The organism is Undibacterium sp. WLX3042 (genome assembly GCF_049544825.1).
Lineage (GTDB): Bacteria > Pseudomonadota > Gammaproteobacteria > Burkholderiales > Burkholderiaceae_D > Undibacterium.
Window position 1 is genome coordinate 2,536,470 of sequence record NZ_CP186698.1, and the last position, 230,686, is coordinate 2,767,155.

The window sequence follows — 230,686 nt, forward strand, 5'->3', positions numbered from 1 at the left end:
AAACAAACTGAGAGAACAATTTAAGGAGCACAAACTACCGACAGCATAATAGATCGCATCAGATTGCATTAATCTGGCTGCCTCTCATACAAAACATTTCAATGAGGCAGCCAGCGTAAGAGAAGTTAGCAGGGTAAAAATTTCCATTCCTAAAAAACGGAGAGAGACAAATGAAATTCCCATTACGCGCATCTTTCATCGCAGTTGCATTCGCATTAACTTCGCCTGTGTCGATGGCAGAAAATATTAAAATTGCCTACATCGACCCCTTATCCGGTCCATTTGCTCCGGTCGGGCAAAATATTCTGAATTCTTTTCAGTACATCGCTGATAAGGCAAACGCTGAAAAATGGGCTGGCAATAATGCCTTTGAAGTTGTTGGCTTTGACAATAAAGGCAGCCCGCAGGAATCGCTGAATGTATTGAAAACCGCGATCGATAAAGGTTTCCGCTATATCACGCAGGGTAATGGTTCAGGTGTCGGCCTGGCATTGCTGGATGCGGTCAATAAATACAATGAGCGTAATCCGGGTAAGGAAATCATTTATCTGAATCACGCGGCTGTCGATCCGGATATGACGAACAGCAAGTGCAGTTACTGGCACTTCCGTTTCGATGCGAACTCCGATATGAAAATGGAAGCACTGACGACCTATATGGCCGCAGATAAGACTGTCAAAAAGGTTTATATCATCGGACAGAATTATTCTTTCGGCCATCAGGTGACAAGAGCTGCGAAAGAGTATCTGGCACGCAAGCGCCCGGATGTACAGATCGTCGGTGACGATCTTCATCCTATCGGTCAGGTCAAGGATTTTTCTCCTTACATCGCCAAAATCAAAGCCTCCGGTGCAGATACCGTCATCACAGGAAACTGGGGCGCGGATCTGGCCTTGTTGGTGAAGGCTGCCAAAGATGCTGATCTGAAAGCGAATTTCTACACCTACTATGGTTCCACTACCGGTGTGCCGACCGCCATGGGCGCCGCAGGTATCGACCACGTGAAATACGTCGGCTATTGGAACGTCAATAACGAAACCTACGCTGGTAAAGACATCGTCGAAGGATTTAAAGCGAAATATAAAGACGATTACTATTCTATGGCGACGTATTCCATCATCCTTGCCATGTCGCAAGCGGTAAAACAGGCGAAGAGCGCTGAGCCGGCAAAAGTTGCAGTCGCTCTCGAAGGCGCAACCTTTAAAAGCCTCAACGGTGACGCAGTGATGCGTAAGGTTGACCATCAGTTGCAGCAACCGTTGTACATCGCTACCTGGGTAAAAGTGAATGGTAAAGATGTGAAGTACGATCAGGAAAATACAGGACTGGGCTGGAAAACAAATCAGAAAATTGATGCGTTTGTTGCTTCCCAGCCTTCGTCTTGCCAAATGAAGCGACCAGGTTAATTTTTAATCTGAAAAGAGAGTCATGCCGCAATTGACTCTCTTTTTTTGTCACAAAATAGTACGATCGTTCATAAGATGTCGCTGAAAGGGACGTTGCTGTGGAATTTACCCTTATTACTTTGTTGAATGGGATCAGTTATGGACTGCTGTTGTTCATGCTGTCATCCGGCCTGACACTGATTTTCAGCATGATGGGCGTGCTCAACTTTGCGCATGCCAGTTTTTATATGCTGGGCGCCTATTTCGCCTACATGCTGAGCTCTAAATTTGGATTCTGGACAGCTTTTTTTATCGCACCTTTACTGGTTGGGATACTTGGCGCGCTGGTCGAGCGTTATGGCTTGCGTTCCGTCCATAAATACGGACACATACCGGAATTGCTGTTCACTTTCGGTTTGTCCTATGTGATTGTGGAAGTAGTGCAGCTGATATGGGGGCGGTCTGTTGTTCCTTATGCTATTCCTGCGTCTCTGGATGGCCCGCTGTTCACTCTTTATACCACCACCTTCCCGATTTATCGCGGTTTTATGATGCTGGTCGCCTTGCTCATGCTGCTGTTTATTTACCTGTTACTCACCAGAACCAGGATTGGTCTCGTGATTCAGGCTGCATTGACACACCCTGATGCGGTGGAGGCGCTGGGACATAATGTGCCGCGCGTTTTCATGCTGGTATTTGGTGGTGGTTGTGCGCTCGCAGGTCTTGCCGGCGTTGTCGGTGGTAATGCATTTGTGACCGAGCCAGGTATGGCAGCCACGCTCGGCAGCATCATTTTCGTGGTCGTCGTTGTCGGTGGGATGGGATCGCTGGCAGGTGCTTTTGTGGCGTCGTTACTGATCGGTGTGCTGCAGACATTTGCTGTTGCGCTTGATCATTCGCTTGCGACCTTACTTGCTAAGTTTGGTGTGCTGATCAGTGCCACTTCTCCTGTCTATTCTCTGCTGAGTCTGACGATTGCGCAGATCGCTCCGGTAATGCCATATCTGTTGCTGGTGTTGATTCTGATCTTCCGACCACGCGGTCTGCTCGGCACACGTGAGGGATAAAAATGCCTACAACTTTACAATATAAGCCCTTGAATTTAGGTCGCTGGCTGACCTGGAGTAGCTTTGCTCTGATTCTGGTTGTCGCTCCGCTGATTTTTCATGAAGGTGCAGCCCTGTCTTTGTTGTCACAGATGGGGACGCTGATGATCTTCGGCCTGTCTTTCAACATGCTGCTGGGGCAGGGCGGTATGCTGTCGTTTGGTCATGCAGTCTATTCCGGACTGGGTGCCTTTTTTGCCATTCATGCGATGAATATGGCGAGTGATGGCAGCCTGCCGATTCCCGTTACGATGATTCCACTGGTCGGTGGAATTGCGGGAATGGGGTTCGGCATTTTATTTGGCTATGTGACGACTAAAAAATCGGGTACGACTTTTTCTATGATCACACTGGGGATGGTAGAGCTGGTCTTTGCATGTTCGCTGATGTTTCCTAAGTTCTTTGGTGGTGAGGGTGGAATCTCAACCAATCGGGTGATAGGACAGGCTTTCATGGGCATTACTTATGGTCCACAAATTCAGGTCTATTATCTGATTGCTTTCTGGCTATTTGTCAGTGCAGTCGCGATGTTTGCTTTCACGCAAACACCGCTCGGGCGCATGATTAATGCGGTCCGTGATAATCCTGAACGAGCTGAGTTTGTTGGCTATGACACGCAATGGGTACGTTATCTGACGCTGATTCTGTCTGCATTTTTTGCAGGTATTTCGGGTGGTTTATCTGCAATCAATTTTGAAATTGTAACGGCTGAAAATGTCAGTGCCGTTCGTTCCGGTGCGGTATTGCTGTTCACTTTCATCGGCGGTATCGGCTTTTTCTTTGGTCCACTGATTGGTGCTGTTATTGGCGTGTTTTTAACTGTGATGCTGTCTGATTTCACAAAAGCATGGCAGTTATATCTGGGTATATTTTTTATCCTGATCGTGATGTATGCGCCAGGCGGCATTGCCAGCATTCTGATGATGAATTTACGCGTGGTGAAATTTTCCAAATTCGGTCGTATCTGGCCGGTATTATGGAAATTGCTGCTGTCATCGCTGATCGGTATTGCTGGTCTGGTTCTGGTCATAGAGATGCTGTACCAACTGTCACTGGAGTCGACACAAAATCCCGTGATTTCCATCTTTGGCATGGCATTTAATTCTGCCAGTGGCGGTTCGTGGGCAATTGCTTTACTGACTTTAGGGGCAGGCATTGCTGGTTTTGTCCTGTTTAAAGCGCCTTTCCAAAAAGTATGGGGTGAGGTTAATACAGAAATAGAAGACGCTATGCGGAGGGCGCAGGTATGAGTGGTTTTTCGCTGGAATTAAAAGACGTCCGGAAAAGTTTCGGCAGCGCTGAGATTATCCGTGGTGCCAATCTGCAGGTGCCGAAAGGGGAACGATTTGCCATTATCGGCCCTAACGGTGCCGGAAAATCAACCTTATTTAATCTGATTTCAGGACGATTCGGTATCAGTTCGGGTGACATTCTCCTGAATGGCAATAGCATACGTAATCTGAAGCCCTACGAGATTAACCGCAGTGGTTTGTCGCGCAGCTTTCAGATTACGAATATTTTCCACCGACTCACTGTCTTTGAAAATTTACGCTGTGCAGTTTTGTGGTCGCTGGGCTATAAGTATTCGTTCTGGCAAAGGCTGAACGGCCTGAAAGATGCTCAGGAACGTGCAGAGCATGTGCTGGAGCAGATAGGCTTAAAACGGCGGCGTGATGTCACTGCTGGCTTGCTCACTTATGCCGAACAAAGGGCGCTGGAGATCGGTATTACGATTGCTGGTGGTGCCGACGTGATTTTGTTGGATGAGCCGACTGCGGGGATGAGTCGTTCTGAATCAGACGCTGCCGTCGAACTGATACGCAAGGTCACGGAAGGTAAAACTTTATTGATGGTCGAGCATGATATGAGCGTCGTATTTGGCCTCGCCGATAAAATTGCGGTGGTCGTCTATGGTGAGGTGATTGCCTGCGATACGCCACAAAATATACGCAATAATCAAAAAGTCAAAGACGCTTATCTCGGCGGTCACGCCCCGACGGAGGAACACGCATGAGTGCGCTGCTCGAAATTAAAGATTTAAACGCTTTTTATGGCAAAAGCCATGTACTGCATGGTGTGGATCTGCATGTCAAGGATAGCGAGATCGTCAGTTTGCTCGGCCGTAACGGCGTAGGGCGTTCGACTACGGTTAAAGCAGCAATGGGACAAGTTCATGCAACCGGATCTGTCTTATTCAAAGGCGAGCAGATGATAGGTATGAAAGCCTTTCAGATTGCGCACAAAGGCCTGGGCTACGTGCCGGAAAACCGCGATATTTTCCCCACGCTGACGGTAGAGCAGAATTTGCTGCTAGGCGAAAAATCGAATACCAAAACGAAGCCGCGCTGGGAAATGGAAGACATGTACCAGATGTTTCCACGCTTACGCGAAAGGCGTAATACCCTGGCCGGTGTGATGTCTGGCGGTGAACAACAAATGCTGACCTTGTGCCGGACACTGATGGGCGATCCTGATCTCATTATGATTGATGAACCAACCGAAGGTCTGGCGCCGAAGATCGTTGAACTGGTGGCTGAGTATCTGAAAGAGCTGAAAAACCGAGGAGTTTCAGTGTTGCTGGTCGAGCAAAAATTAGCGATTGCACTGCAGATTTCGCAGCGGGTCTATGTCATGGGACATGGCAGTATTGTGTTTGAAGGTACGCCCGAAGATTTGCTTGCCAACGACAAAATCAGGCAAGAATGGCTGGAGGTGTAATCGGTCTGTTGAATGGCGAAAAAAGAAAATCAATAAAAATAACACGACCGTACTATTTTTAAGTTATAGTCAAGTTTGTGAGTGTTTTGTTTGAATTCGCCCACCAGATTTGATTCATTTAGAAAAACCAATTCCATTCGTATTTCAACCTTAGGAAGAGACATGAGCGCAGAATACAAAGTTGACGGCAGCGTTGCCGTTATTACCCTGAACAATCCACCGGTCAATGGTCTGGGGCATGCGACCCGCCACGCGATCGTCGAAGGTATGAAGCAGGCGCAGAATAACGATGCGGTCAAAGCCATCATCATCACCGGTGCCGGCAAAGCATTTTCCGGCGGCGCAGATATCAAAGAATTTAATTCTCCCAAAGCATTTGCTGAGCCCAGCCTGCATACGGTGATCAGCGTCATCGAATCTTCAGACAAACCGGTGATCGCAGCAATACACAGCGTTGCCATGGGCGGCGGTTTGGAATTGGCTTTGGGTTGCCACTATCGCGTTGCCAGCCCCGGCGCACAGATTGCGTTGCCAGAAGTGAAGCTTGGCATTTTACCTGGTGCAGGCGGCACACAACGTTTGCCACGCGTCGTCGGGCTGGAACTGGCCTTGAATATGATCGTTTCTGGAACGCCGGTCGCTTCAGAAAAACTCGCGAAAACAGCGCTGTTCAATGAGCTTGCTGAAGGCGATCTGATGGCCGCAGCAACCGCATTTGCGAACAAAGTGGCGGATGTGCGTCCGCTGCCTAAAGTACGCGACATCAAAATCGATTACCCGAACTACGAAGCCTTCCTGCAATTTTCCCGCAATACCGTACGCGCAATGTCAGGCCCATTCCCTGCGCCATTGAAATGCGTCGAAGCGGTTGCCGCTGCGGTAACGAAAAAGTTCGATGACGGTATTAAATTTGAGCGTGACTTATTCCTTGAACTGGTACAGACAACAGAATCTAAAGCGCTGCGTCATGCTTTCTTCGGTGAGCGCGCTGCCAGCAAGTTGCCGGACGTCCCTGATGACACGCCGACTCGCCCGGTGAAATCGGTCGCAGTGATCGGTGCCGGCACCATGGGTGGCGGTATTGCGATGAACTTTGCCAATGCGGGAATTCCTGTACAGATTCTTGAAATGAAACAGGAAGCGCTGGACAAAGGTTTGGCAACGATACGCAAAAATTACGAAAACACGCTGAAAAAAGGCAAGTTGACGCAAGAGAAATTTGACCAGCGCGTTGCCTTAATCACAGGCACTTTGTCCTATGAGGCGATTGCTCAGGCGGACATGGTTATCGAGGCCGTTTTTGAGGATATGGGCGTTAAAGAGCAAGTCTTTAAAAAGCTCGATGAAGTCATGAAGCCGGGTGCGATTCTGGCGTCCAACACATCAACGCTTGATGTCGATAAAATTGCTGACTTCACCAAGCGTCCGCAAGACGTGGTGGGTACGCATTTCTTCAGCCCGGCCAATGTCATGAAGTTACTGGAAATTGTACGCGGCAAAAAAACGGCGAAAGATGTGCTGGCAACGGTACTGGCGATTTCTAAAAAAATCAAGAAAACAGGCGTGGTTTCTGGTGTGTGCGACGGCTTCATCGGCAATCGTATGATCGAGCAATACAGCCGTCAGGCAGGATTCTTACTGGAAGAAGGCTGCACGCCGGAACAAGTTGATAAAGCTGTTGAAAAGCTCGGTTTTGCAATGGGACCTTTCCGCATGGGTGACTTGGCTGGGAACGATATCGGCTGGTATATCCGCAAGCGTCGCTACGTGGAAAAGCCACAAATCACGTATTCAAAAACAGCAGATTTGTTGTGTGAAATGGGCCGCTTTGGTCAGAAAACCGGCGCTGGCTGGTATGACTACAAACCTGGTGATCGCAAGGCTTATCCATCTGCCGTGGTGAATGACATGATCGTCAAACATTCTGCTGATCTGGGTATCGAGCGTCGCAAAATTTCCGATCAGGAAATCGTTGAGCGCCTGATTTATTCGCTGGTGAATGAGGCTGCATACATTCTTGAAGAAGGCATCGCAACACGGGCTTCTGACATCGATATGGTGTATCTGACTGGTTATGGTTTCCCATTACATACCGGCGGCCCTATGTTCTATGCGGATACAGTCGGCTTGCCGAATGTGGTGCGGGCGATGGAAAAATATGCGAAGGGCCGTCATGGCGATGCGTGGAAACCAGCGCCATTGCTGCTCAAACTGGCAGAAGAGGGGAAAACGTTTAACTGAATCCGCCGGTGATCGTGGCTAAGACATGAGTCTGAATCACATTCGTGTCAGTTCTTTCAAAGCGCAACTTCGGGTTGCGCTTTTTTTATGGTTTATACTGAAGCCACCCGGTCCCGGCCGGCCTGCTTTGCTGCATACAGGCCCTTATCCGCCTGATCTACAGCAGTCTGAGCGGATTCCTGCGCCGGTGCTGCCATCGCAACGCCGATACTGACGCTGATGTGCCCGACAGGATCAACATGAGACGTTTTTATATTCTGCCGAATTTTCTCAGCAATGCTGATCGCATTTTCCAGATTTGTCTTGGGCAGAATAATCAGAAATTCTTCACCGCCGACCCGGCCTGCAAAATCAGTTTTGCGCAGTGATGTCTGGATTTGGTTGGCGACGTGTGTCAGGACTGCGTCACCTGTGGCATGACCATATGTGTCATTCACTTTTTTGAAAAAATCGATGTCCATCATCAGCACCGCATATTGTTCCTGGTTGCGCATCATACGGTGAAACTCATGCAGAAGTCGCTCGTTTGCTGCCAGACGGTTAGATAGTCCCGTCAGTGCATCGCGCCGGGCGAGTTGACTGAGCTCCTGATTGGCCGCTTCCAGTTCTGCCGTTCTTTCTGCCACGGTTGACTGTAAATCTTTGTTGGCATCTTCCAAGGCATGCTTACGTGCCAGCAGCGTAGCTGCCATATCTTCCATGGCAGAGTTTAATTCTTTCAGTTCCTTACTATTGGCAGAAACATTGAAAAGTATTTTCTCACCGCCATCGGACACTTTTTTCGCTAACTTTGATAGTTGAATAATCGGACGACTGATATAGTCACCAAGCATCCATGCTAGGAAAATAAAGACGACTGCCGCAGCCGCCACGATCAGCGTGACGATTCTCTGGAGCTTATTGACTTCCGATAAGACCTGATCGCGCGGTTGTCTGACCATCACTTTCCAGTTCAGTGGCCACTTGTTATCGGCCACCGGCTCACTGACGGCAGCGACGGTGGTCAGGTAGTATTCATTGCTGCCCCATTCATGAAAACCGGAATCGTCTGTTTTGTATTTTTTGGGAACAACAGGGGAGCCGGGCAGTTTTTCCGGGTGGTCAGGATAAATGATCTCGTTATTGCTATTGACGATAAATATTTCAATTTTCCTTTGGCGGGCATCATCCGGCATGACCTCATTGATCGCGTCTGATGTCCAGCGCCAATGTGCATGAGCGCCCAACACAGCGCGTAACTGTCCTTTCTGATCATAAACCGGAGCAGCAAAATCAATGAAACGGATAGGCCATTCGTGAATTTTATTGCGCAGTAATCCCGCAAGCAGTGCGGCTTCATGTAGATCTCCGACGTAGGTTCCCTGTTGTGAATGCTGAAACCACGGGCGACTACTGACATTTTCTCCGACCAGATTGTTATTAGTTGCATGCAGCACCTGGCCATGGATATCGACCAGTCCTATCCATGAGTAATAAGCGTATGACTGATGAAGGCGGCCGAGGCTGGCGTCAAAGTCTTTACTATCCAGAGGTGCGCGGACGAACAGCGGAGTTTGTGCCAGCAGTTCCACTTCGCGACGACGTTCTCTCATATTTTTTGCAAGCACAGTTGCCGTTCCCTTAGCCAGAGTGCGTAACATGATTCCGCGATCGTTAATTAACTGATCTGTATGGATTTTTGTGATGTAGAAATAGGTGGGAAAGCCTAGTAAAAAAACTAAGGTAATGAAAGAGCTTGCGATGATGGTATGTATGGGAGGTGGTTTCAGTTTCACTAGAGTGCACCTTATTTTTTACCGCAATGGATGAGGGAGGTATTTCAGTCCGGGCTCATGTTATTGATAATTTAGTCAAAAATCAATCGAGTAAATCAGCAATTTTCATTTGTATATCAGCATTTTATCTGCTCGATTCCGTCTGATTTTATTTCTTGTATCGCCTTAATGTCTGTTGGATATCGTATTCTCTGATTTGTTCATGTTGCCGGATGTCTGGTGGTAAACGTCGGATGGTATAATCGACGGTTAATTATTCATTTTTGCAAAAGGTTTTTCCGTGCTATCTACCGCAAATATCACCATGCAGTTTGGCCCTAAGCCGCTGTTTGAAAATATCTCAGTCAAATTTGGCGAGGGCAATCGTTACGGTCTCATTGGTGCCAACGGTTGTGGCAAATCTACATTCATGAAAATCCTCGGCGGTGATCTGGAACAGTCTTCCGGTACTGTGATGCTGGACCAGAACGAACGCTTGGGTAAATTACGTCAGGATCAGTTTGCGTTTGAAGAAATGCGCGTTCTGGATGTCGTGATGATGGGGCATACCGAAATGTGGGCGGCAATGTCTGAGCGCGACGCGATCTATGCGAATCCGGAAGCGACCGATGAAGACTACATGAAGGCGGCCGATCTGGAAGCTAAATTTGCCGAATACGACGGTTACACAGCGGAAGCGCGTGCTGGAGAGTTGTTGTTGGGGGTTGGTATTCCTACAGAGCAGCATCAGGGGCTGATGAGTGCGGTTGCGCCGGGCTGGAAGCTGCGCGTTTTACTGGCACAAGCCTTGTTTTCTAATCCTGATATTTTGTTGCTTGATGAACCGACCAATAATCTGGATATCAATACGATTCGCTGGCTGGAAGACATTCTGAATCAGCGTAATTCAACCATGATCATTATTTCGCATGATCGCCATTTCCTGAATCAGGTCTGTACCCACATGGCAGATATGGACTATGGAACGCTGAAAATTTATCCAGGCAATTACGATGACTACATGCTGGCATCGTCGCAGGCGCGTGCGCAGCAAATGGCAAATAATGCCAAGGCGAAAGAGAAAGTCGCTGAATTGCAAGACTTCGTCCGCCGCTTCTCTGCGAATAAATCGAAGGCGCGTCAGGCGACTTCCCGCGCGAAGCAAATCGATAAAATTAAAATTGAAGAATTTAAACCGTCCAGTCGCCAGAATCCTTTCGTGCGTTTTGATGGTGAGAAAAAGTTGCATCGTCTGGCAGTAGAAGTCCAGGGACTGACGAAAGCTTACGATCGTACTTTGTTTAAGAATGTTGATCTGACGATAGAAGCAGGTGAGCGAGTTGCGATTATCGGTGCCAACGGTATCGGTAAAACGACCTTGTTACGTTGTATCGGTGGTCAGGAAATCACCGGTTTGCATGCGGATCATGGCATGGTCAAATGGGCAGAAAATGCAAATGTTGGCTACATGCCTCAAGATCCTACCGAAGAATTTGCGTCGGATAAAAATCTGACCGACTGGATGGGTCAATGGACCCAAGAGGGCGACGATGACCAGGCCGTGCGTTCTATTCTCGGACGGTTGCTGTTCGGCGGTGACGATGTAAAGAAATCAGTGAAAGTTTTGTCGGGGGGGGAGAAAGGCCGGATGATGTATGGCAAGCTGATGCTGGGCCGTCACAATGTCTTGCTCATGGATGAACCGACGAATCACATGGATATGGAGTCGATTGAGTCATTGAACATTGCTCTGGAAAAATACGCAGGTACGCTGATTTTCGTATCGCATGACCGCGAATTTGTGTCCTCGCTGGCGACCAGAGTACTGGAAATCAAGGAAAATGAGATTATCGATTTCCACGGTACTTACGAAGAGTATCTGAGTAGCCAGGGCATTGAATAATTCTTTGACCGATATATTCGCCACAATAAAAAAGCCGGGCTGTCCCGGCTTTTTTTATTTCACTGGTTACTTGCTGAAATTAATTGCGCTATCGCGCAATAGTGTGTCATTTTGCTGAGCCTGTTCTCCTTTGTACAGCAGGTAATCAAGTCTGTCCCGCAGGCTGCGCGCCATTTCTCTGCCTTTTGACTTCATTACGGCTTCCAGATAAGGCTGGCGTAATTTCTTGAAATCGTCCAAGGTGCTTGCTCGTTCTACCTTCATCTGTAAGGTGAAGCCGCGTAATCCGAGCACACTTTTAATCGTTTCGTTGAAGAAAGTGTAGACCTCGCGAAACTGTTCGGATTCACTCATTTCTTCGACTGCAACGGCCGCCGCCGGAGGTAATTCGCTGACAAGATTGATTTCAGCCGCGGCAGCTTCGATGATTTCGCCACTTTTGCTGACCGCGGTGATCAATTCCTGATCTAACAATTCTTGTATATTATTTTCATCAAATCCTAACGTGGATACTTTTTTTAATAACTCCGTCGCAGTTTGTTTTCCGTCCACCATGACAAGTAGGGTGCGAAGACGGTTTGCAAGGTGATGTTTGCGGGTAGCGATTTCCTCGCGCCCTTTTTCTGTTTTATCGTAAATACTGTTCAACATATTGAGCATCGGCCCCAAATCATTTTTACACCAGAAGTACTAACTGGAACTGAGCAAAAGCATACAACACACTTGCTTCCGATGCCACAGGTATTGGTTAAGCGTAACGCTGAGTGAACGAGATAATGTCAGATTTTATGGATGGGAATGACAGGTTTAGAGTGCTGGCTCAATTGTGTGGGTTGCGATGTTTCATCGCAACTATTACACGATGAAGAGCAAGAGCTGGCGCAGTTTTTCACCGCTACTTCAAAATGACTTGCTAATTTCGGATGGCGCTTATTCAGTTTAAACTGTATTTTTTTTCTGACAGACGCGGGCATCCATTTCAACAGAAGATAAACAGATGCACCGAATAAAATCAGAAAAGTGATTGCCGTTTGTGTCATGATTATGCCCCCGTAAAATAGAGTGCCACGCGGTAGGTAATAAAAGATGCGATATAGGCGAGGCCAAATAGATATGCCGCCATCAGCAACGGATAGCGCAAGGTATTCGTTTCACGCTTTACCACACTCAGCGTTGCGATGCACTGCGGAGCGAACACATACCAGGCTAGCAAGGATAAAGCGGTGGGCAGACTCCACGACTGCGCGATAAGCGGTTCCAGCATACTGTTCAGATCGTCACCAGATTGCGACAGTGCATAGACGGTTCCAAGCGCTGCAACGGCCACTTCACGTGCCGCAAGCCCGGGAACCAGCGCGATACAAATTTGCCAGTTAAATCCGATGGGGGCAAAAATGAATTCAAGCAAACGTCCGAGGTGACCAGCTATGCTGTAATAAATCGGTGGTTGAGTTGCATTTTCAGGAGCGCCGGGGAAGCTGCTGAGAAACCACAATAAAATCATCAGTGCCAGAATGATGGTGCCGACGCGGGTAGTAAAGATTTTTACCCGCTCCCACAGACCTAACAATAAATTCCGTGCGTTCGGCAGGCGATAATCAGGTAACTCGAGCATGAGCGAATGCAGTCCTGCTTTGCCCCATTGATATTTAAAAAACAGAGCGACGAGCATGGCGGAGAAAATGCCTGCAATATACAAGCTGAATAAGACCAAACCTTGCAGGCTTAATACGCCGAATACTGTTTTTTCAGGGATAAACGCTGCGATAATCAGCGCATAAACTGGTAGACGCGCAGAACATGTCATTAAGGGCGCGATCATGATAGTCACCAGACGATCGCGTGGATTTTGTATCGTGCGGGTCGCCATGATGCCCGGGATTGCGCATGCAAAACTCGATAATAAAGGAATGAAAGCACGACCGGATAAGCCGACTTTTCCCATTACCCTGTCGAGTAAGAACGCTGCGCGTGGCAGATATCCTGAGTCTTCCATCACAAGAATAAAGAAAAACAGAATAACAATCTGTGGCAGAAAGACCAGAACACTGCCAGCGCCACCGATGACTCCTTTAACCAGCAATTCTTGCAGCATTCCTGCCGGTAAAGAAGATTCAACCAGACTACCCAGACCTTCCATTGTTGATTTAATTAATTCCATTGGTAATTGCGCCCAGGCAAACACTGCCTGAAATACAAGAAACATCAGGCTGGCAAAAATCAGTGGACCAAAAAACGGATGCAATATCCAGCGGTCGATACGATAGCTGAGCGGCGCTTCCTCATTGCCGATATTTTTTATTTGCTGCACGCATTCTGCGACCAAAACATTAACGGCTTGTTGAACTTCTTCCGGTAACAGTGTCGCAACTGCCTCAGAACTCGGGACTGTATTTGCTGTGTCTAAATACTGAGCAAGTGTTTCCAATTGACGAAGCAGGGCGTCTACGCCTTCGGTGTCAACGGCTATAGTCTCAACGACAGGGATATTCAGTGCTGTGGCAAGCGCATTGATATCAATGTGGATCTGACGTTTTTTCGCCAGGTCCATCATATTGACTGCGAGTATCAGTGGTAAGCCCAGATTCTTAAGCTCAAAAGCAAGCCGTAGACCACGCTTAAGGTTGGTTGCATCGACAACACACAGAACTGCATCGGGCAGTACTTCGCCGGAACGCTGGCCTTTGACAACTTCTTCCGTAATTTTTTCATCTGGTGTGATCGCATTCAGACTGTAGGTACCGGGAAGATCCAGAACACTCCAGTAGCGACCGTTTGGCGCAGTGAAATGACCTTCTTTGCGTTCTATAGTCACACCCGCATAGTTTGCTACTTTTTGTCTGGCACCGGTAAGCCGGTTAAACAGAGCCGTTTTACCGCAATTCGGGTTGCCCACTAATGCAATACGATGTGGCTTTAATTGATTCGTCATTGCGCTGCTTCCATTTTGCTGACGCCTATCAGGCTTGCTTCGAAATTCCGGAGTGCAAAAGTGGATTCTCCAACGCGAACAGCAATTGGTTCACCACCAAAGTAACCTTTGTGTAATATCTTAATCTTTTCGCCATGAACGAAACCCAGCTCTTTCAGACGACGTGTAATATCCGTGGCGGGAATCAGATTGTTCTGCGATGGCTGAAACAGATCGGTCACGATGGCAGTATCGCCAACACGCAGGTGATCCAATGTGATCGGGGAGGGGGTTACGGACGAACTGCTCATGGTGAACCAGACGGTGATAGATGTGAAGTGACTCTAAATGATAATGAGAATATATATCAATATCACCGACTGCACAATGATTCTTCGTCGTAGCAGAGGTAAGCCTATTGACCTTAATTAAGTGATTTGGGGATCGCACGCTCAGTGTCAATAGTCCGGCATATCTGGCTGGTGGTCTTTCGTATCTTATTTCCTGTAATTTTCTCGCACTGATTGCGCATCCTGGCTCTCTTTAATTGATTCCTGTTTTATTCTGACATTAATCAGCTCTGATATTAACTCCTGTTTCTCTTCTTCAATTTGCTTTACTTTCATTTCTGACTGTTTCAACTGATCGTTCAGCATTTCTTGTAATTTTTCCGATACTGCAGTAGATGTGATCAGACGCTGAGACTCAAGCTGACATTCTGTGAGATCTTTTTTGAGATCAAAGTTTTCTTGTTTTAATTCCTGACATAAAAATTCCGCCTGATATAGTTTGATTTGAATCGCTTCGAGATCTTCTTTGCGCTTCTGTGCATTATTGGCAATTTCAGTATTAATTAATACTAATTGCTGAATCTCTGCTTCTTGCTTTGCCTGCGTATTTTCCTGTGCCTGATTAGTTTTTCTGGCGAGCTGCAGTTCGTTTTCCATTTGTGTGAGGCGGCTTTGATAAGCCTTCCTGTCTTCGGAGCGTTGATTGGCTGTCGCAGTCTGGAAATGTTCGAATTGGTGCTGTATTGCCTCATTTTTTTGCTTTAGCTCTTTGACTTCCTGAGTTCTGTCTGCAAGTCGTAGCGATAGGCCATCTTTTTCGCTTTGCAGGCTCCCGAGTTTAAGTTGTAAAGATAGGTATGCCTCTTCGGTTGATTGCAATTTTGCATTGTTGGCTGCAAGCTGCCCTTCCAATGCGGCTTTGCTGGTAGTCAGTGACTGTATTTCTTTGGCCAGTGTTTCCTGCTGATTTTTTGCTGCGCAAATCAGCTCATTATGTTTTGCTGTCATTGCTGCGATTTCCTGCTCGAGGTCACTTTGCATTAGCGTGTAAACACCTCGCACTGCATTCAGGATCGATTCTGGCAGCCCGGCACCTGCTGCCTGGACCTCATTATGATGTTCCTCTTTCCACTGTTTAAGCATCGGCGCGATCGTACTTTTGCTGCCCGTGTCTCCCATCATTTTTCGTACGTTATCGACGGTTATCGACTGTCCTTTGGCTGCGACCTCATTAGCGGCTCGCGCAACATCAGAATAAAGAATTCCAGATCTGGCCATAGATTACCTCAATAAAATAATAAATTACGTATTACGTAATATTACGATAAAAATTGAATTTATTTATTTTTATTTTTTAATTTATAAGTGTCGATAATGTATATTATCGAATGTTATTTTCGATCAAAAATACGTTTCTCTTATCCTCTGTTACGAAATATGAATCCGGCTCCAATAAAGAAAAATCGGTTAACGAGTGAAAATTACACTTCAGACTGCAATGAGCCTGAAACGCTGGCGTTAACTCTTTCCCGTGTGCTTTCGCCAGTCTCTCAGCAGCAAGTTGAGGCATTCTTAGCTGCGGCTACTTCAGAAAATACGCGCCGCGCGTATCGGTCGGCGATCAGACATTTTTTAGCGTGGGGCGGACTGTTGCCGGCTGATGAAACCGGTCTTATACGCTATCTGGCAGAGCATGCAGGGTCTCTGAATCCTCGCACATTATCTTTGCGTCTTACTGCCTTATCTCAGTGGCATCAACATCAGGGTTTTTCTGATCCTTGCGCGTCCCCCAATGTCAGAAAAATCCTGACTGGTATTATGCGGGTTCATGCAAAGCCCAAAAAAAAGGCGAGGGCGTTACTTATCGAAGATCTGGAGCGCATTGTGCGTTATCTGTCATCTCAGCCTGATATAAAAGCAATACGTAACAGTGCGTTGCTACAGATCGCCTTTTTTGGCGGTTTCCGACGTTCGGAATTGGTGAGCTTGCAATGTGAGTACGTGAAATGGGAGTCTGAGGGAGTCTCCCTTTTGCTGCCGCGCTCCAAGACAGATCAGGCCGGGGAGGGAGTGCTGAAAGCAATTCCTTATGGTGATGACAGTTGTTGTCCTGCGACTGCGTTACAGCGATGGCTCAAGGTTTCGGGCATCGATACCGGAGCAATCTTCAGGCGGATAGATCAATGGAAACGTATAGGAGAGCAGGCGTTGCATCCTAACAGCGTGAATAAAATACTCGCTGAATGTGCTGCGGCAGCGGGTCTGGATTATGTGCCGGAATTCAGTAGTCACAGCCTGCGTCGTGGTATGGCTACCAGCGCTTACCGCGCGGGTGCGAGTTTCAGGGACATTAAACGACAGGGCGGATGGCGCTTTGATGGTACCGTGCAGGGGTATATTGAAGATGCAGATCAGTTTAAAGAAAACGCCATGCAGAGTTTATTGCGAACAAAAAACAAGTCTGCGCAATAACGGTTGCGAATGGAATTGATCTGGCAGCGCTATATTTGACGTTCCTCATTGCTTTGCCTCTTTCAGCTTGTAAATTGCGTCAATAAATTGCCGTAATTGCTGTTATCACCCGCAAATGACAGTCGCTCTTCTGCTATGATGACCGGGATGCTGTCCTGGTCTGGGAGGCAATTTTTCCGGTTGAACGATGCAAATAATTACAATGGTTTTGATTTTGCTGCTTGCTGTTACTGTAAGCGGCTTTATTGTCAGATTGTCTCCCGTAGCATTGCCGTTACCGCTGATCCAGATTGCCACTGGCGCCATCATAGCCTCATTTTCCCCGTTTGATGTTTCTCTGGATCCATCTATCTTCTTTCTTTTGTTCATCCCACCCCTATTATTTCTGGATGGCTGGCGTATTCCCAAAGAGGCATTTTTTCTGGATATGAAACCGATACTGATGCTGGCTATCGGACTGGTTATTGTGACGGTGGTCGGTGTAGGGTTTCTGATCGACTGGCTGATTCCGGCAATTCCTCTACCTGTTGCGTTTGCGCTTGCAGCAATCTTATCCCCGACAGATCCTGTCGCTGTTTCCGCGATTGCGTCGAAAACGCCTATACCACCAAGACTGATGCACATTCTTGAGGGAGAATCATTGTTAAATGATGCTTCTGGACTTGTTTGCTTCCGTTTTGCCGTTTTAGCAGCGCTGACCGGCAGTTTTTCTCTGGTAAAAGCATCCTGGACTTTTGTATTGGTTGCCGGTGGCGGTGCTTTGATAGGGGTTGTTCTCACCTATGTGATCAATCTGGCAAATCGCTGGCTGATACGACAAACTGGTGAAGAACCCGGTGTCCAGATTATGATCAGTTTGCTGATCCCGTTTGCTGCCTATCTGGCTGCTGAGCATCTCAATGTCTCAGGAATTCTTGCTGCAGTGACAGCAGGAGTCACGATGCATTACTCCGATCTGACAGGACATACGCTGGCGGCAACACGAATGCAAAGACGTACGGTGTGGGATACCGTACAGATGATTTTAAATGGCATCATGTTTATGCTGTTGGGCCTGCAATTACCCCGAATACTCGAAAGCATAGAAGAGATTGCGATCGATACAGGAATAGCGAGCCTTGCACATTTAACCGCCTATATCGTTTGTATCACTTTTGCGCTGACTGCCTTGCGGTTACTATGGGTTTGGGCTTCTTTGAAGCTGACATTATTTGGCAGAAAAGGTAATGTCGTAGATAAAAAGTCGTTTCCTAGATTATTACTGGTCACTGCATTTGCCGGAGTGCGCGGTGCAATTACGCTGGCGGGTATCCTGACATTGCCGCTGACCATGTTGGACGGAAAGGAGTTTCCCGCCCGCGACCTGGTGATTTTCCTGGCAATGGGCGTTATTTTGCTTTCGTTGATAGTTGCCAGTATGGCATTGCCGGTTCTCGCTGCCGGCTTTGAATTTTCTGAACCTGCGGTTCAGATTAATAAGGAAACGATTGCTCGTAATGCTGCCGCGTCGGCCGCAATCAGGCGTGTTGAAGATTTGTATCGGCGGATTCCCGATGATCAGCCGGAAAGTCTGGTGCAGATGGAGGCCGCAATGCACGTCATTGAATTATACCGACGCCGTTTAGCGCATGGATTAAGACGGAGCGGAACATCGCATCATATTCGTGAGTTAGATATAGAGCGACAAATGCGAATTGAAGCATTACGCGCAGAGCGTGATCAACTTTATCAATTACGTTTAAACCGGCAACTGGATGACGTATTGCATCGCCAGTTGGTACATGAAATTGATCTGATAGAAACTGCGCTGACAAAACAAAAACAACACTAGCTATGTGAGATTTTCATCTCTATCGGTGGTGAAGCTTTGGTTTTTGCCATTTCTCTGAATAAAGATCGCAGGCAAAAAAATAGCCCGCATAAGGCGGGCTTAAATCCAAACCTTGGTGGTATTGGAGGAGACAGGAGTAACTTTACTGCATCGCAGCAAATATGAACAATCACATTTTCAGATATCGATTATTCATTGGGTTAATAACTTGATGCTTTCGCCAGAAATTTAAGGTAACTTTTTATTTCGCATAATTTATATTATGTAAAATAAAACCATTCAAAATAAGTGCTTCGAAATCCCGTTCTCTCTCAGCGATGAAATTATTGTTATCATAGTTATTAGCTATTGATGTTGAAAACACTGCATCCCTTATTATTTGTGTACGGGATACAGTGTTTCGCAGATAATTTTTATCTGATCCGTCAGACCGATTTTTCAGGAATGACTTTGGGATTGGAGGCAGAGTTCAGCACTTGTTCTACAACATGGCTGGAATTATTTTTACCGGCCATCGATATGGCGATGCAGGCGATTGCACCTGGTATCGCAAACATGTAGAAGTTAAATTCCAGCGGTAAGTTCATACTTAGTAAGATACCACCCAGAATCGGCCCTAAAATCGCCCCGCTTCTGCCCACGCCGGATGCCCAGCCGATGCCAGTGGAACGGATACGCAAGGGATAGTATTGGGCGACGAAGGCGTACAGCAAAATTTGTGATCCTATCGTCGTCGCTCCTGCGATTGCAACCAGCAGATTCAGTATCAGCGTATTACTTTTTATTCCCAGCAGACTGATCGAGCATGCTGCGATGATGAAGAACAGTGACAGTACGCGACGCGGAGGAAATTTATCTGCCAGCCAGCCTCCGCCGACTGCACCAACAATCGCACCTATGTTCAAAACCATCAGGAACATCAGACTTGATCCTATCGGGTAACCAGCTTTATTCATCAGTTTGGGAAGCCATGAACCAAGCGCATACACCATCAGCAGACACATGAAAAATGAGATCCAGAACATGAATGTCGTCAGCATGCGGCCATCTTTAAATAAAGCGAGTAAAGGCCCCTGAGCTGAGTTGTTTCCAGTTGCATACTGATATTGCGTATTGTTTTCCGGTGTGTAGTCAGGATCGATACGAGACAAGACTTTGCTCATTTTTTTGTTGTCCCCGGAACGCAGTAAAAATGCGGGCGAGTCCGGCAGAAAATACAAGATCAGCGGCAACAAAATTAAAGGAATAATCGCCACAAAGAACACTGCGGACCAGCCATAGGCAGGAATGAGCCAGATACCAAGACCTGCTGACAACATACCGCCCACGGAATAGCCGCTGAACATGATCGTGACCAGCAAACTGCGGATTTTTTTAGGTGAGTATTCTGTCATCAGTGCGACGACATTCGGCATCACGCCGCCAATCCCCAGGCCGGCGATAAAACGGCAAATGGCGAATTCACTGACATTGCTGGCAAAGCCATTAATGAAGGTGAACAGACTGAACAGCACGACGCAAATGGCGATGACTTTTTTTCGTCCTATTTTGTCTGATAACGGGCCAAAGAACATGGCACCGAACATCATACCGAACAATGCATAGCTGCCCATCGTCCCAGCCTGCATCGGCGTCAGGTTCCAGTCCGCAATCAGCTTGGGTAAGACTACGCCGTAAATGACCAGGTCGTAACCGTCAAAAATGATGACCAGGGCACACCAGAATAACAATACCCAGTGAAAGCGATTAAATTTCGCCTCATCGATGATTTTATGAACATCTGTTTGTTTCATGATTCAAGTCTCCAGATTTATTTATTCATTATTTTTAAATTTTGGGTGTAACAGACCTCCCGCTATGGGTAATAGCGGTTCAGATCAGTTGGTTTTCTTTAGATAACCAGAGGGATACTCTGACCTTTAAGAAATGCGAAGAAAGCTAAGCAGCGCCTTGGTAAAGGCTTGTTCGGCTTCGATGTTCGAGATGTGTGATGCGGCTAGCACCACGGTATGTGAGTGAGGGATTTTTTGCTGCATAAAAGTAGCATCAGCTACTGTCGTTACAGGGTCATATTCACCAGCGACGATCATAGTAGTATTGGCGATCGCGCTGATCTGGTCGCGTAAATCGGCATCAGCCAGCGCTTCACAACAGCTCGCATAGCCTTCTGCGCTCTCCCCTGCCAGATGATCTGACAGCGCTGTCACGGCAGCCGATTGTTGTTCTATGAATGCAGGGCTGAACCAGCGTGAGGCGGCTGTATCGGCAAGACTTTGCAGACCATTCGCACGCACCGCTGCGGCGCGACTGAGCCAGGCTTCACTGTTACCGACTTTGGCTGCTGTGTTTGCCAGCACCAGACTGTTGATGCGGTTGCCAGCGTTGATCCCCAGCCATTGACCAGTGACGCCACCCATAGACAAACCGCAGAAATGAGCTTGATCGATGTGTAAAAAATCAAGCAGAGCGATGACATCTCGTCCCAGTTGCTCCAACTGATACGGGCCGGCCGGGCTGGCGGATTTTCCGTGACCGCGTGTGTCATAACGAATAACATGAAACGCTTTACTCAACGCATCAGCCTGCGCCTGCCACATGCTGTGATCGCTACCCAGCGAGTTGGAAAACACAATGGCTGGATGAGATGGATTACCTTGGGTGACATAAAAAATGTCAGTGCCGTTGACGTGGGCGATGGGCATACATTACCTTTGAATGTCGAAGTGATCTTGAGTCTTAGACGCGTTCTATGATCATGGCGATGCCTTGTCCGACGCCGATGCACATACTGCATAAAGCGTAGCGTCCCTTAGTACGGTGTAGCTGATACATTGCGGTCGTTACCAGACGTGCACCAGATGCACCTAATGGATGACCTAATGCAATTGCGCCGCCATTAGGATTGACGTGCGCCGCGTTATCCGGCAAACCCAGATCACGTGTGACTGCCAGCGCCTGTGCTGCAAATGCTTCATTCAGTTCAATCACATCCATCTGGTCCAATGAGAGATTTGCTTTTGCCAGCACTTTCCGGATTGCCGGCGCCGGGCCAAACCCCATGATGCGCGGTGCTACCCCGGCAGACGCTACTGCAATGATGCGCGCTTTAGGTGTCAGGCCGAATTGCGTAATTCCTGTATCCGAAGCCAGTAACAATGCACAAGCGCCATCGTTCACACCGGAAGCATTTCCCGCGGTGACAGAGCCATCTATACGCACCACACCTTTCAGTTTTGCCAATGCCTCCAGGCTGGTCACACGCGGATGTTCATCCTGACTGAAAATAAGGGGATCGCCTTTACGTTGTTGCAAGGTGACCGGAATAATTTCTTCTTCAAATATGCCATTTTTCTGTGCCTGTGCTGTGCGCAGCTGGCTCGACAGCGCAAACATATCCTGATCGTTACGTGAAATGCCGAATTCTTCCGCGACGTTTTCTGCGGTTTCCGGCATGGAATCAACACCATACAGGGACTTCATCAAGGGATTGATGAAACGCCAGCCTATGGTGGTATCTTCTATTTTCGCTGCACGCGAAAAGGCACTGTCGGCCTTACCCATCACGAAAGGCGCGCGCGACATACTTTCGACGCCGCCGGCGATCATCAGGTCACAACTATCGCTCTTTAATGCATTCGCTGCCACACCCAGCGCATCCAGACTGGAACCGCATAAACGGTTGATCGTGCTGCCTGGCACTTCCACCGGTAAGCCCGCTAACAAGCTCGCCATACGTGCGACATTGCGGTTGTCTTCGCCGGCCTGATTAGCGCAGCCGTAGATCACATCATCCACCCTGCCCCAGTCCAGAGACGGGTGGCGATTGATCAGCGCCTTAATCGGCAGCGCTGCCAGATCATCTGTTCTGACACCTGACAAAGCACCACCATAGCGGCCAAACGGGGTACGTACTGCATCGCAAATAAACGCGTTTTTCATCATCTCTCCATCATCCCGGAAACCAACCAGGTCATTTTATTTATATTATTTACCGGTAATAAGTATTAAGCGTAGATCCCGTTAATCAGCACTGCTGATGTCAGTTTCTGCAACTCTTCAAATAACAAACCCGGAACCACTTCACGCACGACCAGACCATCTTCCGTCACATCAATAACCGCAAGGTCAGTATAAATCCGGTCAACACAGCCGATTCCCGTCAAAGGATAGCTGCAGCGTTCTACAATTTTGGATTCACCTGATTTGGTCAGATGGTCCATCGTCACAAATACTTTCTTCGCACCGATAGCCAGATCCATTGCACCGCCGACCGCAGGAATGGCATCGGGCTCACCAGTATGCCAGTTTGCCAGATCGCCGTTGGCAGCAACCTGGAATGCGCCGAGTACACAAATATCTATATGTCCGCCGCGCATCATCGTGAATGAATCGCCGTGATGAAAAAAACAGCCACCGGTCAGTAAGGTGATATATTCTTTGCCAGCATTGATCAGTTCAGGATCACGCTGTTCCGGTGCTGGAGCGGGCCCCATACCAAGTACGCCGTTTTCGCTATGCAGGAAAATTTCTTTATCTTTTTCGAGATAATTAGCGATTTTTGTCGGTAAGCCAATGCCCAGATTCACGTAAGCACCTTCTGGGATATCCTTTGCGACGCGTTGTGCAATCTGATCTCTGGTTAAGCGTTGGTAAGTCATAAAATCATTCCTTGGTCAAAGAGTTCATTGCGTCACGACGTGCTGGACAAAAATACCCGGAGTAATAATATTCTCGGGATCCAGCTCCCCCAGCGGGACGATTTTGCTTACTTGTGCAATCGTGCAGGTCGCCGCCATTGCCATGATGGGGCCAAAGTTGCGCGCGATTTTCCGGTATACCAGATTGCCCCAGCGGTCACCCATGTGTGCCTTGATCAGGGCGACATCGGCAAAAATCGGATATTCGAGCACATAGTCTTTGCCGTTGATGTGACGGGTTTCTTTGCCCTCTGCCAGCAACGTGCCATAACCTGTCGGCGTGAAAATCGCTCCCAGACCGGATCCGGCTGCCTGTATGCGGGCAGCCGGATTACCTTGCGGTACCAGTTCAAGCTCAATTTTTTTTGCGTGATAGAGTTTGTCAAACTCATAAGAGTCTGACTGACGAGGAAACGAACAGATAATTTTTCTGACACGCCCAGCCTTCAGCAAAGCAGCCAGACCGATATCACCGTTGCCGGCATTATTATTCACGATGGTCAGTTCTTTCGCACCATGTGCAATCAATGCATCGATCAGTTCAGCAGGCTGACCCGCGGTTCCAAAGCCGCCAATCATAACGGTCGCGCCATCCTTGATCTGAGCGATGGCATCTGCCATCGAAGTCGACGTCTTATCTATCATGCTTAAACCTTTACAAAAATTATGAGTCGTGTGTTTCAGATATTGGATTTCTGCCGTTGCTGATTCAGAACCAGATAGGCAAACCCACCAATGACGATGCCCCAGAAAGCTGACCCAAGACCAGAAAATGTCATACCAGAAGCCGTGGCCAGAAACGTGATCATCGATGCCTCCCTGTGTTCTTCTTCCTGCACAACAGCCAGTACATTGGTCGTGATTGCGCCCAGCAGAGCAAGACCTGCCAGCACAGCAACAAATTCTTTGGGCAAACTGGTAAAGAGGGCGACGATTGTTCCTGCCATCAATCCGCCGATCAGATAGAAAACACCGTTAGCAATACCAGCGATGTAGCGACGATCTGCGTCTTCATGCGCATCTTTTCCGATACACAAAGCCGCAGTAATAGCAGCAATCACAATCGTGATTCCACCGAAAAATGCAACTAATAGCGAAGCGAAGCCCGTCACTGCGAGGATGGGTTTGGCAGGTGTCTGATAACCGGATAATTTCAGAATCGCCATGCCTGGTAAAAACTGTCCGGTCAGGCTGACAATGATTAAGGGTATCGTAAAGCTCAGCGTTGATTGCCAGGTCCATTCGGGCGCAGTCCAAACCGGTGTTGTGACATGTAACTCCACCGTGCTCAGATTAAGCACGCCTGTCAGCATCGCAATCAGTGCGCCAATGAGCAGTACCAGTACGATTGCGTAACGAGGCAATATCTTACGAAAAACGATATATGTCACGATCATGATTACGGCCAACAATGGCAACACCACAATCGATTTAATATCGGGTGGCGTTACGATCAACGATTGTCTCTGGCATCTCGGGCAGGAAGCACAGCCTTTTGGTGGCGTTGGCGCCAGTGGCACGGGCGCCTATCACGGAGAATGGGGCTTCCGCACGCTGAGTAAAGAAAAACCGGTTTTTTTTCAAAGCAGGTTGAACGGTATTTTCTTATTTCGCCCACCTTACGGTAAAACCTTCGCACGTATGCTGAAGTTGCTGAAAGTAATTTCCTGAATGCCTGCTATTTTTTATCACCCTGCTCTATTAATTGCACAAACTGCTCGACAGGAACCGGGCGGCTGAACAAATACCCTTGTGCTTCATCGCAGGCAGATTCTTGCAAAAAGGCCAGTTGCGCAGCGGTTTCAACCCCCTCTGCAATCACCGTTAGCTGAAGATTGTGGCCTAGTTGGATGATGGCTTTGACGATAGACGCGCCGTCCGGATCACTCAGCATATCGCGGACAAATGACTGATCTATCTTGAGTTTATCAACGGAGAGCCGTTTCAGATAAGAGAGGCTTGAATATCCGGTGCCAAAATCGTCAATCGACAGTTTGACACCTAATTCTTTGAGACCATGTAATGATTTGATGGTTGTTTCAACGTCCTGCAACAGGATGGACTCAGTCAGTTCCAGCTCAAGCAACTCCGGACGCAAGCCAGAGACAGCCAGAGCATTACTGACCATCTTGAGTACGTCACCGCGTTTGAATTGCAAGGCCGAGAGATTGACGGCAACGACCGGTGGCACAGGATATTTGTCCTGCCATATACGCGCATGGCGGCAGGCTTCGTTGATCACCCATTCGCCGATCTGGATAATATGGCCGCTGCGTTCAGCTAACCCGATAAATTTACCGGGAGCAATCAGGCCATCGATAGGATGTTGCCAGCGCACCAGCGCTTCTGCGGCGATGATTTTGCCCGTTTTGATATCAATCTGAGGCTGATAATGAAGTGTGAATTCATTATTGCGGACCGCACCGGCTAAACCACCGGTTAACCGGATCTGCTCGACCAGGCCGGCATTCATGTCCCGCGTAAAGAAACGATAGGTATTGCGCCCCGCTTCTTTTGCACTGTTTAATGCTGTGTGCGAGTGTTTCAGTAAGGTATCAAAATCCTCACCATCAATCGGGTAGAGTCCGATCCCGATTGAGCAGGAGAGATTCACAACCTCTTTATTGACACTGAATGGTATCGAGAATTCTTCCCGTATGGTATTGCCAATTTCTGCTATGCCGGGGACGTCATATTTACCCGTGAGCAGAATGACGAACTCGTCACCACTTAAACGGCTCATCGTTGCTGTCGCGGGTATGCAATGCTGCAAACGATTGGCGACTTCAACCAGAACCTGATCTCCGATACCGTAACCGAGACTGTCATTAATCTGCTTAAAGTGATCAAGATCAAGGTACAGCATGTTGACCGTCATGTTTTCATTTTTTGCGACAATCACAGCATGATCAAAACGATCGCGCAGTAACAAGCGGTTAGGTAGATTAGTCAAGGGATCAAAATTCGTCAAAAATTCCAGTTTTTCCCTGGTTTCGGCATTCTCTGTACGCGTACGCAAGCTGACTATGCAATAAGCAATGTCATTCACCATTTCTTCGAGAAGTCGCACTTCCGCCGTATCAAAAGCATCTGCCTCACAGGCATAGATATTTAAAGCACCGAGAATTTTTGCGTCGCAAATGAGCGGCAATGATACGCTGGATTGATAGCCCCGCTCTAATGCAGCCTGACGCCAAGGAGCCATGCTGGCATTGGTCAGGATATTCTGAATGATGTGCGGTGTGCCGGTCCGGATGGCGGTACCGGTCGGGCCCTGCCCTTGCGGATTGTTGCCCCACGAAATATTAATCGTTTCAAGATAGCCGCTTTCATAGCCAGCTTGCGCAATCGGGCGTACTGTTTTTGCTTCATCCTGTTCGGCATAGCCGACCCAAGCCATCAGATAACCGCCGTTATCGACGCACAGACGGCAAATTTCAGATAGCAGATGATGCTCGTTCTCACTGCGCGACAGAGCAATATTACAGTCGCTGATGAGCCTGAGTGCGCGATTCAGTTTCTTTTGTTCTGCTTCGCTTTGCCGTAATTCGCTGGTCATATTTCTTGCGATTGCCAGCGCTCGGGAGCGTCCGGTGACCAGCAACCAGACCACCAGCGCGAGCAACACGCTGGCGATGCTGCCGGTAACGGCAATAATATTTGCCCGGTCACTTTTCAGTCTGGCATCGAATGCCGGCAATGAAGTGATGACGATGTTCCAGTGGTGTCCGAATAAAGCCAGTGGTTTGACGGTACGGAAAACTGCATCGTAGTTTTCCGTCATTTTTTTTGAGTCGTACATCAACTGGGGCGTTTCGGTTGAGAGGCCGTCATAAACACTCAGATGAAAAGGAGCGCTGCTTTCATCGAAACGATGACCGAGTATTCCTGTCATCAGGTCATTCATACGGAATGGTGCATAGACCCAGCCTTCGATATTCTGATGTCGCTCAGTGATGTTGTCATGCTGGCTATGCAGACGGTAAATCGGCATATACATAAGAAAACCAGCCTGCACATCCTGCTCGGTTTCCTGAACCAGTTTTACCTTGCCGGAAATGATGGTCTTATCTTCTTCAATAGCTTTATTCAGTGCTGCGCGGCGAATGGCTTCAGAATACATATCGTAACCAATCGCACGCTGGTTTCGCCAGTTAGGTGGCTGCAGAAAGGTGATCGGAGCATAGATTTCACGTTCACCTGCCGGACGGATATCATATTCAATTGCGCCATTCGCCCGCATTTGGCTGATGTAGGCGCTTTTTTCTTTGGATGTAATAAAACGGGCAAAACCCACACCCTGAATCCCCGGAAATTTATCTTCAAATTTCAGTGTTTCAATATAGCGGTTGAATTCATCCTGACTGACGTTATGGGTGACGGTGAACAGACCGGCGACACCTTCCAGGACTTGTTCATAGCTTTGCAGGCGCCGGATAATATTATCAAAAGTCTCGTTCGATCTGTACTCGAACTCATCGTGCAGTGCCTGGCGATTGGCTTCGCGCGGCGTATCCTGAAGTGCATAGGTCAGTGCGAGACCGAGAATGAGAATGACCCATGGAATAAACTGGAAGCCGTAGTGGAGGTTTTCTTTTTTTAACATGGAAAATACAACGGTTAGTCGTTCCAGACACGATTACTAACTGAGTTCACTGAGAAATCTCCGCAGATTTGATTGATTTTGCATACCAATTAATCTAATGCAAACCATAGCTGACAGACTTTGGTATGGTCAACCGTTTTCCGGCGACATCGTCTTTTTTTGGTATTCCATGCGTGGACAGATCATGTCCGGATTTTTATCTTGCGCAATTCTTGCGCAATAAATAGAAACAGTTGCGATTAAGCGCGCTATTTCGACATTATTTAATTTCCCGAAATGATAAACTGCCAGACTATCGACATAGCGGCATATTCCCGCCTTCTGATCCAGATCAACGTTCAACGTTGCCTGTCATCGTAAAAAATATAAAACAATCAAACAATCGTTGTCACCAATTCTGAATACTTATGCCCTCGTCAAGCAGCACCTTTGTCAACACACCGGATAACGGAATTTTGTATGGTCAGTCTCGGCCCGATCTGATTCGCGAAGAAATCCTTGCAGACCTGCTGGAAGCGACAGCCTCCCGTTACCCGGATAAAACGGCGCTGATTTTTGAAAAACGCGCACTGACGTACAGTGAGTTAAACGCAGCTGCAGATCGCGTCGCATCATTTTTGATTTCAGCCGGGGTCGGCCCCGGGCAAATCGTCGGCTTATGGTTACCGCGTGGTATTGATCTGCTGGTCATGCAGGCAGGCATTGCGAAAACCGGAGCAGCTTGGCTTCCTTTCGATGCGGATACGCCGGTCGAGCGTATCGCAGTTTGCCTGGCAGATGCCAGTGCGGCCGGCATCCTGTCCTGCGCCGGGTTTGAAAGTCAGCTGCATCAATTGCCTCTCCCGATCTGGATCGCGGAAATTGCGGCGGCACATCAGCCTGAAATATTGTTGCGACGTCGCGGTAGTCACTCCACAGATCCTGCCTATGTTATTTACACATCGGGCTCGACCGGAAAGCCGAAAGGCATACTTGTTAGTCAGGCAAGTATCTGCCATTTTTTACGCAGTGAAAATCAGGTATTGCAGATTGCGCCGTCCGACTGGGTCTATCAGGGATTTTCAGTGGCCTTCGATATGTCATTCGAAGAAATCTGGATCAGTTATCTGGTGGGGGCAACCTTATGGCTAGCACCTAAAGCGATTACGGCCGACCCTGATCTGCTGCCTGTCGCGCTCGCAGAAAATCACATTACCGTTTTACATGCCGTCCCTACCCTGCTCGCTTTATTTTCGCAAGATGTTGCCAGCCTGCGTCTGATTAATCTTGGCGGCGAAATGTGTCCGGAAGCGCTGGTTAATCGCTGGAGCAAACCGGGACGGCAGATGTTCAATACCTATGGCCCGACGGAGGCAACGGTATCGGCCAGTCTTGCATCGTTGCAGCCTCAGCAAGCGGTGACGATAGGCAAGCCTCTGCCAAATTATTCGCTGATGGTGATTGCAACCGATATTGAACATGGTCTGCGCTTGTTGCCGTGGGGAGAGACGGGGGAACTTTGCATTTCCGGCCCTGGCGTCGCAACCGGTTATCTGGGACGCCCCGATTTAACAGCAGAAAAAATTCTGCCGAATCCGTGGGCAACACAAGCAAACGAAGCACGTTTATACAGAACCGGTGATCTTGCCTGCATACAGCCGGATGGCAGCGTTGTTTGTCTTGGGCGTGCCGATGATCAGGTGAAAATTCGCGGTTTCCGGGTTGAGTTAGGGGAAATTGAAACTGTCCTCGCACAGCAAACCGGTGTTGGTACTGTCGCCGTGGTCTTGCGTCAGGATCAGGGTATAGACCAGATCGTTGCGTTCATCGTCCGCGAAGACATTCATGCAGAAAATACGGTTGCATCGATGGCGACGCAATCCGACGCTGAATTCGGCGCAGGCTTGCGGGGCGTACTTAGCGCGCTTCTGCCACCATATATGGTGCCGTCGCGCTTCGAATTCATGACGGAAGTTCCGCGCCTGACCTCAGGAAAAATCGATCGCAACGAGTTAAAACGATGTGTCTTACAAGCCGTAGCCGCATCCGGCGAATCGGACGTTGCGGAGTCCGCAACTGAGGAAGTGTTGTTCAGCGCGCTGGCAAGCTTATTCCCCGGACAGACAATACGGCGCGACGCCGATTTTTTCAATGATCTTGGCGGCCATTCGCTGATGGCGGCAAAACTGGTGTCTGTATTACGAAAACATCCCCGTTTTGCGTATTTCAAGATTGCCGACATCTATCAGCGTCGCAGTGTGCAAGGTATTTCTGAGGTATTGGAGGCCGCCGGTTTGCTGCAGGATGCGGCCCTCGCAGATGCTCAGGAAACCTGGAACCCGGCACCAGTCTGGAAACGCTGGATCTGTGGCGCGGCGCAGGCTGCTACGGTGCCGTGGCTGGTGGCCATGCGTATGGTGCAATGGCTGACGCCGTTTTTTGCTTACCATTTCTTTACTGGTGACCCCGGTGACTCGATTACGCGCGCAGTGTTGTTGTCGGTTGGCGTGTTTTTATTATTGACGGTTGCAGAATTCGCGATTGCGATTATCGGCAAATGGCTGATTGCCGGACGATTGAAACCCGGTCGTTATCCGTTGTGGGGCGTGACGTATTTCCGCTGGTGGCTGGCAGATCGGCTGGTTGATGCCGCGCCAGTCTATATGCTGAGTGGTTCTGCATTGTATTCGTGGTGGCTACGTGCACTCGGCGCGAAGATAGGCCGCGATGTGATGATAGGTTCGATCACCTTGCGTGCGCCGGATCTGCTGTCCATCGGGGATGGTGCCAGCATAGGCAATGCAACGAATCTGGAAAATGTGCGGGTTCAGCATGGTGAACTTCTGATCGGCAGCATCAACATCGCCAAAGATGCTTATGTCGGTTCGTATTGTGTACTCGAAGGAAATGTCACGCTGGAAGAAGGCGCGCATCTGGAAGGGCAATCCGCATTGGCGGAAGGTCAGATTATTCCACGCGATCGTATCTGGAAAGGATCCCCGGCAAAAGATGTTGGCGCATTTGATGCCAATGCTTATCCCGCAAGACCGGCTTACAGTAAGCTGCGCGCGATCGGAGAAAACACCTTTTTCATCCTGGGCTCGCTGTTTATCAGCGCGCTGTTTTTTATGCCGGTCTTCCCCAGTTTTGTCACGATAGACTGGTTTGATAATGCGGATAATTTCCCTTGGTTGCAAACCAATTCGGTTCCTTTGCAACTGGCGAAATATTTCTTACTCGCGTTTCCGGCGACAGCTGTTCTGATCGTTTGCACCGCCCTGCTTTCTGCTGGTATACGCTGGAGCATTCTGCCCAAACTGAAACCGGGTAGTTACGCGGTACATGGCAACATCTATTGCGGAAAATGGCTGGTTAATCAGATTCAGGAATCGAGTCTGAATGTGCTGCATGGCGTGTATGCAACGGTATATGCACCGTTCTGGTACCGGATGCTGGGTGCCAAAGTCGGCAAAGGCGCTGAAATTTCGACAGCCTTGGGCGTGGTGCCGGACATGCTGACACTGGGCGATGAAACCTTTATCGCCGACGCTGTGTTACTTGGTGATGAGCAGATAGATCGTGGCTGGATGACCATGCATCCAACGGTCGTTTCGCGCCGTAGTTTTGTCGGCAACGGTGCCTACATCCCGGATGGAACAGTACTGCCCGAGAATGTGCTGATCGGCGTGCATACCTGCGCACCAGACAATGCGCAAATGACAAATGGCGATACCTGGCTGGGATCGCCGCCGATCAATTTGCCGGCACGCGAAGAGGTCAAAGGTTTTCCTGAAAGTTTAACGTTCAAGCCTTCAGTGATGCGACGCATAGGACGCACGCTGGTTGAAACTTTCCGGATTATTGCACCACACGCGATGGTGATTGCCGTTGGTTACACCGTCGTTCTTGACCTGATGCCGCTCGCGGGGGAAGACCGTTGGGCAGAAGTGCTGTATTACCTGGTAGCCTCAGGCTTGCTGTATGGAGTCGGCAGTTTTGTCTTTGTACTGGTGTTGAAATGGCTGCTGATTTTCCGCTACAAGAAAGCCAGCGTCCCCATGTGGACACCATTTGTCTGGTTATCGGAAGGTATTACGAATTTATACGAAGGGATTGCTGTACCGAATTTCATGCGCTATCTGCGTGGTACGCCTTGGTTACCGCTAGCATTCAATCTGCTTGGCTGCAAAATTGGTCGCGGTGTGTATATGGACACAACCGATATTACCGAGTTTGATTGCGTCAGCATTGGCGACCACAGCGAAATCAATGCTCTCGCCTGCCCGCAAACCCATTTGTTTGAAGATCGCGTCATGAAAATTGATCATGTCAGCATCGGTGAACGTGTTTACATGGGGCCGCGCAGTGCCGTGTTGTATAGCGCGGTTGTCGGTAATGATGCAAGCCTGGGGGCACTGACGCTGGTGATGAAAGGGGAGTTTATTCCTGCGAATTCGCATTGGCGCGGTTGCCCGGCCGCGATGACAGGTAAATAAATGCAAAAGCTAGCAGACATGCAAGGTATACGTCTGCCAGCTTTTGCTGTGTTTAACTGGGAAACACAGCGCTGGTCTGCTCTCGATTATTTCAGGCAACAGTCCAATGTGGTGATCGGACTGTCTTTCCCACCAAATCTTCAGCGCGAAACCGCCAGGCAACAATTGCATCTCGCCATCACCGAATTACTGATGCAGGCATTTTCCAGCGCAGCGGAAGAGATACGGCTGATACGTGTCGCAGGTAGCAAACTGCAATGCTTCATCGCTACACAAGAAGTTTTTATTTCCGTCAGCCATGAACCTGGCTTATCGTTGGCCGCGATCAGTCAGAAACAGCAGCCGGGTATCGATCTGATGGCAGTAAAGGCTATGGATGACTGGCAGGATATTGCCGGTATCTATTTCAGTCCTCAGCAAATCGCAGCACTACAACAGGTGCAAGATGGTGAACGCGCAACGCTGTTTGCGCATTACTGGACAATGATGGAAGCGCGTTTTAAATGTGCTGGCATTGCCATAACAGAGTACGACGACCACGTTCAGCAACAGATGGCATCGGTTTTAAAAGATGCTCAAATCTATGCGCTGGCATTGCCTGTTGGCTATATCGGCACGCTGATATTGCGCCCCTGATCATTTCCCCAGCCTTACCTGCAAGGCTACTGCTCAGGCTGTTGCGCTTGCTGATACTGCTGCCCTAAAGTATGCGCAAGCAATAACAAAAATAGCAAAATCAGGCGTACATATTGCGAAGCATAAGGCGCGAATCCTCAGCGCTTACCAGTTTGCCTTGGACAAAATAATCAGCCATTTCTTGCAGAACAAAATTTCCAGATGTCCTGGCTGTACACCTGTGGAGCAATCCAATACGGGATTGACGTAATAAGCACGCTGTCTGTAATCGCGGCAGACGAATATCTCACGACGGCCTAAGCGCAGTAAAAAAGAAGTTGGCGACAATTGCAGACTGAAACGCGTATCAAAAGACTGATCGAGGTATGCCATAAATGAATCTCCGGGTTGGTTATAAAGGCAGTTCATACTTTTTTCTGACCCTTGAAGCGCAGAGCATTTCCGGTTACTACAAAAAATAATGAACTACCTTGTTACAAAAAAGATCGCGAAGGACATCATCGACTGCATCGTTCAGTGAGGCTTTCATTCATCACTGACTCATCGTTTGTCCATGGAAAGCACTTTAACATAAGATACTGTATGTGCAATCAGTATATTTAAAAGTGTCGCAAACTTTCCACTGCCGAGAAATCTGTATATCCCCGCAAAGCATTATCTGGCTTCACTTTCCAGCGATATTGCAGCTACGTCTGAAAAACTATTGCAGTTCAGATAGTCTGATTTATACTGTACGTATAATCAGTATAAATTTATTTTGGCATGAATAAGAATACGCAAATCCCTGTTTTGAATGGCCTACAAGACCTGCACCCCGCACTCTGGCGAGCATCGCAACTCGCGCACGGCGTGGCAAAAACAGTGGCAAGCGGCTACATAGCTCTGAACCGGGAGTTGCCGGATAGCGGCTGGCCATTAGGTCAGCTGACAGAGATACTGACCGAACAAGCAGGCACAGCAGAGTTACGACTGTTATTACCGGCAATAAAAAAAATGGGCGCCCGCCCGCTTGCTTTGCTGGCACCCCCCTACACACCGCAAGTCACGGCTTTATTGAGTCAGCAATTGTGCTCATCGCAATTACTGTGGGTAGCGTGCGATAAACATGCAGACAGTTTGTGGGCTGCGGAGCAAATATTACGGCATGGCAGTTGCGGTACCTTGCTATTCTGGCAGCCGCAGATACGCACCGAGGCATTGCGACGACTGCATCTGGCAGCACAAGCCTCTGAGACTTTGTTTTGTCTGATACGACCTTTACGTGCGGCAGCCTCTGCATCGCCTGCACCTCTGCGTGTCAGCGTGCGGCCGACAGCATTTGGTTTGCAAGTGCATTTACTTAAACGACGCGGGGCATTGCGCGAGGCACCTTTGCCTTTGTATTTACCTGATCACCCGTATCTCAATCCGCATCTCAATCCCTATATCAGCCCGCGTGCACCGGAAATCTCACCTTCTATACCTGTCGAGACCACATCTGTCCGGCACAAAGTTTCCGCTGTTTTTCACAATCATCTGCAAGCTAAGCATGCATCTGAGTGATGCAAAAGGCTGAAGTATGACTGCCCCCTTCCTTTCGCGACATGAGCGAAAAATCAGTGTAAATGCAGATGCAAATACAGAAATGTCGTCAGGCAGATCGCACAAACTCGCAACAGCCAGTAAGTCAGCTGGACCACCGCAGCTCTGGATTGCGGTGCATTTCCCTTTGCTGGAGCTGGATGTGTTTTTACCGTACTGGCAGCGACGCAGAGAAGATCACGGCAGCGTCGTCTTACAACAAAACCGCGTGACAGCGATGTCTGAAACTGCGCAACAGGCTGGCGTACGCGCAGGCATGCGGCGTGGCGGCGTTTTCATGTTGTTACCAACGGCAAAGTTGTTTCAGCGGGATTTAGTCAGACAAAAAAATGCCTTAGAGGCTGCAGCCCTCGCCTTGTTGCGATATACGCCGCAGGTGGCCATCGCAGAAGAAGCCACCATCGTGCTAGATATCGGTGCCAGTTTGCGTCTGTTCGGTGGCTTGCGGGCATTACGTCAGCATGTACGGCAAACCATGGAAATACTGGGTTTGCATACCACCATTGCCTGCGCCCCGTTTGCCAAAGCCGCCTGCATACTGGCGCGTGATGCGGCCCGCCAGCACAAATCCGGCGCGCAGTGTTTACATCCGCAGCGCTTGCCCACCCGGCTGAATGGGCTGCCAGTCAGTCTGCTGATACATGCCCGTCCCTGTCTGGAATTATTGCAAGGGTTGGCATGTCACACACTTTTTCATCTGCAACAACTGCCGCGCGCTGGTGTGCAACGCCGTTTTGGTAAAGCCTTGCTGGATGAGCTGGATCAGGTCTATGGCAGGCAGAGCACTTTATTCACCTGGGTCGTGGCAGCGCCGCGATTCCATGCCAGCCTGGAATTGCCCGACAGGCTGGAGCGCAGCGATATGATATTGACGTATTGCCATAGCCTGCTCAGGCAATTAAGCGGCTGGCTCAGTGTGCATCGTCTCGCTGTGAAGCAAATCCGCCTGCAGTTGCAGCATGAGCGCGGTCGTCAGGCGGTCGCGCCAAGCATATTGAACATCGTTATGGCTGAAGCTTGCTGGCAAGACGCGCATTTGCTGCCACTGCTCAAAGAAAAGTTAGCGCAATTCAGCCTGCCATCGGCTGTGATTGCGCTGGTGCTGGAAGCCCCGGAAACAGTCGCACTGGATGTGCAAAGCGAATCCTTATTTCCCGAACCGGGAGGCAAGCCGGAAGACCATCAGCGTTTGCTGGCCTTGCTGGTGGCCCGGCTGGGCGAGGATCATGTCTTGCAAGCCGCGCCACTGGCTGATCACCGGCCTGAAATTGCGAATCAATGGATATCGGTCATGCAAAAACGCCCGGCAGGTGCAGAGATGCCTGCTGCTGCTCTGCTCCACAGACCCGCATGGTTATTGCCGCAGCCATTGCCGCTGACGTTGCGGCAACATCGTCCGTATTACCGCTCAATTCTGACGATAGTTTCACCCGCAGAACGTATAGAAGCGGGCTGGTGGACTACGCAAACCCAGGCCCGCGATTATTTTGTTGCCACCAGCGCAGATCATGTCCGTTACTGGATTTACCGCGAACGTTCCAGCGATCCTGAAAGCACGGCACCGCGCTGGTTTTTGCATGGGGTGTTTGGCTGATGCCCAACGATGAGCATGAACACAATGCTGCTGCGTCTGCTGGCCATCAATTGCCCGGATACGCAGAATTATTCTGCCTCTCAAATTTCAGTTTTCTGGAAGGCGCCTCGCATGCCGAAGAGTTAGTCAAACGCGCGGTGAATCTCGGCTATCAGGGAATCGCGATTACCGATGAATGCTCTCTCGCGGGCATCGTACGCGCGCATGAGGAAGCCAAAAAACATGCGTTGCCGCTGATAATCGGCGCTTATTTCAGGCTGACTGAAACAGAAAATAGTATGCCGGGGCCGACGCTGATTATTCTGGCCTGCAACCGCGAAGGCTATGGCAATCTGTCTGAGCTGATCACACTGGCCCGCAGCCGCTGCATCAAAGGCAGCTATTTGCTCAATACTACCGACTTCAGTCATCCGCCAGCCGGTTACGAACATCTTGCTGGTATGCCGGATTGCTTACTGATACTGGTACCCGAATATCCTTTGCGCCCACCCGTTCTGGCACAGCAGGCGGCCTGGTGCGCGCAGGTCTTTCCACAACGCAGCTGGATGGGGCTGAATCTGCTGCTGCAATTAGCTGACGCTTATCAATTGCAGCATGTCAGCCATATCGCCGCTGAATATGCGTTACCGGTCGTCGCCATCGGCCATGTCACCATGCATGTGCGTTCGCGCAAGCCTTTGCAGGACACGATGACAGCTATACGTCTGGGCAAAGCCATTGCCGATTGCGGTTATGCACTGGCCCCCAATGCAGAACAGCATCTGCGCTCGCGATTGCGGCTGGCCAGTATTTATCCACCATCGACGCTGGCTGAAACGCTGCGCATTGCCAGCTTATGCCATTTCTCACTGGATGAATTGCGCTATGAATATCCGGATGAACTGGTGCCCGAAGGCATGACGCCCGCGCTCTATCTGCGGCAGGAAGTTATGGCAGGTGCGCATCTGCGTTATCCCAAAGGCATACCGGATCACGTCGCGGCAACGATAGAACATGAGCTGCATCTGATTAACGATCTGGCTTATGAGCCTTATTTTCTGACGGTGCACGATATCGTCAAATTTGCCCGCAGCCAGGACATTCTTTGCCAAGGGCGTGGTTCCGCCGCTAATTCCGTCGTTTGCTATTGCCTGCACATCACAGAGGTGAATCCCGAGGTGAACACACTGCTGTTTGAACGCTTCATTTCCAAAGAACGTGGCGAACCGCCAGACATCGATGTCGATTTTGAACATCAGCGGCGTGAAGAGGTAATGCAATATATCTACAACAAATATGGCCGCAATCGTGCTGCGCTGGCGGCTGCCGTACATACCTATCGCCCGCGCGGTGCGCTGCGCGAAGTCGGCAAGGCGCTAGGCGTTGATCTGGCAATTATTGATGCTGTCGCAAAATCTCACCGCTGGTTCGACAGCAAGCAGGATTTACTGCAGCGCTTTGAAGAATGTGGTCTCGATACGCAATCCATGCTGGCACAGCAATGGGCAACACTGGCAACACGTTTATTAGGATTTCCGCGCCATCTGTCGCAACACAGCGGCGGCTTCGTGATTGCACGCGGTAAGTTATCGCGCCTGGTGCCGATAGAAAACGCCGCCATGAAAGACCGCCGCGTGATTCAGTGGGATAAAGACGATCTTGAATCGCTGGGTTTGCTGAAAGTCGATGTGCTGGCGCTCGGCATGTTATCGGCATTAAAGCTGGCACTCGATATGATGGCGATGTTTCCCGGCAAACCAGCCACGATGCAGGACATTCCGCGCGAAGACGTCGCCACCTATGACATGATCTGCAAAGCCGATACCGTCGGCGTGTTCCAGATTGAATCGCGGGCGCAAATGAGCATGCTGCCGCGCTTACGCCCGCGCGAATTTTACGATCTGGTGGTGCAGGTTGCGATTGTGCGCCCGGGGCCGATACAAGGCGGCATGGTGCACCCGTATCTGCGGCGGCGTCAGGGGCTGGAAGCGGTAGAAACCTATCATGATCCGGCGATGCAAAAAGCGCTGGGGCGCACGCTCGGTGTTCCTATTTTTCAGGAACAAGTGATGCAGATCGCCATGCTCGCCGCCGACTTTACGCCAGGCGAAGCCGACGGCTTGCGGCGTGCGATGGCCGCCTGGAAACGCAAAGGCGGGCTGGAGTCTTACCATGGTCGTATCGTCAATGCGATGGTCGGCAACGGTTACAGCGAAACCTTTGCCGAAGGCATATTCGAACAGATGAAAGGTTTTGGCGAATATGGTTTTCCTGAAAGCCATTCCGCCAGCTTCGCCATTCTGGCCTATGTCAGCAGCTGGATCAAACGACATGAGCCGGCGATTTTTTTATGCTCGCTGCTGAATTCGCAGCCAATGGGGTTTTATTCACCATCGCAGTTATTGCAAGACGCACGCCGCCATGATGTGCAGGTGCGCGCCGTCGATGTCATGCACAGCAACTGGGATAGCTCGCTCGAGCCGGATATGCATTTCAACCGCTACACCCAGACGCCGCAACCCGTGGTGCGTCTGGGGCTGTCTTTGCTGAATGGCATGTCGGCAGCGGCAGCGCTGCGCATACAGCAAGCGCGTCAGCAACAGGCGTTTACCGATGTCACCGATCTGGCGCGACGTGCAGATCTGAACCGTCATGATCTGCAGGTGCTGGCAGCTGGCAACGCCCTCACCTCGCTCGCCGGTCACCGGCGTCAGGCCTTGTGGCAGGCAGTCGGCTCCTTGCCGGATAAAGATTTACTGCGCCCGACCACGTTACAGGAATCTGCGCCAGAGTTGCGCGCGCCTTCGGAAGCGCAAGAGATTTTCAGCGATTACCACAGCATGGGGCTGACTTTGCAACGCCATCCGGTGGCCTTGCTGCGCACGCAATTGCTGGCGAAGCGGTTTCTGCCGGCAGACACACTCAACACTTTTCAGCAAGATCAGTTTGCCCGCGCCTGCGGCATCGTCACCGTCAGGCAACGCCCGGGAACTGCCAATGGCGTTTTGTTTTTGACGATAGAAGATGAAACCGGCCCGGTGAATGTGATTATCTGGCCATCGCTGCTGGAGCAGCAAAGGCGCGAGGTGCTGGGCGCGCGCTTATTGGGTGTGTATGGAATATGGCAACGCCAGAATGAAGTCTGCCATCTGGTCGCCAAGCGGCTGGTGGATATGTCGCATCTGCTGGGCGAGCTTGCCGTCAGCAGCCGTGATTTTTGTTGATCTGGCATGTCCAGACCGGAATCTCTCAATCATCATGCGCCTTCGCAGTCTTTTTTGCCCGGCAAGGCGCATGCTGATTCAGTCACGCTCAGGGTAGCTTCAATCTAAAGCCTGTATTAAGCTCAATACAGGCTTAATACTGTATCGATTGCAAATGCGTTTTGATGACGGTGGCGCTTTGTTTCAATGCCGCATGTTCTTCCACGCTAAGGGTTGGGAATATCGTCATTTCTATGCCTTTGCGCCCGATGATGTGTGGCAGCGACAAGGCCACATCCGTCACACCTTCGACTTCCGCCATCACAGAACTCGCAGTAAACACACTGCGCTCATCAAACAAGATACAGCGGCTGAGCGCCGCAATCGCCGCACCGATGCCGTAATAGGTAGAGCCTTTGCCCGCGATGATTTTATAAGCCGCACGCCGCACATCCTGATCCACCTGCTGCATGATTTCTGCGCTCAACGGCTGGCCGCTGGCGAGTGCAAATTGCTCGAGTGGCACACCCGCCACACTCGCGCCCGACCAGTTCAGCACCTCAGAATCACCATGTTCGCCCAGCACATACGCATGCACAGAACTCGGCGCCACGTTATAGCGCTGGCCCAGCAAAGTGCGGAAACGCCCGGTATCGAGCATGGTGCCGGTGCCGAGCAAGCGGGATGCTGGCATCCCTTCCCGCACCGCAAGTTTGGTGGCGATCTGCGTCATGATATCGAGCGGATTGGTCGCAATCAGAATAATCGCGTCCCGCGCCGCCCGCACTATTGGCGGAATAATGCCAGCGAAAATTTCTGCGTTTCGCTGCAACAGCGCAAGCCGCGTTTCGCCGGGTTGCTGATTCACCCCCGCCGCCACGATCACCAGCGCACAGCCAGCCAGATCGGCAAACGTGCCGCCATGCACATTCACCGGATACGAAAACGGCGTCGCATGCAAAATATCCATCACATGCGCCTCTGCCAGCGCAGGGAAATGATCAACCAGCACCAGCTCGCTGCCTATACCCTGCAACACCAGTGAATAAGCCGCCGTGCTGCCAACGTTGCCGGTACCGACAATGCCAATTTTCATAAATACTTTCGGGAAGAAATGCGTTGAGCCATGAGTGTATGAGAATGAGCTGAAGACGGTCTGACTTGCTTCAGCTTGAAGATGCCTCGCTACCGAACCAACTCTGTAATTTTTGCTTGGCCTGCGCCTTCACGTCTGCCGTGATATACAGCGACACCATCGCCACCGCTGCCGCCAGCGCACCCAGATCATCACTGAAACCCGCCAGCGGAATCGCATCGGGAATCGCATCCAGCGGCGAAATGAAATACGCCAGCGCACCGTAAATCACCGTCTTCGCCCACGCCGGTGTTTCCGGACGCTGCGCCGCATAGTACAGATACAGCGCCTTTTCTATCACATCACGCCCCGCCTTCAGCGCAAAGCCCTTGAGCTTTTCCCAGAAACTGCTGTCCGAATAAGCGGTATTTTCCGGCGTCGTCATCGCGCATCCTTTCACAAAAAAACATCCCACAAGCCCTGATTTTACGCCACAGAACCGCAAAAAATACTGGGGGGAGTATATTTAATCGCCCAATGAATACGCTGAGAATAAGGCGAAAATGGCACATACTCCCCTGTTTTTATCAAAACGGACGTTTTTCAGGAACAATTACCTTACCAAGAAAAGTATCGTCAGCGAAACATAAACTTCAGAAGTTTTACATGCGCTACTCAGACAGATTGTAAGTTAATTAAAAAATTGTCTTTTTAAACACTACAAGTTACACTTTATTTTTGTTGAATTAAATAAACATTGAGCACATTGACAACACATGAACAATAAACGTCTAAATCGCTCAGATGACCGCCAACTAGCTGGAGTATGCGGTGGAATCGCAGAATTTTTGGGCTGGCAATCTAGCGTTGTCAGGGCACTTTGGGTGACTGCGACGATCTTATCTGGCGGGTCTGGTTTTATTATTTATACATTATTGGCATGTGCTATGCCGCCGCCTGATGCCTGATCAGCCGTTCTCGTTCCGCCACATATAGTATTTTTTCCTTTGCCGTGCCTTTATGCTGCAACAAACGCCCCCTCATTCATTCAATCAGACTTACTCCGCTACTTTGTCACAAGCCAATTAATTCAAACACGATCAAGGAGAATATTTTGGTAACAAAGAAAACACACACATCTGCGGAGCCAAAGCTCTCTAATGAGTGATTGATTTCTCGGGATGATGCAAAATCTAGGATGCAAGAAAGAATTCAAAAAGGGCTAGAAATAAAACAAGTCCAGATAAATTCACGAGAGGCTCTTGATACTGCAAGAAACGAATACAGAAAATGGAATTCGTTTAATGCAGAACTTCTAAAAAGGATATTTTCTACTGAAGGAGCCTGTAAGAATTTCTGTGTAAATGCCACGGAACAAGTCAGTGATCGTATTTTTGAATGCGATCACCAAACTCAATCATAAAACGATTTAAGGCCATACGCCAATTGTGTATGGTTCTTTCTTTTTGCGAGGTTTTTTCGTGGTCATCGTATCGGTCATGGCAAATCCCTTTCGGTATTATTTCATGACCCCGGTTCACACAGAAATTCTTACAGGCTCATGATGCTGGTCACACGCTGAATACTATTGACGATTTCGACCATGGTCGATCCCGCCTGATCAACCAGTTTCGCACCAATTTCTACCTTACTGACAGAATCGTCAATCAACTTTTTAATCTCTCTGGCAGCTTCAGCCGAACGTTGCGCGAGACTTCTCACCTCCGTCGCAACGACGGCAAATCCACGTCCCTGCTCACCTGCGCGGGCAGCCTCAACGGCGGCATTCAGTGCAAGGATATTAGTCTGAAAAGCGATACCGTCAATCACCCCGATGATGTCCACAATCTTACGAGACGATTCATTGATCGAACCCATCGTCCGGACAACCTCGGCGACAACGTTACCGCCTTTAACGGCAACATCTGAAGCAGACACGGCAAGCTGATTGGCCTGACGTGCACTATCGGTATTCTGCTTCACGGTTGAGGTCAGCTCCTCCATCGAAGAGGCAGTTTCTTCCAGCGAGCTGGCTTGTTGTTCAGAACGGGAAGATAAATCCAGATTTCCTGACGCTATCTGTTTTGAAGCGGACGCTATGGTTTCAGTACCGGCACGCACCATACCGACAATATCAGCAAGACCATCACGCATGACACGCATTGCGTGCATAAGACTATACTCATCGCCTGCGGCCAGTTGGATATCGACACTCAGATCCCCAGCAGCAATTTTTTCTGCAATTTTTACCGCATAACGTGGCTCGCCACCTAATTGCCTCAGCAGGCTACGGATAATCAGCCACGAAGCGAGCACACCAACCAGGATCGCCAACAGTCCCAATATGATCAGCATTTTTCGTGCGTCACGATAATCTGTTTCTGCTTTAATGACTGCTTCTTTATTCTCCTTTTCCTGATCTACGACAAAATCATTGATCAGTTCCCACCATTTCTTTTGTACCGGACGATATTCATAGCGCAGAAGCTTATAAGAATCATCTTTATTACCTTGCTGAATTAATTGCAGACTTTTAGCGATGAAAGGCTCAGATAATTTTGCCTGTTCGCGGATTTTATTTAATGAACTAAGTTGTGCGTCATTCGTCTCGCTATCCCGTTTCATCAATTGCTCTAATTTATCCTCGGCCTCATGGTATTTTTTATTCTGGGCAGTAATACGATCAACTTCTATCTGTATCTCTTTTTGTTCAGTCAGCAATAACAAATTCCGCAACGCCAATGCTCTCTCAGTAACCGTCAGATACATACTCTGCGCCAACCGTATTTCCTCATCGTTAAAGTGAACGATTTGTTCCATCCGCTTATTCATCTGATGCAGATAGCTGATCCCCAACACGAGCACGATTAACAAAAAACTCAATACCAGACCAAATCCGGCGGTTAAGCGACTTGATACCTTGGTGTCTTCAATTCTCATGATTTGTGTCTCCCGGTAATGAAATGAATACTGAAATACTCAATGTCTGGTACGGTGTAGCTCACTATCTGAATCGTTTTTTAATCACCGGCTGCTATATACCAATTTCAATTACCAACACTTATAAATCTAACATCATATTTAACAGTATATTAATATTTTTCAATTTATATATGAAAGTACCCTGCGCAAAAATATTTTTAACAGGATGATGTATCTGTCGTGACTCAGATTTTTGAGGTGCAGACAACACAAATAAAAAAAGCGCACGGTGTATACCGTGCGCTTTTTACCGGACTAATCGAAAGAAGCTCTCAAGCTGCCATTTAATATTCCGTCAGATCACAAAGTGTGAGACATTGACACGTGCGGGATACCAGCTTCCATAAAAACCTCGCCATCGCGTGAAAACCCCTCTTTTGCGTAGAAATTTTCAGCTGTCTGCTGTGCGTTGAGCCGCACGCCGGTATGGCCGCGCAATCTGGCCTGCTCCATCAGTACACGGAGTATTTGTGCGCCGACGCCAGAATTACGGGCAGACTCCAGTACCGCCATACGACCAATATGACCGTCAGGCAGCAAACGGCCTGTGCCTATCGCCTGATTCTGCTCATCGTAAGCAACCGCGTGCAGGCACTGGGCATCCATTACATCCCATTCCAGCTCAACAGGAATATGCTGCTCAATCACAAAAACGGAATAACGTACTGCCTGTGCGTCTTTTTGCAGGGTAGTCCAATCACCTAAAACAATGCGTGCGGGAGTCATCATCACAAGTCACTCTACTGGTTTCAATTTTTCAAAGCTGGTGATTATCGCACGCCAATCCGCAGGCAATGCAGCTCCCTTACGCAGTGTGGTATCGGCGTACACATAAGTGAGCTCACCGGAAATCAAATGTTCTTCACCCCTGAAAATTTCAATCACAAACTGGACGGACGAGCGACCTATCGCCTGACAGCGCACACCTATGTCCAGCACATCATCAAACCTGGCAGACGCCAGATATTCTATGCTGGCCTTGCGGGCAAACAATTCTTTGCCTTCTTTGGCCTGGGTGATTGCGCTGGGTAAACCTGTGGTACGCCAGTATTCGGTAAAGGCGACATCAAAATAAGTCAGGTAATGACCGTTAAAAACGATCGCCTGCATATCGACTTCCGACCAGCGTACCCGTAATGTATGAAAAAAAGCGAAATCGGATCTTGCCATCATGAATTCCTGCTAAAAATCACTACGATGCATCATTGTCACCGCATCCGCGGATGCAGCGGATGCGCATACTTATTCAGTAAGAAACCGCCGTATCAGTTGATTGACTCGTTCAGGCTGTTCATGAATCAACCAGTGAGAACCTTCGGGGATGCGTTCAATACGAACATCTGCAACGAAGTTTTCTATGCCATTCAACAGGGTTTTCGGCAAGGCTTGATCGTTCTCGCCCCAGATAATGCGGGTAGGTACACTCACTTTAAAATCATCCGGATTCAGATGTAATTGCAAAGGCCCCTGATTTTCAGCTGTGGGCGGGTGCAGCGGTGAGGCACGGTAATAATTTACACCGCCTGACAAGCCCTTACGCCAGCAATTGTGATACAGCGCACGAGTTGCGTCGTCAAACCAGGTTGCAGGTGCCTGCCCCATGCCGTTAAAAAAACCATCCATCAGTGCAAAATCATCTTTTGCCAGAGCGACTTCAGACTCAGGCTTGCGCAGCCAGTTCATGTATTCACTTGCTGCTTGTTGTGCCGGATCCTGTGTCAGCGCCTGCATGAACAAATAGGGGTGCGGCGAATTAATAATGATCAGTTTTTCTATGATCGCAGGTAACGCGATGGCCATATTCCAGCACACGGCACCACCCCAGTCATGCGCGACCACGATCGCTTTCTGATAACCCAGATGCTGTATCAGCAAACGCAAATCATCGACGATGTGCTTTGCTTTGTAGGCACTCAGATCGTCAGGCATATCCGATAAATTAAAACCGCGCAAATCGGGCGCGACTGCAAAATAATCCTGCCCGAATTCCGCTAACTGCGCTGCCCATTCGTACCAGAATTCAGGAAAGCCATGCACAAATAAGATCAGCGGCTGTCCCTGCTTGCCAGCACTGGCGTAATGCAGGCGGGTACCATTCACTAAAGTGACAAACTGATTTGTCTGTATCGTTGCTGTCATCGTGTCTCCGGATTATCTGCAAATAAAAGCGTCGCTGTCAGCGACTGAGTCCGAACTCATCCTGCTCACAGCGACCTGCTTTGATTTATTTTTCTAAGTTTTTTCCTGAACGCTTTTTTGCTCTGATTTTTTATACTTTCAGCTTTTCTCTGAGCATATCGCGGATATGTGGTGTGGCCTTGTACGGATCGCCCGGATTGCGTTGCATGACGATATCTTCCATGCGTTCCTGCACATTGCTCAGAGCGCCCGGATGGGAGAAAATGTAGAACTGTTCTTCGCTGATGGCTTTAAACGTATTTTCTGCGACTTCCTGTGCTGTCACTTTACCCGAGCTGACTGCTTTATCCGACATGGCCTGCGCGGCACGCTGACTCGCCGTCGGTGCTGCGCCTGGCACATCGTCAGGACGATTTCTGTGCGATTGTGAAATACCGGTCGGGACAAAATAAGGACACAAAACAGAAGCGCCAATCGGCGCGGCAACCAGCTTCAGATCCTGATACAGAGATTCACTCAGTGACACGACGGCATGTTTGGAGACGTTATAAACACCCATGGTCGGCGCATTCAGCAAGCCTGCCATCGATGCGGTGTTCACAATATGCCCTTCGTATTCCGGGTCTTTTTTTGCACACTCCAGCATCAGATTGGTAAAGATGCGGACACCATGTATCACGCCCCACAAATTCACGCCCAATACCCATTCCCAGTCAGCCTGAGTATTTTCCCAGACCAGACCACCAGAGCCGACACCTGCATTATTAAAGACCAGATGAACTGCACCGAATTTTTCCATCGCTGCATCCGCCAGCGCCTGCACCTGTTCTGCGTGACGGACGTCGCAACGCAACGCTATCACTTGTGCACCAAGCTGCTCCAGCTCGGCCTTAGTCTTATCCAATGCATCCTGCTGCACATCCGCCAGCACCAGCTTCATACCGAGACGGGCACCGATCAATGCAAATTCACGACCAAAACCGCTGGCTGCACCGGTAATGACGGCCACTCTGTCTTTAAATACTTTCATTTTGTCTCCTGATTTTTACGAATGAAAATGGGATATCACTCCCTGATCACACAGTTGTTGAATTTATTCTGAGTTTATTTTTCAGCTCAGCTTAACGAGCTGCTTACCAAAGTTCTGGCCTTTCAGAAGACCAATAAATGCCTCCGGTGCTTGCGCGATACCTTCAGCGATGGATTCGCGGAATTTCAGTTTTCCGGTCGCCACCAGCGTCCCCAGTTCTTTCAGACCCTGCGGCCACAAATCCATGTGCTCCGATACAATGAAACCGCGCATTGTCAAACGCATGGTCAGAAATACACGCGCATTTTTAATAGCAATCGGCTCACCGTTGTAGCCGGAAATCATGCCGCACATGGCGATACGGCCAAACGGATTCATACGCGCCAGACTCGCGTCAAACACTTCGCCACCAACGTTCTCAAAAACAGCGTCAATCCCATCCGGTGTCGCTGCCGCCAGATCCGCCTCCAGATTGCCTGCTTTATAATCAACGCAGGCATCAAAGCCCAGCTCATTGACTACATAAGCACATTTTTCAGCGCCACCGGCAATGCCAACCACGCGGCAACCCATTTGCTTTGCCAATTGTCCGACCACACTACCAACTGCACCGCTGGCAGCTGATACGACGACAGTTTCGCCGGCTTTCGGCTGCATAATTTGTGTCAGCCCATACCATGCGGTCAGGCCCGGCATACCCACCGCACCGAGATAAGCCGATAAAGGAATAGGCGACGACGCATCGAGTTTGCGCAACAATGCGCCGTCGGATACCGCCATCTCAGTCCAGCCCAGCATGCCTAACACTTTGTCGCCGACAGCGAAGCGCGGATTGTTGCTGGCGATGATCTCGCCTACCGTGCCACCTATCATGGTTTCATTTAAAGGCTGTGGCGCAGCGTAGCTTTTCGTTTCCTCCATACGACCACGCATATACGGATCGAGCGATAAGAAATGATTGCGGACTAATACCTCGCCATCCTTGATTTCTGGTAGCGGCAAAGTCTCAAGACGGAAATTGTCTGCCCTGACGTTACCTTGTGGACGGGAAGCTAAAACGATACGTTGATAAGTAGAAGACATAAATAAATCTCACTTCATTAAATGATTAGCCAGCGCCTGAAACGCACGATAAGTGACAGGGTCACTCGCGCCATTCGCAGCGATGGGGTGGGATGAAAATTTAACGATGACCATTTCAGCCACCGGATCAATATAAATGCGCTGGCCATGAATGCCGCGCGCTTCAAAGGTCTGATGACTATTGTGTCCTACCCACCACATATTCCGGTATGAGTAACCGGGCAGCATCTTGTAGCCGGCCTGCGCAAACTTTGCCGGATCACCGCCTTTGCGGATATCGGCTACCACTTCCTTAGGAATAATCTGCTGTCCGTTAAACTGACCGCCGTTACGCATCATTTCGCCGAAACGCGCCATATCGCGCAGGGTCAGATTCAGACCGCCGCCGCCCTGCTCTGTGCCCAGACTATCGACCGCAAAATAGGCGTCGTTTTCTGCGCCGAGTTTTTGCCACAGACGTTCCGACATCAGTTCAGCTAAAGACTGACCGGACGCGCGGCGAACTATCCACGCCAGCACTTCTGCGTTCACCGTCTTGTAAGCAAAGGCCTGATCGTGTTCGCCTTCTTTTTTCAGCTTGGTCAGAAAATCGTAAAAATTCTTAGGCCCGCTGTAACCCGGCGCAGCCGGCAGCAAACCACCAGCGCGTGCGTAATCCCAAACCTCGGCTTTCGGATCAGCGTAATTTTCCGAATACTGCACACCGATCGTCATATCCATGACCTGACGCACCGTCGCATCTGCGTACGCGCTGTCCTTCAGCTCAGGGATATATTTCGTCACCGGATCAGCCGGGTTGATTTTGCCTTCCGCTGCCAGCATGGCCGCTAAGGTACCGACAAAAGATTTGGTGACCGACATCGCAATATGCGGCAGATAAGGTTTGCTGATACCGAAATATTTTTCGTAGATCACCTTGCCTTTATGCATGACCAGTACGCTGTCGGTATAGGTATTGACGAGCATATCGGCCCAGCGCATTTCAGTATTTTTATCGTCCTTAAAACGCAGATCATCAAGTGATTGCAATGCCTGCGGCAATACTGAAACAGGTCCGGCCCCGTGCCAGACGTTAGCAGTCGGTCCCAGTTCGCGGGAATGTGAGAATGACCAGCGGGTACGCGGAAACTGGTAGCTGCTGCCATTGGCAAACTGAACGAGTTTGTCCGGCGCGGGTGGGAATCCCTGCATCCAGCCCAGTTTTTGAGGGTCGGTGGCAGCTGGGTCAGGCAAGCTGCTCTGGGCGATGGCGCTGCTGATACAAAGCACGCCCAGTATCGTTGCCAGCGCCGTGGTGGTGAAAGTCTGCTGCATGTTGTCTCCTGTTTTTTTAATTGGACTTGCAAGCACTGCTTTTACTTTTCTGTTTTTACTTTCTATTTTTTACTGAAATTCAGCCAGCACATGAGATCAGGTTTCTTCGCCCCGTATCTCAATGGCTCATTCACGCAATCGAAAACGCCTAATCACTGCCGTATAACTTCTTCATGTTCTCACCTGACTTAAGACGTCGCAGATATTTAAACGTTCCCATCGCCTTGGCAACGAGCCTGTCGCCATTCCAGACTTCGCCTTCGCAAAAACACATCGTCGTCGATTGATGAAAAGCCTTACCACGCGCCTCGATGCGGCCGCCGGCGACACCGCCCGGCTGCAGAAAACTGGTTTTCATTTCTACTGTGACAACCCCTTTCAGATCTTCATGCAGTGAGCGACCAGCCATCGCCATCACCACATCCAGCATGGTCATGATGACGCCGCCATGCGTGATCTGCCAGCTGTTCATGTGGCGTTCCGTCAGATCAAGCGAGAGCCTGGCGTGACCGTCTTCCATTTCCAGAAATTCGACACCCAGATCATGCAGAAAAGGATTCAAGGTCTGGCTCGGCTGCTGCAACGGCTGCGCTGTTGAAGTTTCGCTGCTCATGCTTACACCGCCGACACACCGCCATCGACCGCCAGCGTCTGCCCGGTGATATGTTTGCCGGCATCCGACGCAAACAACAGGGCGACTCCTTTCAGATCCTCGTCATCACCGATGCGCTGTAAAGGTGCTTCTTTGGCGATTTTTTCTTCGCCCAGATGTTCGAGTAAGCCCTTGGTCATTTTGGATGGAAAAAATCCCGGAGCAATCGCATTCACGGTAATGCCGTGGACACCCCATTCACCGGCCAGTGTGCGGGTGAAGTTGATCACCGCCGCTTTCGAGGTGTTGTACGCAATCGTCTGCATCGTTCCCGGCGCGTTCCCTGCCAGACCGGCAATCGAAGCGACGTTGATAATACGCCCGGATTTACGCGGAATCATGGAACGTTTACCAACTGCCTGTGACAGCAAAAAGATGCTGCGGATATTCAGATTCATCACCTTATCCCAGGCATCGACCGGATAATCTTCCGCCGGTGCGCCCCAGGTGGCGCCAGCGTTATTGATCAGAATATCGATATGCCCAAGACGTTTTAATGCCTCATCCACCAGTGGCGTCACCGCTTCTTCTTTGGATAAATCGGCAGCAATCGCGCTGGCCTGAATGCCACGGCTGTGTAAGTGTGCAACGGCTTCATCCAGATCAGATTGCTTGCGCGACGATAAAACGATGCTGGCGCCCTGCTCACCCAGCGCTTCGGCCATTTGCAACCCCAGACCTCGGGAACCACCAGTGATCAGAGCGGTTTTACCACTCAGATTAAATAATTGCTGAACTGTACGTGCTGTGCTCATCGATCGTCTCCGTTATTGCCGGAACTAATGCCGGCATTTGTTCTGAAAATGCGATAAAAAGAGGATAAAGGGGGGAGTATCCTTAAAAATCCCCTTTATCTCCTTATATTCATTGGGCTTTAAAATATACTCCCGGGAGTATTAAAACCAGCTATCTTGCATGTCGTAGGTCGTTGTATCGATGCTGGCGAGTAAATCCAGTTGCGGATGGACCTTCGGCAATTCCCACTGGAAGAAATACTTACACGCCTGCAGCTTACCGGCATAAAAGTCAGCATCATGTGCATCTTCCTTATGCAGACTCTGCAACGCCTGCTCCAGCCATATCCAGGCCATTACGGTATGGCCGAATACTTCCAGATATATCGAGGCATTTGCCAGTGTTTTGTTGATGTCACCACAGGCATGCAACTGCTTCGTGACCTGGGCTACGCGCTGCAACACACGCGCCAGATATTTGTCGTAATCTGCGAGCTCGGGATGGGTCGCGGCCTGCATCAGGGTTTTGTGTATCACAGCACCCAGCGCTTCCAACGCTGCGCCATTCAGCATCACAACTTTGCGCCCCAGTAAATCCAGTCCCTGAATGCCGTGTGTTCCTTCATGAATCGGATTCAGACGGTTGTCGCGGTAAAATTGTTCGACGTTGTATTCACGGGTATAGCCATAACCGCCATGTACTTGTATCGCCAGATTATTCGCTTCCAGACACCATTGCGAAGGCCAGGATTTAGCGATCGGTGTCAGGATTTCCAGCAACAGACTGGCGTTTTTCCGCGCTTCCGGCGTGGTGCCGGTGCGCTCTTCATCGACCAGACGTGCACAGTACAAGGTCAGCGCCAGACCACCCTCAACATACGATTTTTGCGCCAGCAACATGCGTTTCACATCGGTATGCTGAATGATAGGCAGTTGCGGTGCTGCCGGATCTTTGTTCAGCGGTGCGCGCCCCTGCGGACGGTTACGGGCATAATCCAGCGCGTGCAGATAGCCGGTATAACCCAGCATCACCGCACCAAGACCGACACCGATACGGGCTTCGTTCATCATGTGGAACATATTCGCAAGCCCGTGATGCAAAGTACCAACCAGGAAGCCGATCGCACCAGCTTTACCTTGCGGCTTAAACTTGCCTTCACCGAAATTCAGCAGGCAATTCGTCGTGCCACGATAGCCCATTTTGTGATTCAGACCAGCCAGCACGACATCATTACGCTCGCCCGGATTACCCTGCTCGTCCAGCACGAATTTGGGAACGATAAACAAGGAAATACCTTTGACGCCGGGTATCAGTTTGCCGTTTTCATCCGGCACTTTCGCCAGCACCAGATGGATAATATTTTCTGACAGCTCATGCTCACCGGCAGAAATCCACATCTTGTTACCGGTCAGTCGGAAACTGCCATCGGCTTGCGGTTCAGCACGGGTGACGATATCGGATAAGCTTGACCCGGCCTGCGGTTCAGACAGACACATAGTGCCGAAAAACCTTCCTTCCAGCATAGGTTTGACATACAACTCGATTTGTTCCGGTGTGCCGCATTTCAACAAGGTATTGGCATTGCCTATCGTTAAAAACGGATAGGATGCCGTGCCGACGTTGGCACCCTTGAAGTAGGCAAAGCCTGCTTTTTCAACCACGCAAGGTAATTGCATACCGCCGAAATCAAAGTCCTGACCAGCTGCCAGCAGACCTGCATCGCGAAACGCGTTCAGCGCAGTTTTGACTTCAGGAATCATGTGCACTTTTTCGCCATCGAAATGCGGCTCATTCTGGTCGCTTTTCTTGTTGTGGGTGGCAAATAAGTCGGTGGCGATTTGTTCGCAGGTATCGAGCGCTGCGTTGAAGGTTTCGCGACTGTGCTCGGCAAAACGCGGGCGTTGATTGAGGGATTCGACATTCAGCCATTCGTACAACAGAAAATCGAGATCGCGACGGGATAGAATTTTGGATGACATGGCAGTTTTGGTGAAGTTTCGGGAAATTGGTGATCAGACATTGAACAGTGTCGTCAATTTGCTCGTTCATCAGATCAGACCGTAAAACAGTCCATGTGAGACAGTATCAGCGACACCGGCTCACATGAACCTCCAAGACCAGACTTTATCAGACGACTTCAAATAAACCGGCTGCCCCTTGTCCGCCGCCAATACACATCGTCACGACCACATACTTCACACCGCGGCGCTTACCTTCAATCAAGGCATGACCGGTCAGACGCGCACCGGACACACCGTAAGGATGGCCGACCGCAATCGCGCCGCCATTGACATTCAGTCTGTCCATAGGAATACCGAGCTTGTCGGCGCAATACAAAACTTGTACCGCGAATGCTTCATTCAATTCCCATAGACCGATATCTTCGACTTTCAGTCCGGCTTTTTTCAGCAGTTTTGGAATCGCAAACACTGGCCCGATCCCCATCTCGTCCGGTTCGCAGCCAGCAACCGCAAAACCACGGAAAATACCCAGCGGTTGCAAGCCTTTGGCTTCAGCGACTTTACTGTTCATGACGATCGCGACAGAGGCACCATCGGAAAACTGACTTGCATTACCAGCAGAAATCACACCACCAGGAACCGCGGAACGGATTTTGGATACGCCTTCCAGTGTTGTGTCCGGGCGTATTCCTTCATCCGCTGCAATCGTGACTTCACGTGTCACCAGCATGCCAGTTGCTTTATCTGCCACACCCATGGTGGTTGTCATCGGTACGATTTCAGCATTGAACAAACCAGCCGCCTGCGCAGCGGCTGCGCGCAACTGGCTTTGCACACCGTATTCATCCTGACGTTCGCGGGAAATGTTGTAACGTTTGGCGACTGTTTCCGCCGTCTGCAACATCGGCCAGTAAACTTCTGGCTTGTGCTGTTTCAACCAGGGTTCCACCAGCATGTGCGTGTTCGCTTCATTTTGTACGCAGGAAATCGACTCAACGCCACCAGCAGCATAAATATCACCCTCACCGGCAATAATGCGCTGCGCTGCCATCGCGATCGTCTGCAAACCCGAGGAGCAAAAACGATTTACGGTCATGCCACCGGTAGTGACCGGACAACCAGCACGCAATGCGATCTGACGAGCGATATTGCTACCAGTCGCACCTTCAGGTGTCGCGCACCCCATGATGACGTCTTCCACTTCCGCTGAATCAATACCGGCGCGTGAAATCGCTGCGGCCAACACATGCCCACCCATTGTGGCGCCATGCGTCATATTAAAAGCCCCTTTCCAGGATTTGGCTAAACCAGTGCGGGCGGTAGAAACAATAACTGCATCATTCATGTGGTGTCTCCTGTGAGTTGAATTTTAAGTAATTCTCAAGTATTGCTAAAAACTGACTACTGAAAAACCGATCTGCACAACCTGAGCAGGTAATACACTTGCGAATACCGCTCTTTCCGACATTCCTTTCTTGCACACGGCCAGCATCAGAACCTGACTTTGCAAGTCAAAACAGAAGCGAAACAGATTGCTTGCGAAGCAGAATAGCATAATTTAGTACGACCGTTCGCAAAATTTTCAGCTTATTTTCATCCTGCTTTTTGCTTTAAAAAAAGGGGGAAATATTTTCACTCTTGTAAGTTTCTGTAAGTTTGAAGAAAGCATGCCGTAAGTTTCAGCTTGCACACTCAAGTTGTGCAAAAAATGTCAGAAGTTCTATTTCGACCCATGACAGGCTTTGCCGACATACTTTATATATATAAAACATAAATCAGGAGACAAGCATGGCGACAGCACCTATTGCAACGTCAAGCGGAATGACAGCGGAAGAGCGCAAAGTAATTTTTGCATCTTCCCTGGGGACCGTTTTTGAATGGTATGACTTTTATCTGTATGGCTCACTGGCGGCCATCATTGCTAAGCAATTCTTTGCGGGCACCGATCCGAACACGGCATTCATTTTTGCCTTACTGGCATTCGCCGCCGGCTTCATCGTCCGCCCTTTCGGCGCGTTGGTATTCGGCCGCCTTGGCGATATGATCGGTCGTAAGTACACTTTCCTGGTCACGATTCTGATCATGGGTGGCTCCACCTTCTGCGTCGGCCTGCTGCCTGGCTACGCCAGCTGGGGCATTGTTTCACCGATTATTCTGGTCTCTTTGCGTATTCTGCAAGGTCTGGCACTCGGTGGCGAATACGGCGGTGCGGCAACGTACGTTGCAGAACATGCCCCGCATGACAAGCGCGGTGCTTACACTGCCTGGATACAAACCACAGCAACACTGGGCTTGTTCCTGTCATTGATGGTGATTCTCGGCACTCGTCAGGCTATCGGCGAAGAAGAGTTCTCATCCTGGGGCTGGCGCGTTCCTTTCCTGGTGTCTGTGTTCCTGCTCGCGATTTCCGTCTGGATTCGCTTGTCGATGAACGAATCACCAGCATTCGCGAAAATGAAAGCCGAAGGTAAGACGTCTAAAGCGCCTCTGACTGAATCTTTCGGTCAGTGGAAAAACCTGAAAATCGTTATCCTGGCTCTGATTGGTCTGACAGCTGGTCAGGCAGTGGTCTGGTACACAGGTCAGTTCTATGCACTGTTCTTCCTGCAACAGACACTGAAAGTCGATGGCGCAACAGCGAATTTGCTGATCGCCGCTTCTCTGGTCATCGGTACGCCTTTCTTCATCGTGTTCGGTGCGCTGTCCGATAAAATTGGTCGTAAGCCTATCATTCTGGCTGGCTGCCTGATTGCTGCAGTAACTTACTTCCCGATTTTCAATGCGCTGACACACTATGCGAACCCAGCGTTGGAATCTGCATTGAAAAATGCACCAGTGGTTGTGACGGCTGATCCTGCTGATTGCCAGTTCCAGTTCAATCCAACAGGTACGAAGAAATTCACTTCTTCCTGCGATATCGTGAAAGCGAAACTGGCAGCAGCATCAGTGAACTATTCCAATGAAGTTGCACCAGCCGGCACGACTGCTTCCGTTAAAGTCGGTGATAAAGTCATCACTTCTTTCAACGCAACAAGTTTGCCAAAAGAAGAAGCCGCAGCAAAAGACAAAGCATTCTCTAAAGAACTGGCTGATGCGATCAAAGCTGCTGGCTATCCTGCAAAAGCAGATCCAAAGCAGATCGACAAACCTATGGTACTGGTATTACTGGTTATCCTCGTGATCTACGTCACGATGGTGTACGGCCCTATCGCAGCGATGCTGGTAGAAATGTTCCCGACCCGTATCCGTTACACTTCCATGTCCCTGCCATACCATATCGGTAACGGCTGGTTCGGTGGTCTGTTACCAACCACGGCGTTTGCACTGGTCGCATTCAAAGGTGATATTTACTACGGTCTCTGGTATCCGATCGTGATCGCTTTGGTGACATTTGTGATTGGTGCATTGTTCATCAAAGAAACTAAGGATAACGATATTTACGCAGACGACTAAGTCTGAAAACGGGCAAGTAATTGCGCTATAACCTACCGGTAAAATAAGAAAGCCGCCCGATAATCCGGGCGGTTTTTTTTCTGTCACGATAAATTCCGCTGCACCTGTGCAACAGACTTAAAACTGATATTCCATACTGAGTTGAGCCTGCTGATTCGCAACTTTTAACGTGGCTGCACTACCGACAACCAGACTGGCACGATCAGAAATATGGCCGAACGGCAAACCGGTAATTACCGGAACCTTAACAACGCTGCGTATGTAACTGAGCATTTCAGAAAAATCATAGCCGTGGTCATGCACCGCCAGTTGATAGCCGGAAAAATCGCCCAACACGATCGCTTTTTGCTTTTCAAGAATTCCTGCAAAATGCATTTGCAACAGCATGCGCTCTACACGATAAGGATGTTCGCCTATATCTTCGAGGAACAATATTCCCTCCTCAATCTCGGTCCAGTATGGTGTTCCTACCAGATGCGTCAGCATTGCCAGATTACCTCCCCACAAGCGGCCCTGCACATCGATTGCTCCGGTTTCGGAGCAAGCAAACATGAGCTGATGCCGCTGTTGAGAAATGCACTGTATGAACTGAGATAAGGTGTAGTCGGATAAGTGCTCACAACCGAAGTCGCCATACAGCATAGGCCCAGCAACGCTCAGTCTGCCTCGCGCCAGCATGGCCTGATGCATCACCGTAAAGTCACTGTAACCAACAAACACCTTGCCACTATTCGCCAGAAAGTCGAGGTCAAGATGAGGCAATAAACGCGAAAAACCATAACTACCGCGCAATGCCATCACAATACTGACATCCGGGTTACTCGCTGCGGCATGCAACTGCGCTAAGCGTTGCTCATCACTGCCACCGAAACGCTGAAATCGTTGCTCTGGCTGGTAATAGTTGTGTACCGTAAAACCTTGTTGTCGCAAAATATCGATTCCACGGACAACCGCCGCCTCATCAAGAGGTGCACCACTTGGCGCAACAATTGCAATACCAAGCGGCGTCTTTAATTTTGGAAGTATGAATTGCATGGGGTTCCGCTACTCAGAAGTAAAGGACGATGCGCTCGCCCTGGCTTGTAATTTCTGTGCCGCCGCTGCCTGACGACGGTTGGCAAAAAAGTCTTTTAGCAATGTCGCACAGTCGTCAGCGAGCACGCCTTGTGTCACCTGAGTATGGTGGTTCAACTGCGTCTGATCAAAGATATTCATTAGTGATCCGGCGACACCGGTTTTAGGATCCCGAGCGGCAAAAATGACGCGCGATAATCTCGCATGCATCATCGCGCCGGCGCACATCACACAAGGTTCTAATGTGACGTATAACTCACACCCGGGTAAGCGGTAATTGCCGAGCACCTCTGCAGCAGCACGCAAGGCCATGATCTCGGCATGTGCGGTAGGGTCATGATCCACAATCGGCCGGTTATAGCCCGTTGCGATCACTACACCGTCTTTTACCACTACAGCACCGACCGGCACTTCCCCCGCCTCCCACGCGAGCTTGGCCTGCTCGTAAGCCAGACGCATAAATGGAATATCCGACTCAGCTTGCATGGTCGTCAACGCGTCAGTCACGATCAGCCGTCTATCTCTGCCCAGCAATTAGGCGTTTCGTACAAAGTCACTTTGGTCAGTTTCAGACTACGACCAAAGCGATCATGATAGACATCTTTAAGAATATCGAAAGCAATCTTTGCGAGGTTTTCGACGGTAGGAACGCGATCAATCACGACTGTTTTATGATCAGGAAGCTGCGCAAGAAAATTCTTGATCACATGATCGTTTTCATAAACGATAAAGGAATGATCCCAAAGACCAACCAGATGCTGATTCGCCAGCGCCTTGATATCGCCAAAATCCATAATCATGCCGTTATCGGATTCGCCGTCCTGTTGCACCACATCGCCAGTCAGCGTGATTTGTAAAGTATAGCGGTGACCGTGCAAATTACGGCACTGACTGCTGTGATCGGGAATACGATGACCTGCATCGAATTCCATTTTTCGGGTAATCGTTAACATGTAAAGCTTAAGGAATTTGTAGAAGTTTATGTGTCTGCAAACTCAGCTTCCACTGCGGATGCTGTTTGCAAAAATCTATCGCGCGGCGCAGATTATTGTCTCTTAACGGGCCATCCATCGCTTGCACGAAGTAATGTTCAAAATCAAGATTGCCGTATGTCGCCATATCCTGACCGATTTGCGGAATCACGACCTTGATTTCATTTCCCTTGCGAACCACAAGTTCAGAACCCATTTTCGGACTGACGCAGACCCAGTCAATACCCTCAGGCACCGGCAAGGTGCCATTGGTTTCAATCGCAATTTCAAAACCGGCAGCATGCATTGCATCAATTAACGCGGCATCAAGTTGCAGCAACGGCTCCCCGCCGGTGAACACGACATATTTGCAGGCAGTGTATGAGGCTGGCCACAAGGCATTAATCACCGCTGCCAGGTTCTGAGCCGATTTGAATTTACCACCACCAATACCGTCAGTGCCTACGAAATCTGTATCACAAAACTGACAGATCGCTGATGCACGGTCTTCTTCTCTGCCTGTCCACAAATTGCAGCCGGAAAAACGGCAAAACACTGCCGGGCGACCGGCATGATTGCCTTCGCCCTGCAAAGTGTAAAAAATTTCTTTGACGCTGTATGTCACGTCTTATTCCCACTCAATTGTTGCAGGCGGTTTGCCAGAAATATCGTAGACAACACGATTGATGCCACGTACTTCGTTAATAATTCGGTTCGAGACCTTGCCAAGCAACTCGTGCGGCAGATGTGCCCAGTGTGCCGTCATAAAATCCTGCGTCTGTACCGCGCGCAATGCCACCACGTAATCATAGGTGCGGCCATCGCCCATCACGCCGACTGATTTCACCGGCAGGAACACCGCAAATGCCTGACTCGTCGCGTCATACCAGCTGACTGGATTTTCAGCTTGTGGATCGACGAAATTAGCACGCAGCTCCTCAATGAAAATAGCATCCGCTTTACGCAGCAGATCAGCAAATTCTTTTTTAACTTCACCGAGAATACGCACACCAAGACCGGGTCCAGGGAACGGATGACGATACACCATGCCATGCGGCAGACCCAGCGCAACACCGAGCTTGCGGACTTCATCTTTGAATAATTCGCGCAGTGGTTCCAGCAATTTCAGATTCAATGTATCCGGCAAGCCACCGACGTTGTGATGGCTTTTGATCGTGTGCGAACCTTTTTTACCCTTACCAGCGCTTTCGATCACATCCGGATAAATCGTGCCTTGCGCCAGCCATTTGGCATTACTCAGCTTGGCCGACTCTGCCTGAAACACCTCGACGAATTCACGACCAATAATTTTGCGTTTCGCTTCAGGATCAGTAACACCGGCCAGATGCCCCATGAACTGTGCTGTCGCATCCACATGAATCACTTTGACGCCGAGGTTTTTGGCAAACATATCCATCACCATTTTGCCTTCATCAAGACGCAGCAAGCCATGATCGACAAATACGCAAGTCAGCTGATCGCCGATCGCGCGATGGATCAGCGCAGCAGCAACGCTGCTGTCAACACCACCGGATAAGCCGAGAATAACTTCGTCGCTGCCAACCTGTGCGCGGATTGCAGCCACAGCTTCGGCGATGTAATCCGGCATATTCCAGTCAGATTTACAGCCGCAGATTTCATGCACAAAACGGCCAATGATTGCCTCGCCTTGTACGGTGTGGGTGACTTCAGGATGGAACTGAACGGCGTAGAAACGACGCTCTTCATCTGCCATCGCAGCAATCGGACAATTATCGGTTGATGCCATCAGCTTGAAACCCGGTGGCATTTCATTGACCTTATCACCGTGACTCATCCAGACCTTCAGCATACCGTGACCTTCTGGTGTCACGAAATCGTTAATACCGTTTAACAAGGCTGTGTGACTGCGGGCGCGGACTTCCGCGTAGCCAAATTCGCGCACCAGACCATTTTCTACTTTGCCACCAAGCTGTTCAGCCATGGTTTGCATACCATAACAAATCCCCAGCACAGGTACGCCGGCATCAAATACCGCCATCGGCGCACGTGGGGTATCGCCTTCAGTCACACTATTCGGACCGCCGGACAAAATGATGCCTGCAGCGCCGTAATTACGGATAAATTCGTCACTGACGTCGTAAGGGTGAACCTCAGAAAAGACACCGGAATCGCGGACGCGGCGAGCGATCAGTTGAGTGACTTGGGATCCAAAGTCGAGAATAAGAATTTTTGAGTGCATAAATCAAATCATCATGTCAGGTTGCCCGGGCATAGCCTGTACAACAGTATTATTTCCTGCTCGCTTTGCAGAAAGCAGGGCTTTTTCAGCTAAGCTGATTAATATTTCCGGATCCTCATCGCGGTGCACATCGGTCGATGCTAATCCTATACAAACCGTCAATGAAATCCCCGCATTCTCTATCCATTCCGAATGCATCTTGATTGTCAATCTTATGCGCTCTGCAACTGCTATCGCCACCAGATGAGACGCTCCGGGCAGTACAATCAGAAACTGGTCATTGTCAAACCGCCCCAAAGCATCAAACGGACGAATGCATGAGCGAATACGGCTCACCATCCTTACGAGTATCTGATCAGCGAGCACTGTTCCATGCTTTGCCCGCAACTCCGTAATCTGATCTGCCAGCAAAAACAGCAGGGACATAGGTTTGCCAGCTTTCGCACATCGCTCCATTTCCAGACGTAACGAGCGCACAATGGCAGGTTTATTCCAGGTGCCAAGCAAGGGATCCACTAAGGTATCCCGCTTCAGGCGCCGGTTCTGCTTCATCAGCTCAACCTGATTCTGGCAAACCGCGCTTAATGCCAGCTCACGCTCCACCAACACCGCAAGATCAGCTAACAACAAGCGCTGTTCATCATCGAATATATGCGGCTTATAGTCGAGCAGGCGCAAACACGCGACAAGTTTTCCGTCCTGACCATAAACCGGAAACGAAACGAAAAACCGTATTGATGGCACCCCAGAAACAAAGCGGTGCTGCGCGAATTCATGATGGGCGCTCAGATCAGAGATCACTACTATCTCTTCGCTGAGAGGAAACTCATCAGAAAACGCGGCTTCCATTTCTGTAATCGAGTGTTCTGTAAGCCCTGAGCGGCCAGTAACGCGACCAAAACTTACAAAACAATTAGCGACAGAAAACAGCCCCATGCCGACGCGTTCAAAGCGGGCAATTTTCGCTTCAAATTTTTCAGCGAATATTTTGCTGAAGCCAGAATTCACCTGAAGCGTTGTCAAACCAAAATCTGTCGAATTTAAAGACATACAACACCCCAGGCGTATCGTTCAGATATTAATCGGCGCGATAATTCGGAGCTTCTTTCGTAATCTGCACGTCGTGCACATGCGACTCACGCATGCCGGCAGAAGTAATTTCAACAAACTCTGCTTTCGTCCGGAGGTCTTCAATCGTCGCACAACCACAATATCCCATCGACGAACGGACACCACCAACTAATTGATACAGAATTGCCAGTACGCTGCCTTTGTAGGCCACACGTCCCTCGATACCTTCAGGCACCAATTTATCTGCATTGTTTGCAGAGTCCTGGAAATAACGGTCAGCGGAACCATCCGCCATCGCACCCAGACTACCCATCCCGCGATAAGATTTGTAGCTACGTCCCTGGAACAGAATCACTTCTCCCGGCGCTTCTTCGGTACCCGCGAACATGCTGCCCATCATGACCGTTGACGCACCCGCAGCCAACGCCTTCGAGACATCCCCAGAGAAGCGGACACCGCCATCGGCGATACATGGCACACCGGTTCCCTTGAGTGCGTTCGCGACATTTGCGATCGCCGTAATTTGCGGCACACCGACACCGGCGACAATCCTTGTTGTACAAATAGAGCCAGGGCCAATACCCACTTTAACCGCATCAGCACCATGTTCAACCAGCGCCAGCGCAGCTGCCGCGGTCGCAATATTGCCGCCGATAACTTCTATGTGGGGATAATGATCTTTTACCCAGCGAACACGGTCCAGGACGCCTTTGGAGTGACCATGCGCAGTATCGACAACAATTACATCCACGCCTGCTTTCGCCAGCAAATCGATACGCTCTTCATTCTCGACACCAACCCCGACCGCCGCACCGACACGCAATTTTCCATGTTCATCTTTCGATGCAAACGGATGCTCAGTCGATTTCTGAATATCTTTCACCGTGATCAGACCGCGTAACTCGAACGCGTCATTGACAACTAAAACTCGCTCAAGGCGGTGTTTATTCATCAGACGTTTTGCTTCAGCAAGGTCAGCGGTTTCATTCACATAAACCAGCTTTTCGCGCGGTGTCATTTTGGTACGGGCTTCTGCATCCAGCTCCTGCTCAAAACGCAGATCACGATTAGTGATAATGCCGACAACGACATTACCTTCAACAACCGGAAAACCGCTGATACCATGTTGCTGAGACAGGGCAATCACTTCACGGATTTTCATGCCGGGCGGAATCGTGATCGGATCACGTAACACCCCTGACTCAAAACGTTTCACCTTCGCCACTTCACGCGCTTGCTCTTTGGCGGTCAGGTTTTTATGAATAATACCGATACCACCTTCCTGCGCCATGGCAATCGCCAGTCTGGCTTCAGTAACGGTATCCATCGCGGCAGAAACCAGCGGTATATTCAAATGAATATTACGCGTCAATTTAGTCGCAAGAGAGGTATCTTTCGGGAGAATGTCCGAATATGCCGGAACGAGGAGCACGTCATCGAATGTGAGTGCTTTTTGAAGTAAACGCATACTATTTCCTATAGGCGCAAAAGCGAATTATACAGAAAACTTGCGAAGTAGTCTCGCTACGTGTAAAACTCTCTCATCTTTTTGTCCTCTTTGAAAGAACGATTTCATGCTCAACCTTAAGCTTATCAGCGGATTTATGATTGCGACGCTCACATGTACAAGCGCTTTGGCTCAATATGTATGGGTGGATGAAAAGGGTAATAAACAATTTTCAGACACCCCGCCTCCGGCATCGACCCCAAAAAACCGGATCATCAAATCGCAGGGATTATCGACCACAAGACCCGCCGAAGCGAATGACGCTGCAAGCGCATCAAAAGACGCTGTAAATGCAGCGCAAAAGCCGATGACAACATCCTCAAGAAACGAGGAATTTAACAAGCGTCGCGCTGAACAGGCCGAAAAAGACAAGAAAGCAACGGAAGAACAACAAGCCGCTGCTGATAAACAAAAAAATTGCGAACGAGCAAGATCCTACCAAAAAGTTCTTGAATCAGGGCAACGCGTCGCGACCACGGATAAAAACGGAGAACGCAACTATTTAACAGATGCTCAAAGAGAAAAAGAAGCTGCCGATGTGAAAAAAGCGTTAGCTGGCTGCCAGTAGTGCTATAAACATCATCAATCGCTGTTATGCAGCCGCCTTTTGCTGCTTCTTAGCACGCCGCCGCCGGGCCTCCATAGGATCAGCGAGTAAAGGGCGATAGATTTCCACTCTGTCGCCCTCATGCAATATTGCACTCTCGTCTTTAAGTTTGCCGTAGACTCCAGTTTTATATGTGGCATGACTCAGTTCAGGATGCGTATCCCGGATGCCGCTTACATCAATCGCCTGACCAACGCTCGCCCCAAGCGGGACCACGACATCGAGCAAACTTACAGCACTGCCTGAAGAATAACAGACCTGCACACGGATAGTGTCGTTCTCAGGCATAGATCGCCTCCGCTCTGGAGCAGAATGAATCTACAAAACTATTAGCAATCTTGCTGAACACAGGGCCAATCACATGTTCCAGCAACTTACTGGAAAAATCATAATTCAGGTCAAATTCAATCTTGCAGGCGTCGGAACGGAGTTCAGTAAATTTCCACCCCCCGGATAACTGCTTAAACGGACCATCAACAAGACTCATCTGCATAGAATGCGGCGGCTGATTGATATTTTTCGTCGTGAAGCTCTGCCTGATGCCATGAAAGTTGATCGCCAGAGTGGCCGTCAGATTCGTTTCCGTCCTCTCCCCTACCTTGACTTCACCGCACCATGGTAAAAATTCAGGATACTTTTCCACCTGTTCAACCAGTGCAAACATTTGTGCGGCGCTGTATCCGATAAAAACTGTTTTATGTACGACTGCCATCTAAAGAAACCATTTGGTAGAATCACAGGTTCGCATTTTAACCGAGTCGCCACCGTATCGAAATTATCATAAGAAATTTTGAAGCGGCAAGATAACCAACTTTCTTATTACATGAGTATTGCTGATAACAAAAAAGCCTTCCACGATTACTTTATCGAGGAACAATTCGAAGCAGGTGTGGTGTTGCAGGGCTGGGAAGTCAAGGCTATTCGTGCCGGACGCCTTCAATTAAAAGAAGCATACGTGATCGTGCGGAATGGCGAGATTTTTCTGTTCGGGGCGCACATCGGCGCTCTCCCGACTGCCTCAACACACATACATCCTGACTCGGTACGCACACGTAAATTGCTGCTGAACAAAGCGGAGATCAGTAAACTTATCGGTAAAGTCGAACGATCCGGCTATACGATGGTGCCCCTCAACATGCACTTCAGCAATGGCAAAATCAAATGCCAGATAGGATTAGCGAAAGGTAAAAAGCAACACGACAAGCGCGAATCTGAAAAAGAAAAAGACTGGCAACGCGAACAACAAAAAATCATGAAACAACATCGTCGTTAAACACCATCATTCAAAAACACAGATCCCCCGGGCCAAGAACCGATGATTTGGCAGTGTTGCCAGGCAGTCAGGCGTCAAGTAAGACTTGGCGCAATAATTTTACTATCGAGAGTGCATTTGATTTCATTCACGCAGGTAAAAGCAGCCTTATTTCCAGCCTTCCGGACTTATGTGCCTGCCTGTTCTGAATTCCGTTAAAAATGAATAAACACGGTTTGACTGACCGCAGTTTGCCATCTGCGTTTATATTAATTCGATTGTCATTCATCTCTCAGAGAAGTAAAGTATGTAACTCTTTGTAATCCTCTCTGCCTGTCTGTTCCCAGGCGGCAACGATGGCAGTACCATTACGGATATGACAAACCTTCAAACACCTTCAGAGAATACCCCAACGTCTGCCAGCAACGCACCTAAAGCAAAAATCCTGGTTGTCGATGACGACTTGAGACTGCGTGAGCTGCTAAGACGTTACCTGACCGAACAAGGTTTCCATGTCGTCGGTGCTGAAAATGCACAGACAATGAATAAGCTTTGGATGCGTGAACGCTATGACATGCTGGTGCTGGATTTAATGCTGCCGGGTGAAGATGGTCTCGCCATTTGCCGCCGCTTACGCGGCGCGGGAGACAAAACACCGATTATCATGCTGACAGCAAAAAGCGAGGAAGTGGACCGTATTATCGGGCTTGAAATGGGAGCTGACGACTACCTTCCCAAACCGTTCAACCCCAGGGAACTGGTCGCCCGTATCAATGCTGTTTTACGTCGTAAAGTACCGGATGAATTACCGGGTGCACCATCCGAAGGCCCGCAGACTTTTGCTTTCGGTGATTTTGTGCTGGATCTCGGTACCCGTACGCTCAGAAAAAACAACGAAGTGATTTCTCTGACAACCGGCGAATTTTCCGTACTTAAAGTCTTCGCCCGCCATGCGCGCCAGCCTTTGTCCCGTGAAAAACTGATGGAGCTGGCGCGAGGCCGCGAATATGAAGTATTTGACCGTAGCCTGGATGTGCAGATTTCACGTCTCAGAAAACTGATAGAGCCAGATCCATCCAACCCTCTGTATATTCAGACTGTCTGGGGACTCGGCTACGTTTTCATTCCGGACGCCAGCAAGGATTAGTTTTTGCGCTGATCACTTATGCGCTCATACCTGAATAGTCTTGAATGGCTGCGCAGCGGTCTTTTCTGGCGTACATTTTTTTTACTGGCCATCCTTGTGATGGCCAGCATGATGATATGGTTCATCAGCTTCAAGACCCTTGAACGCAGTCCCCGCGCACAGCAACTGACCGCGCAGATCACCTCCATCGTCACAATCACACGCACTGCGCTGACCCATGCCGCGCCTGAAAAACGCCAAGAGCTACTGCAGGATCTCGCTCACAGCGAGGGAATACGGTTTTATCTGCGTAACGATAGCGATATACTGGAAAAACTGGAGCCCACTGCATTCCTGACAGAATTCAGTGAAATGATGAGAGCGCAGCTAGGCAAGGAAACTCATTTTGCCCGTTCAGTCAATGGTAACAACGGATTCTGGATCACCCTGGAGATTGAAGGCGATCATTACTGGCTGCGACTCGATGAAGACCGTCTGGAACCGCCAACCACACTACCGGTCATCAGCTGGATCTCTGCTACCTTATTAATAACCTTGCTGGGTGCAGCGGTTATTTCTAAGTTCATTAACGACCCGCTATCCCGTCTGAGTAATGCAGCAAGATTACTGGCACAAGGCAAGCAGGCGCCAGTTTTGCCTGAACGTGGTCCGAAAGAAATCCGCGAAACGAATGCCAGTTTTAATAATATGGTTGCGGATCTGGCAAGAATAGATGCCGACCGTACCATCATTCTGGCTGGTATTTCACATGATTTGCGAACGCCGCTCGCGCGCATGCAACTCGAAGTGGAAATGGCAAATCTGGACGAACAGGCACGATCCGGCATGCAGTCAGATTTATCGCAAATGGATGCCATCATCAATCAATTCCTCGATTATGCGAAACCGATCGACAGTCTGCGCTTTGATCAGGTGAACATCAGCGAACTGCTGAAACAGGTGATTCGTGAATATTCACGGGTGAATTACCTGCACCTGCACTCGGCAATTGCGTCTGATATGTATATTTCAGGAAATGCGACCGAGCTCAGGCGACTTTTCAGCAATCTGATTGAAAATTCCTGTCGTTACGGCAAGAATCCCGACAAGCTCAATACCGTGATTGAAATTCAATGCAGCCACAAAACCAAAGGAAAAAAACAAGGTGTACTGATCAGCTTCCGCGATTACGGCGAAGGTGCTCCTAGTGACGATGACATCGGACGCCTGCTGAAACCGTTCACCCGTGCCGATGCATCACGCAGCCAGGCGAACGGGTCGGGGCTTGGTCTGGCAATTGTCGATCGGATAGTCCGCCGTCATCGTGGCAGGCTGAGGATTTATAACCATGAACATAAAGGTTTTGTTGCCGTTATGATTTTCCCTGAATTCAAATCCAAATAAAAAATCCCGCCAGGCGGGATTTTTTATTCGTTTCATCTCTGAGTTACTTCTACTACTTCACTGCCATCGCTAACTGTAAGCCAGACTTGTCGTCGGTTCCGACAGGTTCGGACTGCTGTGCAATGCCGCTTTCAGCAGATTTTTTATGTTGCTTTGTAGAAGGAGTCAGTTCATAGCTCAATTGCATGCCACCATTCAGTCTGGCTGACGGCGTGGAAATGTTTGCAGGGGTGGCAACCACGGGAGCTGCCTTAGCCGCCATCGCATTCGCAACCGACATCGGTGTCGAAAAGTTAGCGAAACCAGCAGCGCCAGCAACACCTGCGCACAACATCAGGCCAGCCAGTACGGAAGGACGCAAACGCAGACGGAAGCGCTCCTGTGCATCTTTCTCTGCTTGCTGAGCGATATCGTAAGTAATTTCCACTGGTGCGCTCGACAACATTTGCTGCGCCTGCAAACGCCATTCGGCGCTTTGCTGCTGATTGTTACGCAATTTTGCAATCAATTCCTGTGCCAGATGTTCGGCCTGCGCATGTTCTGTCGCCAGACTCAGATTTTCCTGCTCAGTTTCCGCTTTCAATGCGGCCTGTGTTGCCATTAACTGTGCCTTCAGTGACTCAAGCTGTTGCTGACGTGCTTGCTTCTGTTGTTCAATTGCCTCTTGCTGTTGCGCGAGCTGTTGCTGCAACGTAGCCAGTTCCTCTTCTTCCGGTGACAAGGCCAGGATGTTTTTCTTCGCTTGTTCCAGCGCTGCTTTCGCCGATGTCAGTTCAGCACGGCGTTGCAGCATCAGATCAGCCAACGCAGCCTCTTGCTCTTCCTGTTGCTGCAAATCAGCCAGCAATGCCTGTTCAGCCTGTAAACGAGCGGCAACCTCCTGCGCCAGCTTATTCTCAGCTGCAATTCTTTGCGCTTCAGTTTCTGCCAGTTGCTGTTGTTGTTCGAGTCGGGCGTTCATCTCGGCTGTCGCCATTCTGGCTTGTTCTGCGAGTGACTCAGATGCCGCGATCAGCGCCTGTTCTGCCGCGAGTTTTTCCTGTTCTGCCGCATTTGCCTCTGCTGCCTTTTGTGCGCGCAACTGGCTTTGTTTCGCCAGTTCCGCCTCAATCTGCAATCTCTCCTCGGATGCTTTAAGGATCAGTGCTTCTGCTTCCATTTTCTGGTTGATCGCAGTCAATGCCTGCTGCTTCAGGTCCAACTCATCCTGTTCGCGTTGCTTCTGCAGTTGTATTGCCTGAATTTCGCGCTGAGCAAGATCAGCCTTTTGCGCTTCCATTTGCTGTAATGCCAACAACTCATCAGCACGCATCTGCGCGAGTTCAGCTGCTTCTTTTTCTGCAGCCGCGTGCATTTGCGCTAATTCTGTCGCTTCTTTCTCTGCACTCAGTTTCATCTGCATCGCCACGTTCGCATCTTGCTCAGCCTGAGCACGAATCTCAGACAATTGCAGATAAGACTGCTCAGCTTGCTGACGCTGTTCCGCCTCTGCCAGTGCTTTTTGTTCTGCCAGCATCTTTTGTTCGATGGCGGCCAATTCTTCAAGTTCAGCCGCCGCGCGCCGGTTTTCGATCAGCGCCAGTGTTTCTGCTTCACGCAGTCTGGCTTCCATCGCCTCTGCCGCTGTGCGTTGCGCCTCAGCGTGTTGTGCCGATTGCGCAAATAAGGCCTGCTCAGTTTCCAGCTGCAATTGAGACGCCTGAGCCGCCGCCTGCTCCTGTTCAACACGTGCGGCGGCGATCTGTGCTGCCTCTTGTTCCGCCTGCAAACGTTGTTGCAGGGCTTGCTGTTGCTGTTGTTCCGCCAGTAATTTCGCTTGCAACTCTTCATTCAGTTGTTGCTCGGTCGCCAGGCGTTGTTGTTCTGCACGGCTGGATTCCAGCAACAAGGAAGTTTTTTCTTCGAGTGCGGCAGCAGTCTGACGCTTGATCAATGCCTCTTCAGCCGCCTGCGCCAGCCATTCCTTTTCTTTCGCATTCAGATTTTCTATGGCCAGGCGTGCCTCTTCGTCGCTAGTTTTGCGTGCTGCCAGCAACTCCACTTGCTCCGCTTCTGCATTCAGGCGCGCCTGCGCTTCCGCTGCTGCAGCAACTTCAGCCTCTTGCTTCGCCGTCAGCATTGCCACCAGCGCCTGTTCTGCCTCGATACGCTCTTGTTGCGCCTTCAGTAATTGCTGTTCTTGCTGCACACGCTGTTGTGCTATTTCTGCCATCAGCTTCTGCGCATCAGCGTGTGCAGCCAGTTCCTGATGTAAAGCCTGCTCTGCAGCGAGCGTTGCTTCGCCGGCCAGACGTGCCACTTGCTGTGCGTATGCATTAGCCTGAGCAAATTCATTTGCCTGCTTTTCACTGGCCAGACGGATTTGTACGTCTTGCTGAGCGCTTTGTTCCGCCTGCAATTTTGCTGTTGTTGTTGCCAGCAATACAGCCTCATCAGCGGAGCGTTGCTGTACGACTTGTTCCAATTCCGCGATGCGACGATTCTTTTCAACCACCAGCTGATGCGCTTTTTGCTGGCTGGCAGCATACGCCTGCGCCTGCAATTGCAAGGCTTTTTCTGCCTGCAGCTTCGCCTCAGCCATCTGACTAGCTTCCTGTTCGGCACGGGCGCGTTCAGCGGCAGCAATTGCTTGCTCCTGTTCGGCTGCAGCCTTTGCCTGCGCTGCTGTGTGGGCGATCTTTTCTGCTGTCAGTTTTTCTGCCGCAGCTTTGGCCATCGCTTTTTCAGCCTCGGTGCGTTCATGCTCCAGCTTTGCCTGTTGTTCCAGCGCTGCTGCAGCCTGTTGCTGTGACTGCGCCTTTTCCTGCTCCAGACGTGTGATCTGCGCTGCTGCCTTCACACGCGCTGCTGCAGCCTGCGCTGCCTGCTGTTCCGCCTGCGCCTGCGCCGCATTTTGCTCAAGCAGTTTCTTTTCTTCTGCGAGCTTTAATTCTGTTGCCATACGCAGCGCCTGTTCGGCTTCCAGACGGGCCAGATGCTTGTCACGTGCTTCCTGCTCGAGCTTCGCTTTCGCCTGCAATTCCTCGGTTAATTTTTTCTCTGCCCGCAGTTTTTCCTGTACCAGATTCAGTGCTTTCTGCTCGGATTCCGCACGCAGACGCAAGGTTTTACCTAATTCTTCAGCTTCTGCAGCTTTCGCCTGTGCCGCGCTGGCCGCCTGTTTTTGCAATTCAGCGTGTTCCTGCATTTTTTGCAGACGGGTCTGCTCAGCCAGAATCAATGCCTGACGTGCGGCACGTGCCTCCGACTCTTGCTGCTGACGCGCCTGCAGTACGCTGACATGCTGACGGTCAGCATGAGCACGGGCAATCACTTGTTCTGCGGCGGCTTTTTCTGCCTCCAGTTTCTCCTGCGCTGCGCGTACAGCCTGTTTTTCCGCCTCGGTACGAACCTGCTCAGCGCGCGTCATTTCCATCGCTTGCTGCGATTTCAGCACTGCCAGTGCGGCGGCTTTACGTTGTACTTCCTTTTGAATTTCCGCTTGTTCCAGCGCGCTCAGTTCAGCCTGATTCGCCGCTTCCAGCGCCAGTCTTTGTTCACGCTCAGCCTGCTCTTTTGCCGCGGCAATGGCTTTCATTTCCTCTTCGGCGCGTTGCTTGGCTTCTAATTCCAGTTGAGCAGCCTGCTCCAGCGCCAGTTTTTCCTCTGCCGTTTTCAGCATTTGCTGTACCGCCTCGGCACGACGACGCTCAGCCTCCAGTTTCTCATCGAGTAATTCCATCGCTTTCGCCTCATCCTGAGCAAGTTGCTGCTGAACGCGCAACAGTTCGCTGACATCCTTACTCTTTTTGACTGTTGCTTCCGCCATTTTTTGCTGCAATTCCGCTTGCTCGATCGCTTTTTCGAGTGCGATTTTTTCGGCCACGTATTCTGCTTCCTGCGCGACGCGTGCCGCGCGCTCAGCTGCTTCCTGCATACGCAGCAACTCTGCATGGGCTTCGTCCGCTTTGGCACGGGCTTCTGCTTCTTCTGCTTTCTGACGCTCTGCCTGCAGTTTTGCGTCAAGCGCGTTAGCTGCTTTTTGCTCTGCTTCTGCACGACGTTTTTCTGCTGCCAGCAATTCTTCTGCCTTTTTCGCCTTCAGTTCGGCTGCAGCACTGGCCCGCTTGAGTAACTCTGCCTGAAACGCACTGGCGCTCAGCGCCTGCTGTTCAGCATCAGCCTGCTCACGGGCAGCTTGCACCGCGACACGTTCAATTTCCATGCGTTCTTTTGCCAGCTTGGCGGCGCGCTGTTCTTCCGCTGCACGCTGACGGGCGACTTCAGTTGCTTCCTGTTCAGCGATACGGCGCTGACGCGCCTCTTCGGAGGCTTCTGCTTCCGCTTGCAGACGAGCGCGTGTCTGTGCATCCGCCTGTTGTTCACTCTCAATGCGATGCATCGCCGTCGATTGCAATTCGCGTTCTGCGCGGATACGGGACTCTGTCACCTGGCGAATTTTATCTTCTGCTTCACGGCGTGCTTGCGCAGTTGCAGTCGCGATCATTTCTGCCTGTTCGCGTTTTGAGGCTGCAGCATACAATTCCTGCTCAGCCTGCATACGCATCTGAATCGCTTCAGCAGCACGGCGTTCGGACTCCATGCGGGCCTGTGCAATCGCTTCCTGTTCCTGTTCAATCGCCACGCGTGCCAGCGCATCTTCACGTGCACGGACTTCGACCGGAGCACGGTTGATCGCACATTCCAGCGCCATAGCTTCAGCCTGATCACGCTCTTTACTTGCCTGCAGTGTTTCGCTACGCACCTTGAGCAACATTTCTGCAGTTTCACGCGCTTCACGTTCACGCTTTTCACGTTCGCGTGCCAGTTCCGCAATACGGGCATCTGCTCGGGCGCGCTCAACGGCTTGCTGACGCGCACTTTCAGAGGCGGCAAAACGCTCTGCTGCCCAATTTTTGGCCGCTTCTGTCTGTTTGCTTAACTCACTGACTGTCGCCTGTGCTTTAGCCGTAATTTCAGATTCAGCCTTGAACTGCATTTCGGCACGTGCTCTGGCTTCCTGCTCTATCTTCAGACGTTGCTCAGATTGCGCACGGGCACGGCTTTCCATCTGGGAACGCTCTTGTAATTCACGTGCTTCCTGTTCATTCGCCGCAATCCTGGCGGCAGCTGCGGCCTGCGATTGCTTTTCAGCGAGCAATCTGGCACGGCTGGCTTCTGCAGCTTCCTGTTCCAGCTGTAATTTTTTCTGCGCCAGTTCGGCGGCTTCGGCTTCTGCCTGCGCGCGGGCTTCTGCCATCGCACGCGCCTGCGCCTCGGCTTTCAGACGGGTTTCAGAGGCTACGGTGGCGCGGGCTTCCGCTTCAACACGGGCAATCGCCTCGCGTATGCCTTTGACGTCGATACGGGAATTCGACTCCAGATCATCAGGAGAAGATAAAAAATCTTCTTTCTGATCCATACGCTGATCAAGGGAGAAATTCCCTAAAGAAAATTTATTTAATAATGACTGATTGCTGTCCATTCTTCACTCCTGAGATAGTAGTCGTCCCCTAAAGTCGCTGGCCTGGCGGCTCCGGAACTTCTTAACCTGAATTATCAATCAAGAAAAATCAAACAATTGCCGGAGTAAAGCCAGAAAAACCCTTCTATTCCCGTTTATTCACGAATGAACGTCTCCCCTAAAACGACGCAGGGACGTAAAATAGCGGTCACACCAAAATAAGCTGGAGAAATACCTTGAATGAATTAGTGACTGAAATAAAACATCCGTTAGTGCAGCACAAACTGTCGCTGATGCGCAGTAAAGATACGCCAACGGATAATTTCCGCCGCCTGCTGCGCGAGATCAGCCAGATGCTGGCATACGAAGTCACACGTGATCTGCCTATCGAATTCACCCGTATCGAAACTCCGATTCAGGTCATTGATGCACCGATGATCAGCGGCAAAAAACTTTGCGTGATCTCTGTGCTGCGGGCCGGTAACGGCATACTGGATGGCATGCTGGATCTGCTGCCGAATGCGCGCGTTGGTCATATTGGTCTGTATCGTGACCCGGAAACGCTGGAACCGGTTGAGTACTACTACAAAGTGCCGGAAGATATCGCTGACCGTCTGGTGATCGTGGTTGATCCTATGCTGGCCACCGGTAACTCTGCCGCTGCCGCAATCACCCGCCTGAAGCAGGGCGGTGCGAAGTCGATTAAATTTGTCTGCCTGCTGGCCGCACCGGAAGGCATCAAGGTTATGCAAAATGCGCATCCTGATGTGCCTATCATTACCGCATCCATCGATCAATGTCTGAACGATCATGGTTATATCGTCCCGGGCTTGGGCGATGCTGGTGACCGCCTGTTCGGCACCAAATAAATTCAAGCGAATCGCCCCGGCAGCCTCACAGCGCCGGGGCTTTTTTGTTTCTGTTTTCAGAATGATGTATCTCTTTCCCTGCACTGAATATGACAACGACCGCCAGTTTCATTCCAGCTTCCAAATTACCCGAAGTCGGCACCACGATTTTTTCAGTGATGTCTGCACTTGCCGCTGAGAAAAAAGCCGTGAATCTGGGACAAGGGTTTCCGGATTTCGATTGCGACCCCACGCTGCCAGCAGCAGTCGCCCGCGCCATGACTGACGGGCACAATCAATATCCGCCGATGCCGGGTGTTGCTGTATTCAGAGAGCAGATCGCGGCTAAAATCGCGGCGATTTACGGTTACCAATATGATCCCGCCAGCGAAATCACCGTCACTGCCGGGGCCACGCAAGGCATACTGACTATCTTGCTGGCCTGCGTGCATGCGGGCGATGAAGTGATTGTGATCGAACCTGCGTATGACAGCTATGTGCCATCCATCAGACTCGCCGGTGGCGTGCCTGTTTTCGTCAGCATGGAATTAGGCGAGCATGGCTACAGCATACCGTGGGACAAAGTCCGCGCCAGCATCACCGGCAAAACCCGGCTGATCATGCTCAATTCGCCGCACAATCCTACCGGCTCTGTGCTGAGCGCCAGCGATATCGCGGCATTGACCGATATTGTGCGTGACACCTGCATCCTCATTGCCTCAGATGAGGTATATGAACACATGGTCTATGACGGGCAACGCCACGAATCACTCGCGCGCCACCCGGAACTGGCGCAGCGCAGCTACATCATCTCCAGTTTTGGTAAAACCTATCATGTGACCGGCTGGAAAGTCGGCTATGTCGTCGCCCCGGCGGCGCTGATGGCAGAATTCCGCAAGGTGCACCAGTTCAATGTCTTCACCGTGAATACGCCTATGCAGGTTGGATTAGCGCAGTACATGGCGAATCCCGCGCCGTATCTGGAATTGCCCGCGTTTTACCAACGTAAGCGCGACCTGTTCCGCGATGGCCTCGCGCATTCCCGCTTTCGCCTGTTGCCATGTGCGGGCACGTATTTTCAAAGTGTGGATTACAGCGCGATTTCAGATTTACCGGAACTCGATTTTGCGCGCTGGCTGACCAGTGAAATCGGCGTTGCGGCAATTCCCGTATCGGCTTTTTATCAGCAGGCAAAAGAATCCGGCGTGGTGCGCTTTTGTTTTGCCAAACAGGACGCGACACTGGAAACGGCGATTGCAAGGCTGGCGGCACTGTAACGCCGAACGACAATGACCGATCAGCCGCGACATTACAGTCCAGCTTAATTATCGTCTTTTGCCGCTGCCGCTTGCTGTGCCGCCATTGCACGCAATTTGTCTTTTTTACTCGGGCGTTTACCTTTTACGCCACCATTCACATCAGGCACGCGCTCACTGACAGCAACCGGCAAAGCGCTTACTTCAAAACCCGGGATCGATTCCAGCTCCAGACGCAAACCATGCTTACGCGCGATCAGCGCAAAATGAGCGGCAGATTCCGGCGTCACAAAGTTATACGCCAGCCCGCTGAGACCAGCACGGCCGGTACGGCCTATGCGATGAATATAATCATCGCTGGAACGCGGCAAATCATAATTCACCACCACTGGCAACTGCGCGATGTCGATGCCACGCGCAGCAACATCGGTTGCCACCACTACTTTCAGGCGCGACGCCTTGAAATCGGCCAGCACTTGTTCGCGCTTGCCCTGCGTCAGCTCGCCATGAAATGGTTCCGCTGCAATATGCGCACGACGCAATTTCACCGCCACCAGCTCCGCCGCATACTTGGTCGCGACAAACACCAGCACCCGCGGCCATTTCTCACTGGTCAGCAGATGCCGCAATAATTGGGTACGGCGAGGCGCATCAACACGGATGGCCCGTTGTGTGATATCCGGCTTACCGGCGTCAGTGACTGCTATGCGGATACGTTGCAGTTGCGGGCTGATACGCGCCGCCAGACTTTCCACTTCCGGCGCAAACGTCGCAGAGAATAATAAATTCTGACGCTGTGCCGGCAACATTGCCACAATGCGGTTTAACTCATCGGCAAAACCCAGCTCCAGCAAGCGGTCGGCCTCGTCCAGCACCAGCGTATTCACGCGTGCCAATGACAAAGCATTGTGATCGATCAGATCCAGCAAACGCCCCGGCGTCGCGATCACGATGTCGGCACCGCCACGTAAATGCAGCATTTGCGGATTAATCGAGACACCACCAAACACCACTGCCAATTTGGCAGCCGGTGCAGCCGATTTACACAGACTGCTCAGCGTGGTGCCCACTTGCGCGGCAAGCTCGCGGGTCGGCACCAGAATCAACACCTGCACCGCACGCGGACGCGCCGCCGTCAGCACCAGATTTTGTAAGAGCGGCGCACAGAAGGCGATGGTTTTTCCGGAGCCGGTCTGCGCCTCGGCAATCACATCCTTGCCTTGCAAGATCACAGGAATCGCGGCGGCCTGCACGGCAGTCGCTTCGGTATAACTACGGTCGCGCAAGGCGCTCAGAAGTGCGGGCGTGAGGCCCAGGCTGGAAAATGACATGAATAAAGCTTTGCTGAAAGATGGTCGGCACTATACCGTATTCTGAGGGTGAGAAAGTAAATGGGGCGATGCACACACGATTTGGAGCCTGGTAGCCTGCCAAATGAGGCCAAAAATACTAGGGGGGAGTATATTTAGAAGCCCAGCATTCACGCTGAGAATAAGGTGAAAATGCCATATACTCCCCTTTTTTTAACACTTTTACGGTCCCAAAGCGATCTGGGGAGTGTCGCCACTGGCTGTGGCGACGGGCCGGTAGAGCGAGGATTAATCGACTTGTTTGCGGGCTTGTTCGCGGTCTTTTTCGATCACGCGGATCTGGCGTTGTACGGCTTTGGCTTCGATAGACATGCGTTGCAGCGTTGGCAGGTAACGGCGGCGCTGCACTTTAATGTCTTGCAGGCAGTCATTGACAAAGAAAATGTCATAACAATGGCGCTCTGATGCCTGATACCAGGTTTGCAGGCGGCGTTGCAGCGCTTCGCTTTCGGCGATGACGGCATCAGCGACTTCGTTGGTTTGTATGCTGTTGACCGGATAGCGCGCGTCCATGTCCTGCACAAGCTGGGCGATGCTGGCGAGTTCTGCTTTTTCCTGATCAGCCGCAGTATCAGCATGTGCCACGCTGATGTACGTCAGCAGCAGGCTGGAAGCAAATAAGTGTGAGAGAAATTTCATCAGGCTAGGTTATCGGCAAGTTGGCGTTGATCAGCTTCCATGTATTCTTTGGACTGCATTTCTATGATGCGTGAGACGGTACGGTGAAACTCGTTCGAGAGTGTGCCCTTAGTATACAGCTCTTCGGGCGCAACTTCGGCGGACATAATCAGTTTGACCTTGTTATCGTAAAACACGTCGATCAGCCAGGTGAACCGCCGCGCCTCTGAGGACATGGCAGCGGACATGCACGGAATAGAAGACAAAATTACGGTATGAAAGCGGCTGGCGATTTCGAGGTAATCGTTCTGTGAACGCGGGCCGCCGCACAGTGTATGAAAATCAAACCAGATCACGCCACCGGCACGGCGCAGTGCTTTCAGTGTGCGGCCTTCGATATCGACATGCGGGTCTTCATCTTTGGTGTCGGCAATACGCGAAAACGTATCGCGCAGCGCTTTATCGGTCGCGGCTGAGAGCGGCGTCAGATACGCCTGCACTTGTTCCAGCGCACGTTTGCGGTAATCATTACCGGAATCGACGTTCATCACATCGAGCTTTTCTTTGAGTAAGGCAATCGTCGGCAGCATGCGGTCACGATGCAGGCCCTCTGGATACAACAGATCGGGCTGATAATTGGATGTCATGACAAACGACACGCCGTTATCAAACAAGGCTTTGAGCAGGTTGTACAGCAGCATCGCATCCGCAACGTCGGACACATGGAACTCATCAAAACAGATCAGGCGGTATTTTTTCGCGATGCGTTTCGCGACTTCATCCAGCGGATCTGCAACGCCTTTGAGTTCGTCTAACTGACGATGCACGGCGCGCATGAATTCGTGAAAATGCAGACGGGTTTTACGTACGACAGGGACGACGGAATAAAAACTGTCCATCAGAAACGACTTGCCGCGCCCTACTCCGCCCCACATATAAACGCCGCGCGGTACTTCAGGACGTGTGATAAGACGGGTCAGTTTATTGGCACGCTTGCCTTTGTACAGCACCCATTCTTCATAGGCTTGCTGCAGGCGATCAACGGCGCGTTTCTGCGCTTCATCGGCTTTAAATCCACGCTGGGTCAGCGCTTCGTCGTAAAACTGTTGTACATCCATAGTCTGTTTTTTCAAGCTGTTTCCTCACGTATTTTGTGCGGTACGCATCGATGCCATCATTCATCCGTGCGTTGATTCATGCTGATTCACATTGAGTCAGATTGACTCGCACTGACAACCGAAACCACTTCGTCTGCCGGTCAGAAAAATACGGAACCAGTCTGGCTGGTCGTTGACCGCCGGTAACGCCAACCACACGCGTTGACACCGCGGATAGAGCAATAATAAAAATGGACGAGTATCCGACTCGTCCATTTTTATCGTAGTGCAGATGACGTATCGATCAGAAGTTGAGCGAACGTTTATCTACTGCCAGCGCGGCTTCTTTTGTCGCTTCCGACAAAGAAGGATGGGCGTGGCAAATACGGGCGATATCTTCAGAAGACGCACGGAATTCCATTGCGACCACTGCTTCAGAGATCAATTCTGAAGCCATAGGACCAACGATGTGTACGCCGAGGATTTCATCGGTCGTTGCATCGGCGAGGAATTTCACCATACCGGAAGTATCACCCAGCGCACGTGCGCGGCCATTCGCCATGAATGGGAAAGTACCGGCTTTGTACGCAACGCCATCGGCTTTCAATTGCTGTTCGGTACGACCTACCCACGCGATTTCAGGGGATGTGTAAATCACCCAAGGAATCGTATTGAAGTTCACGTGACCGTGTTGGCCAGCGATACGTTCTGCAACGGCAACGCCTTCTTCTTCCGCTTTATGTGCGAGCATAGGACCGCGTACCACGTCACCGACCGCCCAGACGTTAGGCAGATTGGTTTTGCAATCGCCATCCACCGCGATGAAACCACGTTCATCGAGTGCCAGGCCAACGCCTTCGGCATTCAGGCCGTTGGTGTTTGGTGTGCGGCCGATAGAAATGATTAGCTTGTCGAATACGGCTTTGTGTTCTGCGCCTTTGTCATCGGTGTAATTGACGGTCACGTCTTTACCACTGTTGACGATCTCGCCGATTTTCACGCCGAGGTTAATTTTCAGGCCTTGTTTGTCGAACAGTTTTTTCGCTTCTTTGGCGATTTGTTCGTCCACTGCACCGAGGAACGTTGGCAAAGCTTCGAGTACAGTCACTTCAGCACCGAGGCGACGCCATACGCTGCCCATTTCCAAACCGATCACGCCTGCACCGATCACACCAAGTTTTTTCGGTACTTCAGCGATATTCAGTGCGCCTTCGTTGGACAAAATTGTCTTTTCATCGAACGGTGCTGCTGGCAATGCGCGTGCATTAGAACCAGTTGCGACGATGACGTGCTTGCCAGTGATGCTTTCTTCTGTTTTACCGGCAACCTTAATTTCGTAACCAGCCGCATCGGCTTTCACGAAAGAACCATGACCGTGGAAGAAAGTGACTTTATTCTTTTTGAACAGGAACAGAATACCGTCGTTATTTTGTTTAACGATGGTGTTTTTACGTCCCAGCATTTTTGCGACATCCATACCCAGACCGGATACCGAAATACCGTGGTCAGCAAATGCGTGACCTGCATGTTCAAAGTGTTCGGATGATTGCAGCAGGGCTTTAGATGGAATGCAACCAACGTTGGTGCAGGTACCGCCCGGTGCCGGGCCGCCTTTATCGTTACTCCAGGCATCGATACAGGCAGTAGAAAAACCGAGTTGTGCAGCACGGATTGCTGCGATATAGCCGCCAGGGCCGCCGCCGATTACGACGACATCAAATTGTTTGCTCATGGATTTATCCTGATTTCTGATTGTTTCTGATTACGCGTGAGGAAAAGACATACGGTGAACAGGCGGATTCACTCTTCTTCCGGCACAAAAATCCACGCTAAGACATAAGCGACCAGACCTGCACCGAAATAACAAGTGAAAAAGACAAACAACAAACGCCATATCCATGATTCAAGGCCGGTGAACTTGCCTAAACCACCGCAAATACCGCCCAGCCACCGATCAGTATTTGAACGACGGAAGCGGTTCAGCTGGTTCAGAGAATCATCGATACCGGAAAAAGAATTGCTATTTGCATTCTGAGCGGAAGCTCCGCTTCCAACGGAAGACAGGAGCTTCGCCTTGGCTTGCGCGAACTCTGCATCAGTCAGTGCTCCTGCCTGATGCAGTTCATGCAGACGTTTGATGTCGTCAGCGATGTTCACGACGATGGCCTCTTACAGATCCAGCAACAGGCGTGATGGATCTTCCAGCGCGTCTTTCATCGCAACCAGCGCCAATACTGCTTCACGACCGTCGATGATGCGGTGATCGTAAGACATCGCCAGATAGTTCATCGGACGAATCACGATCTGACCATTTTCAACCACTGCGCGGTCTTTGGTTGCATGCACACCCAGAATCGCAGATTGTGGTGGGTTGATGATCGGTGTCGATAACATGGAACCGAAAGTACCGCCATTAGAAATGGAGAATGTACCGCCAGTCAGGTCGTCGAGCGTCAACTTACCATCTTTCGCTTTGGCACCGAATTCACCGATTTTCTTTTCAATTTCAGCGATCGACATCTGATCAGCATTACGCAGAATAGGTACGACCAGACCACGTGGCGAACCAACTGCGATACCGATATCAAAGTAGCCGTGATAAACGATGTCATTACCGTCAACGGACGCGTTGATGATAGGATATTTTTTCAGCGCTGCAACAGCTGCTTTGACAAAGAACGACATGAAACCCAGCTTCACACCGTGTTCTTTTTCAAATTTATCTTTGTACTTATTGCGCAATTCCATGACTGGCGCCATGTTAACTTCATTGAATGTCGTCAGAATTGCATTAGTTGATTGCGATTGCACCAGACGCTCAGCGATACGTGCACGCAGACGGCTCATAGGAACGCGTTCTTCAGGGCGGTCACCCAGGTTCACAGCAGCAGGTGCATTCACTTGTTGCAATGCCGGTTTCGTTGCCGCAGGCGCAGCCAGTGGCGCAACAGCTGGAACCGCTTTGCCAGCAACAGCTGCCAGCGCATCACCTTTAGTGACGCGACCATCTTTACCTGAGCCATCAACCTGGCCAGCAGACAAACCGTTTTCAGCCAGGATTTTTGCAGCTGCCGGCATAGCAACGCCCGCCGATGATTTTGCATCAGCAGATGCAGCAACTGCAGGTGCTGCGGCGACCGCCGCTGGTGCAGCTGCAGGCGCTGCAACTGTTCCGGCGCTCGCTGCTGTATCAAGGATCGCGATCACTTCACCAGCAACAACTGTGCTGCCATCACCCTTGATGATTTGTGTGATCACACCAGCGTCAGGTGCTGGCAATTCCAGAACAACCTTATCTGTCTCAACGTCGATCAGATTTTCATCGCGCGCAACGGATTCACCTACTTTTTTATGCCATGTCAGCAAAGTCGCTTCAGCGACGGACTCTGATAATTGAGGAACTTTAACTTCGATAATTGCCATTTTTTACTCTCCGATTCGGGTAGCCAGACACGGCACCAGCTTCTGGTGCCGTGCCGCGTCATTATTTAGTCAGGACAAAGCCCTTGAGTTTGGAAAATGCCGTTTCCAGCAATGCTTTTTGCTGTGCATAGTGCTTGTCGTAGTAACCGACCGCTGGCGATGCACTCGCTGGACGACCTGCGTAAGCAAGTTTCTGACCTTCTTCCAGACTTTCAAAAATATTGTGCTGGATCTGGAACCATGGACCTTGATTTTGCGGTTCATCCTGCGCCCAGACCAACTCAGCCATGTTAGGGAATTTTTTCAATTCCGCAGCGAAGCTCTTATGTGGGAATGGATACAACTGCTCAACACGGATGATCGCAGTATCTGTCTGCGCGCGCTCTTTACGAGCATTCACCAGATCGTAGTACACCTTACCGGAGCAAGCGATAACGCGTTTTACTTTTTTCGCGTCAATCGTTTCATCGACTTCACCAATCACGGTATGGAAGCTGCCTTTTGCCAGCTCAGACAATGGCGAACCTGCATCTTTATTACGCAACAAAGATTTCGGTGTCATGATCACGAGTGGCTTGCGGAACTGACGAATCATCTGACGGCGCAGCAGATGGAAAATCTGCGCCGCAGTTGTCGGCTGAACCACTTGCATATTGTTATCTGCGCATAATTGCAGGAAACGTTCAGGACGAGCGGATGAGTGCTCAGGACCCTGACCTTCGTAACCATGTGGCAGCATCATTACCAGACCGCAGGCACGACCCCACTTCACTTCACCGGAACTGATGAACTGATCGATTACTACCTGTGCACCGTTAGCGAAATCGCCGAACTGCGCTTCCCAGATAGTCAGCGTATTTGGTTCTGCTGTGGAGTAACCATATTCAAAGCCGAGTACAGCTTCTTCTGACAAAACAGAGTCGATAACAGTAAATGGTGCCTGTTTATCAGAGATATTTTGCAGAGGGATGTAGGTACCGGCATCCCAGCGTTCACGCTTCTGATCATGCAGAACGGCATGACGGTGAACGAAAGTACCACGACCAGCATCCTGACCTGTCAGACGAATTGCGTAACCGGAGGACAGCAGAGAAGCGTAGGCAAGATGTTCACCCATACCCCAGTCCAGATTCATTTCACCGCGCCCCATCGCAGCACGGTCACCGAGAACTTTTTCTACCAGGCTATGTGGCTTAAAGCCTTCCGGTACGACAGTAATACGCTCTGCCAGACGTTTCAGCTCTGTTACCGGCACAGCAGTGTCAGCAGCATCTGTCCACTTGCGATTCAGGAAAGGAATCCAGTCAACTGCGTATTTGTTTTTGAAGTTAGAAATGACCGGATCATGGGTATGCTTACCTGCATCCATCGCATCACGGAATTCCTTGACCATCTGATCGCCGGTGTCCGCAGAAATCGTACCCTGTGCAGCCAGTTTATCTGCATACAATTTACGTGTACCAGGATGCTGTCCGATTTTTTTGTACATCAGCGGCTGCGTCAATGCTGGCGTATCTTGCTCATTGTGGCCCAGTTTACGGTAGCAGATGATATCAACAACGACGTCTTTCTTGAATTCCATACGGTAATCAAGAGCAATCTGCGTTGCCAGAACAACGGCTTCCGGATCGTCCGCATTCACGTGTAACACCGGAGCTTCAATCATCTTGACGACATCAGAGCAATACAGTGTGGAACGGGAATCACGTGGATCAGATGTCGTGAAACCGATCTGGTTGTTAATGACGATGTGCACCGTACCACCGGTACCGTAGCCACGTGTCTGCGCCAGATTCAAGGTTTCCATCACAACGCCCTGCCCTGCGAAAGCGGCATCACCATGCACCAGAATAGGTAACACTTGTGAGCCATCTTTGTCGCCGCGGCGATCCATACGCGCTTTGACAGAACCTTCAACCACAGGATTAACGATCTCGAGGTGAGAAGGATTAAATGCCAGAGACAAGTGAACCGGACCACCTGGAGTAGAGATATCGGATGAGAAACCCTGGTGGTATTTCACGTCACCTGCAGGCAAGTCGTCACCGTGTTTGCCCTCAAATTCAGCAAACAGATCCTGCGGCATTTTACCTAAAGTATTCACCAGAACGTTCAGACGGCCGCGATGCGCCATACCGATAACGATTTCTTCAACACCGCGCTCACCGGCGCGCTGAATTGTTTCATCAATCGACGCAATGAAACTCTCACCGCCCTCGAGCGAGAAACGTTTCTGACCAACATATTTAGTATGAAGATAGCGTTCCAGGCCTTCGGCTGCGGTCAGACGGTCAAGAATATGTTTTTTCTTTTCCGGAGTAAAAGAAGGTGTGGAACGGATAGATTCGAGTTTTTGCTGTATCCAGCGCTTTTCAGCCGGATCACTGATATACATGAATTCTGCACCGATGGAACGGCAGTATGTATCACGCAGGAAATTAATCAGATCACGCAAAGAGGCAGATTCAGGTCCGAAGTAAGTATTCGAGATATTGAACTTGATGTCCATGTCGGCATCAGTGAAGCCGTAGAAACTCGGATCCAGCTCAGGAATATTCGGACGTTCCTGACGCTGCAAAGGATCAAGGTTTGCCCAGTGACTTCCCAGAAAGCGATATGCAGCGATCAGCTGCTGCGCGAAAACGCGCTTACGTCCCATATCGGCATCAGCGTTAGCGCTGACAGCGCGAATCGGTCCGTGTTTTGCACGTTCGGCAAAAGAAGCAATCACAGGTGCATGAGCAACGTCAGGCTTACTGGAGCCATCAACTGCAGGCACGTGTTGCATGGCGTCGAAATACGCACGCCAGTTTTCAGGAACGGAACCGGGATTATTCAGATACGCTTCGTAAAGCTCTTCTACATACGGCGCGTTGCCGCCGAACAAATACGAATTAGCGTTATATTGTTGCATCATCTTGCTCACCTTTCTTCGCGTTTCGCGAGATTAGCGGGTTAACTAACCTTCCGCGACACGGCCTGACCGGTTAGCGGATTGCACATCAAGTTGTGGGGAAGGGCTTGTTTCAAACTATTTTCGTATCGGAGTCAAAACGCACATCAATCTCAATATGTTTTTTGATTCCAAAACGAAAAAACATCTAAAATTTACATTCGAGCCGAAGCATAGCATATTTAGCGAATAAAAAAAAAGCGAGCCACAAAGACTCGCTTTTTTCGATGCTGCAGTGCGATACCCAGCTATCGCGAATTAACGCTTATCGATAGCAGGAACATCACGTTTTGCTGCGCCAACAAACAATTGACGTGGGCGGCCAATTTTTTGTTCAGGATCAGAAATCATTTCTTTCCATTGAGCGATCCAGCCAACGGTACGTGCCAGCGCGAAGATGCCTGTGAACAGTGCAGTCGGGATACCCAGTGCGCGCTGTACGATACCGGAGTAGAAGTCAACGTTAGGGTACAGTTTACGGCTGACGAAGTATTCATCTTCCAGTGCGATTTTTTCCAACGCCATTGCCAGCTTGAACAATGGATCATCCTGCAGACCCAGTTCTTGCAACACTTCATAGCAAGTTTCACGCATCAGTTTCGCACGTGGATCGTAGTTTTTATAAACACGGTGACCAAAGCCCATCAGCTTAACGCCGGAGTTTTTGTCTTTTACCTGAGCGATGAACTGAGGAATATTATCTACGGTGCCGATTTCTTCGAGCATACTCAGCGCAGCTTCATTCGCACCACCGTGAGCAGGGCCCCACAAGCAAGCGATACCAGCTGCGATACATGCAAATGGATTGGCGCCGGAAGAGCCAGCCAGACGCACTGTCGATGTTGACGCATTTTGTTCGTGATCTGCATGCAAAATCAGGATACGATCCAAAGCACGAACCAGAACTTCGTTAACTTTGTATTCGGCGCATGGTGTCGAGAACATCATGTGCATGAAGTTAGCGCTATAAGACAAGTCATTACGTGGATAAACGAAAGGCTGACCGATAGAATATTTATACGCCATCGCTACGAGCGTTGGCATTTTCGCGATCAGACGTATCGCTGACACTTCACGGTGATGAGGATCGTTAATATCCAGAGAATCGTGATAGAACGAAGACAATGCACCAACCGTACCAACCAGCACAGACATCGGATGTGCATCACGGCGGAAGCCACGGAAGAAGAACTGCATCTGTTCGTGAACCATCGTGTGATTAGTCACGGTGGCGACAAATTTTGCTTTTTCTTCTGCCGTCGGCAATTCACCATTCAACAACAAATAGCAAGTTTCAAGAAAATCACCGCCATTAACCGCTAACTGCTCAATCGGATAGCCGCGGTACAGCAACTCACCTTTATCACCATCAATATAGGTGATCGAAGAATTACATGCCGCAGTCGACATGAAACCCGGATCATAAGTGAACATACCGGTAGAGCCATACAACTTACGGATGTCTATAACATCAGGACCAATCGATCCCTTGTAAATCGGCATATCCAGTGATGGCGAGCCATCAGAGAATGAGAGGGTTGCTTTTGTTTCAGAATTAGTCATGGCTCTTCCTTCAGATAAGAGGTGAGTCGTTAATCAAAAAAACACAAAAAAAAATCATTTCCAGTCAGGCAATCCGCAGACGAGAGAGCAAAGCGTGAACATGTGGCAAATCCACTTCTGCTTCCGGCTCTTTCTTCGCCATTATCAAGTCCATCAGGACACCGTCTGACAATTCCATCAGGCGACTGAAGGCATCCACCTCTTCGTCACTTAATGACTCTTCATTGAGATCCAGAAACCGCGTCAGTATCAGATCGTTTTCCAACAATCCTCGCCTTGCACGCCAGCGCAGACGGGCGCGCTTCACCGGATCACTTTGATGAGAATTTTCTGCAAGCTCAGACATAGTTACTTTCTCTTTTAATGCTTCCATTTCATGCAGCTCTACGTAAAAACTGCATGAAATAGAAGCGGCGCCTGCAAGCGCCGCTTCAAATTGATCAGACTGCGCGACGAACCATTAATTCTTTGATTTTGCCGATAGCACGGGTCGGATTCAGACCTTTAGGGCAAACATCAACACAGTTCATGATTGTGTGACAACGGAACAAACGATATGGATCTTCCAGATTATCCAGACGCTGCGCTGTCGCCTCGTCACGGGAATCTGCAATAAACCGGTAAGCCTGCAACAAACCAGCTGGTCCGACGAATTTATCCGGATTCCACCAAAATGAAGGACAGGAAGTGGAGCAGCAAGCACAGAGAATACACTCGTACAAGCCATCCAGCTCTTCGCGTTCTTCAGGCGACTGCAGACGTTCTTTTTCCGGAGGAATAGAATCGTTAATCAGATATGGCTTGATGGAATTGTATTGTTTGAAAAATTGCGTCATATCCACGATCAGATCACGGATTACCGGCAAACCTGGCAAAGGACGCAAAACGATAGGCTCAGACAACTCGTTCAGGTTGGTGGTGCAAGCCAGACCGTTTTTGCCATTAATGTTCATCGCATCGGAACCGCAAACACCCTCGCGGCATGAGCGACGCAACGCCAACGAATCATCCACATCCGCTTTGATACGCTGCAGAGCATCCAGCAACATTTTGTCGGTATCTTGCAATTCGACTGTCAGATCCTGCATGTAAGGCTTTGCGTCCTTATCAGGGTCATAGCGATAAATTTTAAATTTCAGTGTACGTGCCATAGTGATATCTCTTTAGAATGTACGAGCTTTTGGCTTGAAGGTTTCAACGGTCAGAGGCTTAGTCACGACTGGTTTGTAATCCAGACGATTGCCTTCTGAATACCAGAGGGTATGCTTCATCCAGTTATCATCATCACGTTTTTCATAATCACGGTGAGCATGCGCGCCACGCGATTCTTTACGTGCATTCGCTGATGTGATGGTCGCTTTCGCAGTCTCGATCAGATTATCCAATTCCAGCGCCTCTACACGGGCTGTATTAAACACTTTGGATTTATCTTTAAACGACACATGCTTACGGCGCTCATCAAGCTCCATAATTTCTTTGTAACCTTCTTGCAGCAACTCATCCGTACGGAACACGCCGCAATGCTGCTGCATCGTTTTACGGATCGCATTTGCCACATCCTGAACACGCTCAGAACCAGTGGAATTTTCGATGCGCGACAAGCGCTCCAATGCCAGATCAGCAGCATCGGCAGGCAGATCTTTATTGCTGCGTGCTTTAAGATTGCTCGCAACGATGTGATTACCTGCAGCACGTCCGAAGACCAACAGATCAAGCAGCGAGTTTGTACCCAGACGATTTGCACCATGCACTGAAACGCAGGCACATTCACCGATCGCGTACAAGCCGTTGACAATTTCATTGCTGCCGTTTTTAGTCGTAACGACCTGACCGTGAATATTGGTCGGAATACCGCCCATCTGGTAGTGGATTGTTGGAACGACAGGAATAGGCTCTTTAGTTGCATCCACGTTCGCGAATTTATGTGCAATTTCGAGAATGGAAGGCAAACGTTTCTGAATGGTGTCAGCACCAATATGACGCAGATCCAGCATAACGTGATCTTTATTCGGACCACAGCCACGACCCTCTTTAATTTCCTGATCCATAGAACGGGAAACGAAGTCACGCGGAGCAAGATCTTTCAGTGTCGGCGCATAGCGTTCCATGAAACGCTCGCCCTGGCTATTCACCAGGATACCGCCCTCACCTCGCACCCCCTCAGTAATCAAGACACCCGCGCCTGACACACCGGTAGGATGGAACTGCCAGAACTCCATATCCTGCAAAGGCAGACCTGCACGCGCTGCCATACCCATACCGTCACCGGTATTAATAAATGCATTCGTTGAAGCAGCCCAGATACGGCCAGCACCGCCAGTAGCAAAAATCGTTTGCTTGGCTTCCAGCATCATCACTTCACCTGTTTCCATTTCCAGGGCAACGACACCAAGAACATCACCCTCTGCATCACGGATCAGGTCAATCGCCATCCACTCCACGAAGAAGTGCGTACGGGCACGGACATTACGCTGATACAGCGTATGCAACAATGCGTGACCAGTACGGTCTGCCGCAGCACAGGCGCGCTGAACTGGCTTTTCACCGAAATTTGCAGTGTGCCCACCGAACGGACGCTGATAAATCGTGCCGTCCGCATTGCGGTCAAATGGCATACCAAAGTGCTCAAGCTCATAGACCACTTTCGGTGCTTCGCGACACATGAATTCAATTGCATCCTGATCGCCGAGATAATCCCCGCCCTTGACGGTATCGAACATGTGCCAGAACCAGTTATCCTCAGACATATTACCCAGAGAAGCACCGATACCACCTTGCGCTGCAACCGTGTGAGAACGCGTTGGAAACACCTTAGAGAGCACCGCGACATTCAGACCAGCTTCAGCCAATTGCAACGAAGCACGCATGCCTGAACCACCAGCACCGACGATAACCGCATCAAAACGACGGGTAGGAATTGCGGATTTAATTGCAGCCACTTTTATACTCTCCACAAAATCTGTGCTGCATAACCAGCACTAGCAACGAGCCACAGAATAGTGGCAACCTGAAACACCAGACGGACAAACACGTTGTGAGTCACATAGTCCATCCAGACATCACGCATACCGACCCAGGCGTGATACAACAAGCAGATAACTACGGAGAACGTCGCCAACTTAAACCACTGATGAGCAAAAATTCCGGCCCAACCTTCATAAGTAAAATTACTGCCAGTCAGGAACATCACCAGCAAAAGAACCGTGTACGATGCCATGACAATCGCGGTAACGCGCTGCGCCAGCCAATCCCGCACACCGTAATGTGCACCTACAACGAGGCGCTTAGGGCCAATGTTGTTATTTGCCATTTAAAATACTCCAAACAATTTCAAGCCGATCAAGGCAGCCAAAGAAACACTGACGATCAACACGCTTAAAGCAGATTTACGCGCTGTATGCTTATCCAGACCGTAGTGAAGATCCATAATCAGATGACGCACGCCAGCACAAAAATGATGCAGGTAGGCCCAGACGAGTGCGAGAATAACCAACTTAACAAATACGCCGGAAGTAAAACGCTGCAACTCCGCGAACGACACCTCGGAAGTAACGCTCTTGTCCAACAAATACAGAATGAAGGGCAACAACAAGAACATCAGCATTCCACTAATGCGGTGCAAAATAGAAACCACACCCGCCAGAGGCAAGCGGTATCCAGTTGCATCTACCAGGCGCATCACTCCATAGCGCGGCCTGTTTTTCACTACTTCAGACATAAATAATCTCCCCATTAACTAGTCTGTACAAAAACCCTGCAATTTTCGCTCATTTTGGTGCATTGCACCAACAAAAATGATCGCATTCTGCAAAACTTCTCTATCTTAATACTAATTACAATTACGCGCTGGACCAACTCCGGCGCAAATCTCACAAAAAAACTAACTCAATTCATTCCGGTAATGGTGATTCATGGTCAGATACAAACCGCGTCGCAACTCCACCGGTTTATCACCATAAGTAAAAGAAACGCGTTCAACATTCAGCAATGGCGTTCCCTTCTCCACATGCAGCAGATGTGCAGCGACGTCATCAGCACAGACAGCTCTGATCTGCTCAGACGCACGGATCATGTGAGTTCCGAATTCAGTCTCAAACAAACCGTACATCGGCCCCTTATATTCGTTCAGACGCTCTGCAGTCAGACCTTTGAAGATAGAACCCGGCAACCACAGATCATCCAGAATTGTCGGCACACCTGAAAATGACTGAACCCGGCGAATAAAGACCACGGAATCACCCGATTTAATTTCCAGCAAGCGCGCAACCTCCGCCGGCGCACGCAAACGACGGACTTCGATAATTTGATTTTCCGGATAATGTGGCACACCCTCGTCGGGCGCCAATCTGAGAAAACGAAACTGAGCCCTGGCCTCGTGATGAGTCGCGACAAAAGTGCCCTTCCCCTGGCGACGCACAACCAGGTTTTCAGCAGATAATTCATCGATTGCCTTACGCACAGTTCCCTGGCTGACCTTAAAACGACTCGCCAGCTCCATTTCACTCGGAATAAGCTCGCCCGGCTTCCACTCCCCGGATTGCAAACCCTGAGTGATCAATGCCTTGATTTGCTGATAAAGAGGACTAAAGGTTGGTGCCGCGCCGGCAACCGAACCAGCAACACCAGCACCGGAACTCATTGAGCTCCCCGGATAGATATTGGCATTTGGTGTGATAGAAGTCATAGTCTGCAATTTCACCACAAAAACACCCATCACGTCCACAAATAACTATTAAGTTATATGTCTTATATAAGACATAAGATAGTGATTGACATGGTAAAACATAGAGCCTACACTCGCGTCCGAGCGATTGAAACTGATAGCAATGAAGGCAGAAATCTAGCAAGCATCTACCAGGCAATATAGATCGAATGTCTGCAATGTAAACCGGAATCCACTTGAAAACGTGTAATTTTGGCTGACCAGCAGACAATTTCAGCGGTATCATTGAGTATTTTCCGTTGCGGGCAAGTTTAGCCGTAACATGTTTGAACATCGTTTTTCATACCACCTTTCGGAGATGCATCATGGCGAAATCCCCTATGCGCGTAGCTGTTACCGGCGCTGCCGGCCAAATCGGTTATTCCCTTCTGTTCCGTATCGCTAACGGCGATATGCTTGGCAAAGATCAGCCAGTCATTCTGCAATTACTGGAAATCCCTGACGAAAAAGCACAAAAAGCGCTGAAAGGCGTCATGATGGAAATCGATGACTGCGCATTCCCGCTGCTGGCCGGCATGACTGCTCACAGCGATCCAATGACTGCATTCAAAGATGCTGACGTTGCTCTGCTGGTTGGTGCTCGTCCACGTGGCCCAGGCATGGAACGTAAAGATCTGCTCGAAGCGAATGCGCAAATCTTTACAGTTCAGGGTAAAGCATTGGATGCTGTTGCATCACGCAACGTTAAAGTTCTGGTCGTTGGCAATCCTGCTAACACTAACGCATACATCGCAATGAAATCTGCTCCGAATCTGCCAGCGAAAAACTTCACAGCAATGTTACGTCTGGATCACAACCGTGCGTTGTCTCAAGTTGCTGCAAAAATCGGTAAGCCAGTTGCTGCGATTGAAAAACTCTGCGTATGGGGCAACCACTCGCCGACAATGTACGCCGACTACCGTTTTGCAACTGCTGACGGAGCATCCGTTAAAGATCTGATCAACGATCAGGTCTGGAACAAGGACGTATTCCTGCCAACAGTCGGCAAACGCGGCGCGGCAATCATTGAAGCACGCGGTCTGTCTTCAGCAGCATCGGCAGCAAACGCAGCGATCGATCACGTACGTGACTGGGTTCTGGGCACCAACGGCAAATGGACAACCATGGGCATTCCTTCCGATGGCTCTTATGGCATCCCTGAAGGCACCATGTTCGGCTTCCCTGTGACAACAGAAAACGGCGAATATAAAATCGTTCAAGGCCTGGAAATCGACGAATTCTCCCGCGAACGCATCAACATCACACTCAAAGAATTGCAAGAAGAGCGTGATGGCGTCAAACATCTGGTTGGCTGATGTGATTAAGGCAGAGTTCACTTTAATGTGCGCTCTGCCTGCCAGCAATATACTGCCATAGTCTGATGCATCCTTCTCAAGCCTTATTTCGAGATCAGCTAACACCGGTATTCTTACCGGTTTGCGATCACTATGCAGGTTCAGAAAAGTTAATGCGTAAGTCTATGGCACTCCAGCAAACGCTTGGTGCAGTGTTTGACATCACGTTTGACTGCGAAGATGGTGCCGCAACCGGCAACGAAGCCGGACACTCACAACTGGTGGCAGATCTGCTGACCAGTCAGGAAAATCATTTCAACCGCATCGGCGTCAGAGTACACGACCTTAGCCACGCTGCGTTCGAACAGGATTTATCTGTCATATTGCCCGCCGCAGCACATCGGCTGGCGTATATCGTATTACCCAAAGTTGATTCAGCAGCACAAGTAGCAGACGCGATAAAAAAAATAAATCTGTATGCCGAAAAAGCCGGCAGAAAGCATTTACCCGTTCACGTTCTGATTGAGTCGCACGAAGCACTAGCCAACGTCATGGCAATTGCTTCGATCCCGCAAGTTGAATGCCTGTCATTTGGAATCATGGATTTCGTTTCAGCTCATTTTGGTGCGATCCCCGCTTCTGCAATGCGCTCACCAGGACAATTCGAACACCCTTTAGTGGTTCGAGCAAAACTTGAAATAGCGGCAGCTTGCCATCGTTACGGAAAAGTACCATCACACAATGTAACAACTGAAATCAGGGACTCCAGTATCATCGTCAACGATGCGAAGCGGGCGAAAAATGATTTAGGTTACACGCGCATGTGGAGCATTCATCCGGACCAGATTCAGACCATCGTCACAACAATGACGCCGCAATATGATGAAGTTGCCGAGGCAGCAGATATACTGATGGCCGCTCAACAAAAACAATGGGCGCCGATTCAGTTTCAAGGAAAATTGCATGACAGAGCCAGCTATCGTTACTACTGGACTGTCCTGAAACGTGCTGAATCAGGCGCAATTAATTTGCCAGCAATGGCGCAAGCATTACTCAAAGGAGACTAACTATGAATACCTTGTCACTCCGCATTGCAGGCTTGGTCTTTGCCGCCGGCTTTATCTTCTCGCCATTGGCAGCACACGCTGAGATCGCGAAAAACAAAGCAAAAGTGTCTTCAAAAGCAAGCAAGACCTCGACACATGCAGCCAAAGATGAGGAAGAAGCCGAACCTGACGTGCAATTGCACGCCAGCACTGATTACAAATGTGAGTTAGGTAATTCGCTGACAATGTACAGTAACGCAGATGATCCGCAGCATATCGCTATGCGCTGGAAAAAACGTCTGTACCGCCTGTCACGCGTAGAAACAACGACCGGTGCTAATCGCTTTGAAAATTCGAAAGCGGGTTTTGTCTGGATCGGCATTCCTGCGAAAGGATTGTTACTGGATTCCCGTAAAGGTCTGCAACTTGCAAACGAATGCAAGACTCAACAGCAGGTACTGGCTGAATCGTCAGCAAACGCCGATACTGCCGTACAGACTAAATAAATAATTTTAAGCTTCCCCGGTTCAAGTCCACGCCACCCAATGCAGACACACAACTGTGTATGTATCGGGTGACGTGGAATAGTAGTAAATGTGTTATTTGATCTTTGATTTTTGTAAATAAGGAACAGCCATGAGCCAAAATGCGTATCAAGATGCATTCAAAACCCTGAAAGATTTTAAAATTTCAGACACGAAGAAAGGCAAGTTCTTCTCTTTGCCTGCACTGGAAAAAACCCTGGACGTGAAAATTTCCCGTCTGCCAGTTTCCATTCGCGTGGTTCTGGAATCTGTTCTGCGTAACTGCGACGGTAAAAAAGTTACGGAAGAACACGTAAAACAACTCGCGAACTGGGCACCAACTGCAGCGCGCGTTGATGAAATTCCTTTCGTGGTGTCCCGCGTTGTTCTGCAAGACTTTACCGGCGTTCCACTGCTGGCTGATTTGGCAGCAATGCGTAACGTTGCTGCGGCTCAGGGCAAAAACCCTAAGAAAATCGAGCCGCTGGTACCAGTAGATCTGGTTGTTGACCACTCCGTACAAATCGACCATTTCCGCGAAAAGAAAGCGCTGGATCTGAACATGAAACTGGAATTCTCGCGTAACAACGAGCGCTATCAGTTCATGAAGTGGGGTATGCAGGCATTTGATACATTCGGCGTTGTGCCACCAGGCTTCGGTATCGTGCATCAGGTCAACCTTGAATACCTGGCTCGCGGCGTACACAAAGTCAAAGACGCGAAGAAAAACGAAGTTTACTACCCTGACACACTGGTAGGTACAGACTCTCACACGACTATGATCAACGGTATCGGCGTTGTCGGCTGGGGCGTGGGTGGTATCGAAGCAGAAGCCGGTATGCTGGGTCAGCCAGTCTACTTCCTGACGCCTGATGTTGTCGGTGTGAACCTGACTGGCGCATTGCGTGAAGGTGTGACTGCAACCGACCTGGTACTGACGATCACTGAATTGCTGCGTAAAGCAAAAGTCGTTGGTAAGTTCGTTGAATTCTTCGGCGAAGGCACACGCACATTGTCCCTGACAGACCGTGCGACGATCGCCAACATGGCACCGGAATATGGCGCAACCATGGGCTTCTTCCCGGTTGATGAAGCAACCATCGATTACTTCAAAGGTACAGGCCGTACTAAAGCAGAAATCGACGCATTCGAAGGCTATTTCAAAGCACAGAAAATGTTCGGTATTCCGAAAAAAGGCGACATCGATTACACCACTGAAATCTCACTCGATCTGTCGACAGTTGCTCCATCGCTGGCTGGCCCTAAACGCCCACAGGATCGTATTGAAATTGGTAACGTCAAATCGACTTTTGCTGATCTGTTCTCCAAACCTGTCGCAGAAAATGGCTTCAACAAGAATGCTGAAGACCTGGAAAAAGAGTACACGAATGCAGATGGTGTTAAAGTCAAAAACGGTGATGTTCTGATCGCTGCAATCACTTCCTGCACTAATACTTCAAACCCTAGCGTATTGCTGGCTGCCGGCTTGCTGGCGAAAAAAGCAGTTGAAGCAGGTCTGAAAGTTGCTCCGCATATCAAAACCTCGCTGGCGCCTGGTTCCCGCGTTGTGACGAAATATCTGGAAGCAGCCGGCCTGCTGCCGTACCTGGAAAAACTCGGTTTTGGCGTCACAGCCTACGGTTGCACCACTTGTATCGGTAATGCAGGTGATCTGACACCAGCAATGAACGAAGCTATTGTTGCGAATGACGTTGTTGCAGCGGCCGTATTGTCCGGTAACCGTAACTTTGAAGCACGTATTCACCCGAATATCCGCTCTAACTTCCTGGCATCTCCTCCGCTGGTCGTTGCTTACGCGATTGCTGGTAACGTCACTAAAGATCTGATGACAGAACCAGTTGGCCGCGTAAAAGGCAAAGACATTTTCCTGGGCGACATCTGGCCAACCAGCGCAGAAATTCAAAAAATGATGAAGTTCGCGATGAATGCAAAAACATTCAAAGACAACTACGCGGACGTCAAGGGTGCACCTGGTAAGCTGTGGGAAAACATCAAAGGCGTGGCAGAAGGCGAAGTCTACAACTGGCCAACGTCCACTTATATTGCTGAACCACCATTCTTTGCTGACTTTACCATGGAGCCAAAAGCAGCTGCGACTGGCATCACTGGCGCACGTGCACTGGGCGTATTCGGTGATTCCATCACGACAGACCATATTTCTCCTGCTGGCTCAATCAAAGAATCCAGCCCTGCAGGTAAATGGCTGAAAGAAAATGGTGTATTGAAGGCAGACTTCAACTCCTACGGTTCACGTCGCGGTAACCACGAGATCATGATGCGCGGCACGTTTGCTAACGTACGTATTAAAAACCTGATGATCCCAGCCAAGGAAGACGGTTCCCGCGTTGAAGGTGGCGAGACCCTGTTCCAGCCAACAGGCGAACAGATGTCGATCTACGATGCAGCGATGAAATACATTGCTGAAGGCACACCAACCATGATCTTCGGTGGTGAAGAATATGGTACAGGTTCCTCCCGTGACTGGGCGGCGAAAGGTACACAATTGCTGGGCGTCAAAGCAGTAATCGCACGTTCTTTCGAACGTATTCACCGTTCCAACCTGGTTGGTATGGGTGTATTGCCTCTGCAATTCCTGGGCTCTGACAGCGTTGACTCCTTAGGTATCACAGGCAATGAATCCTTTGATCTGAAAGGCATCGAAAACGATATCAAACCTCAACAGGAAGTGACTCTGGTCATCAAACGTGCAAACGGCGAAACCAAGGAAGTGAAAGTGCTGTTGCGCATCGATACACCGATCGAAGTTGACTACTACAAACACGGCGGTATTCTGCCATTCGTATTGCGTCAATTGTTGTCGGCAGCGTAATGCATCAATGCCGCTGTTAAAACAGCGGCATTGTGAAATAAAAATGGGGTGCACTCCTTCTGGAATGCACCCCATTTTTCATCTGACAGTGCTGCAGATTAAGCAGTATTGCAAGGAAGCTGTAAGCCAGCCGGTTTAATGTAACGCTGTGCCTGAATTATATCTGCCGTGTTGCAGACGGCATTCAAACAATCAGATACCGAAACAGTTTTCAAATTCCCTCAGGAGACAATTATGTGGAAAATTCTCGTTGGCTTTATTATTTTTGCTGCTGCAGCTCTGTTTTTAATTTTCAAAGCGGGCGACAAAGTTGACATGCAAGGCGAAGCGGCTGGTCACAATCCAACTGAAGTTCACTCCGCCTCTGCCAGTGCCGAGACAGCAACGACAGCGCCGGTTGCCGCGCCTGTTCCGGCCAGCGATACCGCCGCCAGCAGCAAATAATTTAGCCGCTCTTCTCTGCATCAATCCGTTAATTTTCAGCATTGATTACTGAGTAAAAAAGGCTGCCTTACTTCAGGCAGCTTTTTTCATTTCCACCAGCGCCTGCTCAATGTCGGCGATCAAATCCTCCGGTTCTTCCAGGCCGATATTAAAGCGTACCAGAATACCTCTGAAATGCCAGCGATCCCGCATCTGCTCAATCCGGTAAGGCAGGCACAGACTGTGCGCGCCGCCCCAGCTAAAACCAATCTTGAATAATTTCAGACTATCGACAAAACGATCTGTCTGCTGCTCAGTATAACGATCATCAAACAGCACTGAGAACAAGCCACCTGCCCCACTGAAATCACGCTTCCAGATCTCATGTCCGGGACAATCGGGCAAAGCAGGATGCAGCACCTTGCCGATCTCCGGGCGCTGAGCCAGCCATGCTGCTATTTCGCGCGCGCCGCGATCATGTGCTTGAAAGCGCAACTTCAGGCTGGGTAAGTTACGCAGCACCAGATACACGTCATCCATGCCCACACCGAATCCCAGGCGCATGTGCGCCAGTTGCATGCGTGTATGTAATTCCTTGTCTCTGGTAATGACGGCACCCATTAACACATCCGAACCACCGCTCTGATATTTCGTCAGCGCCTGCATAATGATATCGACGCCGTGGGAAAACGCCGGAAAGGCGATGCCTGCAGACCAGGTGTTATCGAGCGCAACCACTACCCCTCTGGCATGTGCAGCCGCACAGATCGCCGGAATATCCGGCACCTCCATCGATACTGAGCCCGGCGCTTCGGCCCAGATCAAGCGGGTGTTTTCCTGAATCAGGTCAGCAATGCCGGCACCAATCAGCGGGTCATAGAAACGTGCACTGATACCGTAATTCTGGCTCAGCCAGTTTGCCAGATCACGGTTCGGGTTATAAACGTTATCCGGAATCAGAACATCGTCACCGCTTTTCAGTAATGCCAGATCAATCAGCGTGATCGCCGCCAGCCCACTCGGTACCAACAGGCAATGATTGCCCTGCTCTATCTCTGCCAGCCGGGCCTCCAGCGTGAAACTGGTCGGCGTCCCATGCAGACCATAGGTGTACGAGGATTTATCCTGCCAGCTGCGCGATCTCATCGCTGCGACGCTGTCGAACAACACTGTTGAAGCATGATGAATACCTACCGGGAATGCAGCAAACCCTTCAGGTGCAACATAGGTACTGTGGATTGCGCGCGTCGCAACACCACACATCAGAGATTCTTTTTTTGCCATATAACACCCTTGATTAAGTCAGCAGCATCAGAACAGCTGCACGGATTGCCATGCACAATAAATATACACCCACCAGTATATTTTAAGACCTATATTCGACGCCGAGATACGGTCTATTTATTGAAAAAATGGGGGGAGTATGCATCCAGAGCACCTACTTTGAGACTCTGCGAACAAAATACATACTCATTCAACGTCTGCGCAACATGACATGAAGTATCTCTTCCGGGCGTCAGCACAAATTACTATCGAGCAAAGTCGATTAAAATGTTACCTGCCGTACCGGGCTTCATCTTCATTTGCGCCTGAAGCAGCTTCACTACGGAATCCGTTCGTGATCGCCTGAGCGCCAGAAATACCAGATCATTGACCGCCATGTACACAAGATTAACGCCGCTATTTGTGATGAAATGAATCTTCTCCGTTTGATACTCCGCACCAGCTTACTGATTTACCTGATTCTGATTCCAGTCATCGCAAAAGCAACAGTTACCAAAGTCATCTACTCTGCCGGCGAAGTTCAGAACGAAACACGATTCAGTGACGTCATTGAAATTCTGTGTACCGCACTGGAAAAAACCCGCTCACGATATGGCAATTATGAGTGCATTGCAGACACACAGATCATGCCAAAAAAGCGTGTGTTACAAGAACTGGAAAAATCAGAACACAACATCAATGTCACATGGAACCCAACCTCGGCAGAGCTGGAGCAACGCTTTTCAACGATACGCTTTCCTTTGCGCAAAGGCTTACTCGGCTATCGCGTTCTTCTGATCAACAAAGAAAATCAAGAGAAATTTAATCAGATAAAAACACCGGAAGATCTCAAAAAAGTGAGTCTTGGTCAGGGAGTCGACTGGAATGACAATACGATCTATGAGAACTATGGCATCCGGGTTATTCAGGGAAAATACGCTCAGCTTTTCAAAATGCTGACAGCTAACCGGTTTGATGGATTCCCCCGCGGCGTTGGCGAAATCCTCAACGAATATGAAAAAAATAAAGACCGCAACCCGGAATTGACGATAGAAAAAAATCTGCTGATTTACTATCCGTTTCCTTACTATTTTTTCTTCAACAAACAAGATACGGCGCTGCGTGACAGAATTGAAGCGGGTTTACGTATCATGCAAAAGGATGGCAGCTTCGACGCCATTTTCAACAAATACCATCAAGACGCGATCAATAAGCTGAATTTAAAAGGACGCAACGTAATACGTCTTAACAATCCCTTTTTACCTAAAGATACGCCTATCAACGACATGAAACTCTGGTACGTTCCGACCAGATAACATTTGCCGGACTTATGTATTTTATGAAATCTGGGGGGGGGGAAATATCGATCAATAAAAAAGGCGCTCAAAGCGCCTTTTTTATTTCTTGGTGTGAGTTTTTTTCACTTTTTTCAGAGACTCAGTATCCACAATCTCCAGCGTAAAATCCTGCCGGACATTGCCATCTGCAGATAACCAGATACCGCGCACGGTCTGTCCAGCCAGATCACCATCCCATTGCCCGGAAACGTCAGTCCCGTCCACCGACTCTTCCATACTCAGTCGGTCCGCGGTCACTTCCCCGGCAAGCAAAATTTTCTGACTTTGCTGCGCACCTGCGACAACGATATAACTGCCTTCAACACTATCGCGATCTTCGGTTTTCGGTTGCAATTGCATGCGTACCTGCTTAGCACCCAAGTACCCACGCAATTCTATGGCTCTGGCAAACACGGGATTTGACATCGCACCAGCAGTTTGCAGCTCCTGCGCCTGGACTATTCCTACATACAGGCAAGCAATCAGCGATAGTCCGACTGATAACGTCAACTTCATCAAACTGCCTCACCCCACAAATCATGTGCATCTGCGGCTGTGATCCTGACATCGACGAATTCCCCCACCTTTAGCTTGCGATGCGGCTCAAATGGGGGTTTGACATAAACAACACCGTCAATTTCCGGCGCATCCGCAGACGAGCGGCCAACGCCACCGCTACGATCAAGAGAATCGATCAATACGCGTACGGTTTTACCAATTTTCGCCTGCAAACGTTTTTTGGAAATGTCTTCCTGCAACTCCATCACGCGACGGCGACGATCTTCGCGAACATCATCAGGTAATTGATTTTCTAACTCATTCGCGGTCGCACCTTCTACCGGCGAATAAGCAAAACAACCAAGGCGATCGATTTCGGCTTCTTTCAGGAAATCCAGAAGGTATTCAAATTCTTCTTCCGTCTCACCGGGAAAACCTGCGATAAAGGTTGAGCGTATCGTGATTTCCGGACACATCTCGCGCCAGGCTTTGATACGTTCTATATTTTTTTCGCCACTGGCTGGGCGCTTCATCCGTTTCAGCACATCGGGGTGTGCGTGTTGCAGCGGCACATCCAGATAAGGTAAGACATGACCATTGTTCATGAATGGAATAATCTGATCCACGTGCGGATAAGGATAGACATAATGCAGACGCACCCAGGCATCGTATTGCTTCGCCAGCTCGCCAAGTGCCTCCACCAATTGCGTCATGTGTGTCTTGACTGGCTTACCGTTCCAGAAGCCGGTGCGGAACTTGACGTCCACGCCATAGGCACTGGTATCCTGCGAAATCACCAGCAACTCTTTCACGCCAGCTTTAAACAGGTTTTCCGCTTCCAGCATCACATCCGCGATTGGACGCGACACCAGATCGCCGCGCATAGAAGGAATAATGCAGAAACTGCAGCGATGATTACAACCTTCAGAAATCTTGAGGTAAGCAAAATGCTTAGGTGTCAGCTTCACACCCTGCGCCGGCACCAGATCAATGAAAGGCTCGTGCGGCTTGGGTAAATGCTTGTGTACTGCGTTCATGACCTCACCGAGTGCGTGTGGACCAGTCACTTCCAGCACTTTAGGATGAATAGACTGAATCATATCGTTACCGTCTGCATCCTTTTTCGCACCGAGGCAACCGGTGACGATCACCTTGCCATTTTCGGCCAGTGCTTCTCCAATGGCATCAAGCGACTCCTGAACCGCCGCATCAATAAATCCGCAGGTATTGACGATCACCAGATCTGCACCGTCATAAGACTTCGCAGTGTCATAACCCTCTGCACGAAGCTGGGTCAGGATTTGCTCAGAATCAACCAGCGCCTTCGGGCAACCGAGGGAGACAAATCCAACTTTTGGAGAGTTAGTGGCTTCAGAACGACGTATTTCAGTAATGGACATAGAGTGCGTAAATAACAAAAAGGGTACAAAAGCGAATCCGCCATTGTACCCTTTACCACCTTTTCTTGCCCAGTTTTGCTTGAAATTTCCTGCAAAATCAGGGGGTTAAGCCGCTCAAAGGAAAATGATTTCTTACTTTTTATTGACATCTTCCGGATTAAACGGAAAAACATTGAATATGTTTTTCGCCTGATTTTGCATCTGTTCCTGCATTTGTACGAACAGATTTTTACTTTGATCGATGTAATTACCCATCATGCCTTGCATCATCGGCCCCTGAACGTTCATGAATTGCGTCCACATTTCTGGGCTGAAAGGCTTGCCTTCGTAAATTCCTTTAGAGTTTTCAGCAAGCTTATTCTGAATATCAATGAATGCCTGCACGTTTTTCTCAAGATACGTCCCCATCATTCCCTGCATGGCATGACCGTAGTAACGAATAATCTGAGACAACACAACACTGGAAAACATCGGCGTGCCACCGGCCTCTTCCTCGAGGATGATCTGCAGCAAAATGCTACGCGTCAGATCTTCACCAGTTTTAGCGTCAACGACGGCAAAATCATCGTTTTCTAGTACGAACTGCTTCACATCCACCAGAGTAATATAACTACTTGTCTGCGTATCGTAGAGACGGCGATTCGGATATTTTTTAATCAGATGCTGTGTTGATTTTTTTGCGCTATTCATTGAAATCTCAATTGATAACTTACACGTCCGGCTTCATCGCGAAATCAGATTTCGACAAAATAAAACCAGGACTCATTCAAACAAACGCATGCATTCAGATGTGACTGAATACAGCAATTTGATTGTCCCCTTTTTTTAGCTATTGTTGACGATATTATGTACTGGCAAAAAAATATGCCCACTAAAATCATTGCTTTAGTGAGCATATTCTACCGCATTGCAGTAAAAAAACAGCAGCAAACTTGTTTGAGTTAACAGCGGACAACAAACAAAAATAGCCGCCGGCACTGCATCAGCCCATGTGCAAACCACCGTTAATTGAGAAATCGGAGCCAGTTGCATATCCGCCCTCATCAGAGGCGATCCAGGCGACGATGGATGCAATTTCTTCAGGTTCCGCCAGACGTTTGACCGGAATACCGGATACGATCTTTTCCAGCACATCAGGACGGATCGCTTTCACCATATCGGTACCGACATAACCCGGCGAAACAGTATTGACCGTCACGCCTTTCGTCGCGACTTCCTGCGCCAGCGCCATCGTAAATCCATGAATACCGGCTTTCGCAGTGGAATAATTCGTCTGACCAAACTGCCCTTTTTGACCATTGACTGAAGAGATATTAATGATCCGGCCCCAACCGCGATCCACCATACCTTCAATCACCTGCTTGGTGACATTAAACAAAGAGTTCAGGTTGGTATCGATCACGGCGTCCCAGTCGGTCTTGCTCATTTTCCGGAACTGACCATCACGGGTGATACCGGCGTTATTGACCAGAACATCAATTTCACCAATTTCAGCCTTCACTTTATCGAAAGCAGCTTTAGTCGATTCCCAGTCAGAAACATTACCCTCAGAGGCATGAATATCGAGCCCCTCGGCACGCATATCTGCCAGCCATTTTTCTTTACGTGAAGAGTTCGGACCACAACCTGCGATAACGGTATAGCCCTCTTTACACAAACGCCTGCAAATCGGCGTCCCAATTCCGCCCATACCGCCTGTGACATACGCAACACGTTTTGCCATACTTGTTCTCCTGTTTAAAATTTAGACTGCAGAAATTTCCACAATTACACTAATCCGCTCTCACTTTCACATAGCGTCCGGGCGCCGCTTCGATTTCCGGATATTCTCTGTTTCCTGGTTTTACAGGCGCCTTCACCATTTTTCCGCCATGGTTGGCCAGAAATTCTGCCCATACAGGCCACCAGCTCCCCTGATATTCAGTGGCACCGGACAACCAAGTGTCAGCGCTCTCCACGGTCTCCGGATTGAGCCAGTAGCTGCGCTTTTTCTTCGTAGGAGGATTAACAACGCCGGCAATATGGCCAGAGGCACCAAGCACAAACATGTTTCTTTCTCGGTGGTCTGGATTTAATAAACTGAGCGATGCATACGCCGCTTTCCAGGGCACAATATGATCCTCACGAGAGCCATAAACAAACACTGGAGCATCGATTGATTCTAAAGAGACCCGATTGCCCGCGACAGTCAGCGCATTGGCCAGTCGTAATTTATTTTCAAGATAAGTATTTCTCAGATACCAGCAAAACATTGGTCCCGGCAGGTTTGTGCTGTCCGCGTTCCAATACAAAAGATCAAACGGCGGTGGCGCCTCACCTTTCAGATAGTTCGACTGCACATAACTCCACACCAGATCGTTCGCGCGCAAGCTTGAAAAAGTACTGGCCAGATCACGGCCCGGCATAATGCCTTTCCGTCCGATACTTTGCTCACGCAGCGCCACCTGCATTTCATCTACAAATACGTCAAGCACACCGGTGTCTGAAAAGTCCAGCAAGGTCGTCAACAGTGTCAGGCTACTTGCAGGATGAATCCCCCGCGCTGCCAATACCGCTAGCGCCGTCGAAATAATCGTCCCACCGACACAAAAACCGAAGGCATTTACTTGATCTTGTTTACTAATTGCACGTACGACTTCAAAGGCCTTAATTGCGCCGTCCTCGATGTAATCATCCCATGTCACTTCGGACATGGATTCATCCGGGTTAGCCCAAGACACCAGAAATACCGTATTACCTTGTTCGACGGCATAGCGCACTAGCGAGTTCTCGGGCTGCAAATCCAGAATGTAATATTTATTAATACAAGGTGGGATCATCAGCAATGGTCGCTGATGAACTGTCTTCGTCAGAGGAGTATATTGAATCAACTGAAATAAACGGTTTTCAAAAACCACTTTACCTTCCGTTGTCGCCACATTTTTACCTACCTCAAATGCAGACTCATCGGTTTGCGAAATGCGCCCTTTTTGCATATCCGCAAGCATCTGACTGATACCTCTGGCCAGACTCTCGCCTTTGCTTTCGATCAGCCTGGACTGTGCCTCGGGGTTCGTGACCAGAAAATTCGCAGGCGACATCGCATCGATCATTTGCTGCACCGCAAAACTGATTTTTTGTTTGATTTTGTGCGGCGCTTCAACTGCCTCAGCAATTGCCATCAAAAAACGGGCATTCAGTAAATAACTCGCGGCGCTGTATGCATGCATCGCGTGTTTCTGCCAGTCCGTCGCAGAGAAACGTTTATCGTTTAATTCAGGTAATTTTGAAACAGCAAAATCTTGCCATAAATGCCCGAATTCCTGCATATATTCACTCTGCAGGCGTGTCAGAACGGCAGGGTCTATCTTTCCGCCGATATCTTTTAATACATCTGCCACCGGCATTTCAGCCATAGCCTTTACGGGCCGGGCCCACTCCTGCCATGATGCCTGACTTCCCAACTGTGACATCCATTCGGAGTACATAGCTTGAGGATCGAAAGTCTTCATGCGAGTCTCCTGATTTTCGCGTATCGTTTCAAGTTAATTATTGAATGTCCTGCCGTCCTGTATTTCATTTACTTGCCGGACAGCCTGAATGCAGAAAGAAATTGTATGTACATTGTCGCAATCGCCTGGATCTATGTTGTTTTGCTGATGGCTATGACAGAACCTTCATTTATCGCGGGATGCATGACTTTTATCATGTACTGTGTTTTTCCTTTGTCTATTGTTTTATACCTGATGCGCGCCCCCCAACGCAAGCATAAGCATTCAGAAAATCAAGCTGCACCGCAGCAATCAAACCATGGTGAACAGCAGCCAGATATATAAGCCAACGGTTTATACATTGGTGGGATCAAGCCAAATCAGACTCATCATTCGTCCTGTCGCACCATCGCGCCGATATGAATAAAAGTTTTCCTCATCGGTGAAGGTGCAATAGTTGCCACCGAAAATATCATGGACGCCTTCAAGCGACAAAATTTCTCTCGCCAGCTGATAGATATCCGCAAAATATTTTTCCTGCCCACCAGAAGGTGTACTTCTACGAAAGCAGTGTACAAAATTTCCACCAGTAGATGCAAAAACATCAACAACATCTTGACCAACCTCAAAGGCGTCCGGACCAATCGCCGCCCCCATCCATGCAAAAATACGCTGGGCTCCCCGGAGGCGCATTTGGGCAACGGTATTCTGTAGCACCCCACTCGCCAATCCACGCCAACCTGCATGCGCAGCAGCCACAACGATCCCGTTTTCGTCACAAAACAGAACAGGCAAACAATCTGCAGTAAGAACAGCACACACTTTTCCGGCGACGGAACTGATAACTGCATCTGCCTCCGCTCCGCACTCCAGGACCGCAGCATCTACGACGATATTACCGTGAACTTGTGATGGCAATATGACATCGGATGGCAGGTGTGCATTTATTTTTGCGCGATTTTCAAGTACCGCCGCAGGGTGATCCTGAACATGTAGCCCGAGGTTCATCCCGCATACTCCGAGAGTGTTTCCGTATACCCCGGAACTCACGCCACCGCTGCGTAAAGTCGAAAATGCTTTTACCGACAATGGAACACCGTACCAGTCAGGCTGAATTACCGGAAACGGTAAGGTATTGTGAGGCTTACGATTCATGGCAAGGAAATTCCAGCCTCGTTCAGCAATTGAAGAAAATCATCGGCAACAGCCACTTCCCACTCGACGTGCTCCCCTGACTGCGGATGAATGAAACCCAGTTTTCTCGCTTGCAGAGCTTGTCGAGGGAAAAACCGTGCCAGATGCTGTTTGCCATACAAAGGATCTCCAACCAGAGGAAATCCCAAGGAGTGCATATGTACACGGATTTGATGGGTACGACCGGTTTCCAGCTGGCATGCGATCAGGCTGACGGGAAATTTTTCCAACATTCCGGTTGCGACACGCTGAAAATGCGTGACCGCAGGTTTGGCTGAAATACTTCGGGAAACAGCCATCTTGATACGATCACGTGGATGCCTTGCCATCGGTGCATCAACGGTACCGGAAACGTTAGGCGTTCCCCATACCAACGCAAAGTATTCGCGCTTCACGCTGCGGTCCTGCAGTTGACGCACCAGATCCGTGTGAGCGATGAGCGTTTTGGCAACGACCATTAATCCCGACGTGTCTTTATCCAGTCGATGAACAATGCCGGCCCGTGGCACACCTGCCAATTCAGGCCAGCGGAACAACAGGCCGTTCAATAAAGTTCCCGACCAATTACCCGCAGCCGGATGCACTACAAGTCCGGCAGGTTTATTCACAACGATGACGGACTCATCCTCATAGACAATATCGAGAGGGATGTCTTCGGGTGAAAAAGCGCCGTCATCGGGAGCTGCCTGCGGTTCTATAATAATTTTTTCATCACCAAGCATCGTCATTTTGGCGCGCCCCGGCTTGCCGTCAACGGTAACAAAACCGTCTTCTATCCATTGCTGTATCCGGCTACGAGAATATTCAGGAACCAGTTTTGATATGGTTTTATCCAGCCTCTCGCCGCATGCAGCTGAAGTTAGCTTTAATTCTATATTTTCTGCTGCTGACGAGAAGTCCTCATCTATTTCTGCGCTGTCAACGGCCATATCAAAATCGGCGTCAACATCAGAATCTGACAAAATCACTGTTGTAGTTGGTTTCACATTTTTTGTCATCGGCTATAATCCGTAAATTGTTTTTATGCTCAAGCACATATCTATGCACATTAAATCTTTAAAATTGCTGGTTCTGGCGATGGCCGCGTCGTTGACTTTAAGCGGCTGCGGGGCTTTTGGTGACAAGGGCGACGAGACCAGAACATGGTCCGCATCAAAATTATACGCTGAAGCAAAAGATGAAATGGCGAATGGCGGATATGAAAAAGCAATTCAGTACTTCGAAAAACTGGAATCGCGCTTCCCCTTCGGTACCTACGCCCAGCAGGCACAGATGGAAACCGCTTATGCTTACTATAAACAAGGCGATCAGGTTCAGGCTCTGGCTGCGGTAGAGAGATTCATTAAGTTGCATCCGAATCACAGTCATGTCGATTATATGTATTACCTGCGCGGTCTGATTAATTTTAATGATCAACTGGGCTTCCTCAATTTCCTGGCAAACCAGGACATTACTGAACGTGATCCAAAAGCTTCGCGCGATTCTTTTGACGCATTCAAACAATTGGTCACACAATTTCCTGACAGCCAATACACGCCGGACGCCATCTCACGCATGAAATACTTGGTGAATGCTTTGGCACAGTACGATGTGCACGTTGCACGCTACTATGTCCGCCGCGGAGCTTATCTGGCAGCAGCCAACCGTGCTCAGGCAGCCATCACCGAGTATCCTGATGCTCCGGCAATTGAAGAGGCAATGTTTTTACTGGTGAAATCTTATGATGCGATGGGAATGACTGCATTACGCGACGATGCAAACCGAGTATTCATGAAAAATTTCCCTAATAGCACTTACCTGTCAGGCAAAGCAAAAAACAAACCGGCATGGTGGAAATTCTGGTCCTGAAATAGAGAAGCTTAAAATAAAAAAAGCCGGTCAGAGATCGGCTTTTTCTTATTTTTACTATCCCCCTGCTACGTCAGCTCCTCTGTTTTGCGTCTGAACACCCAGCGCCCTTTTTCTGAAGACTCCTCGTCGTATGCATAACCTTCTGTATTAAAACTCTTCAATGACTCCGGATCAGAAATTGCATTTTCAGCGCAATAACGTGCCATCAATCCGCGCGCGCGCTTAGCGTAAAAAGAAATGATTTTGTAGCGACCGTTTTTCCAGTCCTGAAAAACAGGATTGATAATATCCGCATTCAGTATGGCAGGTTTCACAACCTTAAAATACTCGTCCGATGCCAGATTAACTAATACGTTCGTATTTACAGACACTAATTGCGTGTTCAATATTTCAGTAACTTTTTGCCCCCAGAATTGATACAGATTTTTACCATGCGGAGTTATTAAAGACGTTCCCATCTCCAAGCGGTATGCCTGTAACTGATCCATAGGTCGCAGTACCCCATACAAACCAGATAAAATCCGCACATGCCTCTGCAGATAAGACAAATGATGTTTCTTAAGGCTGCCCGCATTCAATCCTTCGTATACATCTCCATTGAATGCAAAAACTGCTGGCCTGACCAAGTCAGCACCTGGAGTTTTAGTCCATGACCGGAAACGATCCACATTTAAACGTGCCAGGGCTGGTGAAATTTCCATCAGTTTAATCAAATCCAGTTCGGATAAACCTCTCGCGATGGAAACCAATTCTTCCGCTTCGTCCAGAAGCTCAGGTATTGTGGAAATATTTGTGGGAACCGGGGTCTGAAAATCAAGACTTTTTGCTGGTGATAATACAATAAGCATAAAAATTTACGAGAATAAACACAATGACCGCAATCATACCCAAGCACATCATCATTGACACCAACGTATGCCTGGATTTATTCGTTTTCAATGATCAGCGCTGGTTGAACATTCTTGGCGGACTCAAAAATGGACATTTAAAAGCTGTCACCCGCGCAGACTGTCGTGAGGAATGGCTGGCAGTACTGAAGTATCCGCATTTACCCGTGAATCAGGACAACCTGGCAGATATTTGCCGGCAATTCGATCTCTTCATTGAGTGTGTCGCGCCCCCGTTAAAAGCAGATATACGATTGCCGGTGTGCAGCGATAAAGATGATCAGAAATTTCTTGAAATCGCACGGGATAGTTCAGCCGCCACACTCATCACTAAAGATAAGGCACTGCTCAAGTTGGCCAGAAAAATACGCAAAGCCGGACTTTTTTCAATAGAAACGCCTGAGCAGTTTTTAGTCACATGGGCCGGTGAAAACAGCAAAACCAACGACAATCAAGCAAAACAATGATAAATTTTATTCCCGTAGATCATTCTTAGATAAAGTCCTGCTACTATGTTGTGGAGACTAAAAATGCAATTTACAGGCAGAAATAAAGATTGCTGAAAATAGGATTGCACAATTAAACAAATAAACACATAACGCATTTTTGAGTAATCGAAAAACACTCATTCTTGCCTAAGATTAACGATAACCCATGATATTTGTGGAAAATTGCACAAAAGTCACAGCGATTATGGAGAGTGAAGAATTATGACCGATTCAGCAGATGATCTTGACGCATTGTTTGAAGAAATGGCAAGCCAGCGCCAGGAAGCGGAAGCGTCCAACGCATCAGGGACAGAAACAGCTTCAGTTACGACAAGCAATACGTTAATGCAGGTTGGCGAGCAGCCGCCGAAACTGAATCCACGCAACACAGACATCGAATCTACTAAGCCAATATTTGATCGTTTAGGTAATGTAGTCCGCATGTTGCATGATTCTATGCGACAGCTCGGCTATGATCGCTCACTCTCCGATGTCGCGATTCAGGTAGCAGATGCGCAGGACAGGCTGCAATATGTCGCAACGCTGACTGAACAAGCGGCAAATAAAGTCCTCAATGCGACAGACCTCGGAATGCCGGAGCAGGACGAGCTTGCAAAAAAAGCGAAAAACATGGACGTACGCTGGACTGATCTGTTTGAAGGGAAGCTCAGCGTAGAAGAATTTAAAACACTGGCCTCGGACTCTAAAGCGTTTGCCAATGCAGTTCTGACTGCGACGGATGCAGAGAAAGCTCGCCTTCTCGATATCATGATGGCACAAGATTTTCAGGATCTGACCGGTCAGTTGATCAAGAAAGTCGTTGCGATTAATAAGGCAGTAGAGCATGAATTAGCTCAGATACTTCTTGATAATGCACCGACGGAACTGAAAGAGAAAGCAGTCGAATTAATGGAAGGGCCATCCGTACCGAACGCAGCACTGGAACAGGATGACGTAGATAATCTTCTTGATAGCCTGGGTTTCTGATGGATGATATGCTCAAAGAATTTGTCGTAGAGGCTCTTGATCTCGCGACAAACGTGGAAGAACACCTGCTGTCTCTGGAGCGTAATCCGGACGACATGAACACGCTGAATGCTGTCTTCAGATCATTCCACACGATCAAAGGTGGCGCAGGCTTTATGAATCTGACCGCCATGGTTTCCGCATGTCATTTAACGGAAAACCTGTTTGACGCGTTAAGAACCGGACAAGTCGCTGTGACTCCGGAAGCGATCGAGGCAGCGCTAGAGGCCAGCGGTTTTGTCGCCGATCAGCTTACAGCACTGAATAACGGCGTCCCGCCTGAGCAACTGTCGACCATGCCAAAGGCACTGGAAGCGATGCTGACAGATGCGATTGAAAGCAAAGGTATCAGTAAAAAAGCCGCAGCGCCCGCATCTCATGCAGTAGCCACACCAGAATCAGTGGTTACCGGAGCAGTTCCGCCATCAGATAATAATACCGATGGAATCAACTGGGAAGCATATTACAGAGCGGTAACTCCTGAAGGCACATTACCAGAGTCAGCGCCGGCTGTCGCGGCCACTGCTCAGAAAGCGCCATCAGCAAAAGAAGAACATGAAGCAGTTAAATCTTCTCTGTCGAGTGCAGATGTCAGACATAATGCTCCGGCGAAAGAGGAAAGCATACGGATCGACGCCGTAAAGCTGAACGTACTGCTGGAGGTTGCCGGCGAATCAGTACAGGCAGCAAACCAGGCTGCGGTATTACTGGAAAAATTATCGCAATTTAAATTTGACGGTCAGGCCGCGCCTTTGATGGCAGCGCTGACTGAGACGCTCACCCGCGCCTCCCGCTACTCAACGGAGTTGCAACGAGCAACGTTGGCGACCCGAATGCAACCAGTCGGACGCCTGTTTCAGAAGTTCCCTCGTTTGGTGCGCGAACTGGCAAGAGACCTTGGCAAAGAGGTGGATTTAAATATCGAGGGAGCGGAAACAGAAGTGGACCGCGTCGTTGTTGACAGTCTTTACGATCCGCTGGTACACATGTTGCGCAACGCGCTCGATCACGGCATCGAAACTGCAGAAGAACGTCTGGCAAGCAACAAAACAGCCAGGTCCACCATTTCACTGAAAGCATGGCAAGAAGCCAGCAGCGTCATGATTGAAGTATCCGATGACGGCAAAGGTATGGATGCGCAACGATTGCGGGAAAAAGCAATTTCTAAAGGCCTGATCAGCGCACATGATGCGCGGACTGATGATGAGGCTTTCCAGCTGGTATTTTTGCCTGGCTTTTCTACCAAAGAAGTCGCGTCCAGCGTATCGGGACGTGGCGTGGGTATGGATGTCGTTAAAACAGCAGTAGAACGTCATCGCGGTGCGATCCGCATTTCATCTGAGTTGGGCAAAGGTACAACGTTTTTAATCCGCTTGCCAATTGAACTTTCCATCGTTCCGACGATGCTCGTACGTACCGATGGAGCTTCACTGGCACTTCCTATGGCTACTGTGCAACGTGTAGTGGAATTACCCGAGACATTTGAAAGTGTCGGCGGTCAGCCTGTACTTCGCGACCTTGGCCGGCCGTTGCCGGTGAAATCCTTAGGTAAAGTGCTCGGTTATACGCCTTCGTCTGAACGGGTCGGCATTGTTATCGCTGCGCCAAATCCTTATATTTTATCGGTAGATTCGGTAGATGGAACCGCAGATCTGGTGATCAAACCCCTGACCTGCATCAGCACCCCTGGTATTACCGGTACCGCCCGCTCCGCTGAAGGTGAACTCGTTCTGGTCACCAGCCTATCTTTCCTGATTGACGGCTGTAAAGTACGCGAGATGATGACAGCTTAATCTTGTCATACTATCACTCAACTAGGGTTTCATTCTGACCAGAATGAAACCCTTATATTTTTCACGTCGCTTAGTAAGTTCAGCAACTCTCCCTACATTGCCACGGGACAAAAAACAGAATTTCCCGTACTCTGTCAGAATAACGGCATTCATATTCATTCTTTTGCGTAATGCCTCCATCATCATTAGTACAGCAAGTAACTGATCTGGATAATTTTTTGCAGCCCAGCATGTTCTCAAGCCTGCCGGCGAATTTCTTTACCCATCTGCAACCAACTCCATTGCCGCAACCTTACATCATCGCTGTAAGCAGAGCCGCTGCAAAACAATTCAATCTGGCTCCGGAATCCCTGCGTGCGCCAGGATCCGTCGAAGCACTCACAGGCAACACTGATATTCGTGGTGCCAATCCCCTTGCCAGTGTTTATTCCGGTCATCAGTTTGGCGCATGGGCCGGGCAACTCGGTGATGGCCGCGCGATTCTTTTAGGCGACGCGATAGACAAACACCAGCAACGGTTTGAAGTGCAGCTAAAAGGCGCCGGCCCAACTCCCTACTCCCGCTCCGGCGACGGACGTGCCGTGCTACGATCCTCGATTCGTGAACTACTGTGCTCCGAAGCGATGTATGCACTGGGAATACCAACATCCAGAGCGTTGGCAATCACTGGCTCCGATCAGGGTGTGATGCGAGAAACGGCAGAAACCAGCGCCGTTGTTACCCGACTCGCTCCCAGCTTTATCCGTTTTGGATCATTTGAGCACTGGTACTATAACAACCGCCCTGACGAATTAAAAATTCTGGCGGATTTTGTGATCAGGCATCACTATCCTGAAGCGCTGAAACAACCTAATCCCTATCAGGCATTCCTCAGTACAGTAACAAAAAAAACAGCTGAATTAATCGCCTGCTGGCAGTCAGTCGGATTCATGCACGGGGTTATGAACACGGACAACATGTCCATTCTGGGCTTAACGCTGGACTATGGTCCGTTTGGATTTATGGAAAAGTATGATGAAAGGCACATTTGCAATCATACAGATCAACAAGGCCGATACTCCTACCGTATGCAACCTACAATCGGACACTGGAATACACATGCGCTCGGCCAGGCATTACTTCCACTGATAGGCAGTGTAGAAGATACGCAACTGGCACTGGATTGTTACTCGTCCTCCTTTTCAAATAAATGGGAAGCATTGCTACGTAAAAAACTCGGATTATTGACCATACAAAAAGACGATAAGGAACTGACTGATCAGCTATTCAATATCATGCAGGAAAACCATGCTGATTTCACACACACCTTCAGATACCTGAGCCACCTCGAAAATCACGCCAGCTCAAAAGACGACGATTTCGTCAGCTTATTCAGCAATACTAAAGCCGCGCTTGATTGGCTGGAACTTTACCGGGTACGGCTGGTCTCTGAAGGCAGTCAAGCAGAAGAAAGACACCGTCGTATGCAAGCAAGCAATCCCAAATATGTTCTGCGAAACTATCTTGCACAAATTGCGATTGAAAAAGCACAGAATAAAGATTTCAGTGAAGTCCAGAAACTGTTGGCAATTCTCGAACACCCTTTTGATGAACAACCAGAGCATCATCAATACGCAGATGAACCACCAACTTGGGCGCAACATCTCGAAATCAGTTGTTCATCGTAGTCGAAAGAAAATATGAATAAAATACATAAGACCGATGCCGAATGGCGTGCTCAGCTTGATCCTGTTGAATATCAGGTCACCCGTCACGCCGCTACAGAAAGAGCATTTACCGGAAAATACTGGGATCATCACGATATCGGTATTTATACTTGCGTATGCTGCAACACGCCGTTGTTTGCATCTGATGCAAAATTTGATTCTGGCTGTGGATGGCCAAGCTATTTTCGCGCACTGAATCCAGCAAATGTACTGGAAAAACTGGACACATCTCATGGCATGACTCGCACCGAAATTGTGTGTAATATCTGCGACGCCCATCTAGGGCACGTCTTCCCAGACGGCCCGCCGCCGACAGGATTGCGTTATTGCATCAATTCAGCATCCTTGAAATTTGAACCTTTGCCAGAGTAATTTTTAATGAAATTTTTATTTGATGTATTTCCCGTTATTCTGTTTTTTGTGACATTCAAATGGGGGGAAAACCACCCTGAAGCTGCCCAGGCATATGTGAATGAATTTCTGTCTGGACTTGTATCCGGTGGTGGTAACTATCAGGAAATTGCACCTATTCTGCTTGCGACCGCAGTGACGCTGGTAGCATCAGTATGCCAGATCGCCTATCTGCTTTTAAGCAGAAAAAAAGTGGATGCCATGCTGTGGATCTCATTCATCATCATCATGGTATTCGGTAGTGCAACCATTTACTTTCACAGCGAGGCATTCATTAAATGGAAACCAACTGTTCTCTACTGGTGTTATGCCTCAGCATTTCTGCTGGCACAGTTTGGCTTTAAGAAAAATCTGATCCGTACTGCAATGGAATCTCAGGTGAAGCTCCCTGAACATATCTGGTCTCGCCTCAGTATTGCGTGGATCTGCTTTTTTCTAGTAATGGGAATCGCGAATCTGCTGGTAGCCTACAATTTCACGACCTCAGCCTGGGCAAATTTCAAGCTGATATCCATGATAGGAATCATGCCTGCATTCGTTATTATTCAAAGCTTATTTTTAACAAAATACATGGAAGAAACTGAGTCATGACCCGTTTTGAAAAATTACACATACGTCTGACAGAAAATTTGCATCCTGTACTGTGTGAACTTCAGGATGACTCCCATGCACATGCAGGGCATGCGGGTGCCGCCTCAGGGGGAAGTCATTACAGTTTGAAAATAATTTGTCCTCAATTTGAAGGCTTAAATCGCATTTCCCGCCATCGTCTGGTGTATGATGCCATTGGCGATATGATGCACACGGAAATTCATGCACTGGCGATCAGTGCACTTGCTCCGTCAGAGATACCGACCTAACCTAAGCAGTTTACTTATAATCCGTTTTTTATTTTGTTATTTTAGGAACAGACAATGACTTTTAAACCTGCTCATTTGCTGGTAGTACTTCTTGCCGCAGCAGTGCCTGCAATGGCTCAAAATCTCGCTGTAGTTAATGGCAAAGCAATTCCCTCTTCTCGCGTAGATGCCATGGTCAAACAACTGGCGTCACAAGGTCAGCAGGACAGCCCGCAGTTGCGCGCAATGGTGAAGCAAGAGCTGATCAATCGTGAAGTACTGATGCAGGAAGCGGAAAAATCCGGCCTCGCATCGAATGCTGAAGTAAAAAATCAATTAGAAATCGCACGTCAATCCTTGCTGATCCGTGCACTGATGATTGATTATGTAAAGAAAAATCCAGTTTCCGACGCCGAAGTACAAGCTGAATATGATAAAGCGAAAGCACAGGCCGGCGACAAGGAATACCACGCCTACCATATCCTGGTAGAAAAAGAAGATGAAGCTAAAGCGATCATCTTGAAGTTAAAAGCCGGCGCTAAATTCGAAGAATTAGCTAAGCAATCAAAAGATACAGGCTCTGCAGCAAAAGGTGGTGATCTGGATTGGGCGACACCGGCGACATTTGTTCCAGCATTCTCCCAGGCAATGACTGCCCTGCAAAAAGGACAGTTTACTGAGACACCGGTGAAAACTGAGTTTGGCTACCACATCATCAAATTGGATGATATCCGTACCGCAAAATTCCCGACACTGGAAGAAGTCAAACCACAAATCATTGATGGTCTGCAGCAACAAAAAGTACAAGCTTATCAGCAAGCATTAGTAAAAAAAGCAAAAATCCAATAATCGCAGTCAGATTAAGTCAAAAAAGAGGCGCATTCAGCGCCTCTTTTTATTTGTGATGCAAACAAATTCCCTTGCCAAGCAGCAAAAACTAACAAGGGGGCGAAAGCCCCCCTTTCCTTTACTCAACGCCAGATCATCCGACCCATTTTCTTGCGTTACGGAACATGCGCATCCATGGTGAGTCATCGTTCCAGTCATCAGGATGCCAGGAATGAATCGTTGTACGGAACACGCGTTCAGCGTGCGGCATCATTACTGTGAAGCGACCATCCAGATTCGTCACAGCAGTAATCCCCTGTGGTGAACCATTCGGATTATACGGATAACTTTCAGTAGCTTCGCCTTTGTTGTTAATGAATCGCATTGCCACTTGAGCCTTTGCAATATCACCGGTAGTCGAAAAGTCAGCAAAGCCTTCACCGTGAGCAACGGCAATCGGGGTTTGCGTACCCGCCATGTCACTGAAAAAGACTGAAGCAGAATCCGTCACCTCGACCATAGAAAAACGTGCTTCAAATTGCTCAGATTTGTTCTTGGTAAATTTCGGCCAGGCTTCCGCTCCGGGGATAATTGATTTCAGATTACTCATCATCTGGCAACCATTACAAATACCCAGACCAAATGTGTCAAGTCTGTGGAAGAACTCTGAGAATTGCTGAGACAACATCGCGTTAAACAAGATAGTTTTTGCCCATCCTTCTCCAGCTCCCAATACGTCGCCGTAGGAGAAACCACCGACAGCAATCAAGCCTTTAAAATTATTGAGACTGGTACGACCAGCAATCAGATCGCTCATGTGCACATCAACTGACTCGAAGCCTGCCTTGTGCATGACATAAGCGGTTTCGATATGAGAATTCACACCCTGCTCGCGCAGGATCGCCACTCTGGGACGAACACCGGTGGCAATGTACGGCGCAGCAACGTCATCATTGATGTCGAATGTCAACTTAGGCTGCATGCCCGGATCTTGCACGTCACTGATACGAGCGTATTCAGCGTCAGCACAAGCCGGATTATCGCGCAGACGCGCTATCTGCCAGCTGGTTTTACTCCATGTCTGATGAAGTTCAGATCTGCGTTTTTTGAATATCTGCTTTACGTCACGGTAAAACTCGATAGAGTCACTGGTAGTCGGCTTACCGATAATGTGGCTGCAGGCACCGAGATTGTGTGACCGCAACACATCCATAACTTCAGAGCGTTGTTCAGTACGGACCTGAATCACGGCCCCTAACTCTTCATTAAACAGTGCCCGCAATGTCAGATCGTTTCTTCTTTCGGCGACCTGCCCTGCCCAATTTTTCGCATCCCCCTGATCTGCAGCGTGTTCGGCTTCCATCACCAGGATGTCAAGATTAATGACCAACCCTGCTCTGCCAGCGAATGCCATTTCACATAAGGTCGCGAACAAACCACCGTCAGACCGATCATGATAAGCCAGCAGCTTATCTTCGCTATTTAACTGTTGAATAGCAGCGAAGAAAGCTTTGAGATCAGCCGCACTGTCAACATCAGGCCCCTCGTTGCCTATCACTTGCATCACCTGTGCAAAAGACGATGCACCAAGGCGATTTTTACCACGGCCAAGGTCGATCAGGATCAGACTCGTATCTCCCTTATCAAGGCGCAATTGCGGAGTCAGTGTCTTACGCACATCATAGACGGGAGAGAATCCAGAAATGATTAATGAAACCGGTGACATGACTGACTTATTGTTATCACCATCTTTCCATGTGGTCCGCATAGAAAGAGAATCTTTTCCGACAGGAATACTGATACCAAGCGCCGGACACAAATCCATACCGACAGCTTTCACGGTATCAAACAGGGCAGCATCCTGACCCGGCTGACCGCAAGCCGCCATCCAGTTTGCGGACAACTTAATGTCTGAAATATCTTTGATCGGCGCGGCAGCTATATTCGTAATCGCTTCACCAACGGCCATACGCCCCGAAGCAGGCGCATTGATGACTGCGAGCGGCGTGCGCTCTCCCATCGCCATTGCTTCACCCAGGAAGCCCTCGAAACTCATCGTCGTCACCGCGCAATCAGCCACAGGCACTTGCCACGGACCGACCATCTGATCACGTACGGTCGTTGCACCTACAGTCCTGTCACCAATCGTAATCAGAAACGATTTATCAGCAACTGTAGGTAAACTTAAAACGCGCTCTGCCGCGTCATCAAGACTGATCCCCGTCAGATCCAGCGGCTTATAGGATGTCTGCAGACGTTCAACATTTCTATGCATTTTGGGAGGTTTACCCAGCAACACATTCATCGGCATATCAACAGGTGTATTGTCGTGCTCCGGATCAATGACCTTCAATTGCCGTTCTTCAGTTGCCGTACCGACTACCGCGAATGGGCAGCGTTCTCTCTCACAAAAGCCCCGGAAAATATACAGATTTTCGGGAGCAATTGCCAGCACATAACGTTCCTGGGACTCGTTGCTCCAGATTTCTTTCGGAGCCATACCGCTCTCTTCAAGATGAACTTTGCGCAGATTAAAAATTGCTCCACGCTTTGCATCGTTAGTGATTTCAGGAAACGCATTCGACAAGCCACCGGCACCGACATCATGAATCGATAAAATAGGATTTGCGTCCGCCATTTGCCAGCACGAATTGATCACTTCCTGCGCACGCCGTTCCATTTCTGGATTACCACGTTGAACCGAATCAAAATCGAGATCAGCAGTATTGGTTCCCGTAGCCATTGAGGAAGCCGCGCTACCACCCATACCAATACGCATGCCCGGACCACCGAGCTGAATCAACAAACTACCTGCCGGCAAATCATTTTTCTTGGTATGTTGCGCAGAAATATTACCAATACCACCAGCGATCATAATGGGCTTGTGATAACCATACACTGTACCATCGAGATTCTGCTCATAAGTACGGAAGTAGCCTCCTAAATTAGGACGACCAAATTCATTGTTAAATGCAGCACCACCCAACGGACCATCTATCATGATCTGCAATGGAGATGCGATGCGGTCGGGTTTCCCGTAAACAGCGTCTGTTTTTGCGCCGCCATTACAATCAGTCTCATTTTCCCAAGGCTGAGGCATTCCCGGGAGAGACAGATTAGACACGGTAAACCCAGTCAAGCCAGCCTTAGGTTTCGCGCCTCTGCCGGTTGCCCCTTCATCACGGATTTCACCACCTGCGCCGGTAGAGGCGCCAGGAAATGGTGATATTGCGGTCGGATGGTTATGCGTTTCGACCTTCATCAGAATATGGGTTAATTCCTCAGACAATTCGTAACTACCTGCCTTACTGTCACGAGGATAAAAACGTTGTATCTTAGCGCCTTCGATAATCGAAGAATTATCGCTATAGGCAACGACCGTTCCCTGCGGATGCAGTTCATGGGTGTTCTTAATCATCTGAAACAGAGACTTATCTTGCCCCGCACCGTCAATTGTCCAGTCAGCATTAAATATTTTGTGACGGCAATGCTCGCTGTTTGCCTGTGCAAACATCATTAATTCGACATCGGTAGGATTACGTTTGAGCGTATTAAATGCATCAACGAGATAATCGATTTCGTCATCAGATAAAGCGAGTCCGAGCTCCGTGTTAGCAGTCAGCAAGGCATTTTTACCACCGACCAGAATATCAACAAACTCCAGCGGTTTGGCTTCCAACTCAGAGAACAGTGCTTCAGCGTCATTGAGACTCGTCAACACCATTTCCGTCATACGGTCATGTAGTAAAGCAGCAATCGCCTCCCGCGAGGACTGTTTCACCTCTTTGGCTCCCCCAAAAAAGCCAGTTTTTACTTGTACAAAATAACTGATACCCCGCTCAATACGATGCACCTGATGCATACCACAATTGTGTGCAATATCAGTTGCTTTACTTGCCCACGGAGAAATCGTGCCAATGCGAGGAATAACGATGAAAGTTTCACCCTCCTGAGATCCATTAAAACGATCGCCATAAACTAATAAGGCTTCAAGACGTTCAATATCATTTTTTTGCAATTCAACGCTGACATCAACAAAATGCCGGTACCTTGCAGTGACGCCGATAATATTTGCATCGACTTCCTGCAAACGATTCAGAAGATTGGATGTACGGAAAGCAGACAGGGCATTGGAGCCTGGCAATATCAACATGGCTAGAGGAGTAGTTGAGGCAATAGCAGGAGACCGTTTTTCTCTAACTATCGCTGGTTGGATGAGAAAACCGTGATTATACCTTGATGCCCTTACAGGCTCCAGAAGACATCGCTCATAAATCCAGTAAATGTCTGAATTAATTGGTAAAAATCAGAGTATTACCGGATTCTCTGGTCAGTTTGAATTCGGGAAAATATTTCTTTTGCCTGAAATCTGGCAGATCTTCTTTCAGAACCAGCAGCGCAACCTTCTGATTCTCGAGCTGAGCCTGAAACTGAACATCACTGACAACAATATTATTTTTATGTAGCTTGTTGCCCCAGAATAAATCACTGCTTCGGCTGTCAACTATTCTGACCGGCGTCTTTAAATAAAATGGCAACGATGACTGGTGCTCGAAGACCCGATATAAGACGACTTCAGAATGTGGAAAGTCTTTCCTGAGCCATGCCGCAACTTCTTTTGTAGAGACGTAATTCTTTCTAACATCAGCCACTTGCAAGATAACCGGCAAACACAGCATCGGAATTAAAATGTATAACAACAAACCCCATTTTCGTACACGATAAGAGAAAAACGTCACCAGAACTGATGCCGCTAACAAAATTTCGGCAACATAACGGGTAAAAATACCCTTAACAAACAAACCGTTCAGAGCCTCGTTTTTTACTCCCAACAACCACAGATTCAATGCTAAAAATAGGATCGATAACAGGACACCCGGCATTATCAATCCCCATTTACCGCCGAATTTCACCTCTTCCAGCATCAATGCCATTTGAATAGCCGCAAACGGCATCACGATCACCAGATAATAATTTGCTTTAGCACTGGACACCGAAAAAAATACCAACGGCATCAACCAGGCAAGACACAGGAACAAATGAATTGCCCGCTGACGTACACCATCCGCCCGCGCAAACGCTAAGACCGGAAGGAAGAATGACCACGGGAACAAAAACAGCAACACTCGCGGAATGTAATACCACCAGGCACCCGCATAGTAATCGTGCGGCTCCCGCTTACCTAAAAACCTGAGGATATGTTCATTAATGAAGTAAAACCATGGGAAGATCGGCTCAACCATCATTGCTGCGATATGCCAGGGGGCTGCGATGAGGAGAAACACCAGCAATCCACGCCAGTGAAGACATTCAAAAACACGAGACAGAAAATTTCCCGGTGACGTTGAGCTTACGGAAAGATAAGCCCCCATAACAGCAGAGAATAAAATCAGTGCAACGAATCCTTTGGCGAGCAGAGCCAGTGCCAGCATTGCCATACAAATGTAAAGGAATCGCCGTTGCTTCCTCACGCAGAACAAGTATCCCGACATCACCGCCGCAGTCAGCAAAACAGTCAGCAACATATCGAACATCAGGGTACGGGACATCGCGGTAACGCCGAGACTACTGATAAAAATAAGTGCCGCCAACCCGCCAGCGTTCTTTCTCTCTATCGTTTTTGTGAACCATAAAATCAGGCACACGCATCCAACACTCGAAAATACAGGGACCAACCTGGCAACCCATTCAGATTCGCCAAATACCGCAAAACATAGTGCCGTCAGCCAGTACAAAAGAGGAGGCTTCTCCATGTACGGCAGCCCATTCAGATGGGGGATAATCCACTGGCGCCAGTCACCGGAACGCAACATTTCACGGGGAATTTCTGCGTACAAGCCCTCGTCGTTATCCAAGATAGGATAACTACCCAGTTTAAAACTCACAAAATAACAAACAATACCCCATACCAGCCAAAGAGGTATTTCTGGAAATTGAATGTCAATATTGCGCTTCATCAGTGTTTATAACGAATCAGTAAATAAAAAAACGGCAAGCATAAGGGCTTGCCGTTTTCGCCAGTCAGTGGCGTTACGCAGCTGTCGCTACATTTTTTGCCCATACTAAAGCAGCCAGATGCGCTGTATTGACGTCCTCAGCAGAAATTTTTAATGATTCAGCCAAAGAACCAACCAACATAGTATTCAACTCACATGCTTCGGCCAACGCAAGATAAGGCCCGAAAACGCCATCTCTGGAAATCAATGCTTCAGTAACCACTTCAGGTAACTGAATCGTTGAGAGTACATCTTCCATCGGCAAGCCAAGCAGACGGTCAAGCAAAGAAAACATCCCTGCGACAAAAAGATTTTCCGCTTCAGATTTTGGCATTTTCATTTGACCAAGTAACTCGGCAAAACGACCGCGTACAATTGCGGTTTCCAGCAGAACAGGCGAATATCCGCTGGTACTCGCTGTCGCCAGCAAAACAGTCAGCCATCTGTAAAGTGGACTATAACCGAGCATCTGCACGGCATGCTTCAGGGACTGAATTTCAGTACGCAGACCAAAACCAGCAGAATTAATGTAGCGTAACAACTTGTATGCCAGAGTAGCGTCGCGTTTTACAACCAGCTCCAACTGCTGTACGTCAGCATTCTTTCTGACCATTTCCATTAACTGCAATATTGTGGTCTGCGCTGGGTTAAGGCTCTTTGGCGCAGTGCTTGGTCTCGGAATCAAATGTAATTTTCCGACAAAACTATCCAAGCCTAAAGCGGCACAGGCATCAAAATCCTGCCAGGTAGACACGTTACGTGCCACCATCTTGACCGATGATTGTTTTAATGCTGCATACATCTTTGCCTGGGATGCAAAATTAGCTGCATTTAATTGCACTTCAATATGAGACACAAATGCAAAAAATGAGCGCTCCAGAGTAGTTACTTCCGCCCCCCGGAGGCAAATACCAAAGCCTAAAGCCCTGAGCTCTTTTACCGCAGCCAATGTCGCTTCATCGGCAAAATATTTCTTATGCAAAATCAGAACGGTATTTTTTGGGGGAAATGATTTAAGTCCGTCAGCATGTAACAGCTCAGGATGCGCCTCAAGAAATACTAAACTGTCAGCCAGCAGGAAGCCATCATCATCATTCAGGTGACCTGCTACAAACTCCAGTAAATAATCGAGATTTTGGCTGTCAAACAGAGCAGCGGAATCAGCTTGCTGCCATGAAAACTGAAAACCGATAACACGTTGCTTAGGATCAAGTAATGGTTCTCTTAAGATGAAATGATCTTCAATCATATTGAATTTTATTATTTATTTAACCACAAAGACAAATCATCAAAACAGATCACACAGGACAGCTCATTCTTTGAATGATGCCGACTGACAACAACATTTTTGTCTTCAGGATTTATAAAGGTAACTTAAAAAAAGAACGTCAACAGCTTCTTTTCAAAGACATCAGACTGAGTTCAGTGGATCAGTTGCAGAACACCCATTAAGTAAGCTGCAACTGACCACCAAAAAACTAACCATGAGACCAACACCGTCCGGAAAATATTTCGGATGAGTTTTGTGACCGATAGATATCTAAACTCATACAGATCCGGAATAAGGGACTAATGGCTCAAGCCCCCTTACCCAGCTTCTCAAAGATTTTTGAAAGTTTCTCATCCAAAGTTGCAGCAGTAAATGGTTTCACGACGTAGCCATTCGCGCCAGCCTGCGCAGCAGCAATGATATTTTCTTTTTTTGCCTCTGCTGTAACCATCAAAACAGGAATTTTAGAAAGCGCGGGATCGGCACGAATGTGTTGCAACATCGTGAGACCATCCATATTAGGCATATTCCAATCAGAAATAATAAAGTCGAAGTCGCCATTTTTTAATTTCGCCAACCCCATCGCTCCGTCTTCAGCCTCATCCACATTGGAGTAGCCTAACTCTTTAAGCAAATTTCTTACTATGCGACGCATAGTAGAAAAATCGTCCACAACTAAAAATTTCAGGTTTTGATCGGCCATGAATTACTCCATTATTATTTCTTTGAATACAATTACTAATATTATCGGTCAATTTACGAACTAGAGGTGGGTTAAATTGCATTTAAGCACGAATCTTAACTCATCAAACCCTGAGTGCCCTGCTTCCATGTGTTGCCAAGTAGTGCAAGACCTTTGACGGCAACTCATTTAATGGCGCAACTTCATGGGTTGCACCGATTGCAATTGCTTCTCGAGGCATTCCAAATACTACACAGGTTGCCTCATCTTGCGCAAAATTATAAGCACCCGCGTTTTTCATTTCCAACATGCCAGCAGCACCGTCTTTTCCCATACCAGTCAATATAACACCAACAGCATTTTTACCGGCATAAGCAGCCGCAGACCGGAACAAAACGTCGACCGATGGACGATGTCTGTTGACTGGTTCACCCGCATCCAGTTGAGTTACATAATTAGCACCACTGCGGGCAAGGAGTAAATGTGAATGCCCTGGTGCAATGTATGCATGCCCCGGTAAAACACGCTCGCCACCTACAGCCTCGGATACAGAGATTTTGCATAAGCCATCAAGTCGCTTCGCGAAAGAGCGTGTAAAACCCTCAGGCATGTGCTGAGTAATCAAAATACCAGGACAATCTGACGGCATTTGTACAAGAAAATTCTTTATCGCCTCAGTACCGCCGGTAGACGCCCCAATGATAATCAGTTTTTCACTACTGGTTAAAGGGTTTCTCACCATTGGTAAAGCTGCCGGGGAATCTTTAGTGTGGTCAATCGCCGATAATACCCGGGGGCGAATTTTTGCTTTAGATGCGATCCGAATCTTATCGGCTATCAGCTCCGCATAATCAAGCATACCACTTTGAATAGAGATTTTTGGCTTCGAGACAAAATCGACAGCCCCCAACTCTAATGCCCGCATTGTAATTTCCGATCCCCGCTCAGTGAGCGAAGAAACCATAATGACAGGCATCGGCCTTAACCGCATGAGGCGCTCAAGAAAATCCAAGCCATCCATCTTTGGCATTTCAACGTCCAGTGTCAGAACGTCTGGATTAGTCTGCTTGATCAACTCTCTGGCGACCAAAGGATCGGGTGCGACACCTACAACTTCCATATCCGGCTGGCTGCGAATAATCTCACTCATTACACTACGTATGAGCGCAGAATCATCAACAATTAATACTTTTATTTTCATCTGGAAAGATTCCATATCCACCTGAAATATAATAAATTTTCAGGTCAAAATTAAAACAAATCGACTTCCCCGCCCACAGAGGTTGTTTTTAAGCGACTTGCATAATCCTGCTCACGTTTTCTCAGCGTGTCATTGTGTTCTACTTTTAATTTTTTAACGAGAACCTTACCAGTTTTTGGAAAAAAATAGACTTTACGAGGGTATATGTCGTTAAGATCCTCGGCGACCACACGCATGCGTTCCGCTTTTAAATAATCCAAGACAAACTTCGCATTTCTCTCGCCGACATTGATAGCAGTAAAACCTCGTAAAACATTGCCACCACCAAAGACTTTCGCTTCCATGTTTTCTCGTTTAGCCCCTGCTTTAAGCAACTCATTGATCAGTACTTCCATCGCATAAGTACCGTAACGCATAGAAGCCGAGACAGGATTATCAGCGTCGCCACCGGTGTCGGGAAGCATAAAATGATTCATTCCTCCAACACCTGTCACACGGTCACGTATGCAGGCAGACACACAGGAACCAAGAACTGTCACGATCAGCATATCTTTGTTCGTGAAATAAAACTCTCCCGGTAAAATTTTTGCAGCATCACAATCAAACGTTCTGTCAAAGTAAACGTTGGTCGCAAAATGCTCTTCACTTAACTGACTCATAAGCTACCTTTGTGCAAAGGATTTGTTGCGACTCTCTGATGACCTGCATGACCAGAAGAAAGCTCGTACACAGTTTTCCCCTTCAACTTGAAATCATCCGAAACGTATAAAAAATTCTCAGAATGTCCCGCAAACAATAATGCATCCGGCTTCATCAAAGGTACAAACTTTCTGAGAATCTTCCCCTGTGTTGGCTTGTCAAAATAGATCATCACATTACGACAAAAAATAGCGTCAAACTCTCCCGACAGCGGCCAACTATCAGCAAGCAAATTAAGCTGCTTGAAAGTAATCATATCGATGAGCTCCTGCCTTACCCTGACAAGTCCATCCTGACTGCCTTTTCCTTTAAGAAAAAATTTTTTAACCCTGTCCGGAGACAATTTTTCTATTCTGTCAATGTTATATACACCCTTCGATGCTGTATTCAGAACATTGGTATCAATATCTGTCGCCACAATATGTGCAGGAGGGCGCAAAGTACCGAATGCTTCACAAAGAGTCATGGCGATTGAATAAGGCTCTTCACCGGTAGAACTGGCAGAACACCAAATCTGGATAGGCTGCTTACGATGTTTTACGAAATCTGCAAGAATCGGAAAATGATGCTCTTCCCGAAAAAAAGATGTCAGATTCGTAGTCAGAGCGTTGGTAAAAGCCTCCCACTCAACACTATCGTGCTCCCTTTCCAGACTGTTCAGATAATCAGTGAATGAATTTATTCCGGTCGCCCGTAAACGCCTTGCGAGACGACTATAGACCATCTCCTGCTTACTGTCGGCGAGGGATATACCCGCCCGCTTGTATATCAGCTCTCGTACGCGATCAAAATCACGAGAGTTAAACTCAAACTCTTTTGAGTTTTCCGATCTTTCTTTCGCGCCAATATTTCTCATCAAAATGACTCTCAATAACTAAACTCAGAACTTATTCAGCACCAAAGAATACAAGCATCAGAATACAACACTGGTATCAGTTGAAAAATCAGAACTCTTCCCACGAATCGTCTGTTGTCGCAACTTTTTTCAGGCTAGATTCCTCCGCACTTTTCACCGAAGAACTCAGAGCAGCGGGTTTGGGCTGATTTGGCTTTGCAACTGTCTCACGGTACTGAGCAACAGGTCGGACCGCTGGCTGCAGTGAGTTCGACACTTTAAATACACTCACAGCTCTCGCCAACTCAACCGACTGTTCTTCCATACTTTCAGCCGCCGCAGCCGCCTGCTCAACCAATGCTGCATTTTGCTGAGTCATTTCATCCATCTGAGTAATTGCCTGATTGACTTGCTCAATCCCTGCACTTTGCTCCTGACTTGCAGCAGCAATTTCACTCATGATATCGGCGACATGCTGAACGCTGGTGACAATTTCATCCATCGTTTTTCCAGCCTCGTCAACCAACTTACTACCCTGCTCAACCTTATCGACTGAATCATCAATTAAGGCTTTAATTTCTTTTGCAGCACTAGCACTACGTTGAGCCAGATTTCTCACCTCTGCCGCAACAACCGCGAAGCCCCTTCCCTGTTCACCTGCCCTGGCTGCTTCAACCGCAGCATTTAACGCGAGAATATTCGTCTGAAAAGCAATGCCATCAATGACGCCAATAATATCGACAATTTTTCTCGAACTATCTTTGATCGATCCCATTGTATTCACAACCTGTCCGACGACTGCGCCACCTTTGACCGCAACACCGCTAGCAGACACAACTAATTGGTTTGCCTGACGCGCATTGTCAGCATTCTGTTTGACCGTGCTTGTCAGTTCTTCAATTGAGCTGGCCGTTTCCTCCAAAGAACTTGCCTGGGATTCAGTACGACGGGACAAGTCCGCGTTTCCGGATGCAATTTCCTGAGCAGCGAAAGTAATTGTTTCCGTGCCTTCTCTCACTTTGCCAACGGTAGTAGCCAGGTTACTGTTCATGTTTTTCAAGGCGAGCAATAACGAGGAAACTTCATCATTTCCGACGACGGCTATATCGCTGCGCAGATCTCCGCTGGCAACAGTTTCTGCCAGACCAAGAGCTTCGGATAAAGGCTTTGTAATGCTGTTCGTCAGAATCCACGCAATCACAGCACCAATAAGGAGCGCGACAACCAGAATCGTATAAAGAATATAAGACAGTTTTTTAGCCGCTGAGTCTGACTTTTCAAAGGTCTGAGCAGTAGCAGCAGACTGCAGCTCAACCAGTTTGTTAATTTCAATAATTTGCTTATTACTGATTGGCTCTAATACAGTGGCAATTATTTTTATTGCGCCTTCCGCATTAAATGCCAGAGCCTGTCCGACCGCATCTTTAAAAGGACCTGCAGCCTCTTTATCCAGCTTCGCGATTTCATCAACTATCTTTTTTTCATCATCGCTCAGCCCCAACGCTGAAATTTTTTCTTTGGAATCATCGTATAACTTACGTTGCGACTTAACACGTCCTTCTTCTTTTTGCATCTCTGCGACATCCGACTGAATACCGATGTTACGCATCGCTATTCCACTTTCGTACAGAGAACTTTTCATCAGATTAGCGAGTATCTGTTTTTCCTTCGCCAATCGCAAATTCTCTAACATGTCTTTTCGATTCGACGCATTCAAGGAGTTGACCAACAACATGACAACAACGATTCCGCCAAGAATAAGAGCAAAACCCAAAGCTAAACGAGTACCGATTTTCAAATTACGTAAATTCACAACTATCTCCCCTGAGCCACAGTTATTCTGTTTTTATTGTGGTGTTAAAATAAAAATTTACTACTTACGCTAATTGGTCAACGAGTCCCATTTCCGGACTGGACATTAATTTATCGATATCAACCAAAATCAGCATGCGATCTTCTAAGGTTCCTAAGCCGATCAGAAAATCCGTGCTGAAAGTTGTACCCATTTCCGGAGCTGGTCTAATCTGACTAGGTAATAAAGTGGTGACGTCTGACACACTATCGACCACCATCCCGACAATTCTGCCTTCAATATTTAAAATGATGACGACCGTAAACTGATCGTAAGTCGGGCTTCCCAGATTAAACTTGATTCTCATATCTACAACAGGAACGATAATTCCACGCAGATTAATGACGCCCTTTAAAAACTCCGGAGCATTTGCAATCCGGGTAACAGCCTCGTATCCGCGGATTTCCTGTACTTTTAAAATATCGATACCGTATTCCTCGTTTCCCAATGTAAAAGCAAGAAATTCATTGCCCGCAACATCTGCATTTCCTTCCTGAGAGGACGATTTAGTTTCGTTGGCTGCTTGTGTCAGTTGTGACATGTTCAATCCTTTATTTACGGTTCTAAATATGACTATCTATTTGAGCGAAGTAATGCAGAAACATCCAGAATAAGAGCAACACCACCATCGCCCAAAATTGTTGCCCCAGAAATTCCCGGGACTTTTTTATAATTTGACTCAATATTTTTAACAACGACTTGTTGCTGCCCTACCAAATCATCAACAAATAAAGCGGCTTTTTTTCCATCTACCTCAACGATAACGAGAATACCTTCTGAGGGATTAAGAAATTTAGGAGTCAGATTAAAACGCTGATAAAGTGGAATCAAAGGCAAATATTCTTCTCTAACCTTAACAACGGTACCCTTACCACTAATCTCTTTCACATCCACTGCGGCAGGTTGCAAAGACTCGACTACAAAACCAAGCGGCAGAATATAAATTTCGTCGCCAAGCTTTATAGACATTCCATCCAGAATCGCCAACGTCAAAGGCAGCGAAATAGTAATCGTCGTACCCAATCCCGTTGCCGAGCGAATGTCAACGACACCACCCATCGCAGAGATGTTTCTCTTCACCACGTCCATGCCCACGCCACGCCCTGAGACATCGGTCACGATTTCTGCGGTCGAAAATCCTGGGGCAAAAATAAGCTGCCACACGTCAGAATCTGTCATCGAATCTGGTGCCGCCAAACCATTTTCACGCGCTTTCGCAAGGATCTTTTCGCGGTTCAATCCACCACCATCATCACTGACTTCTATGACGATATTTCCCCCTTGATGCACGGCAGATAGGGAGAGTTTTCCGGTTTCAGTTTTACCGTTTTGCGTTCTGATTGCAGGTATTTCTATCCCGTGATCGATACTATTGCGCACTAAATGCGTTAAAGGATCAACGATTCTTTCAATCAAACCTTTATCCAGCTCAGTCGACGCGCCATGGGTAATGAACTCGACTTTCTTACCTAGCTTGGTCGCAAGATCTCTTACCATCCGGGGAAAACGGGAAAAAACATAATCCATAGGCATCATGCGAATTGACATGACTGCTTCTTGCAGATCCCGGGTATTCCTCGTTAAATGCGCGACACTGCCTAAGATCCGTTCGTGAACAATAGGATCTAATTCTTGCGTTCTTTGCTCAAGCATTGCCTGAGTAATAACAAGCTCTCCGATCAAATTAATGAGCTGATCAACTTTTTCTATTCCGACGCGAATCGTTGAGGTCTCTTGAGCAGAGACATGCTTTTCTGCATCTTTCTTAATTATATTTTTCTTTTCAAGATGATTTACAGGCGTGGAAACACCCTCCGTTTGACTTGGAGGCGCGCCACTGTTTTCGGCACCCTGAGCAGGCTCCTGCGGAGGAAACATAGAATCTAGAGGCTCAAAGAAACCGTACCCTAATTCATCTTCTGTCTTTGCCTGATTTTCCTCGGGGGTTTGAGTAAGAAGCGGTACTTCTGTGACGGTAAAACAATCAGGGGTCAAGATAAACAAACAGATCGACACAATGTCGTTTGCGGCTTCATTTGTACTCAGGTAAAAAATCGTTTTATCTGCTTCAGATTCAATGTTAGAAATTGATCCAAGCAACCCCAACTCAACTTCTAAAGCTTTGGCATCATTTGCATTTAAACCTGTCATTTCAATTTTGAACGCAGATTTGTGTTTGGTGCCATCGGGTGTAATCAACTGAACTGGAGGCGGAGAAACCGAAGCAGCCACAGGCACAGGGTCATTCGAAAGAGACTGCAGAAGCATCCGGACGTCAGCAACGGCATCCTGATCCACTGGAGTACCAAGCCGGTGACCATCAACCTGCATTTTCAGAATATCTTTGGCAATGAGAAATGCATCAACGTGCTCAGCAGTTAAAGCCATTTCACCTTTTCTGATTTTATCCAACAGAGACTCTAAAACATGAGTTACCTCGCTCATGTCATTGAGTCCAAAAGTAGATGCTCCACCTTTTATAGAGTGAGCTGAACGAAAAATGGCATTTAGGTCCTCGGGCTCCGGGGACTGAACATCGACGGCAAGCAGCAGCTTTTCCATTTCGGCAAGAAGTTCATCTGCCTCGTCAAAAAAGACCTGAAAAAACTGACTCATGTCAATCGTCATTATTTAACTCCGGGATATACATTAATAAACTGACGCTCAGCCTATTACTTTTTTAACGACTTCCGTGAGCTTTTGAGGGTCAAAAGGCTTCACCAACCAACCGTTTGCACCAGCTGCACGTCCTTTGGATTTCATGTCATCACTCGATTCGGTGGTCAACATCAGAATTGGCACTCTTTGATATGTAGCCAACCCCCTTAAAGATTTAATCAAAGTCAAACCATCCATTCTCGGCATATTCTGATCAGTCAAAACAAGATCTACGACTTGATTCCTAGCCTTTTCAAGACCATCTTGCCCATCAACAGCTTCAATCACCTGATACCCGGCAGCCTTTAAACTAAAAGCAACCATCTGCCTCAGTGAACCAGAGTCATCTACCGCTAAAATTGTTTTGGCCATAATTACTCCATTTTTCGTATTAAATACAACGTGTCTGAGCGCTTGCAGAGCAATTTAAAACAACTCAACATCTCCGCTTTCCAAATGTTTCTGATGAACAGCCTTTCTCAACAAATTCTGCAAATCAGCACTTTGTTTTTCCAGTCGGGTGGTGGTTTCTTTCAAAAGACAAGCGATATCCTCGCTTTCAATGTCCAGCGTGACGTCCCCCCCAAACAGCCCCAGCGTTGTCAACACCTCTCTGAGTCCCTCGCAGCGCTGCATCGTTCGGGAAAGTAACTGACTCGTCATATCCTGAAACTGCAGGCCAGTCACTGCGGCATTAACATGTGTAGCAATCTCAAGCTGAATTGCCTTCAATCTGTCGCTTGTAGCGCCAGAAATCACACTAGAATCAATGAGCTGCTGAATTTCTTCTTGCTCCTTCAGAATTGCAGCATGAAGCGCGAAAAAGCTGGCACTCAGTTTTTCAATCGCCTCTCCAAGTAAAATTGCCGTTTGAGTAAGATCGGTTTCCACTTCAGAAAGATGGGCGTTGCCATGATCTGACACTCCGGCTAACAACTGCTTTACCTGAGAACTTAACAGTTTCTTTTCGGACATCTTAAGCATCCTCTCTGCATAATTTTTCAACAGCCAAGTGCAATTCAAGGTTACTTTGCAGACTTAACAGAAACTTCCGTGCCTGAATCTGGCTGACTGACCACCTCAACTGCACCTCCGTCTTGCGAAGCGGATTCTTCAGCTTTTTTATTCATCACGATAATACTAATTCTGCGATTAATCGGATTGAGCGGATCTTGCTTATCAAATAAAACAGATGAGGACAAGCCTACAACGCGCAAAACCTTAGACTCATCCATTCCGCCATAAATCAGCTCGCGGCGGGATGCATTTGCGCGATCTGCAGACAACTCCCAGTTACTGTATCCCTTTTCTCCCAGCCCATAAGGAGCAGAATCAGTATGTCCGGACAAACTGATTTTATTGGGGACCTCGTTCAATGCCTTACCTATTTCATGCAGTATCTCTTTTGTGTAGGGTTGCAGTTCGGCTTTCGCCAATGCAAACATCGGGCGATTCTGCTCATCCACCATCTGAATACGCAACCCTTCAGTCGTTATATCCAGTAACAACTGCTTTTTATACATCTTCAACGTGGCGTTAGACTCGATTGCTGCTTCGATTTTTCCTTTCAAAGCTTTAAGCCTATCGGCATCAGCTTTTGCTAATGCAGCCTCAGCAGCCTGAAGGTTATACGAGCGCTTCTGGGACTCAATATCTCCCTTGCGATTCTGCCCCTCACGCAAACTAAGATCCTTCCCACCACCTTTAATTACGCTCGAACTATCACCGCTACCATCACCGCCAGCCATAGCAACTTTTAACGGTGTCTGAAAATATTCCGCGATACCTTGCAAATTTCCCTTTGCTGTAGAACCAAGGAGCCACATGAGGAGAAAAAATGCCATCATCGCTGTCACAAAATCAGCATAGGCAATTTTCCATGCACCACCGTGATGACCACCACCAGACTTTTTTATCCGCTTTACTATTATCGGCCGCAGCTCTTCATTTGCCATTGGAAAACCTTAGAATCACTATTTTGACTTCGATTGTTTTATATGCTCTTCCAACTCGCTAAAAGTTGGTCGCTCAGTTGAATATAAAACTTTGCGCCCGAACTCGACAGCTAATGCGGGAGCATAACCATTTAAACTGGCAAGCAAGGTTACTTTTATGCATTGAAATGTTTTTGATGACTCCTCCAATTGCTGCTCGAGCAAACTAGCCAAAGGTGCCACAAATCCATATGCAATCAAAATACCCAAAAAAGTACCAACCAAGGCATGGGCAATCAAAATACCAAGCTCCGCAGGAGGAATACCGACCGATTCCATTGTGTGCACTACCCCCATCACAGCAGCGACAATACCAAACGCCGGCAAACCATCTCCTAGTCTGGCAATAAAATGAAAAGGCATCGCTCCTTCGTGATGATGCGTTTCCAATTCATTATCCATAAGATTTTCAATCTGAAAGGCATCCATATTTCCTGATACCATCAGTCTTAGATAATCACAGATAAATTCCATCATATGATGATCATGGACAATAGAGGGGTATTTACTAAACAAAGGACTTTCTTCTGGTTTTTCAATATCCCCCTCAATCGACATCAACCCTTCTTTCCGCACTTTTGTCAGCACATCGAAGAGCATGGTCATCAGTTCCATATACAGGGCTTTTGAATATTTGGATCCCTTGAAAACGTTAGGCAGCGTCTTAATTGTTGCTTTTAAATTCTTAGCGTTATTTCCCACAAAAGAAGCGCCAAGAGCAGCACCACCAATCATGAGTAGCTCTAATGGCTGAAACAAAACAGCAAGATGCCCACCTGCTAGCGCATAGCCACCAAACACAGACCCTAAAATTACAATATAACCAACAATAACTAACACGGAAATTTACTCCCTGACTGGAAAATTACGCTCAAATATCTTACGTCAATCATATCAGCCCAACTGATAGGAATCATCAGAAATTGATGCAAATCTATGCGGGAATGACACTTCTTTTAAAGAATCGAATACAAACATCACATTTGCCACACATACAACACCTCCCCATTTTCATTCATTTGAATTTCGAAACTCGGGGGCTCACCATCGACAGGAAACTCATAGCTCATAAAAATACTTCCAGGCACCATTTCATATTGCACCTTTTTCCAAATTTCCGACATCACTACAGGCGACAAATAAACAAAAACAACATCAAATTTTTCAAAATTTAAATGTTCATAACTCCCAAGTTGAAATTTGACGTTCTCACAGCCCAAGATTTTTGATCTTAAAAAGCTAAACAACCAGGGAACCGAGGAAATTTCTATGCCAGTTAACTCCCAGCCTGGCCTGCGCTCAGACAAATCGATAAGCAATCCACCAAAACCACTGCCAGCATCAAGCAAGTGCAACTTTTTCTTATCAGGGAGAATATCGAGAAGTGTTTCCGACAGAGATGGATGAGATGGAAAATATGGCACTCTTGTAGTGAAAGTAGTGCCAAAAATAAAAAAAAGAAAAAGGAATACCGCCAAGCTCAACGCAGACGAAATCTGCAGATACAACCCGAGAGCGACTCCAACGGGGAAGATGAACGCGATCGCACACCACCACCATTCAGACTTGAACAACAGAGCGATAAAAAGGGAGAGAAATGAGTGAAATGACAGAAGAAAAAGGAAGGCCCGCGAACTAAAGATATAACCAAAGTATTTTTTGGCAATAAAGGCAGAAATCAAACAAAAAGTAAGTGATACAACTTGGACTAATAGTGCCTTTAAGACTGGATATTTACCCCAGGCACTCGAAGGACTATAACTTTTGTGGCTAACATGCGATGCCTCCAAAAGCGCCTCCTTTTCAATTAATCACTAGGCCACCATCTCCAATGGAGTATCAGCCTCTTTCACTTTTTTAGTTTTACCCGCGCGGGAAGGTACATGACACAATCCACACTTATAATGATCATTCAAATCCAATGAATGTGCAACAAAATGCCCACCGCATTCCGAACATTTTGCAAATGTTAGCATTTTCCCTTCAAAAAATCGGACTAAAGTCCATGCTCTAGTCAAAGAAAGTACTGCATCATCGGGAGATACACAACCAACTTGCTCAAGATAAAGCCGATAAGATTTAACAACTGCCTCAATACCAAAAATTTCAGCATGCTCATTCAAATATTTATAAATATTCATAAATAAAGATGAGTGTATATTTGGTTGCCAGGTCGTAAACCAGTCTGTTGAGAATGGAAGCATACCTTTAGGTGGAGAAACACCTTTCAGCTCTTTATAAATCTTCAAAAGCCGTTCGCGAGATAGCGAAGTTTCAGACTCCAACAATTGCAGACGCGCGCCAAGATTAACCAAATCTATCGCCAATTGAATCTCAGATGCCTCATTAAGAACGCTTTTGCCAGCCATATCAACCTCCGATCATTACTCAGTGAATATTTTACAGACAGACTTAGTGAATTTCTTCAACAGTCTGCCCCGCCATTAAAATAGCCGCGTGAGAATGAGCGAGAGAACGCTCTTTGTTATAATTAGTGAGCATGCAAAGTATTGAACTATCCTCAAAACGGAATCGCGCCAACATCATATTGGAGCCGGCAAGTTTAAGAATTTGAGAATTATTCAAACCTTCAATTAAGTCAGCTATTTCCTTACCTATCCCCAGGCGGAAAATGGCGGTTGCCTTATCAGCACGAATCATTTGCTGAGCAAGCATCAAATAACTTAAGTTTGCATCACGTATTTCAGCCATCATGTCGTTCTGTGTCATTTCCCTACCCTCCAATACATATTCAAAGGCGAAATATCTTGCCGTTGAGATACATTGTGCTCGACCACAAAATTAGGGTGTATAGGAAAAAATAGGTATTTACAACAGGAATAAACAGAACTAGCCCGTAAGACAAAATCTTACAAGCTACTTTTTGAAGATGTATGCAGAAATTTTTACTTTTATTTTAAGCAACAAACAAAAATACTTAAAAACTAAAACCTATAAAAATCAAATGGTTAGTGCTTTAAATTGTGTTTCTTATTTTTAATAACGGCAGCGTTTTTTAAAACTTTAGGGCAATCAGAAAATATTTTTTAAAAATCTTCTTCTGACTTATTAACGGTAGTGGCGGGAAAAACTTTAGTTATTCTTTGAAATTTTTTTAAAAATTTTCCGCTTTTGTGTAATGTCGCAACAGATTGTGTTGATTTGAGACGAGAAACGTCTCAGGAAAGATGTAAAAAAATACAAAAAAAGAAATCTGAGATCAACGATTACTTGCTCTATTTTAATTTTATACAGACTGATTACGCCACAAGCAGTTCTGCTTTAACTGCTTATCCAAACCGGACAAAAGTGCCTCGTGTTCACTTAACTCTTCAGCTGACGCCACTTTAAGAATCACTTCATCAATAGGCGTATCGATAAACACGACCTTCTCAACGACTGGCTGCTCTTCATCAGGCAAATCGATGGCAAAACTATCCTGACCCCTAGACATCGCCAAAAAGACGTCTGCCAGTAACTCCGCATCAAGCAAAGCTCCATGTAACTTTCTGTGAGCGTTAGATATTTCGTAACGATCACATAAAGCATCGAGAGAGTTTCGCTTTCCTGGATGCAACTCTTTAGCCTGAACCAGAGTATCGGTAACAACCTCTACATGGTCAGTGAACAACCCGAGGCCGGCTCTTGTAAATTCTGCGTTCAGAAAAGAAATATCAAAGGGCGCATTGTGAATGACAATTTCAGCCCCCTTTACATACTCACAAAACTCATTGATCACTTCGGAAAACTTTGGTTTGTCGCTGAGAAATTCAGTAGTCAATCCATGTACCGCGAGTGCCCCCTCCTCAGAATCTCGCTCAGGATTAATATATTGATGATAATTATTTCCCGACAACTTCCTGTTTATAAGCTCAACGCAACCGATTTCAATAATTCTGTTCCCGTCTCGGACACTTAAACCGGTCGTTTCAGTGTCTAAAACGATTTGTCTTAATTTCTTTTCCATTACATAGATCCAGTACTAAATTAACCAGCGACCCATTCGAATGAAATTTTGTCGCCATTCCCATATGAGCAAAAACTGGACTGCATACCGACGCCAGCAGCAAACAGGAGGTGATCACCAATTGATACAAAAGGCAGCTTCTGTCGAACCCAAAAGGGAATTTTAAGGGATTGATAGTGGCTTTTCATATCTCGGGTAGGTCTGTTTTCAGCCAACTTAATACGCTCACCTCCCCGACGGAAATGAATTTCAAGGGACTGATTATTTAACCATTCGGAATCAACACCCAAGTCCGACTTCAGGAAGTACAAAGCCCCTCCCATCTCAGGAAACTCTATCGTTCCCTGACCTGCCCATCTGAAAATCACTGACTTATCCGACTGATCCTGCGCATCCCTCCTTGAAGTCGCATATATCCTGCCTTGGTATCTGTGTATTGCCAGATTATCGTGAAAAACCGTAACACGAGCATCATCGCGCGCCTCGAATAATTGCTTGCAAATCTCTGCCAGTCTTGAAGTGGTTGGGACTCTGGAGCGAAGCTTGGTGAACCATAATCGCAATAAATTGTTGACTCTTTCGGAGCTTAACAAACGAATGCTTTGCAGACTCAAACCATCATTATCAGCACAAACACGAAAATCTTGTTCAGCAATGTCCTCCAGTAATATCCGTGTAGATTTCATATGTATTGCAGTTCTCGCCACACGCAAAGAAAATCCCGGTGATATCTCTTCTAGCAAGGGCATCACTTTATGTCTTAACGCATTCCTCAGAAATCGTGCATCATCGTTTGACTCGTCGTGTATATGCAGAACATCATGGCTTTCAACAAAGCGCTCCAAATTTCCCCTGGCTTCCTGCAATAACGGCCGCATTAACGTCAAGGTGCTGACACCGAGCAAATTCTCTGCAGTATTAAAGCGGTCCATGCCAGACAAGCCGGCGACACCAGATCCTCGCAGCATCTGCATTAGAAGAGTTTCCGCCTGATCATCCTGATGATGAGCAGTCAAACAGAAATTAATCTGATGTTCATTACAAATTCGCCCAAGAGCCAGATACCGAGCGCTTCGTGCACTACTCTCTATCCCGTATTTTTTTGTGCCATCTAATGTTACTTTTTCGTAAAAAAAAGTGACATCCTGGCTAAGGCATACTGATCGACAATGTTCGAGCCATGAGTCAGCATTCGGGCTGAGTCCGTGGTGTATGTGAATAGCGAATAAGGGAATGGTGCGGAGGCGACAATACTCAACTGCCAGCTTGAGAAGAGCTGAGGAATCAAGTCCACCACTGTATGCAATCGCAATCCCAGAGACTGACTCAACTCCCAATTCGGAAAAGTAGGAATCCAGTGTTTCATTGAAGCGGTACTGTAAAGCACCGCTGTCACTACGTTGAATCATTCGGAAATTTTTGTTTCCTTAAATTTACCGTAACTCATCAGTTTTTCATGACGAGCACTGAGCAAATCTTTAGTCTTAACACCTTGGAACTGACGCAAGGTATCAGCAAGAGCGCGCTTGACCAGAGAGCACATCTGCTTAGGATCTCTGTGCGCGCCACCGAGCGGCTCGTTAATAATCTTGTCAATTAACCCCATTGCTTTCAGGCGGTGCGCCGTTAACCCCAACGCCTCAGCTGCATCGGATGCCTTATCAGATGTTTTCCATAAAATCGAGGCACATCCTTCAGGTGAAATGACAGAATATGTTGCATATTGCAACATCAATACTGCATCTCCTACTGCGAGTGCCAGAGCACCACCTGAACCACCTTCACCAATAATGGTTGTGATCAGCGGCACCTTCAGCTCAGCCATAACATATAAATTGTGCCCAATGGCTTCCGATTGACCACGCTCCTCAGCATCAATACCCGGCCAGGCGCCTGTCGTGTCAACAAAAGTGAAAACCGGAATATCAAATTTCTCCGCCAGCTTCATCAGGCGCATAGCCTTGCGATATCCCTCGGGTTTCGGCATGCCGAAATTACGCATTGCCCGCTCTTTCGTATCTCGTCCTTTTTGGTGTCCGATCACCATGCAGGACTGACCATTAAAACGAGCTAAACCGCCAACAATTGACTGATCATCTGCAAAGCTGCGGTCACCATGCAATTCATGAAAATCCGTAAATACGTTATTGATGTAATCCATCGTATATGGACGCTGCGGATGACGGGATATCTGCGACACCTGCCAGGGCGTCAGCTTTGCATAGATATCTTTAGTCAGCATCTGACTTTTTTTAGAGAGCCGGTCAATCTCTTCAGAGATATCAACAGCAGAGTCATCCTGCACGAAGCGTAACTCTTCAATTTTAGTTTCGAGTTCAGCTATTGACTGCTCAAAACTCAGGAATGTCGTTTTAGTCATCGTGCCTCCTTAAATCCACACGAGTTGAGAAAATTCTTACTCATTGACAAAGTCAAAATAAAAGCATTGAAATAGATTGCTTACCGTTTTGAAGCCCTCGTGCGCTACAACTTCAAACTGATCAGAACCACAGAATCTAAAATCAGCTAAAGAGACTACCTTGCGAATATATCCGGGCTTCCCCGAAAAAAACGCCAAAAATCTCGCAACGGGGCAGATTAAATATCAAAAACAACTATTCTGTCCAGCATCTGTTATCGCTCAGACCAAATCAACAGAAAACTACTGCCTTCGTCCTTTATCTGTCGACATTTCCCAATTGAGAAAATTTCAGTTTAAAACGGAACGGCTTCATCATAATGACAGTACCCCATCATCAGCTAAAGTGACAATTAACTCACGAATATCTGATGTTTACCTGAGCAAAAGCCCAAGAAGTACACTTATTTGATAAGATGTTGCTTACGTATCGCTTTAGTATAACATTGCCGCTCTTATGTTCAGTCAAACTCAGATAAATCCAAGCCAGAACGCTATGCGCCAAATTTTAAAAAGTATTTTCGTCATCTCGAACTTATCATTCGCATTATTCTCTCCCGCTTCTTTCGCTGATGATGCAGCTGATGTTGGAAAATTGCTTCGCTCTGGCCAAATATCTGAAGCCCTCCAGAAAGTAGATAGTGCACTGGCAGTACGTCCGAAAGATGCTCAAATGCGCTTTTTAAAAGGACTGATTCTCACAGAGCAAAACAAAAGTACCGAGGCGATTGCTATTTTTACCAAGTTAACTGACGACTATCCTGAATTACCTGAACCTTATAATAATCTGGCCGTTTTATATGCCGCGTCGGGACAATATGACAAAGCGAGAGCATCACTGGAAATGGCTATCAGAACGAATCCTACATATGGTACTGCGCATGAAAATTTAGGTGATGTTTATGCCAAGTTAGCCAGTCAGGCATATGATAAGGCACTGCAGCTAGACTCAGGAAATGCCACGGCGAAATTAAAACTGACATTGGTTCGCAACCTCGTTGGCAATACTACAGGCGGAACGAATCCGAAAGCGAACCCAGCACCGGCAACGCAAATTGCGCAGGCACCATCTGCAAAAGCACCTGTAGCTGCTGCGGCAGCAAAACAGGCAACACCAGTAAAAGCAGAAGCAGAACCTGTTAAAGCAGAATCCGCAAGCAAATCAAAAGCATCCCAGCTGCAGGACAAGGATGAGGATGAGGATGATGTGTTGAAAGCGATTGAGAATTGGGCTAAAGCCTGGAGCAACAAAGATACGAATGCGTATCTGGCACACTATGCCAAAGACTTTCAAACCCCTAAAGGCGAATCACGAAAAGCATGGGCTGAAGAAAGACGCGAAAGAATCGAAGGGAAAGGCCGTATCAGCGTAAAAATCGAGAACGCCAAAGTTAGCATTGACGGCAACACTGCAACAGTAAAGTTCCGCCAGATATATACCTCTGACCGTCTGACCGCGAATAGCCGTAAAACCATCAATATGACGAAACAAGACAGCAAATGGCAAATCAAGCAGGAGCGCGCGGGTAGCTGATGTTTTTCGACGTCAACAGGATTGCTTCGATCGATCATGTAATCGCGAAGCGGGTTTTTTGCGCCCTTTTTATCTGCTGTTTCTTCATCTGCATCAGCTCACCTGATGCAGATGCAAAGGCACGACCGCAAAAAGTACAGTACGATCAGATTCCAAGTTCGGTCAACCCTGACCAGCTCTTAATTGAAGTATATAAAAGTCTTGCAGAAAACAAACTTCAGAATGCTCAGGCGAAAATTGATGAATTAATTAAAGCCTATCCCCATTTTCAGTTAGCACATCTGATCAGGGGAGATTTGTTACTCATGCATACCCGTCCGGTAACCAGTTTTGGCTCGGGGGCAAATATTCAGGGTGAAAAATTAAAAGAACTGCGGGATGAAGCGGCAGCAAGAATCCGTTCGTATCGCGAACGCCCTGCTCCGGACTTACTCCCCAGACCTGTGATTCAGCTTCGCGATGATCAAAAGCAAGTGATACTCGTGGATGCGAAAAAGTCTCGCTTATATCTTTACGAAAACGTCGCAGGACAACTCAGGTTCGTCAGCGACCATTACATCAGTCAGGGTAAATTCGGCACCAACAAGTTTAAAGAAGGAGATCAAAAAACTCCTCTTGGTGTTTATTACATTACCAGTCGCTTATCAGGCAATAAGCTGCCCGACTTTTACGGCCCGGGAGCACTTCCACTGAACTATCCAAACGAATGGGATAAAATTAACGGTCGCAGCGGTTCTGGTATCTGGCTGCATGGAATGCCATCCAGCAGCTTCAGCAGACCACCGTTAGCGTCGGATGGCTGCGTTGTACTGACCAACCCGGATTTTCTGAAAATTGCAGCATCTGTTGACATTGGCAAAACGCCGGTCATCATCAGTGAGCACATTGAATTCGTGAACCACGCAAAATGGATGATGGATAAGCAGTTTGCGACAAAATTACTGGAGGATTGGCGCCTTGACCTTGAAAGCCAAAATGCAAACCGTATTTTTGCAAATTACTCTAGAAATTTCAGAGCAAGTCTGGGAGAAGATTTAAACTCTTGGTTTTCCAAACAAAGACAATCCTGGGACAACTGGATTACTCCCGTAGTTAAACTGAAGGACGTCACCTATTTTCTTTATCCAGGTAAGGATGAAATGATCGTCACTACCTTTACGCTAGAAGTCTCCTCAGGAAAAGCCAAAGTCAATACCAGGAAAAGGCAATACTGGAGAAAAGAAGCCGCCAAATGGCGAATTGTTTATGAAGCAAATGTATAATCAGGCGAAAAAATGACATCCGTACACAAAAAAATTTCAGGTTTTATTTTTGCTGGCGCAACTTTATTCAGTTCCCAATTGTTAATGGCTGAAGAGTTACCCAAAGTTTCCTTAAAAACCAGTATGGGAGAAATTGTACTGGAACTGTACCCCGATGCAGCTCCCAACACAGTCGATAATTTTCTTAAATACGTTAAAGCAGGTCACTACAAAGGAACGATTTTCCATCGCGTCATCAATGACTTCATGATTCAGGGTGGCGGGTACGATAAAAATATGAAGGAAAAGCAGACACGCAAACCGATTCCATTAGAAGCACGTCGCGCCCTGGATAAGGGGCTGAAAAATGAGATCGGCACTATCGCGATGGCGAGAACGGAAGACCCTAATTCGGCAACGGCACAATTTTTCATAAATGTAAAAAATAACGAATTCCTGAATCATCAGATATTGCCTGACGGCGATCCTGTGGAATTTAACTATCGGGGCAATATGGTGAAAGCACCGAGAAACAAAGCTTTGCTGGCGACAGCTGGCTACACACCGTTCGGCAAAGTAATCAAAGGTATGGACGTCGTCGATAAAATCAAAACAGTGGAAACAGGCGATGCAAACATGATGCAAAATGTGCCTAAGCAAAACATCGTCATCGAATCCGCAAGCATTATTAAATAATTTTTTTACTTATTACTAAGGAATATCATGGCCGTCATTCTGACCACTAATTTAGGTACCATCAAAATCGAACTGGACGCAGAAAAAGCACCGAAAACCGTCGCTAACTTCATTGCGTATGTTGAATCCGGTCACTATGCTGGCACCATTTTCCATCGCGTCATCGATGGATTCATGATTCAAGGTGGCGGCTTTGAGCCAGGCATGAAGCAAAAAGAAACGATGGCTCCAATTGAAAATGAAGCAAATAACGGCCTCAAAAATCAACGTTACTCTATCGCGATGGCACGTACTGGCGCCCCTCATTCTGCATCCGCCCAATTTTTTATTAATACCGCTAACAATAGCTTTCTGGATTATCCGGGCCAGGATGGCTGGGGCTATTGCGTTTTCGGCATGGTGACTGAAGGCACTGACGTCGTTGATAAAATCAAAAGCGTTAAAACTTCTCGTTCAGGTATGTTCCAGGATGTGCCGGTTGAAGATGTGATCATCGAAAAAGCAGAAATCGTCTAAGAAAAAAAACGCAGCATAGTGAACTTTCAACCATCACTGAAAACAGCGCAATCAGAAATGCTTGCGCTGTTTGTTTCCGACATCCATCTCTCCCCCGCGCTGCCCGAAACTACCAATATATTTCAGGCATTCCTGCAGCAGACAGCAACGCGAGCCAAACAACTCTATATTCTTGGTGATTTGTTTGAATACTGGGTGGGTGACGACGACATTACGGATGACTACAATCAGAAAATTGTCTCTGCATTAAAAACTGTGGCGGAATCAGGAGTTGAATTATTCTGGATAGCCGGAAACCGGGATTTTTTAGTTGGTGAATTTTTTGCGGAAATGACAGGAATCAGACTTCTTCCCGACCCAAGCGTAGTCAGTATCGGGGGACGCAATATTGTCATTTGTCATGGTGATGCTCAGTGCACAGATGATACCGATTACATAAAATTCCGGACGGTAGTCCGCAATCCGGAATGGCAGAAACAATTTCTGAGTAAGCCGCTTTCTGAACGCAAGTTGATTGTGCAGAGTATGCGCATGAACAGCAAGAGTGAGCAAGCGAAAAAAGACAGCAACATTATGGACGTCAATCCTGATGCGATCGCCAAGTTATTTGATACTTCAGCTTGTAACACCATGATTCATGGTCATACACACCGCCCCGCGCTACACACAGAAACAGGCCGATATCGCTATGTGCTGCCGGACTGGGATGCTGACACGGATAAACACAAATGCAGAGGTGGCTGGCTCAGTATCTTTGCCGACGGAAAAATCCTCCTGTCCGATCTGAACGGTCAGGAAATATAAAGTATCGCCATTTACTGAGTACTAAATTATTCAGTGACCAGGTGTCCGGCAGAAATTTTCAGTGTTCTGCCGCACCGTGCAGCAATCGACAAATCATGTGTGACCAGTACCAGCGTTGAATGTCGCTCACGGTTTAACGTGAACATCAATTGAATAATCGCCTCCCCCGTCTGAGCGTCAAGACTACCGGTCGGCTCATCTGCAAATAAAAGCGGGGGCTCAGTCACAAAAGCACGCGCCAGCGCAACACGCTGTTGCTCTCCGCCAGACAAGAATTTGGGATAATGGCGCAAGCGTGCAGCAAGACCGACTCTTTCCAACATCGCTTCTGCTTTTTCTCTGGCTTGCTTATCGCCACGCAACTCTAACGGCAGCATCACGTTCTCAAGCGCAGTCAGATGCGCCAGCAACTGAAAAGACTGAAAAACAAAACCCAGCTTTTCCTTACGGAACTTGGCGCGTTCATCCTCGCTTAAGGAAAACAGGTTAACGCCTTCCAACAACACCTCACCTGAACTCGGCACATCCAATCCGGCGATAATACCGAGCAATGTGGACTTACCGGAACCGGAAGCACCAACTATCGCAAGCGTCTCGCCCGCATGCGCGGTAAAATCAATGCCGTTCAGTATCGTTAAATTCCCGGTCGCATCATTGACCTGCTTAACAATATTTTTAACTTCAATTGCTACTTTTGCTGATTCTTTAGGATGTGTCATGCTGTCTTTTCGATCTGTGTACCAATTTTTATCTGAACTGTTAAAAATAGTGTTCGTTATCAGTTTGGGAATGACAACTGCAAATGCTCATTCTGCATCAAAAACCATACTCGTGCTCGGCGATAGTCTGTCGGCAGAATATGGTCTTGTAAGAGGAGAAGGTTGGGTCAGTCTATTAGAAAAGCAACTGACTGCAAAGAATATACATGCGCAGGTGATCAATGCGAGCATCAGCGGGGAAACCACTGTCGGTGGTAAAACACGGCTCCCGTCTTTGATGGAAAAATATCATCCGGATATTCTGATTATCGAGCTTGGTGGTAATGATGCCTTGCGCGGTTTATCATTAAAAGCATCCGAAGATAACTTTCGCGCAATGATTTCAACAGCGAAAAAAGATAAGGCACGTATCATCCTTACCGGCATGCAGATACCACCTAATTACGGAAAAGAATACGCGCAGAAATTTTTCTCTTTGTACGCCAAATTGGCTGCCGAACAGAAAATCGTACTGGTACCTTTTCTGTTAGAAGGCGTTGCCGACTCCAACGACTATTTTCAAGCAGACAGAATTCATCCTGTCGCGAAAGCACATCCCGTTATTCTCAATAATGTCTGGCAACATCTTTACCCTTTACTCAGAAAATAATTTATGAAATATCCTGAGGTCTGTTTTTTTGACGACATTGTCTCGGACTTAGATCAGTTTGATTGCATTATTGATGTACGCAGTCCATCTGAGTTTGCTGAAGACCATATTCCCGGTGCCATTAATTGTCCGGTTCTGAATGATGAGGAAAGAGTCCGCGTCGGCACCATGTACAAACAAATCGGTGCATTTGAAGCAAAGCGCCTCGGTGCAGCCCTGGTAGCCATCAACATAGGAAACCACCTGAATCATCTGTTTCAGGATAAGCCAAAAGAGTGGCGCCCACTGATTTACTGCTGGCGCGGTGGTAATCGCAGCGGTTCAATGGCGCATATTTTTTCCAAAATCGGCTGGCCGGCGGCACAACTGCACGGTGGCTACAAAGCTTACCGGCAACATGTGAATCAACACATCCCACTGCTCGCGCAAGGAATTAAATGGAGAGTGTTATGCGGACCAACCGGCAGCGCTAAAAGCCGCTTGCTGGCGGCACTGACCAATGTCGGACAACAAGTGCTGGATCTTGAGAAATATGCTTGTCACAGAGGATCGGTACTGGGAGATATTCCGGATGAAAGGCAACCATCGCAAAAACATTTTGAAAGCCGGATCTGGGAAAATTTACGCAAAATCGATAAAACTCAGTACGTCTATGTTGAAGCGGAGAGCAAGAAAGTCGGCAATCTGCGTGTACCTGATTCTATTATGGAGGGAATCAGAGGCGCGGCTTGCGTCTCTTTGAAACTTGATATCCAGAAGCGGGTAAATTTACTGGTCGAAGACTATGCACACTTCGTTGACAATCCTGACCATCTGGGAAAGCAGTTAGATTTTTTAACTTCTTTGCACGGCAAAGAGAAAATCACGCAATGGAAAACCCTGGCATCCCAGCACGATATTCAGACCCTGGTAAGGAAATTACTGGAGGAACACTATGATCCGGCGTATCACAAATCTATCAACAAAAATTTTTCTCAGTTTCTGACAGCCCAGGAAATCGCACTGCATGAAATTGATGAGCAGAGTATGCAGGAGGCGATTAAACACATCATCGCCGAACAGGAAACCGATCAGCCCTCCACATCATCGAGGATGCGCTGACCTTCCTGATCCAGTTCATCAAACTGATGATGATTCACCGCCCACCAGAATAACGCGCCGATAGCAAACACAACCAGAAGGCTCACAGGTATCAGCAAATACAATATATCCATAATTAATTTAAAGTCTCAGTCATCACAAATTCCGGCTGCGGTAAAAGATACAAACGCAAGGCATTTAACACAACCAACAGCGAGCTCAGTGACATTCCTAATGCCGCATGCCAAGGTTCCAGCCAGCCAATAATAGCAGCTGGAATGGCAATCAGATTGTAAAGAATCGCCCACGCCAGATTCTCGCGGATTAAAAGAAATGCCTTGTTCGCCACGACAAACCCGAAAGAAAGATCATTCAAGCGATTTGACATGAGTAACAAATCGCTTCTGGTTTGCGAAATCGGTGCTCCCTGCCCCATCGCAACAGCCACGTCTGCAATAGCCAGTACCGGGCCATCATTCATCCCGTCACCAACCATGACGACCCTCGCCCCCGTTGACTGAAGCTGCTGTACCACATCAAACTTATCCCGCGGACTCAATCCGGCACGAGCCTCCGTGATCCCGCATTGCTGTGCAACCGCCATCACCACGTCAAGTCTGTCGCCTGACAACAGCACTATTTTCTTTCCGGCAGCCTTGAGTTTTTCTATCGCTTCAACAGCGTCGTCACGCAATACGTCCGCCATCGCAAATAACAGTATCACTCCATCCTCGTCCGCCAGCATTGACAGGGTTTTGTTCGCAGTATCAGCAGGAGCAATAAAATCCTGATGCGTAATTGCAGTCACAAAATCTGCACTTCCAAGGCGATACAGCCTGCCGTTAATCACTGCCTCAACGCCACCGCCCGCTATTTCTTGTAAATTCGAGGAATTCATTACTGAGGATTGAGTATGTTGCGCCGCCAAACTGTCTGCAATCGCCTTGGCGGCGGGGTGTGCAGAACCCGAAGCTAAAATAAACGCAATTGTCTGGGCATCAGCATCATCTCTCAGCACCATCGTGTCCGATACACGCAGCTTACCGACAGTGAGCGTGCCGGTTTTATCGAAAACAAAATGTGTCGCCTCCGCCATCGCCTGTATCGCTTTACCATTTCTGATCAGGACACCATTTTTTGCCAGCAGGCCGATCGCAGCGGACATAACGCCAGGTGTCGCCAACGATAAGGCACAAGGACAAGTCACCACAATCACGCTGATCGCGATCCACAGTGCCCGCGAAGGATCAATATAAAACCATCCCAGCGCCGTTAACGCTGCGATGATCAGAATAATGGTTAAAAACCGGCTGGCGTGTTTATCTGCCAATAAAACAATCGGCGGTTTTTCCGTTGCCGCATTCTCCATCAGGCTGATCAGCGTCGATAACTGCGTATCACTGCCTACCTTTGCAGCCTGCATTGTTAAAGTGCCGGTCAGATTGATTGCACCAGCAATTAACGGATCACCGACCGTTTTCACAACCGGATGAGACTCGCCCGTCATCAAAGCCTCATCACATTCACTACGACCTTCCAATACTATGCCGTCAGCCGGGACTTGCTCTCCGGGAGCAACCAGCAGATAGTCACCAACCAGCAACTCAGAGGCGCTAACAGTCTGCGTCTGTCTGTTATGCGGGTAACCTGCCATTCTTTGCGCTGCCACCTCTGTTAGCTGTGTAAGGACACGTAAAGCCGCCGTGGTCTTCTTCTGCACCAGACTCTCAATCAGCCTGGCACCAAGCAACAAAAATACAAACATAATGGCCGAGTCATAATAAACAGCTCCGCCTTCAAAAGTCGCCCAGACACTTGCGAAAAACGTCAATAAAATTCCTAACGACACGGGCACATCCATCCCGATATGCCGGTTGCGGATATCGCGCCAGGCCGACTTAAAAAATGGCATCGAAGAAAAGCCTATCACTGGCACCGCGATCAGCATGCTCGCAATTTTCAGTAATTTATCCAGATCAGGAGTCAGATCACCATCCGTTTGCGGAACCGGAACTAGGTATGCCGGAAACGCATACATCATGATCTGCATCATCGCAAAGCCAGCAACGAATAAACGCCAGATTGCTAATTTATTTTCTTTCTTTTCCGCTTCATCGGTATCGTAACTGACGGGCAAGGCACCATAGCCAAGCTGCACAATCGAGGTAATGATATTTTTCAGATTATTTTTGTCGCCCTCCCATGCCAGATCCGCACGATGACTGGCAGCATTAATCTTGAATGAGGTAACGCCGGGAAGCTGACGAACGCGAAACTCGATCAGTTGCATGCATGCAGCGCAGCGCATGCCGGACAAACTGAGTTTTTCATGCTGAAGCTGATTGCTTTCTGTTGACGCAACGGCAACTGCGGGGGATGGATGAACACCAGACATGAATGTAGTTATGTTTCCGTTTGAACGGACTTCGCTTTCAAATATTCCGAAATCATATTGTTCTGCTCGACAGTCCGTAGAATTGCAAGACAACCGTGGCAACAAACCGGCTGATCCTTACCATTGAATTTGACGTAAATAGCTTTGCTCTTACGCATTTTCTCACCGCAATGATAGCAATCGATTTTCTCCGCTCTGTTCTGCGCAGAAGAAAACAGAGCTAACAGGTGACTGAGGGTGATTGCCATAAGAAATTACATATCAAAGCTGTATCTGGATTATCTTACATTAAATGGAACATAAGCGATTGATTTGACGCAACGCAGAGAGGGGCTAAGTCGGGTGTTCAGATCCGGAACAAGAAGGGCTCGCATAAAAAAAGACGGTAGCGTTGCACTACCGTCTTTTATTTTTGAGTCCCAATCGGTGAGGATTCCTAGAAACCTCTGTTCCATGCCTGATGATGGAAATGCTAATTCAAATTGTCATCCTTTTACTTCGCACACAACCGGAAACGCGATGAAATCCGGATCTCAGAGAACAACGAACATGGAAACGAAATATTATCTATATCGACCTCCTGTTTTGAACCAGCTACGCACCCAATATAATTGAAGCGGAAAAGATAGAAAAGAAAATTAAAACTATGTATGCCGTAAGACAGATTTAAAAAACCAACTAAACAAAATAGATCAATTCAGATCAGCGTATTGATAGACTATTGCTCTTTAACAGAGAACTGACCGCACTGCTTCCCACCGAAGCACCAAATTTTTTCAACACACGTTCAGGCAAGCCTTCTTTCTGCGTGTAATCAACGATATCTTCAGCCTTGATCACATCGCGTGCGACTGACTCAACGGTACCGAAGTCATCGGCCAACCCCATTTCTACGGCTTTGCTTCCTATCCAGAATAAGCCGGAAAAAGTTTCCGGTGTTTCTTTCAGGCGATTGCCCCGCCCTTTACGCACCACATCAATAAACTGCGCATGAATTTCATTTAACATCGCCTGAGATAACTCTTTATGTTTTTCCGTCTGCGGTGAGTAAGGATCCATAAAGCCTTTATTTTCTCCCGCCGTCATCAGACGCCGCTCAACACCAAGCTTATTCATCAGCCCCGTGAAACCGAATCCATCCATCAAGACACCGATAGAACCGAGCACACTGGCTTTATTGACATAAATTTTATCGGCGGCTGCAGCGATGTAATAGCCGCCAGAGGCGCAAATTTCATCCACTACCACATACAGCTTTTTGTCTGGATAATGCGATCGCAAGCGGACGATCTCATCGTTGATCATGCCAGCCTGAACCGGACTGCCACCGGGACTGTTAATACGTAATATCACACTCACTGATCCGGCATCTGCAAATGCGCGATTTAATGCAGGAATTACATCTTTCGCACTGGCATTGCCACCGGCATCAATTTCACCATCAATTTCAACCAGGGCGGTGTGATGCCCCAGATTTTCCGTCTGAGCATCTGAAAAACCGGAAAAATAGTAAAAACCGCCAAGAATAAGCAGAAGAAAGGTGAATTTAAAAAATATTCCCCACCGACGACGTAATCGCTGCTCACGCAGCGATTCGAACAGCAACTTCTCTAAAACTGCTCTATCCCACGATGCCGACGCATTTTCTACACTGTCACCGGCCTTTTTTTCAAACAACGGGTCGTTCATCATCTTACCTTTGCATTCTTTCAGGCAATTACCGGCTGAATATAATCATCCGGATGCCAGTAAACTGTTCCATCCGACTCGCTGACCTCAATTTTCCTGAGCCGACTCCCGCGGCAAGGTCCGCCGGAGCAATATCCTGTTTCTGGCTGATAAATTGCGCCGTGCGTTGCACACATAATGAATAAGCCGCTGGATTCAATAAACTCACCCGGATTCCAGTCCAGCTCCACAGGCACATGAGCGCAGCGATTCAGATAAGCATGCACTTCATCGGCGTAGCGAATGACAAAACCAACGGCATCTTCACTGCCTGCTGTCAGCGGAAAACGCACGCCTTTTCCACCGTTGATCAGTTCTTCAGATTTACATATTGCAATAGATTTCATTCAGTACGACTCCACTCAGGCATTTTCCCTGAGCCATTGATGCAACTCTGCTACGGTCTTTGCTGAATACAGAGGATTAAAACCAGACAGTAAATGCGCGTCATGTGCGCCATACTCGACGGCGACGGCGGCGGCGCCAGCATTATTTGCCATTTGTAAATCATGAGTCGTATCACCGACCATCAGTGTGCGCTGCATATCCTGCCCCAACTCTCTGGTCAGTTCTTGCAACATCGCCGGATGCGGTTTGGAAAAAGTTTCATCCGAACAACGCGTGGCATCAAATAAGGACGTTAGTTCGGCGGTATGCAAAGCACGGCTCAGGCCTACACGGCTTTTTCCGGTGGCAACCGCCAAAAAATAGCCTTCCTGCGACAATTCATTGAGCATCTCGCGTACACCATCAAACAATGGCAACTCGTGGTCTTTTGATAAATAGTGATAACGGTAACGCTCCACCATGCGCGGGTAGTATTTCGGGTCAACATCGGGTACCGCGGCTTTCATCGCTTCCAACAGTGATAAACCGATCACATAGGCGGCCGAATGATCGCCAGGTATCGGTAAACCCAGATCTTTTGCTGCCGCCTGAATACATTTGACGATAGTAGCGGTACTGTCCATGAGGGTACCGTCCCAGTCAAACACAATAAAATCAAATTGCTTTTTTGCCATATTAAGAATGAGCTCCCCGCCATTTCAGATGGGGACTGATGTTGCTTGTGAGTACCTCGATCATACCATTAATAAACGTTTAAGTTTTTCCACTAGGCCTCCAGGCTGCGGAGAAAGTGTTCGCACTCTTCCGGAAGCTGAGCATTGACTGTCATCTGTTTGCCGGTCTCGGGGTGCGTGAAAGTAATCTGATGAGCATGCAAGAACATACGCTTGAGGGCGCCGCGTGTTGCCGTTACTTTCTGCAATGCTTTATTTAAAGGAAAATCCCCGTATTTATCATCGCCGGCAATGGCAAACCCACTGGCAGACAAATGCACACGAATCTGGTGCGTACGCCCGGTTTTTAATTCCGCCTCTAACAAAGCAAATTCTTTAAACTTCTTCTTAAGTGTAAAGATCGTGTGGGATGCCATGCCATCCGCCTGCACCCGTACACGTCGCTCACCATCAGCCGTGGTGTATTTATGCAAAGGCAACTTCACATGTTGCCTGGCATTTTTCCAGTCGCCGGAAACCAGTGTGTAATAGCGCTTGTCGGTCAGTCCATCACGCATCTGTTCATGCAAATTTGTTAAGGCAGTACGTTTTTTCGCAATCAGCAGAATCCCGGACGTCTCACGGTCTAGCCGGTGCACCAGCTCAAGAAACTTGGCATCCGGGCGCGAGGCTCGTAATTGCTCAATCACGCCATAACTGACACCTGAACCTCCATGCACCGCAACTCCCGCAGGCTTATCGATGATCAGCAGATAGTTATCCTCAAACAAAATCGGGAACTCAAGTTTAGGCACCACTTGCGTCGCTTGCTCCGCCATGCGTATAGGAGGAACACGGACAACATCTCCCGCCACCAGTCTGTATAACTGATCGATACGTCCTTTATTGACGCGCACTTCACCGGAACGTAACACCCGGTAAACATGACTTTTCGGCACGCCTTTACATATACGCAAAAGAAAATTGTCGATGCGCTGACCTGCCTCTTCCTCAGAGATTGTCAGGAGCTGTACTCTGGGCGCAGAAGCTGAAGGCTCTTGCGGGGGCGTAGTTTGCATCTGTTTTTGATGCCTTCCCCCATTAATTATCGCTAAGTCCTTCATTTTGAATATATAATCATTTTCGCTTCAGCAATTACGCTTTAGCAGTGTAATAGAAATAAACAGCTATTTTACACAGGGGTCAGTCCATCAGCCTCGCCAGTTTGCAAATATGATGGAAAAGATGTGTATGCAGCATCGTTGACGGGTCAAGGTGGCAACCGGCTGTTGCTGTCGGACTTCAGTGAAACGAGGTTGGATCAGAGCGTTTGAATAGTAAGGATAAGTTAGGCAAGAGATGCTGGTTTATGATGAATAAGCATGCTTGCCTATGATGATTCTGGTAGTAAAGGCGATTCCGTCAGACACAACACAATAAGATGGTCTGACACCAAAGTTGCTCATCGCCTGGCGTTGTACTTCGCTATTGCACAAATTTAGCAAGTTCAGACAACGCGGGGGACATGTGCACTCGACTTCGCACCAGCATCAGACGCGCCCGGCGCGAAGCAGAATAAAAATTGAATTTAATTTTCGTCGCAAAGCAGTTTCATGACTGGCAGCGACTTCATTCTGCTGCGCCACAGGCATTTCCCCCTCCTTCAGACTCTCCTTTCTGGCATACATCCCCATATCAGTACAGTCACATGCTCATCGGATGAGTGTGTGACAAAAGATGACCAACAGGTCACGGAGTAAAAACATGAAACGTATGCTGTTCAACGCAACACAGCAAGAAGAACTGCGTGTTGCTATCGTCAATGGGCAAAAACTCATCGACATTGATATCGAGACCGCCGGTCGCGAATTACGCAAGTCCAATATCTACAAGGGTGTTATCACCCGCATCGAACCATCTCTCGAAGCCTGCTTCGTCAACTACGGCGAAGAACGTCACGGTTTCCTTCCATTTAAAGAAGTCGCCCGCTCTTATTTCAAAGAAGGTATCGACGTCCGCAACACCTCCATCAAAGAAGCCCTGCGCGAAGGCCAGGAAATCATGGTGCAGGTGGAAAAAGAAGAACGCGGCAATAAAGGCGCCGCGCTGACTTCGTTCATTTCACTGGCGGGTCGCTATCTGGTGCTGATGCCAAACAACCCACGTGGCGGCGGTGTATCGCGCCGGGTGGAAGGCGAAGACCGTCAGGAATTGCGCGACACGATGGATAAACTGGATCTGCCGACCGGCATGTCCGTAATTGCCCGCACCGCAGGCATAGGCCGTAATGTCGATGAATTGCAATGGGATCTGAACTACCTGATGCAACTCTGGCGTGCAATTGAAGGTGCTGGCAAATCCACACCGGGCGCCTTCCTGATTTACCAGGAATCCTCACTTGTCATTCGTGCAATTCGCGATTACTTCCAGCCCGATATCGGCGAGATCCTGATCGATACCGACGAAATTTACGAACAGGCACAACAGTTTATGAGCCACGTGATGCCCGACATGGTGCATCGCGTGAAACGTTACAGCGACGACGTTCCTCTGTTCTCCCGTTTCCAGATCGAACATCAGATCGAAACTGCGTACAGCCGTACCGTACCATTGCCATCCGGCGGCGCAATCGTGATTGATCACACCGAAGCCCTGGTTTCCGTTGACGTTAACTCCGCACGTTCCACCCGCGGCGGCGATATCGAAACGACGGCTTTCAACACCAATCTGGAGGCCGCAGAAGAAGTGGCCCGTCAGCTGCGTCTGCGTGACTTAGGCGGCCTGATCGTGATCGATTTTATCGACATGGAAAACGCAAAGAATCAGCGCGAAGTCGAACAACGCCTGAAAGATGCGCTGCGCTACGACCGCGCCCGCGTTCAGATGGGTAAAATTTCCCGCTTTGGCCTGATGGAATTATCACGCCAGCGCCTGCGCCCTTCCCTGTCCGAAGGCAGCCATGTGACTTGCCCTCGTTGCAATGGCACTGGTCACATCCGCGATACAGAATCTTCCGCCCTGCAAGTCCTGCGCATCATTCAGGAAGAGGCAATGAAGGAAAATTCAGCTGCAATTCATGTGCAGGTGCCGGTCGATGTGGCCGCATTCCTGCTGAATGAAAAACGTGGCGAAATCCTGAAAATCGAGACCCGTCACCGCGTAACAGTCATTCTGATTCCGAACACGCATCTCGAAACACCGCATTACAAACTGGACCGTCTGAAAACAGATGATCCGCGCCTTGAAGATCATCACGCCAGCTACGCCATGGCAGAGCAGGCTGACACCGATATCGGCTACAGCACACGCCAGAAAGAAGATATCAAGCCACGTCAGGAAGCAGTTGTAAAAAGTATCACACCGGAACAGGCTCCTATCGTTGAGCGCAAAGAAGCAGCGCCAGTAGCCGCAGCAGCGCCGGCACCGGGCTTCTTCAGCAAAGTGATGGGTTTCCTGTTTGGCAAACCGACAGCGCCTGCTGTTGCTGAAGCACCTGCCGTCAGCGAAGAAAAATCGTCCGACCGCGACCGTAACGGCCGTAACTCACGTAATGGCCAGCGCAACCGGAATCGTCGTAACCGCGACGAGCGCGAAGATCGTCCGGCAAACGCGAATGGTCGCAACGACAAGGCTGAAAAAGCGGAAAAATCTGACAGCGACAAACCAGCCTCAGCGCAAGAGTCAGCACGTCCGGCCAAACAGCCTAAGCAGGCGCGCGAGCCACGTGAACCGCGTGAGCCTAAAGAAACTCAGGAAGGTCGCCGCGAACGTCAGCAACGTCAGCGTGAGGAGCGCAAAGATGCACTGACGGCCGATGCTAAAGCAGAAGAAACAATTCAGAAGCATCTCGATCCTGTGCCGGTACAAGTCGTCCCGGACACAGCGCCGGTCAATGGTATTGAGGCCATTGCGGATAACGAGAATACGGAGCAAGGTGAAGAACGTCGTCGTCGCCGCCGTCGTGGTGGCCGCAACCGCAACCGTCGTGATCGCGAACCGGGTGAACTGAATGAGCAAGGCGAAGTGATTGCCGAATCCGGCAGCGAAGCCTTCGTTCCTGTCGCAAGCGAAGCAAGCAGCGACGTCGCACCGCTCACGATCACGGTTCCTGCTGCCACTGAAACAGCAGCACCTGCGGCAGACATTGCAGTTGCGCCTGTAACTCAGGCTACCCAGCCAGTTCAGGAAGTACCTGCAGCCGTTGTCGCTGCAGCAGCGCCTGCTTTCCTGGCGGAAGTCAGCACAGTTACGGCTGAACCCGCACAGGCAGCAGCACCGGTAACAGCGCCAGCGCCGGCGACAGAAGTGAGCAGCGTAACGCTTGCTCCTGCCGCAGTTGATGTCGTCGTGACTTCGGTGGAACCTGCTGAAGTGCAAACAACGTCAGTGCCTGCTCAGGCAGAAGTCGTGGCAGCAGTGAAAGAGGTGACATTCAGCGAAGCAGTGCCCGTGACAGCTGAAACCGCACCAGTCGTGGTTGAGTCTGTACCTGTTGCCGTCGCTGCGCCAGCAGAATCAACCCCGATAACACCAGCTGCGCAGACTGAAGCACCTGCAGCAAGCGTTGCAACAACGGCAGCAGCAGTTGCGGCACCAGCGCAGACACCAGCATCCGTCTCTGTGCAGCCAGCAGCGGCAAGCATGCCAGTTGAAGAGCTGAAGCAAATGCTGAGTGCAGCTGGCCTGGAGCTGGCGGTCACCAATCCTGAGAAGCTGCGTGCCGCACAGGAAAGTGCGAGCCAGATGCCAGCGGCAGTGCGTGTACCGCGCGAACGCAAGCCTTTACCACCGGCTTCGACTGAGCCTCTGGTATTGGTGGAAACCCGCCGTTAATCTGACGCGATAAGCAACCTCGTGCAAAGCTGGCAGACTCAACAAGTTTGCCAGCTTTTTTACTTTTAATGGATACTCCCCCCATTATTTGGAAAAATCAGGCTATCGTCAGCATATTTAAAGGGCTTAAAAATATACTCCCGGGAGTATATTTAATACCTCAATATAGCGCTGCACGCATCGCAGGATCACCTCTGACCGCAACAAGCCAGATTCGTCCTTATCCCAGCCAATATCCTCTCCGACGCCATGCAAACAACGACGCATCCTGATCAGGCTATTTCCCTCAAAACGGCGTTCTGGTACTGGCTGAAATTAGGTTTTATCAGCTTCGGTGGTCCGGCCGGACAAATAGCGATGATGCACGCCGAACTCGTCGATCAGCGGCGCTGGATTTCCGAGCGGCGCTTTTTACACGCACTCAACTACTGCATGCTGCTGCCGGGGCCGGAAGCGACGCAACTGGCGGTATACATCGGCTGGCTGATGCACAGAACCCTCGGTGGACTGATGGCGGGTATCTTGTTTATTTTGCCCAGCCTGTTTATTTTGATTGGTCTGTCGTGGGCGTATATGGTGTTCGGCAAACACCATATCGTTTCCGGCGTGTTGTATGGGGTTAAACCGGCGATCGTCGCGATTGTGCTGGCAGCCGCGTGGCGCATAGGCAGCCGCAGCCTGCGCACGCATTTTCTGAAGGGAATTGCCGCCTGCGCTTTCATTGCCATCACTGTGCTTAAGCTGCCCTTCCCCGCCATCGTTTTACTCGCCGCGGTTGCAGGAGCCTTATTCAGACAACATTGTCAGTTACCACCGTCACACGCAGCAGCAGACAGCGGGCAAAGAACCCATCCGCGCGCGCTGATTGACGATGACACCCCCACACCAGCGCATGCACGTTTTTCACTGCGCCATCTGATACTGGTTGCTGTCGCTGGCCTGCTATTGTGCGCTGGCGGCTGGAGCCTGATTGCTTATGCGACGGGCTGGCACAATCCATTGACCGAGATGGCATGGTTATTCACGAAAACAGCATTGCTGAGTTTCGGCGGTGCCTACGCCGTGCTACCGTATGTTTTTCAGTCAGCGGTCGATCATTTTCAATGGCTGAGCGCGGCGCAAATGATGGATGGTCTGGCATTGGGAGAAACCACGCCGGGACCGCTGATTATGGTGGTGGCCTTTGTCGGTTTCGTCAGTGGCTGGAATCAAATGCCACTGGGCGCAGAAAGCCAATTGCTGGCCGGATTGCTGGGTGCCTGCATCGCTTTTTTCTTCACCTTTCTGCCGTCGTTTATTTTTATTCTGGCCGGTGGCCCACTGGTCGAATCGACGCGTAACCAACTGCGTTTCACCGCGCCGCTGAGTGCGATTTCAGCCGCCGTGGTCGGCGTGATCGTCAGTCTGGCAGTATTTTTTGCGAGCCACGTTTTTTATACGGCACAACAACAATGGGATGTGCCCGCCATCGCCCTAACGCTGCTCGCCTGCATCCTCGTATTTCGCTTCAAACCCGGCACAATAACTTTGCTGGCCATATTTGGCGTGCTTGGGTTGTTGTGTCAAAAATTGATCTGAATCTACCTAATATAAGCGGGGAGAAATCTTATTTTCGTTCTCATGGTATTGTCTCGGCTTACGCAAAAAACAGTCTGAGCTAGCACTTCAATGACGGAAAAATTTATCCCCCTGACCGACCTGAGACAGCAGTTGTCGCAACTGAAAATACCGACCCGCCTCGTCGAGCCTGACGGTTTTCTCAGCGATACGCTGGCGCGGCCATTGCACGATTTACGCATCTCGGTCACAGATCGCTGCAACTTCCGCTGCGTGTATTGCATGCCGAAAGAAGTCTTCGATAAAAATTATCAATATCTGCCGCATACCTCGTTACTGAGCTTTGAAGAAATCACACGTATTGCGCGCATTTTCATTGCGCATGGTGTCAAAAAAATCCGTCTGACCGGGGGCGAGCCCCTGCTCAGAAAAAATATAGAAAAACTGGTGGAGATGCTGGCCAGTCTGCGCACGGTCGATGGCAACCCACCCGATCTGACACTGACGACGAATGGCTCGCTGCTCACAAAAAAAGCACAAAGCCTGAAAGATGCCGGATTAAATCGCGTAACGGTGTCTCTCGACTCGCTCGATGATGTCATTTTCAAACGCATGAATGATGTTGATTTTTCTGTCGCGCAGGTACTCGACGGAATTGACGCTGCACAGGCTGCGGGACTGGGCCCGATCAAAGTCAATATGGTGGTCAAGGCAGGAGTCAACGAGCATGAAGTCGCCGCTATGGCACGCTATTTCAAAGACACGCCGCATATCCTGCGCTTTATCGAATACATGGATGTCGGCGCGTCGAACGGCTGGAAACTCGATGAAGTTATCCCGTCGGCGCAGATCATTCAGACAATTCAGGATGCCGGCATGCCACTGAACGCCATTCCGGCGAACTACGCAGGGGAAACGGCGGAACGCTGGCAACATCAGGGGAGTCAGAGTGAAATCGGCGTCATTTCCAGTGTCAGCCATGCATTCTGCCGTGATTGCAGCCGTGCGCGCTTATCCACGGAGGGCAAGTTATACACCTGCCTGTTTGCGACTCATGGTCATGATTTACGGGCATTGTTGCGCGACCCGGCGAACCATTCTGACCTCGCGATTGCCAATGTGATTGCCAGCATCTGGCAATTAAGACAGGATCGTTATTCTGAACTGCGCAGCCAGCAAACGGAGCGCGATCAGGAGCAGCGCAAGAAAATAGAAATGTCATACATAGGCGGCTGACCGGCAACGGCTTTGTCTGAAATACAGCAGATCCTCTCCGGAGATCAGCCCCACAACCAACACACTCAACACACATCAGATCAAAGATAGACAATATGACTGGCATAGACAAACAACTGATCACCGGCCTGATTCTGGCCGGTGGACGAGGCACCCGTATGGGCCAGGTCGATAAAGGTTTGCAGAATTTTCGTGGCGCGCCGATGGCATTACATGCCTTAATGCGGCTATCACCGCAGGTCGGTGAGATCATCATTAACGCAAATCAGAATCTGGCGGTCTATGAGAGTTTCGGCACCCAGGTCTGGCCCGATCAGATTGAGGGTTACGCCGGCCCTCTGGCAGGAGTGCAGACCGGTCTGGTACATTGCGAAACACCGTATATGCTGACGGTGCCGTGCGACTCACCTTTATTGCCTGCCGATCTGGCAGACCGTTTATCGCTGGGCCTGCTCAGCAATGATGCCGATCTGGCGGTCGCAGTTACCACAGAATATGAAGATGGCATTGCCCGCCGTCAGTCTCATCCGGTATTTTCTCTGATGAAAGCCTCGTTACTGGATGACCTGACCGCTTTTCTGATGCAGGGCGGACGCAAAGTTGACGCATGGTTCCAACATTTGCGTATTGCTGAAGTCGTTTTCGAGGACAATACTGGCTTTCGCAACATTAATACCCTGCAAGAACTACGACAATTCGAGACCTGATATGACTCACGCTTCCAGCCCATCCAGCTTGCACGACATCGTCAGTTGTATGTCTGATTACGATCCGCATGCGCTTCCCGTCAGCAAAGCACAGGACATCATCGCGCAATTTATCACACCTGTTCAGGCAATCGAAAAGCTGGCAATACGTCAGGCATTAGGCCGGGTACTGGCAACCGATATCGTGTCCGGCATCGACGTTCCTGCCCACGATAATTCAGCGATGGATGGTTATGCGTTCAACGGCAGCGATCTTCCTGAAGCTGGCGTCCGCGATTTCAACATCGTCGGTACCGCCTTTGCAGGACGCGCTTATCAGGGCGACGTCGGTAGCGGTGAATGTGTACGCATCATGACCGGAGCAGTCATGCCGGCCGCATGCGACACCGTGATCCCTCAAGAATTTACGGTGAATGCCAGCGAGGCGCAGGTCGGCATTCCCGCCGGCAAAGTACGTACCGGAGACAATCGGCGTCTGAAAGGCGAGGATCTGGCGAACGGCAAAACAGCTCTGCAACGCGGCAAAATTTTGCGCCCGGCAGATCTGGGTCTGCTGGCCTCGTTAGGGGTCGCGGAAGTGCCGGTACAGCGACGTTTGCGCGTCGCATTTTTTTCAACCGGTGACGAACTGCGCTCACTTGGCGAGACACTGGATGAAGGCTGTGTATACGACAGCAATCGCTACACTTTGTATGGCATGCTGAGCCGTCTCGGCTGCGACATCATAGACATGGGCGTCATCAAGGATGATCCTGCAGAGCTGGAAGCCGCTTTCCGCTCCGCCTGTGAAAACGCCGACGCCGTTATCACCTCGGGCGGCGTTTCGGTTGGTGCAGCCGACTACACCAAGCAAATCATGGGCAAGCTGGGCGACGTTGCGTTCTGGACGATCGGCATGCGCCCCGGACGACCAATGGCCTTTGGCAAAATTCACTCACAGGGGAAAAGCGCCTACCTGTTCGGCCTGCCGGGTAATCCGGTCGCAGTGATGGTGACGTTCTATTTTTTTGCACGCCAGGCTTTGCTGCACATGATGGGCGCAAATGCTGCGCCGCTGCCTTTAATTCCTGTGATCAGCAAAACCGCGATACGCAAACGCCCGGGGCGAACCGAATATCAGCGCGGCATTCTCACAACGAACGCAAGTGGCGAACTGGAAGTCAGCGTGACCGGCTCGCAAGGTTCCGGTATCCTGCGTTCGATGTCCGAAGCCAATTGCATGATTGTTTTGCAGCACGATCAGGGTCAGGTGTCGGCGGGCGACAAAGTCACAGTCCTGCTGTTCGAAGGATTGCTGTAAAGCCATCATTTTCAGCTATTCCTGCATGAGACAAAGTACAATTCATTTTTCTATACAGACGGAGATCAGAGTGAAAGCTTCAACATGGTTACTGGGTACATGTACATCCCTCGTTTTGCTGAGTGGTTGTGGTGGATCTAAAGACACGCCTGCCGTGCTTGCCACAGTCAGCAGCGTGGAAAATTCCCAGATTGCTTATCGCAAGACATATACGATGACCGTCAACGGCCAGAATCTGGACAAGGGAATTAATGTCGCCAATCCGCTCTGCCTCAGCCTGACTGAAGTTGCAGGTGGTTCAGCGACAAAGCGCACATTCACTTGCAAGATCGTCGGCGTGGGTACGGCGATTGCAACCATCACCAATGCCAACGGCGGCGGCCTCTATCAGGCCTCACTGACATCCTCGCTGGCGTTACCGCCCCAGGTCACAATGGGCACCAGCAAAGGCAATATCGTGATCGAACTGAATCCGGCAAAAGCGCCCGTCACCGTTGATAACTTCCTCAACTATGTCGAGAGTGGCTTTTACACGAATAAAATCTTCCACCGCGTTGAAGCCAACCTTGTTGTCCAGGGCGGTGGCTACACATCCGACCTGCAATTGGCTCCAACCTCTGCCGGAATTAAACTGGAATCCAATAATGGTCTGAGCAATACCCGCGGTACCATCGGTATGGCACGTACCAGCGCTGCTGATTCAGCAACATCGCAGTTCTATTTCAACACTGCCGATAATCCCGGTTTTGATTACAGTAGTTTAAACAGCGGTTATGCAGTGTTCGGTAAAGTCGTTTCCGGTCTCGATGTGATTGATCTGATCCGCGTCGTTCCCGTATCGACACAAGGTAATCTGAACAATGTTCCTGTGACCCCGATCTTTATTACGTCAGCGACACAAACGCAATAAGACACGTGTGTGTGAATAGCTGATGTATTCTATTCATACACCGGCTGTTCATCGATCAATTTTGTACGCGTCATTGACAACAACACCTTAGTTGTTCAACCACTGTGATGGGAGTAAATATGAAAAACACCTTGAAAAAAATGTTGATATGCGCAGGTTTGACTTTGCTCGCCAGTGGCGTAGTCCACGCGAAAGATGAGCCCAAGAAAGCAGCAGCGCCTGCCACTGCATCCGCTGCTGCAAGTGCAAAAACTGAACTACTTGATATCAACAACGCCAGCAAAGAAGAGTTGGCAACCCTGCCAAAAATCGGCGATGCCCGCTCCGATGCGATTATCAAAGGTCGTCCTTACAAAGGTAAAGATGAATTGCTGACGAAAAAAATTCTGACTAAAGATGTCTATAACGGCATCAAGGATCTGATCATCGCCAGACAAAAACCCGCTGAGAAAAAATAAGCGATTCCTACCAGTTGCTCAGTATCAGCGGTTTATTCAGACAAAAACCAGAATACGATAGAAAAACGCCGGAATCCGCTGCCCGCCGCGAAACATGGTGGGCAGTGCAACAAAGAAATATGCATTATGTCTGACTGGTCATTCAAACTCTCCATACTGGCGCTTTGTATCCTCAGCGCACAGAATACTCACGCCGCTGATGACAACGGCTACTCCGTTACCGGTTTCGGTACTCTGGGTGTCGTCCACAGCGATACCCGTCAGGCAGATTTTGTGCGTGATTTATCACAGAACTCCGGTGTCGGTTACACACGACAGACCGATGCCAGCATTGACAGCAATCTCGGCCTGCAAATCAATCGTAGCTTCAGCGATAGTATTGATGCGGCAGTTCAGGTCGTCAGCCGCAAAGGAACGGATGATTTTCTGCCTGAAATTACCTGGGCTTATGCACAGTACAATCCTGACGATCGTTTTCAGCTCCGTGCAGGACGCTTAGGTTTTGACGTCTATATGCTGGCAGACTCCAGAAACATCGGCTACTCCTACACGTGGGTAAGACCACCTGTGGATTTTTTTGGCAGGCTCATCGTTTCTTATTTTGACGGTGCAGATACCGTCTTTTCCTATCCGGCGGGGGGTGGAATTCTGAAGGCAAAGCTGTTTTACGGGCTGGCACGTGAAAAAATTAATGTCAGCACTCAGCGACAGTTTTTTCCGCTGAACCGCTCGAAGCTCAGCGGGGGTCATCTGGAATATCAACAAAGAAACTGGACATTCAGAGTCGGCTATACCGAATTAAAATTAGCAAACGAATATCCGCCGTTTATTCCGGTACTGGCGTCAATTCAGTCTTTGCCAGTGTCCGCTAATTCTGTCGCAGCCAGTGTGACAGACCAGCTTTCCACGATAGATAAGAAATTGAAGTACACCTCTATCGGCGCTGTTTATGATCAGGGGCCGCTTCAGGCGCAATTCATGCTGGGCAGAATCGAAAGCGATTCCGTCTTGCTGCAAAACTCAGATGCTGCCTATCTGACGATGAGTTACCGGATAAAAAAATGGACACCGTATGCAACGGCTTCCGCGTCCCGCCAGCAAGGCAATGAAAAACGCGTGATTGCCGACCCGGCGCTGTCACCGGAGCTGAAATATTTATTCACTCAGGTGAACAAACAGATTATCCAGAATGGTCAGCAGACTTTCACCGCAGGTATCCGATACGATCTGGGCGAGAATGCCAATATCAAAGTACAACTGGATCACATCCGCAGCCAGAAACATTTTCTGATTCGCAATGCGCAACCGGGATGGGATGGTCACGCGAATCTGTTGAGTGTTGCCTATAATTTTGTTTTCTGAATCTGCATGCGAAACCTGATTAAATTTTTATGTCTGGCTTTGCTGCTGATCAGTGGCACAGCATCGGCAGAGCTTGCCGTGATTGGCAATCCGAATAGTGGTATCGAAAAACTGAGCAAAGATGAAGTCATCAACATCTATATGGGAAGAACCAGAAAATTAGCCAATGGTCTGACCGGAATACCTATTGATCTGAGTAATACCAACCAGGAAAAAATGCAGTTTTACTCTCTGCTGGTTGGTAAAGAACTGGCAGAAATCAACTCCTACTGGGCAAGATTGCGCTTCTCCGGACTCGGACATCCGCCAATTCAGGTCAACAATGCGGAAGAAGCAATCAGTCTCGTGAGTGAAAATAAAGGCGCGATCGCTTATATTGATAGCAGGAAAATTGACAAAAGAGTTAAACTTATACTTCTTTTGAGCAACTGATTCCCAATCTGCATGCGCCATCTTATTCGAAACAATATCGCGATACGCAGTTCCCTCGCCTTGCTGGGGGTCAGCTTAATCATAGGCATCTTTTTTTCGTTTGCCAGCTACGTTTATTTTTTTGATGACGAACAGAAGCACACCATCAGAACGATGCAGGATCTGCTGAATTCAGCCGAAAACACCACCAGCATTGCCTGTTATCTGTCCGATAAAAACCTGGCGAATGAAGTCGTCAACGGTATCAGCAAAAATAATGTCGTCAGCAAAGTAACGATTCATAGTGGTGAAAAAGTGCTGGCCGTCTCAAAAAAACAGGCGCTTCCGATTTCGTTTGAATTGCCTGTTGTTTTTAAACAATACCCTGATTTCATTACCAGAGAAATTTTTTCGCCGTTCAACCCCAGAGAAAAAGTTTGTACGGTGAACATGGAAATTAATCAGGCCACCGTCAACAAAAACAGTACCGACAAAGCCCTTTTCATTGTGGAACTTTTGCTGTTCCAGAATCTGCTGATTGCCTCGGTCTTATCACTGATCGTCTTTGTCTTTTTTACGCGCCCGATCAAACTGATCTCAGACAGATTACACGCCCTTTCACCACAAAAAGGGGAGTTACTGGAACATCCCGAAAACAATAAAGAAAATGAATTGGGGCGTTTAGTTAACGACGTGAATAAAATCATCGCCAATCTGGTTTCATCTCTCGATGAAGAGAAAAATCTGCGGATTCAACATGCGCTGGAAGAGAAAAAATTTCAGACTTTTTTTGAAAACGCTGAAACCGGTATCTTCAAAATGAACTCACATGGTGAGCTGATCTCATACAATCAGGCTCTGGTACGTATGCTCAGCCTCAAAACGGATGACGGCTCTACGTCTCCAGCGCTGCTTGATCTCATCAGCGGGCAGGAGTTACGTCTGCATCTGATGATTGATGCAGCCCTGAAAGAATCACGGGTCGTGTCAGAAGATTTTTGCATAGAGCCCGGCCAGCTGAAAGAAAAAAAATGGATCAATGTCGTTCTGCATGCTGCCGAAAATGATTTACTTCAGGGCTTAATCAACGACATTACCGATCGCAAATATAAAGAAGAAGCTGCCCAGCATCTGGCTGTCACCGATCATTTAACCGGCCTGAACAACCGGCTGGGCTTAGAGCGGAAACTCGCCCATCTGATGAAGGAAAATGCCCTCGGACATCCCTCACCATTTTTCCTTTTATTGATCGATCTGGATAAATTCAAGGAAGTCAACGACAAATACGGACATAAGGCCGGTGATATGGTGTTGATTCAGTTCAGCAGTATATTGACTGGTATTCTGAGAAAAACAGACTTCATTGCACGCCTTGGTGGTGACGAATTTGTCGTGCTGTTATGTGACCTGACAGACCAGAGCAAAGCAATAGAAATCGCCGGCAAGATCATAGCTGAAGCGTCACGCCCGGTTGATGTCGGCCATGGAATCAGTGCCCGAATCGGTGCCAGCATCGGTATTAATTATGCGTCAGGAACCTCGGTTTCGGCAGAAAAACTGCTCGCGGAAACAGATCAGGCCATGTATGAAGCGAAACAAAGCGGCAGAAATACATACGTGCTCGCTGAATATGCATCCAGCCAGGATCAGGCATCATCGGTCTGAACACGGGCAATTAAAATGCAGAGGCGGAATAAAAAAATGATTCTGCCAGCCTGTCATTCTGAACTGGTATCCTCATCAGCAACACCGAGCAGGCTTTGCGCAATATCGTTCGGCAATGCCTCTACCTGCTTGAGTTTGCGCGTCATCTGACGGGTCCTGACTTCGGCATTGTCGATATTTTTTGCTGCCCGCTCCAGCGTCAGTTTGGTCGCTGCCAGCACATCGCCAAACTTGCCGAATTCCGTTTTCACCGCACCCAGCACCTGCCAGACTTCGGAGGAACGTTTTTCCAGCACCAGCGTGCGGAATCCCATCTGCAGGCTGTTCAGCAAGGCCGATAACGTCGATGGCCCGGCAATGGAAACACGGCAGCTACGTTGTAATTCATCCGCCAGGCCGGGACGACGCATGACTTCCGCATACAAACCTTCGGTCGGCAAAAACAAAATTGCAAAATCGGTCGTCAATGGTGGCGACAGATATTTTTCGGAAATCGTTTTTGCTTCGCCGCGTATCGCCCGTTCCAGTTCCTTGCCAGCCACCGCAACACCTTCGGCATCGGCACGCTCAGCGGCATCGAGCAAACGCTCATAGTGCTCTTTCGGAAACTTGGCATCAATCGGCATCCAGACCGGTGCTTTGTCATCTTCCTTACCCGGCAATTTAATCGCGAACTCGACCCGTTCACCTGTGCCAGGTATGGTTTCCACATTCTTCGCATATTGATCTGGCGTCAGCATTTGCTCCAGCACCATTTCCAACTGCACTTCACCCCAGGTGCCACGGGTTTTCACATTGGTGAGCACACGTTTCAGATCACCGACACCTATCGCCAGTTGCTGCATTTCACCGAGCCCCTGATGCACTTTTTCGAGACGATCGGAGACCAGCTTAAATGATTCACCTAAACGCTGCTCCAGTGTTGCATGCAGTTTTTCATCCACGGTCTTGCGCATTTCCTCAAGCTTGCTGGCATTTTCAGCTTGCAGTTGCTGTATTTTCTGCTCCAGCGTCGCACGGATTTCCGCCATGCGCTGCGCATTGGATTCGGTCAGGCTGGTCAAGGTCTGATTCAGCGTATCCGCAAATGCTTTCAGACTAACGCCCTGCTCTTCGCGCGCACTCTGGCTTTGCTGTATCAAGGTCAGACGCATTTGCTCCAGCTGCTGGGCATTGCTTTCGCTGAGCTTGACTAATTGCTGAGAAAAACTATCGATCTGATTTTTCTGTAAGGTTGCGACACTGGTTAATTGTGTCGCCAGACCTTGCTGAAACCGGCTGAAATTGGCACCTATTTCCTGACGGGTTGCCAGAGCGGTTGACTGCACTTGTTCACGCAAAGAACGTTCAGTGCGCTCCTGACTCAGCATTTGCTGTTGCTGCGCCTGCTGTAAAAAATTTTGCAGCGCCAGCAAATCCAATGTCGGCACTTCGCTCTGCCCTGAACGATGACGCAGCAAGACGATCGCGGTTAAAACGATCAGAACCACCAGTGCAAGCAGAATCAAGATTTCAAATAAAGTCATGGATGAAAAATATCGACTACAAAAAAACAAGAGATACACCTAACATCAGGCGGTATTTCTGCCAGAACCGCATGCGCGCTTATCCCGGTGTGTTACGCATCCAGTCAGCGGTCTGATAAAAAGACTGCATCAGATGTTGCTGCAAGGGTTCTGCAATACCGACATCCTGCATCGCCCATGCCATGCAACGCAGCCATTGATCGCGCTCATCGCTGGCAATCGCATACGGCAGATGGCGCGCACGCAAACGAGGATGACCGAACTGGCTGATATACAAATCCGGCCCACCCATCCAGCCGGATAAAAACCAGAACAGCTTGTCACGCGAACTATCCAGCGGTGTCGGGTGCATGACCCGTATGCCTGCAAATTCAGGTTCCAGCTCCATCAGATCATAAAAACGATCGACCATTTCGCGCAATTTATCCGCGCCACCGATCAGTTCATACAGATTGGATTTTTCTTCTTCGGTGTCGACGCTTGTTGTTGTCGTTGTCGCTGCTGAGTTTGCTGTTTGCTCGTCTTGATTCATTGTTCACTCTTTGTCACTAAACGTGTAAGTCACTGTTTTGCTGTTATGTTATCTGTCCGCCGTCAGATACGCGTCTGCGACAGGTTCTTATAAAGCCGGACGTTTCTGATGAACCCAGCTTTGTACTGAAGCGCGCTGCCATTGATGCTGCGCATAGTCACGCAAACGCGCCGGTACTTCATCGCCATGCATGACCAGACGATTCAGCATCAATGCCAGATCGGTATCGGCAATACTCCATTCACCAAACAGATTTTCTGCTCCGGGCGGCAGTAAAGACTCAGCAAAAAATATCAGGCTGTCTGCCGCAGCTTTGGCTTCCGCCGATAAAGGAGGATACTTTTGTCCATAAAAATTCACCAGTGTGCTGCGTTCAACGCGAATAGGCATCAGATCGCTGCGCAGCCATGCCTGTACCTGACGCGCACGGGCACGCAGCTCTGGCGACTTCGGATATAAAGCCGTCCCCGGAAAAACTTCATCAATATATTCGGTAATCGCCGAAGATTCAGAAAGGCTGAAATCACCCTGTTCAAACGTCGGTACGCGCTGAGTTAACGAAATACCGGCGTACTCTGCCTGATGATGTTTTTGTGCCGCCAGATCGACCGTCACCAACTCAAATTGCACACCTTTTTCAAGCAGGGCCACATAGGCCGACATCGCATACGGGCTGGTGTACTTTGCATCAACGTATAAACGGATCGTGTCTTTCGTATTCTGGTTCATGCTGATTCCTTTCTTGTCCGGCGAAATTCTGCCTGATGTATTTTTCTGTGATTACTTGCTGAGCGCTGTTAATTTATGCCTCACGCAGACTTAATAACGGCGGCTGATTCAGGACATTCCGCAAACCCAGCCAGCCACCGACCATCGCGCAGACAGCACCGACAAACAAGCCTGCAATCCAGACCAGTGGTGAAAACGTCCATTCAAAATTGAAACTGAATTTCGCCAATGCCCAGCCTATCGCCGAAGCGCCGCTGGCAGCGAGTAATCCTGCAAGGCCACCGGTCAGTAAAAATTCCACCCACTGCGCGCGGGACAATTGCGCACGGGTTGCGCCTAAAGCTCTGAGCAACGCGGCTTCACGCATACGCACGTCCTGCGAGCCAGCCAGTGCCGCATACAACACCAGAACGCCGGACGCCAGTGTGAACATGAATAAAAACTCGACTGCCGTAATCACCTGATCCAGCACGTCCTGCAATTGTTTAATCATCGCGCCGACATCCACCACCGTCAGATTCGGGTAATCCAGCGTCAACTGGTTAATGAACGCCATTTGTGATGGCGGGACACGAAATGCGGTAATCCAGGTTTGCGGCATATCAACCATGGCTTTCGGGTTGATCACCACGAAAAAATTCACCCGCATAGAACCCCAGTCCAGCTTGCGCAGGCTGGTGATTTTAGCGGTGGTCTGTTGTCCGGCAATATCAAACGTCAACTGATCGCCAAGTTTGAGCTTGAGTGTTTTGGCAATCCCCTCTTCCACAGAGGCTTCAGGTGTCGTCGCGTTGGCATCGTCATACCATTTTCCCGCCACCAGCTTATTCATCTCCGGTAATTCTGTCATCGTCGAGAGATTAAACTCTCTGTCCACCATGCGCCGCGCCTGATCCTCCGCATAGGTATCAGGACCAATCGCATTACTGTTCACCGCAATCAGACGCCCACGTATCATCGGGTACATGCGTGGCTGCCCAAAACTCGCAAGGCGCTGCGCAATGTCCTCTTTCTGATCAGGCTGGATATTGATGATGAACTGGTTAGGGGCATCCGGTGGCGTTGATTTCTTCCATGCCGCGATCAGATCACCGCGTACCACGGTCAGCAACAGCAAAGCCATCAAGCCCAATGCCAGCGACACGACTTGTATCACCGTAGCACCCAGGCGCCGATGTAATGCGGTGACGGCAAAGCGCCACGCAGAAAAACGGAACAGATTGCGCATACGCTTGAGCGACAACACACCAGCCCACGCAATCAGTGCAAACAACAGCATGCCGCCGAGGAAACCTACCGCCGTCAGCAGGCCGAGTTTAAGATCGCCGGTCTGCCATAACAACAAGCCAAGAAACATCGCCAGACCCAGCGCATACGTCGCCAGGGTCAGCGGCTGCGGTGCATCCTGTTCGCGACGAATAACGCGGTTGTGCGGCACATTCCGCAATTGCAGCACCGGTGGCAATGCGAAACCCACCAGCAGCAGCAAACCGGTCGCAATGCCCTGCGCAGCAGGTAACCAGCCAGCCAGCGGCAAATCTTTAGCCACCAGCGCACCCAGCCATTCCAGCAACACATAATGTCCTGCATAACCAAGCACAACACCCGCCACGCTGCCGACCAGCCCCAGCATCAGAAATTCGATCAGATACATAGCGCTGACCTGATTCTGCGTCAGTCCAAGACAACGCAACATCGCACAAGCATCCAGATGACGCAGCATGAAACGCCGCGCAGCCATCGCGATCGCGACCGCCGCCAGCATCGCTGACAACAGGCTCACCAGCGATAAGAACTGCTCTGCACGATCCAGCGTTGCGCGCATTTCAGGGCGGCCAGAATCCAGCGACTCCAGACGTACGCCTTTCAGTTGTTCTCGTTCTATTGTTTGCTTGAGTTGCGTCTGATAAGCCGCAATCGCTTTCGCCTCTCCAGCCATCAGCAAGCGATAAGTTACGCGTGAGCCATCCTGTATCAGTCCGGTTGCGGCTAAATCGTCTAAGGAAATCATCGCGCGCGGGGCGAAGTTCATAAAACCTGCACCACGATCAGGTTCATTCGCAATCGTCTGCGTAAAACTGAATTCCAGATCACCCAGCTTCAGTTTATCGCCGATTTTCAGGTTCAGCGCCAGTTGCAAAGCCGGGTCGAGCCAGACCGTGCGCGACGCCGGAATACCCCTCGTCAGAACTTCAGCAACAGGCTTATTTTGTCCACCACCAAGCTGATGTAATTTGAGATTACCGCGTAAAGGATAGGCATGACTGACCGCTTTCAAGGACACCAGCTTTGCTTGTGCCTGATCGCCCTCACCGGCAATCGCCATGCTAGGGAAAACGACCGTTTCTGCGATAAGTAAGCCGCGCCGTTGCGCTTCAGTGCGCCATTCCTGCTTCACCGGCTGGTCTGCGCTGACGAGTAAATCTGCGCCCAGTAACTGATGCGCATCACGATTCAGACCGCTGCGCAGCCTGTCGGTAAAAAATCCGACCGATGATAAAGAAGCCACGGCAACCATTAATGCAACGATCAGAAAGCGCAACTCACCCGCCCGCCAGTCGCGCATGGTCATACGCCACGATAAACCAAATATCATTCGCCTACCTTTGCCAGAAAGATCAACATCGACTACATCAGGAATAACAACAACATCAACATCTCAGGCAGATCGCTGCGCTACATAAACAGCGCCAAAAGCCTTGCCACACTGCTGACATGAGTAAAAAATAGGGAGTATCGACTCAAAATCAATTACTCCCTGCATATTTAGATGGGGATAGAGGCATGTTTTAACATACTCCCCCCAGTATATTTTTTCCTTCTGGGCATATTTCTATGCAAGAAAGTGCTCAGCGCAAGCGCAGATGCTCAGACATTTAATGCCTGGCTGAAATCGTCCAGCAAATCCTGCGTATCTTCGATGCCGACAGAAACGCGGATCAGGGAATCAGCTATCCCCATTTCGGCACGGCGTTCAGCGCCCATTTCAAAGAAAATGGTGTGCGCCACCGGTATCACCAGCGTACGCGTATCGCCGAGGTGCGTCGCATTGATGGCCAGCTTCATCCGGTTCAGGTAATCAAAACAATCGATTTCCGGCTTCAGTTCAAAACTGAACAAAGCGCCATAAGCAAGGAACAATTCATTCGCCAGCGCATGTTGCGGATGCGATGCCAGCCCCGGATAATGCACCGCCGCCACACGGGAATCTGCTGCCAGCATGGTCGTAATCGCCATCGCATTCGCGCACTGGCGCTCCATCCGCAACGCCATGGTTTCAGCGCCAATCGCAATTTGATGGGCGGCTTCCGGCGATAAAGTCGCGCCGAAATCACGCAAAGCTTTAGCGCGCACCTGCGCCATCCCTTGCTGCGCGGGTGCCTGCTTACGGAAATTATCGGCAATATTCGGATACGCAGCCCAGTCAAATAAGCCAGTGTCAGTCAATGCCCCGCCGAGTACATTGCCATGCCCGGCGATATATTTGGTCAGCGAATTGACGACCAGACTGGCGCCCACGGTCTTAGGCTGAAATAAATACGGCGAGGTGATGGTGTTATCAACGACAAATAAAATGCCGCGTTCCTGACATAAGCGGCCAATGCGCTTGAGATCAGCGATCTGCGTCCGCGGATTCGCTATGGTTTCCACAAACACCATGCGGGTCGCTGGCGTCAGCGCCGCTTCGACATTTACAACCGAAGTCGCATCCACCATCGTGACATTCAGCCCCTGTGTACTCGCTGTTTGCCACAGACTATTTGTGTTCCCGAATAAAAATTTCGATGAAACGATGTGATCCCCAGCGCGCAGCAAAGCCTGAAACACCGCGCCAATCGCCGCCATGCCAGTCGCAAAGGTAATCGTTGAAACACCCGCTTCCATGCTGGTAATTTTGTCTTCGAGCGCAGACACCGTGGGATTACCCTGACGTCCATAACGATAACCGGATTGTTTGCCCTGAAAGACGGCAGCTAAATCGCGCGCATCCTTATAACCAAATAAAACAGAAGTATGGACAGGTTTATGGACAGAGCCGTGTTCAATGTTTTTTTGTCTATCGCTATGCAGAATAGTCGTAGTAAAACCGTAGGAATTTTTTTCGTTCATGATCAGAAATACGCAAAGTTGCTGCTTACAGGAAGACTGTCAGTGTACTCCAGATGTCGGCATTCGAACGAGTGGCCAAACATGTATCGGGCTCAGCGCCCGCCTGAATTCACCCGGTCGAAGGCAAAAAACCGGGTAAAAACGCGTACGGACAGCGAAATCAACGGCTGATGTTGTCCCCCGCCAGCGCCTGCAAAGCGCGTTGATAACCGTATTCCCATTGCAGTCTGACCATCGCAACAAAGTCATCGTAACGCTCAGGCACACGCAAGACGATACGATTACGCAGCCACTGAATTTGCTTGCTGATCTGATGCTGCACCAACGCCGTTTCCATATCCACGGTATCGATCCAGACATCCGCCTCTTGCTGTAAGACGTGCTGTAGGCGCTGATTGCCGTTGATGCCCAACACCATGCGCAATGCAGGCAACTCTATATGTCGGCCATACCAGCCCTTGCGTTCCATCATGACTTCCTTCGCCAGACGGCGGGCGATTTCTATCGGAAACAGATCAATCACACCGCCCGAATAATAATGCTCACCGATCTGATGGCAACGGAAATAATACATATCCGCAATCGAGGCGCGCACCGCATCGGCAACCGCAATCTGCGTTTCAAATTCTATCTGCGGGGCAACCACACTGTTTTTATGGACGTTGCTGGCAATCGGTGATGGCATACCAGCTAACATCGCGGCAACACGCGGCTCGGTAAAAATGGTTTCAGCAAATAATTTTTTTTTGCCGCGGAGTGTGCCTACTTCGTTCTGTGCGAATAACATGCGTCCCGCAACAATCGCCAGCGCAGGCGCGCCAGGATCACTGCGTTCAGGCGGCAGCGGTAAATCAGGCGGAATGTCGAACAGATAATCCTGAAACAAATCAGGAATACGTTTGGCATCATTGGCGAACAAAGCACGCCCGGCTAAAGCACGGATTGCACGCCATAAACTGATATCAGGATTCGCTTGCAGGCCGCGCCAGAATGCATGCATCTGCGGTGAGCTGATCCACGCCAGACGTTGTTCGTCTTCCGGCAGATGGCGAATCAGTGCACCGGCAATCGCCGCACCGCAACTGGCGACGATCACATCGGGCGTTTTCCCTTGCAACTGACATGCGCGATACATGCCGAGATAATAGCCAAAGCGAAAGCCACCGCCTGCCATGACCAGACAACGCTGAAACTGCGCACCGTCAGGCTCACGCGCTAACGGTTTTTCTTCAATAGTTGAGACTAAATTCTGATCCGGCAAAACACATCCTTTGCAACGCTTTTTTTACCACAGCAGTGATACGCAGACCGCCGCGATCACGTTGTGTGCCACGCGTCGGACTATGCTTTATTTTAAGAGAAACGCTTCGATCAATTGTGCCAGTAATTCAGGCTGATCGTGATGCAACATGTGGCCCGCGTCGGTAATCATTTCTTTTTGCAGATCAGGAATGTGCGCCAGGCGCCGATCAATTTCGATCTGCGCCTGCTCTCTTGGCCCCATCCAGTGCCAGACATCGGTATCGTCGGCCTGCATCCAGAGCACCGGAGCACTGATTTTTTTCCAGCACTCCATCACCTCGTCCACCTGAAACAGCAAAGGGCTGGTTTGTTTATGCGCAGGATCGCCAAGAATTTCCCAGCGCCCCTCGGCATTCTGTTTCGACCAGAACGCAGATAAAAAGTGTGCGCGCTCATCCGATAAGCGTGGATTGGTTTTTTGCAGACGCGCCGCCACCTCTGCTTGTGATGCATAAGTGCGCAATACCGGTGGCTGTCGCAATTCATCCAGCCATTTCGCATAACGCCCCGGTGCCTGTGCCGGGAACGTTGTCGGCAAACCGAAACCTTCCAGATTCACCAAGCGGTGCACGCGCTCAGGGCGCACACCGGCATACAAGCCAACCACGTTCGCGCCCATACTGTGACCCAGCAGATTGATTGCGCCTTCCGGTGCGTAATGCAGCAAAATAGCATCCAGATCGCCCAGATAATCGGGGAACCAGTATGTGTCGCTGCCCGGCGCTTCCGTCAGACCAAAGCCGCGCAAATCAGGCGCAATCACATGCCAGTCTTGCTGCAAATGATCAACCACAAACTGAAACGAGGCCGACACATCCATCCAGCCATGCAACATAAAGATTTTTGGCGCACCTACTTTGCCCCAGTGACGGACATGGTATTGCAGACCACGGATGGGAATGAATTCAGAGCGGGAGGCATTACGGGCAATTGTCATGGCAAATTAATTTTTTTCATCAAGAAACTCTGCGTTATCTATCTTCAGCCACAGAGATATGCAGTAGGATGCAAATGTAGGACGTCAAAATAATAACAACAATAGAACGACCGTTCGATAATTATAACGGAGACAGAATGAAGCCGCTGAAAACAACATCCTCAAAGAAAAAATCAACACCCGCAGATCACTATCCGCAACTGTATCAAGACTTCCGCTGGAACGTTCCAGAACACTTCAATATCGCCGAGGTCTGCTGCCACCGCTGGGCCGATGATCCGAAACGGATTGCGATTTTTCACGAAAACAGTGAAGGAATCAGTGGTCGTCTGACCTATGCCGAACTGCAAAAACAGGCAAATCAGCTCGCTAATTTACTCCGCCTGCAAGGTGTTGATCGCGGCGATGTCGTCGCCAGCATCATGCCGCAACGGCCAGAAACCGCCGTTACGCTGATGGCCTGTCTGCAACTGGGGGCAATTGCGATGCCGCTGTCTTTTTTGTTTGGCCCGGAAGCGCTTGAGTATCGCTTGCAGCACAGTGAAGCCGTTGCACTGGTGCTCGATGCAAGTGGACTGGATGCCTATCTGGAGATTGCAGCCCGTTGCCCGCATTTAAAAACGGTGATCACGGTCGATTGTCCCGATGCGCCTGCTGATTTTCATCCGCTGGAATGGGAAGCCTATGTCGCCAACATGCCCACAGAATTCACTTGCGAAAAAACACGGGCGACTGATCCGGCGATTCTGATTTACACCAGCGGCACTACCGGGGCACCGAAAGGCGCGCTGATTCCCCATTCGGCGATGATAGGCAATCTCAGCGGTTTCGTCGCTTCGCAAAACTGGTTCCCGAAAAAGCACGATGTCTTCTGGTCGCCTGCAGACTGGGCATGGACCGGCGGCCTGATGGATGCGTTGTTACCGGCGCTGTATTTTGGCAAACCTATCGTTGGCTATCAGGGTAGATTTACCGCTGAAACTGCGTTTTACCTGCTCGATAAATACAAGGTCACCAATACCTTCTTGTTTCCGACTGCCCTGAAAATGATGATGAAGGCCGTTCCTGCGCCGCGCGACAAATACAGGCTGAAATTGCGCGCCATTATGAGTGCAGGCGAAGCGGTTGGTGATGCAGTGTTTCACTGGTGTGAAAAAGCATTGAAAGTGACGCCGAATGAAATGTTCGGTCAGACTGAGATGAACTACATCGTCGGCAATAGCCATGAACACTGGCCTGCCCGCCCCGGCAGCATGGGCCGCCCGTATCCCGGCCACCGGGTCGCGGTCATTGATGACGATGGCAAAGAAGTCGGCACTGGAGAAACCGGCGAAGTGGCCGTGAACCGCTACGACATTCATGGTCACCCTGATCCTGTGTTTTTTCTCGGCTACTGGAAAAACGATGAAGCAACCCGTAATAAATTTACCGGCGACTGGTGCCGCACCGGCGATCTGGCGTTGCGCGACGACGATGGGTACCTCTGGTATCAGGGGCGCGCCGACGATATGTTTAAAGCCGCCGGTTATAGAATCGGTCCGTCTGAAATAGAAAACTGCCTGATCAAACATCCGGCAGTTGCCAACGTGGCAGTCGTACCCAAGCCAGACAAAGAGCGCGGCAACCTGGTCAAAGCCTACGTCGTATTAAGCCCCGGCATCAAAGCGAATGACAAGCTGACCAAGGAATTGCAGGCGCATGTACGCGGCAAACTGGCGCCGTATGAATATCCGAAAGAAATTGAATTTATCGCTGCCCTGCCGATGACAACGACAGGTAAAGTGCAAAGACGGGTATTACGTTTGCAGGAGCTGGAACGTGCGAATAAAAACGGCGATTGAGCCGCAAAGGCGCAGCAGACAAGCAGCGGTTTATTGCGTCTGACTCAGTAAGGTGGCGCTCAGTGCCTGCGTCGCCTGCTCTATCACTTCATCAATCGCCTTACCATAAGGTGTGGCTCTGAAAGCCTCGCCTGCGAAAACATGCTCCGCCCCGATCAGCACATCACCGCTGGCCTTGCCGCTGAAATCAAAACGCCCCAGCAAACTGCCAGCGCGCGCATCATAAACCCTGATCTCAACATCAATCACGCGACTCTGCTTTTCCCGCAATCCCCACAATACCGACTGCGTGCTGATACCGGCATCGCGGACCTCACCCGCCACCACATAACGCACATCATATAAACCGGCGATTTGCCCCAGCAGTTGCGGGCTCGCCGGAGATAAGCGCCATTCCGTCGATAATAAATCCGGCGTCGTTTTCACTTTCCATAACTGCTTTTCAAGCCGATGCCCGATTTCTCTTGGCAAGCCTTGCGCAATATTATCGATGTCTTTCAGTTGCGCCTGCTTGTTCACCGCAAACCCCGTCAACAAAATACTGCGGGCGCCATCCGGCGATAGCTCAGGCGTCTGCGCATGCACGATCAAAGGCGTAATACAGGCGAGAGTAAGCAAAAAATAGCAAATGACCGCCAATCGATGAACGCGCATGATTTTCTCTCAGGTTAAATACCGTTTAAATACCGTTTCATCATAGCAGCCCGCCGGATTCAGATAAACTGCAAACAGCAACAGATGGCACGTTTACATTTGATCTTAAACACCGCTAATACATCGATTACACCCCGATCAGACACGCACATGGACCACCACTTACGCATCACACTCGCCATGCCAGAGGACACCGATGCCCTGCTCGCCTTTGAAATCGACAACCGCACGCATTTTGAACAATGGATCGCCAGCCGCGGCGACGCTTTTTATAATGCCGCAGCCGTTCGCAACAGTCTGGAGCAAGCACAATGGGCAAGAAATGCACAAAAGGAATATCACTATCTGGCCTGGGTCAATGATGCCATCGTCGGCCGCGTGACTCTGCGCGGCGCAGAACGCGAACACTATTTCAAAGCCTCGCTCGGCTATCGCTTCAGTGCACAGCATGGCGGCAAAGGCTACGCTAGTCAGGCGGTCAATCATGTGGTCGAAGAAGCGTTCCGCTCACTCAATCTCTGGCGCATCGAAGCCGTGGTGATTGCCGATAATCTGCCCTCACAGGCCGTGATGCGTAAGTGCGGATTCCAACAATACGGCCACTCGCGGCAAGCCGTGTTGCGTCACGGCGTCTGGATGGATTTGCTGCATTACGAAAAACATGCGAGCGAGTTTCCGATTATCTGAGCACTTAAGATGATGATTGGTTTGCGTGTGGTGCGGATGAGCCTGACGTTGGAAGTAACTGGCTGCCGGAACTCACAGCGTGAAGGCTGTCGGGTTGACAGCAGGGTTAGCCATTTTCGATCATTGGGTTTTGTAGGTCAAAGGAACTTTCAGGGAGCACTTCGCCGGAGAACACACCGATAACCGCTAGATCCAAACGTTCGCAAAACTCGTGAATTTCGACATCATTCAAATTCTGGATCTTGAAAAAGTCATTCGCGTTGAAGTGCGCGCTGACCAATCCGCGTACGCGTGAGTAGATCCGGATCACGCATTCAGCCAAGTGCCGATCAATTTTCTCAGATCGTGCGGATAGTACGGCCGCGTCAAGGAGCGCACTGTGGATCCGCCAAAACTCCTGAGTATCCCAGTACGCATATTCAACTAGACGTTCGTAGAAGGTTCCCTCCCATGAGTCATTCCCAGGAGTATTCTGATAAATGTAGTCGATCAAATGCTGCCTCTTCAATTAACTAACGTGAAAGTTAGGGGTAGCCGGAGCGCGAAGTGCCGAGCACTAACAAGCGCAGCTTGTTGACCGTCCCTCTCGACTGCTGAGTTAGTGCTACTTTGCGGGTAACACATTCTTTTCTTTCTGTTCTCGTTCGGGTGAGAAACCTCGCGATAGCTCAAAAATAGCTTTGTTTGTTTCTGCTTGCCCTTTGGATAGGCGGTCAATTTTCTCTACGAATTCTAATGGGATGTTAATTGGCGAGTTTAGTTGCATGTAGGACAGGTACGCACTGATGATGAGTGAAATGATTGAGACGGCTAGTGCGGAAATTGCAAACCAAGTGGCTGACCTAGATGATTCTCTTGCTTCTTGAAGAGCAGCGTAATTGAGTAGCCGAAATTTATCTTCGACGGAAAAGTGAAGATCAATGGCTTGCTTCTCATAATCGTTTATGTAGTGGCTGGCGTGGTGGTTGAAAATTTGCTTATGATGAATTTGAAGGGCTAGTTGTGCTTTCTGTTCAGGAGTTAGCTCAATTGACGTCGCAAGTTCCCCGAGTGTGAAGGAACTCCGAGATTCTGCGTACTCAAGCGCACGAATATAGTGATCTTTCAAAGTGGACATCTTTTAGCTCTAACTTTTATTTAATTTAACAAAAATGAAGATTAACTCGGAATGTCAAAAAAGACAATTTCCGTCAAATGCCTTGAAAGACGCATGCTGGCTTGTTGCATTTATTTCTACTGAATATAGAGCCCGATTAACCAATCGAACAAAAACATTACTTCACCAGCATAGCCAAAATCACGTTGATTTCGACGACGCTTGAACTATCAACACATATCATTTTTCGCGTATTCAAACAACAGAAAGCGAAACGTTCATCACAATCCCTTTCCGCGCGGGTCGTTGATTACGCAGCCCAAACCACGGATTTTGCATTCCATCGCAAATCGCTGGGCGTTCCATTTTTCGCGGCTCATACTCTGCCCCATCACTCAGCGATCACGCATCGTTGATGCAAAGATTCCTACTGGATTACCACCGTTTCAACTTTACCGGAGAGCCTCATGCGCTATATGTTGATTTTGCCTTTACTGTTTATCTCTAGCATCGCATCGGCAGAGGATGTCAGCCGCGATGTGCCTGCCTTCAATACCATCCGCAGCCGCAGTGCGTTTAATGTCACGGTCGAAGTTGGCAAAGCGCAGTCCATCACTATCCGTGGCAATGACAAATTTACCGGCAAGGTCGTGACGGAAGTATTCGGCAATGAACTGCTGATTTCGTATAAAGAAAAAAATTCGGTGCGCATTGCTGATGATGCGCAAGTCATCATCACGGTGCCGGAATTAAACAGTTTCAAAATGGAAGGTGCGGGTGTGACGCGCCTGAAAAATATCAATGCCAATGATTTTTCTATTTCTTATGAGGGTGCAGGCAAGCTGGTGGCGAGTGGCAAAACCCGCTCACTGCATCTCGCGGCACGTGGTATCGGTTTAGTCGATACGAAGGAATTACTGGCCGAGCGTGTTGATGCCAACATCGAAGGCGTGGGTGCCGTTTCTGTGTATGCGCGTGACAGACTGAATGCTTCGGTGCAGGGCATAGGCAGTCTGACGTATTACGGCAATCCGCGCAGCCTGAGTAAATCGGTCGAAGGCATAGGCAGCATCAAGGCGGGCGACTGAGTGTAGATCGAGCGCAATGGCACGCTGATTACAGATTAAATGCAGAGCAAATACACGCGGCGGTTTATCCCTTATGCGCCGCGAGCAAGAGTAATAGCAGGAGGGTTTTACCCCGGAAGGCTGCCTTCCGGGGATTTTTTGTGTTAATACCGTTTAAACGACAACTGGCAAATCTAGCCCAGAAACGCAGATTACGCCTGATGCAATGCAGTCAACTCATTCAGCTCATCTTCATTGAAACCGGCACTGCGTCTGGCTTCCAGATTGAAAGGCCCGCGTAATTTCGGTGCTGCGTATTGCTCCGCCAGGCGCGCATAGGTCGCGATCACATCCAGCCCCTGCTCATCACACAAGCGCTTATACCAGGCATTGCCAATCGCGACATGGCCGATTTCATCGCGATAAATAATCGTCAGAATATCGGCAGCAGCCTTATCGCCTGCCTGCATCAATTTTGCCGCGAGACCAGGCGTCACATCCAACCCACGAGCTTCCAGTGTGCGCGGCACCAGCGCCAGCCTTGCCAGCAAATCGTCGCGGGTTTTTTCTGCCATTTCCCACAAACTATTGTGAGCAGGATACGCACCGTAATAACTATCCATCGCCTGCAAATGCGCTTCCAGCAACTGAAAGTGATATGCCTCTTCTTTCGCCACTTTCAGCCAGTCGCGATAAAACTGCTCCGGCATTCCGGCAAAACGCCACAGAATATCTGCCGCCAGATTAATCGCATTCATCTCGATATGGGCGAGTGCGTGGATCAGTATGCGTCTGCCCTCCAGCGTCTGCATAGCTCTGCGCCCGACCTGGCCAGGCGGAATCAGCTCAGGCTTTGCAGGACGCCCGGGGATGCCGTCGGGAATCGCAAACTGCTGTTGTGTATCGATGGGCACGTCATCTGGTATCGCCCGCAGGATCGCGCATTTAACGCCGGTGTCGCTGGACAGCAGAGCGGACAGCGCCGCAGCGCGTAATTCCATAGGTGAATGTGTTTGCAAAATACTCTTCTTCTTGATGACAGGACTGGCGCAAAGCCGCCACAGCGGTTTTATGGTTCCTCGCCGGAGCAAATTGCGCAATCCTAATAACTCCGGCATCATCGGGCGCGGAGCGTTAAAATAACGGGCTAAATATACGTCGATACTGTATCAACGCTTCAGCAATGTCTCAGCGATGCTGCATCGATACCAGTTCAGAACGCAGTCTTTGTTACTATCGTTACACACTTCAGCGCTTGACTGTGTGAGCGACCGCAAACAAAGTTTTATCAGCCGCTATTTTACGGAATTATCATGCCCATCTACCAATTAGGCGATATCGCGCCGGAAATCGATGCCTCTGCTTACATTACTGATACCGCAAAAATCATCGGTAAAGTGAAAATCGAAGCGCAAGCCAGCATCTGGTTTGATGTCACGATACGTGGCGACAATGAACTGATCACGATCAGCGAAAAAAGCAATGTGCAGGAGGGCTGCATCCTGCATACCGACCCAGGCTATCCACTGATTGTGGGTAAAAACGTGACCATAGGCCATCAGGCGATGCTGCATGGCTGCACCATCGGCGACGGCTCACTGGTCGGCATACAGGCCGTGATATTGAACGGTGCGAAAATCGGTAAAAATTGTCTGGTCGGTGCCGGTGCGCTGGTGACCGAAGGCAAAAAATTTCCCGATAATTCGCTGATTATCGGCACCCCGGCCAAAGCTGTGCGCCAACTGACAGAACAAGACATTCTGGGCATGCGCTACAACGCTGAAAACTATGCCAGCCGTGGTCAGGCGTATAAAACCCAACTCAAACGTATTGATTAGTATTGATTAATCTTGATTAAAAATGACAGGACGCTGGCTTGTATTAGCGGCATCCTAAAAATTTTTACCGGCATCAGAAAAACAGAATCACCATGACAGACACCCTACAAAAATTTATGTTCGAACACGCTGGCGTACGCGGCGAGCTGGTCGAAATGGAAAGCGCCTGGCAACAAATGCAGTCGCACCAAACCTATCCGCCAGCAGTGCAAACCATGCTGGGCGAACTGATGGCCGCCGCTGCCCTGCTCTCTGCCAATCTGAAGTTCAATGGTACGATGATCATGCAGATTCACGGTGATGGCCCGGTCAAACTGATGGTGGTTGAATGCGACTCAGAACTGCGTCTGCGTGCCACCGCAAAACTAGCCGACGATGCCGTGATTGAAGACCATGAAACCCTGAAAGATCTGGTGCATGCACACGGACACGGACGCTTTGTGATTACACTCGACCCGAATGACAAGCTGCCGGGGCAACAAGCGTATCAGGGCATCGTTCCGTTGGATGGCGACAGCATTGCGACGGTTATTGAAAATTATATGCAGCGTTCAGAACAGCTCGACACCAAACTCTGGCTGGCTGCGAACGATAAAGTAACACGCGGCATGTTGCTGCAAAAGTTACCTAAAGTCGGCGGCAACGAAGCGCAGGTAGAAGACGAAGCCGAAGCATGGAACCATGCGGTGATGCTGGGCGACACCCTGAAAAAAGACGAAATGCTGAATCACGATATCGCCACGCTGATGCATCGCTTATTCTGGGAACAGACGCTGCGCGTATTCGACCCGCTGCACCCAAGTTTTCATTGCAGCTGCACCCGCGAAAAAGTCGGCGACATGCTGAAAATGCTGGGGATAGATGAAGTCGAAAGCGCGATTGCAGAATTCGGCAAACTCGATATCAACTGCGATTTTTGCGGCAAACATTACAGCTTCGACCCGGTAGATTGCGCCCAGTTATTCGTCGCCAAAACACTGGCAGAAGGCGTCCTGCCAGCTGGCGACAGCAAGCACTGATCTGCCGTACTTTTTCAAAGAAGGCTGCCACACTTTGGCAGCTTTTTTTATTTCACCAGCATTTTTTCTTTGGCACGATCGGTCAAAAGCTCGCAGTTCACTGATGCCAGCTTTACTCACAGCTCGCCACAGGCAGGCAAAAACAGATAAAAACAGGGTAAATATACTCCCCGGGGTATATTTTAAAGTCCAGTATTGACGATGGGAATAAGCGTAAAACTCAATATACTCCCCTGAAATTACTATTTTTTTGAATCTGGAAGGCAGATGTGCGTGCCACACCCGGGCGATGTGATGCAGTTGCCGGCGGTATCCGGAAATAAAAAAAACCGCAGCGAACACTGCGGTTTTTTTTGATTGTCGATGCAATCAGAAGGCGGCGATGCCGGTTTGTGCGCGCCCCAGAATCAGGGCGTGAATATCATGTGTACCTTCGTAGGTATTCACGACTTCCAGATTCACCAGATGGCGTGCAATGCCGTATTCATCTGAAATACCGTTCCCGCCCAGCATATCGCGTGCAGTGCGGGCGATTTCCAGCGATTTGCCACACGAATTACGCTTCATGATCGAGGTGATTTCAACGGCGGCAGTGCCTTCGTCTTTCATACGTCCGAGGCGCAGGCAGCCTTGCAGCGCGAGTGTGATTTCGGTCTGCATATCCGCCAGTTTTTTCTGCACGAGCTGATTTGCCGCCAGCGGGCGACCGAATTGTAAGCGATCGAGTGTGTACTGACGTGCCGTATGCCAGCAAAATTCAGCCGCACCCAGCGCACCCCAGGCGATACCGTAACGCGCTGAATTCAGACAGGTGAATGGCCCTTTCAAGCCTTCGACATGCGGCAACAGGTTTTCTTCTGGAACAAAAACTTCATCCATCACGATTTCACCGGTGATCGAAGCACGTAAACCTACCTTGCCATGAATTGCCGGTGCGGTCAGACCAGCCCAGCCTTTTTCCAGAATAAAACCACGGATGCGGCCATCATCTGTTTTTGCCCAGACCACAAAAATATCGGCAATCGGGCTATTCGTAATCCACATTTTGGCACCGGTCAGCAAATAACCGCCCGGGACGGTCTTGGCGCGCGTGACCATGCTGCCAGGGTCGGAGCCATGATCCGGCTCGGTCAGGCCAAAACAACCGATGTATTCGCCGGACGCCAGTTTTGGCAAATATTTCTGTTTCTGGGCTTCGCTGCCGAATTCATTGATAGGCACCATCACCAGTGAACTTTGCACGCTCATCATAGAGCGGTAGCCAGAATCGATACGCTCGACTTCACGCGCGACCAGACCATAACAAACGTAATTCAGCCCCGCACCACCATATTGGGTGGGAATCATGGAACCAAGCAGACCAAGCGCGCCCATTTCGCGGAAAATTGTCGGGTCAGTACGTTCGTGACGGAAAGCCTCCAGCACGCGCGGCGCCAGCTTTTCTTCGCAATAAGCGCGTGCCGCTTCCTGCACCATACGCTCTTCATCGGTTAACTGCGAAGACAACAACAAAGGGTCTTCCCAACTGAATACTGCCTTGGCCATCTGATTCTCCTGAATAATTTTTGAATTGTATTGATCTGCGTCCCGCGAGCGCATCAAACGCAATACACACAGTGCCGAAGCAACTGGCAAGGCTATTGCGCCTGCATACACCATCGCTGGTTCTCAGTTCATGCCCTGATTTGAACGCAGATTTTTGTCTCTTGAAAACTGTTTTGCATGCGCCATTGATCACAAGGAAATCACTTAACTGACCGGAATTCCTTCTGTCGGTGATACATGCAACAGCGATAAACCCAGCTGCGCCCGGCGCACCAGCCACGGACTAGGACGATAGCGGGGATCACCTGTGCTGTTCAACAAATTTCTCAGTATCAATAGTATACGCAAAGCACCCAGTTTGTCGCCCCACGCAAGCGGCCCGAGCGGATAAGCGAGACCGGCAACCACTGCCTTATCGAGATCCTGCGGCGTACAAATGCCCTGCTGCACAATATCGCAGGCGACATTGACGATACTCGCCAGCATACGCTGTACGACAAAGCCATAGCTGTCCTGTATCAGGCTGACAGACTGGTCGTATTTACCTAAGGTCAGCGCCAGGCCTTGTGCCAGCGCATGATCAGATGCCGGATTCAGCATCAGGGTCAGGTGACCGTGACCACCGGTCAGGCTATCGATTCCAAAGGTGCGGCGGGCATCCAGACCCAGTCGTGCAACACAGGTACTGACGTCTTCACCGTCAGGACTGACGATACAGATCGACTGTGGTAACGGCATCGCATTCTCATCAATGACGACATCGCAACGCACGAATAGATCCGTCAGGGTATCGAGTGCCAGCCGGTTTTCATGACTGAGCCAGACCTTACCTGTCCAGGCTGCGCTATCCGTCAGCCGAGGCACGACAGGCTCCGTCGGGTAAGCGTAAAACCCGCGCCCGGTCTTGCGTCCGAAGATGCCGGCCTGAACGCGTTGCGCCGCAATCACGCTGGGCCGATAACGCGGCTCTTCATAATACTGGTGGTAGATCGCTTCCATCACAGGATGCGAGACGTCAAGCCCGGTCAGATCCATCAATTCAAACGGGCCCAGCCTGAATCCGGCCGCTTCGCGCATGATCTGGTCGATATGAGTAAAGTCTGCCACGTTTTCCTGCAGCAAGCGCAACGCCTCGGTTACATAGGCACGTCCGGCATGGTTGACGATAAAGCCGGGGGTATCTTTTGCCCGCACAGGTGTATGACCAAGCTCGCCGACAAAACTGATCAGCCGTGGCGCGATCGTTTCATCGGTCAGCAAACCATCAATGACTTCGACCACTTTCATCAGTGGCACAGGATTAAAAAAATGCAGCCCCGCCACGCGTTGCGGCAGTTTGCTGGAAGCAGCAATCGCAGTCACAGAAAGAGAAGAGGTATTGGTCGCCAGTATGCAATCGTCGCGGACGATATGATCGAGCTGGCGGAACAGGTCACGTTTGATGTCAAGATTTTCGACGATCGCTTCAATCACCAGATCACTGGCTGCCAGCGCCTGCAGCTCATCGACGATATGCAGCTTTGACTTGGCGACAGCACATTGATGCTGCGTAATTTTGCCTTTTTGCTGCAGCTTATCCCATTGCGCAAAAATGTCAGTTCGGGCCGCCTCAACAGCTGCCGCATTCATGTCGAATAACAAGACCTGCAAGCCGGCCTGAGCACTGATCTGCGCAATGCCGCGCCCCATCGCACCAGCACCGACGACAGCAACCACTCGTATCATATTCATCACTCCTGCATCATGAGATTCACACTGCTTTGCTGCGCCTGCGATGAGCAAATCGGGGCAAACAGAATGACCGACCTTATTGGATATTTTTCAACTGTTTTCTTATGATAACGCGATACGCAGCAACTTCGCGCTGAGAAAATAGAGAAACGAGTGAAGAAAGTACAGAAACAATGAGCCGCAACAACATTCGTGTTATGTCAGCGCTAAATCGCTGATAACGACCGAGTATCAGTGATTGATGACAGCTTGCTGCTTCTCAGCAGGCGAGGCAGTGGGGGCAGAAGCGGGAGTAGGCGCATTTTTATCCAGAATCTGGACAAAAATCTCATCTTTTTTGATCATGCCTAATTCAAAGCGGGCGCGCTCTTCGACAGAGTCGGTACCGGTTTTCAGATCGGCAACTTCCGATTCCAGTTTGGCATTACGTTCTTTGAGTTTTTCATTCTGACTTTGCGCCTGAGCGACCTGACGTTCGAATTCCCACACGCGCAACCAGCCGCCCTTCCCTAACCATAAAGGATATTGGATCAGCACCAGCAAAATAACGAAGGAAACAGCAATCAGTCGCACAAAGACTCACATCAGAATAAAAATAGTAAAAAGGGGAACAGCGTTCCCCTTTTTTGCACCATGTTACCAGATCACTTCAGATTGTAAAATGCATCACGGCCTGGATAGCTCGCAATTTCACCCAAATCTTCTTCAATACGCAGTAACTGGTTGTATTTTGCCATACGGTCAGAACGCGACATGGAGCCGGTTTTGATCTGCAACGCATTCATACCAACCGCAATATCCGCAATCGTGCTGTCTTCTGTTTCACCGGAACGATGAGAAATCACCGCAGTGTAGCCGGCACGTTTCGCCATTTCAATCGCAGCGAAAGTTTCAGTCAGTGTACCAATCTGGTTAATTTTGATCAGGATAGAATTGGCGATATTTTTTTGTATGCCTTCTTTCAGGATCTTGGTGTTCGTGACGAACAAATCGTCGCCAACTAACTGTACTTTTTTGCCCAGTTTTTCAGTCAGAATTGCCCAACCTTCCCAGTCGCCTTCTGCCATCGCATCTTCGATAGAGATAATCGGATATTTATCAACCCAGGTCGCCAGCAGATTAGTGAAATCAGCAGAAGACAACGTCAGGCCCTCGCCTTCGAGATGGTATTTGCCGTCTTTGTAGAATTCAGATGCCGCACAATCCAGACCCAGAGCGATCTGTGTACCTGGCTCGTAACCTGCCGCTTCAATCGCCTGAATAATCATTTTGATCGCAGACTCGTGATTATCAACGGAAGGCGCAAAACCACCTTCGTCACCGACGGCCGTTGTCAGACCTTTGTCGTGCAGAATTTTTTTCAGAGCGTGGAATACTTCCGCGCCGTAGCGAATCGCTTCACGGAAAGTCGGTGCGCCAACAGGGATAATCATGAATTCCTGAATATCCAGATTATTGTCTGCATGGGCACCACCATTGATGACGTTCATCATCGGTACTGGCAACTGCATGGCACCGGAGCCGCCGAAATAACGATACAAAGGCAAGCCAGCTTCTTCTGCTGCTGCTTTTGCCACTGCCATCGATACGGCCAGGATGGCATTCGCACCAAGACGGGCTTTGTTTTCTGTACCGTCGAGATCAATCAGAGTACGGTCAAGGAAAGCTTGCTCATTTGCGTCCAGACCCATGATCGCTTCTGCGATTTCGGTATTGATATTTTCGCAGGCTTTCAACACGCCTTTACCCAGATAACGGGATTTGTCGCCATCGCGCAATTCGATTGCTTCACGTGAACCGGTAGAAGCACCAGATGGAACGGCAGCACGTCCCATCACACCAGATTCCAGCAAAACATCACATTCAACTGTCGGGTTACCGCGTGAATCAATCACCTCACGGCCGATAATATCAACGATGGCACTCATTTAATTCTCCTCAACGATCAATATAGATAATAAAGTAAAACCTGTTCTGACTATGTGCTCGGCGGAAAACCAAGCCGCAGATAAAACTATCGCGACGCCCCACTCATTTCAGAGCCGGACATCGCGGAGAACACATCGCTTTATCATTCGCCGCTTGCCATGAACTGACAACAGCAGCGCGTCATGCACATGCCAATTTATGCGAAGCTGGATTCGAGAAATCCGTTCTTTTTAACCACACGATCCAGATCAATCAGCGTGGATAATAATTCTTTCATGCGTCCCAGAGGCACGGCATTCGGACCATCAGACATTGCCTCTGCTGGATTCGGATGTGTCTCCATAAACAAGCCAGCCACACCAACCGCAACCGCAGCACGCGCCAGAACTGGCACGAACTCACGCTGACCACCGGACGTTGTCCCTTGACCACCCGGCAATTGCACAGAATGCGTAGCATCGAATACGACCGGACAATTGGTTTCACGCATAATCGCCAGCGAACGCATGTCTGACACCAGATTGTTGTAGCCGAATGAAGCACCACGTTCGCACGCCATGAAATTATCTTCATTCAGGCCAGCCGCTTTCGCTGCCGCACGCGCTTTGGCAATCACGTTGACCATATCATGCGGCGCCAGAAACTGGCCCTTCTTAATATTCACAGGCTTACCGGAACGACCGCAAGCTTCGATGAAGTCAGTCTGACGACACAGAAAAGCGGGCGTTTGCAGCACATCGACCACCGCCGCAACTGGCGCGATTTCATCAATCGCATGGATGTCCGTCAATACAGGAACACCGATCTGTTTTTTAACGTCGGCCAGAATCTCCAGACCTTTCTCCATACCGAGACCACGGAAAGAAGTACCTGAAGAACGATTCGCCTTGTCAAAAGAGGATTTATAGATAAACGGAATCCCCAATGCCTGCGTGATCTCTTTCAACTGGCCTGCAGTATCGAATGCCATTTGCTCAGATTCGATCACACAAGGACCAGCGATTAAGAAGAACGGCTGGTCGAGACCAACATCAAATCCGCATAATTTCATGCTTATTTTCCTTGAGCCTTTTTATGGGCAAGTGCAGCTTTGGCGAAAGAAATGAACAATGGGTGACCATCGCGAGGTGTTGATTTGAATTCCGGATGGTATTGAACACCCATGTACCAAGGATGCACATCACGCGGCAATTCCATGATCTCGCACAGACCTTCTGTCGCTGTACGGGAAGAGACCACCAGACCAGCCGCTTCAACACGATCCAGGTAATGGTTATTCGCTTCATAGCGGTGACGGTGACGCTCGGTCACTGCACTACCGTAAATTTCTGCAGCCAGCGTGCCTGGTTTAATCTCGCAAGTCTGCGCACCTAAACGCATCGTGCCACCAAGATCTGAATTTTCGTCGCGGCTTTCAACCTTACCATCATGGTTCTGCCATTCGTTGATCAGCGCAACAACCGGCTGCTCTGTCTCAGGATCAAATTCTGTGGAATTTGCCATTGTCAGTCCGGCTTTGTTGCGGGCATATTCAATCAGTGCGACCTGCATACCGAGGCAGATGCCTAGGTAAGGGATTTTGTTTTCGCGGGCATAACGTGCAGCAAGAATCTTACCTTCGACACCGCGTTTACCGAATCCGCCGGGCACCAGAATCGCATCATATTTTTCCAGCGCTTTAGTACCATGTGCTTCGATTTCTTCGGAATCTACGTATTCGATATTCACGCGGCTTTCGGTATGAATACCGGCGTGACGCAAAGCTTCCGTCAATGATTTGTAAGACTCTGTCAGATCAACATACTTACCAACCATGCCGATCGTGACTTCTTCTTTTGGATTTTCCAGCGCGTAGATCAGTTTGTCCCACATGGACAAATCTGCTGGTTTCGGTGACAAAGCCAGTTTGTCGCAGACAATCCTATCCAGCCCCTGATCATGCAACATCTGAGGAATTTTGTAGATGGTGTCGGCATCCCACACAGAAATCACTGCGTCTTCCGCCACGTTGGCGAACAAGGAAATTTTCGCCCGTTCATCATCGGGAATACGGCGGTCAGCACGGCACAGTAATGCATCCGGGAAAATACCGATCTCGCGCAGTTTTTGCACACTGTGCTGAGTAGGTTTAGTTTTCAATTCACCGGCAGCAGCAACATAAGGCACCAGCGTCAGGTGCACGAAGGCAGCGGCGTTGCGACCAGCGCGCAGACTCAGCTGACGTGCGGCTTCGAGGAAAGGTAAGGATTCGATATCACCGACGGTACCACCGATTTCAACCAGCGCCACATCTGCGCCTTCAGCACCACGGTAAATAAATTCCTGAATTTCATTGGTGATATGCGGAATCACCTGCACAGTCTTACCGAGATATTCGCCGCGACGTTCCTTGCGGATCACGGATTCATAAATCTGACCGGTCGTGAAGTTATTTACCTTCTTCATTTTTGAAGAAATGAAACGCTCGTAGTGTCCCAGATCAAGATCGGTTTCAGCGCCGTCATCGGTAACGAACACTTCACCGTGCTGGAATGGGCTCATGGTACCCGGATCTACGTTAATGTACGGATCCAGTTTGAGCATGGTAACTTTGAGGCCGCGCGATTCAAGGATGGCGGCGAGAGAGGCGGCAGCGATGCCTTTACCCAGTGAGGAGACTACGCCCCCCGTAACGAATACAAACTTAGTCATTGCAGAAGGTGCCGAACGGCACAAGCGGGAAATTCGAATTATACATCACTCTCAGACATGTAAGCGAATTTCCCCCTTCGTACCATCAACTTATTTTATTCTACATTGCGTATGAAAATTGCAATCTGACAAAATTCTGTGCACCAGTCGCATCGGATATCTGCTTTATTTCATTAGCTCTCCGCGACAATGATGCACTGACAGCATATTTTTCCGCCTGCCACAGATAACCAAGCTCTATTTCGCCCCCGTATCGTTTGGGAGTAAGTTTCCCCGGTTCATTGTTAAAGTAGCCCCCCTGTATTGTAGCGTTATAGCCCACGACTTTCGCCTCTGCTCTGGCAAAGGCATAATTTGCAGGCTGATACGGCAAACTATTTAAGTGACCGGCCCGCAATTCCAGCTGCGCGCTGGCATCCGTAAATATATTGCCGAAACGCGCCTTGAACCGGGGTGACATATCCACGCCTTCAAACGGCAAAAGGCGCCCCGGCGACATTTCGCCACCCAGAACCATTCCCCACTCATTACGCAGTTGAGTACTCCATGCCTGCGGTTGCGGTTGCTGCAAAATCCGGTGCAGATGATTTTGTGTCCACTCACCGCCAGCGCAAGGTCCGAGGCAGCCAACATCCACACTCCAGCGCCAGCTGCGCCCTGTCATTTGTGTTTTCTGTCCAAATACTCCTGCATATAGCCAGGCTGCATACGGATGGTCATTCGGAGCCAGTTGTGAAGGCTGCAGCTTGATGTCGGAAGATGTATACAAATCCTGCCCGACGCGCCATCCGTACTCAGTCGATTGTGTAGCTGTCTGACGAACAAAACCTTGCTGTAAATGATTACCGGCCGTATAGAAACGATCATCCTTATTCATTAACAGGCTATCGTTCTCAATTTCGAGTTGCCAGATGGATTTTCCCGATTCCCTTACCTGCACGAATTCAGACCATGACGGCCAGACAGTACTTTCATCGGCATAAACCAGGCTAGCCAGACTCAATAAGCTCATCGCGGATAAAACCCGGGCAATTTTTTTTGATGTCATCATTTTTATTTCGGATATAAATTTAACTCAGCCAGCATCTGCCTGACTGCGGTAGCAGTTTGCAAAGGCACTTCCATCGGGATCAGATGTCCGCCCTGTATCAGGGTGTAGTGCTTACCCATCAGTTTTTTCGTATAAAAGTCTCCGGCCTGACGACACTCAACCGACTCCGTTCCTCCGACAAAACCAATCGGTACCTGCGGTGGATGTCGCAGTAAACGGCCCAGAGTATGCGGCAGCGTCCGGTAGATTGCGGTTTCCACTTCGCGCGTGAATCGCAAAGTCACGCCTTCAGGACAAGGTTTCAGTCCGGCGTTGATGTAATCCCACAATACCTCAGGAGGCCAGATCGCAAATAATTCTTTGGCAGCAAAATGCTGATACGCCGCTTCTTTATCTTTCCAGATGTGTTTCCGCTTTTCAGCAAAACGGGCGGGTGACACTTTTTTATCCAGATTAAGTATTTTAAATATACGTAACAAGAAAGCACGCCAGCCGGCAACGATAGGCGAATCCAGAACAACCACACCCCTCACTAAATCCGGGCGCTCAGCGGCAGCGAGCAAACAGAGAATACCGCCAAGCGAATGTCCCACCAGTATCACCGGCTGCGAATAACGCTCCTGTAAGCTTGCAATCAATTCCTGCACAAGGCAAGGCCAGCCGTCGGTTACGGGATAAGCGGGATGATGCCCCACCATATCCGTGGAATGTACATCATAGACATCACGCAACTGATCAAGAAAAAGCCTGTAAGTACCGGAGGGAAAACTGTTCCCGTGAACAAAATGAAGGACTGACTTAGCGGTTTGTTCCACCATAATGAATACCGCATTATTGTGCGTACCAATAACGCGCATGCTCCTGTCTGAATTGAGAAAACTGCAATGATGTACCGAATTGTAATGTGATTGCACCCGATTCATCGGTTCTTAGACGTTTTACTCCAAAATCAGCGTAGCGATTCCACACTTCAGTTTTAGGATGGTGGTAACGATTCAGATAGCCCAACTGAAAAATGGCCAGCTCTGGTCGCACAGCTTGCAGAAACTCCGGCGTGGATGATGTACCGCTACCGTGATGCGGTGCCAGCAACACATCCGCTCTGAGCTTATCCGGAATACTATTCACCAGCTCATCTTCCTGCACTGCCTCGATATCTCCCGGCAATAACATGGCGTAATGACTGGTCGATACTTTCAATACACAACTGCGCGCATTCGGCTTCCATTTCGTACTGTCATAGCTCGCCGCAACCGGCTGCAATATCTCGAACAAGACGCCATCCCAACGCCATACCTGACCGGACTGGCAACGCCGGTGTTGTCGCGATTCAGCCACAATCGCACTGTCAGAATTTAATGAACTCAGCACCAGACTGACAGGCATTTGCTTCAGTATGCTCAGTGCACCGCCCGAATGATCGCTATCGTTATGCGACACGATCATGGCATCAAGCCCATTGATACCTTGCGCTTTCAGGTAAGGCAAAATAATTCTGCTGCCGCTGTCCGACTCTGCAGAATAGGCGGGACCTGTGTCGTACAGCAGACGATGAGCACTGGTTTCAATGAGTAAAGCCATGCCCTGCCCGACATCCAGCGCCGTCACTCTCAGTTGTCCCTCTGCGATGGGCGCAGGCTGAAAAGAAACCAAAGGCAAACAGCAAAATATCCCCAGCCAGCGCATAGGCCAGGCTTTCGGCAGCAGCATCCAGACAACACCTGCCAGTGCCAGCGCGAACACCCAGAAAGGAGGATAAGCCGCAGTCCATACGGCTGCCGGGAAAGCACTCAGCCAACTCAGAACGGTTGCCAGCATTTGCACAGTCTCATGCGCCAACGACAACACCATAGCAGACGCACCTGAAGGCAGAACGCTTCCCAACAAAGCCAGAGGTGTCACGACAAAACTGATCAGAGGAATCGCGACAGCGTTGGCGAGTGGGCTGATCAGGGAAAACTGCCCAAACAAAAACATCGTCAGAGGAACCAGCCCCACGGTCACTGCATACTGCGTTCGCGTCGCCACACGCAAGGATGATGCAAGCTGCTGTCGCCGGGTGACAGCACCACTGTCTTCATAGCCAACTGCAGCAAATAAAATAACGCCGACAGCACCGAAAGAAAGCCAGAACCCCGGAGACAGTACCGCCCACGGATCAAGTACCACAACCAATCCCAATGCCAGACACAATACCGATGAAAAGCTGGTCACCCGACCATTCCAGACGGCCAGCGCAACGACGCACAGCATGTATAAGGTACGCTGCGCAGGCACACCAAATCCCGCTAACGCCACATACAGAAACGCAACAACCGCTCCGGCAAGCGCCGCTACTTTTTGCGCAGGCACCAGCAAAGGCAGTGACAAGTTGAGGAAAAATGAATGTCGCCAGAGAAAAGAAATCAGCCCGGCGAACAAACCGGCGATCATTGTGATGTGTAATCCTGAGATGCTGATGAGGTGCCCAATCCCTGCCCGATTGAACACCGTCCAGTCCGATTGTGAGATTTCGCGCTGGTCGCCGATTACCAGCGCAACAATCACTCCGGCATAGGCTTTCCCGGGCAACGCGGCATGAATATGATCGCGCAGCGTGGCGCGGCAACGCTCAACGACGTTAGAAATACTCCAGACAAATTCTTGCAGACGTTGATTCGGATAAGCAGATGATGCTGGTCTGACGGTTCCCGTTGCGCGTATTCCCTGCTCCAGCAACCAGACTTCGTAATCAAAGCCATGTGGATTGGCAGAACCATGTGGGCGTTTTAAACGCAGATTGAATTGCCAACGTTCACCTGGCTGCACGTGCAAATCTTCCGTGCCTTGATACGCCGACAAAACAAGTTTTTCAGGAAAATGTTGACGTTCATCGACCGACAAATCGGGACTGATGACGCGCTCCACAGCAAAATTAAATCGTTCACCCTGGTCAAAATATGCGGGCAAACTATCTATCGTTCCCAGCACAACCAGATCTTTGCCTTCATACTTTGCAGGTAAAGACCTCGTCAGGTAAAAATGGGCGAACAGACTGGCCCAGACAAAACCGATGATACCAGCAAACAGCATCTGGCATAACACTCTTACGACCGCAGGCAGTTTCTGATAGATAGAAAAACGATAGCCTGCCAGCATCAGCAAGACTGCAGCAAACAACATCAGGTAAAGAGTATGCACCTCCAGCAAGGCAGCTTGCTGCTGCAACAAAGTGACACCGATCGCCAGGCCGATGCACAGCGCCTGCATATCAGACTCTGCGCATACGCGGCAGCACCGCCTGTGCATTGGCGGTCGTTATCATGCCGATGTCGGCCGGTGTCACCCCGCGCAGCCCGGCAAGCACTGCAGCGATGGCAGGTAATTCTGCCGGAGTATTGATCGCGCGTGGAATCCAGCTCGGCGACATATCCGGTGCATCTGTTTCCAACACCAGCGAAGTCAGAGGCAACTCTGTCGCCAGCCGCCGGATTTGCAACGCCCGCGTATAGGTCATCGCACCTCCAAACCCTAACTTAAAGCCAAGATCGATAAAGGTCTGCGCCTGCTGATGGCTGCCGTTAAACGCATGGGCAATACCACCCGGTACGCGGATACGACGCAGATACTTGAGTACCGTATCCTGCGACCGTCGCACATGTAGTAACACCGGAAGTTCAAACTCACGCGCAATTTTCAGTTGTTCAATAAAAAAAAATTCCTGTTTTTCCCGCAAAGGACTCTCTTTCAACGCGGGGACAAAAAAGTCGAGCCCGATTTCACCGATGGCGACAAAACGATTCGCAGGCAGTTGATTCTGCACATCTGTCACCACATTCGACGTGTTGTCCCGGCTCATCAATGCAGCCACTTTTTCACGCAAAAACAATAAGTCTTTCTCATCCGAAGTCGGCACGTACATAGGATGAATACCAAGCGCGTAAAAACAGTCCTCACGCTGTTGTGATAAAGCTTCGACGGCTGCGAAATTATTTTTATGCACCGCAGGAATCACGATTGCAGACACACCTGATTTCGCTGCTGCCTCAGCCATAGCAAGGGATGCCCCGGCAAATTCAGAGGCATCAAGATGGCAGTGTGTGTCTATCCACATGCAGATAACTTTCCTTAAGTCTTTTCCCGTATGAAAGCGTTTGCGGGTCAGTGCAATTGTTGCCTGGCAACCAGCACGCCATCGGCATCCGCGTAGATCCAGTCGCCAGGAGTGACCGCAACGCCAGCAATCGAAATACGCAGATTCTGCTCACCGCCACCCCGTTTGACGCTCTTGACGGGCATCGCAGCCAGGGCGCGGACACCGATGTTACAGGCGTTGATTTCATCGACGTCGCGAATACAGCCATGAACGACGATACCGGCCCAGCCATTTTTCTCAGCCAGCACCGCCAGATTGCCGCCAACCAAAGCGCAGCGCAGACTGCCACCACCATCAATCACGAGAACATGACCGTTACCAGGCGTCTCCAGCACGGTGCGCACCATGCCATTATCTTCAAACGCTTTCAGAGTCGTGGCGGGCCCGCTGAATTTTGTCGTCGCCCCATAACTCTTGAATACCGGTGGCAGTGCTGCCAGCTCACCGCTCGCCAATTTATCTTCGTTTGCATCACAGATATCGCAGCTTGCAAAGCTCATGGATTGTCCTCTTTCTTATTTTTTCCAAGCCTGCCAAAAGCGGCAGACCGACTCATTTTAGCCTGAGACTATGCAGCAGCCAATGCCCGGGTACGGCCGCCGACATTGACTGCAGTCAGTATCGTCAGCACCTGAAATACGCCGACGCAGATAAACACCCACGAAGAATGACGACCATCCATGATGGCACCAAACAGCAACGGTGCGACCGCCAGCCCGGAATCCAGACCTGAATAGACAATGCCGTACACGCGGCCAGTCGCATTTTTTGGCGTTGCAGCGCGAATCAACAAATCACGGGATGGGCCTGCAATGCCGGAACCAAAACCGATTCCCGCCATCAGTACAATCGCCATCAGCGTATTCGACCAACCGGTTGCCAGCAACAGTGAAAACACACCGGCCAGACTGAATGCAAGCGTAATAATTCTGTCGTGGTGACTGGCTCTGGCGGCCAGAAAACCGCCCAGCAACATGCCGCATGCCGACGCCAGCATGAACATGGTATAAGCCGTGGTTGCCGCATTTAAGGACATGCCATACAGATCACGCAAACCCGCGGCGGAAAAACTTTGTATGCCACCCAACGCCATCGCTGACATAAAAAAGAAACCGAAGCACATCCAGATCGCTGGAAGTTTCAGGAAATCCAGCACACCTTCTTTCGTATGAGCACTGGCATGTGGATGCGCCGGATGAACAATATCGGTATGCAATAAATCGCGATAAATAAACAAGAGCGTCAGCACCATGAAAGGCAGAAAGGCTGCACAAAATAAGGCGGTGCGCCAGGTTGTGAATTGGGCGATCGTGACCAGAAAAACAGGCGCGGCAGCCCAGCCCAGATTACCGCTGATGCCGTGCACAGAAAACGCATATCCCAGCCGCGCTGGTGACACCCGTTTATTCAGCAAAGTGTAATCAGAAGGATGGAACACGCTGTTACCAACACCGGCCAGCATCGCCCCCAGCAACAACATTGCATAATTTTGTGCCGATGACAGCACCAGCGCGGCAAATCCAAGGCAACTGATACCAAAGAATAAGACCGTACGCGCACCGAGTTTATCGACGACAAACCCGGACAAAGCCTGCCCTATACCTGAGATAACAAAGAACACCGTCATCAACAAGCCAAGTTCGGCATACGACAAACTGAATGCTTCTTTAATCCAGGGGAACAAAGGTGCCAGAATCATATGAAAAAAATGCGAAATAGCGTGGGCGACGCCGACCAGACCTATCACCATCGCATCTTGTTTTACCTGAGTAGGCGGCACTGGCGAGCCGGGCACAATTTCTGCTGCAGACATAAAAACTCCGGAATTTGAAGAAAACAGCGTCAGTCTAAGGAATTTCTATCAGGCAGATTTAAGATAACATGACATTATTTATCTCAAAACTGCCATATTTTAATTATGCGTACTCGCCAACTGACGCGCTATCAACCACATCCGCCGGAAAAACATCCGACACCAATGCGTCCGATACGGCTCAATTCCAGGGATCTGAAACATGCCAGAAATCTGGAAGCACATCAGCACGCATGGGGACAACTCACCTATACCCCTCAAGGCATGCTGCAGGTACTTGCCGATGGCAATATCTGGTTTGTACCACCAATGCGTGCAGTATGGATACCGCCAGACATGGTGCATGAAGTGCGCACCTTTGCAAATTCGCAGTTACGCGTGCTACAAATACACAAGGATTTCAATCCATTTCCCACCGACAGTTGCGTAATCATCGACGTATCAGGCCTGTTACGCGAGCTGATCGCGGCAATGGCACAATTTGAGCGGGGATGCAGTCGTGAAACCCACTTGTTTGAAGTGATCTTTGACGAATTGCGGGCAGCCAGACCGCTGCCCATTCACTTACCCATGCCTCAAGACAAAAGGCTCAAAAACTTATGCGAACGTCTGCTCAGCAATCCCGCCAATCAGGAAAGTCTGGATCTGTTGGCAAAACATAGTGGCGCATCAGCGCGAACTCTGAGCCGTTTATTTCACAAAGAGCTAAGCATGAGTTTCAGTCACTGGCGCCAGCAAATGCGTCTTGCGATGGCAACGCCGCTCATCGCATCAGGCATGTCATTATCACAAGTCGCAACAGAACTCGGCTATACCAGTCAGTCTGCTTTTTCTGCGATGTTCAAAAAGACGCTGGGTACAACTCCGACTATTTTCTTTAATAGAAGACCTGTCAGCAGAAAAAACAGCAACTCAATTCAGCAGACATAAAAAAAGGCGGTGCTAATGCACCGCCGTAACTTGCTCCCGGCTATTTAATCACACTTTACCGAAAACAAGTTCACCATCTTTCGCATCAACCGAAATAATATCTTTCGGTCCGAATTTTCCTTGCAAAATTTGCTTCGACAAAACATTTTCGATTTCCTGTTGTATTGCACGTTTCAAAGGACGTGCGCCATACACAGGATCGAAGCCAGCTTCGGCAATTTTCAGCAAGGCAGCATCGCTGACTTGCAAGCCCATCTCCATTTGCGACAAACGCTGCTCCAGCGTTTTGAGCTGTATCTTCGCAATCGCACCGATGTTTTTAGCGTCCAGCGCATGGAATACCACGATCTCATCAATCCGGTTAATGAATTCAGGCCGGAAATGGGTTTTCACTTCGCCCATGACTGCCATTTTCACGACCTCAGGATCGCTGCCTTCCATCGCCTGTATCTGATGCGAGCCAAGATTCGATGTCATTACAATCACGGTGTTTTTAAAGTCCACTGTGCGACCTTGTCCGTCGGTCATACGACCATCGTCCAGCACCTGCAACAAGACATTAAATACATCGTGATGTGCTTTTTCCACCTCATCAAGCAAAATCACACTGTATGGTTTGCGGCGTACTGCTTCGGTCAGATAACCCCCCTCCTCATAGCCGACATAACCCGGAGGCGCACCAATCAGCCGAGCCACGCTGTGTTTTTCCATGAATTCACTCATATCGATACGAATCAACGACTCTTCGGTATCGAACATGAAATTAGCCAGCGCTTTACACAGCTCAGTTTTACCGACACCGGTCGGGCCAAGGAACAGGAAAGAACCGTACGGACGGCCAGGATCACCCAGACCGGCACGCGAACGGCGGATCGCATCAGAAACAGCAACGATCGCTTCATGCTGACCGACTACGCGTTCATGCAGCGCATCTTCCATGTGCAGCAATTTTTCGCGCTCGCCCTGCATCATGCGGGAAACCGGGATACCGGTAGCACGTGAAACGATTTCGGCAATTTCTTCTGCGCCCACTTGCGTACGAAGTAATTTCAGCTTGCTGCCGTCAGCCTCGGGCTCTTTAACTGACTGTTTGTCAGCTTGTTTGAGCTGAGCCTCCAGCTCAGGCAAACGTCCGTACTGCAACTCTGACATGGTTTGCCAGTCGCCCTTGCGTTTTGCCTCCTCCATCTGGACGCGGATTTTCTCTATCTCTTCCTTGATGTGCGTACTGCCCTGCACCATGGCTTTTTCGGCTTTCCAGACTTCTTCCAGATCGGCATATTCGCGCGACAGTTTGTCGATTTCTTCCTCGATCAGCGCCAGACGTTTATGGGACGCTTCATCCTTTTCACGTTTCACCGCTTCACGTTCGATTTTCAACTGAATCAGACGACGATCGAGCTTATCCATCACCTCTGGTTTCGAATCGATCTCGATCTTGATTTTTGATGCAGCTTCATCAATCAGATCAATTGCCTTATCAGGCAAAAAGCGGTCGGTGATATAGCGATGCGACAATTCAGCCGCAGCGACAATTGCCGGATCGGTAATGTCAACGCCATGATGGACTTCGTATTTTTCCTGCAAGCCACGCAGGATCGCAATCGTCGCTTCAACACTGGGTTCATCGACAATAATTTTCTGGAAACGACGTTCCAGCGCGGCATCTTTCTCGATGTATTTGCGGTATTCATCCAGCGTGGTCGCACCAACGCAATGCAACTCGCCGCGTGCCAGTGCCGGTTTCAGCATATTGCCGGCATCCATCGCACCTTCGGCTTTACCCGCGCCGACCATGATGTGCAACTCGTCGATGAAGACGATGGTTTGCCCTTCATCAAGTGCGATTTCTTTCAGCACTGCTTTCAGGCGCTCTTCAAACTCACCACGGAATTTCGCACCCGCCAGCAACGCCGCCATATCCAGCGACAACACGCGTTTCGATTTCAGACTGTCCGGCACTTCGCCATTGACGATACGTTGCGCCAGACCTTCGACAATCGCGGTTTTACCGACACCGGGTTCACCGATCAGCACAGGATTATTTTTACTGCGACGCTGCAAAATCTGAATCGCACGACGGATTTCATCATCACGCCCGATCACAGGGTCAAGCTTGCCCAGACGTGCCCGTTCGGTCAGATCGAGTGTGTATTTTTTCAATGCTTCGCGCTGTCCCTCGGCATCCTGCGAATTGACGTTACCGCCACCGCGTACCGCTGAAATAGCCGCCTCTAAGGATTTACGGGTCAGGCCATTTTCACGCGCCAGTTTGCCTGCTTCGGATTTATCATCGGACAATGCCAGCAATACCATTTCACTTGCCAGAAACTCGTCACCGCGTTTTTGCGATTCCTTGTCTGCCAGATTCAGTAAGCCGGTTAATTCACGGCCGATCTGCACCTGGCCATCGGTGCCGGAAACTTTCGGCAGACGATCCATGGCGCTTTTGAGTCCGTTCACAAGCGCATTGACATTCACACCTGCGCGTTGCAGCAGTGAACGGCTGCCGCCATCTTCCTGATTGATTAAGGCCAGCAGCACATGTACTGGTTCTATATATTGATTGTCATTGCCGACTGCCTGACTTTGCGCGTCAGCCAGTGCTTCCTGTAACTTGGTAGTGAGTTTATCGAGACGCATTTGCTGCTCCTGTATGATGAATTATCGCTACAATTTGGGACGGCTATGCTGATTTCAAGCATGATCAAAAGATACTGCCTGCCTTATTTTTCGGCAAATCAAATTTGAAAATATATACCTTGAATTACGCTTTGTTTGCGCCATATCACGCTTTTCCGGCGGTACTTTCTCGCCGCGCAATTGGCGGCTAGCCAGAAGCAATCTGAGCTGCTCAAAAGAACAGCTCAGAGGCACTCGATGAGCGAATACAACAGATGTGGCCGGGCTCAGGAAAACCGACGCTGCGCTTTGAAATCTTCGGTGGCCTGCACCAGCGCAGAGGCAATCCCCGGCTCCATTGCTGCATGACCCGCGTCACCAATCACATGGTAAGAGGCTTCCGGCCACGCCTGATGCAGGCGATAGGCCGATACCGGTGGACAGATCACGTCATAACGCCCTTGCACGATCACAGCCGGCAGATGGCGGATTCTGGCGATATTGCGGATTAAAGCATCGTCTTCCATGAAAGCGCCGTGCAGCATGTAATGCGCTTCCAGGCGACCAATGCCGAGGCTGACCTCATCGGATTCGAAACTGGCAATTGCCTCGGCTTGCGGTTCCAGAAACAGGCAGGAACCTTCGTACCGACTCCAGTTACGTGCCGCTTCCATATAGATCGCCGGATCATCACAGAACAGACGCTTCACGTACGCCTGCAGCAGATCGCCGCGCTCTTCAACTGGAATCGCTTCAGCAAAACGCTGATGAATTTCAGGATAAAAATATCCCATGCCGTTGACGAACCAATCAACCTCGGTCTTAGTGCACAGGAAAATGCCACGCAGGATAAAACCAAGGCAGCGTTCAGGATGCGCTTCGCCATACGCCAGCGCCAGTGTGGAACCCCAGGAACCGCCAAAGACCAGCCATTGCGGTATGCCGAGCATGACGCGGATTTTTTCTATGTCTTCAATCAACAGCGCTGTGGTGTTATTCTGATATTCGCCCAGCGGGGTGGATTTACCGGCGCCGCGCTGATCGAATAACACGATGCGGTAATGCGCTGGATCAAAAAAACGACGGTGCGACGGTGAAGTGCCCGCACCGGGGCCACCGTGCAGGAACAGCACTGGCTGCCCTTCAGGATTGCCGCACTCTTCCCAGTACAGCGTATGTAATTCGTCCACCGCCAGCGTGCCGCTACGGTAGGGTTCAATTTCAGGAAAAACAGTGCGCATGGTGTCGCTTGTCATGATGTCAGTTCAGTCAGATGATGTCGTTTGCTGTGATTTACGGAAGGGCAAGTATGTGCAGGGACACCCGACACGGCGAAATAGTTGCAGCAAGCCAAAAACCAGAAAAAACAGCCTTTTAAGAGAAAAATATACTCCCCGGAGTATATTTTAAAGTCCTTTGTTTTCGCTAAAAATAAGGCAAAAACAGCACATACTCCCCCTTTTTTAATAATTCAGCCAGCGATAGCGCGGTAACTGGCAAAGCCGGCAAAGCAGCACAGGATAGAACCCAGCAAATGCACGCTGATATGTGCCAGCGCCCAGCCAAACTCGCCCCGCTGCAGCAAGGTCATGGATTCGGCAGAAAACGTGGAAAACGTGGTCAGACCGCCGAGAAAGCCGGTCACCAGAAATAATCGCCACGCCGGTGATAAATCGGGATACGCCGTAAAAAAAGCCACTGCCAGCCCGATGATATAACCACCGCCCAGATTCGCTGCCAGCGTGCCCACCGGCAATTGCGCCACTACGCCATTGAGCCACAAACCCAGCCCCCAGCGTGCCCACGCTCCGATTGCGGCACCGCTGCCAACCGCCAGCCAGCCCAGCCAGTTCATGCTGACGCTCCGTCAGGTGAGGCGGAACCTGTCGCGGCATTGTTTGCAGAAATGCCCCATTTGTTCAGCGCCTGATCATCGGCTTCACGCGCATCAACCCAGCGCGCGCCTTCCGGTGTCTGCTCTTTTTTCCAGAACGGTGCCTGCGTTTTCAGATAATCCATGATGAATTCGCAGGCAGCAAAGGCTTCGCCACGGTGTTTCGATGCAGTGACCACGAGCACGATCTGATCCGCAGGCATCAAAGCGCCAACGCGATGAATGACCAGCGTATCAAGCAGCGCCCAGCGCGCATTCGCCTGTGCAACGATGTCGGCTAGTGCTTTTTCCGTCATCACGGGATAATGTTCCAACTCCATTGCTGAGACATTCTGACCATCATTCAGATCACGCACAACGCCGACAAAACTGACGATGGCACCAATCGCGGTATTGTTTTTGCGCAGCTTGGCGACTTCGGTACTCAGATCAAAATCTTCGGTCTGTACGCGCACAGTCATGATTTAACCTCCGGTCACAGGTGGGAAGAATGCCACTTCACCGCCTTCGCTGATGGGTGTTTCTGCATCGCACATCACATGCGCAAACGCCATGCGCAACGCACGGTCATCGGCCAGCACTTCCGCCCAGAGGCCACCGCGCGACTGCAGATAAGCGCGCACGCCGCCGACGGTGATAATTTCATCCGGCAAAGTAACGGTTTCTTCAGATAAGCCGAGTTTTTCACGAACGCTGGCAAAAAAACGTAATTGAATTTTCATGATGCAATTTTATCGGTAAGGCGGAAAAATCTAAAATGATGCGAACGGTAAAAAACGTACCTGGTCGCCAGCCTGAATGACCTGCCCCGGCGCCACGTCAATCAGGCCATCTCCCCACACGGTGGATGTCAGCACGCCTGAACTCTGATTCGGGAACAAATCCAGCCCGCCTTGCGAATTGATGCGGGCACGTAAAAATTCATTACGACGATCGGGTTTAGGCCAGTTGAAATCGGCACGCATGACGTAAGATTGCGGCGCGACCTTTTCAACACCTTGCATGCGTAGCAGAAATGGTCGCACAAACAACAAAAAGGTCACGTAGCTCGACACCGGATTTCCCGGCAAGCCAAGGAAAAATGCCTGCCCGACTTCACCAAAGGCGAGCGGCTTACCCGGTTTCACAGCGATCTGCCACATATTCAGGCGCCCTTCGGCTTCTACCGCTGGCTTGATGTGATCCTCTTCACCGACGGAAACACCACCGGAGGTAATAATTAAATCGTGTTCCTGCGCCGCTTTACGCAAGGTGTCGCGCGTCGCCGCCAGTGTATCCGGCACAATGCCGTAGTCGGTAATGTCGCAGCCCATATCCTGCAGCAGGCCAGTCAGCGTGAAACGATTGGAGTTATAGATCGAACCCGGCTTCAACGCTTCACCCGGCATCGCGAGTTCGTCACCGGTAAAAAACACCGCAACCCGTGGTTTGCGGATGACGGGTAATTGCGCCAGTCCAACCGAGGCCGCCAGCCCAAGTTCCTGCGCCCGCAAGCGGGTTCCGGGCTGCAATATGGTCGCACCAGCAGCGATATCTTCACCCTGACGGCGTATCCATTCGCCTGTTTGCGGTTGATGACGGATGACGACATAGTCACCATCAACCACGCATTGCTCTTGCATGACGACGGCGTCGGCTCCGGCTGGGATCATCGCTCCGGTAAAAATTCGGGCAGCCGTTCCGGCTTCCAAAGGCGTGCCTATATGTCCGGCGGGAACCCGCTGCGCGACCCGCAGGCGCGCTTCGCCGCTGACGCAATCAGCTGCCCGCACCGCGTAGCCGTCCATTTGCGTGTTGTCCATCGGTGGCACGTGCAGCAGTGAGGACTGTGCCTGTGCCAGCACGCGGCCATGCGCATCGATCGTCGGAATGAGATTGGTGTCAGTCAGCGGGCGTGCCGCTGACAATAAAAAATTGAGCGCCTGATCGACGCTCAACATAGATTTTTTTTCGGTCATATCACATGCTCAGGAATGATGAAGTACGTATTCCTGCATTGTATCCCGAAGGCAGCAATGACACACTGCTACCTTCGGGGGATACGACTTCCCGGCATTACTGCATAGGAACGAGCTGACCGTTTTGCATGATGACGCGTATCCGGTCGCCGACGCGATAACCGGCGTGGTTATCGATCAGCATCGTCCGGGTCTCGCCGTTAGGAAACTGTACCGTCAATTCGGTACGCATTTTCTGCCCCGCCGAACCACGCTCCATCTGATTGCCGACGATACCACCCGCGATAGCACCGCCTATCGTCGCCAGGTCATTACCAGTGCCTTTGCCGACCTGATGTCCAAGCACACCACCAACCAGCGCGCCGACGACCGTTCCCGCACCCGATACATTGCCGTCAACAGTAACATTGCGCATACCTACGATCGTTGCCAGTTCACCATAATTCTGCTGATTCTGGTGTTGATTCTGATACTGAGGATAGGTACTCGGCTGACGATCCGGATATTGCCGGGAATGCTGATGCGGATATTGATTCGGATATTGCTGAGGATAATTTTCTGTATAGCGCTGATTTGCACAGCCGGAAAGCGCCGTGATCACTAACGCCGTTAACAGTAATTGAGTTCGCATGTCTGACTCCCAAAAAGATCGCATCTGCAAATAACGCGAAGGCGACGCTGTGTGTTGACACGAATATGACACTGATTTGATACTGAAGCAAGACAGCCGTTTTTCTTGCGTCCGCCGGACTGAAATGCAATCCGGTGATGAATAGAGAATTTACATTGTTATTATCGAATATCACTATAATCTGTCGCTGACATCCCTCTCTGCTCAGACTATTCATGTTGAATCCGACTGTCTTGCGCCATTGCTGGCGACCATTTCTCGCTATTGTCTTGTTGCTGACCAGCGCCTGCTTACCAATCAGTTTGCGCGCTGAAAACGCAGCGTACCAATTCTCACCCGTGAATCAATACGACATCAATCTGACGGCTGCTTACTGGAACCCGATCATTAATTATGTGTCGGAAAAAAGCGGCGTCAAGCTGAGCTTGAAAATGGGCAGAACATCTGCTGATACAACCAGTTTCGTACTGGCCAAAGAAGTCGATTTTGCTTTCACTAATCATCTCTTCTCGCCAGACAGGGAAAAGTTAGGATGGAAGGTGTTTGGCCGCAGAAATGTTCCTCCTGTCAGCGGACAAATCATCGTTCCGGAAGAATCGACCATCACCGATATTACACAACTTAAAGGCAAAGACATCGCCTTTCCCGGTCCGGAAGCACTGGTGGCTTACAAAGTACCGATGGCACACCTGATCAACAAAGGCATCGATGTCAATGTTATTTTCGGCGGCAATCAGAATGGTGCAATCGCGCAGATGCTGGCGGGCAAGGTGCAGGCGACGGGCGGTAATTCCCAGCTGATTTCAGCCTATTCTGCACGTGAAAAGAAAAAATTCCGTATTCTGTGGACGTCTGAGCCATATTATGACCTGGCATTAATGGCCTCAGACAAGGTCCGGCTCGCGGACTTGAAAGCGGTATCGACCGCGTTTTTCAATATGAAAAATGACCCGCAAGGCAAAGTGGTACTGCAACAGGCATCCGCAAAAATAGGTCTTACGGGAGACATTTATTTCATCCAGTCAGATGGCAGTGAATATGCAAGCTACCGGAAGTTCTATCAATCCGCTCCCGTGAACTTGCGTTGATTCGTTTTCAAAAAGATTATCACGTGCGATTTTTAAGATTTTTCCTACCTGAATCTCTGGTACTCCGGGTATATATGCTGTATTCCGCCACCTGGCTGTTACTGATGTGCGCCGGCATTGGTTTGTACTACGAAACCCGCTTTACACAGGAAATTGAAGATGTGCAGGAATCTGCAGGTTCTATGCTGGAAGTCGCCGCAAGAACCATCACTGACAGCGCCGTTATCGGCGATTACGACAGTATCAAGCGTACGCTCGACAGCATGGTGCTCAGCCCTAATTTTGCAGCTGCAAAATTTATTCCGTTACAACAAGGACTGATTGAAAGTACACAGAGAAGCAATATCAATAAAGATGATATTCCTTCGTGGGTCATTCATCGGGTACAACATCGTCTGTATGATGATAATCGTATTATCAAGGTAGGCGGACAAGACTACGGTGTATTGCGACTGGTTTTCGATGATGCACAAATTGCCTATCGCATGTGGCAAATGATGCAGGCCGCATCAGCGTTGACCCTGGCAAGCTTCCTGTTTGGTCTGATCCTGATCTGGTTCCCTCTCAAACGCTGGCTGGGGAGTCTTCAGAAATCCAAAGTTTTGCAACTGGGAACGATGAGCGGTCACGACAGCGAATATGCCAGTCTGATCCAGAATGCACCACTGGAGATAAGGGAAACGCTGATCACCTTACAAAATACCGCCAGTCAGTTGCGAACTGAACTTAATGAGCGTGAAAATACCTTAAATTCTCTCAAACACATTCTGATTAACCTGTTACCTGACATCAAAGATAAGCCCGTCGAAGGTAAAAACATCGCAGCTATACTAGCCAGTATAGAAAAGTTAGTGGCTGAAGCAGAACACATACGACTAGATCTGATCTCTGCGAAAGAAGCCGCTGAAGGTGCGAACAAAGCAAAGAGCGCTTTCCTTGCGAATATGAGTCATGAGATACGGACACCGATGAATGGTGTGATTGGCATGCTGGAACTAACTATGGATACGGCGCTTACTGCGGAACAAAAAGAATTCCTGCATATGGCGCACAGTTCGGCTAAAAATTTACTGGTGATCATCAACGACATTCTTGATTTCAGCAAAATAGAGGCCGATAAAGTTGAACTGGAATCTATTGATATACCGTTGCGGGAACTATTAGATGAAATAGTTAAGTTACACGAAATAAGTGCGCATAAGAAAAACCTGAGCATGCAGTGTCATTTCGCCAGCAATTTACCTGATGTCATCATCGGTGATCCGGTTCGCATACGTCAGATCGTTCATAATCTGCTCGCTAATGCAGTCAAATTCACTGATCAGGGCGGCGTTCGCTTTGATGTTGCAGTCACGGATGATAAAAAAAACACACCTCAGTTACTCATTTCTGTGACAGATTCAGGTATCGGCATCCTGAAATCAGAGCAGAGTTATATATTTGATGCTTTTTCTCAGCAGGACGTCTCCACAACCCGTCGCTTTGGTGGTACAGGACTGGGCCTCAGCATCAGTAATAAACTGGCACAACTTATGGGTGGTAGTATTTCCATCCAAAGCGAAGTTGGAAAAGGCAGTCGATTCACTTGCAGTTTGCCATTAAATATTTCAGGGAAGCATAAGCTGGTAAACGACCAGAAAGAAGCGGAACACCAAACTACCCTTCAGCGTCAGTTGAAAATATTAATTGCCGAAGATAATCCAGTGAATCAGACACTGATTACAAATTTAGTAGGACGACAAGGACACCACACTACACTGGTCAATAATGGAGCGGAGGCGATCAGTCAGTGGAAAGAAGATAAATTTGATCTGATTCTGATGGATATGCAGATGCCGGTCATGGGTGGCATGGAAGCAACAAAGGAAATACGTAGAATAGAAGAAGAAAAAAAGACTAAACGCAAAATACCGATATACGCACTAACGGCATCAGCGATGTCGGATGAAAAAGAAGAAGCCTTAAAATCCGGCCTCGATGGTTATCTGACCAAGCCAATCAATCGTACTATCCTCTCCGAAGTGTTGGCAAAAGTTGCTGGTGATGAGTAGCTAAAAAATAAATACTAATAGCCTCCACCACATTCCAGTTCGGAGACCATATCGGAGTCGGCTACGTATTCAACAACGGCTGGGAAGCCGGTCTCAAGATTCAGCATTTCTCCAATGGCGCTATTAAAAAGCCGAACCCTGGAGTGAATGTGGCGACGCTCAAAGTGGGCTATCACTTCTGAGCAGAAGCAAAGAGTGAAGTTGAGAAGAAGAATAAAAAAGGGGCGAAAGCCGTACCCAGGCCATTGAGCAGTGCGTACACCAGCACTACGTGAAACGCTATGACCAGCCCTATGCCCAGGAACTTCTTGCCCGGCTCTTGCTGGCGATCTGAAAAATCCATTCCGTCTGACTCCTTAAGCTAAGAATACGAAGGCGCTAATAATAACCTCTGTTGAATAAAAAATTTCGTCTGCTGCCTGAAAAGTTTTCATATTTTTTGTAGCAAAGACAGATTTTTTTTGTATATCGGCATTTTTTTTCAGTCTTAATACCTCTTTATTGCCAGTATTGACCTGTATTGGCTTAGCCAGTCAGTCCACTTTATTGCCTTTTTGCTTTTTACTACGAATCGAAAAAATATAGCCGTTGAGACCGGTCGCCAGATCATGATTTTGTGATGATGATAATTTCAATTGGGTTCAACAAAACAAACCACGCTGCGCCCCGGCAACAGGAAAGTCCCGCTCTCACGCATGAAGCGTGCCTGACTGGCGATGCGCTGATCTCCCGCACCGGGCATCAGATGTACAGGGTGCAGTTGCAAGTGATGTCCTTGTTGCTCATGAATGACCAGACTTTGTTCCTGATTGCTGACATTAATGAAATACATCACTGCTCTGAAGTTCGCTGCTTCCAGATTTTCACCATTCAGGTGGGCGGCGATGACGGCCGGATTTTGTCCCGGCCCCGTATTGAAGAAACGCAGGCGCCGTTGTATTTCTGTACTGCTGGTCAGACGGAATAAGCCGGAGCTGCTGCGTATTCTCAGCAGGTCGCGGAATGCATCGCGGCTCATGGCAATATCCTGCGGGCGTGGCTTGATCCGCGGATCGCTCAGAAGCGGTCGTATGATGGGGTAAAAACGTGCGTTATCTTTTTCTGGTGGCAGCCCGGTGCCGAAGTAATTCTGTTGATACGTCCAGTCCAGCCGGTTGAACCAGTCACCGGAATTGTAGCTGTTGCCATCCAGTGATTTGGATCGCAGGATGTCTGAGCCGGCATGAAAATATGCAATGCCCTGACTGAAGGCCGTCAATCCTAAGCCCAGTACCTGCACTCTGGCGCGGTCTTCGTGGCTCGTTGTGAGGGGCAGCCGGAATGCGTTGATATCAAACAGGGTCTGGTTATCGTGATTCTCAACGTAATTGACGACTTCTGCAGGTGCGCTGGCATAACCGGCAGGCTGTCCGTTGTAGTCGATATCGCTGAGTTTTTTTGTCTGCCCATCTGCGGTCTGCATGCTGTAGCCGGCAATAGAACCCGCCAGACCAAGTCGTATCATGTCGCCGCTGAGTAACAATACTTTTTTCTGCTGACTTTGCGTTGGCGATGCGTCGGCGGCTTCCAGCAAGCCATTGATATATCCCTTGTTTCGTACGATGGCAGCGGCATTGTCACCATGCCCGCCACCGCGAATGGCATCGCGGGCACGATCGCTGAATGTACCGATCTGACTGCCATTCAAGGCCAGCTGCGATGCCTGAACAAAACGTGCGCCATTCGCCACTTCGCCAAAATTCCAGCCTTCGCCTATCAGTTGTATCTCTCTGCCATTATCTGTCCGCAGCGCTGCTTTTATTTCTTCCATGACTGCGCGTGGCTGATGTCCCATCAGATCAAATCGAAATGAATCTATCTTATATTCACGCGCCCATAACCTGACAGAATCGCTCATCAGCTTTGCCATCATGCGATTTTCGGTTGCCGTGTTGCCGCAGGGCTGGCAAGTGGAATCTTCCACTTTTCCCAGCGCGTTCAGCCTGTGGTAATAGCCGGGAACGATACGGTCAAGTACTGATCGCGGATGTTGTCCCGCAAACGCCGTATGGTTATAGACGACATCCATGCCGACCCGCAAACCAGCCTGATGCAGCGCCATGACCATTTTTCTCAGTTCGAGAATACGTGTCGCACCATCGTCAGGATTGCTGGCATAGCTGCCTTCAGGGGCATTATAGTGGTAGGGATCGTAGCCCCAGTTAAAGCAGTCTTGATCGGCTTGCGCGTTGATGATTGCTTGCTGATGCCGGCTGTCTGCGCCCCCGCTGACTTTCGGACTGATGCAGTGGCGCTCCGGGATGGTGGCAATATCGAAAATCGGTAATAAGTGGATATCGGTGATCCCTGCAGCGCTGATGGCTTGCAGATGGTGCATACCTGCTGACGCTGACTCGGTAAACGCCAGATATTTGCCGCGGTAGGCGGGACGTACGGTTTTATCGTTGATGGAAAAATCGCGCACATGCAGCTCATAAATTGCCATGTCTGTCGGATTTTTTACCCGCTCGGGTATTTTGTGCTGATCCCAGCCCGCCGGTTTCAGCGCGGCGCTTTGTAAATCTGCAATATAGCTGCGGCGTGAGTCGCTGGTCAGACTGACGGAATAAGGGTCAGTCACACTATTGCGTATGAGTCCTGTGCCCGGAGCAAAAACATCCACCAGATAACGGTAATAGTGACGGCTTAAATCCTGATTTACTGAGCTTGTCCAGATTCCGTTGTGCTGATTCAGGTTCATCGGCATCAGCGCCTGAGCGCGACTGTCGCCGGTTTTGTAGACGCAGACGCTGACTCGTTGTGCGGTCGGTGCCCATAGCCGGAAACTGGTGCTGAACTGTGTACTGCCTCCGGATGATGGTGGGGAGATGGTCACGCCAAGCGATTCATCTGTCGCAGCCTGATACAGATCATCGATCACGCCCGCGATTTGTATATGGGTAAAATCGATGACCTCGTTGTGCTCGTTTTCCTGAACCAGGATCAGTTGCTGTTTAAGTAAGGATGTCAGTTCCTGTGCGGAGAGTTGATGTTTGAATACAGCACCTGCGGCAACAAATTTATATCGCTGCCGGATTTCTTCCGGCAGTGCGGCTGTTGTGACGTCAACCCTGATTTTCAGATCGTTACCACTGACGGGCAATCCTCTTTGTATGCGCATCTTTCCGCTGGCCGCGGCATACAGAGCGAATGCTCCTTTTCCATCTTTTCCGGGCCACTGGATCAGATCTCGATTCAGCCAATAGGCACGTGCTTCTGCTGGCACGGTTGATCTGCTCAGTAATGTCTGATGCAGGGGGCGATCGCACATGCGGACATCAGAAGCGTTTGTAAGCGTAAGCGGCTGAGTGCGGGTAATGGTCCTACCTGAGCTTGCGGTCACCGCTGAGTAAGCCGCCTCAGGAACCAGCCAAACGAGGGAGCAGATGCCGAAGATCAGTGCGGCTCTTGCTCTGTTCCATACATGCGAGCGCGGCGCCATGTGCTTGCTTATTTGCACGTTTGTCTCCAAATAAGTAGTTCAACTACATTTGTATTTATTGATGTTATGTGGGAATCTTCACTTTTTTCAACGATGTATGTGTTTTATTTAGTGAATTTATCTTGGAATTTTAAAAATAGTTAGACAGCGAGATTTGTTGAATGTAGTATTGTTACATAAATTATCTGAGCCGGCTCAGAATTTTTCCAATTTGAGCTTATCCATATTCACGGTGAGAAGTCGTGCAAGATTTGAAAAAACAAAACTATACGTCGCCACGTTTACTTGCCGATATCGGTGGGACGAATGCACGCTTTGCGCTGGAAACCGGACCACATTGTTTTGAGGCTGTGGCGGTACTTGCTTGCAATGAGTACGCAACGATTCAGCAGGCGCTCACCGCTTATCTGCACAGCGATGCAGTACAACGAGTCTGCCGGCAACCGGTTTTGCATGCGGCGATTGCGATTGCGAACCCTGTTAACGGTGATCAGATCAGTATGACGAATCATCACTGGGCTTTTTCGATTCAGACCTTGCGTGATGCACTGCATCTGCAGACACTGTTGGTCGTGAACGATTTCACCGCTTTGGCGATGGCCTTGCCGTACCTGGAAAATCATCAGCGTGTGCAGATAGGTGGCGGACAGGCTCTGCCTGAGCGGGTGATTGGCCTGATCGGACCTGGTACCGGTCTTGGGGTCTCGGGCATCGTCCCGGCGGGAAAGCAGTGGGTTCCCCTCAGCAGCGAGGGTGGGCATGTCAGCTTTTCTCCGGTCGATGCGGCAGAGGTCGAATTATTAACAGTGATCTGGCGGGAATTTCCGCATGTTTCTGCTGAACGCCTGATTTCTGGCATGGGTCTGGAGATTATCTATCGCGCCCTGGGCGAATTACGAGGCGATACGACGGATGTTGATTTATCGGCTGCTGACATCAGTCGTCGTGCAATCGATGGCAGTTGTGCCAGATGCCGTCAGACCATTACACATTTTTGTGGCATGCTGGGGACGGCGGCTGGTAATCTGGCTATGACCTTAGGGGCAACCGGTGGTGTCTATATTGGCGGCGGCATCGTACCGCGCCTCGGCGATTTATTTCTGCAATCCGATTTTCGCCAGCGTTTCGAGGCGAAAGGGCGGTTTGCGAATTATCTGGCGGATATTCCTACCTTTCTGATTACGGCGGAATATCCTGCGTTTCTGGGTGTGTCGGCAATACTGTCAGAAAAATTATCGCTCGCTGAGTGCGCTGCAAACTGACGCTGTGTTCTTCTTTTAATTTTGCTTACTATGCTTGCTAATTCGACCTCCGGTAATTCTGCTCAGCAATCTGATTCCCATTCGCAATGGTGGCGCGAAGCAGTGATTTATCAGGTGTATCCGCGCAGTTTTTTGGATACCAATGGTGACGGTGTCGGCGATCTGCCGGGGATTACTGCCAAACTGGATTACATCGCACAGCTGGGGGTGGATATCGTCTGGATTTCACCGTTTTTTACTTCACCGATGAAAGACTTCGGTTATGACGTTGCTGATTATTGTGATGTCGATCCTTTATTCGGGACGCTGAGTGATTTTGATCGTTTGCTTGAACGAGCGCATGCACTAGGCCTGAAAGTCATGATAGATCAGGTGTTGTCGCATTGTTCGGATCAGCATCCATGGTTCGTCGAAAGCCGTCAAAGCCGTGATAATCCCAAGGCTGACTGGTATGTGTGGGCAGATCCGCTGGCAGATGGATCGCCGCCGAATAACTGGCTCTCGGTTTTTGGTGGTTCTTCCTGGCAATGGGATGCGCGCCGCCGTCAATACTATCTGCATAATTTTCTGGCGAGTCAGCCGGATCTGAATTTTCATCACCCTGATGTGCAGCAGGCGCATTTGAACAACATGCGTTTCTGGCTGGAACGTGGCGTTGATGGCTTCCGTCTCGATGCCTGTAACTTTCATTTTCATGATCGTTCTTTACGCAGCAATCCTCCCGCCACCAATCGCGATACCAAGACGGTACAAGACAATAATCCTTACGGTATGCAGTCGCATATATATGATAAGACGCAGCCCGAGAATATCGCTTTTCTGGAAAAAATGCGTGCTCTGCTGAATGAGTACGGAGCGATCGCAATCGGTGAGGTGGGTGCAGATGACTCGCTGGGCGTCATGGCTGAATATACGGCGGATGATAATAAGCTACATATGGCGTACAGTTTCAATTTGCTGACACCAGACGTGTCTGCAGCATATATCCGCACTCAGGTGGAGGAATTTGAAGCGCGGGTAAAAGGTGGCTGGGTTTCGTGGTCGGTAGGGAATCACGACGTGGTGCGCGTGATGTCACGCTGGGGCGGAAAGGCGCCGACGCCACAATTTGCAAAAATGATGATGGCATTACAGGCTGCGCTGAAAGGTACGCCATGTCTGTATCAGGGCGATGAGCTTGCGTTGACTGAGGCCGATATTGCGTATGAGGATATACAGGACCCCTACGGAATTACCTTCTGGCCGGAATTCAAGGGACGGGATGGTTGCCGCACGCCTATGCCGTGGCGGGCCGATCAGCCGCACGCTGGATTTACTGACGGCAAGCCGTGGTTGCCAGTTCCCGCTGAACACATCGCCGTCGCGGTTTCGCAGCAGGAACAGGAGGCAGATTCTGCACTCATGTATGCGCGCCGTATCTGGCGCTGGCGAAAACAGTATCCACAACTGACGCAGGGTGATATCCGTTTTTTTGATACACCTGAGCCTGTGTTGGCATTATGCCGTCAGCTGGACGGGCAGCCGGTCATTTTTGCTGCATTCAATTTGGGTGACAAAGCGGCCAGTTTTGTCTGGACGGATGTTGTCGGCAGTATCACCCTGCAGGGCTATGATTTACCCGGAACATTAAACGGTAGCGTGCTTGAGCTACCAGCATATGGTGCCTGGTTCGGCACACTTTAAGCATATTACTCAGGCGAGAGATTATACAGTCGCTGCCCGCTCTGACGACTCTGAATATTTTCAGGGCTGGCGGGACTGTAAAGACTCATTTTCCCGTCAGATAAATCCTGTCGTCAAAAGTGAACAGCCATTCAGGGCGATAAACCGCGAATATTGTGGTCAGAAAACCGACTAAAAAAGCCTCGCCCCATGTCAGTAAAAGCATGTAGGCAACGGCATCGGCAGGGATGACTTTGACCGGTGCTAGCAGCATATGTGCCGCCAGCGCCAGCAAACCTGCACTGGCATTCACCACCAGTGAGCCAAAGAAGCCATTGCCAAACAGATACACAAACATGTGATGAGGTAAATACTGCCGGGTTTTGCTCAGAATCAGTTCACTCAGATAGCCGGGGAAAACAGCGAGTACCAGAATATTGGCGCCGAGATTCAGCCATAGACCATCGTATTCTGCGGTATATCCGAGCGTGGCAATCGCGATTCCTAAAATTGCCAATGGTCTGCCGAACATCAGCGCAAATAAGGCGACGCCCATCAGATGCAGGTGCAGATCTTTATGCACAGGAATGCGCATACGCCACAGCAGTATCAGCACAATGATGCTGGCACACCAGGCGGAAAATACAGTGGGTTCCTGTAATCGTTTCCACGGAATTTTCCGGATTTCCGCTCCCAGCAGTATCAGTGCCGCCAACATTGCAAAAATACACAAACCGACATCAACAGGAGTATAAAAAATGCCCATGGGAGATCCGCTACAATAGTTCGCAATAGTTCAGGTGTTCATCATAATCCTGATTCGACACAGGCGTACTGCGTGGCATCAATAAAAAAAGACAAGCAAGGCAGTCCCTTTGCTTGTCTTTTAAATTTGAATGGCGTGTAAGTTAAGGATCGACCAGGGTCACTGTTGCCGTTGCTGTTTTTCCTTTGCCATCGCTGATGGTGTACTGAAAGCTGTCACGTAGAAAGCTGCCAAATGGAGAGAACACCACTTTATTACCAGAAATGCGGAGTGAGCCGGTATTGCCAGCCATCGGTGTAACGGACACGATTGTCAATGGATCGCCATCAGGATCACTGTCATTCGCTAGAGGATCAAGCGTCGTGTCAGAGGTACCGGAAACAGTGAATAAATCATTTCTGGCGACAGGTGCATTATTAGCTGCCGGTGCGATGACGTTGAGAGTGACTTGCGCACTTGCTTTCCCGCCACGACCATCGCTGATCGTATATTGAAAACTACCCGGTAAAAAATTGCTGCCCGGAGTGAAAATCACCTTATTGCCGGAAATACGGATGCTGCCATTATTTCCAGTTAATGCGGAAATTGCAGAAATGCTTAAAGGGTCGCCATCAGGATCACTATCATTCGTCAGCAGATCAAGCACCATGTCGGAACTGCCCGGGACACTGAAAGTATCGTCGTTGGCGACCGGTGCTCTATTTGCGGCAGCAATGCTGACATTGACTTGCGCGGTGGACTGTCCGCCACGGCCATCACTGATGGTATAACTGAAACTGTCGTTGCCGCTGTAATCAGGATGAGGAACGTAGACAATTTTTTGTGATTGTATTGTCGCTGTTCCGTGAGCCGCACCGCTGACGGTACTGATCGTGATCGCATCTGAATCAGGGTCTGTGTCATTACTTAAAACATCAATCACGACAGACTGATTCTGCTGCGTGCTGGCGTTGTCATTCGTCGCCTGGGGAGCCCGGTTCAGATAATTTCGGGTCCTAGTTTCAGTTTGTGTTTTTTCCTGAGAGCGATAGGTATCGACCGTGCGCTTGTGTTCCACAGAGTTGCGTAAGGCGCGGCTTATCCATGCCGGCTCCTGAGGAATATCCTCGCGTTTGTAAGTGACTTCCGCTGCCGGTGCAGGCAGAACCTGTTCCGGTATTTCTATGACTTCTGTTTTATCGATGCGACTGACAAATTCCAGATCGACGCGGCGATTTTTTTCGCGGAATTCTTTGGTTGCCGGATACTTAGGCGCCAGCTTGCCTTTGCCTTCAACCACAACTTCTTCAGTATTCACCACACCCAGAGAAATCAGATAATCCCGCACCGCGACCGCGCGTGACAGCGACAGTTTCTGGTTGTAGTTAACCGAACCGATGTCGCAGGTATGCCCGGTAATTCTGATATTCCCTTCGTGCGGATATTTTTTTAAGGTTTCAGCAATTTTCGCCAGTTCCTGTTTTGCAAAATCGGTCAATCCCGCACTATCGATTTTAAAGAAGGCATCACCGGTCATGGTGGTCGTTGTTTTGACCAGGCGCTGCTCGCTTCTTGCAGGGATAATAGTCAGTGCCGCAGGTACGGCAGGTACTTCCACCATCCTGTATTTTTGCTCAAAGCGGCTGCTGGTAGCGCCAAAACTGTAGCGATACATCAGATTAATACGGCGATCATTTTGCTGATTGTCGAAGTCACCTGATTTACGATACTGACCAACTTGCAATGCCAGGCTATGTGGGGTGCCGACAAAAAACTTTTCTGCAGTGAGGTTCGCGCCGACTTGTTTGCTGCTGGCTTTCCCCCATTCATAATCCAGGCCAGCGGTGAGACGTACGGCATTTTCTGCGTAGTAATGCCCGATCCGGGCACCGATGCCATAATCGTAGGCGCGCTCATACAGGCGAGTGTTTGTCATGGTCGTGATCGTGTCAATATAGGCGCGACCAGCGTCATTACCGCTTTGTTCTGTCACTGTTGTTGTCAGAGTGTTTTGTAACAGTCGTTTGCTGGTGGGGCTGTAACTGGCATACACATGACCAAACCAATCCTGATTTTCCTGACCTATGCCGATGCTGAGTTTCTTATCTTTCAGTTCGTTCTGGTCGATAGCGGCAAAATACTTGATGACGGAGTTTTGTTGCAGCGAGTGGTAGCTAAGTTTCCCGCCGCCGGATTTGTTGCTCAGCCATACTTCTCCCAGCCAGACCTTGGACCCTGTGTCAGATAAAACGCCAAAAAACTCGCCGGTAAAGGCGCCGCCATTCTGATAGCCGATGCCGATGCGGGAATTTTCGCCGATAAATTGCAAATTCCCACCGTTCTGTATTCTGGCATCCTGAGATTGTTGCGCTGATGCCGGATTGAGCTGGGCCAGCAAAGTAATAAGTAAAAGAGAGAGCTTAGGTTGAGTGTATCGGGCGGACATAACAAGCGAATTAGTGATTGGGCCGGAGCCATGCGCGCGGGCTGGCGATAAATGATGGTAGATCGCCCGATCAAAACGCCGCGTTTATATTGGCATAAAAAAACCGCATCAGCCAGAGCGTAATGCGGACGTTTTAACTACTTCAAAAAACGCATCAGATGTATCTGATCGACTATCCCACCATTAAGAGTGCCCGATGCTATATTTTGCATGCAGAGGTGTCAAGCCAGACTGACGAGTTAATGAAACGCAAAGATTTGTTTGGTGACAAGCGAAATCGGGGAATGCGATGCAAAAACCAAAAAGGGCTTACATTTCTGTAAGCCCTTGAATTCTGGTGGTGATAGGTGGACTTGAACCACCGACCCCAGCATTATGAGTGCTGTGCTCTAACCAGCTGAGCTATATCACCAAGAAGCCCTAGATTATGTCAGCAGCTCATGCAGGTGTCAATACCGCGCCTCTGTTTTTTGTCGCAGCGATCCGGTATTTTGCAAAAAAAACAAACATTTTGATTGCATATGTGCGGAATGACGGCAATTTCGCTACTTTTTTGCCATTTCCTGTTGTACCAGATGCAGGATTTGCTGTGAGGGATTCTGGCTCAGGCAATCTATCAGTATGCGTTCCGGCATAGAGCGCAACCAGGTCAGCTGGCGTTTGGCCAGCTGGCGGGTGGCGATAATGCCGCGTTCCCGCATCTCTTCATAAGTACAGAGCTGGTCAAGATAATCCCATGCCTGACGATAACCGACGCAGCGTATTGATGGCAGATTTGCGTGTAAATCCTGTCGTCGTTTTAACTGTTTCACTTCCTCTAAAAAACCGTTTTGTAGCATCAGGTCGAAACGGTCAGCAATACGCTGGTGCAGAACGCTGCGGTCGGATGGTTCCAGCGAAATCGGCAACATGGCGAATGCGGGTCCAGCTTTTGTCTGTTTCGCGAGAAGTGCAGACATCGACTGTCCGCTTAGCGTGATAATTTCGAGCGCTCTTTGTATGCGCTGGCTGTCATTGGGATTCAGTCGCGCGGCCGTTTCAGGGTCGAGGGTCGCCAGACGCGCATGCAAACCCGGTACGCCTATGCGTTCCGCTTCCGCATCCAGTTCGGCGCGTAACACCGGATCAGCACCGGGCAGATCGTCGAGTCCGTATTTCAATGCATTGAAATACATCATGGTGCCGCCGACCAGAATAGGTAATTTGCCTCTTGCCTGAATATCAGCGACCAGTCTTTCTGCATCTTTACGGAATTGCGCGACAGAATACGACTCCACCGGATCAATAATATCGATCAGATGATGTGGTGCGCTGGCGAGTTCTGCTGAGGACGGTTTTGCCGTGCCGATATCCATGCCACGATAAATCAGCGCTGAATCAACAGAGATAATTTCGGATGGAATGTGTCTGGCGATTTCCAGTGCGGCAGCCGTTTTGCCGGAGGCTGTCGGCCCCATGATCGCGATGACGTTGGCGGCATTCGAGGTGTTCATGCTAATTCCGTTTTTATAATTAATGTCGTTGGTAACGGTGTTGATAGTTCACGATGGTTAGAATTTACTGACCACGCAAGAACATTTTATCGAGATCGTTCAGGCCGAGTTGTACCCATGTTGGTCGTCCGTGATTGCACTGATCTGCGCGCTCTGTCTGTTCCATCTGACGCAACAGCGCATTCATTTCCGGAATCGTGAGACTGCGATTGGCGCGCACTGCGGTATGACAGGCAAGCGTGCCGAGTAATTCATTGCGCCTGTCAATCAGAACGCGTGAACCGCCGAATTCGCGTACTTCGCGCAATACGTCTCGTGCAAGTGATTGCGCATCGGCATTTTTAAGCAATGCTGGCACGGCGCGTACTGCCAGCGTGGTCGGTGAGATCGCAGTCATATCAAAACCAAGTGCTTTTAGGGTGTCCTGATGTTCTTCGACTGTGCCGACCTCAATCGCGTCAGCGTAAAAGGTCACAGGAATCAGCATCGGTTGCACAGGCATGGCATTTTCATCGAGCGCATTTTTGAGTTGCTCATACAAGATGCGTTCGTGTGCTGCATGCATATCGACCAGCACCAGCCCTTTGCTGTTTTGTGCGAGTACATACACACCGTGCAACTGGGCCAGCGCAAAACCTAAAGGATGCTCGTCCTCAGGCAGGGATTGTGCAGGAATGGCATTTTCTGTGCGGGCGCTGTCGCTAAACATCGCACCGTAATTTTGCAGAGTCTGCGCGACACCGTTACCGCTACCAGTCTGATTGCGCCCCCATTGATCGTAAGCATTCGGCATACCGCTGCCAGCATTCGCATACGGTGACGGCGTTGCGAATTGTGTGGCAAACGTCGTTTGTTCGCCGGCAATCCACGGCATTGCTTTTCCTGCTAATACGGATGATGCTGACGCGGCGGTGGCGGGGGCCGGCACGGTACCGAAAGATGTTGCCGATGTTTGCGCCAGCGCGCGGCTGACAGCATGAAATACAAATTGATGTACCGCGCGGCTGTCACGAAACCGCACTTCAATTTTTGAGGGATGCACGTTCACATCGACCAGTGCAGGATCGAGATCAAGCGCCAGGACATAAGATGGATAACGATCGCCGTGCAACACATCTTGATAAGCAGCGCGCACCGCATGGGTCAGTAATTTATCCCGGACAAAACGACCATTCACGTAAAAAAACTGTGCGTCAGCACGCGCTTTAGAGGCTGTCGGCAAACCGACAAAACCATGCAGGCGTAATGGCCCCGCGCTTTCATCTAATGGAAGACGCGCACTGGAAAAGGCTTCACCAAGTATCTGCGCACTCCGTTTATCGATGGCGCTGACGTTCCAGTGATCAACCGCTTTACCATTATGCGTGAGAGAAAACGAGACGTCGGGGCGCGCCAGTGCAATGCGACGGACGACTTCAGCGCAATGACCAAACTCAGTTTGTTCTGATTTTAAAAATTTCCGGCGGGCAGGTGTGTTGTAATACAAATCCTGCACATCAACGGTGGTACCTGGTGCGCCGGACGCCGGGCTTACCTTGCCATTTTCAATTTGCCAGGCATGCGGCGCATCGGCGGTGCGCGTCGTCAGCGTCAGTAAAGAAACGGAGGCGATGGACGCCAGAGCTTCGCCGCGAAATCCCAGCGTGGCAACATTCTCCAGTTCCGTCAGCGATGCGATTTTTGATGTTGCATGACGCGCCACCGCGAGCGGCAACTGCTCTTGCGGTATGCCGCGTCCGTTATCGCTGATGGCGATTCGCTTAACGCCGCCTTCTTCCAGCCGGATGGTGATATTGCTGGCACCCGCATCCAGCGCGTTTTCCAGCACTTCCTTGACGACAGCAGAAGGCCGTTCGACGACTTCGCCGGCAGCAATTTGAGAGATCAGGTTATCAGGCAGCGCCTGAATCGGACGGTAAGGGGAGGAATTCGGATTCATCGCGAGATTATACCTGCGCTGTCTTGCGTGTACTGCGGCTTAGTGTATGATTGCCGCGATTTCTTTGACTGGAACAATAATGGATTTCATGCAACTGTTAGACATGATTTTGCATGTCGATAAGATGTTGGGAATGGTGATTGCGGAATACGGTACGCTGGTATATGTCGTTTTGTTTGCGATTGTTTTTTGTGAGACTGCCTTTGTCATTTTTCCGTTTTTACCCGGCGATTCTTTATTGTTTATTGCCGGCGCTTTTTGCGCGACGGGGGCGATGAACCCGTGGTTGCTGGTAGGTTTATTGCTGCTTGCGTCAATTTCAGGAAACACGATTAACTACTGGATCGGCAGCCTGATTGGTCACAAAGTCATGGCGCACGACTATCGCTGGATCGATAAGGCGGCGCTGAAAAAGACCCATGAATTTTATGAAAAGCATGGCGGCAAAACCGTTGTGTTGGCGCGTTTTGTGCCTATCGTGCGCACCTTTGCGCCTTTCGTGGCGGGTATCTCCGATATGACCCACCGTACTTTCCAGCTCTTCAATGTGCTTGGTGCATTGTTATGGATATTGTCGCTGGTGTTGAGTGGTTACTTCTTCGGTAACATTCCGTTCATACAGAAAAATCTGAATGCCATTGTGCTGGTCGGCGTTGGTGCTGCGATTGTGCCTCTGTTGCTGGGGGCATTGTGGAAAATGCTGAAACGCCTGCGTAAAGCGGCCTGATCATTGTGAGACAGCCGACTTCACCGACGCTGATCTGGCTACGCCAGCAAGCACCGTTGAAGCCTGAAGTCGGCCAGGCCTGTAATGGCTGCGGTGTTTGCTGCGCTGCCGAGCCATGCCCGGTGGCGCTTGTTTTTTTGTGGCAGCGGCGGGGAAGTTGCCGCGCCCTGTTGTGGGATCAGGCTTCATTGTCCTACCGCTGTGGCATGCTGGCGCAGCCTGCACAATATCTGCGCTGGCTTCCGCTACGCTGGCAGGCTTGGTTTGCGCGCAGAGTCAGGCGCTGGATCGCCGCTGGCATTGGTTGCGATTCCAGTGCGCACATAGAATAAAAAATGCCCGGCGAGATCGTCGTGCATGATTTCGTCAACGTTGTTGCGAACGATGGCTCAGGTCAGGCGGCTTTTTGCCAGCGGCGGATTTTTTGCAAAATACTTTTTGACACCTTTCATCACCGCTTCCGCCATCTGATCCTGATATGCATCATCGGTCAGTTTTGCTTCCTCTTCCGGATTGGAAATAAACGCCGTCTCTATCAGTATGCTGGGAATGTCCGGCGCTTTAAGAACGGCAAACCCGGCTTGTTCCACCGAACCTTTGTGCAATTTATTGATGCCACTGATTTCTGTCAGCACGACTTTGCCGAGTTTTAAACTATCGTTGATTTGCGCCGTTGTGGACAGATCCAGCAAGACGCTGGCGAGCTGCTTGTCGTGATTCTTGATATTCACGCCACCGATCAGATCGGCCGCATTTTCTTTATCCGCCAGCCAGCGCGCCGCGGTTGAACTCGCACCTTTATCGGACAACACAAACACCGACGAACCACGCGCAGATGAATTCACGAATGCATCGGCATGTACTGACATAAATAAATCAGCCTGCACTGCACGGGCTTTTTGCACCCGCACGTTCAGAGGCACAAAATAATCGGCATCGCGCGTCAGCATCACGCGCATATTCGGTTGCTGTTCTATTTTGGCTTTCAGGCGTTTGGCAATCGCCAGAACCACATCTTTTTCGCGGCTGCCACCACGCCCGGTCGCACCGGGATCTTCACCGCCGTGACCCGGATCAATCGCAATTGTGATCATGCGTGTCATGGCTGGTGTCGCGGATTTATCGGTTGATTTCTCACCCTGATGTGGCTCTTTTTTTTCGTTGTGTTTCAGCACAGATTTATCGTCTGGCTTTGCTTCCGCCATTAAGTCTGGTCTGGACGTTTTTGGGTCAGATTTACCATCACCTTTGACGTCTCCAGCCATGTTAGGGGTGGTCGGGGCTACGCTTTTGTTTTGGGTGTCTTTATGCCACTCGCCTTTTTCTATCAGCGCAGCAATAGGATCGGCCGGATTCGCCGGATACAGGTCGAAGACCAGCCGGTGTTTATAGTTGCCGACGGGTTGCAGGGTAAATACCTGCGGGCTGATTTCTTCTTTTAAATCGAATACCAGGCGCACGACATTCGGCTTATTCTGGCCGACCCTCACCTGTTTGATGTAAGGATCATTCGGCTGTATCTTCGCCACCAGCTCTTTCAGGGTGGAATTCAATTCCAGACCTTCGATATCAACGACCAGACGCTCAGGATTTTTTACAGTAAAAAAATTGGTATTGAGCTCAATATCGTTTTCCAGCGTGACGCGGGTGTAATCTTCGGCAGGCCAGACGCGGACAGCGAGAATTTTTGCCGCATTTGCTGCTGGCGGCACACAAACGGAGAGCAGTAAGGTCCCGCCAGCCTGAATGAAAGCGCGTCGCTTCCGGGATGGAGATTTCTGACTTACAGAATGGGGGCGAATTGGAGTGATGCGAGACATGCGATACCTTTGGCAGACAACGCCTGCAATTCTACCTCACGACCATCGCCTGCGACGCGTAAAAATACATTCAGATCGGGCTCAGGCAGCACGCCATCTGCTTTTTCCGGCCATTCGACAATACAGATATTCGATGCATTAAACTCTTCGCGGAATCCTGCATCGAGAAATTCTTCGGCGCTCAGCATACGGTACAGATCAAAATGCATGATCGTGCAGGCCTGCTGCTGAACGCTGACCTGATAAGGTTCTGCCAGCGTATACGTCGGACTTTTTACATTGCCGGAAAAACCAGCGGCGTGAATCATGGCGCGGGTGAGGGCGGTTTTACCCGCGCCCAGGTCGCCATGCAGAAAGATCACCAGACCCGGCACCAAGGTGTGAGCGAGACTTTTTCCTAATGCCTGCGTTGCTGCTTCATCCGGCAGTGTGGTTTTATAATGTGACATTTCCTGCAAAGTCCGTATTCATGAATTCGCTAAACATAGCATATTGCCCCGCCCTTGTGTATTTGCCGGAGTCTGCCGCGTGAATCTGGACGACGACAGCTTATCTGCTTTATCCGCACAGATCAAAAGCTGGGGCAAAGAACTCGGATTTGCAGAAATCCGCATCGCCGATGTTGATCTCAGTCACACAGAAGCCGGTTTTCAGCAATGGCTGGATGTGGGGTTTCATGGCGATATGGCGTATATGGCGGCACATGGCACCAAACGCAGTCGCCCCGCTGAACTAGTGCCTGGCACGGTCAGGGTAATTTCGGCGCGCATGAATTACTTGCCTGCCGATCCTCACTGGCGCGCCGCAGAAGCACAGCACACGGCAGATACTGCGGTGATTTCCATCTATGCGCGCGGTCGCGATTATCACAAAGTACTACGCAGCCGCCTGCAGCAACTGGCAGAAAAAATCAGCCAGCAGATCGGTACGTTTGGTTACCGAGTTTTCACTGACTCTGCGCCGGTAATGGAGGTGGCGCTGGCAGAAAAATCGGGTCTCGGCTGGCGCGGCAAGCATACGCTGCTATTGAGTCGCGAAGCTGGCTCTATGTTTTTTCTGGGCGAGATACTGGTCGATCTGCCGTTGCCGGTTGACCCGCCGGTGGGTAATCACTGCGGTCAGTGTTCATCGTGTATCGATGTTTGCCCGACGAAGGCGATCGTCGCGCCATACAAAGTTGATGCGCGGCGCTGTGTGTCGTATCTGACGATAGAGCTGCATGGCAGTATTCCAGTCGAATTCCGGCCGCTGATAGGAAACCGGGTTTACGGTTGCGATGATTGCCAGTTGCATTGTCCGTGGAATAAATTTGCGCAAGCCGCTGCAGTCGATGATTTTGCTGTCAGAAATGGTTTGGATCATGCGCGCATGGTGCATTTATTTGCGTGGACGGAAGCGCAGTTTTTGCGCATGCTGGAAGGCAGCCCTATCCGTCGTATCGGACATGAACGGTGGTTGCGCAATATCGCGGTTGGCCTTGGGAATGCGGCGACCACGATGTACGCTGATGCCGCCATTGTGGCTGCCTTACGTGCCCGCCTTGATCACCCTTCAGAAATGGTGCGTGAGCATGTGATCTGGGCACTGGACTGTCATGGTTTGAGTGCTTAGTGCCGACTTCGGCACTAATGCACCAGTGCAAGCCACAGTGGCAGGGTCAGTACTGATAAGACGGTGCTGGCAGAAATCAGAAAGGCGACGAACGGGCCATTACCGCCCATGCGCGCCGCCAGCACATAGGCGCTCGATGCAGTCGGCAGCGCACAGAAAATGACGGCGATCTGTAATTGTAGCGCAGGTAAATTCAGCCAGCGACCAAGCAGCAGCGCAATTGCCGGTAAAGCTAACAGTTTGACAGACAGAAAATAGGCAGCAATACCTTTTGCTTCGTGTATTGCCGATACCTTCATACCGGCACCGACCGCAAGTAAGCCGAGCGCGATAGCGGCGTTGCCGAGGCGGGACAGCGTTGCCGCGATTCCTTCCGGCAAAGGAATGTCCAGCAGGCTGACGACCACGCCGCTGGCGGTACCCACCACCAGCGGGTTGCTGGCGATTTCCTTCAGCAGGCGACCGCTGTTGTGGGCCAGCGCATACACTGCGGCCATATTGCATAAAGGCACCATAAAGCCTATCAGCAAAGCCATCAGCGCCGTGCCCTGATCGCCGGCGAGGCGGGACGCGATCGCCAGAGCAATATACGAATTGAAGCGGAATGCCGTCTGTACGCCCGATTCAAAAATTCGTGGCGGGGTTTTAAACAGATACTTGGCGAGCCAGCCCAGCAGCATGCCGGCAATCGTTGCGATCATCCCTGTCTGTAAAAGATGACCGGTTGCATGAAAATCAAAGCGGGTGCGTGCCGTGGTGTAAAACAGCAGTGCAGGAAACAGCAGGAAGTAAACCAGCTTTTCGACGCCAGCCCAGAAATGGCCGCCCCAGTGAGAATGGCGGGCGAGCAGGAAACCGATCAGGATTAAACTAAAATCAGGAAAGAGTAGGGTGAAGATAGACATACTGGGTGGGGTATATTTCAACCCCTAATGTTTACAATGAGAATAGGGTGGAAATCAAGGATACTCCCCCATTTTTATATGGAACTCATTTCATCAACAGGGATGAGATGAGTTTTAACTACTTCAGCAATCCCGCCAGTTCGACAGCAGTTTTGACTTGCATTTTATCGAATACATGAGCCCGGTGTACTTCCACGGTACGCATGCTGATACCCAGCTCGTCTGCGATGACCTTGTTCATTTTGCCGAGCAAAATCAGCTCCAGCACTTCTCTTTCACGTGCGGACAATGTCGCCAGACGTTCATGTACGGCCGCAGAAACACCTGCTGCACGCGATTGCGCCAGCGCCTCCTGCACTCTGTCCATGAGCTTGTTATCGTTAAACGGCTTTTCAAAGAAATCAAAAGCACCGCGTTTGAGCGTATCGACCGCCATCGGTACGTCGCCGTGCCCGGTCAGAAAAATCACCGGCAACCGTTTGGTGAGTTTTTTGCCGGATAAAATATCGAACAGATGAATGCCGCTCAGTCCTTCCATGCGCACATCCAGCAAAATACAGTCGCCCTCGGCATCAAAGCGCAAAGGCTGTTCCAGCGAGGTCAGAAACTGTTCTGCACTGCTGTAGCCTATCGCCGCAATCTGGCGCGAGCGGGCGAGCCAGGAGAGTGAATCGCGGATCACGTCCTCGTCGTCAATGATGTGCAGCATGTAGTCTCCATTGCTATATCAGGTGTCGTCTGCCGGACTGCTAACACCGTTATTGCGAGTGCCTCTCGACAATATCATTATTCTTTTGGTGGCGCTGCAATCGGTGCGTCAGTGGGATTTTTTTCCTCATGCGCTGCCGGCAGAATGAAGCGGAAGATACTACCACCGACCGGGTTATTGCGGTGAGTAAGTTTGCCACCGTGAAACTCAATCGCCGTTCTGCAGATATTCAAGCCCATCCCCATACCGCTGCTCTTTGTGGAAAAAAAAGGTGAAAACAATCGGTCAGCGACACTGTCCGGAATGCCGTGTCCACGGTCGATGACTTCCACGACGACGTCTCCATCATTGTCGAGACTGGCTTGTATGCGGAGATTCCTGTGCTCCGGCGGCGTATCTTCCATTGCCTCAATCGCGTTGCGGGTCAGATTCAGCAATACCTGCTCAATCAGCACCTGATCGGCCAGCACCTTCGGTGCGCCGGGCAACGGCAGCCATTGCAGGCTGATGTGCGCTGCCTGCGCCTGCAGTTCGACCAGTGGCAGCGCGTTTTTTATCAGCGCATTGATGTCGACCAGTTCTCGCGTTGGTTCCCTTTTTTTCACGAACTCATGCACGCTGCGGATAATCTGTCCTGCACGTTGAGCCTGGGTTTTCACTTTTTCCATCGCTGATAACAATAAGGCTTTATCCGTATCCCCCGCCTCCAGCAGATTCATGGCGCCGGTGGTATAGCTGGAAATAGCAGCCAGCGGCTGATTCAATTCATGCGCGATCATTGAGGCGATTTCACCCATGGTGGCAAGACGTGCACTGGCGTGCAGTTTAGCCTCCTGTTGACGGGTCAGCTCCTGCGCCCGTTTAAGCTCGGAAATATCGAGTATCGAACTCATCCAACCAGTCTGCTTGCCGCTTTCATCAATCAGCGGCGACTCATAAATCAAGACCGGAATCCGTTCACCGCTGGCATGCTGATAAATGGTCTCAAAACCATCTTGCGGTACCGAACCTGCCAGCAATTTGGAAAAGCGTTGCTGATATTCTTCGACGACTTCGGGCGCCCAGTAAGGCATTGGCGGCAGGCGGCCGATAATCTGCTCAGCCGGATAGCCGACCATTTTGCAGAATGCCGGATTCACGTAAGTCATGCGCCCATGCATATCGCGCGCGCGCAAGCCTGTGATCAGCGAATTTTCCATGGCAGTACGGAAAATGACCTGCTGACGCAGAGCACCCTCGGCGGCGAGGCGGCGATTGATGTCTCGCCACAAAGCAACCAGACTCCAGATCAGACCCATAGACAGCAGAATGACCATCACCACCAGCAAATTGGACAGCAGCTTGGGTTCGTTTTTATTGCTGTTGGTGCGCAGTGCAAGCGTGACGCCGGGTAGTTCCAGATTACGGTTGTGGGTGTACACATTCTTACCCGGCCCGCCTGCAGCTCGGGTTGCAATCACTTTGTCATCGTTGTCCAGCAGAGAAATCTGGTTTTCCTGCGCGAACCACCATGGCACCAATTCTTCCAGTATGCCATTCGCGTGGTAAGTGATGATGATGCTGCCGGCATGGTGATTTTCCTTTGTCAGAGGAATCTGACAACTGACGGAGTAATTATATTTCTGCGATTTCGTTTCCTGCCTGGGCGCAAAACAACGCGTCCTGTTATCCGGTTCGGCGGGTGCAGAACTGATTTCAGCCGGCGATAAAATATCGGCTGAACTAAAGCTTGTATCATGTGAGGAAACAATGACGTTATTGTGTCGGTCGAGTAAAACCAGACGCGAAATCTCATGATTATTTTGTAGCAGATTGCGGAAGCGCAGCAAAACGGCATCCGGCTTCAGACCAATGTTAATAATGTCAGCACCGATCTGACGCAGCATTTCATCGTTGCGGTCGAGCTGAAACTGTATCGCCTGTTCCACCCATAATGTGTCGGCAATCAGCTGTTCCTGTCTTTCATTGGCTTCCATACGCTGTGCCTGCCACGGCAGCCAGATCAGCGTGGTCAGAAACAAGGCGATCAGTAAGATAGGAAGGATCCAGCGCCACTTATCATTAGGCCATCGCTGAGATTTATATAGGCTTTTCATACTGTCAGTTTACTGCAGGTGTTGTTTATATGTGCAATGGAGTGCAGTATGTGGTTTTCCACAATTGTCCCGCGGGTGACTATTTCGAATAATCGTAGAATAATTACTTTGATAATCAATACACTGGAGACTTCGATGAAAATCAAATCCGTTCTGTTCTCACTCCTGGCAGCTTCACTGGTCAGCGGTAGCGCATTTGCGCAATCCCCTATCGTCATTAAATTCAGCCACGTTGTCGCCAGCGATACGCCAAAAGGTAAAGCTGCAGAGCGTTTCAAAGAACTCGCAGAAAAAGTGACTAAAGGACGTGTGAAAGTCGAACTGTATCCCAACAGCACACTGTATAAAGACAAAGAAGAATTGGAAGCACTGCAGTTAGGTGCGGTGCAGATGCTGGCACCATCGCTGGCAAAATTCGGCCCTTTAGGCGTCAAAGAGTTTGAGGTGTTTGATCTGCCGTACATCTTCCCGACCAAGGATGTGCTGTATGCGGTTACAGAAGGACCTATTGGTAAAGATCTGCTGAAGAAACTGGAAAGTAAAGGCATTACCGGTCTGGGTTACTG

General features: G+C 49.4%; 198 protein-coding genes, 1 tRNA gene and 2 pseudogenes (2 of these 201 only partly in view). 72 read left to right on the forward strand and 129 right to left on the reverse strand.

Annotation, left to right across the window (positions count from 1 at the left end; genetic code table 11):
- The 7 genes from ACPAOP_RS11495 to ACPAOP_RS11525 form a co-directional block, all read left to right on the forward strand.
- Window positions 1-49: the 3' end of a 3-(methylthio)propionyl-CoA ligase gene (locus tag ACPAOP_RS11495; RefSeq protein ID WP_423708101.1), read on the forward strand. 1,604 nt of this gene lie to the left of the window's left edge; only the last 49 of its 1,653 coding nucleotides appear in the window; its start codon lies beyond the left edge, outside the window; its stop codon occupies window positions 47-49.
- Between the two features lie 121 nt (window positions 50-170).
- The gene (locus ACPAOP_RS11500; protein WP_423708103.1) at window positions 171-1,406 is read left to right on the forward strand and encodes a branched-chain amino acid ABC transporter substrate-binding protein; all 1,236 of its coding nucleotides are present in this window, start codon (window positions 171-173) and stop codon (window positions 1,404-1,406) included.
- Between the two features lie 98 nt (window positions 1,407-1,504).
- On the forward strand, window positions 1,505-2,452 hold the full coding sequence (locus tag ACPAOP_RS11505) for a branched-chain amino acid ABC transporter permease (protein WP_423679559.1): 948 nt from the start codon (window positions 1,505-1,507) through the stop codon (window positions 2,450-2,452).
- A gap of 2 nt (window positions 2,453-2,454) precedes the next feature.
- Entirely contained in the window at window positions 2,455-3,741 is a 1,287-nt protein-coding gene (locus ACPAOP_RS11510; protein ID WP_423708105.1) for a branched-chain amino acid ABC transporter permease, read from the forward strand.
- Window positions 3,738-4,505, forward strand: a complete 768-nt coding sequence (locus tag ACPAOP_RS11515) for an ABC transporter ATP-binding protein (protein WP_186883393.1) — start codon at window positions 3,738-3,740, stop codon at window positions 4,503-4,505. The genes ACPAOP_RS11510 and ACPAOP_RS11515 overlap by 4 nt, the downstream gene beginning before the upstream one ends.
- A complete protein-coding gene (locus ACPAOP_RS11520) occupies window positions 4,502-5,209 on the forward strand; it encodes an ABC transporter ATP-binding protein (RefSeq protein WP_423679561.1) in 708 nt (235 codons plus the stop codon). The genes ACPAOP_RS11515 and ACPAOP_RS11520 overlap by 4 nt, the downstream gene beginning before the upstream one ends.
- A 162-nt stretch (window positions 5,210-5,371) precedes the next feature.
- Window positions 5,372-7,450, forward strand: a complete 2,079-nt coding sequence (locus ACPAOP_RS11525; protein WP_423708107.1) for a 3-hydroxyacyl-CoA dehydrogenase NAD-binding domain-containing protein — start codon at window positions 5,372-5,374, stop codon at window positions 7,448-7,450.
- Between the two features lie 92 nt (window positions 7,451-7,542).
- On the opposite strand, the gene ACPAOP_RS11530 is transcribed toward ACPAOP_RS11525, so the two are convergent.
- On the reverse strand, window positions 7,543-9,090 hold the full coding sequence (locus tag ACPAOP_RS11530; protein ID WP_423708109.1) for a diguanylate cyclase: 1,548 nt from the start codon (window positions 9,088-9,090) through the stop codon (window positions 7,543-7,545).
- 415 nt (window positions 9,091-9,505) lie between these two features.
- Between ACPAOP_RS11530 and ACPAOP_RS11535 the strand changes: the two genes are divergently transcribed.
- A complete protein-coding gene (locus ACPAOP_RS11535; protein ID WP_423679564.1) occupies window positions 9,506-11,107 on the forward strand; it encodes an ABC-F family ATPase in 1,602 nt (533 codons plus the stop codon).
- A 66-nt stretch (window positions 11,108-11,173) separates the two neighbouring features.
- Here the strand turns inward: ACPAOP_RS11535 and ACPAOP_RS11540 are convergent, their stop codons facing one another.
- The 4 genes from ACPAOP_RS11540 to ACPAOP_RS11555 all read right to left on the reverse strand — a co-directional run bounded on the left by ACPAOP_RS11540 (window position 11,174) and on the right by ACPAOP_RS11555 (window position 15,586).
- The gene (locus ACPAOP_RS11540) at window positions 11,174-11,758 is read right to left on the reverse strand and encodes a hypothetical protein (protein WP_423708110.1); all 585 of its coding nucleotides are present in this window, start codon (window positions 11,756-11,758) and stop codon (window positions 11,174-11,176) included.
- Between the two features lie 391 nt (window positions 11,759-12,149).
- Window positions 12,150-14,039, reverse strand: a complete 1,890-nt coding sequence (gene feoB, locus ACPAOP_RS11545) for a ferrous iron transporter B (RefSeq protein WP_423708112.1) — start codon at window positions 14,037-14,039, stop codon at window positions 12,150-12,152.
- A complete protein-coding gene (locus ACPAOP_RS11550; RefSeq protein WP_423679567.1) occupies window positions 14,036-14,329 on the reverse strand; it encodes a FeoA family protein in 294 nt (97 codons plus the stop codon). The genes feoB and ACPAOP_RS11550 overlap by 4 nt, the downstream gene beginning before the upstream one ends.
- Before the next feature lie 186 nt (window positions 14,330-14,515).
- On the reverse strand, window positions 14,516-15,586 hold the full coding sequence (locus ACPAOP_RS11555; protein WP_423708113.1) for a DNA-binding protein: 1,071 nt from the start codon (window positions 15,584-15,586) through the stop codon (window positions 14,516-14,518).
- A gap of 540 nt (window positions 15,587-16,126) precedes the next feature.
- On the opposite strand from ACPAOP_RS11555, the gene ACPAOP_RS11560 reads away from it, so the two are divergent.
- Window positions 16,127-16,780, forward strand: coding sequence for a site-specific integrase (locus tag ACPAOP_RS11560; protein WP_423710012.1), 654 nt, complete (start codon window positions 16,127-16,129; stop codon window positions 16,778-16,780).
- 187 nt (window positions 16,781-16,967) lie between these two features.
- Window positions 16,968-18,611, forward strand: coding sequence for a Na+/H+ antiporter (locus tag ACPAOP_RS11565; protein WP_423679570.1), 1,644 nt, complete (start codon window positions 16,968-16,970; stop codon window positions 18,609-18,611).
- A 425-nt stretch (window positions 18,612-19,036) separates the two neighbouring features.
- On the opposite strand, the gene ACPAOP_RS11570 is transcribed toward ACPAOP_RS11565, so the two are convergent.
- The 6 genes and pseudogenes from ACPAOP_RS11570 to ACPAOP_RS11595 all read right to left on the reverse strand — a co-directional run.
- Window positions 19,037-20,404 carry an MFS transporter gene (locus ACPAOP_RS11570; RefSeq protein ID WP_423708114.1) on the reverse strand — a complete coding sequence of 456 codons (1,368 nt, stop codon included), beginning with the start codon at window positions 20,402-20,404 and terminating at the stop codon, window positions 19,037-19,039.
- A 126-nt stretch (window positions 20,405-20,530) separates the two neighbouring features.
- Complete coding sequence (gene pcaD, locus ACPAOP_RS11575) at window positions 20,531-21,313, reverse strand: 3-oxoadipate enol-lactonase (protein WP_423708115.1); 783 nt, start codon at window positions 21,311-21,313, stop codon at window positions 20,531-20,533.
- A 34-nt stretch (window positions 21,314-21,347) separates the two neighbouring features.
- Entirely contained in the window at window positions 21,348-22,550 is a 1,203-nt protein-coding gene (pcaF, locus tag ACPAOP_RS11580) for a 3-oxoadipyl-CoA thiolase (RefSeq protein ID WP_423679572.1), read from the reverse strand.
- A 65-nt stretch (window positions 22,551-22,615) separates the two neighbouring features.
- On the reverse strand, window positions 22,616-23,269 hold the full coding sequence (locus tag ACPAOP_RS11585) for a 3-oxoacid CoA-transferase subunit B (RefSeq protein ID WP_423679573.1): 654 nt from the start codon (window positions 23,267-23,269) through the stop codon (window positions 22,616-22,618).
- A 24-nt stretch (window positions 23,270-23,293) separates the two neighbouring features.
- The gene (locus ACPAOP_RS11590; RefSeq protein ID WP_423708117.1) at window positions 23,294-23,953 is read right to left on the reverse strand and encodes a 3-oxoacid CoA-transferase subunit A; all 660 of its coding nucleotides are present in this window, start codon (window positions 23,951-23,953) and stop codon (window positions 23,294-23,296) included.
- 35 nt (window positions 23,954-23,988) lie between these two features.
- A pseudogene (locus ACPAOP_RS11595) lies at window positions 23,989-24,741 on the reverse strand (benzoate/H(+) symporter BenE family transporter); the annotation flags it as partial.
- Between ACPAOP_RS11595 and ACPAOP_RS11600 the strand changes: the two are divergent.
- Window positions 24,740-24,979 (forward strand): annotated as a pseudogene (locus ACPAOP_RS11600) (coniferyl aldehyde dehydrogenase); the annotation flags it as partial. The pseudogenes ACPAOP_RS11595 and ACPAOP_RS11600 overlap by 2 nt on opposite strands.
- 7 nt (window positions 24,980-24,986) lie before the next feature.
- Here ACPAOP_RS11600 and ACPAOP_RS11605 read toward each other — a convergent pair.
- The gene (locus ACPAOP_RS11605; protein ID WP_423708118.1) at window positions 24,987-27,914 is read right to left on the reverse strand and encodes an EAL domain-containing protein; all 2,928 of its coding nucleotides are present in this window, start codon (window positions 27,912-27,914) and stop codon (window positions 24,987-24,989) included.
- 407 nt (window positions 27,915-28,321) lie between these two features.
- On the opposite strand from ACPAOP_RS11605, the gene ACPAOP_RS11610 reads away from it, so the two are divergent.
- Both ACPAOP_RS11610 and ACPAOP_RS11615 read left to right on the forward strand, forming a co-directional pair.
- The gene (locus tag ACPAOP_RS11610) at window positions 28,322-32,389 is read left to right on the forward strand and encodes a Pls/PosA family non-ribosomal peptide synthetase (RefSeq protein WP_423708120.1); all 4,068 of its coding nucleotides are present in this window, start codon (window positions 28,322-28,324) and stop codon (window positions 32,387-32,389) included.
- Window positions 32,390-33,025, forward strand: a complete 636-nt coding sequence (locus tag ACPAOP_RS11615) for a 4'-phosphopantetheinyl transferase family protein (protein WP_423708121.1) — start codon at window positions 32,390-32,392, stop codon at window positions 33,023-33,025.
- A gap of 144 nt (window positions 33,026-33,169) precedes the next feature.
- Here the strand turns inward: ACPAOP_RS11615 and ACPAOP_RS11620 are convergent, their stop codons facing one another.
- Complete coding sequence (locus ACPAOP_RS11620; RefSeq protein WP_423708122.1) at window positions 33,170-33,397, reverse strand: hypothetical protein; 228 nt, start codon at window positions 33,395-33,397, stop codon at window positions 33,170-33,172.
- A gap of 390 nt (window positions 33,398-33,787) precedes the next feature.
- On the opposite strand from ACPAOP_RS11620, the gene imuA reads away from it, so the two are divergent.
- The 3 genes from imuA to ACPAOP_RS11635 all read left to right on the forward strand — a co-directional run bounded on the left by imuA (window position 33,788) and on the right by ACPAOP_RS11635 (window position 39,403).
- Window positions 33,788-34,567, forward strand: coding sequence for a translesion DNA synthesis-associated protein ImuA (imuA, locus tag ACPAOP_RS11625; protein WP_423708124.1), 780 nt, complete (start codon window positions 33,788-33,790; stop codon window positions 34,565-34,567).
- 82 nt (window positions 34,568-34,649) lie between these two features.
- Window positions 34,650-36,200, forward strand: coding sequence for a Y-family DNA polymerase (locus ACPAOP_RS11630; RefSeq protein ID WP_423708125.1), 1,551 nt, complete (start codon window positions 34,650-34,652; stop codon window positions 36,198-36,200).
- The gene (locus ACPAOP_RS11635; protein WP_423708127.1) at window positions 36,200-39,403 is read left to right on the forward strand and encodes an error-prone DNA polymerase; all 3,204 of its coding nucleotides are present in this window, start codon (window positions 36,200-36,202) and stop codon (window positions 39,401-39,403) included. Before ACPAOP_RS11630 ends, ACPAOP_RS11635 begins: the two co-directional genes overlap by 1 nt.
- Window positions 39,404-39,536: 133 nt before the next feature.
- Here ACPAOP_RS11635 and ACPAOP_RS11640 read toward each other — a convergent pair whose 3' ends face one another.
- Both ACPAOP_RS11640 and ACPAOP_RS11645 read right to left on the reverse strand, forming a co-directional pair.
- Window positions 39,537-40,478, reverse strand: a complete 942-nt coding sequence (locus ACPAOP_RS11640) for an L-lactate dehydrogenase (RefSeq protein WP_423708128.1) — start codon at window positions 40,476-40,478, stop codon at window positions 39,537-39,539.
- 70 nt (window positions 40,479-40,548) lie between these two features.
- A complete protein-coding gene (locus tag ACPAOP_RS11645) occupies window positions 40,549-40,902 on the reverse strand; it encodes a YkvA family protein (RefSeq protein WP_423708130.1) in 354 nt (117 codons plus the stop codon).
- Between the two features lie 331 nt (window positions 40,903-41,233).
- Between ACPAOP_RS11645 and ACPAOP_RS11650 the strand changes: the two genes are divergently transcribed.
- Window positions 41,234-41,425 (forward strand): PspC domain-containing protein, encoded by a 192-nt coding sequence (locus ACPAOP_RS11650; protein ID WP_423708132.1) that lies wholly within the window; start codon window positions 41,234-41,236, stop codon window positions 41,423-41,425.
- Between the two features lie 583 nt (window positions 41,426-42,008).
- On the opposite strand, the gene ACPAOP_RS11655 is transcribed toward ACPAOP_RS11650, so the two are convergent.
- From ACPAOP_RS11655 to ACPAOP_RS11705, 11 genes are all read right to left on the reverse strand, one after another.
- Window positions 42,009-43,397, reverse strand: coding sequence for a methyl-accepting chemotaxis protein (locus ACPAOP_RS11655; RefSeq protein WP_423708133.1), 1,389 nt, complete (start codon window positions 43,395-43,397; stop codon window positions 42,009-42,011).
- Between the two features lie 342 nt (window positions 43,398-43,739).
- Complete coding sequence (locus ACPAOP_RS11660; protein ID WP_423682271.1) at window positions 43,740-44,168, reverse strand: GNAT family N-acetyltransferase; 429 nt, start codon at window positions 44,166-44,168, stop codon at window positions 43,740-43,742.
- A 6-nt stretch (window positions 44,169-44,174) separates the two neighbouring features.
- Window positions 44,175-44,609 carry an acyl-CoA thioesterase gene (locus tag ACPAOP_RS11665; RefSeq protein WP_423708134.1) on the reverse strand — a complete coding sequence of 145 codons (435 nt, stop codon included), beginning with the start codon at window positions 44,607-44,609 and terminating at the stop codon, window positions 44,175-44,177.
- A 72-nt stretch (window positions 44,610-44,681) separates the two neighbouring features.
- On the reverse strand, window positions 44,682-45,578 hold the full coding sequence (locus tag ACPAOP_RS11670; RefSeq protein ID WP_423708136.1) for an alpha/beta fold hydrolase: 897 nt from the start codon (window positions 45,576-45,578) through the stop codon (window positions 44,682-44,684).
- Window positions 45,579-45,708: 130 nt separating this feature from the next.
- Complete coding sequence (locus ACPAOP_RS11675; protein ID WP_423708138.1) at window positions 45,709-46,608, reverse strand: SDR family oxidoreductase; 900 nt, start codon at window positions 46,606-46,608, stop codon at window positions 45,709-45,711.
- 81 nt (window positions 46,609-46,689) lie between these two features.
- Window positions 46,690-47,691 (reverse strand): NADP-dependent oxidoreductase, encoded by a 1,002-nt coding sequence (locus ACPAOP_RS11680; RefSeq protein ID WP_423708141.1) that lies wholly within the window; start codon window positions 47,689-47,691, stop codon window positions 46,690-46,692.
- Between the two features lie 9 nt (window positions 47,692-47,700).
- Window positions 47,701-49,005 (reverse strand): serine hydrolase domain-containing protein, encoded by a 1,305-nt coding sequence (locus ACPAOP_RS11685; protein WP_423708143.1) that lies wholly within the window; start codon window positions 49,003-49,005, stop codon window positions 47,701-47,703.
- 148 nt (window positions 49,006-49,153) lie between these two features.
- Complete coding sequence (locus ACPAOP_RS11690) at window positions 49,154-49,618, reverse strand: PaaI family thioesterase (protein WP_423681700.1); 465 nt, start codon at window positions 49,616-49,618, stop codon at window positions 49,154-49,156.
- Between the two features lie 2 nt (window positions 49,619-49,620).
- Window positions 49,621-50,412: an SDR family oxidoreductase gene (locus tag ACPAOP_RS11695; protein WP_423708145.1), complete on the reverse strand. Its 792-nt coding sequence runs from the start codon at window positions 50,410-50,412 to the stop codon at window positions 49,621-49,623.
- A gap of 141 nt (window positions 50,413-50,553) precedes the next feature.
- Window positions 50,554-52,371, reverse strand: coding sequence for an acyl-CoA dehydrogenase (locus ACPAOP_RS11700; protein WP_423708147.1), 1,818 nt, complete (start codon window positions 52,369-52,371; stop codon window positions 50,554-50,556).
- 148 nt (window positions 52,372-52,519) lie between these two features.
- Complete coding sequence (locus ACPAOP_RS11705) at window positions 52,520-53,698, reverse strand: acetyl-CoA C-acyltransferase (protein ID WP_423681697.1); 1,179 nt, start codon at window positions 53,696-53,698, stop codon at window positions 52,520-52,522.
- A gap of 443 nt (window positions 53,699-54,141) precedes the next feature.
- On the opposite strand from ACPAOP_RS11705, the gene ACPAOP_RS11710 reads away from it, so the two are divergent.
- A complete protein-coding gene (locus ACPAOP_RS11710; protein WP_423681696.1) occupies window positions 54,142-55,806 on the forward strand; it encodes an MFS transporter in 1,665 nt (554 codons plus the stop codon).
- 117 nt (window positions 55,807-55,923) lie between these two features.
- Here ACPAOP_RS11710 and ACPAOP_RS11715 read toward each other — a convergent pair whose 3' ends face one another.
- The 7 genes from ACPAOP_RS11715 to guaB are packed head-to-tail and all read right to left on the reverse strand — an operon-like array spanning window position 55,924 to window position 62,611.
- Window positions 55,924-56,841, reverse strand: coding sequence for an LD-carboxypeptidase (locus ACPAOP_RS11715; RefSeq protein ID WP_423708148.1), 918 nt, complete (start codon window positions 56,839-56,841; stop codon window positions 55,924-55,926).
- Between the two features lie 9 nt (window positions 56,842-56,850).
- A complete protein-coding gene (gene tadA / locus ACPAOP_RS11720; protein ID WP_423682270.1) occupies window positions 56,851-57,366 on the reverse strand; it encodes a tRNA adenosine(34) deaminase TadA in 516 nt (171 codons plus the stop codon).
- A 23-nt stretch (window positions 57,367-57,389) separates the two neighbouring features.
- Entirely contained in the window at window positions 57,390-57,833 is a 444-nt protein-coding gene (gene queD, locus ACPAOP_RS11725) for a 6-carboxytetrahydropterin synthase QueD (RefSeq protein WP_186885486.1), read from the reverse strand.
- A 7-nt stretch (window positions 57,834-57,840) separates the two neighbouring features.
- Window positions 57,841-58,476, reverse strand: coding sequence for a 7-carboxy-7-deazaguanine synthase (gene queE, locus ACPAOP_RS11730; protein ID WP_423708150.1), 636 nt, complete (start codon window positions 58,474-58,476; stop codon window positions 57,841-57,843).
- A gap of 3 nt (window positions 58,477-58,479) precedes the next feature.
- Entirely contained in the window at window positions 58,480-60,072 is a 1,593-nt protein-coding gene (gene guaA / locus ACPAOP_RS11735) for a glutamine-hydrolyzing GMP synthase (protein WP_423681693.1), read from the reverse strand.
- Between the two features lie 3 nt (window positions 60,073-60,075).
- The gene (locus ACPAOP_RS11740) at window positions 60,076-61,122 is read right to left on the reverse strand and encodes a GGDEF domain-containing protein (protein WP_423708152.1); all 1,047 of its coding nucleotides are present in this window, start codon (window positions 61,120-61,122) and stop codon (window positions 60,076-60,078) included.
- Between the two features lie 28 nt (window positions 61,123-61,150).
- Window positions 61,151-62,611 (reverse strand): IMP dehydrogenase, encoded by a 1,461-nt coding sequence (gene guaB / locus ACPAOP_RS11745; RefSeq protein WP_423681691.1) that lies wholly within the window; start codon window positions 62,609-62,611, stop codon window positions 61,151-61,153.
- 106 nt (window positions 62,612-62,717) lie between these two features.
- On the opposite strand from guaB, the gene ACPAOP_RS11750 reads away from it, so the two are divergent.
- The gene (locus tag ACPAOP_RS11750; RefSeq protein ID WP_423708154.1) at window positions 62,718-63,218 is read left to right on the forward strand and encodes a DUF4124 domain-containing protein; all 501 of its coding nucleotides are present in this window, start codon (window positions 62,718-62,720) and stop codon (window positions 63,216-63,218) included.
- A 24-nt stretch (window positions 63,219-63,242) separates the two neighbouring features.
- Here the strand turns inward: ACPAOP_RS11750 and ACPAOP_RS11755 are convergent, their stop codons facing one another.
- A complete protein-coding gene (locus tag ACPAOP_RS11755; protein ID WP_423681689.1) occupies window positions 63,243-63,545 on the reverse strand; it encodes an RnfH family protein in 303 nt (100 codons plus the stop codon).
- On the reverse strand, window positions 63,538-63,969 hold the full coding sequence (locus ACPAOP_RS11760) for a type II toxin-antitoxin system RatA family toxin (protein ID WP_423681688.1): 432 nt from the start codon (window positions 63,967-63,969) through the stop codon (window positions 63,538-63,540). Before ACPAOP_RS11760 ends, ACPAOP_RS11755 begins: the two co-directional genes overlap by 8 nt.
- A 111-nt stretch (window positions 63,970-64,080) precedes the next feature.
- Here ACPAOP_RS11760 and smpB point away from each other — a divergent pair, with 111 nt between their 5' ends.
- The 3 genes from smpB to ACPAOP_RS11775 all read left to right on the forward strand — a co-directional run bounded on the left by smpB (window position 64,081) and on the right by ACPAOP_RS11775 (window position 67,039).
- Window positions 64,081-64,530 carry an SsrA-binding protein SmpB gene (gene smpB / locus ACPAOP_RS11765; RefSeq protein WP_423681687.1) on the forward strand — a complete coding sequence of 150 codons (450 nt, stop codon included), beginning with the start codon at window positions 64,081-64,083 and terminating at the stop codon, window positions 64,528-64,530.
- Between the two features lie 355 nt (window positions 64,531-64,885).
- On the forward strand, window positions 64,886-65,656 hold the full coding sequence (gene ompR / locus ACPAOP_RS11770) for a two-component system response regulator OmpR (protein WP_423681686.1): 771 nt from the start codon (window positions 64,886-64,888) through the stop codon (window positions 65,654-65,656).
- Between the two features lie 18 nt (window positions 65,657-65,674).
- Window positions 65,675-67,039 carry an ATP-binding protein gene (locus ACPAOP_RS11775; RefSeq protein ID WP_423681685.1) on the forward strand — a complete coding sequence of 455 codons (1,365 nt, stop codon included), beginning with the start codon at window positions 65,675-65,677 and terminating at the stop codon, window positions 67,037-67,039.
- Between the two features lie 52 nt (window positions 67,040-67,091).
- On the opposite strand, the gene ACPAOP_RS11780 is transcribed toward ACPAOP_RS11775, so the two are convergent.
- A complete protein-coding gene (locus tag ACPAOP_RS11780; RefSeq protein WP_423708155.1) occupies window positions 67,092-72,503 on the reverse strand; it encodes a hypothetical protein in 5,412 nt (1,803 codons plus the stop codon).
- A 215-nt stretch (window positions 72,504-72,718) separates the two neighbouring features.
- Between ACPAOP_RS11780 and upp the strand changes: the two genes are divergently transcribed.
- Both upp and ACPAOP_RS11790 read left to right on the forward strand, forming a co-directional pair.
- Window positions 72,719-73,351 carry a uracil phosphoribosyltransferase gene (upp, locus tag ACPAOP_RS11785; protein WP_423681683.1) on the forward strand — a complete coding sequence of 211 codons (633 nt, stop codon included), beginning with the start codon at window positions 72,719-72,721 and terminating at the stop codon, window positions 73,349-73,351.
- 89 nt (window positions 73,352-73,440) lie between these two features.
- On the forward strand, window positions 73,441-74,607 hold the full coding sequence (locus ACPAOP_RS11790) for a pyridoxal phosphate-dependent aminotransferase (RefSeq protein ID WP_423708157.1): 1,167 nt from the start codon (window positions 73,441-73,443) through the stop codon (window positions 74,605-74,607).
- Window positions 74,608-74,651: 44 nt separating this feature from the next.
- Here ACPAOP_RS11790 and ACPAOP_RS11795 read toward each other — a convergent pair whose 3' ends face one another.
- From ACPAOP_RS11795 to ACPAOP_RS11860, 14 genes are all read right to left on the reverse strand, one after another.
- Window positions 74,652-75,917, reverse strand: a complete 1,266-nt coding sequence (locus ACPAOP_RS11795) for a DEAD/DEAH box helicase (RefSeq protein ID WP_423708158.1) — start codon at window positions 75,915-75,917, stop codon at window positions 74,652-74,654.
- 267 nt (window positions 75,918-76,184) lie between these two features.
- Window positions 76,185-76,595: a hypothetical protein gene (locus tag ACPAOP_RS11800; RefSeq protein ID WP_423681680.1), complete on the reverse strand. Its 411-nt coding sequence runs from the start codon at window positions 76,593-76,595 to the stop codon at window positions 76,185-76,187.
- Window positions 76,595-77,692, reverse strand: coding sequence for a cell division protein ZapE (zapE, locus tag ACPAOP_RS11805; protein ID WP_423682268.1), 1,098 nt, complete (start codon window positions 77,690-77,692; stop codon window positions 76,595-76,597). Before zapE ends, ACPAOP_RS11800 begins: the two co-directional genes overlap by 1 nt.
- A gap of 283 nt (window positions 77,693-77,975) precedes the next feature.
- Window positions 77,976-79,403: a dihydrolipoyl dehydrogenase gene (gene lpdA / locus ACPAOP_RS11810; protein ID WP_423708160.1), complete on the reverse strand. Its 1,428-nt coding sequence runs from the start codon at window positions 79,401-79,403 to the stop codon at window positions 77,976-77,978.
- 68 nt (window positions 79,404-79,471) lie between these two features.
- Window positions 79,472-79,828 carry a PspC domain-containing protein gene (locus ACPAOP_RS11815; RefSeq protein ID WP_423708162.1) on the reverse strand — a complete coding sequence of 119 codons (357 nt, stop codon included), beginning with the start codon at window positions 79,826-79,828 and terminating at the stop codon, window positions 79,472-79,474.
- Window positions 79,829-79,840: 12 nt separating this feature from the next.
- On the reverse strand, window positions 79,841-81,094 hold the full coding sequence (gene odhB, locus ACPAOP_RS11820; protein ID WP_423681675.1) for a 2-oxoglutarate dehydrogenase complex dihydrolipoyllysine-residue succinyltransferase: 1,254 nt from the start codon (window positions 81,092-81,094) through the stop codon (window positions 79,841-79,843).
- Window positions 81,095-81,155: 61 nt separating this feature from the next.
- Window positions 81,156-84,011, reverse strand: coding sequence for a 2-oxoglutarate dehydrogenase E1 component (locus ACPAOP_RS11825; RefSeq protein ID WP_423681673.1), 2,856 nt, complete (start codon window positions 84,009-84,011; stop codon window positions 81,156-81,158).
- Between the two features lie 294 nt (window positions 84,012-84,305).
- Window positions 84,306-85,610, reverse strand: a complete 1,305-nt coding sequence (gene gltA / locus ACPAOP_RS11830) for a citrate synthase (RefSeq protein ID WP_423681672.1) — start codon at window positions 85,608-85,610, stop codon at window positions 84,306-84,308.
- Window positions 85,611-85,674: 64 nt separating this feature from the next.
- Window positions 85,675-85,956, reverse strand: a complete 282-nt coding sequence (locus ACPAOP_RS11835) for a succinate dehydrogenase assembly factor 2 (protein WP_423708163.1) — start codon at window positions 85,954-85,956, stop codon at window positions 85,675-85,677.
- Window positions 85,957-86,050: 94 nt separating this feature from the next.
- Window positions 86,051-86,761: a succinate dehydrogenase iron-sulfur subunit gene (locus ACPAOP_RS11840; RefSeq protein ID WP_423681670.1), complete on the reverse strand. Its 711-nt coding sequence runs from the start codon at window positions 86,759-86,761 to the stop codon at window positions 86,051-86,053.
- A 12-nt stretch (window positions 86,762-86,773) separates the two neighbouring features.
- Entirely contained in the window at window positions 86,774-88,549 is a 1,776-nt protein-coding gene (sdhA, locus tag ACPAOP_RS11845) for a succinate dehydrogenase flavoprotein subunit (RefSeq protein WP_423681669.1), read from the reverse strand.
- A gap of 2 nt (window positions 88,550-88,551) precedes the next feature.
- Complete coding sequence (gene sdhD, locus ACPAOP_RS11850; protein ID WP_423681668.1) at window positions 88,552-88,920, reverse strand: succinate dehydrogenase, hydrophobic membrane anchor protein; 369 nt, start codon at window positions 88,918-88,920, stop codon at window positions 88,552-88,554.
- Window positions 88,921-89,328 (reverse strand): succinate dehydrogenase, cytochrome b556 subunit, encoded by a 408-nt coding sequence (gene sdhC / locus ACPAOP_RS11855; protein ID WP_186885511.1) that lies wholly within the window; start codon window positions 89,326-89,328, stop codon window positions 88,921-88,923.
- Between the two features lie 162 nt (window positions 89,329-89,490).
- Complete coding sequence (locus ACPAOP_RS11860) at window positions 89,491-90,249, reverse strand: GntR family transcriptional regulator (protein WP_423708165.1); 759 nt, start codon at window positions 90,247-90,249, stop codon at window positions 89,491-89,493.
- Between the two features lie 389 nt (window positions 90,250-90,638).
- On the opposite strand from ACPAOP_RS11860, the gene ACPAOP_RS11865 reads away from it, so the two are divergent.
- The 5 genes from ACPAOP_RS11865 (at window position 90,639) to ACPAOP_RS11885 (ending at window position 96,472) form a co-directional block, all read left to right on the forward strand.
- Window positions 90,639-91,628: a malate dehydrogenase gene (locus tag ACPAOP_RS11865; protein ID WP_423681667.1), complete on the forward strand. Its 990-nt coding sequence runs from the start codon at window positions 90,639-90,641 to the stop codon at window positions 91,626-91,628.
- 65 nt (window positions 91,629-91,693) lie between these two features.
- Window positions 91,694-92,674: an HpcH/HpaI aldolase/citrate lyase family protein gene (locus ACPAOP_RS11870; protein ID WP_423708166.1), complete on the forward strand. Its 981-nt coding sequence runs from the start codon at window positions 91,694-91,696 to the stop codon at window positions 92,672-92,674.
- A 2-nt stretch (window positions 92,675-92,676) separates the two neighbouring features.
- The gene (locus ACPAOP_RS11875; protein ID WP_423708168.1) at window positions 92,677-93,159 is read left to right on the forward strand and encodes a hypothetical protein; all 483 of its coding nucleotides are present in this window, start codon (window positions 92,677-92,679) and stop codon (window positions 93,157-93,159) included.
- A 130-nt stretch (window positions 93,160-93,289) separates the two neighbouring features.
- Entirely contained in the window at window positions 93,290-96,028 is a 2,739-nt protein-coding gene (gene acnA / locus ACPAOP_RS11880) for an aconitate hydratase AcnA (protein WP_423681663.1), read from the forward strand.
- A gap of 234 nt (window positions 96,029-96,262) precedes the next feature.
- Window positions 96,263-96,472, forward strand: a complete 210-nt coding sequence (locus tag ACPAOP_RS11885; protein WP_423708169.1) for a hypothetical protein — start codon at window positions 96,263-96,265, stop codon at window positions 96,470-96,472.
- 72 nt (window positions 96,473-96,544) lie between these two features.
- Here ACPAOP_RS11885 and ACPAOP_RS11890 read toward each other — a convergent pair whose 3' ends face one another.
- Complete coding sequence (locus tag ACPAOP_RS11890; RefSeq protein ID WP_423708170.1) at window positions 96,545-97,735, reverse strand: cystathionine beta-lyase; 1,191 nt, start codon at window positions 97,733-97,735, stop codon at window positions 96,545-96,547.
- Window positions 97,736-98,145: 410 nt separating this feature from the next.
- Here ACPAOP_RS11890 and ACPAOP_RS11895 point away from each other — a divergent pair, with 410 nt between their 5' ends.
- Entirely contained in the window at window positions 98,146-99,030 is an 885-nt protein-coding gene (locus ACPAOP_RS11895; RefSeq protein WP_423708171.1) for an amino acid ABC transporter substrate-binding protein, read from the forward strand.
- A gap of 81 nt (window positions 99,031-99,111) precedes the next feature.
- Here the strand turns inward: ACPAOP_RS11895 and ACPAOP_RS11900 are convergent, their stop codons facing one another.
- The 5 genes from ACPAOP_RS11900 to phaC form a co-directional block, all read right to left on the reverse strand.
- Window positions 99,112-99,567, reverse strand: coding sequence for a hypothetical protein (locus ACPAOP_RS11900; protein ID WP_423681658.1), 456 nt, complete (start codon window positions 99,565-99,567; stop codon window positions 99,112-99,114).
- Window positions 99,567-100,949, reverse strand: a complete 1,383-nt coding sequence (gene rimO, locus ACPAOP_RS11905; protein ID WP_423681657.1) for a 30S ribosomal protein S12 methylthiotransferase RimO — start codon at window positions 100,947-100,949, stop codon at window positions 99,567-99,569. The genes ACPAOP_RS11900 and rimO overlap by 1 nt, the downstream gene beginning before the upstream one ends.
- A 132-nt stretch (window positions 100,950-101,081) precedes the next feature.
- A complete protein-coding gene (gene phaR, locus ACPAOP_RS11910) occupies window positions 101,082-101,639 on the reverse strand; it encodes a polyhydroxyalkanoate synthesis repressor PhaR (protein ID WP_423681656.1) in 558 nt (185 codons plus the stop codon).
- A 292-nt stretch (window positions 101,640-101,931) separates the two neighbouring features.
- Entirely contained in the window at window positions 101,932-102,672 is a 741-nt protein-coding gene (locus ACPAOP_RS11915; RefSeq protein ID WP_423681655.1) for a 3-ketoacyl-ACP reductase, read from the reverse strand.
- 49 nt (window positions 102,673-102,721) lie between these two features.
- Entirely contained in the window at window positions 102,722-104,440 is a 1,719-nt protein-coding gene (phaC, locus tag ACPAOP_RS11920; RefSeq protein WP_423708173.1) for a class I poly(R)-hydroxyalkanoic acid synthase, read from the reverse strand.
- A gap of 105 nt (window positions 104,441-104,545) precedes the next feature.
- On the opposite strand from phaC, the gene ACPAOP_RS11925 reads away from it, so the two are divergent.
- Window positions 104,546-104,764 carry a hypothetical protein gene (locus ACPAOP_RS11925; protein ID WP_423681653.1) on the forward strand — a complete coding sequence of 73 codons (219 nt, stop codon included), beginning with the start codon at window positions 104,546-104,548 and terminating at the stop codon, window positions 104,762-104,764.
- A gap of 9 nt (window positions 104,765-104,773) precedes the next feature.
- On the opposite strand, the gene pgeF is transcribed toward ACPAOP_RS11925, so the two are convergent.
- Complete coding sequence (gene pgeF, locus ACPAOP_RS11930) at window positions 104,774-105,574, reverse strand: peptidoglycan editing factor PgeF (protein ID WP_423708174.1); 801 nt, start codon at window positions 105,572-105,574, stop codon at window positions 104,774-104,776.
- The gene (locus ACPAOP_RS11935; RefSeq protein WP_423710013.1) at window positions 105,571-106,542 is read right to left on the reverse strand and encodes an RluA family pseudouridine synthase; all 972 of its coding nucleotides are present in this window, start codon (window positions 106,540-106,542) and stop codon (window positions 105,571-105,573) included. The genes pgeF and ACPAOP_RS11935 overlap by 4 nt, the downstream gene beginning before the upstream one ends.
- 112 nt (window positions 106,543-106,654) lie before the next feature.
- Here ACPAOP_RS11935 and ACPAOP_RS11940 point away from each other — a divergent pair, with 112 nt between their 5' ends.
- Window positions 106,655-107,461 (forward strand): outer membrane protein assembly factor BamD, encoded by an 807-nt coding sequence (locus ACPAOP_RS11940; RefSeq protein ID WP_423681650.1) that lies wholly within the window; start codon window positions 106,655-106,657, stop codon window positions 107,459-107,461.
- 68 nt (window positions 107,462-107,529) lie between these two features.
- Here the strand turns inward: ACPAOP_RS11940 and yaaA are convergent, their stop codons facing one another.
- A complete protein-coding gene (yaaA, locus tag ACPAOP_RS11945) occupies window positions 107,530-108,312 on the reverse strand; it encodes a peroxide stress protein YaaA (RefSeq protein ID WP_423681649.1) in 783 nt (260 codons plus the stop codon).
- Between the two features lie 23 nt (window positions 108,313-108,335).
- On the opposite strand from yaaA, the gene ACPAOP_RS11950 reads away from it, so the two are divergent.
- From ACPAOP_RS11950 to ACPAOP_RS11985, 8 genes are all read left to right on the forward strand, one after another.
- Complete coding sequence (locus ACPAOP_RS11950; protein ID WP_423681648.1) at window positions 108,336-108,818, forward strand: putative toxin-antitoxin system toxin component, PIN family; 483 nt, start codon at window positions 108,336-108,338, stop codon at window positions 108,816-108,818.
- A gap of 243 nt (window positions 108,819-109,061) precedes the next feature.
- Complete coding sequence (locus ACPAOP_RS11955; protein ID WP_423681647.1) at window positions 109,062-109,826, forward strand: protein phosphatase CheZ; 765 nt, start codon at window positions 109,062-109,064, stop codon at window positions 109,824-109,826.
- Window positions 109,826-111,658, forward strand: a complete 1,833-nt coding sequence (locus tag ACPAOP_RS11960) for a chemotaxis protein CheA (protein WP_423681646.1) — start codon at window positions 109,826-109,828, stop codon at window positions 111,656-111,658. Before ACPAOP_RS11955 ends, ACPAOP_RS11960 begins: the two co-directional genes overlap by 1 nt.
- A gap of 230 nt (window positions 111,659-111,888) precedes the next feature.
- Window positions 111,889-113,325 (forward strand): protein adenylyltransferase SelO, encoded by a 1,437-nt coding sequence (locus tag ACPAOP_RS11965; RefSeq protein WP_423681645.1) that lies wholly within the window; start codon window positions 111,889-111,891, stop codon window positions 113,323-113,325.
- Window positions 113,326-113,337: 12 nt separating this feature from the next.
- Window positions 113,338-113,736, forward strand: a complete 399-nt coding sequence (gene msrB, locus ACPAOP_RS11970) for a peptide-methionine (R)-S-oxide reductase MsrB (RefSeq protein WP_423681644.1) — start codon at window positions 113,338-113,340, stop codon at window positions 113,734-113,736.
- Between the two features lie 6 nt (window positions 113,737-113,742).
- Window positions 113,743-114,366 carry a septation protein A gene (locus tag ACPAOP_RS11975; RefSeq protein ID WP_423708175.1) on the forward strand — a complete coding sequence of 208 codons (624 nt, stop codon included), beginning with the start codon at window positions 113,743-113,745 and terminating at the stop codon, window positions 114,364-114,366.
- Entirely contained in the window at window positions 114,363-114,635 is a 273-nt protein-coding gene (locus tag ACPAOP_RS11980; RefSeq protein WP_186885535.1) for a BolA family protein, read from the forward strand. Before ACPAOP_RS11975 ends, ACPAOP_RS11980 begins: the two co-directional genes overlap by 4 nt.
- A 54-nt stretch (window positions 114,636-114,689) precedes the next feature.
- Window positions 114,690-115,463, forward strand: a complete 774-nt coding sequence (locus tag ACPAOP_RS11985; RefSeq protein ID WP_423681642.1) for a peptidyl-prolyl cis-trans isomerase — start codon at window positions 114,690-114,692, stop codon at window positions 115,461-115,463.
- 133 nt (window positions 115,464-115,596) lie between these two features.
- Here ACPAOP_RS11985 and purL read toward each other — a convergent pair whose 3' ends face one another.
- From purL to ACPAOP_RS12085, 20 genes are all read right to left on the reverse strand, one after another.
- Window positions 115,597-119,595, reverse strand: coding sequence for a phosphoribosylformylglycinamidine synthase (gene purL, locus ACPAOP_RS11990; RefSeq protein ID WP_423708176.1), 3,999 nt, complete (start codon window positions 119,593-119,595; stop codon window positions 115,597-115,599).
- 139 nt (window positions 119,596-119,734) lie between these two features.
- Window positions 119,735-121,399: an ArnT family glycosyltransferase gene (locus tag ACPAOP_RS11995; RefSeq protein ID WP_423708177.1), complete on the reverse strand. Its 1,665-nt coding sequence runs from the start codon at window positions 121,397-121,399 to the stop codon at window positions 119,735-119,737.
- A gap of 73 nt (window positions 121,400-121,472) precedes the next feature.
- Window positions 121,473-122,687 (reverse strand): EAL and HDOD domain-containing protein, encoded by a 1,215-nt coding sequence (locus tag ACPAOP_RS12000; RefSeq protein ID WP_423681637.1) that lies wholly within the window; start codon window positions 122,685-122,687, stop codon window positions 121,473-121,475.
- Window positions 122,688-123,015: 328 nt separating this feature from the next.
- On the reverse strand, window positions 123,016-123,411 hold the full coding sequence (cheY, locus tag ACPAOP_RS12005; RefSeq protein ID WP_423681635.1) for a chemotaxis response regulator CheY: 396 nt from the start codon (window positions 123,409-123,411) through the stop codon (window positions 123,016-123,018).
- A gap of 103 nt (window positions 123,412-123,514) precedes the next feature.
- On the reverse strand, window positions 123,515-124,591 hold the full coding sequence (locus ACPAOP_RS12010; protein WP_423682265.1) for a protein-glutamate methylesterase/protein-glutamine glutaminase: 1,077 nt from the start codon (window positions 124,589-124,591) through the stop codon (window positions 123,515-123,517).
- 50 nt (window positions 124,592-124,641) lie between these two features.
- A complete protein-coding gene (gene cheD, locus ACPAOP_RS12015; protein WP_423681634.1) occupies window positions 124,642-125,250 on the reverse strand; it encodes a chemoreceptor glutamine deamidase CheD in 609 nt (202 codons plus the stop codon).
- Entirely contained in the window at window positions 125,247-126,146 is a 900-nt protein-coding gene (locus tag ACPAOP_RS12020) for a CheR family methyltransferase (protein WP_423708178.1), read from the reverse strand. Before ACPAOP_RS12020 ends, cheD begins: the two co-directional genes overlap by 4 nt.
- A gap of 88 nt (window positions 126,147-126,234) precedes the next feature.
- Window positions 126,235-127,938: a methyl-accepting chemotaxis protein gene (locus ACPAOP_RS12025; RefSeq protein ID WP_423708179.1), complete on the reverse strand. Its 1,704-nt coding sequence runs from the start codon at window positions 127,936-127,938 to the stop codon at window positions 126,235-126,237.
- Window positions 127,939-128,002: 64 nt separating this feature from the next.
- Window positions 128,003-128,518, reverse strand: a complete 516-nt coding sequence (locus tag ACPAOP_RS12030) for a chemotaxis protein CheW (RefSeq protein WP_423681631.1) — start codon at window positions 128,516-128,518, stop codon at window positions 128,003-128,005.
- A gap of 32 nt (window positions 128,519-128,550) precedes the next feature.
- Complete coding sequence (gene cheA / locus ACPAOP_RS12035) at window positions 128,551-130,605, reverse strand: chemotaxis protein CheA (RefSeq protein ID WP_423708180.1); 2,055 nt, start codon at window positions 130,603-130,605, stop codon at window positions 128,551-128,553.
- Window positions 130,606-130,641: 36 nt separating this feature from the next.
- Window positions 130,642-131,007 carry a response regulator gene (locus tag ACPAOP_RS12040; RefSeq protein ID WP_186885547.1) on the reverse strand — a complete coding sequence of 122 codons (366 nt, stop codon included), beginning with the start codon at window positions 131,005-131,007 and terminating at the stop codon, window positions 130,642-130,644.
- 54 nt (window positions 131,008-131,061) lie between these two features.
- Complete coding sequence (locus ACPAOP_RS12045) at window positions 131,062-131,610, reverse strand: chemotaxis protein (protein WP_423708181.1); 549 nt, start codon at window positions 131,608-131,610, stop codon at window positions 131,062-131,064.
- Between the two features lie 50 nt (window positions 131,611-131,660).
- Window positions 131,661-132,590 carry a flagellar motor protein MotB gene (gene motB / locus ACPAOP_RS12050; protein WP_423681628.1) on the reverse strand — a complete coding sequence of 310 codons (930 nt, stop codon included), beginning with the start codon at window positions 132,588-132,590 and terminating at the stop codon, window positions 131,661-131,663.
- 18 nt (window positions 132,591-132,608) lie between these two features.
- Entirely contained in the window at window positions 132,609-133,469 is an 861-nt protein-coding gene (gene motA / locus ACPAOP_RS12055; RefSeq protein WP_186885550.1) for a flagellar motor stator protein MotA, read from the reverse strand.
- Window positions 133,470-133,606: 137 nt separating this feature from the next.
- Complete coding sequence (locus ACPAOP_RS12060; RefSeq protein ID WP_423708182.1) at window positions 133,607-134,419, reverse strand: class I SAM-dependent methyltransferase; 813 nt, start codon at window positions 134,417-134,419, stop codon at window positions 133,607-133,609.
- A gap of 24 nt (window positions 134,420-134,443) precedes the next feature.
- Window positions 134,444-134,998 carry a flagellar transcriptional regulator FlhC gene (gene flhC / locus ACPAOP_RS12065; RefSeq protein WP_423681626.1) on the reverse strand — a complete coding sequence of 185 codons (555 nt, stop codon included), beginning with the start codon at window positions 134,996-134,998 and terminating at the stop codon, window positions 134,444-134,446.
- 43 nt (window positions 134,999-135,041) lie between these two features.
- On the reverse strand, window positions 135,042-135,359 hold the full coding sequence (gene flhD / locus ACPAOP_RS12070) for a flagellar transcriptional regulator FlhD (protein WP_423681625.1): 318 nt from the start codon (window positions 135,357-135,359) through the stop codon (window positions 135,042-135,044).
- Window positions 135,360-135,876: 517 nt separating this feature from the next.
- Window positions 135,877-136,596: a DNA polymerase III subunit epsilon gene (gene dnaQ, locus ACPAOP_RS12075; protein WP_423708183.1), complete on the reverse strand. Its 720-nt coding sequence runs from the start codon at window positions 136,594-136,596 to the stop codon at window positions 135,877-135,879.
- Between the two features lie 20 nt (window positions 136,597-136,616).
- Window positions 136,617-138,005: a tRNA lysidine(34) synthetase TilS gene (tilS, locus tag ACPAOP_RS12080; RefSeq protein WP_423708184.1), complete on the reverse strand. Its 1,389-nt coding sequence runs from the start codon at window positions 138,003-138,005 to the stop codon at window positions 136,617-136,619.
- Window positions 138,002-138,976, reverse strand: a complete 975-nt coding sequence (locus ACPAOP_RS12085; RefSeq protein WP_423681622.1) for an acetyl-CoA carboxylase carboxyltransferase subunit alpha — start codon at window positions 138,974-138,976, stop codon at window positions 138,002-138,004. Before ACPAOP_RS12085 ends, tilS begins: the two co-directional genes overlap by 4 nt.
- Before the next feature lie 535 nt (window positions 138,977-139,511).
- Between ACPAOP_RS12085 and ACPAOP_RS12090 the strand changes: the two genes are divergently transcribed.
- From ACPAOP_RS12090 to ACPAOP_RS12110, 5 genes are read left to right on the forward strand one after another with little or no spacing between them, the layout of a single operon-like run.
- Entirely contained in the window at window positions 139,512-140,549 is a 1,038-nt protein-coding gene (locus ACPAOP_RS12090; protein ID WP_423708185.1) for a L,D-transpeptidase Cds6 family protein, read from the forward strand.
- Window positions 140,549-141,811, forward strand: a complete 1,263-nt coding sequence (locus tag ACPAOP_RS12095; protein WP_423708186.1) for a L,D-transpeptidase family protein — start codon at window positions 140,549-140,551, stop codon at window positions 141,809-141,811. Before ACPAOP_RS12090 ends, ACPAOP_RS12095 begins: the two co-directional genes overlap by 1 nt.
- A 12-nt stretch (window positions 141,812-141,823) precedes the next feature.
- Entirely contained in the window at window positions 141,824-142,486 is a 663-nt protein-coding gene (locus tag ACPAOP_RS12100; RefSeq protein ID WP_423681619.1) for a peptidylprolyl isomerase, read from the forward strand.
- 27 nt (window positions 142,487-142,513) lie between these two features.
- The gene (locus ACPAOP_RS12105) at window positions 142,514-143,002 is read left to right on the forward strand and encodes a peptidylprolyl isomerase (RefSeq protein WP_423681618.1); all 489 of its coding nucleotides are present in this window, start codon (window positions 142,514-142,516) and stop codon (window positions 143,000-143,002) included.
- 18 nt (window positions 143,003-143,020) lie between these two features.
- On the forward strand, window positions 143,021-143,806 hold the full coding sequence (locus ACPAOP_RS12110; RefSeq protein ID WP_423708187.1) for a UDP-2,3-diacylglucosamine diphosphatase: 786 nt from the start codon (window positions 143,021-143,023) through the stop codon (window positions 143,804-143,806).
- Between the two features lie 26 nt (window positions 143,807-143,832).
- Here ACPAOP_RS12110 and ACPAOP_RS12115 read toward each other — a convergent pair whose 3' ends face one another.
- The gene (locus tag ACPAOP_RS12115) at window positions 143,833-144,525 is read right to left on the reverse strand and encodes an ABC transporter ATP-binding protein (RefSeq protein WP_423708188.1); all 693 of its coding nucleotides are present in this window, start codon (window positions 144,523-144,525) and stop codon (window positions 143,833-143,835) included.
- Window positions 144,526-144,595: 70 nt separating this feature from the next.
- Here ACPAOP_RS12115 and ACPAOP_RS12120 point away from each other — a divergent pair, with 70 nt between their 5' ends.
- The gene (locus ACPAOP_RS12120) at window positions 144,596-145,174 is read left to right on the forward strand and encodes an arylesterase (RefSeq protein ID WP_423708189.1); all 579 of its coding nucleotides are present in this window, start codon (window positions 144,596-144,598) and stop codon (window positions 145,172-145,174) included.
- Window positions 145,175-145,177: 3 nt separating this feature from the next.
- Window positions 145,178-146,275, forward strand: a complete 1,098-nt coding sequence (gene mnmH / locus ACPAOP_RS12125; RefSeq protein WP_423708190.1) for a tRNA 2-selenouridine(34) synthase MnmH — start codon at window positions 145,178-145,180, stop codon at window positions 146,273-146,275.
- On the opposite strand, the gene ccoS is transcribed toward mnmH, so the two are convergent.
- The 7 genes from ccoS to ACPAOP_RS12160 all read right to left on the reverse strand — a co-directional run bounded on the left by ccoS (window position 146,245) and on the right by ACPAOP_RS12160 (window position 152,457).
- On the reverse strand, window positions 146,245-146,388 hold the full coding sequence (ccoS, locus tag ACPAOP_RS12130; protein ID WP_423681609.1) for a cbb3-type cytochrome oxidase assembly protein CcoS: 144 nt from the start codon (window positions 146,386-146,388) through the stop codon (window positions 146,245-146,247). The two genes, mnmH and ccoS, sit on opposite strands and share 31 nt — an antisense overlap.
- Window positions 146,389-146,390: 2 nt before the next feature.
- The gene (locus ACPAOP_RS12135; protein ID WP_423708191.1) at window positions 146,391-148,649 is read right to left on the reverse strand and encodes a heavy metal translocating P-type ATPase; all 2,259 of its coding nucleotides are present in this window, start codon (window positions 148,647-148,649) and stop codon (window positions 146,391-146,393) included.
- Window positions 148,650-148,657: 8 nt separating this feature from the next.
- Window positions 148,658-148,897, reverse strand: coding sequence for a heavy metal translocating P-type ATPase metal-binding domain-containing protein (locus tag ACPAOP_RS12140; RefSeq protein WP_423708192.1), 240 nt, complete (start codon window positions 148,895-148,897; stop codon window positions 148,658-148,660).
- Between the two features lie 454 nt (window positions 148,898-149,351).
- The gene (locus ACPAOP_RS12145; RefSeq protein WP_423708193.1) at window positions 149,352-150,338 is read right to left on the reverse strand and encodes a S49 family peptidase; all 987 of its coding nucleotides are present in this window, start codon (window positions 150,336-150,338) and stop codon (window positions 149,352-149,354) included.
- 20 nt (window positions 150,339-150,358) lie between these two features.
- Window positions 150,359-150,724, reverse strand: coding sequence for a Rieske (2Fe-2S) protein (locus tag ACPAOP_RS12150; RefSeq protein ID WP_423681601.1), 366 nt, complete (start codon window positions 150,722-150,724; stop codon window positions 150,359-150,361).
- Between the two features lie 15 nt (window positions 150,725-150,739).
- A complete protein-coding gene (locus ACPAOP_RS12155; RefSeq protein WP_423681599.1) occupies window positions 150,740-151,399 on the reverse strand; it encodes an HAD-IIIA family hydrolase in 660 nt (219 codons plus the stop codon).
- A 92-nt stretch (window positions 151,400-151,491) separates the two neighbouring features.
- Complete coding sequence (locus ACPAOP_RS12160) at window positions 151,492-152,457, reverse strand: RluA family pseudouridine synthase (RefSeq protein ID WP_423708194.1); 966 nt, start codon at window positions 152,455-152,457, stop codon at window positions 151,492-151,494.
- 685 nt (window positions 152,458-153,142) lie between these two features.
- On the opposite strand from ACPAOP_RS12160, the gene ACPAOP_RS12165 reads away from it, so the two are divergent.
- The 10 genes from ACPAOP_RS12165 to ACPAOP_RS12210 all read left to right on the forward strand — a co-directional run bounded on the left by ACPAOP_RS12165 (window position 153,143) and on the right by ACPAOP_RS12210 (window position 165,817).
- Window positions 153,143-156,211: an Rne/Rng family ribonuclease gene (locus tag ACPAOP_RS12165; RefSeq protein WP_423708195.1), complete on the forward strand. Its 3,069-nt coding sequence runs from the start codon at window positions 153,143-153,145 to the stop codon at window positions 156,209-156,211.
- A gap of 249 nt (window positions 156,212-156,460) precedes the next feature.
- Entirely contained in the window at window positions 156,461-157,789 is a 1,329-nt protein-coding gene (gene chrA / locus ACPAOP_RS12170) for a chromate efflux transporter (RefSeq protein ID WP_423708196.1), read from the forward strand.
- Window positions 157,790-157,879: 90 nt separating this feature from the next.
- Entirely contained in the window at window positions 157,880-159,004 is a 1,125-nt protein-coding gene (gene moaA, locus ACPAOP_RS12175) for a GTP 3',8-cyclase MoaA (protein WP_423708197.1), read from the forward strand.
- 95 nt (window positions 159,005-159,099) lie between these two features.
- The gene (mobA, locus tag ACPAOP_RS12180) at window positions 159,100-159,711 is read left to right on the forward strand and encodes a molybdenum cofactor guanylyltransferase MobA (RefSeq protein ID WP_423708198.1); all 612 of its coding nucleotides are present in this window, start codon (window positions 159,100-159,102) and stop codon (window positions 159,709-159,711) included.
- A 1-nt stretch (window position 159,712) separates the two neighbouring features.
- Window positions 159,713-161,011 (forward strand): gephyrin-like molybdotransferase Glp, encoded by a 1,299-nt coding sequence (gene glp, locus ACPAOP_RS12185; RefSeq protein ID WP_423708199.1) that lies wholly within the window; start codon window positions 159,713-159,715, stop codon window positions 161,009-161,011.
- Between the two features lie 70 nt (window positions 161,012-161,081).
- Window positions 161,082-161,921, forward strand: coding sequence for a peptidylprolyl isomerase (locus tag ACPAOP_RS12190; RefSeq protein WP_423681586.1), 840 nt, complete (start codon window positions 161,082-161,084; stop codon window positions 161,919-161,921).
- Between the two features lie 119 nt (window positions 161,922-162,040).
- Window positions 162,041-162,379, forward strand: a complete 339-nt coding sequence (locus ACPAOP_RS12195; RefSeq protein ID WP_423681585.1) for a ComEA family DNA-binding protein — start codon at window positions 162,041-162,043, stop codon at window positions 162,377-162,379.
- Between the two features lie 126 nt (window positions 162,380-162,505).
- Complete coding sequence (locus ACPAOP_RS12200) at window positions 162,506-163,741, forward strand: porin (protein WP_423708200.1); 1,236 nt, start codon at window positions 162,506-162,508, stop codon at window positions 163,739-163,741.
- 6 nt (window positions 163,742-163,747) lie between these two features.
- Window positions 163,748-164,173 (forward strand): hypothetical protein, encoded by a 426-nt coding sequence (locus ACPAOP_RS12205; RefSeq protein ID WP_423708201.1) that lies wholly within the window; start codon window positions 163,748-163,750, stop codon window positions 164,171-164,173.
- A gap of 12 nt (window positions 164,174-164,185) precedes the next feature.
- On the forward strand, window positions 164,186-165,817 hold the full coding sequence (locus ACPAOP_RS12210; protein WP_423708202.1) for a diguanylate cyclase domain-containing protein: 1,632 nt from the start codon (window positions 164,186-164,188) through the stop codon (window positions 165,815-165,817).
- 53 nt (window positions 165,818-165,870) lie between these two features.
- Here the strand turns inward: ACPAOP_RS12210 and rmuC are convergent, their stop codons facing one another.
- The 7 genes from rmuC to ACPAOP_RS12245 all read right to left on the reverse strand — a co-directional run bounded on the left by rmuC (window position 165,871) and on the right by ACPAOP_RS12245 (window position 174,953).
- Complete coding sequence (rmuC, locus tag ACPAOP_RS12215; protein ID WP_423708203.1) at window positions 165,871-167,343, reverse strand: DNA recombination protein RmuC; 1,473 nt, start codon at window positions 167,341-167,343, stop codon at window positions 165,871-165,873.
- A 79-nt stretch (window positions 167,344-167,422) separates the two neighbouring features.
- Entirely contained in the window at window positions 167,423-167,875 is a 453-nt protein-coding gene (locus ACPAOP_RS12220; RefSeq protein ID WP_423708204.1) for a group II truncated hemoglobin, read from the reverse strand.
- 87 nt (window positions 167,876-167,962) lie between these two features.
- Window positions 167,963-168,604, reverse strand: a complete 642-nt coding sequence (yfcF, locus tag ACPAOP_RS12225) for a glutathione transferase (protein ID WP_423708205.1) — start codon at window positions 168,602-168,604, stop codon at window positions 167,963-167,965.
- Between the two features lie 73 nt (window positions 168,605-168,677).
- Entirely contained in the window at window positions 168,678-171,200 is a 2,523-nt protein-coding gene (locus ACPAOP_RS12230) for an ABC transporter permease (protein ID WP_423708206.1), read from the reverse strand.
- A 272-nt stretch (window positions 171,201-171,472) separates the two neighbouring features.
- A complete protein-coding gene (locus tag ACPAOP_RS12235; RefSeq protein ID WP_423708207.1) occupies window positions 171,473-172,714 on the reverse strand; it encodes a cystathionine gamma-synthase family protein in 1,242 nt (413 codons plus the stop codon).
- Window positions 172,715-172,874: 160 nt separating this feature from the next.
- Window positions 172,875-173,975: a patatin-like phospholipase family protein gene (locus ACPAOP_RS12240; RefSeq protein ID WP_423708208.1), complete on the reverse strand. Its 1,101-nt coding sequence runs from the start codon at window positions 173,973-173,975 to the stop codon at window positions 172,875-172,877.
- An 87-nt stretch (window positions 173,976-174,062) separates the two neighbouring features.
- Window positions 174,063-174,953 (reverse strand): alpha/beta fold hydrolase, encoded by an 891-nt coding sequence (locus ACPAOP_RS12245; RefSeq protein ID WP_423708209.1) that lies wholly within the window; start codon window positions 174,951-174,953, stop codon window positions 174,063-174,065.
- A gap of 137 nt (window positions 174,954-175,090) precedes the next feature.
- Here ACPAOP_RS12245 and ACPAOP_RS12250 point away from each other — a divergent pair, with 137 nt between their 5' ends.
- Window positions 175,091-176,794 carry an acyl-CoA synthetase gene (locus tag ACPAOP_RS12250; RefSeq protein WP_423708210.1) on the forward strand — a complete coding sequence of 568 codons (1,704 nt, stop codon included), beginning with the start codon at window positions 175,091-175,093 and terminating at the stop codon, window positions 176,792-176,794.
- Between the two features lie 30 nt (window positions 176,795-176,824).
- Here the strand turns inward: ACPAOP_RS12250 and ACPAOP_RS12255 are convergent, their stop codons facing one another.
- On the reverse strand, window positions 176,825-177,448 hold the full coding sequence (locus ACPAOP_RS12255; RefSeq protein ID WP_423708211.1) for a flagella assembly protein FlgT middle domain-containing protein: 624 nt from the start codon (window positions 177,446-177,448) through the stop codon (window positions 176,825-176,827).
- Between the two features lie 150 nt (window positions 177,449-177,598).
- Between ACPAOP_RS12255 and ACPAOP_RS12260 the strand changes: the two genes are divergently transcribed.
- Window positions 177,599-178,135, forward strand: a complete 537-nt coding sequence (locus ACPAOP_RS12260; RefSeq protein ID WP_423708212.1) for a GNAT family N-acetyltransferase — start codon at window positions 177,599-177,601, stop codon at window positions 178,133-178,135.
- Window positions 178,136-178,241: 106 nt separating this feature from the next.
- On the opposite strand, the gene ACPAOP_RS12265 is transcribed toward ACPAOP_RS12260, so the two are convergent.
- Window positions 178,242-178,628 (reverse strand): hypothetical protein, encoded by a 387-nt coding sequence (locus ACPAOP_RS12265; RefSeq protein ID WP_423708213.1) that lies wholly within the window; start codon window positions 178,626-178,628, stop codon window positions 178,242-178,244.
- Between the two features lie 111 nt (window positions 178,629-178,739).
- Window positions 178,740-179,252 (reverse strand): hypothetical protein, encoded by a 513-nt coding sequence (locus ACPAOP_RS12270; protein WP_423708214.1) that lies wholly within the window; start codon window positions 179,250-179,252, stop codon window positions 178,740-178,742.
- 446 nt (window positions 179,253-179,698) lie between these two features.
- Here ACPAOP_RS12270 and ACPAOP_RS12275 point away from each other — a divergent pair, with 446 nt between their 5' ends.
- Window positions 179,699-180,319, forward strand: a complete 621-nt coding sequence (locus ACPAOP_RS12275) for a GIN domain-containing protein (protein ID WP_423708215.1) — start codon at window positions 179,699-179,701, stop codon at window positions 180,317-180,319.
- Window positions 180,320-180,510: 191 nt separating this feature from the next.
- Here ACPAOP_RS12275 and ACPAOP_RS12280 read toward each other — a convergent pair whose 3' ends face one another.
- The gene (locus tag ACPAOP_RS12280) at window positions 180,511-181,299 is read right to left on the reverse strand and encodes a ferritin-like domain-containing protein (protein ID WP_423710014.1); all 789 of its coding nucleotides are present in this window, start codon (window positions 181,297-181,299) and stop codon (window positions 180,511-180,513) included.
- Between the two features lie 312 nt (window positions 181,300-181,611).
- On the opposite strand from ACPAOP_RS12280, the gene ACPAOP_RS12285 reads away from it, so the two are divergent.
- Complete coding sequence (locus ACPAOP_RS12285) at window positions 181,612-182,136, forward strand: gamma carbonic anhydrase family protein (RefSeq protein ID WP_423708216.1); 525 nt, start codon at window positions 181,612-181,614, stop codon at window positions 182,134-182,136.
- Window positions 182,137-182,228: 92 nt separating this feature from the next.
- Window positions 182,229-183,155, forward strand: coding sequence for an Hsp33 family molecular chaperone HslO (hslO, locus tag ACPAOP_RS12290; protein WP_423708217.1), 927 nt, complete (start codon window positions 182,229-182,231; stop codon window positions 183,153-183,155).
- A 369-nt stretch (window positions 183,156-183,524) separates the two neighbouring features.
- On the opposite strand, the gene ACPAOP_RS12295 is transcribed toward hslO, so the two are convergent.
- The 12 genes from ACPAOP_RS12295 to ACPAOP_RS12350 form a co-directional block, all read right to left on the reverse strand.
- Window positions 183,525-184,700, reverse strand: a complete 1,176-nt coding sequence (locus ACPAOP_RS12295) for an acyl-CoA dehydrogenase (protein ID WP_423708218.1) — start codon at window positions 184,698-184,700, stop codon at window positions 183,525-183,527.
- 204 nt (window positions 184,701-184,904) lie between these two features.
- A complete protein-coding gene (locus ACPAOP_RS12300) occupies window positions 184,905-186,431 on the reverse strand; it encodes a 3-hydroxyacyl-CoA dehydrogenase (RefSeq protein WP_423708219.1) in 1,527 nt (508 codons plus the stop codon).
- Between the two features lie 231 nt (window positions 186,432-186,662).
- Window positions 186,663-187,004, reverse strand: a complete 342-nt coding sequence (gene ftsB, locus ACPAOP_RS12305) for a cell division protein FtsB (protein WP_423681558.1) — start codon at window positions 187,002-187,004, stop codon at window positions 186,663-186,665.
- A gap of 71 nt (window positions 187,005-187,075) precedes the next feature.
- Window positions 187,076-188,359, reverse strand: a complete 1,284-nt coding sequence (gene eno / locus ACPAOP_RS12310; protein WP_423681557.1) for a phosphopyruvate hydratase — start codon at window positions 188,357-188,359, stop codon at window positions 187,076-187,078.
- A gap of 197 nt (window positions 188,360-188,556) precedes the next feature.
- Complete coding sequence (gene kdsA / locus ACPAOP_RS12315) at window positions 188,557-189,411, reverse strand: 3-deoxy-8-phosphooctulonate synthase (RefSeq protein WP_423681556.1); 855 nt, start codon at window positions 189,409-189,411, stop codon at window positions 188,557-188,559.
- Between the two features lie 2 nt (window positions 189,412-189,413).
- Window positions 189,414-191,051, reverse strand: a complete 1,638-nt coding sequence (locus tag ACPAOP_RS12320) for a CTP synthase (protein WP_423681555.1) — start codon at window positions 191,049-191,051, stop codon at window positions 189,414-189,416.
- 100 nt (window positions 191,052-191,151) lie between these two features.
- A complete protein-coding gene (locus ACPAOP_RS12325; RefSeq protein WP_423708220.1) occupies window positions 191,152-192,102 on the reverse strand; it encodes a lipid A-modifier LpxR family protein in 951 nt (316 codons plus the stop codon).
- Window positions 192,103-192,104: 2 nt separating this feature from the next.
- Window positions 192,105-192,959 (reverse strand): alpha/beta fold hydrolase, encoded by an 855-nt coding sequence (locus tag ACPAOP_RS12330; protein ID WP_423708221.1) that lies wholly within the window; start codon window positions 192,957-192,959, stop codon window positions 192,105-192,107.
- The gene (locus ACPAOP_RS12335) at window positions 192,934-195,351 is read right to left on the reverse strand and encodes a DNA internalization-related competence protein ComEC/Rec2 (RefSeq protein WP_423708222.1); all 2,418 of its coding nucleotides are present in this window, start codon (window positions 195,349-195,351) and stop codon (window positions 192,934-192,936) included. Before ACPAOP_RS12335 ends, ACPAOP_RS12330 begins: the two co-directional genes overlap by 26 nt.
- 1 nt (window position 195,352) lies before the next feature.
- Window positions 195,353-196,195: a TatD family hydrolase gene (locus tag ACPAOP_RS12340; RefSeq protein ID WP_423708223.1), complete on the reverse strand. Its 843-nt coding sequence runs from the start codon at window positions 196,193-196,195 to the stop codon at window positions 195,353-195,355.
- Window positions 196,196-196,242: 47 nt separating this feature from the next.
- Window positions 196,243-196,737, reverse strand: coding sequence for a ribonuclease E activity regulator RraA (gene rraA, locus ACPAOP_RS12345; protein WP_423708224.1), 495 nt, complete (start codon window positions 196,735-196,737; stop codon window positions 196,243-196,245).
- Window positions 196,738-196,805: 68 nt separating this feature from the next.
- Window positions 196,806-198,050, reverse strand: coding sequence for an MFS transporter (locus ACPAOP_RS12350; protein ID WP_423708225.1), 1,245 nt, complete (start codon window positions 198,048-198,050; stop codon window positions 196,806-196,808).
- A gap of 105 nt (window positions 198,051-198,155) precedes the next feature.
- Between ACPAOP_RS12350 and ACPAOP_RS12355 the strand changes: the two genes are divergently transcribed.
- Window positions 198,156-198,980 carry an AraC family transcriptional regulator gene (locus tag ACPAOP_RS12355; RefSeq protein WP_423708226.1) on the forward strand — a complete coding sequence of 275 codons (825 nt, stop codon included), beginning with the start codon at window positions 198,156-198,158 and terminating at the stop codon, window positions 198,978-198,980.
- 48 nt (window positions 198,981-199,028) lie between these two features.
- On the opposite strand, the gene clpB is transcribed toward ACPAOP_RS12355, so the two are convergent.
- From clpB to ACPAOP_RS12390, 7 genes are all read right to left on the reverse strand, one after another.
- Window positions 199,029-201,623: an ATP-dependent chaperone ClpB gene (clpB, locus tag ACPAOP_RS12360; protein WP_423708227.1), complete on the reverse strand. Its 2,595-nt coding sequence runs from the start codon at window positions 201,621-201,623 to the stop codon at window positions 199,029-199,031.
- A 266-nt stretch (window positions 201,624-201,889) separates the two neighbouring features.
- On the reverse strand, window positions 201,890-202,858 hold the full coding sequence (pip, locus tag ACPAOP_RS12365; RefSeq protein ID WP_423708228.1) for a prolyl aminopeptidase: 969 nt from the start codon (window positions 202,856-202,858) through the stop codon (window positions 201,890-201,892).
- A 215-nt stretch (window positions 202,859-203,073) separates the two neighbouring features.
- A complete protein-coding gene (gene crcB, locus ACPAOP_RS12370; protein WP_190478764.1) occupies window positions 203,074-203,448 on the reverse strand; it encodes a fluoride efflux transporter CrcB in 375 nt (124 codons plus the stop codon).
- A 5-nt stretch (window positions 203,449-203,453) separates the two neighbouring features.
- Window positions 203,454-203,957, reverse strand: coding sequence for a molybdopterin synthase catalytic subunit MoaE (gene moaE / locus ACPAOP_RS12375; RefSeq protein WP_423708229.1), 504 nt, complete (start codon window positions 203,955-203,957; stop codon window positions 203,454-203,456).
- A gap of 3 nt (window positions 203,958-203,960) precedes the next feature.
- Window positions 203,961-204,218 (reverse strand): molybdopterin converting factor subunit 1, encoded by a 258-nt coding sequence (gene moaD, locus ACPAOP_RS12380; RefSeq protein WP_423708230.1) that lies wholly within the window; start codon window positions 204,216-204,218, stop codon window positions 203,961-203,963.
- 30 nt (window positions 204,219-204,248) lie between these two features.
- Window positions 204,249-205,454 (reverse strand): gephyrin-like molybdotransferase Glp, encoded by a 1,206-nt coding sequence (gene glp / locus ACPAOP_RS12385; RefSeq protein ID WP_423708231.1) that lies wholly within the window; start codon window positions 205,452-205,454, stop codon window positions 204,249-204,251.
- A gap of 97 nt (window positions 205,455-205,551) precedes the next feature.
- Window positions 205,552-206,085: a glycine zipper 2TM domain-containing protein gene (locus ACPAOP_RS12390; RefSeq protein ID WP_423708232.1), complete on the reverse strand. Its 534-nt coding sequence runs from the start codon at window positions 206,083-206,085 to the stop codon at window positions 205,552-205,554.
- 215 nt (window positions 206,086-206,300) lie between these two features.
- On the opposite strand from ACPAOP_RS12390, the gene ACPAOP_RS12395 reads away from it, so the two are divergent.
- The 3 genes from ACPAOP_RS12395 to ACPAOP_RS12405 are packed head-to-tail and all read left to right on the forward strand — an operon-like array spanning window position 206,301 to window position 209,406.
- Window positions 206,301-207,173 carry a phosphate/phosphite/phosphonate ABC transporter substrate-binding protein gene (locus ACPAOP_RS12395; protein WP_423708233.1) on the forward strand — a complete coding sequence of 291 codons (873 nt, stop codon included), beginning with the start codon at window positions 206,301-206,303 and terminating at the stop codon, window positions 207,171-207,173.
- Between the two features lie 23 nt (window positions 207,174-207,196).
- Window positions 207,197-209,224: an ATP-binding protein gene (locus ACPAOP_RS12400; RefSeq protein ID WP_423708234.1), complete on the forward strand. Its 2,028-nt coding sequence runs from the start codon at window positions 207,197-207,199 to the stop codon at window positions 209,222-209,224.
- Between the two features lie 50 nt (window positions 209,225-209,274).
- Window positions 209,275-209,406: an acyloxyacyl hydrolase gene (locus ACPAOP_RS12405; RefSeq protein ID WP_423710015.1), complete on the forward strand. Its 132-nt coding sequence runs from the start codon at window positions 209,275-209,277 to the stop codon at window positions 209,404-209,406.
- On the opposite strand, the gene ACPAOP_RS12410 is transcribed toward ACPAOP_RS12405, so the two are convergent.
- Together ACPAOP_RS12410 and ACPAOP_RS12415 are read right to left on the reverse strand one after the other, a co-directional pair.
- Window positions 209,397-209,567, reverse strand: coding sequence for a hypothetical protein (locus tag ACPAOP_RS12410; protein WP_423708235.1), 171 nt, complete (start codon window positions 209,565-209,567; stop codon window positions 209,397-209,399). The two genes, ACPAOP_RS12405 and ACPAOP_RS12410, sit on opposite strands and share 10 nt — an antisense overlap.
- A gap of 288 nt (window positions 209,568-209,855) precedes the next feature.
- Window positions 209,856-212,534 (reverse strand): alpha-1,6-glucosidase domain-containing protein, encoded by a 2,679-nt coding sequence (locus ACPAOP_RS12415; RefSeq protein WP_423708236.1) that lies wholly within the window; start codon window positions 212,532-212,534, stop codon window positions 209,856-209,858.
- 413 nt (window positions 212,535-212,947) lie between these two features.
- On the opposite strand from ACPAOP_RS12415, the gene ACPAOP_RS12420 reads away from it, so the two are divergent.
- Both ACPAOP_RS12420 and ACPAOP_RS12425 read left to right on the forward strand, forming a co-directional pair.
- Window positions 212,948-213,967: a glucokinase gene (locus ACPAOP_RS12420; RefSeq protein ID WP_423708237.1), complete on the forward strand. Its 1,020-nt coding sequence runs from the start codon at window positions 212,948-212,950 to the stop codon at window positions 213,965-213,967.
- Window positions 213,968-213,997: 30 nt separating this feature from the next.
- A complete protein-coding gene (locus ACPAOP_RS12425; RefSeq protein ID WP_423708238.1) occupies window positions 213,998-215,650 on the forward strand; it encodes an alpha-amylase family glycosyl hydrolase in 1,653 nt (550 codons plus the stop codon).
- 85 nt (window positions 215,651-215,735) lie between these two features.
- Here the strand turns inward: ACPAOP_RS12425 and ACPAOP_RS12430 are convergent, their stop codons facing one another.
- From ACPAOP_RS12430 to mutL, 5 genes are all read right to left on the reverse strand, one after another.
- A complete protein-coding gene (locus ACPAOP_RS12430) occupies window positions 215,736-216,395 on the reverse strand; it encodes an energy-coupling factor ABC transporter permease (RefSeq protein WP_423708239.1) in 660 nt (219 codons plus the stop codon).
- A gap of 142 nt (window positions 216,396-216,537) precedes the next feature.
- Window positions 216,538-218,820 carry an Ig-like domain-containing protein gene (locus ACPAOP_RS12435; protein ID WP_423708240.1) on the reverse strand — a complete coding sequence of 761 codons (2,283 nt, stop codon included), beginning with the start codon at window positions 218,818-218,820 and terminating at the stop codon, window positions 216,538-216,540.
- 335 nt (window positions 218,821-219,155) lie between these two features.
- A tRNA-Met gene (locus ACPAOP_RS12440) sits at window positions 219,156-219,232 on the reverse strand.
- Window positions 219,233-219,365: 133 nt separating this feature from the next.
- Window positions 219,366-220,313 carry a tRNA (adenosine(37)-N6)-dimethylallyltransferase MiaA gene (gene miaA / locus ACPAOP_RS12445; protein ID WP_423708241.1) on the reverse strand — a complete coding sequence of 316 codons (948 nt, stop codon included), beginning with the start codon at window positions 220,311-220,313 and terminating at the stop codon, window positions 219,366-219,368.
- Between the two features lie 64 nt (window positions 220,314-220,377).
- Complete coding sequence (gene mutL / locus ACPAOP_RS12450) at window positions 220,378-222,252, reverse strand: DNA mismatch repair endonuclease MutL (protein WP_423708242.1); 1,875 nt, start codon at window positions 222,250-222,252, stop codon at window positions 220,378-220,380.
- 79 nt (window positions 222,253-222,331) lie between these two features.
- Here mutL and ACPAOP_RS12455 point away from each other — a divergent pair, with 79 nt between their 5' ends.
- Entirely contained in the window at window positions 222,332-222,979 is a 648-nt protein-coding gene (locus ACPAOP_RS12455) for a VTT domain-containing protein (RefSeq protein ID WP_423679390.1), read from the forward strand.
- Between the two features lie 5 nt (window positions 222,980-222,984).
- Complete coding sequence (locus ACPAOP_RS12460) at window positions 222,985-223,311, forward strand: hypothetical protein (RefSeq protein ID WP_423708243.1); 327 nt, start codon at window positions 222,985-222,987, stop codon at window positions 223,309-223,311.
- 57 nt (window positions 223,312-223,368) lie between these two features.
- Here the strand turns inward: ACPAOP_RS12460 and ACPAOP_RS12465 are convergent, their stop codons facing one another.
- Together ACPAOP_RS12465 and tsaE are read right to left on the reverse strand one after the other, a co-directional pair.
- Window positions 223,369-224,799, reverse strand: a complete 1,431-nt coding sequence (locus ACPAOP_RS12465) for an N-acetylmuramoyl-L-alanine amidase (protein ID WP_423708244.1) — start codon at window positions 224,797-224,799, stop codon at window positions 223,369-223,371.
- Window positions 224,763-225,248, reverse strand: coding sequence for a tRNA (adenosine(37)-N6)-threonylcarbamoyltransferase complex ATPase subunit type 1 TsaE (gene tsaE / locus ACPAOP_RS12470; protein WP_423708245.1), 486 nt, complete (start codon window positions 225,246-225,248; stop codon window positions 224,763-224,765). Before tsaE ends, ACPAOP_RS12465 begins: the two co-directional genes overlap by 37 nt.
- Window positions 225,249-225,327: 79 nt before the next feature.
- On the opposite strand from tsaE, the gene queG reads away from it, so the two are divergent.
- Window positions 225,328-226,410, forward strand: coding sequence for a tRNA epoxyqueuosine(34) reductase QueG (queG, locus tag ACPAOP_RS12475; protein WP_423708246.1), 1,083 nt, complete (start codon window positions 225,328-225,330; stop codon window positions 226,408-226,410).
- 14 nt (window positions 226,411-226,424) lie between these two features.
- Here the strand turns inward: queG and ACPAOP_RS12480 are convergent, their stop codons facing one another.
- The 3 genes from ACPAOP_RS12480 to ACPAOP_RS12490 form a co-directional block, all read right to left on the reverse strand.
- Window positions 226,425-227,315, reverse strand: coding sequence for an AEC family transporter (locus ACPAOP_RS12480; protein WP_423708247.1), 891 nt, complete (start codon window positions 227,313-227,315; stop codon window positions 226,425-226,427).
- 118 nt (window positions 227,316-227,433) lie between these two features.
- Window positions 227,434-228,024 (reverse strand): response regulator transcription factor, encoded by a 591-nt coding sequence (locus tag ACPAOP_RS12485; protein WP_423679384.1) that lies wholly within the window; start codon window positions 228,022-228,024, stop codon window positions 227,434-227,436.
- Window positions 228,025-228,101: 77 nt separating this feature from the next.
- Window positions 228,102-230,120 carry a PAS domain S-box protein gene (locus ACPAOP_RS12490; protein ID WP_423708248.1) on the reverse strand — a complete coding sequence of 673 codons (2,019 nt, stop codon included), beginning with the start codon at window positions 230,118-230,120 and terminating at the stop codon, window positions 228,102-228,104.
- 135 nt (window positions 230,121-230,255) lie between these two features.
- Between ACPAOP_RS12490 and ACPAOP_RS12495 the strand changes: the two genes are divergently transcribed.
- A protein-coding gene (locus ACPAOP_RS12495; RefSeq protein WP_423679382.1) for a TRAP transporter substrate-binding protein crosses the window boundary here: on the forward strand, window positions 230,256-230,686 show its beginning. The gene runs 574 nt beyond the window's last position; the window shows 431 of its 1,005 coding nt (coding positions 1-431); the start codon lies at window positions 230,256-230,258; its stop codon lies beyond the right edge, outside the window.

Bases quoted from the DNA above. Each gene is read 5' to 3' on its own strand.
- ACPAOP_RS11500 (WP_423708103.1), top strand. From the start codon at position 171: ATGAAATTCCCATTACGCGCATCTTTCATCGCAGTTGCATTCGCATTA.
- ACPAOP_RS11510 (WP_423708105.1), top strand. From the start codon at position 2,455: ATGCCTACAACTTTACAATATAAGCCCTTGAATTTAGGTCGCTGGCTG.
- ACPAOP_RS11515 (WP_186883393.1), top strand. From the start codon at position 3,738: ATGAGTGGTTTTTCGCTGGAATTAAAAGACGTCCGGAAAAGTTTCGGC.
- ACPAOP_RS11520 (WP_423679561.1), top strand. From the start codon at position 4,502: ATGAGTGCGCTGCTCGAAATTAAAGATTTAAACGCTTTTTATGGCAAA.
- ACPAOP_RS11525 (WP_423708107.1), top strand. From the start codon at position 5,372: ATGAGCGCAGAATACAAAGTTGACGGCAGCGTTGCCGTTATTACCCTG.
- ACPAOP_RS11530 (WP_423708109.1), bottom strand. From the start codon at position 9,090: ATGTTACGCACTCTGGCTAAGGGAACGGCAACTGTGCTTGCAAAAAAT.
- ACPAOP_RS11540 (WP_423708110.1), bottom strand. From the start codon at position 11,758: ATGTTGAACAGTATTTACGATAAAACAGAAAAAGGGCGCGAGGAAATC.
- feoB (WP_423708112.1), bottom strand. From the start codon at position 14,039: ATGACGAATCAATTAAAGCCACATCGTATTGCATTAGTGGGCAACCCG.
- ACPAOP_RS11550 (WP_423679567.1), bottom strand. From the start codon at position 14,329: ATGAGCAGTTCGTCCGTAACCCCCTCCCCGATCACATTGGATCACCTG.
- ACPAOP_RS11555 (WP_423708113.1), bottom strand. From the start codon at position 15,586: ATGGCCAGATCTGGAATTCTTTATTCTGATGTTGCGCGAGCCGCTAAT.
- ACPAOP_RS11560 (WP_423710012.1), top strand. From the start codon at position 16,127: ATGCGGGTTCATGCAAAGCCCAAAAAAAAGGCGAGGGCGTTACTTATC.
- ACPAOP_RS11565 (WP_423679570.1), top strand. From the start codon at position 16,968: ATGCAAATAATTACAATGGTTTTGATTTTGCTGCTTGCTGTTACTGTA.
- ACPAOP_RS11570 (WP_423708114.1), bottom strand. From the start codon at position 20,404: ATGAAACAAACAGATGTTCATAAAATCATCGATGAGGCGAAATTTAAT.
- pcaD (WP_423708115.1), bottom strand. From the start codon at position 21,313: ATGCCCATCGCCCACGTCAACGGCACTGACATTTTTTATGTCACCCAA.
- pcaF (WP_423679572.1), bottom strand. From the start codon at position 22,550: ATGAAAAACGCGTTTATTTGCGATGCAGTACGTACCCCGTTTGGCCGC.
- ACPAOP_RS11585 (WP_423679573.1), bottom strand. From the start codon at position 23,269: ATGACTTACCAACGCTTAACCAGAGATCAGATTGCACAACGCGTCGCA.
- ACPAOP_RS11590 (WP_423708117.1), bottom strand. From the start codon at position 23,953: ATGATAGATAAGACGTCGACTTCGATGGCAGATGCCATCGCTCAGATC.
- ACPAOP_RS11605 (WP_423708118.1), bottom strand. From the start codon at position 27,914: ATGTTAAAAAAAGAAAACCTCCACTACGGCTTCCAGTTTATTCCATGG.
- ACPAOP_RS11610 (WP_423708120.1), top strand. From the start codon at position 28,322: ATGCCCTCGTCAAGCAGCACCTTTGTCAACACACCGGATAACGGAATT.
- ACPAOP_RS11615 (WP_423708121.1), top strand. From the start codon at position 32,390: ATGCAAAAGCTAGCAGACATGCAAGGTATACGTCTGCCAGCTTTTGCT.
- ACPAOP_RS11620 (WP_423708122.1), bottom strand. From the start codon at position 33,397: ATGGCATACCTCGATCAGTCTTTTGATACGCGTTTCAGTCTGCAATTG.
- imuA (WP_423708124.1), top strand. From the start codon at position 33,788: ATGAATAAGAATACGCAAATCCCTGTTTTGAATGGCCTACAAGACCTG.
- ACPAOP_RS11630 (WP_423708125.1), top strand. From the start codon at position 34,650: ATGTCGTCAGGCAGATCGCACAAACTCGCAACAGCCAGTAAGTCAGCT.
- ACPAOP_RS11635 (WP_423708127.1), top strand. From the start codon at position 36,200: ATGCCCAACGATGAGCATGAACACAATGCTGCTGCGTCTGCTGGCCAT.
- ACPAOP_RS11640 (WP_423708128.1), bottom strand. From the start codon at position 40,478: ATGAAAATTGGCATTGTCGGTACCGGCAACGTTGGCAGCACGGCGGCT.
- ACPAOP_RS11645 (WP_423708130.1), bottom strand. From the start codon at position 40,902: ATGACGACGCCGGAAAATACCGCTTATTCGGACAGCAGTTTCTGGGAA.
- ACPAOP_RS11650 (WP_423708132.1), top strand. From the start codon at position 41,234: ATGAACAATAAACGTCTAAATCGCTCAGATGACCGCCAACTAGCTGGA.
- ACPAOP_RS11655 (WP_423708133.1), bottom strand. From the start codon at position 43,397: ATGAGAATTGAAGACACCAAGGTATCAAGTCGCTTAACCGCCGGATTT.
- ACPAOP_RS11660 (WP_423682271.1), bottom strand. From the start codon at position 44,168: ATGATGACTCCCGCACGCATTGTTTTAGGTGATTGGACTACCCTGCAA.
- ACPAOP_RS11665 (WP_423708134.1), bottom strand. From the start codon at position 44,609: ATGGCAAGATCCGATTTCGCTTTTTTTCATACATTACGGGTACGCTGG.
- ACPAOP_RS11670 (WP_423708136.1), bottom strand. From the start codon at position 45,578: ATGACAGCAACGATACAGACAAATCAGTTTGTCACTTTAGTGAATGGT.
- ACPAOP_RS11675 (WP_423708138.1), bottom strand. From the start codon at position 46,608: ATGAAAGTATTTAAAGACAGAGTGGCCGTCATTACCGGTGCAGCCAGC.
- ACPAOP_RS11680 (WP_423708141.1), bottom strand. From the start codon at position 47,691: ATGTCTTCTACTTATCAACGTATCGTTTTAGCTTCCCGTCCACAAGGT.
- ACPAOP_RS11685 (WP_423708143.1), bottom strand. From the start codon at position 49,005: ATGCAGCAGACTTTCACCACCACGGCGCTGGCAACGATACTGGGCGTG.
- ACPAOP_RS11690 (WP_423681700.1), bottom strand. From the start codon at position 49,618: ATGAGCAGCGAAACTTCAACAGCGCAGCCGTTGCAGCAGCCGAGCCAG.
- ACPAOP_RS11695 (WP_423708145.1), bottom strand. From the start codon at position 50,412: ATGAGCACAGCACGTACAGTTCAGCAATTATTTAATCTGAGTGGTAAA.
- ACPAOP_RS11700 (WP_423708147.1), bottom strand. From the start codon at position 52,371: ATGTCATCCAAAATTCTATCCCGTCGCGATCTCGATTTTCTGTTGTAC.
- ACPAOP_RS11705 (WP_423681697.1), bottom strand. From the start codon at position 53,698: ATGAATGATGCAGTTATTGTTTCTACCGCCCGCACTGGTTTAGCCAAA.
- ACPAOP_RS11710 (WP_423681696.1), top strand. From the start codon at position 54,142: ATGGCGACAGCACCTATTGCAACGTCAAGCGGAATGACAGCGGAAGAG.
- ACPAOP_RS11715 (WP_423708148.1), bottom strand. From the start codon at position 56,841: ATGCAATTCATACTTCCAAAATTAAAGACGCCGCTTGGTATTGCAATT.
- tadA (WP_423682270.1), bottom strand. From the start codon at position 57,366: ATGCAAGCTGAGTCGGATATTCCATTTATGCGTCTGGCTTACGAGCAG.
- queD (WP_186885486.1), bottom strand. From the start codon at position 57,833: ATGTTAACGATTACCCGAAAAATGGAATTCGATGCAGGTCATCGTATT.
- guaA (WP_423681693.1), bottom strand. From the start codon at position 60,072: ATGCACTCAAAAATTCTTATTCTCGACTTTGGATCCCAAGTCACTCAA.
- ACPAOP_RS11740 (WP_423708152.1), bottom strand. From the start codon at position 61,122: ATGTCTTTAAATTCGACAGATTTTGGTTTGACAACGCTTCAGGTGAAT.
- guaB (WP_423681691.1), bottom strand. From the start codon at position 62,611: ATGCGTTTACTTCAAAAAGCACTCACATTCGATGACGTGCTCCTCGTT.
- ACPAOP_RS11750 (WP_423708154.1), top strand. From the start codon at position 62,718: ATGCTCAACCTTAAGCTTATCAGCGGATTTATGATTGCGACGCTCACA.
- ACPAOP_RS11755 (WP_423681689.1), bottom strand. From the start codon at position 63,545: ATGCCTGAGAACGACACTATCCGTGTGCAGGTCTGTTATTCTTCAGGC.
- ACPAOP_RS11760 (WP_423681688.1), bottom strand. From the start codon at position 63,969: ATGGCAGTCGTACATAAAACAGTTTTTATCGGATACAGCGCCGCACAA.
- smpB (WP_423681687.1), top strand. From the start codon at position 64,081: ATGAGTATTGCTGATAACAAAAAAGCCTTCCACGATTACTTTATCGAG.
- ompR (WP_423681686.1), top strand. From the start codon at position 64,886: ATGACAAACCTTCAAACACCTTCAGAGAATACCCCAACGTCTGCCAGC.
- ACPAOP_RS11775 (WP_423681685.1), top strand. From the start codon at position 65,675: ATGCGCTCATACCTGAATAGTCTTGAATGGCTGCGCAGCGGTCTTTTC.
- ACPAOP_RS11780 (WP_423708155.1), bottom strand. From the start codon at position 72,503: ATGGACAGCAATCAGTCATTATTAAATAAATTTTCTTTAGGGAATTTC.
- ACPAOP_RS11790 (WP_423708157.1), top strand. From the start codon at position 73,441: ATGACAACGACCGCCAGTTTCATTCCAGCTTCCAAATTACCCGAAGTC.
- ACPAOP_RS11795 (WP_423708158.1), bottom strand. From the start codon at position 75,917: ATGTCATTTTCCAGCCTGGGCCTCACGCCCGCACTTCTGAGCGCCTTG.
- ACPAOP_RS11800 (WP_423681680.1), bottom strand. From the start codon at position 76,595: ATGAAATTTCTCTCACACTTATTTGCTTCCAGCCTGCTGCTGACGTAC.
- zapE (WP_423682268.1), bottom strand. From the start codon at position 77,692: ATGGATGTACAACAGTTTTACGACGAAGCGCTGACCCAGCGTGGATTT.
- lpdA (WP_423708160.1), bottom strand. From the start codon at position 79,403: ATGAGCAAACAATTTGATGTCGTCGTAATCGGCGGCGGCCCTGGCGGC.
- odhB (WP_423681675.1), bottom strand. From the start codon at position 81,094: ATGGCAATTATCGAAGTTAAAGTTCCTCAATTATCAGAGTCCGTCGCT.
- ACPAOP_RS11825 (WP_423681673.1), bottom strand. From the start codon at position 84,011: ATGATGCAACAATATAACGCTAATTCGTATTTGTTCGGCGGCAACGCG.
- gltA (WP_423681672.1), bottom strand. From the start codon at position 85,610: ATGACTAATTCTGAAACAAAAGCAACCCTCTCATTCTCTGATGGCTCG.
- ACPAOP_RS11835 (WP_423708163.1), bottom strand. From the start codon at position 85,956: ATGTCTGAGCTTGCAGAAAATTCTCATCAAAGTGATCCGGTGAAGCGC.
- ACPAOP_RS11840 (WP_423681670.1), bottom strand. From the start codon at position 86,761: ATGGCACGTACACTGAAATTTAAAATTTATCGCTATGACCCTGATAAG.
- sdhD (WP_423681668.1), bottom strand. From the start codon at position 88,920: ATGGCAAATAACAACATTGGCCCTAAGCGCCTCGTTGTAGGTGCACAT.
- sdhC (WP_186885511.1), bottom strand. From the start codon at position 89,328: ATGTCTGAAGTAGTGAAAAACAGGCCGCGCTATGGAGTGATGCGCCTG.
- ACPAOP_RS11860 (WP_423708165.1), bottom strand. From the start codon at position 90,249: ATGAGTTCCGGTGCTGGTGTTGCTGGTTCGGTTGCCGGCGCGGCACCA.
- ACPAOP_RS11865 (WP_423681667.1), top strand. From the start codon at position 90,639: ATGGCGAAATCCCCTATGCGCGTAGCTGTTACCGGCGCTGCCGGCCAA.
- ACPAOP_RS11870 (WP_423708166.1), top strand. From the start codon at position 91,694: ATGCATCCTTCTCAAGCCTTATTTCGAGATCAGCTAACACCGGTATTC.
- ACPAOP_RS11875 (WP_423708168.1), top strand. From the start codon at position 92,677: ATGAATACCTTGTCACTCCGCATTGCAGGCTTGGTCTTTGCCGCCGGC.
- acnA (WP_423681663.1), top strand. From the start codon at position 93,290: ATGAGCCAAAATGCGTATCAAGATGCATTCAAAACCCTGAAAGATTTT.
- ACPAOP_RS11885 (WP_423708169.1), top strand. From the start codon at position 96,263: ATGTGGAAAATTCTCGTTGGCTTTATTATTTTTGCTGCTGCAGCTCTG.
- ACPAOP_RS11890 (WP_423708170.1), bottom strand. From the start codon at position 97,735: ATGGCAAAAAAAGAATCTCTGATGTGTGGTGTTGCGACGCGCGCAATC.
- ACPAOP_RS11895 (WP_423708171.1), top strand. From the start codon at position 98,146: ATGAATCTTCTCCGTTTGATACTCCGCACCAGCTTACTGATTTACCTG.
- ACPAOP_RS11900 (WP_423681658.1), bottom strand. From the start codon at position 99,567: ATGAAGTTGACGTTATCAGTCGGACTATCGCTGATTGCTTGCCTGTAT.
- rimO (WP_423681657.1), bottom strand. From the start codon at position 100,949: ATGTCCATTACTGAAATACGTCGTTCTGAAGCCACTAACTCTCCAAAA.
- phaR (WP_423681656.1), bottom strand. From the start codon at position 101,639: ATGAATAGCGCAAAAAAATCAACACAGCATCTGATTAAAAAATATCCG.
- ACPAOP_RS11915 (WP_423681655.1), bottom strand. From the start codon at position 102,672: ATGGCAAAACGTGTTGCGTATGTCACAGGCGGTATGGGCGGAATTGGG.
- phaC (WP_423708173.1), bottom strand. From the start codon at position 104,440: ATGAAGACTTTCGATCCTCAAGCTATGTACTCCGAATGGATGTCACAG.
- ACPAOP_RS11925 (WP_423681653.1), top strand. From the start codon at position 104,546: ATGTACATTGTCGCAATCGCCTGGATCTATGTTGTTTTGCTGATGGCT.
- pgeF (WP_423708174.1), bottom strand. From the start codon at position 105,574: ATGAATCGTAAGCCTCACAATACCTTACCGTTTCCGGTAATTCAGCCT.
- ACPAOP_RS11935 (WP_423710013.1), bottom strand. From the start codon at position 106,542: ATGGCCGTTGACAGCGCAGAAATAGATGAGGACTTCTCGTCAGCAGCA.
- ACPAOP_RS11940 (WP_423681650.1), top strand. From the start codon at position 106,655: ATGCACATTAAATCTTTAAAATTGCTGGTTCTGGCGATGGCCGCGTCG.
- yaaA (WP_423681649.1), bottom strand. From the start codon at position 108,312: ATGCTTATTGTATTATCACCAGCAAAAAGTCTTGATTTTCAGACCCCG.
- ACPAOP_RS11950 (WP_423681648.1), top strand. From the start codon at position 108,336: ATGACCGCAATCATACCCAAGCACATCATCATTGACACCAACGTATGC.
- ACPAOP_RS11955 (WP_423681647.1), top strand. From the start codon at position 109,062: ATGACCGATTCAGCAGATGATCTTGACGCATTGTTTGAAGAAATGGCA.
- ACPAOP_RS11960 (WP_423681646.1), top strand. From the start codon at position 109,826: ATGGATGATATGCTCAAAGAATTTGTCGTAGAGGCTCTTGATCTCGCG.
- ACPAOP_RS11965 (WP_423681645.1), top strand. From the start codon at position 111,889: ATGTTCTCAAGCCTGCCGGCGAATTTCTTTACCCATCTGCAACCAACT.
- msrB (WP_423681644.1), top strand. From the start codon at position 113,338: ATGAATAAAATACATAAGACCGATGCCGAATGGCGTGCTCAGCTTGAT.
- ACPAOP_RS11975 (WP_423708175.1), top strand. From the start codon at position 113,743: ATGAAATTTTTATTTGATGTATTTCCCGTTATTCTGTTTTTTGTGACA.
- ACPAOP_RS11980 (WP_186885535.1), top strand. From the start codon at position 114,363: ATGACCCGTTTTGAAAAATTACACATACGTCTGACAGAAAATTTGCAT.
- ACPAOP_RS11985 (WP_423681642.1), top strand. From the start codon at position 114,690: ATGACTTTTAAACCTGCTCATTTGCTGGTAGTACTTCTTGCCGCAGCA.
- purL (WP_423708176.1), bottom strand. From the start codon at position 119,595: ATGTTGATATTGCCAGGCTCCAATGCCCTGTCTGCTTTCCGTACATCC.
- ACPAOP_RS11995 (WP_423708177.1), bottom strand. From the start codon at position 121,399: ATGAAGCGCAATATTGACATTCAATTTCCAGAAATACCTCTTTGGCTG.
- ACPAOP_RS12000 (WP_423681637.1), bottom strand. From the start codon at position 122,687: ATGATTGAAGATCATTTCATCTTAAGAGAACCATTACTTGATCCTAAG.
- cheY (WP_423681635.1), bottom strand. From the start codon at position 123,411: ATGGCCGATCAAAACCTGAAATTTTTAGTTGTGGACGATTTTTCTACT.
- ACPAOP_RS12010 (WP_423682265.1), bottom strand. From the start codon at position 124,591: ATGAAAATAAAAGTATTAATTGTTGATGATTCTGCGCTCATACGTAGT.
- cheD (WP_423681634.1), bottom strand. From the start codon at position 125,250: ATGAGTCAGTTAAGTGAAGAGCATTTTGCGACCAACGTTTACTTTGAC.
- ACPAOP_RS12020 (WP_423708178.1), bottom strand. From the start codon at position 126,146: ATGAGAAATATTGGCGCGAAAGAAAGATCGGAAAACTCAAAAGAGTTT.
- ACPAOP_RS12030 (WP_423681631.1), bottom strand. From the start codon at position 128,518: ATGTCACAACTGACACAAGCAGCCAACGAAACTAAATCGTCCTCTCAG.
- cheA (WP_423708180.1), bottom strand. From the start codon at position 130,605: ATGACGATTGACATGAGTCAGTTTTTTCAGGTCTTTTTTGACGAGGCA.
- ACPAOP_RS12040 (WP_186885547.1), bottom strand. From the start codon at position 131,007: ATGGCCAAAACAATTTTAGCGGTAGATGACTCTGGTTCACTGAGGCAG.
- ACPAOP_RS12045 (WP_423708181.1), bottom strand. From the start codon at position 131,610: ATGTCCGAAAAGAAACTGTTAAGTTCTCAGGTAAAGCAGTTGTTAGCC.
- motB (WP_423681628.1), bottom strand. From the start codon at position 132,590: ATGGCAAATGAAGAGCTGCGGCCGATAATAGTAAAGCGGATAAAAAAG.
- flhC (WP_423681626.1), bottom strand. From the start codon at position 134,998: ATGGCTGGCAAAAGCGTTCTTAATGAGGCATCTGAGATTCAATTGGCG.
- flhD (WP_423681625.1), bottom strand. From the start codon at position 135,359: ATGACACAGAACGACATGATGGCTGAAATACGTGATGCAAACTTAAGT.
- dnaQ (WP_423708183.1), bottom strand. From the start codon at position 136,596: ATGGAAAAGAAATTAAGACAAATCGTTTTAGACACTGAAACGACCGGT.
- tilS (WP_423708184.1), bottom strand. From the start codon at position 138,005: ATGATTCAACGTAGTGACAGCGGTGCTTTACAGTACCGCTTCAATGAA.
- ACPAOP_RS12085 (WP_423681622.1), bottom strand. From the start codon at position 138,976: ATGACTAAAACGACATTCCTGAGTTTTGAGCAGTCAATAGCTGAACTC.
- ACPAOP_RS12090 (WP_423708185.1), top strand. From the start codon at position 139,512: ATGCGCCAAATTTTAAAAAGTATTTTCGTCATCTCGAACTTATCATTC.
- ACPAOP_RS12095 (WP_423708186.1), top strand. From the start codon at position 140,549: ATGTTTTTCGACGTCAACAGGATTGCTTCGATCGATCATGTAATCGCG.
- ACPAOP_RS12100 (WP_423681619.1), top strand. From the start codon at position 141,824: ATGACATCCGTACACAAAAAAATTTCAGGTTTTATTTTTGCTGGCGCA.
- ACPAOP_RS12105 (WP_423681618.1), top strand. From the start codon at position 142,514: ATGGCCGTCATTCTGACCACTAATTTAGGTACCATCAAAATCGAACTG.
- ACPAOP_RS12115 (WP_423708188.1), bottom strand. From the start codon at position 144,525: ATGACACATCCTAAAGAATCAGCAAAAGTAGCAATTGAAGTTAAAAAT.
- ACPAOP_RS12120 (WP_423708189.1), top strand. From the start codon at position 144,596: ATGACAACTGCAAATGCTCATTCTGCATCAAAAACCATACTCGTGCTC.
- mnmH (WP_423708190.1), top strand. From the start codon at position 145,178: ATGAAATATCCTGAGGTCTGTTTTTTTGACGACATTGTCTCGGACTTA.
- ccoS (WP_423681609.1), bottom strand. From the start codon at position 146,388: ATGGATATATTGTATTTGCTGATACCTGTGAGCCTTCTGGTTGTGTTT.
- ACPAOP_RS12135 (WP_423708191.1), bottom strand. From the start codon at position 148,649: ATGTCTGGTGTTCATCCATCCCCCGCAGTTGCCGTTGCGTCAACAGAA.
- ACPAOP_RS12140 (WP_423708192.1), bottom strand. From the start codon at position 148,897: ATGGCAATCACCCTCAGTCACCTGTTAGCTCTGTTTTCTTCTGCGCAG.
- ACPAOP_RS12145 (WP_423708193.1), bottom strand. From the start codon at position 150,338: ATGAACGACCCGTTGTTTGAAAAAAAGGCCGGTGACAGTGTAGAAAAT.
- ACPAOP_RS12150 (WP_423681601.1), bottom strand. From the start codon at position 150,724: ATGAAATCTATTGCAATATGTAAATCTGAAGAACTGATCAACGGTGGA.
- ACPAOP_RS12155 (WP_423681599.1), bottom strand. From the start codon at position 151,399: ATGGCAAAAAAGCAATTTGATTTTATTGTGTTTGACTGGGACGGTACC.
- ACPAOP_RS12160 (WP_423708194.1), bottom strand. From the start codon at position 152,457: ATGCAAACTACGCCCCCGCAAGAGCCTTCAGCTTCTGCGCCCAGAGTA.
- ACPAOP_RS12165 (WP_423708195.1), top strand. From the start codon at position 153,143: ATGAAACGTATGCTGTTCAACGCAACACAGCAAGAAGAACTGCGTGTT.
- chrA (WP_423708196.1), top strand. From the start codon at position 156,461: ATGCAAACAACGACGCATCCTGATCAGGCTATTTCCCTCAAAACGGCG.
- moaA (WP_423708197.1), top strand. From the start codon at position 157,880: ATGACGGAAAAATTTATCCCCCTGACCGACCTGAGACAGCAGTTGTCG.
- mobA (WP_423708198.1), top strand. From the start codon at position 159,100: ATGACTGGCATAGACAAACAACTGATCACCGGCCTGATTCTGGCCGGT.
- glp (WP_423708199.1), top strand. From the start codon at position 159,713: ATGACTCACGCTTCCAGCCCATCCAGCTTGCACGACATCGTCAGTTGT.
- ACPAOP_RS12195 (WP_423681585.1), top strand. From the start codon at position 162,041: ATGAAAAACACCTTGAAAAAAATGTTGATATGCGCAGGTTTGACTTTG.
- ACPAOP_RS12200 (WP_423708200.1), top strand. From the start codon at position 162,506: ATGTCTGACTGGTCATTCAAACTCTCCATACTGGCGCTTTGTATCCTC.
- ACPAOP_RS12205 (WP_423708201.1), top strand. From the start codon at position 163,748: ATGCGAAACCTGATTAAATTTTTATGTCTGGCTTTGCTGCTGATCAGT.
- ACPAOP_RS12210 (WP_423708202.1), top strand. From the start codon at position 164,186: ATGCGCCATCTTATTCGAAACAATATCGCGATACGCAGTTCCCTCGCC.
- rmuC (WP_423708203.1), bottom strand. From the start codon at position 167,343: ATGACTTTATTTGAAATCTTGATTCTGCTTGCACTGGTGGTTCTGATC.
- ACPAOP_RS12220 (WP_423708204.1), bottom strand. From the start codon at position 167,875: ATGAATCAAGACGAGCAAACAGCAAACTCAGCAGCGACAACGACAACA.
- yfcF (WP_423708205.1), bottom strand. From the start codon at position 168,604: ATGAACCAGAATACGAAAGACACGATCCGTTTATACGTTGATGCAAAG.
- ACPAOP_RS12230 (WP_423708206.1), bottom strand. From the start codon at position 171,200: ATGATATTTGGTTTATCGTGGCGTATGACCATGCGCGACTGGCGGGCG.
- ACPAOP_RS12235 (WP_423708207.1), bottom strand. From the start codon at position 172,714: ATGAACGAAAAAAATTCCTACGGTTTTACTACGACTATTCTGCATAGC.
- ACPAOP_RS12245 (WP_423708209.1), bottom strand. From the start codon at position 174,953: ATGACAATTGCCCGTAATGCCTCCCGCTCTGAATTCATTCCCATCCGT.
- ACPAOP_RS12250 (WP_423708210.1), top strand. From the start codon at position 175,091: ATGAAGCCGCTGAAAACAACATCCTCAAAGAAAAAATCAACACCCGCA.
- ACPAOP_RS12255 (WP_423708211.1), bottom strand. From the start codon at position 177,448: ATGCGCGTTCATCGATTGGCGGTCATTTGCTATTTTTTGCTTACTCTC.
- ACPAOP_RS12260 (WP_423708212.1), top strand. From the start codon at position 177,599: ATGGACCACCACTTACGCATCACACTCGCCATGCCAGAGGACACCGAT.
- ACPAOP_RS12270 (WP_423708214.1), bottom strand. From the start codon at position 179,252: ATGTCCACTTTGAAAGATCACTATATTCGTGCGCTTGAGTACGCAGAA.
- ACPAOP_RS12275 (WP_423708215.1), top strand. From the start codon at position 179,699: ATGCGCTATATGTTGATTTTGCCTTTACTGTTTATCTCTAGCATCGCA.
- ACPAOP_RS12280 (WP_423710014.1), bottom strand. From the start codon at position 181,299: ATGGAATTACGCGCTGCGGCGCTGTCCGCTCTGCTGTCCAGCGACACC.
- ACPAOP_RS12285 (WP_423708216.1), top strand. From the start codon at position 181,612: ATGCCCATCTACCAATTAGGCGATATCGCGCCGGAAATCGATGCCTCT.
- hslO (WP_423708217.1), top strand. From the start codon at position 182,229: ATGACAGACACCCTACAAAAATTTATGTTCGAACACGCTGGCGTACGC.
- ACPAOP_RS12295 (WP_423708218.1), bottom strand. From the start codon at position 184,700: ATGGCCAAGGCAGTATTCAGTTGGGAAGACCCTTTGTTGTTGTCTTCG.
- ACPAOP_RS12300 (WP_423708219.1), bottom strand. From the start codon at position 186,431: ATGAATATGATACGAGTGGTTGCTGTCGTCGGTGCTGGTGCGATGGGG.
- eno (WP_423681557.1), bottom strand. From the start codon at position 188,359: ATGAGTGCCATCGTTGATATTATCGGCCGTGAGGTGATTGATTCACGC.
- kdsA (WP_423681556.1), bottom strand. From the start codon at position 189,411: ATGAAATTATGCGGATTTGATGTTGGTCTCGACCAGCCGTTCTTCTTA.
- ACPAOP_RS12320 (WP_423681555.1), bottom strand. From the start codon at position 191,051: ATGACTAAGTTTGTATTCGTTACGGGGGGCGTAGTCTCCTCACTGGGT.
- ACPAOP_RS12325 (WP_423708220.1), bottom strand. From the start codon at position 192,102: ATGATGACATCAAAAAAAATTGCCCGGGTTTTATCCGCGATGAGCTTA.
- ACPAOP_RS12330 (WP_423708221.1), bottom strand. From the start codon at position 192,959: ATGCGCGTTATTGGTACGCACAATAATGCGGTATTCATTATGGTGGAA.
- ACPAOP_RS12335 (WP_423708222.1), bottom strand. From the start codon at position 195,351: ATGCAGGCGCTGTGCATCGGCCTGGCGATCGGTGTCACTTTGTTGCAG.
- ACPAOP_RS12340 (WP_423708223.1), bottom strand. From the start codon at position 196,195: ATGTGGATAGACACACACTGCCATCTTGATGCCTCTGAATTTGCCGGG.
- rraA (WP_423708224.1), bottom strand. From the start codon at position 196,737: ATGAGCTTTGCAAGCTGCGATATCTGTGATGCAAACGAAGATAAATTG.
- ACPAOP_RS12350 (WP_423708225.1), bottom strand. From the start codon at position 198,050: ATGTCTGCAGCAGAAATTGTGCCCGGCTCGCCAGTGCCGCCTACTCAG.
- ACPAOP_RS12355 (WP_423708226.1), top strand. From the start codon at position 198,156: ATGCGTACTCGCCAACTGACGCGCTATCAACCACATCCGCCGGAAAAA.
- clpB (WP_423708227.1), bottom strand. From the start codon at position 201,623: ATGCGTCTCGATAAACTCACTACCAAGTTACAGGAAGCACTGGCTGAC.
- pip (WP_423708228.1), bottom strand. From the start codon at position 202,858: ATGACAAGCGACACCATGCGCACTGTTTTTCCTGAAATTGAACCCTAC.
- moaE (WP_423708229.1), bottom strand. From the start codon at position 203,957: ATGACTGTGCGCGTACAGACCGAAGATTTTGATCTGAGTACCGAAGTC.
- moaD (WP_423708230.1), bottom strand. From the start codon at position 204,218: ATGAAAATTCAATTACGTTTTTTTGCCAGCGTTCGTGAAAAACTCGGC.
- glp (WP_423708231.1), bottom strand. From the start codon at position 205,454: ATGACCGAAAAAAAATCTATGTTGAGCGTCGATCAGGCGCTCAATTTT.
- ACPAOP_RS12390 (WP_423708232.1), bottom strand. From the start codon at position 206,085: ATGCGAACTCAATTACTGTTAACGGCGTTAGTGATCACGGCGCTTTCC.
- ACPAOP_RS12395 (WP_423708233.1), top strand. From the start codon at position 206,301: ATGTTGAATCCGACTGTCTTGCGCCATTGCTGGCGACCATTTCTCGCT.
- ACPAOP_RS12410 (WP_423708235.1), bottom strand. From the start codon at position 209,567: ATGGATTTTTCAGATCGCCAGCAAGAGCCGGGCAAGAAGTTCCTGGGC.
- ACPAOP_RS12415 (WP_423708236.1), bottom strand. From the start codon at position 212,534: ATGTGCGATCGCCCCCTGCATCAGACATTACTGAGCAGATCAACCGTG.
- ACPAOP_RS12425 (WP_423708238.1), top strand. From the start codon at position 213,998: ATGCTTGCTAATTCGACCTCCGGTAATTCTGCTCAGCAATCTGATTCC.
- ACPAOP_RS12430 (WP_423708239.1), bottom strand. From the start codon at position 216,395: ATGGGCATTTTTTATACTCCTGTTGATGTCGGTTTGTGTATTTTTGCA.
- ACPAOP_RS12435 (WP_423708240.1), bottom strand. From the start codon at position 218,820: ATGTCCGCCCGATACACTCAACCTAAGCTCTCTCTTTTACTTATTACT.
- miaA (WP_423708241.1), bottom strand. From the start codon at position 220,313: ATGAACACCTCGAATGCCGCCAACGTCATCGCGATCATGGGGCCGACA.
- mutL (WP_423708242.1), bottom strand. From the start codon at position 222,252: ATGAATCCGAATTCCTCCCCTTACCGTCCGATTCAGGCGCTGCCTGAT.
- ACPAOP_RS12455 (WP_423679390.1), top strand. From the start codon at position 222,332: ATGGATTTCATGCAACTGTTAGACATGATTTTGCATGTCGATAAGATG.
- ACPAOP_RS12465 (WP_423708244.1), bottom strand. From the start codon at position 224,799: ATGTCTCGCATCACTCCAATTCGCCCCCATTCTGTAAGTCAGAAATCT.
- tsaE (WP_423708245.1), bottom strand. From the start codon at position 225,248: ATGTCACATTATAAAACCACACTGCCGGATGAAGCAGCAACGCAGGCA.
- ACPAOP_RS12480 (WP_423708247.1), bottom strand. From the start codon at position 227,315: ATGTCTATCTTCACCCTACTCTTTCCTGATTTTAGTTTAATCCTGATC.
- ACPAOP_RS12485 (WP_423679384.1), bottom strand. From the start codon at position 228,024: ATGCTGCACATCATTGACGACGAGGACGTGATCCGCGATTCACTCTCC.
- ACPAOP_RS12490 (WP_423708248.1), bottom strand. From the start codon at position 230,120: ATGAAAAGCCTATATAAATCTCAGCGATGGCCTAATGATAAGTGGCGC.